Raw genomic sequence first — 226,311 nt, forward strand, 5'->3', positions numbered from 1 at the left:
TTTCCCGGGTCGTGGTCCGCCTCGGCGGCGAGCCTGCGCAGATCGCCCCGGTACTTGTCCTGGACCATCCGCGCGACCTCGCCGAGGCGGGTCGCGGTGCTCTCGTCGTAGCGGACGTAGTGGCCCCGGCCCAGCGCGTCGACCCGCTGCTGCCAGGTCAGCCCGCTCATGCCGCGCGGCGTCCCGCCGCCCGCGTCGAACAGCTCCCGCGCGGCGGCCATGGCGACCCCCGAGGAGATGCGTGCGCTCAGCAGGTCGGCGAGGACCAGCAGCTTGAACAGCGCGGCGGGCTGGTCCTTCAGCGGGACGCCGACCTCCTCGGCGAACGTCGTGCCGGACTCCCGCAGCAACTTCCTGGTGACGGTGTTCATGGCGTGTACCTCCCGTTGGCGCCGCCCTACCCGGCCAGGCGGAGGTGACTCATGGACGGCCGAGAACGACGTCACAAGGCGCCGGCGCCTTAAAGGAGGCTGAGTTGGCCTTCCCCCGCAAGCGGGTCGCGGTGCTTCTTCAGGTGGCGCCAGCGCGGTAGGTCGTCCAGGTAGGACCACGACATCCTGTGGTGCGGGGTGGGGCCGTACTCCTCCAACCCCTTCTGATGGACGGGGGACGGGTAGCCGGCGCTCTCCGCGAAGCCGTATCCGGGGAACTCCTCGTCCAGGACGGTCATGAGCCCGTCCCGGTGGACCTTCGCCAGGACGGAGGCGGCCGCGACCGTCACCGACCGCTGGTCGGCCTTGATCTCGCACCGCACGCGCCAGGGGCGGCGGAGGAAGTCGTGCTTGCCGTCCAGGATCACGATGTCGGGCGGGACGGGCAGCGCTTCCAGCGCGCGCACCGCCGCGCGGCGGAGGGCTTCCGTCATGCCGACCTCGTCGATCTCCTCCGGGCCGGACGCGCCCAAGGCGTGCGCGTCCAGCCACCCCGGGAGCAGTTCGGCGAACGACTCGCGGTGCGCCTCGGTGAGGAGCTTGGAGTCGGTGAGGCCGATGGTCCGCTCGCCCCGTCCCCGCAGGACGGGGGGCGGGCTCAGGTCGGTGACGGCGGCGCACACGACGACGGGCCCGGCCCAGGCGCCGCGGCCGACCTCGTCGACGCCGGCGATCCGGAGGGGGCGGCCCCCGTCCGCGAGCGCGGCCCGCAGCTCGTGCTCGATCTCGTATCCGGCGACGCGCGGCGTCCGCGGACGTGCGACGGGCGCGGCGGCGGAGGTCAGACCGGGCAGGGAACCGGTCGGGTCGGTCAAGGGGTCCCCCTCGGGAAGTGGACGCGCAGGCGGTCTCCAGGCGCGGTCATAGCCAACCATTGTGGCGGGCCGTGCCGACGGCCTCGATGCGGTTGCGCGCGTGCGTCTTCCCGATGGCGGCGGACAGGTAGTTGCGGACGGTGCTCTCCGACAGGTGCAGGCGCGCCGCGATGTCGGCCACGGTCGATCCGTCCGCGGCGGCGGTGAGGACGTCCCGCTCGCGCCCGGTCAGCGGGTTCGGCCCCACGGACAGGGCGGTCGTGGCCAGGACGGGGTCGACGACCTGCTCCCCGGCGAGTATCCGGCGCAGGGCCGCGACGAGGCCCTCGATGGGGCCGTCCTTGACGAGGAAACCGCTCACACCCGCTTCCATGGCACGGCGCAGATAGCCCGGACGCCCGAACGTGGTGACGATGAGGACCTTGCATGCGGGAAGCTCCCGGCGCAGGTCGGCGGCGACGTCCAGTCCGCTGCGGCCGGGCAGCTCGATGTCGAGCACCGCCGCGTCGGGCCGGGTCCGCAACGCCTCGGGCAGGGCGTCGGTGCCGTTCCCCACCTGCGCGACGACCTCGATGTCCTCTTCCAGGCCCAGCAGGAGGGCGAGCGCGCTCCGCATCATGCCCTGGTCCTCGGCGAGCAGAACTCTGATCACGTGCCACCTCCCGGCCCCATTCTCCCCGGCACGGTTATAGAGACGACGCGAAAAAGCGGCGTTCTCATAGGGACGGGGTCACAGGGACGGTGACGGCCAGCAGGAAACCGCCGCCCGGTGCCGGACCGGCCTCGACCGTGCCGTCCGCCACCGCCATCCGCTCGGTGAGCCCGCGTAGGCCGTGCCCGCCACGCACACCGTAGGCGCCGTACTCCGAACCGTTGACGTCAGGCACGGCACCACCCGGGCCCACGCCGTCGTCCTTCAGCTCAAGGACCACGCGCTCACCGTCGTTCCGGACGGAGATCTCGCAACGGCGGGCGCCGCTGTGCCGGATGACGTTGGTGACGCCCTCCCGCACCGCCCAGCCCAGCAGGGCGTCGGGCCCGGCCGGAAGGGGAGGGCCGTCGCGGAGCACGGTCGCGTCCACGCCCGCGTCGCACAGCGCCGTGCGGGCGGCGTCGAGTTCGTCCGCCAGGCCGCGCCCGCGATAGCCGCTGACCGCCTGGCGCACCTCACCCAGCGCCCGCCGCCCCACGGTCTCGATGTCGGTGGCCTGCTCGGCGGCGAGCACGGGATCGCGGTCCGCGACGAGCCGGATGGCCTGCGCCTTGACGACCATGAGCGAGAGCGTGTGCCCCAGCAGGTCGTGGAGGTCCCGGGAGAAGCGGAGCCGCTCCTGCGTCACGGCGGCCTCGGCTAGCTCCTCGCGCGCGTCGCGGAGCAGCGTGATGGCGCTGAAGAGCCGCAGGATGACGGCCGTCACCAACCCCGCCGTGATCGTCCCGTAGGAGTTGCCGAGGATGCTCGTGCCGTCCTCGCCGCCCACCCACCCGGCCAGGCCGCAGACGGCCGAGACGCCGCCGATGCCCAGCAGCATCGACGCCTCCGGGCCCCGCGCCTGCCTGGAGGCGTGGCCCACGACGACGCCGGTGGCGAGGCCCAACAGCGGGAAGAGCGAGTACCAGCCGCCCTTGAACCCGACCGCGACGACGGACGTGAGCCCCGTCTGGGCGACGACCAGGCTGATGGGGATCCGCATGGGCACACGACCGTCGAACGCGGTCAGGACGATGGCCACGTGCACGGCGGCCACCGCGGCGAGGGCGACGCACGCCAGCCACAGCGGTTCGGCGTGGCCGCCGGCCATGTCCCAGAGAGGCCACACAAGCAGGATCATCCAGAAAATGAACGTTCGCCTACCGGGGCCCTTCCGCTCCACCTTCTCCAGATCCAGGTCGGGGAGTCGCGGGGTCGGCGGTCCCTTCCAAAAGCTCACCTACCGCCCTCCTTCGCCACGGGGAACACCGTATGCGGGCCGGTGGTGTCCTCCTGACCGGGGCGAACACCGGCGGAGGGCCGTGACGGAGCAGGGAGCGGGCGTCGACCGGAGCGCGCCGAGCGTCACGATCCGTTCGCCGTCCGCATCGCCTCGTAGCCTCCGGTCACGTTCATGGACACGGCACTCCCGCGTTCCGTCACCGCCCGGCTTTTACCGTGACGACGGTAGGGAATGAGCCCGTTCCTTCTACAGAGCCGTACATCCGCTTGTGGACAGTACAAATGTCCCGGTGCCATGCGAGGTGCGCCCATGAACCGGCACGGGCTCCTCCCGTCCTCTGCCAAGGAACCGCGTGTGGGGAGTCCCGTTCTGGCACGTCCTGCGCTTTACTCGGCTTTGATGGCTTTGTTCGGCAGGTCACGCTCCCGACCGGCGAAGGGCGCCCGGGCACGGGATCTATTCGAGCGCCTGCGGGTGCGCTACTTCCAGGTCACCCCGGGGCTGCGTTTCCTGGGCGGGGTGCTGCTCGTCGCCCTGGTGCTCTCGGCCGTGGTCTTCCTGGACGGACCGGTCCTGGGCGCCGCCGCCTTCACGGTCATCCTGCTCGTCGTCGTCCACCTGACCCTGCGCTCACCCAGTGGCATGGCCACCATCGCGGTGATGACGACATGGCTGGCGCTGTCGATTCCGCTGGGCGGGCTCTACCCGGACGACGGACGCCCGCCCTATCTCAACCCCGCCCTGCTCTTGGCCGTTCTCGCCCTGCCGGTGGCGTTCGCCGCGTTCCGTCTCCGCGGCTACACGCCCTGGCGGACCGTGGCGCTCGCCCTGGCCGCGGCAGGGGTCGTCACCGCCGCCGTCGTGCATCCGCTCCCGGCCGCCAACGTGGCCCCTGGCTGGGCCGCCGCCCTGGCCGTCCTGTTCTACCGGTGGGACCAGGCGCGGCGCGCGGTGCCCGCGGAGGCGTACGAGACGGGCTGGGTTCAGGAGCAGTCCAACTCCAAGGGGGAGAGCGTGCCGGGGCCGTCCAAGAACCCGCCGGGACCGGACAGGCGTGACCGGCGCGGAGGGGGAGCGGGATCGAGTGACAGGTCGGGCAGCGCGCCGCCCGGGGACGAACCCGCGCCGGTGGGAATGCCGCCCGCACCGTCCGCCCAGGAGCAGCGTGCCGCCGCGCAGGCGGACGACGCGGCGCCCGTGCCCGAACAGGCGGCGTCCCCGGAGGGGCGTGCCGAGGAGGCGCCGTCCCTGTCGGTGGCCGAGGCGCTGGAGGAACTCGAAGGCATGATCGGCCTCGAACCGGTCAAGCGCCAGGTGCGCTCCATAGCCGCGTCCATAGAGGCCGCGCATATGCGTGCCGCCGCCGGGGTGCCCACGGAGAAGCCCATGCGGCATTTCGTGTTCGTCGGGCCGCCGGGCACCGGCAAGACCACCGTCGCGCGCGTCCTGGCCAAGATCTTCTACGCGTTCGGGCTGCTGCCCGAGCCGGCCGTGGTGGAGGCGCAGCGGGCGGACCTGGTCGGTGAGTTCCTGGGCGCCACCGCCCTCAAGACCAACCGGCTCGTCGACTCGGCGCTCGGCGGGCTGCTGTTCATCGACGAGGCGTACGGCCTGGTGAACTCCGCCGAGGGCCAGCCCGACCGGTTCGGGGACGAGGCGGTGCAGACGCTGCTCAAGCGCGCCGAGGACGACCGCGACAACCTCGTCATCATCCTCGCCGGATACGACGCGCAGATGGAGGAGTTCCTGTCCTCCAACCCCGGGCTCGCGTCCCGGTTCGGTACGCGCGTGCGCTTCCCGTCGTACCGCCCCGCCGAGCTCCTGCGCATGGCCGACTACCACACCGGCCTCCGCGAGGACCGGCTGGACGGGGAGGCCCGGCGCCGCCTCGCGGTCCGGTTCGAGGAGGTCGAGCGGCGCGGGATCATCGACGAGCTGGGCAACGGGCGCTTCGTCCGGTCGCTCACCGAGGCGGCGGCCCGCGCGCGGGACGTGCGGGTCGTCGAGTCCGTCTCGTCCTCGGGCGAGCCGGCCAGGCCCAGCGCCGAGGACCTGGTCACGCTGCGCGCCGAGGACGTCGAGGCCGCCTACGCGGAGGTGACCGAGAGGTACCGGGGCTACGCCGAGACCCCGACGCTGGACGAGGCGCTGGCGTCCCTGGAGGCGATGATCGGCCTGGAGCCGGTGAAGCGGCAGGTCCGCGAGATCGCCGCGCAGCTCCAGGTCGCCCGGATGCGGCAGGAGCAGGGGCTCGTCACCCGCCCGCCGACCAGGCATTTCGTGTTCGCCGGGCCGCCGGGCACCGGCAAGACCACGGTCGCGCGGGTGCTCGGCCGGATCTTCGCCGCCGCCGGACTGCTGGCCCGCCCGGAGGTCGTCGAGGCCCAGCGCGCCGACCTCGTCGGCGAGCACCTCGGCGCGACCGCGCTGAAGACGAACAAGGTGGTCGACTCCGCGCTCGGCGGCGTCCTGTTCGTGGACGAAGCCTACGCGCTGACCAACGCGGGCTACTCGGGCGGCGACGCGTTCGGCGCGGAGGCGGTGCAGACGCTGCTCAAGCGCGCGGAGGACGACCGCGACCGGCTCGTGGTCGTGCTCGCCGGATACGAGGCCGACATGGAGCGCTTCCTCTCGTCCAACCCCGGGCTGGCCTCCCGTTTCGACGTGCGCGTGGACTTCCCCTCCTACGGCCCTGACGAACTCCTCCGCATCGCGCAGCTCATCGCGGAGCAGGGCGGCGACCAATGGGAGGAGCAGGCGCTGGACGACCTCGCCCTGGTGTTCCAGCGCGCATGCGGGACGGGCCGGATCGACGAACTCGGCAACGGACGCTTCGCCCGGTCCATGTACGAGAAGGCGTGCGCGTGCCGTGCCCTGCGCGCGGCCGAGCTCGGCTCCGCCGCGACCACCGCGGACCTCACGCTGCTCACCACCGACGACGTCCGGGACGCCTTCGCCGACCTCGCGCACCGCCTCGTCTGACCTGGACCACCACGGCGGGCCACCCGGCGATCCGTACTGTCGGCGGGCCGCGATGTAATCGGGGCATGGCTTCGGTGACATGGGCGCAGGTGCTGGCCTGGCGGATGCGGCGGCAGTACCTCGACCCGGCGGCGGACGTGTCGGCGACGGACGTCGCGCGGCGGTTGGCCGGTGTGCAGGCGCAGGTGGCGTCCGCCGCCGAGACCGCCGTCGCGCTCCGGCGGACGGGCCCCGCCCCGGGGGAGGTGCCGCGCGCCCTCCTGGAGGAGCGGACCCTCGTCAAGACCTGGGCGATGCGCGGCACCCTGCACCTGCTCCCCGCGGACGAGGCCGCCGCCTACCTCGTGCTGTGCTCGGCGGTCCGCAACTGGGAGAAGGGCGCCTGGCAGCGGACCTTCGGCGCCACGCCCGCCGACCTGGAGGCCATCGCGGCGGCCGCGACCGGGGCGCTCGCGGGCGGTGCCGCGCTCACGCGCGAGGAGCTCACCACCGCCGTCGTCGAGGAGACGGGGTCGAGGCATCTGGCCGAGGTGCTCGGTTCCGGCTGGGGCACCCTCCTCAAGCCGCTCGCCTGGTGGGGCGTGCTCTGCCACGGCCCCTCCCGGGGCACCAACGTCACCTTCGCATCGCCGGAAAAGTGGCTTCCCGGCTGGAAGGGCCTTCCCCCGGCGGACGAGGCCGCCCGGACGGTCGTCCACGCCTACCTCGGCGCGCACGGGCCCGCGACACCCGACCAGTTCGACACCTGGCTGATGCGCAAGGGGAACCGGAAGCGCGACGTCAAGGCGTGGTTCGCCGCCGCCGAGGACGGCCTCGCCACGGTAGAGGTGGAGGGTGTCCCCATGTATGTGCGGGAGCGGCACAGGGACGAGTTGCTCGCCACGGAACCCACCTCGTCCGTCAGGCTGCTCGGAGGGTTCGACCAGTACGTACTGGGGGCGGGCACGGGGGCGACCTATCTGATCCCGGCCGAGCACCGGGGCGCGGTCAGCCGGACGGGCGGCTGGATCTCCCCCGTCGTCCTGCACGAAGGGCGAGTGGCGGGCGTCTGGGAGGACGACGGCGGCGAGATCGCCGTCACCGCCTTCGAGGACATTCCCGCCGACCTGCTGGAGGAGGAGAAGGCGCGCATGCGCTCCCTCCTGTCCTGACGCGGAACCCCGCTACCGCCCTGGCACGGAAGCGGCGGGCCGCCTCGCGTCGGGCGCGTCCTGCCTCGGCCACAGGGTGAGGGCCAGCGCGACCACCTTCCTCAGCTCGTCGTTGGAAGCGCCGTCGGCGGCCTGGACGGAGACGCCGTAGGAGATCGACCAGACGTAGCGGGCCAGGGCCTCGCAGTCGATGTCCGGGGGGAGGTCCCCCTCCGCCCGGGCGCGCTCGAAGCGGGCGGCCAGGTCGCGCTCGCCCGTCCGGCGCCGCGCCGCGATCTCCTCGCGGACGCTCTCGTTCTGCTCGCCCGTGGCGAGCGCGGCCTGCACGATGAGGCAGCCTCCGGGCCCCCGCGTGATGACCTCGACGGCGCCGTACAGCAGGGCCTCGGCCACGGCGCGCGCGGTGGGCTTGGCCAGGGCGCCGCGGACGTAGGACGCCGGGCCCTCCACGTAGCGGTCGACGGCCTTGCGGAACAGGGCCTCCTTGTTGCCGTAGGCCGCGTACAGGCTCGGGCGGTTGATGCCCATCGCCCTGGTCAGGTCCGACAGGGCGGTGCCCTCGTACCCCTGCCGCCAGAAGACGGTGAGGGCACGGTCGAGCCGCTCGTCCACATCGAATTCGCGGGGACGTCCGGTGGCCATGTGCCGTACTCCACTCCTGCGCTTGTGTATCGAACGGTATAGTACGCTACCGGTTCAGTACCGATCGGTACATAAAAGGTTGCTTGAACGAACGGGAGACGACGATGGTTCTCGACGGCAGGGTCGCGCTGGTGACGGGCGGGTCGCGGGGGATCGGGGCGGCGACGGCGCGCGCGCTGGCCGAGCAGGGCGCGGACGTCGCGATCAGCTACGCCGCGTCCGCGGGCAAGGCGGAGGGGGTCGTCCGCGAGATCGAGGCGCTCGGCCGCCGGGGCGGCGCCTACCAGGCCGACCAGGCCGATCCCGGTCAGGTGGCGGGGTTGGTCGAGCGGGTCGTGAAGGACTTCGGGCGGCTGGACGTGCTCGTCAACAACGCGGGCGTGATGCTGCGGGAGGTGCTCGGCGACGCCTCCGAGGCGTCCCCTGAGGAGCGGCGGTACCAGTACGACGTCAACCTCGGCGGTGTCGTGGCGGCGGTGCGCGCGGCGGCGCCCGTTCTGGGCGAGGGCGGCCGGATCATCACGATCGGTTCGAACCTGTCGCAGCGGGCGGCGGGGCCGGGCGTGGCCGACTACGCGGCGACCAAGGCCGCCATCGTCGGCTACAGCAAGGGCGCGGCACGCGACCTCGGCCCGCGGGGCATCACCGTGAACGTCATCCGGTCCGGCCCAGTGGACACGGACATGAACCCCGAGGACGGGCCCAGCGCGGACTTCCAGCGGGGCGCCAACGCGATGGGACGGTACGGGCGCCCTGAGGAGATCGCCGCGGGAGTCGTGTTCCTGGCCGGGCCGGGGGCGTCCTTCGTGACCGGCGCCGTCCTCGACATCGACGGCGGCTCGCTGGCCTGAGCCCGCCCGCCCCACGGGCCGGTCACGGTCGGCCAGTGACGGTCGGCCAGTGACGGTCGACTGGAGGCGGCCGGGGCTAGAGGCGGAAGTGGATCGTCTGGCCGGGGCGCAGTTGCGCGGCGGCGGGCAGCGAGGGCGAGGCGAGGACGGCGATGACGGGGTAGCCGCCGGTCGTCGGGTGGTCGGCCAGGAAGATGATGGGCAGACCGCTGGGCGGCACCTGCAGCGCCCCCGTGACCATGCCCTCGCTGCTCAGCTCGCCGTCGCGCGCGCGTGCGAGGGGAGGGCCGTCCAGGCGGACGCCGACACGGTTGCTGTCCGGCGTGACCGTGTACGGGGTGGACGTGAGCGTCTCCAGCGCGTCCCGGCTGAACCAGTCCTCGCGCGGGCCGGGCAGGACGCGCAGGACGGGCGTGTCCGGGATGGGCGGCACCGGGGCGACATCCACCGTGATGTCCCCCAGGTCCCGGGCGGGGCCGACCGGGAGGCGGTCGCCGGGCTTGAGCGGATCGGGCCCCAGGCTCGACAGGAGGTCGGTGGAGCGGCTGCCGAGGACCTCCTCCACCGTGACCCCGCCGCGGACGGCGAGATAGCTGCGCAGCCCGGACGCCGGCAGGCCGAACTCGACCAGCGCCCCGGCCGGGACGTGGCAGGGGCTGTTCGCCCCGTAGGCGCGGCCCCCGATGCGGAGCGGCGCCGGGGCACCGGTGACGGCGATCCACGCGCTCGCATGGAAGCGCAGCGCCGCACCCCCGAGCGTGAACTCCACACCCGCCGCGCCCTCGGGATTGCCCACGAGACGGTTCGCCAGGCGCAGGGCGCGCGCGTCGGCGGCCCCGGAGTGCGGGACCCCGAGGTGGGCGTGGCCCGGCCTGCCGAGGTCCTGCACGGTCGTCAGGGGCCCGGTCCGCACGACCTCGATCAACGCTGCTCCTCGCGGACGAAACGGACACGGGTACCGGGACGCAGCAGGGACGGCGGGTCGCGCGTCACGTCCCACAACGCGAGCCCGCTGCGGCCGAGCAGCCGCCACCCGCCAGGCGAGCGCGACGGATAGACCGAGGTGTAGGGGCCCGCGATCGCGACCGACCCCGCCGGGACGGCCGTGCGCGGCGACTCGCGGCGCGCGACGTGCAGCGCCGGGTCGAGGCCGGTGAGATAGGCGAAGCCCGGCGAGAAGCCCAGGTAGGCGACCGTGTAGTCGGCCGACGCGTGCCGGTCGACGACCTCGTCCCGGGACAGGCCCGTCAGCCGCGCGACCTCGTCCAGGTCGTCGCCGTCGTACACGACGGGGATCTCGACCGGGTCGGCGCCGCCGGCGGCGTCGTCGGGCAGCGGCAGGCCGGGCAGCAGGGCGGCGAGCCGGTCCAGGTCGGTGCCGGGCTCGGTGACCACCAGGACGGTCCGCTCGCCCGGCACGACGTCCACGATGCCGGGCGGCGCCGCGTCCCGGAACGCCGTGTCCAGCCGGTGCGAGGTCGCGAGGTCGCCCGTCTCCACGAGCAGCGCCGCGTCTCCGGCGCGCCGCACCTTCACGCGAACGCCTCCAGCGCGACCCCCGCGTCGGACAGCGCCGACCGGACCGACCGGGCCAGCGTCACCGCGCCCGGTGTGTCGCCGTGCACGCAGATCGAACGGGCGCGCAAGGCGACCTCCGTTCCGTCCACCGCCGCGACGGTGCCGTCCACGGCCATCCGCACGGCCCTGCGGGTCACGGCGTCCGCGTCATGCACGACGGCCCCCGGCTCGCGGCGGGACACGAGCGCCCCGGACGGTGTGTAGGCGCGGTCCGCGAAACACTCCGCGACGACCTCCAGCCCATCGGCGACGTCGTGCAACGCTGATCCCGGCAGGGTCAGCAGGGGGAGCGCGGGGTCGTATGCGCGAACCGCGTCGGCGACGGCCCCGGCCTGGACGGGGTCGCGGACGACGCGGTTGTAGAGCGCGCCGTGCGGTTTCACGTACGCGACGCGCCCGCCCTCCGTGCGGGCGATCCCGTCCAGCGCGGCGAGCTGGTAGAGGATCTCGGCGGTCAGCTCGGGCGCGGCGACGTCCATCTCGCGCCGCCCGAAACCGGGCAGGTCGCGGTAGGACACCTGGGCGCCGATCGTCACCCCCCGCTCGACCGCCGCGGCGCACACCCGCCGCATGATGAGCGGATCGCCCGCGTGGAACCCGCACGCCACGTTCGCGCTGGTGATCACGTCGAGCAGTGCCAGGTCGTCGCCCAGCTCCCAGATGCCGAACCCCTCGCCCAGATCGGCGTTGATGTCGATGATCGCCATCCCCAAGAACTACCACCGTCTCCCGCGCGCGCTCTGATCGGCCCCGGCGAGGAGGTCGAAACGACCTCCTCCGCCACGTCCTCCACCTCGTCTTGCGCTGCTCACGCCCGGTATACGCCACGGTCGAAGGGTTCGGGCCCCATCCGTTCCGCCACGGATACGTCGCGGCCGGAGTACTCCAGCCGCGGCCAGCCGTCCTGCTCGCCGGGCACGACGAACGGCTCGCCGCGCCTGGCGCTCATGCCCGCTCTCCCGGCGACCGCACCGGCCACGTGCGCAGGTCGGCGTCGTAAACGGCCACGAGCGACGCGGTGCCGGACGCGTCGATCCGCAGCAGCTCCGCGCCGTGGGGCAGCCGCTGGCTCGCGGTCTCGAACTCCGGGATCGGGGTCGCCTCGCCCGGCGCGTGCCCCGACGCCCGGAACAGAGACGGGCGCACCGCCGCCCACCGGATCACGAAGACGCTCTCGTCCGCGGGCGTGAAGGGCGAGCCGTCGTACAGCAGGCCCAGACCGCGGACGAGGGCCTCCGGTGTGGTCAGCTCTCGCACGTCCTGGAGGCGGTGGACGTGTCCCGCGACGAGGTCGAAACCGCCTTCCAGGTAGTGCCGCACATGCTCCTCCCGCAGCACTTTCTGCACGATCACGACCTCGCCGTCGGCGGCGAGCGGAGCATGATCACTTCCGGCGGGGGACGGCGGCGGGTCGGCGGCCGCGTCCGCCGCTCCACGGCTCTCAGCGGACCGTGACGGCCCGGCGACGCTTCGCGGACACTCTGCCGCCTCTGCCGCCTCCTCCGCGTCCGGCGGGCGTCTGAGGCCCTCTGAGGGCTGCGCGGCCGCCGCGGCCTCCGGGACGCGGGCTCGCGGACGCCGGCGCCGGATCCAAGATCGGCCCGCGCGTCCGTCGCCCGGCGGACGCGGCGCCGGGACGGCGGCCGCGGCGCTCGCGGGCACCCGGTCGCCGGGGGTGCTGATCGCGTCGGCGTCCAGGTAGGACGCGCTGGGCAGGCCCGCGTTGACGGCGAGGCGCCAGCCCGGGTGGGGCCAGCCCTCTGTCAGCTCGGCCAGCGACACCTGCCGGTGGTGGACGGCCTGCCCCTGGAGTGAGCGGTCCATCGCCTCGGGGGAGGTGAACGCCAGCACGAACGTGCCCTCACCGAACCGGGCCGTGGCGAACCGGCGGTCGTCCTTGGGGGAGTCCAGAGCGGGCAGGTACAGGACGGCGTCGGTGAGGATCTCCAGGTACCGCCGCTGGTCGCCCTGTTCGCGCGCCTCCGTGAGCGCCGTCTCCAGGCTGTAGGCGGAGGGCTGCGGCGCGCGCTGTTCCGCGGGGGCGTCTCCCTCGGCGGAGGCTAAGGGGAGGCCCAGGCCGGGCAGCGTGATCGGGCCGCCCCTCACACCGCCCTTGGCGCCGATCCGCTCGGCCTGGTACACGAGCCCGCGCGGCGAATCGACGCCGTAGACGTCCCGGAACGCGCCGACCATCAGCCCCGCGAGGAGCGCGCACGACTCCAGGTTCTCGCCGGACGCGCGCGAAGCACGGTCGCGGAGCGGCCTGCGCCGCCACCAGTTCCGCCGCTCGTCCCCGTCCGGGGGCTCCCAGCCGAGCGTGCTCAACCGGCGCTCCTGGTGCGGTGCCAGCGGGGGCGACAGGAACGCGTTGCCGACCGCCTCCGCGTCCAGGGCGCCCTCCGAACGCATCGCCTGGACGTAGGGGAGCCCGCTCGCGTCCTGGACGATGAGGAACGACCCGACGGGCAGCCGCGAGAGCTCCAGGGTCAGCCGCTTGGCGAAGTCGTTCCAGTCCACTCGGGATCCACTCTCGCGTCCGTGGGCGGTTCCGCGTGCCCGGCGGCGGCCGGGCCCCGCGTCACTCGGTGTGGGGGGCCGGAACGGCGTCCGTCCGGACCGGGGTCCAGACGCCGCCGATGGCGTCGTAGACCGCCAGCGGGATCTCCTCGCCCGCACCGGCCGACTGCCAGAGCCGGGTGCCGTGCGGCGGCCGCAGAGGCACCCCGGCCGGCCGTTCCGGGACGGGCCCGGAGGCGTTGTCCGTGGGGGCGCCCAGCGGCGCGACCTCGGGCTGCGGTTCCGGCGCGATCGCGCGCGGCTCGGCCGCCGGACCGCCGGCGTCCGCGCCGCCGACGCCCGAACCGCCGGTCTCCGCGACACCGCCCGCGACACCGCCGCCCGTGACACCGCCGCCCGTGACACCGCCCGCGACGCTTCTGCCCAGGTCGGTGTTCGTGACGGTGGGGTCCTGACCCTGGCCCGCGACGGCGCCGTTCCGGACGCCTCCGGCCGCGGGCCTACCGCTGGGCACGCCGCCGGATTCGAGCGCGGCACGCAGCTCGTCCAGCGTGTAGGAGTCGACCGCCGTGTGGTCGTCGTTGTAGGAAGCGCCGTTCGCGGTCGGGCTCGCCTTGGGAGCGGAACCGTTCACGCTGGGGACGGACCCGCCCGCGACGGGGTTCGGCCCCGACAGAGCATGCGGATCGACGTTCCCGTACGGGTTGGGGACGATCGCCTCAGGCGCCGGAGCGCGGCTGAGGCGAGCGAGCGACGACGCGTCCAGCAGGACCTCGCTGGGCAGCCCCGGATTGATGGCGAGCTGCCAGGAGGGATCGGGCCATCCGGCGGCGAGCAACGCGAACGAGGTGCGCCGGTACAGGCCGGGGTTCGCGGCGCGCGCCAGCGCGCCGGGCGAGGTGAACACCGTGACGTAGGTGATGGAGCCGAGCGTGATGGTCGGCAGTTCGGCGTTGTCGGGGTCCTCCACCGCGGAACCGCTCGCCGGGAGCACCGGGTCGGCGTGCGCCAGGAGGTCGAAGTACGTGGTGTGGTCGCCGTGCGCCTTGGCTTCGGCGAGCCGGGGTTCGAGGAGGTCGGCCCCGGAGGCGGGAGTGCCTTCCGGCGGTAGCGGCATGGGGGTGCCTCCTGGGGGCGTGCCTGCGGGGAGCGGGCCCGTGCCCGAGGTCTCGGCGGAGGACCGGCGCCGCGCGACGCGCGACGCGTCGGCGGTCTCGATCCCGAAGTCGAGCAGCTCGATGAGCCCGGTGCCGTGCCGGTGGAACGACTCGTACACGAGGTCGGAGGGGCGCCGGACGCCCTGGACGTCGCGCAGCGCGGTCACCATCACCTCCGCCAGGCGGGAGTAGTCGCCCAGGGAGACCGACCGCATGCCGCCGGGCGCCCCGGACTCGGGAAGCTCGGTCCACCAGTTGCGGGGCGAGGGGTCGGCCGGCGGGCGCCAGCCCGCCTCGCTCATGACCTCCTCGTCGGCCGGCGTGAGCAGCAGCGGGCCGTCGAGGAAGTTGTTGCTGACGGCCTCGGCGTAGAGCCGGTCGGGCTCGCGCATGGCCTGGACGTAGTGGCGGCTCTCATCGCGTTCACGAACGATGAGGATGGTGTCCCGTTCGAGACCCGCCAGCTCGCGACCCAGCCGCCGGGCGAACTCGGACCACTCCAACAAGATCACTCCCTACGGCCGGGGGCGCCCCCGGCCCCGCGAGATCTGCCCGAGACCCGATGATTGTCGCCGGGGACGCCGCGCGCAAACCAGAAGTTCACTCGGGCGGCGGTTCGTGACGCAGCACACGCAGGGCGTCCCGGAGCGCTTCCGGATCGGCTCCGTGGGCGTCGAGGACGTCGATGAGCCGGTGCAGGATCTCGTGGCGTTCGTAGCCCACGTCGAGGAGCGCCTGGGCGGTGTCCCACAGCTGGGGAGGGTCGCCGTTCCACAGGCGCTCAGCGAGGCGCTCGTGGGCGTCCAGGTGCTCGGTGTCGGCGCCGGGGTGCTCGAACTCCAGCAGGATCCGGCGGTCGTCGGGGTCGGCCGGATCGAGGGTGGACAGGTCGATCGACCCGTGCCGCCCGGTCTGGCGGTGGACGCCCGACAGAAAGGGCAGCGCGAACGCGCGGCGGGGGAGCGCGTCGAGTTCGCCGTCGGGGAGCAGCCGGTCGACCAGCTCGCGGTCGAGCCCGAACGCGGCGGGGTCGCGGTAGGCCTCGGCGAACTTTCCGGTTGCGTCCCAGACGGCGTCCAGCGTCGCCCTGACGCCCTCGTCGGGCAGGCCGGTGCGCTTGCCCGCCCAGCGCACCCAGGCGGCCAGCACGTGCGGCACGGCCTCCTGCTCGGTGGGCGACAGCAGCACCTTGCGGGGCAGCCAGTCGAGCAGGAACATCTCGCACTTGATGGGGCTGACCCGCAGCGGGCGCCCGAAGTCGTGGGTGCAGCCGTAGTCGATGATGCGGTCGACGCAGCGGCTCGCGGCCGAGCGGTCGGAGAGCTCCTCCGCCTCGTCGGAGGCCAGGAACCGGGCCGCGATGATCGCGCGCCGGTCGCGCCCGTACACGGGCGGCTGGGGGAGGCGCCCGCCCGGCGGGAGGATCCCCACGCGCGCCCGCGCGAACGCGTGGTAGGAGCCGAAGTTCTCGTTCACCGGCGGGTCGTCGGTCTCGTCGGTGAGGTTCAGCGCGCTCTGCAACAGCGCCTTGGTGTCGCGCGGGTCCAACTGCTCGAACCGCATCAGCGGGTTGGCGCGGCCCTCCTGGCGGCAGTGGTCGAGGAGCTTGCCCACCTGGGACGAGACCCACGCGTCCCGGACCATGCCGCTCGTCGGCGGCCGTCCGCCGCGCGCGGGGGTCGTGAACGGGATGCCGACCTTCTGGACGGCGCCCGCCCGGTTGCGGTCGACCAGCACCACCAGGGCGTGCCGTTCCGCGCCGCCGTAGGTGTAGGTGCACACGATGGAGTCCTGGTCGCCGTAGACGTCCCTGGAGACGAAGCACTCCTCCGGGGCGACCATCCCGACGCGGTCGGCCCACCCCGGCCTGGCCACGCCGTTCTCCATCAGCTCCAGCGCGGCGCGTTCGGCCTTCACCGCCTGCCTGGGCGTGCCCAGGTAGGCCATGCCGGTGAGCAGCGCCAGCGCGGCGGGCGTCCCGGCGCGCGCGGCGTAGTCGACCAGGGCCTCGCCGATGACCTGTTCCACGTCGCCGCCGGGGACATGGTGGCCCCACCAGGATCCGAGGATCTCGCTGACGATGAGCTCGGCGTCCAGCGGGCTGCGCACGGCCAGCAGCTCGCGCGCGTGCTGCAGCATGCCGTCGAAAATCGCGGAGACCTCGTCGGGGGGATGCGGGCCGTCCCCTGTCGGATCCCCGGGGGAGCGGTGGCGGCTTCGGGGACTCACGCCCCCAGTTTCTCAGATCCGGCGCCGGGCGTTGTCCAAGACACCGGCGAAGGCCGCAATGGGACGAGCCGGTACAGGCTCTTACCAGCGCCCCTTACTGGGCGCCGCCCACTCAGTGCCCCCCGTCGCCCCCGGATGCGCGCGTCCTCCCCGAGGGCGGCTCCGACTTCAGCATCCCCAGCAGATGCTCGCGCGCCATGCGCTCGACCTGGTCCGGGGACGCGTCGATCCCCAGATGCGTCATGCACGCATGCACGTCGGTGACGCAGCGTCGCACCGCCTCGGTGGGGAAGATGGCGAACTCCTCCGAAAGGCGTGCCAGCGCGTCGTGTGTCGCTCTCGGGTGGTCGGTCAGTGCGGGCATCTGCGCAACCTCCGCGCACGGGACTTCGGCGGACGGGGCCGAACCGCCGGGCCGAGACGGAGCGCGCGGACCGACCCTGGCTGGGAGCTTCCACCCACACTCCACCTCGATGTCCCATTCCAGCGCTTTTATGAGGAGAGTCAAGAGATGCCGGGGCGACGTTTCGCAAATTCTGGGCCCTCTCCAGGAGACGCCCCGGTGGAATTCTCGTCGATGCCGCTGACCTGCGCGTTCTTCTTTGCTCCGTCCGCATGCGGCCGCGTCCCGTCCCCGCCCTGACGCACATGGGCCCGCGCCTTGGCCCGCGCTTCCGGCGCGACGTCCGCCCAGCCGGCGTGATGCCGCTCCGCCCACCCGCGCTCCACCCGCCCGGTGAGCATCCCCGTGAGCGCGCCGCGGTCCCGCAGCGCCTCCCACAGATGCCCGGCCGTCACCGCGAGGATCAGCAGGAAGAGCCAGTCGTGGACGAAGGTCGCGCCCGTCCTCCACCGGTCGGGCCACGGGCCGGGGAAGGTGAGCACCTCACCCGTCCCGAGCATGACCAGGATGGCCCCGGCGGTGAACGCGGCGTTCAACTTCTGACCGGCATTGAACTTCCCTACCGGCAGAACTCCGCGCCCCCTCTGCACGGCCCTGCGGTCGCCCCGCCGGAGCCACTCCCAGTCGTGGGGCGCGAACCTGTTCAACCGCCGTAGGTCCGCCCGGAACGCCCGGGAGAGCAGACCGAGGACGATGGGCACGGGCAGCGCGAACCCGCTCCACACGTGCACCGTCTTGAGCAGTTCCCGGCGCCCCACCATCGTGGAGAGGAACGGGAAGTACAGGAACGCCGCCGTCACCAGGCACACCAGCATGAGCAACGCGGTCACATGGTGGATCGACCGCTCGGCCCCCGTGAAGCGCGCCAGCCAGACCGCTCCGGGGCCTCCACCGGCATCCGCGGGGGCGGGCTCCCGCCGGCCCGCGTCAGGGGGAGTCGGCTCATGTGGGGGCATCGTTGCGTCCGTTCGACCGTCCGACCCACGCGTCCACGTCGTATCCGCGGTGCTCCCAATAGCCCGGCCTGACCTTGTCGGTCAGTTCGATCCCGCCGAGCCACTTGAGCGACTTGTAGCCGTACATCGGCGCGACGTACAGGCGCACGGGCCCGCCGTGGTCGTGGCTGACGGGCCCGCCCTGCATCTGCGTCGCGACGAGGACGTCGCGCCGCCGCGCCTGGTCGAGCGTCAGCGACTCCGTGTAGGTGCCGTCGAACGAGGTGAACCGCACCGCCCTCGCCTGCGGCGACACGCCCACCGCCCGCAGCAGGTCCGGAAGCGCCACCCCCGACCAGCGGACGTCCGGGACGCGCCACCCCGTCACGCACTGGAAGTCCTTGTCGAGCGCCGTCTGCGGCATCCGCGCGAGGTCGGCCATCGTGAAGGCGCGCGGGGCCTGCACCAGGCCCTTCACCTCCATCCGCCACGTGGCCGCCGTGTACTTCTTCACGCTCCCGGTCACCGTGTAGTAGCGGAAGCCGCCCGCCGCCGGCAGGACGTCGCTGAGGCCCCCCACGGGAGCCAGGGCGTGGTTCACCTTCTGCTGCACGGACGCTCCCACGGCGGCCCCCGCCACGCCCAGGCCCAGCATCCCGAGCACCAGCCGGCGTCCGACCGGACTGCCTTCTGCCCGTTCCTCGTCGTTCACCCCTTCATTCGAACACTCGGGCGCCCGCGCCGCCATGCCCATGGCCCGCCCGTAACACTTCGGACAGATCTCCGCCTCGCCCCGCGGAGGGCGGTCCTAAGCTGGGCACATGGCCACGAAGGTTCAACTAGCGCAGCGGCCCGAGGCCGACGAACTGCTCGGGCGCAGCCCGCTCGCCGCCCTGGTCGGCATGCTCCTCGACCAGCAGGTGGCGATGGAGTGGGCGTTCTCCGGGCCCTACACCATCACCCAGCGGATGGGGACCGGCGACCTGGACGCCCACGAGGTCGCGGCCTACGACCCCGAGCGGTTCGCGGCCCTGCTGTCGGAGAAGCCCGCCGTCCACCGCTACCCGGGGTCGATGGCCAAGCGGATCCAGCAGCTGTGCCAGTACCTCGTGGAGAACTACGACGGCGACGCCGCGAAGGTGTGGGCCGACGCGGCCACCGGCAAGGAGCTGTTCAAGCGCCTGAACGCCCTCCCCGGCTTCGGCAAGCAGAAGGCGCAGATCTTCCTGGCGCTGCTCGGCAAGCAGTACGGCGTCCGCCCGGACGGGTGGCGCGAGGCCGCGGGCGCCTACGGCGAGGAGGGCTCGCACCGGTCGGTCGCCGACATCACCGGCCCGGAGTCCCTCGCCCGGGTGCGGGCCTTCAAGGCGGAGATGAAGGCGGCGGCTAAAAGCGGCAAATAGGCCAAATCCGGCAACCAGGACGAGCTGCCGCCGCCGCGGCGCGAACCCGCAAGTCGAGTTTTGCCATCTTTTTGCTGGAGAGGGACGGGTGATGCGGCCGGGATTCGGCCGGGTTCGCCGCCGCCCGGAACTCGCCGAACGGACCGGGTTCACTGCCTGTGGCCTCAGGGCGCCGTAACATCTCCTACTCGCCCTCACCGCGGACCGCTCCCGGAGCCCCGCGGGGACGGCGTCCGAATCCGAGGTCGTCGCAGGGGGCCACAGGGACAAGGTTGTCCATCAGGGGTTCCGTCGGGGGCGAACCATCGGGATGATGAATACCTGACTCCGACCGGTGTTGTGATGGAGGCGGGAGCGCTAGCCTGCTCCCATTCACTCATAGTGATGAAAAATTGCCGCGCGGTACGGGACCTTCTGGGGCGGAGGTGTTGTCCATGAGCACCGATACGTCCGTTCCGCATCCCCGCGTCTCGGGGGTGGAGGGTCAGCCCATGGATGCGTCCGACGCCGCGCTGTACGCGACCCTGCTCAAGGAGGCCCCGGGCGGGCTCGCGTTCTTCGACGGCGACCTGCGCTGCCGCAGGGCCAACGACGCGCTCGCGGCGCTGCTCGGCGTCGCCGTCCGCGATCTCCAGCAGCGCCGCCCGGCCGAGGCGCTGCCCGCCGAGGTGGCGACCGCGTTCGAGGCGGCCCTGCGCAAGGTGCTCGACGAGGACCGCCCGATCAGCGACCTGGACCTGGTCGTGCCGGCCGTGCAGCCGCCCGCCCCGGCCCGCCCGGCTGACCCGCCGGGCGACGCCGCGGCGCTCGCCACGGCGGTCGAGGAGCGGATCCTGGCCTGCACCTGGCTGCCGGCCCGGAGCGGCGACGGCGAGGCCCTGGGCGTCGTCCTGACCGCCCTGGACGTGACCGAGCGGCGCCGGGCCGAGGAGGTCATCCGCCGCAAGGAGCAGCGCTACCGCTCGCTCGTGGAGGCCAGCGCCCAGGTGGTGTGGGTCGCGGCGCCCGGCGGCGGCGTGATCGACGACGCGCCGGAGTGGCGCGCGATCACCGGCCAGACGCCCGACGACTACGCGGCCGGCGGATGGCTCGCGGTCGTCCACCCGGAGGACCGCCCCCGCATCGAGGCCACCTGGCGCGAGTGCGTGGCCGAGAACCGGGTCTTCGAGACCAACTACCGCGTCCGCACCAAGAGCGGCACCTTCCGCCACTTCGACGTCCGGGCCGTCCCCATCTGGCAGGGCGGCGCGGTGATCGAGTGGGTCGGCGCCAACACCGACGTGACCGGCCAGCGCGAGGCCGAGGAGATGCGCGGGCGCCTGACCGAGCAGCTCTCGGCGGCGGCGCTGCGCACGGCGCGCCTCCAGCAGGCCACCTCGATGCTCGCCGAGGCGCTGACCGTCTCGCAGGTCGTCCAGGTGATCACCGAGGTCGGGCGGTCGGCGATCGGCGCCGACTACTCCGCCGTCGCGCTGCTGGACGACGACAAGCTGCGGCTCAGCATCGTCGCGCCGTCCCAGCCGGGCGCCGAGGGCGAGGTGCGGCCGATCGTCCGCGACGACATCAAGGTCAGCGACCCGACCGTGATGTCGGTGGCGGTGCGCGAGAGCCGCCCGTTCCTGGCCGAGCACCCCGACAGCCTCCGCCTGCAACTGGGACGCGACGAGAAGGGCCTGTTCACCCAGCACACCGAGGAGCGCGCCTGGGTGGGCCTGCCGCTCCTGGCGGCCGGAGCCCCGATCGGCGCGCTGCGGTTCTCCTTCACCCGCCCCCGGGAGATCACCGAGGAGGAGCGCGTCTTCCTGGAGGCGCTCGCGGGCCAGTGCGCCCTCGCGGTGGAGCGTGCCCTGCTCTTCGAACGCGAGCACAAGACCGCCGAGGAGCTCCAGCGCAGCCTCCTGCCGAGCGACCTCCCGCAGCTGCCCGGCATGGTGCTGGCCGCCCGCTACAACCCGGCGACCCGCCACGTGCAGGTGGGCGGCGACTGGTACGACGTGTTCCGCCTCCCCGACGACCGGCTCGCCGTCGCGGTGGGCGACGTGATGGGCAAGGGCGTCCTCGCCGCGGCCGGAATGGGACGCGTCCGCAACGCCCTGCGCGCGCTCGCGCTGAACGACCCGCGCCCCGCCGCCGTCCTGGCCGGCCTCGACCGGCTCTTCAGCGCGACCGAGGACGAGGAGCAGTTCACCACCGTCGCCTACGTGGTCATCGACCCCGAGACCGGGCACGGCGCCTTCAGCAACGCGGGCCATCCGCCGCCCCTGCTGATCTCGCCCGACACGCCCGCGCGGGTCAGCGCGCTGGAGCCCGGGACGCCCCTCGGCTGGCCGAGCCAGAGACAGCAGACAAATTTTTCCATCGAGACCAGCAACACTGTGGTGTTCTATTCCGATGGACTTGTGGAGAACCGTAGACGCGGGGTGGATGCCGGGCTGGAGGAGCTCGTCGCCGTGGCGGCGGACGCCCCGCCCGAGGTGGTAGGAGATCCAGAGAGGCTCGTCGACTTCCTGGTCGATCGGATGCTTGCCGGGTATGAGCAGGTAGACGATGTGACCGTGCTCGCCCTGCACGTCCCGCCCAAGCCCGCGTGACACCCGCCGACGGCGGCGCGAAGACGGTGTAGTACGTACGAAGGACCGTCCAGCGCCCTCTAAGGTGGGGTGTTACCGGGCAGGACTTCAGAAGCGGAATGCGCAGCAGTGCCAGAATGCTTGACCCTAGTAAGAGCGGGTACGCTGCGGTCCCGCACGGGGAGGTCCCGCCCAGTGTGTGGTCCCACCCAGTGTGAGGCCGGGCCCGTCAGGGCACTTGGGTCAACCCAGCCACACGTTCGTTCGAGAGGTATTTGTGTCGCCTGCTAGCTCGACCTCGAAAGCGTCAGATCTGCACGAGCACGTCATCGCGCAACTGATCGAGCGTGGACGGTCCCAGGGTTACCTCGAAGCCGACGACGTACGACGTACGTTCGAGGAGGCCGACATCCCCGTGTCGAAGGCCTCCAGCATCTTGCGGAGCCTTAGCAAGGAGGGTGTGACCGTCATGGTGAGCGCTGCCGACTCCGCGGCGCCCAAGCGGCCGCGCAAGCGCGCGACGCCGCCGGCGCGCAGGCCCAAGACAGCCGCTGCAGCCAAGGAGCAGCCCGACACCGTGACCGCCGTCGTCAGCGACGACGAGGTCCCCGCCGAGACCGCCGCCGAGCCGCGTCCCGCGGCCCCCAGGCCCGCGGCCAGGAAGGCCGCCCCCGCCAAGGGGGCCAAGCCGAAGAAGCCCGTCCCGGCCAAGAAGGGCGCGGCGCAGCCCGCCCCGGCCGCCGCGGTCCCCGCCAAGAAGGGCGGCGAGGACCCCGAGCTCGACGACGAGGTCGACGTCGACCTCGACGAGGACCTCACCGACCTTGAGGCCGACCTCGTGGAGGTGACCGCGGACGAGGCGGAGGTGACGCCCGAGCCCGAGGAGGACGAGGCCGTCCCGGCCGCGCCCGCCGCGGCCAAGACCCCCGCGGGCAAGGCGGGCGCCGACGGCGCCGCGCCGGTCAACGAGGAGGAGTCCTTCACCCTCGGCGACGACGAGGACGACGCGCCCGCGCAGCAGATCGCCGCGGCCGGCGCCACCGCCGACCCGGTCAAGGACTACCTCAAGCAGATCGGCAAGGTCCCGCTGCTCAACGCCGAGCAGGAGGTCGAGCTCGCCAAGCGCATCGAGGCCGGCCTGTTCGCCGAGGAGCGCCTCGCCGCCGACGGCCCCGCGATGTCCGAGGAGGACACCGAGGACTTCGAGTGGATCGCCGAGGACGGCCGCCGCGCCAAGAACCACCTGCTGGAGGCCAACCTCCGGCTCGTGGTGTCGCTGGCCAAGCGCTACACCGGACGCGGCATGCTGTTCCTGGACCTCATCCAGGAGGGCAACCTCGGCCTCATCCGCGCCGTCGAGAAGTTCGACTACACCAAGGGCTACAAGTTCTCCACCTACGCCACCTGGTGGATCCGGCAGGCGATCACCCGCGCGATGGCCGACCAGGCCCGCACCATCCGCATCCCGGTGCACATGGTCGAGGTCATCAACAAGCTCGCCCGCGTCCAGCGGCAGATGCTCCAGGACCTGGGCCGCGAGCCCACCCCGGAGGAGCTGGCCAAGGAACTCGACATGACCCCGGAGAAGGTCGTCGAGGTGCAGAAGTACGGCCGTGAGCCGATCTCCCTGCACACCCCGCTCGGCGAGGACGGCGACAGCGAGTTCGGCGACCTCATCGAGGACTCCGAGGCCATCGTGCCGGCCGACGCCGTCAGCTTCACGCTGCTCCAGGAGCAGCTCCACTCGGTGCTCGACACGCTCAGCGAGCGCGAGGCGGGCGTGGTGTCGATGCGGTTCGGCCTCACCGACGGCCAGCCGAAGACCCTGGACGAGATCGGCAAGGTGTACGGGGTGACCCGGGAGCGCATCCGCCAGATCGAGTCCAAGACCATGTCGAAGCTCCGCCACCCGTCGCGCTCGCAGGTCCTGCGCGACTACCTCGACTGAGCCCCTGGACGACGCTCTGGGCCCCCGTCCACTTGTGGACGGGGGCCCAGACGCATGCGCGCCGGGGCGCGCCGGGCTCAGTCGTGGAGGATCACATCCAGGTTCGCGCCGTTCAGCTCGACCGTGTGGCCGAGGTCGGCGACGGTCTTCAGCAGCTCGTCCGGGGTGCCGGGGGAGGCGCCCGACCTGATCAGGTCGTGGGCGATCCGCCCGCGTGTCGCCTTGGCCATGTGGCTGACGACCGTCCGCTTCGGGACGCCGTCCACGACCGCCTCCCGGAACACCCGCACCGCCACCGCGGGACCGGGGGCCTTCCAGACGGACGCGTACGGGCCTGAGCGCATGTCGACGATCAGCCGGGCGGGCGGCCCGCCGGCCGGGCGTTCGCGCGGCGCCCGCCTGGCCCGAGGGTCCTCCAGGTTCAGGGCCGCCCCCATCGCCGGACGCCACAGGGCGCTCAGACGGCCCTCAGGCGGCAGCGACACCGCCATGGCCAGCCGGTACGGCGGGACGCGGTCGGTGAGCCTCAGCGCGCCCCACAGGCCCGAGAAGACGATGATCCGGTCGGCCGCGGCCTCGGCGTCCAGGCTCGGCAGGTCCAGGTTGTCGTACAGCACGCCGGTGTAGAGCCGGGCGGCGGGCAGCGTCGGCGCCTTGCGCAGGATCTTGTTGCGGGCCAGGGCGTCCCGCACCTGACCGGCGGGGATCTCCAGGATCTCCGCCGCGTCGGCGCGCCGGCCCGCCTTCCCCAGGGCCGCCAGCACGCGTCTCCGGACGGGGTTCAGCCCGGGGAAGCTCAGCGACGCGAGGTCGAGAGGCGGGCCGTCCCCCTCGGCGGCCTTCTTCTCCGATGGCGGAAGCAGGATGTGCACGATCCCCCCAGACGCGGTACGAGCCGGATGCGGTACGAGTCGGATGCGGTACGAGCCGGATGCGGTGCGAGACGGCGCCCCGGCGGTATCTGCCGCCGGGGTGGAGGCCGTCACGGCTGGTCGGGAGCTTACGGAAGCCGGTGGGCCGGGTCACCGCGGCGGGTATTGCCGATACGCTATGTGATCGATTAATGACTCAGTGGAGTCATGTCTTATTGACTCGGTGAGTTGCCTGATGGGCGGAATGCGAACGGCGGCCACCGTCTCCGATGACCGCCGTACAGGGGAACTTCTATTTCATGCCTACCGCTCGTCGTCCGTAGCGGTTGCCGGGGTTTCGTTGAGCCTGTCGGTCTCGTCCTGAATGTCGGCCCCGTTGGCGCGCAGGGCCTCCGCGTACCTGCGTCCGTGGTGGGCGCAGAACAGAAGGTCGCCGCCGCCTACAAGGACTGCACGGACGTAGGCCTGGGCGCCGCAGCGGTCGCAACGGTCGGCGACGGTCAACGGCTTGGTTGGGGCAAGGGCTCCAGTCACGGCACCTTCCTCATGCTCGGGGTCGGTACTTAGGAGAACATCTAACCCGACGTGGACGTTCCCAACCTGTTTCTTCGTACGCCCAGAGCAGAATGGACCAATAAGTGACCGAGGTCACATCAGGCCGCGTCCCAGCGGAACAACCGCGTCGCGATCAGGGCTCCGACCACCGCCACGCCCAGCAGGACGCCGATTTGCGGCAATGCGGACGCGGGCCCGAGGCCGCGCCCCATGACGTTCAGCATGCCCTCGTTGAGATAACGCAGGGGGAAGATGTAGGAAAGCGCCTTCATCCAGGAGGGGGCCGCGTCGAGCGGGAAGAACGATCCGCCCAGGAACGCCATCGGCAGGACGATCAGCTGCGTGACCGCCTGGGCCGTCTCCTGCGTCTTGGCCCACGCGCCGATCACCATCCCGATCGACAGGAACGCCAGGACGCCCGCCATCACCATCGGGACCGCCATCCACCACGCGTGGCCCAGCCTCAGCCCGAACATCGGTAGCTGCGCCACCAGGACGAACAGCGCGAACTGGGCGAGCGCCACGGCGAGGCTGACCGCCACCCGGGCCGCGAACACGGTCGGGATCGGCGCGGGGGAGAGCTGGAGCCGGCGCAGGATGCCCTTCGTCCGCCAGGTCACGAGCGTCTGCGAGGCGCCGAACACGCCGGCGGAGGCCAGCGCCCAGCCGAGCAGGCTCGGGGTGAAGAACTGGATGGCCTTGAGGGAGTCGTCCTCAACCTGCTGGGTCGCCAGTTTGTATGCGGGCGGCTTGCCGGACGCCGCCTGGTTCGCCGACTGGACGAGGGAGTCCATCAGCCCCCGCACCGTCCCTGCCTTGACCTGGTCCGCCGCCGAGTAGTGGACGACCAGCTCCCCGCCCCGCTGCTCCACGACCGCGTCCGCGTCGCCCTTCTCCACCTTGCGCAGGGCCGCCGCCCGGTCGGACGCCCTGGTCACCTTCATGACCTTGCCGAGCCCGCCGGAGTCGTGCGCGACGGCCTGGTCCAGCACCGCCGCCCGGCCGACCTCCAGCACCTTGACCTTGGACGTCGTCTGGTGCCCGAACACCCCGCCGAAGATCGCCAGGAACATCAGCGGGAACAGGATCGTGAAGAACAGCGCGCCGCGGTCCCGGCTGAAGCCGAGGAACATCGCCCGCGCCAGGCTCTTGAAACTCGCGAACGTGCTCACGGCCTGAACTCCCGCCCGGTCAGGTCGAGGAAGACGTCCTCCAGCGTCGCGCCGCGGATCTGGACGCCGTCCAGGGCATCCCTGCCCGCCATCGCCGCGACCACCGCCGACGGGTCCCGCGTGGAGATCGTCAGGGAGACGCCGTCGTCGTCGGCGCCGTCGGCGCCGGGCAGCAGCCGCGCGTCCTCCAGCCCGAGGACGCCGCTGGCCACGCTGATCCGGGCGGGCGCGTCCAGGCCCCGCACCAGCACCGCCGGGGGGCCGAGCCGCAGCACCCGCCCGGCGTCCATGATCGCGACGCGGTCGCACAGGACCTCCGCCTCGTCCATGTGGTGGGTGGTCAGCACGATCGTCCGGCCCTCGGTGTTGATCTCCCGGAGGATGTCCCAGAGGTTGCGGCGGGCCTGCGGGTCCAGCGCGGCGGTCGGCTCGTCCAGGAAGACGAGCTCGGGGTCGTGGACGAGCGCGCACGCGATCGACAGCCGCTGCGCCTGCCCGCCCGACAGCTTCTCGACGCGCACGTCGGCCTTGTCGGCGAGGCCGACCGCCTCCAGCATCGTGTCGGCCTTCGCCGCCGGGACGCCGTAGAGGGAGCCGAACGTCTGGAGCTGCTCCCGCGCGGTCAGCCGCTCGAAGAACGAGGACGCCTGCAACTGGACGCCGACGCGGGACAAGAGCCCCGGGTTGCGCGGCCACGGCGACCGGCCGAGGACCGACACCTCGCCCTCGTCCGCCTCCCGGAGCCCCTCGACGATCTCCAGGGTCGTGGTCTTCCCGGCCCCGTTCGGCCCGAGGATGCCGAAGAACTCGCCCTCCTCGACCGCGAAGGTGACCCCGTCCACCGCCTGGACGTCTCCGTATCGCTTGCGGAGGCCGGCGACCTCGATTGTTTGCGTCATGCGGAGGAGATTAGGGAACGAGTGAAGCCGTACGCACCCACCCATAGGTGGACGTTCGGCACCTCCACCCCGCGCGCGGCACGGGCCGCGGCGGCGAGCCTGGCGAAAGATTGTCGGCGGCCGGGGGTACTCTGCTGCCGAATGTCCTACCCCCGAGGAGCACAAGCAGTTGACCGCCGCGACCGCCGAAGCCAGCACCGACGACCCGCACGGCTACTCCGCCCGGCACCTTTCGGTGCTGGAGGGGCTGGAGGCCGTGCGGAAGCGACCCGGCATGTACATCGGGTCGACCGACAGCCGAGGTCTCGCACACTGCCTCTGGGAGATCGTCGACAACTGCGTCGACGAGGCCCTCGCGGGATACTGCACCCACATCAGCGTGACGATGCACGCCGACGGCTCCTTCGAGGTCGGCGACAACGGCCGCGGCATCCCCGTCGACCTTGAGCCGAAGACGGGCCTGCCGGGCGTGGAGCTGGTCATGACCAGGCTGCACGCGGGCGGCAAGTTCGGCGGCGTCTCCTACACCGCCTCGGGGGGCCTGCACGGCGTCGGCGCGTCCGTGGTCAACGCCCTGTCCGCCCGGCTGGACGTCGAGGTCGACCGCGAGGGGCACACCCACGCCATCAGCTTCCGGCGCGGCCTGCCCGGCGAGTTCGCCGACGAGGGCCGCCCGAACGCGCGTTTCAAGAAGAAGTCGGGGCTGCGGCAGGTCCGCAAGGTCGCCCGCAAGGTCACCGGCACCCGCACCCGCTTCTGGCCCGACCTCCAGATCTTCCTGAAGGAGGCGACGGTCGAGCAGTCCCTCGTCATGGACCGCATGCGCCAGACCGCGTTCCTGATCCCGGGCCTGACCATCGACGTCCGCGACGAGCGCGGCGAGGAGGCCGTCGAGGCCAGGTTCCGCTTCGACGGCGGCATCGGCGAGTACTGCAGCTACCTGGCCAAGGACGCCCCCATCGTGGACGTCCTGCGCCTGCAGGGGCGCGGCCACTTCACCGAGACCGTCCCCGTGCTGGACGACCAGGGCCACCTCACCCCCACCGATGTGGAACGTGACCTTGAGGTCGACATCGCGCTGCGCTGGGGCACCGGCTACGACACGATCACCCGCTCGTTCGTGAACGTGATCGCCACCCCGAAGGGCGGCACCCATGTGCGCGGCTTCGACCGCGCCGTGCTCAAGGTGATCAACGAGCAGCTCCGGGCGGGGCGGCTGCTGAAGAACGGCGACGAGGACGTCATCAAGGAGGACGTCCTGGAGGGCCTCACCGCCGTCGTGACGGTCCGGCTGCCCGAGCCGCAGTTCGAGGGCCAGACCAAGGAGATCCTCGGCACGTCCGCGGCCACCCGCATCGTCTCCCAGGTCGTCATGCGCGAGCTGCGCGCGGTGTTCGAGAACCCCTCGCGCGGCCAGAAGCAGCCGCTGCGCGCCGTGCTGGAGAAGGTGGCCGGCGCCGCCAAGACCCGCATCGCCGCCCGCACCCAGCGCGACAACCAGCGCCGCAAGAACGCCCTGGAGAACTCGGCGCTGCCCGCCAAGCTCGTCGACTGCCGCACCGCCGACGACCGCAGCGAGCTGTTCATCGTCGAGGGCGACTCGGCGCTCGGCACCGCCAAGCTCGCCCGCGACTCCGAGTTCCAGGCGCTGCTGCCGATCCGCGGCAAGATCTTGAACGTGCAGAAGGCGTCGGTCGCCGACATGCTCAAGAACGCCGAGTGCGCCGCGATCATCCAGGTGATCGGGGCCGGCTCGGGCCGCACCTTCGACCTCGACTCCGCCCGCTACGGCCGGATCATCCTGATGGCCGACGCCGACGTCGACGGCTCGCACATCCGTACGCTGCTGCTCACCCTGCTCTACCGCTACATGCGTCCGATGCTGGAGGCGGGCCGGGTCTTCACCGCCGTCCCGCCGCTGCACCGCATCGAGCTGGTCAAGCCGAAGAAGGGGCAGGACAAGTACGTCTACTGCTACAGCGACGGCGAGCTGACCCGCAAGCTGGTGGAGTTCGAGCGCAAGGGCCAGCGCTGGAAGGAGCCCGTCCAGCGCTACAAGGGCCTCGGTGAGATGGACGCCGACCAGCTCGCGGAGACCACGATGGACCCGCGGCAGCGCATCCTGCGCCGCATCCGCATCGAGGACGCCGACGCCGCCGCCAAGATCTTCGACCTGCTGATGGGCAGCGACGTGGCCCCCCGCCGCGAGTTCATCACCGCGGGCGCCACCGAGCTCGACACCGAACGCATCGACGTCTGACCGCCGGGGCTCCACCGTCGGGTGGAGACGGGGATGTCCAGCCGTGCGCCGATTCTCAGGGGGCGGGCGGTCACGTAGCGTCGGGGCCATGAACCCGCAGTGCACCCCTTCCCCCGGCGTCCCGGCCGGCTCGGCGCCGTGAGGGCCGGCGCGGTGAGCCTCGGCGGAGCCGTCTCCGGCGAGCGGATCACGAGGGTGGTCGTCCTCGGCGTGCTGCCGCTCTGGGGGCTGGCGGCGTACGTGCGCTCCCTGCTCGGCCACGCCCCCGAGCCCGCCCTGCACGGCAGCGGGCTCGCGGTCGTGGTCCTCAACGTGGTCATGTTCGCGCTGGGCGGCGCCGGGATGCTGGTGGGGCGCGAGAAGGGCTCGCCGTGGCGCGGGCACGGGATCGCCCTGCTGCTGGCGTCGGTCGCGACGGTCGTCCCGCTCTACGCGGTCGCGCGGGACACGGTCACGTTCATCGCCATGATCCCGCTGTGGGTGCTGCTGCGGCGGATCCCGCTGCTCTGGGGCGTCGGCGTGGGCGCGCTCACGACCCTCGCGGTCGCGGTCGTCAGCGCGACGCACGGCGAGGCCGACCTCGGGCTGGTGGCCGCGTTCGCCGGGATGACGCTGGGCGGCCTCGCCAGCCGGCAGGCGTCGATCGCGCAGGAGGCGACCCGGCGGGCGGAGGCCGCGAACGCGGCGCTGGCCGAGCGGTCGCACATCGCGCGGGAGATCCACGACATCCTCGCGCACTCGCTGTCGGCGCAGATCGTCCACCTGGAGGGGGCGCGGCTGCTGCTGTCGCGCGACGGCGACCGCGTCCAGGCCCTGGAGCGGGTGGAGCGCGCGGGGAACCTGGCCAGATCCGGTCTGGAGGAGACCCGGCGGGCGCTCGCCACGCTGCGCGGCGAGATCCCCGAGCCGAAGGAGGTGATCGCCGGGCTCGCGGAGGAGTTCTACGCGGGCACCGGCCGTCCCTGCGACGTGCGGGTGACGGGGACGCCGCGCGAGCTGCCGCCCCAGGCGGGGCTCGCGGTCGTCCGGACCGCGCAGGAGGCGCTCACCAACGTCCGCAAGCACGCGCCGGGCGCGCGCGCCCACGTCGCGCTGCGCTACCTCAGCGGGTCGGTGGAGCTGGAGGTCACCGACACCGGCGCCACCGAGCCGGGGCTCGGAGCGGGCCCGGACCTCGGGGCGGACGGCGGCGGATACGGCCTGGCGGGGATGCGCGAGCGCGCCGAACTCATCGATGGGACGCTGGAGACCGGGCCGGACGGGAAGGGCTTCCGGGTGTCACTCCGGGTGCCCGCCTGATCCGCCCGGAGGACGAACGGGAACGGGACGCTGTGAGCGACGTGACGAGGATCCTGGTCGTCGACGACCAGACGGTGGTCAGGGAGGGCCTGGTCCTGCTGCTGGAACTGCTGCCCGGCATCGAGGTGGCCGGGTCCGCCGGGGACGGTGCGGCGGCGCTCGCCATGGTCGGCGAGCTGCGGCCCGACGTCGTCCTGATGGACCTGCGGATGCCGCGCGTGGACGGGGTGGAGGCGACGCGGCTGATCAAACAGGCCCACCCGGAGGTCGAGGTCGTCGTACTGACCACCTACGCCGACGACGAGTCGATCTTCGCGGCGCTGCGGGCGGGGGCCCGCGGCTACCTCACCAAGGACGCGGGGGCCGAGGAGATCGCGCGCGCCGTGGCGGCGGTGCGCGGCGGCGCGGCGCAGCTCGACCCCGCGATCCAGCGGCGCCTGGTCGAGGCGGTCGCCGCGGACGAGCGCCCCGCCCGGCGCGGGGGCCGGACCGGCGGCCTGCCCGACGGGCTGACCCGCCGCGAGGCCGAGGTCCTCGCGCTGATCGCCCGCGGCCGCTCCAACGCGGAGATCGCCGGGGACCTGTTCATCAGCGAGGCGACGGTCAAGACCCACATCAACAACCTGTTCGCCAAGGCGGGCCTGCGCGACCGCGCCCAGGCCGTCACCTACGCCTTCCGGCACGACCTCGCCCCCTGACCGCGCCTGGGGTCCCCCGGCCGCGGGTTGGGGTCCTAGGGCCCTGACGTGGCGCCTTCCGCCGGTCCTAGCGTGGCGGGATCGGCCGCCAGGCCGGCGGGACGCATCGAACGGAAGGGGCCAGCGCCATGCCCGGAAACGAGATCGACGCCTACATCGCCGGCCAGCTCGACCCCAGGTACACCGGGATCCTCGGCGCCCTGCGCACGCTGATGGCCGCGCACGCGCCCGCCGCCGTCGAGGGCCTCGCCTACGGCTCCCCGGCGTGGCGGGGCGCGGAGGTCTTCGCCGTCGTCAGCCAGAGCAAGACCCACCTCACCCTCGCCTTCGAGCGCGGCGCCGAGTTCGAGGACGAGCACGGGCTGCTGGAGGGCGTCGGCAAGCGGACCCGGCATGTCAAGATCAAGAGCCTCGACGACCTCGACGAGCACGCCCTGCGCGACTACATCGAACAGGCCGTCCGCCTCGACACCACCTGACCCCGCCGACCGTCCCGACGCATTCGGCCGCCCGTGAGGGGCGTGGGCCCGCAAGCGGGGGCCTCGGCGCCGCCGCCGGCGCGGTCGTGCTGCACGGGGTGTCCCGGGCCCGGGGCGGGCCCGGGACACCCGCGTCATTGCGTGTCGGACGCGTCGTCCTCGGGCGGCGGCGGGCCCAGCGGGCCGCCGATCGCGGCGATCGGCCTGTCGAGCCTCTCGCCCGAGCCGTCCCGGCGCCCGAGGGCGGCGTTCAGCGTCATCGGCTTGCCGTTCGCGCCCGACGCGCGCAGCGGGGTGTGCGCCACCCACGCCTGGAGCAGGACGTCCTCGCCCTTGAGGAAGCGGTGCGAGCGGACGCCGCCGGTCGCGCGGCCCTTGCTGGGGAAGTCGGCGAAGTCGGCGAGCTTGATCGCGCCGGTCTGGGTGCCGGGCAGCGCCGTGGACGCCCCGGAGACCGTGATGACCCGCGCCTCCCGCGCGGGATCGAGCGCCCCGAACCACAGCACCCGGGCGCCCGCCCCGAGCTTGATGCCCGCCATGCCTCCCGCGGCGCGGCCCTGCGGTCGGACGTTGGACGCGGCGAACCGCAGCAGCTGCGCGTCGGTGCTGACGAACACCAGGTGCTGCTCCTCCGACACGAGCTGGACGGCGCCGACGACGCGGTCGCCCTCCTTGAGCCCGATCACCTCGAACTCGTCGCGGTTGGCGGGGAAGTCGGGGACGACCCGTTTGACCACGCCCTGCTCGGTGCCGAGCGCGAGCCCGCCGCCGGAGTCGTCGAGCGCGGCGATGCCGACGACGGCCTCGTCCGGTTCGAGGTCGACGTACTCGGTGACCGGCGCCCCGCCCGCCAGGGACGGGGGCGTCGCGGACGGCGGCAGCGTCGGCAGGTCGAGGACGTCCACCCGGATCACGCGTCCGAGCGAGGTCACCGCGCCGACCTGGGCGCGCGCGGACGCGGGCACCACCGACAGCAGCACGTCGTGGGGGGCGCGCGGGCCGCTGTCGGGCAGCGGGCCGCCGCCGTGCGTGCGCGCCATCAGCCCGGTGGTCGACAGCAGGACCGTGCACGGGTCGTCGGCGACCTCCAGCGGCACGGCGGCCGCCGCCGTGTGCCCGGAGGACTCCAGCAGCACGGTGCGGCGGGGCGTGGCGAACTCGGCCGCGACCTCGCCCAGCTCCTTGGAGACCAGGGCCCGCAGCTTCTTCTCCGACTCCAGGATCGCGGTCAGCTTCGCGATCTCCTTGGCGAGCTGGTCCTTCTCCTTCTCCAGCTCCAGCCGGTCGTAGCGGGTGAGGCGGCGCAGCGGGGTGTCGAGGATGTACTGCGCCTGGATCTCCGACAGCTCGAAGATCTGCATGAGCCGCTGCTTGGCCTGGGCGGCGTCGTCGCTCTGCCGGATGACCTGGATGACCTCGTCGATGTTCAGCAGCGCGACGAGGAGGCCGTCGATGAGGTGGAGGCGGTCCTCGCGCTTCTTGCGGCGGTGCTGGGACCGGCGCCGCACGACCTCCAGGCGGTGGTCGATGTACACCTGGAGCATCTCGCGGAGCCCGAGCGTGCGGGGCTGCCGGTCGACGAGCGCGACGTTGTTGATGCCGAACGTCTCCTCCATCGGCGTGAGCCGGTAGAGGTCGTTCAGCACGGCCTCGGGGTTGAAGCCGTTCTTGATCTCGATGACGAGCCGGAGGCCGACGTTGCGGTCGGTGAGGTCCTTCAGGTCGGCGATGCCCTGGATCTTCTTGGCGTTGACCAGTTCCTTGATCTTGGCCTTGACGCGTTCGGGGCCGACCGCGTAGGGGAGTTCGCTGACGACGATGCCCTTGCGGCGGGGCGTGACGTTCTCGACCGTCGTGGTGGCGCGGGTGCGGAAGGTGCCCCGGCCGCGCTCGTAGGCGTCGCGGATGCCGTCCAGGCCGACGATCTTGCCGCCGGTGGGCAGGTCGGGGCCGGGGACGAAGCGCATCAGCTCGTCCAGCGAGGCGTCGGGATGGTCGATCAGGTGCCGCGCGGCGGCGATGACCTCGCCGAGGTTGTGCGGCGCCATGTTGGTGGCCATCCCGACCGCGATGCCGGACGCGCCGTTCACCAGCAGGTTCGGGAACGCCGACGGCAGCACCTCGGGCTCGGTCTCCTGGCCGTCGTAGTTCGGCCGGAAGTCGACGGTGTCCTCGTCGATGGAGGCGACCATGAGCATCGCCTCGCGCGACAGCCGCGCCTCGGTGTAGCGCATGGCGGCGGGCATGTCGTCGCCGCCGAGCGAGCCGAAGTTGCCGTGCCCGTCGACGAGCGGCATCCGCATCGCCCAGGGCTGCGCCATCCGCACCATCGCGTCGTAGATGGCGCTGTCACCGTGCGGATGCAGCTTGCCCATCACCTCGCCGACGACGCGGGCGCACTTGACGTGCCCCCGGTCGGGGCGCAGGCCCATCTCGTTCATCGAGTACAGGATCCGCCGCTGGACGGGCTTCAGCCCGTCGCGCGCGTCGGGCAGCGCCCGCTGGTAGATGACGGAGTAGGCGTACTCCAGATAGCTGCCGCGCATCTCCTCGGAGACATCGACGTCGATGATGTTCTCTTCGAAGTCCGGCGGCGGGGGAGGGGCTTGGGATCCGCGTCGTGCCATGCCCCACATTGTGGCCGGTCCCGGGGACATCTTTCGCCCGACCGCCGGGCGCGCCGCCCGATCGGGCGGATCGAGGCCGTTCCGTCACCCGCCGCATACCTGGCAGATTGAGGGCGGACGGAACGCATCGGGCGGCCCCGTCCGGCCCGTGTCCCGGCGCGGCGCGCCGCCCACATCACGCCGGAGGTGCCGCTTGAGCCCGCTCGCCGACTTCCAGAACTCGATCTACCTGGAGGGGCTCGGGGACGTCCGTCCGGGCCTGCCCACCGACCTGACGCGGTTGGAGGGCCTCGCCGAGGGCGTGCTGTCGGCGCAGGCGTTCGGGTACGTGGCGGGCGCGGCGGGCAGCGAGGCGACCGCGCGCGCCAACCGCGCGGCGTTCGACCGGTGGCGGATCGTCCCCCGGATGCTGCGGGACGTCGCCGAACGCGACCTGTCGGTGGACGTGCTGGGCACCGCGATGCCCGCGCCGGTGCTGCTCGCGCCGATCGGCGTCCAGTCGATCCTCCATCCGGACGGGGAGCTGGCGACGGCGCGGGCGGCGGCGGCCGAGGGGCTGACGGCGGTGCTGAGCACGGCCGCGTCCCACTCGATGGAGGAGGTGGCGGAGGCGGCCGGCGACGGCGCGCCGCGCTGGTACCAGCTCTACTGGCCGAAGGACCGCGACCTCGCCGTGAGCTTCCTGGACCGCGCGAGGGCCGCGGGCTACACCGCCCTCGTCGTCACCCTCGACACGTTCACGCTGGCCTGGCGCCCCCGCGACCTCGACCGCGCCTACCTGCCGTTCCTGCGCGGCGTCGGCGTCGCGAACTACTTCGCCGACCCGGTGTTCCAGCGGGCGGTCGGCGGGCCGGTGACCGGCGCCAACCGGCAGGCGGCGCTGCTGCACTGGGTCGCGAACTTCGGGAACCCGAGCCTGACCTGGGACGATCTGGCCTTCCTGCGGGAGCACTGGGACGGCCCGATCGCGCTCAAGGGCATCCAGCACCCGGACGACGCCCGGCGGGCCGTGGAGGCGGGCATGGACGGCGTCATCGTCTCCAACCACGGCGGACGGCAGGTGGACGGCGCCGTCGCCGCGCTGGACGCGCTGCCCGCCGTCGCGGCGGCGGTCGGCGGTCGGGCGTGCGTGCTGTTCGACAGCGGCGTCCGGACGGGCGCCGACATCGTCAAGGCGCTCGCGCTCGGCGCCCGCGCCGTGCTGGTCGGGCGCCCCTACGCCTACGGGCTGGCGCTGGGCGGGCAGGCGGGCGTCCGGCACGTCCTGCGCTGCCTCCAGGCGGAACTGGAACTCACGCTGGCCCTGTCGGGGCTGACCCGTCCCGGGCAGCTCACCCCCGAGAGCCTGACGAGCGCGCCGGTCCCGGCGTGACGCCGCGCTAGCGGCGGGCCAGGACGAGAGCGCCGCGCTTGGTCACCGGGAGCGGCGTGCGCACGCGCCGCGCCGCCTCGGCGGCCTCCGCGCGGGGCATCCGCCGGGCGATCAGGTAGTCGCGGACGGCGTCCCGGTCGGGCAGGGTGATCAGCGGCGCGTCCCAGCGCTCCACCTCGACCTCGCCGAACACCTCGCAGACCCGCGCGGGCGCGTCCTCGGCGTCGAACGGGGTCGGCGCCGGGCGCCAGACCGGCGCGAGTTCGGGGCTGTCGTTCCGGCAGATCGCCGTGACGATCAGCAGCCCTCCCGGGGCGAGCACGCGCCGCGCCTCCCGCAGCACGAGGCCGGGGTCGTCCAGGTGCCAGAGCATGTTCACCGCGACGGCCGCGTCGAACACGCCGTCGCGGAACGGCAGGCGCACGGCGTCGGCGTGGACGCGGGGCGGGGGATGGGCGCGCAGCATGGTCGCCGAGGCGTCCACCCCCACCAGGCGGAACGGCGGACGGTCGGGCAGCGCGCCGCTCAGCGCGCCCTCCCCGCAGCCGATGTCGAGGACCCGGGACACCGCCGAGTTCAGCAGCTTCACCGCGATGTGCTCGTGCAGGCTCCGCGCCCCGATCAGGTACCGGCGCGTCACCCGCGTCGCGAGGCGGAAGCGTTCCGGGTCGGCGTCGTAGTCGCGCGTCACGGCCATGTCTGGAGTCTGCCCAGCCAGGCGCGGCGAAAGCGTCGCCCGGCGCCCGCCGCTACGGGGGCGGCACGGACGCGCACCGAATGTAGAACGCTCCAGTCGGGGACCGTCAGAGATCGGCGTGGTCGGCCGCGGGGCGCCCCGGGACGGACGGGCGGTCGAGGTCCAGCTCGTCGAGCACCGCGCCGTCGGCGGCGAGCGCCTCGATGACCGGGCCGCGGCGCGCCGACCACACCACCACGAGGTGCCCGTGGACGGGGACGTCCAGCATCCGCTTGCCGACGCGGACCGCCGCGACCTCCGCCGAGGCGCGCAGCCGCGCCTCGTTCACCCACTTCGCGCCCCAGGGCAGCAGCCGGCCGGCGTTGCGGACGGTGCGCGCCGACCCGTACTTGTGCAGGTAGCGGCCCAGCTCCCCGGACGAGCGGCGGGTGAGGGGCTGGTCGGGCGCCGACCCGCCGGCGCCGCCGAGCTCCATCCACTCGCCGTCCCTGCGGTGGAAGGTCCAGCCCTCGATGAACGCGCCCGTGCCGGACGCGCCGTCCCCCCGCTGGTGCAGGAAGGTGACGGCGGCGACGTCGCCGTCCTTGTCGAGGCCGAGCGGCAGGAACTCCCGGTCCTCGTCGAGGACGTCGGGCGCGGGATCGGGCAGGCCGTCCCGCAGGAGCCGCAGGCACTCCTCGTGCACCTCGTGGTCGTTCATGTCCGGGACCTCTGATCGTGCAGGCAGGGCGAGGGGCCCTCCCGCAAGAGGGCCCCGCTGTGTGACTCACTCTAGAGGTCCGGCTCGTCTGGTTTCACCCGTCTGGCGTACTCCCGTTGATGCTTTGCCATCCGGCCTTCACCTGCGGGTCGTCGTGCCGGTCATGTCCGGAAGCGGCGCCACGCGACGGGACCTGCGGAAGCGCTCGGGCCGCCAGCACCCCGCACAGCACCGCGACCGGAATCTCGATTCCGGCGGCGAGCGCGACCGCCAGCGCCCGGTCCGCGCCGGCCGCCGCGGTCACCACGTCGAACCACGCGTCCGCCACGAGCAGCGCCCCGGTCGCGGCGGCGACCGGCCCGTGCCGGGGGTCGCGCCGGGTGAGCAGGACGCCGGTGCCGAGCAGCCCGGCCGCCAGCATCAGGTCCAGCCCGACCCACGCCGTGGACCAGTGCGACACCTGCGTGGTCGAGGGAAGGGTCCTGGCCAGCGTCCACATCCACGGCACCATCGCGGCCCCGCCGCCGATCAGGGCCCACCCGAGCCGCCGCCCCCCTCGTTCCCGGGGCCGCGCGCGTCCGGGCACGGAACGTGACCGAGCGGGCGGACCGTAGACCAACGGACGGCGGGGCCTCAACGGCGTCGTGTCGGCGACCATGATGGCTGTGCTCCCTGCGGTGACGGCTGGCGGCGCCCGTTTCCCCGGCGCCTCCTCAACCCTGGCCGAGCGGCCGGTCACCTTCAGTAGCGCCGCTATCCGTTCGGGGGTGGCACTGGGTTCACCATCGGAGCTGAAACAAGCTGCATGGCCGCGCGCTGAGCACGGCCAATACGGTTGCCCCATGGCATCCATCTCCGTGGCCCGGCACGCGCTCGCGCATGCTCCGTGGTCGAGGACGGCGTGGCGCGACACCGTGTTCGTCGCCTCCGGGGTGCCGTTGCAGTGCGCCGGATGGATGATCGTCGGCGTGCTCTGGACGGTGTGGACGCCGATCGACCTCACGCCGGTCCTGGTGCTCTCGGTCGCGACGGTCGCGCTGGTGCTGCTGGCGTCGCGGCCGCTGACCTCGTGGCAGCGGGAGCGGTGCTGGGCGGTGCTCGGCGTCGAGATCCCGCCGATGCCCGACTTCGACGGCGGCCGCCCCTGGGACGCGCTGCGCGACCTCCGCTCGCCCGAGCTGTGGCGCGTCCTCCAATACCACCTGCTCGTGGGGCCGCTGGTGGCGTGCGGGGGGCTCGCCGTGGTCTCGGCGTGGGGTGCGGGGGCGGTCCTCGGGAGCTACGGCGCCTACGCGTGGGCCCTGCCGGAGAGCACCTCGCCGGCGCTGTCCGACAAGGCGCAGGTCGTCCAGACGGCGGGGCTCATGGCGTGCGGTGCCGTGCTGCTGGTCGTCACGCCGTGGGTGGCGGCGGGCGTCCGGCGGCTGGACGCCCGCGCCGCCGCCGCGCTGCTCGGCCCCGACCGGGCCAGCGAGCTGGAGCGCCGCGTCGAGGACCTCGCCGGGAAGCGCGCCGACGTCGTGGACGCCGCCGACATCGAGCGCCGCCGCATCGAGCGCGACCTGCACGACGGGGCGCAGCAGCGGCTCGTCTCGCTCGCCCTCCACCTGGGGCTGGCCCGCGAGACGCTCGACGACGTCCCCGACCACGCGATGGAGGTGATCGTCGAGGCGCACGAGCAGGCCAAGGAGGCCCTCACCGAGCTGCGCACGCTCATCCGCGGCCTGCACCCGGCCGTCCTGGAGGACCGGGGCCTGGACGCGGCGCTGTCGGGCATCGCCGCGCGGGTGCCGCTGCCCGTCCGGCTGCGGGTCGAGGTGGAGCCGCGCGCCTCGTCCACCGTCGAGGCCGTCGCCTACTTCGTCGTCTCCGAGGCGCTCACGAACGTGGTCAAGCACGCCCGCGCCGCGTCCGTGGACGTCGAGGTGCTGCGCCGGGGCGGGGTGCTGCTGCTGACGGTCGGCGACGACGGCGTGGGCGGCGCCGACCCGGCCCGGGGGACGGGCCTGACCGGGCTCGCGCGCCGCGTCCGCTCGGTGGACGGTACCTTCCGCATCACCAGCCCCGCCGGGGGTCCGACGACCGTCACCGTGGAGTTGCCGTGCGCATTGTGATCGCCGAGGACTCGGTCCTGCTGCGGGCCGGGCTGATCAAGCTGCTGGAGACCTCGGGGTTCGAGGTCGCGGCGGCGGTGGGCGAGGCGGAGGGGCTGCTCGCGGCGGTCCGCGAGCACCGCCCGGACGCGGCGATCGTGGACGTGCGGATGCCGCCCGGCTTCACCGACGAGGGCGTCCGCGCCGCGCTGGTGATGCGGCGGGAGGCGCCCGAGGTCGCGGTGCTGCTGCTGTCGCAGTACGTCGAGGAGCGCTACGCCGCCGACCTGCTGGCGGCCGGCACCAGCGGCATCGGCTACCTGCTCAAGGACCGCGTCGCCGACGTCTCGGTCTTCCTGGACGCGCTGCGCCGGGTCGCCGCCGGGGGCACCGCCCTGGACCCCGAGGTCGTCTCCCAGCTCCTCCTGCGCCGCCACCGCGACCCCCTCGACCGGCTCACGCCGCGCGAGAGGGAGGTGCTGGCGCTCATGGCGGAGGGGCGCTCCAACGCGGGCATCGCCGGGGCGCTGGTGGTGAGCGAGAGCGCGGTCGCCAAGCACATCAACAACATCTTCGCCAAGCTCGACCTCCCGCACGCCGAGGGCGACCACCGCCGGGTGCTGGCCGTCCTGCGGTTCCTGGACGGGGAGACATGACCGCGGACACCGGGACCGGCGCGGTGCCGGGGACGCCCGCCCGCCCCCGCCGGCGCGGCGTGTGGATCCTCCTCGCGGCCGTGACGGCGGTCCTCATGGTGGCGCCGATCGGGTTCCGGGTCGCGGCGCACGCCTTCCGGCGGACCACGACGGAGACGACCCCGTACCACCTCGCGATCAAGGACGTCCGGCTCGACATGGGCGACGCGCGGGTCACGGTCGGCGCGGGCCCCGAGGGCGAGGGCCGGGTCCACAAGAGGCTGACGTGGGCGCCGACCAAGCCGACCGTGAACGAGTCGCTGGTGGACGGCGTGCTCTACATCACGTTCCGCTGCAACAGCACGGTGAGGATCTACGGGGGCCTCGAATGCGGCGGCGACATCGACGTGCGGGTGCCGCGCGCCGCGCGCGTGTCGGCGGTGTCGGAGTCGGGGCAGATCAACGTGCGGGGGCTGACCGGCGACCTCGACCTGCGGACCGGCTCGGGCGAGATCGCCGTCGCCGACGCCCGGGGCCGCCTGCGGCTGAGGGCGAACTCCGGCACGGTCAGGGGGACCGGGATCGCCGCGTCCAAGACCCAGGCGGAGGTGGGCTCCGGCGAGCTGAACCTGCGCTACGCCGAGCCGCCGGACATCGTGGACGCGGCGGTCGGCTCGGGCTCCGCGCGGATCATCGTGCCGCCCGGGTCGCACTACCGGCTGGTCGGGCCCATGCCGTCCCACCTCGGCCAGGCCGTCGTGGACGACAGGTCGACCCGGGTCATCTCCCTGCGCGGCGGCTCCGGCCGCACCTACCTGGACTACAGGGACGAGTGACGGCCTCTCCCGAGGGTGCGATTTGCGTCAGTTGTCTGGAGCGGGTTAACTGATGACGTGACCGTGACATGCCCATGCCCTCAGTTCGGACCGCCGACCCGGCGGGCCATGGGGTGTGCGCGCCGCCGTCGAATGTGTGACCGCTGAGGGCCCCCGCCTGAGCCTCGCGCCCCGAAGCGAGCCGTCCCGAGACCCGAGTCGCGCATGATCTTCCAACGCCACCTGCTGAGCCACGCGCCGTACCCGCCCGGCCTGTCGTAGGCCGCCGCGAGGCAGGGCCGCCCCCGGCTCGCGCGTCCGGCGTGCCCCGCACGCCGTGACCTTCCGCACGTACCCGCATCCTCCTTCCGCACCGTCCCGGTCCACCGCGCCGACGCCTGCACAGCGGCGCCCGCACGCACGGATGATTCTCTGTGATTCAGATCGAAAAACTTCGCAAGGTCTACCGCGCCCGAGGACGCGAGGTCACCGCCGTCGACGGCGTCGACCTCACCGTCCCCGAGGGCGAGATCTTCGGCGTGCTCGGGCGCAGCGGCGCCGGGAAGAGCACGCTGCTGCGCTGCGTCAACCTGCTGGAGCGGCCGGACGAGGGACGCGTCCTCATCGACGGCCGCGACCTGCTGGCGCTGCGGGGCGCCGAGCTGCGCCGCGCCCGGCAGGGCATCGGCATGATCCACCAGCACTTCGGCCTGCTCGGCAGCCGCACGGTCGCGGGGAACGTGGCGTTCCCGCTGGAGGTCATGGGCGTCCCGCGGGCGGAGCGGCGGCACCGCGTCGCCGAGCTGCTGGAGCTGGTCGGGCTCACCGAGCACGCGCGGGCCCACCCCGCGCGGATCTCGGGCGGCCAGAAGCAGCGCGTCGGCATCGCCCGCGCGCTCGCCGGACGGCCGAAGGTGCTGCTGTCGGACGAGGCGACCTCCGCGCTCGACCCGGAGACCACCGCCTCGATCCTGGAGCTGCTGCGGGACCTCAACCGGCGGCTCGGCCTCACCGTCCTGCTGATCACCCACGAGATGGACGTGGTCAAGCGCATCTGCGACTCCGCCGCCGTCATGCGCGACGGCCGGTTCACCGAGTCGGGGCCGGTCACCGGGCTGCTCGCGCGCCCCGGCTCGGAGCTCGCCCGGGGGCTGTTCCCGCTGCCGCCGGTCACGCCGCGCGCGGGCTCGACGGTCGTCGAGGTCACCTTCGTCGGCGGCGTCACCGACCAGCCGTTCGTGTCGGCGCTGGCCCGCAAGTACTCGCTGGACGTCAACATCCTCGGCGGCGCCGTGGAGACCGTCGGCGGCGGGCGGGTCGGGCGGCTGCAGTTGGAGCTGCCGGGCGACCCGTCCGCCAACGCCGCGCAGCTGGCCTTCCTCCGCGACGCGGGCCTCGCCGTGGAGGTCAAGACCCCGATCACCGACACCGAGGCGTCCGCGGCGGACGCCGACACATCCGCCGCGGAGGGCGGCGCCCGCGGGCCCGAGCGCGGCTCCGGGGCCGACGGGGCCGACGGGGCCGACGGGGCCGACGGGGCCGACGGGGCCGACGGGGCCGTGGCGGCCGGCGAGGAGGAGACGCGATGACCTGGGACGAAGTGACCCCGCTGCTGTGGCCCGCGACGCGGGAGACGCTCTACATGACCGGGGTCGCGACGCTGTTCACGGCGGTGCTCGGGCTGCTGTTCGGCGTCCTGCTGGTGATCACCGAGCGCGGCGGGCTGCTGCCCGCGCCGCCCGCCAACGCGGTGCTCGGCGTCGTCGTCAACATCGGGCGCTCGCTGCCGTTCCTGATCCTGATGGTGGCGATCATCCCCTTCACCCGGATCGTCGTCGGCACGAGCATCGGCAACGCGGCGGCGATCGTGCCGCTGACCGTCGGCGCGATCCCGTTCTACGCGCGGCTCGTCGAGATCGCGATCCGCGAGGTGGACCCCGGAGTGGTCGCCGCCGCGCGCGCGATGGGCGCCACCCGCCGGGAGATCGTCGGCAAGGTCCTGCTGCGCGAGGCCCGGCCGGGCCTGGTGTCGGGCCTGACCGTCACCGTCATCGCGCTGATCGGCTACACCGCCATGGCCGGGACGGTCGGCGGCGGCGGCCTCGGCAACCTGGCGATCACCTACGGCTACGAGCGCTTCGAGTCCAAGGTCATGGTCGCGACCGTGGTGCTGCTGATCGTGATCGTCCTGCTCGTCCAGGCCGTGGGGGACCTCGTCGCCCGGCGCCTGACGCACAAATAACACATATAACGCACAGCCGAATAAAAACCCTTAAAGAACGCACAGAAAGGCACTCCTCGTGCTTCGCAAGCTATCCATCGCACTGGCCTCCGTGAGCCTCCTCGCGGGGCTGACCGCGTGCGGTTCGTCCGAGGCGTCCAACGACGCGGACGCCCCGCTGAAGGTCGCGGTCAACCCGGTGCCCCACGGCGACATCCTGAAGTACGTCAAGGACAATCTGGCGTCCAAGGTCGGGCTGAAGCTCGACATCGTGACCTTCGACGACTACCAGCAGCCCAACACGGTGCTGAAGGAGAAGCAGGTCACGGCCAACTACTTCCAGCACGTGCCGTTCATGCAGGAGTTCGAGAAGAAGTCCGGCACGAAGCTGGCGTTCGTGGCGCCGGTCCACCTGGAGCCGCTCGGCGTCTACTCCAAGAAGGTCAAGAGCCTCCAGGCCGTGCCGCAGGGCGCGACGGTCGCGGTGCCGAACGACCCGGCCAACGAGGGCCGCTCGCTGAAGCTGCTCGCCGACAACGGCCTGCTCACGCTGAAGCCCGGCGCGTCCACGAGCGCGACGGAGAAGGACATCGCGAGCAACCCCAAGGGGCTGAAGTTCAAGCCGCTGAAGGCCGCGCAGCTGCCCCGCTCGCTGGACGACGTGGAACTCTCGGTGATCAACGGCAACTACGCCCTTGAGGCGAACCTGGCGCCGAACAAGGACGCGCTCGCCGCCGAGAAGGCCGAGGGCAACCCCTACGCCAACGGCGTCGTCACCCTTCCCGAGAACAAGGACGACCCGCGCGTGAAGAAGCTGGTCGACCTGCTCCGCGGGCCCGAGGTGAAGAAGTTCGTGCAGGACAAGTACAAGGGCTCCGTGCTCATCGCGTCGTGACGCCTTGCCGTGTCGCTACGCAGGTGACCCCTGGGTGGGCGGTGTAACCGTCCGCCCAGGGGTTTCGTGTTCCTTTTTTAACCGGTCGCAAGCGCGCGCGGGCGCTGCCTAAGCTGACCCCCAAGGGGGCGGCCGGACAAAAACTGGGGGACACCTGTGACCGATGCCCTGACCGATCCCGGCGACGGGGAGATCGACCTGGAGACCGCGCGCTCCCTGGCCGCCGGCCTCCAGCGGCTCGTCCGCACGGCGGGGGAGCGGATCACCGAGGACAACGCAGCCTCGCCGCTGGTGAGCCGCATCTGCGGGCACGTCGGCGTCGCGTTCCACGACCTCGTGATGGTCGGCCAGGAGTACCGGTCCTGGGAGCACGCCTGCCTGCAGCGCGGGCTCGACGCCTACCTCGCGGCCCACACGCCCGGCGCCGAGTGGTTCGGGATCGCCGGGACGGAGCGCCACTACGAGAACCTCAGCGCGATGATCGGCGCGGCGGTCATGCTCGGGACCTACACGCTCGGCCGTCCCGAGTACGGCACCGCCGCCGTCGGCCCCGAGGAGTCCATCGAGGTCGTGGAGCTCGGGCTGGTGCCGACGGCCGCGCCGGACGGGTCGCCGGTCGTGCTCGGCGTCCTCACCCGCGAGTCCTACGAGGCGATGTGCGTCCTCAACGTCTTCGCCCGGGACCGGGCCACGGCCGCCGCCGTCCGCGACGAGGTGGACCGGCTCCGCCGCGAGCACGACGTGATGCGCGGCCAGGTGCTCGGCTTCGGCGCGAGCGAGTACCACGAGAACGCGCTGGTGTCGTTCCTGCCCCGGCCGCACCTGGCGGCGTCCGAGGTCGTCCTGCCGGACGGGCGGCTGGAGGCGGTCGAGGCGCACGTGGTCGGGATCGCTGAGCACGCCGAGCGGCTTCTCGCCGCCGGGCAGCACCTCAAGCGCGGACTGCTCCTGTACGGGCCGCCCGGGACGGGCAAGACCCACACGGTCCGCTACCTGATGGGGCGGCTTCTCGGGGCCACGGTCATCCAGCTCACCGGCCCCGCCATGCGGTTCCTGGGCCAGGCCGTGGCGCTGGCCCGCAGCCTGCAACCGGCCGTCGTCATCGTGGAGGACGTCGACCTCGTCGCGGAGGACCGCGACCTCGTCGACGACGGCACCAACCCCCTGCTGTTCTCGCTCCTGGACGCGATGGACGGCATCTCCGGCGACGCCGACGTCGTGTTCGTCCTCACCACCAACCGGGTGGAGATGCTGGAGCGGGCCCTGGCGGAACGCCCGGGGCGCATCGACCTCGCCGTCGAGATCCCCCGTCCGGACCTGGAAGGGCGTGTCGGCCTCCTGCGCCTGTACGGGCGCGAACTGCGTCTCGACGCCGACCTCGCGGAGGTCGCCGCCCGCACCGAGGGCGTGACGGCCTCCTTCATCAAGGAGCTGGTCCGCCGCGCCGTGCTGATCGCGCTCCGCGAAGGCGCCGCGCTCCGCGACGGCCCCGCGCCGGGCGCGCCCGAGCGCCTCACCGACGCCCACTTCGGCGCGGCGGTGGACGAGATGTTCGATCCGGCGCAGTCGCTCACCCGCGGCCTGCTGGGCGCCGCGCGCGGCTCCGGGGAGTCCGACGAGTTCGACGGCGTGTTCCTGGAGGACGACGGAGACGACGAGGAAGGCTGAAGCGGGCGCGTACTGTCCGCCGGTGCTGATAGGACAGGGACCCAACGATCACGTGAAGGGGACCCCATGGCCATATATCACCACCTGGAGGAATACGCCGGTCTGCCGGTGCATCGCTTCCCCTACCGGGAGGAGGGCGTCGAGGACGACGGCGACGCGGAGGCGCTCCCGGCTCCCGCCGAGGTCGCCTGGTACGTCGGGACGGGGTTCGAGGCGGAGCCGTTCAACGACGTCTTCGCGCGGTTCCTTGAGGCGGTGGACACCACGCAGGTCACCACGCTCCTCATCGGCTACTGGGGCGCGTCCTACGAGGACGACACCGGCGACCCGGTGGCGGTGCTGACCGGCGCCGCCGCGTCCTTCCCCGCCCTCAGGTCGCTGTTCCTCGGTGACATCGTCATGGAGGAGGCGGAGATCTCCTGGATCGAGCACTCCGACATCACCCCGCTGTTCACGGCCTTCCCCAGGCTGGAGCGGTTCGACGTCCGCGGCGCGGAGGGCCTGCAGCTGTCGCCGATCAGGAGCGGCGCGCTCAGGGTGCTGCGGTTCGAGTCGGGCGGGCTCCCCGCGCGGATCGTGCAGGCGGTGGGGGCGAGCGAGCTGCCGAACCTGGAGCACCTCGACCTGTGGCTCGGCGACGAGAACTACGGCGGCGACGCCTCGGTCGCCGACCTCGCGCCGTTCCTCGGCGGCGAGCGGCTGCCGTCGCTGCGCCACCTCGGTGTGGAGGACAGCCGGATCCAGGACGAGGTGGCCGCCGCCGTCGCGGGCGCGCCCGTCGTCGCGCGGCTGGAGTCGCTGAGCCTCGCGCTGGGCGTCCTGACCGACCAGGGCGCGGAGGCGCTGCTGTCCGGCCAGCCGCTCACGCACCTGCGCAAGCTGGACCTGCACCACCACTTCCTGTCCGACGCCATGGCCGCGCGCCTGAAGGCCGCCCTCCCCGGGGTCGAGGTCGACCTTAGCGAGCAGCAGAAGCCGGACGGCGACTGGTTCTACATCGCGGCGTCGGAATGACCCTCGCCGTCGTCGGCGCGCCCGGCGACCGGCGGGCCGCGCTCTTCGCGGCGGCGTGCCGGTCGTCCGGGTTCCCGGAGCCGCGTCTCATCCCCTGGACGGACGTCCTGCGGGGCGCCTCTCTCGCCCTCGGGCCGGGGGACGTGCTCCGCCTGGACTCGCCGGGGGAGGACCCGGATGCGGACGCCCTTCTGCGCGGCCCTGGGAATCCGGCGCGGGTGGGCGGAGGCGCCGCCTGGTACCGGACGTTCATGGCGGCGGTGGAGCGGATCGCCGCGTCCGCCGCGCGGGCCGGGGCGCGGCTGCTCGGCGACGCCGGGGAGATCGCGGTCATGTTCGACAAGCGCCGGACCCATGCCCGCCTGCTGGAGGCGGGGGTCCCGGTCCCCGGCGCCCTTCCGCCCGTCGGGAGCCATGCGGAACTCCGGCGGCACATGGACGAGGCGCGCGTGCGACGGGTCTTCGTCAAGCCCGCGCACGGTTCGTCGGCGTCAGGTGTCGTCGCCTTGCAGACCGCTCCCGGCCGGCACGGGGAGGCGCGGGTGAAGGCGGTGTCGTCCGCGGTGATGACGCCGTCCGGCCTCGTGAACTCGCTGCGGGTGCGGACCTACGACACCACCGGGGACGTCGCGGCGCTCATCGACGCGCTCGCTCCGGACGGCCTCCATGTGGAGCGGTGGCTGCCCAAGGCCACGATCGGCGGGCGCGCCTTCGACCTGCGCGTGGTCGTCATCAAAGGCGAACCCACCCACGCGGTGGTCCGGACGAGCCGCAACCCGATGACCAATCTGCACCTCGGCGGCGCCAGGGGCGACCTCGGCGCGGTGCGGCGCGCGCTCGGCGAACGCGGCTGGCGGCGGGCGCTGGAGGTGTGCGCGCGGGCCGCCGCCTGCTTCCCCGCCAGCCCGATGGTGGGCGTCGACCTGCTCGTCCACCAGGGGATGCGCCGGTTCGCCGTGGGCGAGGTCAACGCGTTCGGCGACCTGCTCCCCGGGCTGACGGGCCTGCCGGGCGGCCCGGCCGAGGGCCTCGACACCTACACTGCCCAGGTCAGAGCCGTTCTGCCGGAGTACGCCCCCGCATGTACGACATGAACGAGATCATCGGCAGCCACGACGTGCTGCTGGTGACGCTCGACACGCTGCGCTACGACGTGGCCGCCGAGCTGGCGGCGTCCGGCGGGACGCCCACGCTCGCGGGGCTCCTGCCGGGGGGACGGTGGGAGCGCCGCCACACGCCGGGCAGCTTCACCTACGCCGCGCACGCCGCCATGCTGGCCGGATTCCTGCCGACCCCGGCCACTCCCGGCCCGCACCCCCGGCTGTTCGCCGGGGCGTTCCCGGGGAGCGAGACGACCGCGCCCGGGACGTGGACGTTCGACGCCGCCGACCTCCCGTCCGGGCTGGCGGCCGCCGGCTACCACACGGTCTGCGTGGGCGGCGTGGGGTTCTTCAACAAGCTCACACCGCTCGGCTCGGCGCTGCCGTCGCTGTTCGCCGAGAGCCACTGGGAGCCGGGGTTCGGGGTCGCCGACCCGGCGTCCCTGCCCCACCAGATCGACCGCGTGGCCGAGGCGGTCGCCCGGCTGCCCGCCGCGCGCCGCCTGTTCCTGCTGCTGAACGTCGCGTCCCTGCACCAGCCCAACTGGTTCTACCTCGATTCCTCCGCCGGCGGCTCGCGGAGCGACACGCGCGAGAGCCACGCGGCGGCGCTGCGGCATGTCGACGCCCACCTGGGCCGCCTGTTCGCCCTCATGCGCCGCCCCTGCTTCGTGATCGTCTGCTCCGATCACGGGACGGCCTACGGGGAGGACGGGCACACCGGGCACCGCATCGGCCACGAAGTCGTCTGGACCGTTCCGTATGGGGAGTTCGTACTGCCGTGATGACCACCGAGACCTACGAGGCGTACGTCTACGCCTATCCGCACAAGACCGCGTACCGGGAGCTGGAGCCACCACGTCCGTTGCGTGAGGTGTGGGCGGACGAGGACCTCGACGCGCTCTTCCTCTACATGCACATCCCCTTCTGCGAGATGCGGTGCGGCTTCTGCAACCTCTTCACCCGGACGGGCGCGCCCGAAGAACTGACCGGCGCCTACCTCGCCGCCCTCGACCGCCAGGCCACCGCCCTCCTGGACGCGCTGGAGGGAGGCGGCACCTTCGCCACGGCGGCGTTCGGGGGAGGGACACCGACGTATCTGACCGCGTCCGAGTTGGAACGCCTCTGCGACATCGCCGCACGCTTCTCCGGGTTCGGGACGGGTCCGCTGGGGGTGGAGACGTCGCCGAAGACCGCCACGGCCGACCGGCTGACCGTCCTCGCCGAACGGGGGACCACGCGCGTCTCCATCGGCGTGCAGACGTTCATCGACGAGGAGGCGCGGGCGGCCGTCCGCCCGCAGAAGCGCGCCGAGGTGGAGGCCGCGCTCGACCGCATCCGGGCCGCGGGCTTCCCGACGCTGAACATCGACCTGATCTACGGCATCGAGGGGCAGACGCCCGCGTCGTGGCTGTACTCGCTGAACGCCGCGCTGGCCTGGCGTCCGGAGGAGATCTACCTGTATCCGCTGTACGTCCGCCCGAACACGGGCCTCGCGCTGCTGGACCGGGAGTGGGACGACTGGCGCCTGACCCTCTACCGCATGGGCCGCGACCACCTCCTGGCCGAGGGCTACGAGCAGGTGTCGATGCGGATGTTCCGCCTGCCGTCCCCGGACGCGCGCGGAACCGAGTACTGCTGCCAGACGGACGGCATGGTCGGCCTGGGATGCGGCGCCCGCTCCTACACCGCCTCCCTGCACTACTCCTTCGAGTACGCGGTCAAGGCGAGGCCGGTGCGCGCCATCATCGACGACTACGTGCGCGAGAGCGACTTCGGTAGCGCCCGCGTGGGGTTCACGTTGGACGCGGACGAACGCCGTCGCCGCCACCTCGTCCAGTCACTTCTGCAAGCGGCCGGCCTGGACCGGAACTCCTACCGCGCGCGCTTCGCGTCCGACCCGTTCGACGACTTCGAAGCCGATCTCACGTCGTTCGCCAAGCGGGAATGGATCGAATCGACGCCCGACACCATCACACTCACCCCGGAAGGGCTCGCCCACTCCGACGCCATAGGCCCCGCGCTGTTCTCGCCCGGCGTGCGGAAGCGCATGGCGTCCTACGAAGCACGCTGATGGAACACCTCACGCTGATGGAACACCTCACGCTGATGGAACACCTCACGTTGACGGGACGCCGCACGTTGGCAGAGCGCCGCACGCCGATGGAACACCTCACGATCCTCTACCGGGGGCCGCTCGCGAGCTGCGACTACGACTGCCCGTACTGCCCGTTCGCCAAGCGCCGCGACACGCCGGACCGGCTCCGTGCCGACCGCGCGGCGCTCGAACGCTTCACCGCCTGGGTCTCCGGCCGCGACCACCGCGTGTCGGTGCTGTTCACGCCGTGGGGGGAGGGGCTCGTCCGGTCCTGGTACCGGCGCGCCCTGGTCGCGCTCAGCCACCTTCCGCACGTCGAGCGCGTCGCGATCCAGACGAACCTGAGCCACCGCGTGTCGTGGACGGCGGAGGCCGACCCGTCGCGGCTCGCGCTGTGGGCCACCTACCATCCCGGCCAGGTGCCCTACGAGCGGTTCCTCGGCAAGTGCCGTGAGCTGGCGGACGGCGGCATCCGGTTCAGCGTCGGGATCGTCGGGCACCCCGACCACCTGGACGCGGCCCGCCGCCTCCGCGCCGACCTGCCCACGGGCACCTACCTGTGGGTCAACGCGGAGGAAGGGCGCCGATACGGCGACGCCGAGGCCGGCGCCTGGACCGGGATCGACCCGCTGTTCCCGGTGAGCCGCCGTCCGCATGCCAGCCGGGGCCTGCCGTGCCGCACGGGCGAGTCCGTCGTGTCGGTGGACGGGGACGGGACGGTGCGCCGCTGCCACTTCGTCCCGTCCGTCCTGGGCAACCTCTACGACGGCACGTTCCTCGACGCCCTCGGCCCGCGCCCCTGCCCGCTGGACACCTGCGACTGCCACATCGGCTACGTGCACCTGGAACCGCTCGGGCTCTACGACACGTTCGCGGGCGGCATCCTCGAACGCATCCCCGCCCTGCTCCACCGCGCGTGAGGTGGGGCGGGGGGTCGGTTCCGGCTCAGGTCTGCTTCTGGGGGGCGTAGTCGGCCTCGTCCACCCCGAAGGTCCAGGCGACGCCCGCGCGGGCCGTCCGGGTGGTGGGCGGCACCCGCAGGTAGTAGGTGCGGTGCGTCCCGTCGGGCTCGGGCGTGGAGTTGACCACCTCGACCATGACGACCGGCTCGTCGCCGGGCAGGTCGATGGACCACAGCACGCCCGTCTCGTCGCGGTGCAGCGGCCGGGCGCCGGTCTCGGCCAGGTAGCGGTCGTAGCCGAAGATCTCCAGCATCACCCGGCGCAGTTCGGCGTTCTCCTCGGAGGAGATGCGGGAGGCGGTGAGGTCGGTGAGCGAGGCCACGAAGTCGGGCGGGATCGGCATGCCGCGCCAGGCGTGCAGGGCGAAACCGTCCGGGTAGGCCAGGGCCGGGCCGTCGCCGCGGTGGAGCCGTCCCGGCTCGTCGCGGTACAGGTCGGAGGGGCGCTCGGAGAGGATCACCAGCCCCTCGTAGGGCCACCACCACCCGGCCGAGCGCGCGACCTCCGCCAGGCCCGCGAGCGGGCCGCCGAGGCGTCCGAGCGACTCGAACAGCGCCAGCCACGGCGCGTCGTGCTGGCCGAGGACGGCGTCGAGCGTGGCGGCGCGCAGCAGGGTCCCGGCCTCGTTCTGGGCGGCCGAGGCGTCCTCGCCGCCCCCGCCCGCGAGGTCGCCGATGGCGGCGCGGACCCGCGTCACCAGCGACTGGACCTGGTTCCAGAGCAGGCCGCCCGACTCGCCCCAGACACGCGGCCACTGCTCCGGCCCCTGTTCGGAGCAGGCGGCGGAACGTGCCGCCTCCCACGGACGCGTTCTGACCTCGGCCAGCACGCTCGCCCCCGCGGACCCCGCGGACCCCGCGCCCAGGTCCCCTTGGGCGCGGTCGACCAGATCGTCCAGACCGGCCGCCCTCAGCGCGTCGCCATGCCCGGCGAGGACGGCCGCCGCGGCCGCCCCCCGCGCGGGGGAGGGCACCCACACGAACCGCGCCGGAGCGTCCAGACCCGCGGACGCGTAGGCGGCGGCCACGCCCGCCTCGGCCCGGCCGCGGTCGGCGGGCCCGGTGCCGAACGCCGCCGACTGCCAGTCACTGACCACGAAGTGCGCCGCACGGGGCGCTTCGGTGAGCACGGCGTCAGTCCGCCACGACCCGGACGGCGCCCGGCACGTACTCGCGCTGCCGGACCACCCGGTACCAGCCCTTGGGCAACGTGATCGCCGCGTGCTCCTCGTGCACGAGCCGCCCGCCGGAGGGCAGGTGCAGGTGGTCGGGCGCGAGCGGGTCGGGGACCCGCAGCAGCGAGCCGGGCGCCGCCAGCGCGTGCGCGTGCCCGGTGGCCTCGCCGAGCGCCAGGACCATGCGCCCCCGCCCGTCGCGCGGGGCGGCCGGCAGCTCCCGCACGGCCCGCGGGACGGACTCCTCCGGCACGGGCATGATCAGGATGTCTCCTTGTCGGTACATGCGGCGAACGTAACGCCCGCCACCGACAGTTCCGGGAGCCGCGCGGCCGGCCTCAGAAGCCGCGCGTGCGGCGGGCGGCCGGGCGGGCCCAGCGGCCGGAGGCGCTCAGGCCGACGCGCTGGAAGGCCCGGACGAGCTCGCCGCCGAGGTTGACCCCGGCCCCCAGGGCCAGCGCCACCGAGAGCGCTCCAATGAGGCTCAGCACGCCCCCCTGGGGATCGCCCGTGTTCAACTCCACCATGCCCCGGTACAGCATGGTCCCGGGCAGGAGCGGGCCGATGGCCGGGACCACGTAGGGCATCACCGGGGCCTGGTGGCGCCTGGCGAGCCAGTTCGAGAGCACGCCCACGACGGTCGCCGCCACCGCCGAGGCGAGCACCGGAGGGAAGTTCCACCCCTGGAGCAGCACGTACAGGATCCAGATCAGCCCTCCGCCCAGGGCCGACGCGGTCAGGACGTCCCGGGGCGCCGCCAGCGACACCGCGAACGTCACCGACACGGCCGCCGCCGCCAGTAGCTGGACGGGCTTCAGCGTCACCGGAGCACTCGGCAGATGGCCGACGTCGATCGGCACGGTCAGCTTGACCGCGATGTAGACGATCGCGCCCAGCCCGGCCACGATCGCGGCGATCATGAAGAAGACCTCCAGCATCCGCGCCCCGGCGCTGACCAGGTCGCCGGTGATGCCGTCCTGGATGCTCGCGACCAGCGGGCGTCCCGGCAGCAGCGCCAGGATCGCGCCCGTGACGATCGTGGCCGCCTGCGCCGGGTTGCCCATCGCCACCACGAGCGCCGCGCCGGTCGCGCCGATCCCCGCCGCCACCGTCAGCTGGAAGAACTCCGCCACACCCCGCCTCGCCAGGGCCGCCGCCGCGCGGTCGCCGAGCAGCGTCGCGACGAACGCCGTCACCGCGACGAGCGGGCCGCCGCCGGACAGCACGCTCGCCGACGCCGCGATGAGCCCCAGCGACACGACGATGAGCCAAGCCGGATAGGGAGGTCGCCCCCGCTTCATCTCTGCGAGCCGCCGGTGCGCCTCGTCCAGTTCGACCATCCCGATGGACGCCTCCTGGACGAGGTTGTGCAGCGCGGTGAGCCGCCAGTACGCGGGCGTGCGGCGCCGGATGGCCCGCGAGCCCGTCACCGGCGCCGCGCCCTTCCCCGGATGCGCGCTCACCAGGAGGCTCGTGAGTGTGACCTGCACCTCGCAGCGCGGCAGCTCGTAGGCCACCGCGAGGCCGAGCATCGCCTCGTTCACCCGCTCGGTCGTCTCCCCGCTCGCCAGGAGGAGCTCACCCACCCGCAGGACGAGGTCGATCGCCCGCGGATCGACGGTCTCGCCCGGCTCGTCCTCGGGGGGCTCGGGGGTGTGACCCTCCATCAGGGCGTGCCAGGTCCGTCGCAAGCGTTCCCCCGCGCCCATTCGCTGCTTGCGCCCCTTCACCCGTAGGACTTGATCGTCCAGGGCAGGTTACCCAGGTCGTCGGCCCTCACAATCATCCGGGGTTATCCCCAGAACGGGATTCTGGTGCGGGTGGTCGGCGGGCGCTGATACCAAGGACGCATGAGCGATTTCGAGGGACTCCGAGGTGAGGCGGAGCGGTGCCTGCGCGCCCTCGCGGGCGAGCACGCGCGGCTCCGCGACGACCAGTGGACCGCGATCCACGCCCTCGTCGTCGAGCGGCGGCGCGCGCTGGTCGTCCAGCGCACCGGCTGGGGCAAGTCCGCCGTCTACTTCGTCGCGACCCGGCTGCTCCGCGAGCGCGGCGCGGGCCCCACCGTGATCGTCTCGCCGCTGCTGGCGCTCATGCGCAACCAGATCGACGCCGCCGACCGCGCCGGCATCCACGCCCGCACGATCAACTCGGCCAACACCGACGACTGGGACGCGGTCTTCGCCGAGGTGGAGGCGGGCGTCGTCGACGTCCTGCTGGTCAGCCCCGAACGGCTCAACAACCCCGACTTCCGCGACCTCGTGCTGCCCAAGCTCGCCGCGGGCGCGGGGCTGGTCGTCGTCGACGAGGCGCACTGCATCTCCGACTGGGGCCACGACTTCCGGCCCGACTACCGGCGGCTGCGCACGCTGCTGGCCGACCTGCCGCCCGGCATCCCCGTCCTCGCCACCACCGCCACCGCCAACGCGCGCGTCACGCAGGACGTCGCCGAACAGCTCGCCGGCGACGACGCCCTCGTCCTGCGCGGCCCGCTCGAACGCGAGTCACTGCGCCTGGCCGTGGTGAAGCTGCCCGGTGCCGAGCAGCGCATCGCCTGGCTCGGCGAGCACCTGGCCGACCTGCCCGGCTCCGGCATCATCTACACGCTCACCGTCGCCGCCGCCCACGAGATCACCGGCTACCTGCGCGATCGCGGCCACGAGGTCACCGCCTACTCCGGCCAGACCGAGCAGGCCGAGCGCCTCCAGGCCGAGCGGGACCTCCAGGACAACAAGCTGAAGGCCCTCGTCGCCACCAGCGCCCTCGGGATGGGCTTCGACAAACCCGACCTCGGCTTCATCGTCCACGTCGGCGCCCCGCAGTCCCCGGTCGCCTACTACCAGCAGATCGGCCGCGCCGGACGCGGCGTCGACCGCGCCGAGGTCATCCTCCTTCCCGGCCCCGAGGACCGCGACATCTGGGCCTACTTCGCCAGCCTGGCCTTCCCGCCGGAGCACATCGTCCGCGCCACTCTCGACGTCCTGGAGAACGCCGGCCGCCCGCTGTCCACCGGCGCCCTGGAACCCCAGGTCGACCTCAACCGCGCCCGGCTGGAGATGATGCTCAAGGTCCTCGACGTCGACGGCGCCGCCCGCCGCGTCAAGGGCGGCTGGACCGCCACCGGCCGGCCCTGGTCCTACGACCGCGAACGCTACGAGCGCGTCACCTCCGAACGCCGCCGCGAGCAGCAGGCCATGCTCGACTACATCGCCGCCACCACCTGCCGGGAGAAGTTCCTCCGCGACCAGTTGGACGACCCGTCCGCCGCCCCCTGCGGACGCTGCGACAACTGCACCGGCGACCACTGGCCCGCCGACGTCACGCCCCAGGGCGCCGCCCAGGCCCGCGACCGCCTGCACCGCCCCGGCGTCGACCTGGCCCCCCGCCGCATGTGGCCCACCGGCGTCAAGGACGACCTGGGCGTCTCCGGCCGCATCAAACCCGAGCACCTCGCCGAGACGGGCCGCGCCCTCGGCCGCCTCACCGACATCGGCTGGGGTAACCGCCTCCGCGACCTGTTCGCCTCCGCCGACACCGACGTCCCCGCCGACATGGTCGAGGCCGTCGTCAAGGTCCTCACCGCCTGGGACTGGCCGGCCCGCCCCACCGGCGTCGTCACGATCGGCTCCCACTCCCGCCCCCGCCTGGTCACCGGCCTGGGCCGCCGCATAGCCGAGATCGGCCGCCTGCCCTACCTGGGCGAACTGACCCCGACCGGCGAACCCGTCCCGCGCCGCCACAACAGCGCCCAGCGCCTCCGCTCCGTCTGGCACTCCCTGACCGTCCCCCCGGACCTGGCCGCGGCCCTCTCCACCGCCCCGGGCCCCGTCCTCCTGGTGGACGACCGCGTGGAGACCGGCTGGACCATGACCGTGGCCACCCGCCTCCTCAGAGAATCCGGAGCCCCCGCCGTCCTCCCCCTGACCCTCGCCACCCCGAACTAGGAAGGCGCCGCCTAGCGCACGGAGGCCGGCCCACGACCGCGGCCGCCCGCCTCGTGAGAGTTTCCGGAGCCCCCACAGCGCTCCCTCTAACGCTCGCGCCGCCGAATTGGGGGGGTGACGCCTGGCACGTGGGCGTTGGTCGGCGACTGTGGTCGCCCGCCTCGTGCGAGTTTCCGGAGCCTCCGCGGTGCTGCCTCTAACGTTCGCGCCGCTGAGTTAGGGGGTGACGCCTGGCACGTGGGCATCGGTCCGCGACTGTGGTCGCCCGCCTCGTGAGAGTTTCCGGAGCCCTCACAGCGCTCCCTCTAACGCTCGCGCCGCCGAATTGGGGGGTGACGCCTGGCATGTGGGGGTTGGTTGGCGACTGTGGTCGCCGGCCTCGTGCGAGTCTCGGGAGCCTTCGCAGTGCTGCCTCTAACGCTCGCGCCGCTGGGTTAGGGGGTGACGCCTGGCATGTGGGGGTTGGTTGGCGACTGTGGTCGCCGGCCTCGTGCGAGTTTCCGGTGCCTCCGCAGCGCTCCCTCTAACGCTCGCGCCGCCGAATTGGGGGGTGACGCGTGGCACGTGGGGGTTGGTTGGCGACTGTGGTCACCAGCCTCGTGAGAGTTTCGGGAGCCTCCGCGGTGCTGCCTCAACGCTCGCGCCGCCGAATTGGGGAGGTGCCGCTTAGCGCATGAGGGTTGGTCCATGACCATGGCCATCCGTCTCCACGGGGCGTGCTCGCGGCGCTGAATGCCGGGCTGATGGGGCTGCCCGCTGTCACCGTTGTGCAGGAGTACATCAAGGGGGTCGGGGCCAGCGACGCCCGGGGGACATCGCGGCTAGCAATGTGCGCTATCTGCTGCTCTATCTGCGGGTGGCCGAGGACAAGCACCCCGACTACTGGACGCAGATCAAGGGTGAGCCGAAGAGTTTCTGGTGACTCCGCAGTGCTCTCGCTCAGCGTGGTTCGGGAGTCGCGCGGGGGGCGGTAGCTGGCAGCGGGCCAGATTGTGACTTCTGCCGCGATGCGGTGAGGTCGTGCTCGACGGTCAGCTCGTCTCGCGGTAGCGCGTGTCTCGGGGTTCCAGCTCGTCGATCAGGTTGCCGTCCAGGATCAGGGTGCGCAGCCACGGCCTCCGGGAGCACCTCGGCGGGGAACGCCTGAACGTTGCGCTCGGTCGGCCGAAGCCCGGGACGCGTGGTCACTCTCCGACTCGGCCTGCGTCCGTGGCTCCGGGCCGCAGGACCGGCAGCCCGGCCCGCAGCCGGTCCAGGAAACTCGTCGACGTTCAGGCAGCGGTCCTCCGCGTCGACGACCTCGGGCACGAACGCCTCGACGATGCCGTCCCCGACGGCGAAGTCGACGTCGTCGTCATCGTCGTCGTAATTGTTCACCCAGCGCCCGCCGGGGGCGTACACGTCCATGGCGTGGTCGTAGTTCATCACCCACGGGGTATCGACGATCCCGGTCCGCAAAGAGCCGTGGTTGTACCAGCCGTAGACCAGGTGGGTGAAGGCGCCGTCGTGGATGTAGATCTCCCCTTCGCCGCCTTCCAGGGTCTCGGCCTTGGTGTGACCGCCGACGTACAGGCCGGGCCGGTCCCCATAGAGCGCAATCGGACCGTTGACCGTCAGATCGCCGGTCACCACGATCAAATCGACGTCGCCGCCGCGCAGTTCTTTGATGGCGTCCAGGAAATCACCGTCGAGGGTGAGGTCGCCGTCGAAGAACAGCACCTCGTCGTAACCGGGGGACGCTCCCGCCCCCTCGAACACGGCGGACAACGCGCCACCCAGGCGGGCATCGGCCTCGGCATAGCACAGGGACGCGGGGATGGCGGATTTCGGCATGGGGACGAGCATAGGTTTGTGTACAGACAATCCGGCGCGCGACAGGTTTCTGAAACACGGCCGCAGGACCTGTTTCAAAGGTGCCCATCACAGTCACTCATTGATGCAGGCGGTGTGGACGGTGGCCTCGTCGCGTACGGCGAGCTTGTCGTATCCGGTCGCGACCGCTCGGTTGCGTTTGAGGCGGTTGATCCCGCACTCCGGCGTCCGCGGTGGTCGGGGTCGAACTCGGGTGTGCCGATGGCCTGTGCCTCGCCATCGGGCCGAGGGTGAGGTTCCTCCGCCCCCTACTTTGACCTCAAGTTAACTCAAGGTTCTACGGTGCCTGGACGGGTATCCAACCAAGGGGAGCATCGCATGTCGACTCAGCAGGTCTCCGACGCCGAACTGGCGGCGCAGCCGGCCGCCTACTGGACCGGGGTCGCCTACGAGGCCCTCGTCGCGTTCACCCGAGCCCGGCAGGCCGAGCAGGGCTACACCCATCCGCAGTTCTGGCTGCTGCGCAACCTGTCCAAGAACGACATCTCCCTCGACGGCCGGGGCATGACCCTCCGCGAGTTGCGGGACGCGATGAGCTCCTACATCAGGCCGGAGGACGACCTGGCGGCCGAGGCGGAGGTCCTGGTGGAGCGCGGCTGGCTCACCCGCGACGCCGAGGGCCGGCTGTGGATCACCGAGGCGGGGGAGCGGGCGCGGGTCGATCTCGGACGGCACGCCCCGGCGATCCGGGCCCGCATCCACGAGGGCATCGACGACGCCGACTACGTCACCGCGCTCAAGGTGCTCCAGCAGATGATCCGCAACACCGGCGGCACCCCCGCCTGAGGCAGTGATCGAGCGTTCTTGCGGCCGATCGCGCGGCCGGGAGGCGGGACGCCTCCGTGTTCCCGCGTGCCCTGCGGTCCGGCCCGTCGGGCGTGGCCGACGGGTTTGTGGGGGCGGGGGGCGGCGGGCGCCAGTCCAGATGGGGCCTGGGCTGGTGCCCGGTGCCGCCCCGCCCGCGCGCCCCTGTCGGCGCGGGCGGGCGATGGGTCGGCCCGTGCGCGCGGCCCCGCGCACGGGCCGACGATCGGCCCGGGGCGCCGCGGCGGAGAAGAGCCGCGGCGAACCGGGAGTCCCTAGGTGGCCGCCGCCTTGGCGGAGTACACGAGCTTGTCGGCCGGTACCACGACCAACTCGGACGGCACGGACGCGACGATCTTCGCGGGGACATCCTGGGGCTGGACGGGACGCTCGGGGGCGGACGGGCTCACGGGTGCACTTCCTCGGTCGGGGGCGGGACCAAAGTGTTCTAGAGGTCAGGAAACGCTGTCCAGCTGTTTCAAAGAACATCTTGAGATAAGTTGAGCGGGAAATGTCATCATTTCCCGCTGGGATGCACGCTCGGCCATTTCGGGAGCAGGTAGTAATGTCACCCCCCGTGGCCCCGTCCCTCGACGAGCTCCTCGACTGCCCGTCCGGCCTGCTCGACACCACCTTCGACCAGCTCCGGACGCTGCTCGTGGTGCACGCGACAGGGTCGGCGCTGCGTGCCGCGCGGGTCCTCGGGCGGGAGCAGTCGAGCGTGCAGAAGCAGCTCGACACGCTCAACCGCAACAGCCAGGCGCTGTGCGGGGAGGTGCTGACCGTCCGGCAGGGGCGCGGGAAGGACTTCCTGTTCACCCCCACCGGCGAGACGACGGTGGAGCTGGCGAGCCAGACGATCGGGAGCTGGCTGGAGTCCATCCACTGGAGCCGCCGGCGGCTCGGCCGCATGCTGACGGTCGGCACGACCGAGTTCACGCTGCCGATCGTGTCGCGGGCGTGGGACCGGGTGTCGGAGGAGTTCCGGCAGCGCGAGGTCGAGTTCAAGGTCGCGCACGTCCGCACCAAGGACCTGTGGTCGCGCCTGGAGACCAAGCAGGTCGACCTGATCTGCGGCAGCATCGTCAGCACGCCGGAGGGCGACCGGCGGCTCGACGAGTACGAGGTCATCGAGTACGCGCGGGGCCAGGCGCTGCTGCTGACGAACCTGTCCGTGAACGAGCTGCCGGACGGGCCGGTGCGCACGAGCGGCCTCGCCGGGGTCCCGCTGGTGGTGCCGCCCGCCGGCCTCGTCGCCGACCTGCTGGCCACCTGGTACGGGCCGAACTTCCGGGAGCGGCTGAGCGTGGTCGCCGACATCGACGACGTCCACTACGGGCTGTCGCTGCTGAAGTCGGGCTTCGTCCGCGGCTGCATGATCGTGACCGGGTCGATCGGGCGGGGCATGGCGGGGCAGGACGACCCCGACGCGGTCCCGCTGCGCGCGATCAAGCTGCGCGACGACCTGGAGCCCAGGGCCGAGCTGATGACCGGCGCGTTCGTGCGCCGCGCCGACCTCGAACGCTACGACGCGGGGCATCCGCTCAACCGCCTGTGGGACGCGGTCCGCGAGGACGTGCGCACCTACACCCCGTCCGCCTGAGCCAGCGGGCCTCGCCGCGTTTCTTGCCGCCTGTTCGGTTTCGCCCGCGCCTGGGCGACGCTGCGGACGGGGTTCGCCGATCGACGAGGGCGCGGCCGCATGGCCGAGGGTGCCCCTCGGTCGGTGGCGCGTCCGCTGCCTCCGGCTGGGCCGGACCGGTCAGGTCTTGATCTGGTTGTCCACCACGTCCAGGGACGGGCGGGCGCCCAGGTGCTGGAGGGCCTGGGAGGCCAGCCGGCAGCCGGCGGTGAGGGCGTCGGCGGGCTGCTTGCCGTCCAGCCAGGGCGGGAGGAAGCCGGCGACGAACGCGTCGCCCGCGCCGGTGCCGTCGATGATCTTCTCGACGGGGTCGGCGGCGACCGTGACGGGCTCGGGGCGGCCGTTGGTGTACCAGAGGGCGCCGTCGGCGCCGACGTTGACGACGACCTGCGGGTACCAGGCGGTGAGGACCTTGGCGGCTTGGTCGGGGTTGTCGCGGCCGGTGAGGATCTCGGCCTCGGTGTGGTTGACGACCAGGAGGCGGGCGCCCTGCGTCCACTCCAGGAACGGCTCGGCGCCCATGCGCTTGAGCGGGGAGGACGAGCCGCCGTCCACCGAGATGGACATCTGCGCCTGGCGCGCGAGGTCCAGGGTGTGGCGGGCGGCCTTGCGGGAGCCCTCGTTGATCAGCGAGTAGCCGGACAGGTGCAGGTGCGTGCCCTGGACGAACAGGTCCTTGCAGCGCTCGATGTCCTCGGGGAGGAGGGCGGCGTTGGCGCCCGGGTCCGACAGCATGGTGCGGTCGCCCTTGTGGGTGACCATCACCACACAGGTGCCGGTGGGGCGCTCCTGGTCCATGACGAGGCGGGCGTCGACCCCGTATCCCATCAGCTCCATGTCGCGGTTGCGGCCCGCGATGTCGGCGCCGCGGCGGCCGACGAAGGCCACCTCGACCCCGTCGAGGGCGAGCCACGAGGCCACGTTGGCGCCGGAGCCGCCCCCGTGGGTCGTCACGGCGGCGGGCGTGTCACTGCCCTTGGCCAGGGGGAACGCGGCACGGGCCACGGTGTCTGTCATAAGATCGCCGACCACGACCACGCGCGTCATGGAGTCATCACCTCGATCAACACGGCCCGCGCGAGCGGCATCCTGGGCGTGTGCTCGACCGTAACAGCTCTTGCCCCCCGAAGAGGTCTCGAACGCGCAGCGAAACCAAGGAAGCCCTCCTTTTTCCCGGCAAGCTCACCTGGGGCGGCGTGCCTTACGCTCTGGTACGTGACCGAGCGTTACCCGGATCAGTGGGAGGCCGACGTCGTCCTCAGCGACGGCGGGACGGCCCATCTGCGGCCCATCCGGAGCGAGGACGCCGAGATCCTGCGGGTGTTCTACGCGCGGCTGTCGCCGGAGTCCATCTACTACCGGTTCTTCTCGCCCCGGCCGAGCCTCACCGACCGTGAGGTCGAGCATTTCACCTCGGTGGACCACGACCGGCGCGTCGCGCTGATCGCCACGATCGGGGAGGAGATGGTGGCGGTCGTCCGGTACGACAGCTTCGAGGATCGTCCGGAGACGGCGGAGGTCGCGTTCCTGGTGGAGGACGCGCACCAGGGGCGCGGGCTCGGCGCGGTGCTGCTGGAGCACATCGCGGCGGCGGCGCGGGAGCGGGGCGTGCGGCGGTTCGTGGCGAGCGTGCTGCCCGACAACCGGCGGATGACGCGGGTGTTCCGGGAGGCGGGCTACGAGGTCGGGCAGCGGTTCGAGGAGGGCGTGATCGAGCTCGTCCTGGACCTCGCGCCGACCGAGACGTCGCTGGAGGTCATGGCCGCGCGCGAGCACCGGGCGGAGTCGCGGTCGATCCAGCGGCTGCTGTTCCCGCGCTCGGTGGCGGTGATCGGGGCGAGCCGGGCCGAGCACAGCGTGGGGCACACCGTCCTGCGGAACCTGCTCGGCGGGAACTTCACCGGCCCGGTGTACCCGGTGCATCCGACCGCGATGGCGGTCGCGGGTGTGCGCGCGTACGCGTCGGTGCTCCAGATCCCGGACGATGTGGACCTGGCCGTGGTGGCCGTCCGCGCCGACGCCGTCCACGGGGTGGTGGACGAGTGCGCCGGCAAGGGCGTGCGCGGCCTGGTGGTGGTGTCGTCCGGCTTCGGCGAGACCGGGCCGGAGGGGCGGGCGAGCCAGGAGGAGCTGGTCCGGCTCGCGCGCGCCTACGGCATGCGGGTCGTCGGGCCCAACTGCCTCGGCATCGCCAACACCGACCCGGACGTGCGGCTGAACGCGACGCTGGCGCCGACCCTGCCGGGACGCGGCCCGGTGGGGTTCTTCTCCCAGTCCGGCGCGCTCGGCATCGCGATCCTCCAGCGGACGGCGTCGCGGGGTCTCGGGCTGTCCACGTTCGTCTCCGCCGGGAACCGCGCCGACGTGTCCGGCAACGACCTGATGCAGTACTGGGAGGAGGACCCGGCGACCAAGGCCGTCCTGCTGTACCTGGAGTCGCTGGGGAACCCGCGCAAGTTCGCCCGGCTCGCGCGCAGGCTCGGCCGCCGCAAGCCGATCGTGGCGGTCAAGAGCGGGCGCGGCACGCAGGGCGTCCCGATCGGGCACTCGGCGCAGGCGCTGACCCTGCCCGACCACGCGGTCAGCGCGCTGTTCGCGCAGGCCGGCGTGATCCGCGTCGAGGACCTGTCGGAGCTGTTCGACGTCGCCCAGCTGCTGGCCTACCAGCCGCTCCCCGCCGGGGACCGCATCGCGATCATCGACAACTCCGACTCGCTGGGGCTGCTGGCGCAGGACGCGGCGACCGCGCTCGGCCTGGAGGTCAGGCCGCGCCTCGACCTCGGGCCGCGCGCGGGCGCGCAGGAGTACGAGGCGGCGCTCGCCGGGGCGCTGGCCGACGAGGCCGTCGACGCGGTCGTCGCGCTGTTCACGCCCCCGACGATCGGCGGCTACGACCAGCGCGTCCCCGAGCGGATCGTGCGGCTGGCGGAGGGGGCGTCCAAGCCGATCGTGGCGACGTACCTGGGCTTCGAGGGCATGCCCGCCGACCTGCGCGTCCCCGGGCCGGACGGCTCCGCCGCCGAGGGGTCGATCCCCTCCTACGCGGCGCCGGAGGACGCGGTGCGGGCGCTGGCCTACGTCGTCCGGTACGCGCGGTGGCGGCAGCGCCCGGTGGGCCGCCTCCCGGAGCTGCCCGACGCCGACCGCGACCGCGCGCGGGGCCTGGTCGGGGAGTGGCTCGGGTCCGGGGACGGGGGCCCGGTGCACGCCACGGCCGAGCAGGCCGCCGAGCTCCTCGCCTGCTATGGCGTCGAGATGCGCGCGGGCGGCGGGGGAGTGCCGACCCGCGTCGTCTCCATGGAGGACGCGTCGTTCGGCGCCGTCGTGTCGTTCGGCCTGGCCGACGAGACCGCCGCGCTCCTGGACGACCGCGCCTACCGGCTCGGGCCGCTCACCGACGCGGAGGCGGCCGAGCTGGTCCGCGCGATCCGCACGGCCCCGCTCCTGCTGGGCCACCGGGGCGCCGAGCCGGTCGACCTCGCGGCGCTGGAGGGCCTGCTCGTCCGGGTGTCGCGGCTCGGCTACGAGATCCCCGAGGTGGCGCGGCTGGAGCTGAACCCGGTCATGGCGGACGCGTCCGGCGCCGCCGTCGGCGGTGCCGCGCTGCGGCTGGAGCGCCCGCTCGGCCCGCGCCCCGAGCTGGGGCCGCGCCGCCTGCCCTGACCCTCACCCGGGCGGCGGAGGCGGGCTGGGCTCCGGTGTCGGCGGGACGGGGTCGGGCTCCGGCGGGCCCGGCGGGCTCGGCTCCGGAGCCGGTCCCGGGGGCGTCGGCTCCGGCGGCGGACCGGGCGGGACGGGATCGGGCGCGGGCCCCGGCGGCACGGGCCCGGGAGGCTGCGGGGCCGGTCCGGGCGGCGGCTCGGGGGGCGGCACCAGCGGCTCGGGCTGGGGGGCCGGGTCCGGCGTGGGCGGCGGAACCGGTGTCGGGGAGGGCAGCGGATCTGTGTCCATGCCCACCCCGTACCCCGTGTTCCGCCGCCTGACCATGCCCCCAGGGGCATGTGCCGGTCCTGGCATGTGCGCCGCCGCCCCCGGACAGGGCAGGATGGGGGCCATGAGGGAAACCCGAGCGACCGATCACGGTTTGCGCACGGCGATCGAGCGCAGCGGTTACTATCCGGTCCTGGTCGCGGACGCGGTGGAGTCGGCCGTCGGTGACGAGCGCGTCATCGCCTACGTGGTGCACCACGAGGCCACCTTCGACCCCGCGATGGAGGTGCGCCGGCACGTGACCGTGCTGGTGCTGTCGGCGAGCCGGCTGCTGGTGTGCCACACCGACGAGCACCCGCCCGGCGAGGGCATGGCCCAGCCGCACGCGTCCACCACCACCGAGGCCGTCAAGCTGGACCGCGTCCAGTCGGTCGCGGTGACCCGGGTCGTCCCGGACCCCGCGTCCTACGTGCCGGGGGTGCCGCCCACCGAGGTGGTGCTGACGATCGGCTGGGGCGCGATCGCCCACATCGACCTGGAGCCCGCGACCTGCGGCGACGAGAACTGCGAGGCCGACCACGGCTACACCGGCAGCGTCACCGCCGACGACCTGTCGCTGCGGGTGAGCGAGGCCGCCGACGGCGCCGAGGCGGTCGCGCAGGTGCTGGCGTTCGCCGAGGAGCTGTCGACCGCGACGGCGCGGTGAGCACGGCGCGCCCGGCGCCGCCCCGCTACGGGGCGGGCGCGCTCGCGGACCTTCCGCCGTCGGTGCTGTCCGCACTGGGCGTGCCGGGCGCCGTGAACGTGCTCGGCCTGCCGCCGGCGCCGCGCGTGTGCGTGCTGATCGTGGACGGGCTCGGCTGGGAGCTGCTGCGCGCCCACCCGGCCGACGCGCCGTTCCTGAACGCGATGGACGGCGGCGCGATCACGGCCGGGTTCCCCGCGACGACGGTCACGAGCCTCGGCTCGCTCGCCACCGGCCTGCCGCCCGGCGGGCACGGCCTGCTCGGCGTGCAGGTGCGGGTCCCGGGCACCGGGCGGCTGCTCAACTGCCTGCGCTGGCGGGACGACTCGGTCGACCCGGCGGAGTTCCAGCCCGCCCCGACCGTGTACGAGCGCGCGGCGGCGGACGGCGTCGAGGTCGCCTACGTCGGCCTCGGCTACTACCGGGGATCCGGGCTGAGCCGCGCCACCACCCGGGGCGCCGACTACCTGGCCGCCGACAGCCTCGGCCAGCTCGTCGGGCGGTCCGAGTACGCGCTGGGCCTCGGTGACCGGTCGTTCGTCACCGTCTACCACCCCGACCTCGACTCGACCGGGCACCGGTTCGGCGTCGCGTCCGCCGACTGGCGCGTCCAACTGCGGTTCGTCGACGACCTCGCGCGGCGGATCGCCGACGTCCTGCCCGCGGGGGCGGCGCTGTACGTGACCGCCGACCACGGCATGGTCGACCCGTCCGAGCGGGTGGACGCCGACGCCGTCCCCGGGCTGCGCGCGGGCGTCGCGCTCCTCGGCGGCGACGCGCGCTGCCGCTACGTCTACAGCGAGCCGGGCGCGCACGGCGACGTCCTCGCCGCGTGGACGGAGGTCCTCGGCGACCGCGCCTGGGTCGTGTCCCGCGACGAGGCGGCCGCGAGCGGCTGGTTCGGCGAGCTGGCGCCGGGGATGGCGGAGCGGATCGGCGACGTGGTCGCGGTCGCGCGCGGCGGGCTCGCGATCACCGCGTCCGAGCGGGAGCCGTGGCTGGACCGGATGGTCGGCATGCACGGCTCCCTCGTCCCGGCGGAGCTGCTGATCCCGCTGCTCGGCACGTCGCGCGCCTGACCCGCACGGCGGCGGGCGGGGCGGCGCGCCGCGCCCTAGGCTACGAGTTGTGACGAACCAGAACTCGCCCCTCCCTAATCGGGGCAAGGACGGTCAAACTGGCGAGGTGCATCCTCTCATCGAAGTGCCCGCGCTGGACCGGCTGCTCCGGCAGCAGACCCCCCTGGTCCTGCTGGACGTGCGATGGCATCTGGGGGGCCCGCCGGGGATCGAGTCCTATCGCCGGGGGCACCTGCCCGGCGCGGTCTTCGTCGACCTGGGCCGGGACGTCGCCGGGCCGCCCGGCGCGGGCGGGCGGCACCCGCTGCCCGCGGCCGGGGACTTCGAGGCCGCGATGCGCCGCGCCGGGGTCTCGGCCGGCGGCCTCGTCGTCGTCTACGACGACGCGGACTCCACCGCGGCCGCCCGGCTCTGGTGGGCGCTGCGCTATTTCGGCCATGACCGCGTCCGGGTTCTGGACGGCGGGTACAAGGCGTGGACGGAGGCGGGCCACCCGGTGACCACCGCCGACCCGGAGGTCAAGCCGGGCGACTTCATCGCCGACCCGGGGCGGCTGCCCGTGCTGGACGCCGACGGCGCCGCCGCGCTGGCGGGCGCGGGCGTGCTGCTGGACGCGCGGTCCGCCGAGCGCTTCCGGGGCGAGCGGGAGCCCGTCGACCCCGTCGCCGGGCACATCCCGGGAGCGCGGAACGCCCCCACCTCCGGGAACGTCGGCGTGGACGGCCGGTTCCTGCCGCCGGGCCTGCTGCGCGAGCGGTTCGCCAAGCTCGGCGCCACCGACGCGCTCGACGTCGGCGCCTACTGCGGCTCGGGTGTGACGGCGGCGCACGAGATCCTCGCCCTCAACCTCGCGGGCATCCCGGCCGCCCTCTACGTCGGCTCCTGGTCCCAGTGGGTGACCGACCCGTCCCGCCCGGTCGCCACCGGCGACTGACCCGGTGTGAGCGCGGCCGCGCCGATGGCGCCGGCCGTTCTCCTGCGCGTGCCGCACCGGTCGTGAGCGGCCCCGGGCGCGGCTCGGCCTCGGCCTCGCCGCGCCCGGGGCGAGCGGGCGGCTACCCCTGGCCCATGCAGAGGAAGCCCATCACGCCCGGGGTGCGGCGGACGGACGCCAGCGCGCGCGCCGGGGAGCGTCCTCCGGCCAGGGCGGCGTGGAAGGCGGCCATGAACTCCGGCGTCACCTCGTCCTGGACGGGGGTGACGCTGGCGATGACCGTCGCCGTGCCCAGGGCCAGCAGGACCCCCGCCATGCCGAGGACGGCGTCGCCCTCGTCCGCGCGTCCGCTGTCGCAGGAGGAGAGCACCACGACGCGCGGCGGGGTGGACAGCTCGTCCAGGTCGTGGACCATGAGCGGGCCGTCCGCCATGCGCAGGCGTGAGAACAGGGCGTTGCCCGGATGGAACTCCCCATGTGCGGCGATGTGCGCGAGCGCGGCACCGTCCAGGGCGTCGCGGACGGCTTCCGCGCGCGCCCCCGGCCCGTCCAGGACGAGCGCCCGCGGATAGAGGCGCCGCAGCACCGACAGCTCGCGCGCGGTGTGGCGCAGACCCGGCCCACCGGCCAGCACGGTCGGCCCGGCCACGGGTTCGACCGCCGCGGCCCGCAGCCACGCCCCCGCCGAGGGGACGACCGTGAACGGGCGCCCGGCCAGCGGCGGCAGCGCCGCCCACGGCAGCCCGTGGAGCCTGCCGGGCGGGGCGATGACCAGCTCGCGGTCGCCGAGCTCCAGCTGGAGCGGGCCCAGCAGGTGGCGGCCGAGGCGCTCGCGGGAGCGGGTGAACGCCGTCGCGGCCTGCGCGTCGTCCGCCGACTCCGCGAGGTGGCGGAGCGCGAGGCGCGCCATCGTGATGTGGTGCGCGGCGGCCGCGCACGTCCCGAGGCGGCGCCGCCGGACGCGCCCGTCGGCGACCGTCACCGCGTGCAGGTCGCCGCCGACCGCGACCAGCTCGACCAGCGCCCGCCCGTCCAGTGCCGCGACGACGTCGTCGAGTTCGGGCGAGCGCCGCGCGAGGCCGTCGGGCGCCCGGCGCCGGGTGTGCGCCATGACCCGCGCCTCCAGGACGGCCAGCTCCCTCGACAGCACGGACCCGACGCCCCCGCGCGCCGTGTCGGCGGTGTGCTCGACGCTGAGCGCCCGCAGGGCCGTCAGCGCGGCGGCCCGCTCGGCGTCCCTGGGCGGGCGCACCCGCGCCGGACGGGCGACCGCGCGGCGCCGCTCCTCCATCGCGAACAGCTCCTGCGCGGAACGGGCCAGCCCCAGGCCGAGGTCGGCCAGCTCCGTGGTGAACCCCGCCGCCCGAGCGCGCAGGTCGAGCGCGCCGAGCGCCTCCGCGTGCTCCTCGGCGACCTCCAGTCCGGCCCGGACGGCGTCCATCGCGCCCTTGTGGTCCTCCAGGGCGCGGCGTTCGAGCGCGATGGCGTGCCAGGCCGCGATCCGCACCGACGCCGGGCCGCGCATGCTCCCGATCGTCGACAGCAGGTGCCCCGCGGGCCGTCCCTGCGACAGCGCCACGCGCGCCGCGACGACCCGGGCGTCGGCCGCCGCGACGACCCAGCCGCCGTCCTGGAGCCGGTCGGCCGTGGCGACCGCCGTCCGGTACAGCAGCGGCGACCGCTCCCCGCACGCCCACCGCGCCCGCAGCAGCAGGTGCTCGGCCAGCAGCATCCAGCCGATGCGCTCCTGCTCGGCGAACTTGATCCGGGCGCGCTCCGCCGTGCCGACCGCCCGCACCGCCTCCCCGCTCGCCAGCTCGGCGTGGGCGAGCAGCAGCAGGCCGTCGGCGATGTCGCACCGGTACCCGTTCGCCGCGGCCGCCGCCAGCGCGTCCTTGAGGAGCGGGCGCGCCTCGTCCGGCAGGCCCGCCATGATGAGGGCCTCGGCCTGGTCGAACCGGCACTGCGCGAGGCGCTCGCCGACCAGGCCGCGCTCCGCCTCCGCGAAGAGGCGGAGGGCGCGCGAGACGTCTCCGCGCCGCGACATCGCGAAGCCCAGGTTGGCCTTGGCCATCGCCGTCTGGTGCGCCAGCCCGGACGCCTCGCCCACCGCGATCGCCTCCGCGAGCATCGCCTCCGCGCCGTCGAGGTCCCCGCCCAGCGCCTGCGCCAGGCCGAGGTTGGTGAGCAGGCCGTTGAGCGCCGCCGGATCCTCCCCGCGCCGGAGCTTGCGCAGCGCCTGCGCCGCCGCCTCCCGCGCCTCGGGGAGCCGTCCGGCGCGGGCGAGCGCGCAGGCCGTGTTCGCGGCCAGCCGGTCGGCGTCCAGGCCGCGCAGGACGGGTTCCGCCGCCGCCGCGCACGCCAGCGCCGCGCCGGCCTCGCCCCGCGCGGCGAGGAGCCCGACGAGGTTCATCCGCACCTGCGCCGCCGCGTACGGATCCGCCCAGTCCGCGGGCGCGCCCTCGGGCGGCGGGAACGGGTCGGCCGGCCCGAGCCGCTCAAGCGGGTCGAAGGGGAGGGTCAGCGGGTCGGGGACGGACGGGCTCCGCCGGCCCTCCGCCAGGTCCAGGGCGCTGTGGAGGTAGCGCAGGCCGTCGTCCAGGAGGCCCTGCTCCTTGGCCGCCAGCCCCGCCACGCGCAGCGCGAGGACCTCCTCCGCCGGCGTGGACGCGCTCTCCAGCAGCGACAGCGCGCGGGTGCGGGCCGTCACCGGGGCCATCGCCACCAGCCGCAGCAGCGCGCGCTCTCCGGGGCCCTTCACAGCCGGACCCAGCTCGTGACGACGGACGTCCCGTCCGGGAAGCGCAGGTCGAGGCTGACGACGCCCTCGGGGACCCGCGGGAGGCAGAACAGCCCGCCCGGCTCCACGCGCGCCGTCACCTCGCCCGGCGCGAGGCCCGGCTGGCGGACGTGGACGTCCGCGGCCGCGGACGGGATCAGCCGCCCGGTGATCTCGCGGACGCCGCCGCCGCGGACGCCGGAGGCGACCCGCCCGGCGAGGTCGCCGGTGAGCCCCGCCAGCACGGAGGAGGGGGCCCGCCAGGCGAGCGCGGAGCGCCCCGCCGCGAGGACGCCCTCCGGGAGGGGGTCGAGGGTCTCGAACGCGGCCCGCACGCGCGCGAGCAGTTCGTCGTCGTTCACCGGACGAGCCCGCGCAGCGTCTCCAGGCAGCGCGCCCGGGTCGGTCCGACGCTGCCGACCGGGATGCGCAGCGCCGCCGCCAGATCGGCCTGGCCCGCGTTCTGCGCGACCATCCGCAGCAGCACCTGGCAGCGCCGGGGGAGCGTGGCGATGGCCGTGGCCACCTGCCCGAGGCGCTCCCGGGCAAGCACCACCTGGTCGGGCGCCGCCTCGGGCGCCGCCACGACCAGCGGCGGCAGGTCGCGCGCCGCGCGCGCCGCCAGCCGCGCGCTCTCGTGCCGCGCGGTCGTGGCGAGCCACGCGCCGACCGCCGCCGGGGAGCGCAGCCCGTCCATCCGCTCCACCAGCCGCAGCCAGGTGGTCTGCACCACGTCGCCGGAGTCGGCGTCGCCGAGCCCGTGCCCGCGCGCGATCGCCCAGAGCATCCCGCTGTAGCGCTCGACCAGCCGGGCCCACGCGGCGCCGTCGCCGTCGCGGGCCCGGTCCATCAGTTCGTCCGTCCCGTCTTGCAGGGCCATCGAAGTCTCCTCCGGAGGCCCCCCGCTCCGTTCAACCTAGGGCTTCGGTGACGGTTCCGGCACCCTCGGTTACCGGTTCGCGGCCGTGCCGTGCTCAAGAACTGATGATTACCCCGAGGTCGGGAAGGGTAGGACGACGTGCCGGGTCCAGCACCCGGTCGGCCGCCGCCACCGCGTCGAGGTCCTCGCGCGCGGCCAGACCGGCGATCCGCCCCGCGACGGCCGGTGCCGCGAACGAGGTCCCGCTCCAGCTCGCGTAGCCGTGGAAGTCGGCGGCGCGGCCGTCGAAGTCGACGTAGCTGCTGGTCACGTCCACACCCTGGGCGCACGCGTCCACCCACCAGCCGTAGTTGGAGAACCGCGCGCGGTCCGCGCCGTCCAGCGCCGCGACGCCCACCACCGGCCCCAGCGCGGCGGGCCAGAACGGCCGGTCGGACGCGGCGTTGCCCGCGCACGCCACCACGACCGTCCGGCGGCCGAGCGCCGCGACCGCCCGCGCCAGCACCGGGGACGGCCGGTCGTCGAAGGTGTGGCAGCCGAGCGAGAGGTTGACGACGTCCGCGCCGCCCCACGCCGCCAGCCAGGTGAGCGCCCGGATCACCGCCGCCTCGTCGCCGACGCCGTCGCCGCCGATGACGCGCCGGGCCCGCAGCCGCGCCGACGGCGCGTGCCGCAGCACCACGCCCGCGATGAACGTGCCGTGCCCGGCCTGCGCGTCCAGTTCGGCGTCGAGGTCGGCGTCCAGGACCTCGGCGACCTCCTCGCGCTGCTCGCGGAACCAGTCGGCGTCCTCGTACCAGGGGTGCGGCGACAGGCCCGTGTCCAGGATCGCCACCGTGACGTCCCGCCGGGTCGGCCCGGCCTCCGGCGCCGGGACGGGGTCCGCCGGGCGCGCCAGGTCGGCTGGCCCGCTCCACCACAGCGGCTGCCCGAGCACGAGGTGGTTGGGCGACACGCTCATCCGCCGGTGCCGCCCGTCCCCGGCCAGCTCGGCGGTGAGCTCGCACACGTCCACCTTCAGCGGCGCCCGCAGCCGCAGCCGCGTGACGCCCTCCTCGTCGTGCCGCGACTCGTACCAGCGGCGGACCCGGTCCTGCGCCGCGCCCGCGTCCTGCTCCGCGACGAGGATCTGGTCACGGCGGACCAGCGCGGGACGTCCCGGCACCGGCTCCACCACCACGGCGTCCGGGTGCCGCTCCAGCACCCGCTCCAGCCGTGCCTGCTGATCGAACATCGATCCTCGCTTTCGCTGTTCCCGTGTGTGAGGTCCGTTCTCGAACTCATCGTGCCGGACCCGTGACACCCGGTGACACTTGATCGCGAAAGCCGCCCGCGGGGCCGGCGCCCTTCGGGCCTTGCCCTGCGCGGCACCCCTCCCGCGCCCTAACCTGGGCGGTCGAGGACCGTGAACGGTGCGCATCCCGTGGTCAAGGGTTCGACAAACAGCGAACTCACGGTGGTGCGACAGGTGCCGATGATGCACAATGAGGGACGCGGACGCCGACTTGGGACGTACGAGGCCGTAGGGGAAGACGAGCCTCGGTACAGATCCAGGAGGTCCGGTGACCGCACGTGGCGTTTTCTACGTCCACTCCGCGCCACCTGCGCTGAGCCCGCATGTCGAGTGGGCCGCCGCAGGTGTTCTCGGTGTGCCCGTTTCCCTTGAATGGGCCGATCAGGCGGCGGCGCCGGGAACGCTGCGCGCCGAGCTTCATTGGGAGGGCAAGCCGGGCACCGCGGCGGGAATCACGTCCGCGCTGCGCAACTGGAAACTGCTGCGATTCGAGGCCACCGAGGATCCCACGCCCGGGTGCGACGGGGTCCGCTACAGCTTCACCCCGTCCCTCGGGGTGTTCACGGGCGTGATCGGCGCCAGCGGCGACATCATGGTCCCCGAGGACCGGCTCCGCTCGGTCATGGCCAACGCCGCCGTGGGCAAGGCGACGCTGGAGCACGAGCTCGACCGCCTCCTCGGCACGCCGTGGGACAACGAGCTCGAACCCTTCCGCCGCGCCGGCGACGGGGCTCCCGTCCGCTGGCTGCACGCCGCGGTCTGACGCCGGACGAGGAGCGCGCCCGTCCCCGCACCGCGCGCGCCCCGCATTCCGGACCGGGCTCATGGCACGTGCGCCCCGCCGCGCCGCACCGGGCGCGCCGGGGCGCCCGTCGTCTATCCCGGACCTCGCCGCCCGGCCGCCTGGGAGCCGGGCGCCCGAGGCTCAGTGAGACGACAGGACGGCCCGGTGAGCCGAGCTCACCGGGCCGTCCCGCTGCGTGCGCGGCGCTACTGCGCGGCGTTGTTACGTGCCAGGTGTCAGAGCGCCCGCCGGAAGGCGACCGACACGTTGTGCCCGCCGAAGCCGAACGAGTTGTTCAGCGCCGCGGCCGGGCCGTCGGGGAGCTTGCGCGGTTCGCCCCGCGCGATGTCGAGATCGACCTCGTCGTCGATGTCGTCCAGGTTGGCGACGGGTGGCACGATCCCGTCCCGCAGCGCCAGGATCGTGAAGATCGACTCCAGTGCGCCCGCGCCGCCGAGCAGGTGCCCGGTCATCGACTTGGTCGCGGTGATGATCACCTTGCGGGCGGCCTCCTCGCCGAGCCCGGCCTTGATGGAGGCCAGTTCGGCGACGTCGCCCGCCGGGGTGGAGGTGGCGTGCGCGTTGATGTGCACGATCTCCTCGGGCGCCAGGTCGGCGTCGGCGAGGGCCCGCCGCATCGCCTTGGCCTGCCCCGCGCCGGTCGGGTCGGGCAGCACGATGTCGTAGGCGTCGCCGGAGTAGCCGCAGCCCGCGACGATGCCGTGGACCTGCGCGCCGCGCGCCCGCGCGTGCTCCTCCGACTCCAGGATCATGACGGCCGCGCCCTCGCCGAGGACGAACCCGTCACGGTTCTTGTCGTAGGGGCGGGACGCGCGCTCCGGCTCGTCGTTGCGGGTCGACATCGCGCGCATGGAACCGAACGAGGCCATCTGGAGGGGGTGTATGCACGACTCCGTGCCCCCGCAGATGATGACGTCGGCGCGGCCCGCGCGGATCATGTCGACGGCGTAGCCGACGGCCTCGCCGCTGGACGCGCAGGCGCTGACCAGGGCGTGCGAGCCGGCCATCGCGCCGAACTCGATGCCCACGTGCCCGGACGCGCCGTTCGGCATCAGCATCGGGACCGTGAAGGGCGAGACCCGCGACCAGCCCTTCTCCTTGTACACGTCGTAGCTGTCGAGCGCCGTGTGCAGGCCGCCGATGCCGCTGGAGACCACGACGCCGAGGCGCTCGCCGTCCACCACGAAGCCGCCGTCGACTCCGGCGGGTGACTCCTCCTTGCGGGACCGGCGGGTCACCGGCTTGGCGAAGCCGGCGCTCGTCCACGCCTCCCGCGCGGCGATCAGCGCGATCGACTGGTTGCGGTCGAGCTTGCGCAGGAGTTGCTTCGGCATCACCTCCGAGGGGTCCACCGCGAGCGTCGCGGCGAACCGCACCGGCAGGTTCTCGACGTCGTCCCACGGCAGCGGGCGGATGCCCGACTTGCCGGCGAGCAGGGCCGACCACGTCGACGGAAGGTCCCCGCCGAGCGGGGTCGTGGCCCCGAAACCGGTCACGACGACTGTGGTCTTGCTCGTGCTCATGCGTGGTGCTCCTTGCGAACGGGAGGCGGGTGGGCCTGGCGCGCCGCACCGCTCGGCGGCGCGCCGTCCCCGCGGTTCAGCTCTGCAGCTTCTGGACGAAGTTGATGACGTCCTGGACCGTCTTGAGGTTGCGCAGCTCGTCGTCGGGGATCTCGACGCCGAACTGGTCCTGGGCGGACACGGCGATCTCCACCATCGACAGCGAGTCGATGTCGAGGTCGTCGATGAAGTTCTTGTCCGGGGTGACCTCCGCCTTGTCGACCCCGACGATCTCGTCGATGATCTCGGCGATGCCGGCCAGGATCTGCTCTTCGGTGGCGACTGCCATGGTGCGGGTTCTCCTTCGATGGGGTTGGTCCAGAGCTGTGCGGCGCGGGCGCGCCTACGGGATCTGGATGACTTGGGCGGCGTAGGACAGCCCGGCGCCGAACCCGACCAGCAGGGCCGGGGCGCCGGACGGCACGTCGCCGCGCTCGATCATGTGGGACAGGGCCAGCGGGATGGAGGCGCCCGAGGTGTTGCCCGAGTGGATGATGTCGTCGGCGACGACGGCGTTGACCGCCTTCATCTTGCGGGCGATCGCCTGGATGATCCGCAGGTTGGCCTGGTGCGGGACGATCGCGGCGAGGTCCTCGGGGGCGATGCCGGCGCGCTCGCACGCCTCCCGCGCGACCGGGGCGATGGCGGTGGTCGCCCAGCGGAAGACCGCCTGCCCCTCCTGCCGGATGAACGAGTGCCGGTCGTCAATGATGATCTTGTCGAAGCCGTCCCCGGCGCTGCCCCACACCACCGGGCCGATGCCGGGGGAGTCGCTGCCGGTCACGACCGCCGCGCCCGCGCCGTCGGCGAAGATGATGCAGGTGGAGCGGTCGGTCCAGTCGATCCACTGGGACATCTTCTCCGAGCCGATCACCAGCACGTTGCGGGCGCTGCCGGCGCGGACCGCCGAGCTCGCGGTGCCGAGCGCGTAGCAGAACCCGGCGCAGGCGGCGTTGATGTCGAACGCGCCGGGCGCCTTGATGCCGAGCCGGTGCGCGACGGCGGGCGCGTGGCCCGGCATCGGCGACTCGGCCGAGCAGGTCGCGAGGATGACCAGGTCGATGTCGGAGGGGGCGAGCCCGCTGCCGGCGAGCGCCTTCGCGCCCGCCTGCACGCCCAGCTCGACGATCCCCTCGTCGTCGCCGGCGACGCGCCGCTCGGCGATGCCGACGCGGCTGCGGATCCACTCGTCGTTGGTGTCGACGGTCTTGGACAGCTCGTCGTTGGTGACGATCCGGGCGGGCTGGTAGTCGCCGAAGGCGAGGATGCGGGCGCCGGCGGTGACCTCGGGAATGCGCAGTGCGGGGGTCATGACGTGTGAGCCTCGATCAGTTCGCGGGCCTTGTCGAGCTCGGCGGGTGTCTTGAGGGCGAGCCGCTCCACGCCGTCGAGGGCGCGGCGGGCGAGGCCGGTCAGCGTCCCGGCGGGCGGCAGCTCGATGATCGCGGTGACGCCGAGCTCCCGCATCGTGTCCATGCACGCGTCCCAGCGGACGGGCGCGCTGACCTGCTCGACGAGCCGTCCGAGGAACTCCCGGCCGGACGCGACGGCGGCGCCGTCGCGGTTCTGGAGCAGCGTCGTGCGCGGGTCCGCCACGGGGGCGCCCGGCGCGAGCGCGCGGAGCCGGTCGACCGCGGGGGCCATGTGCTCGGTGTGGAACGCTCCGGCGACCGACAGGGACCGCAGCCGCGCCTTGGCGGGCGGGTCCTCGGCGAACGCGGCGAGGGCCTCGACGGTCCCGGCGGCCACGACCTGGCCGGCGCCGTTGACGTTGGCGGGGGTGAGCCCGTGCTTGTCGATCGATTCGAGCACCTCGTCGGCCTCGCCGCCGAGCACGGCGGTCATGCCGGTGTCGGTGACGGCGGCGGCCTCGGCCATCGCCCGGCCCCGCTCCCGGACCAGCACCAGCGCCGCCTCGGGCGTCAGCACCCCGGCGATCGCGGCGGCCGACAGCTCGCCGACGCTGTGCCCGGCGACCACGTCCGGCTTCCCGGGCCCGCCGGCCGGGTAGAGCGTCTCGAAGGCGGCGAGCGCCGCGGCGACCAGCAGCGGCTGGGCGACGGCGGTGTCGCGGATCTCCTCGGCGTCCGCGGTCGTCCCGTAGCGGACCAGGTCGAGGCCGGTGACGGCCGACCACCAGGCCAGGCGGTCGGCGACTCCGGGTATCTCTAGCCACGGCTGAAGGAAGCCGGGGGTCTGGGCGCCCTGGCCGGGCGATGCGAGGAGGATCACGCGGACCAGCCTGCCGGTATCGCCCCCACATTCCGATGCCGATCGGCACGAACTTTGGTCATAGGGGTTTGTACGACCCCTACAAGGCCCAATGAGCCCCTCTCAGCCACGTACGGGACGCTTGACGAAACGCCCGAGGACGAGGGCGATCCGCAGGGTGAAGGCGTTGCGCCCGTCGGTCGGGGCGAGGCCGGTCAGCTCGGTGACGCGGCGCAGCCGGTACCGGACGGTGTTGGGGTGGACGAACAGCAGCCGCGCCGTGGCCTCCAGCGACGATCCCTGCTCCAGGTAGGTGGTGAGGGTGTCCAGCAGCGGGGCGCCCGCCGCGAGCATGGGGTTGTAGACGTTGTCCACAAGGTGGCGGCGGGCCTCGTCGTCGCCGTCCAGGGCCCGCTCGGGCAGCAGCTCGGACGCGTGGACGGGCCGCGGCGCGTCCGGCCACCCGGCGGCGGCGCGCAGCCCCGCGACGGCGGCGTGGGCGGAGCGGGTGGAGTCGTAGAGGTCGCCGACCCGCGGGCCGACCACGACGGGGCCGGGGCCGCACTTGGCCGCGATCGGCCGGGCCGCCTCCATCGGGTCGGTCTCGCCGCCGACGATCACGATGACCCGGTTCCCCTGCACGCCCGCGAGCACGTCGGCGCGCGCGCGGCGGCCCGCGATCTGCATCTGGTCGATGGTGACCTCGGGCTCCTCGTCCTCGGGGGTGAACCCGGCGATGACGGTGACGGGCTTGGAGGTCCAGCCGAGGGCGGCGGCCCAGGAGTGCATGCCGTCGTCGACCTCGTCGCGCAGGACGGCGTTCACGACGAGGGCCTCCAGGCGGGCGTCCCACGCGGCGCGGGTCTCGGCGGCGCGGGCGTAGACCTGGGCGGCGCCGAACGCGACGTCGCGGGTGTAGCGCAGGATGGCCTCGCGGAGCTGGGCCTCGCCGCCGGGCGCGGCCAGCTCGTCCAGCCGGGTCTCCACCACGTCGATGATCACGCGGATCATGTCGATCGTGTGCTGGAGCTTGATGGAGCGCAGCAGCTCGCGCGGGGCGGTGCCGAACACCTCGCCCGCGATGGCCGGGCGGGTCCGCTCCTCGCTCTTGAACCACTCCACGAACGCGGCGATGCCGGCCTGGGCGACCAGGCCGATCCAGGAGCGCTGGTCGGCGGGCATGCGCCTGAACCAGGGGAGCTGCTCCTCCATGCTGGTCAGGGCCGCGGTGCCGAACGTCCCCATCGCCTTCTCCAGGCGCTGGGTGGTCTGCTCGCGGATCTCGGCCTCGTTCGCGTTGTCCACAACCCCAAGGGTGCCATCACCGGGGGGATGACCTGTCCCGAAGCGGGCGGACCGCCTGCCCGTCGGCACCGGTGGTCAGCGTTCTGTGGATGGAGGGTCAGCTCATTGTGACGGCGTCGGGCAGGCCCAGCGCGATGCCGGTGAGGTTGCGCAGGGACGGCGAGCCCGGCGCGAGGTAGTCGCTGTGCCCGGCCTCGCCCGCGTCGAAGACCCGGGCGCCGAAGTCGCGGGAGACGGGGTCGGGGCCGAGCCCGAGGCCGAGGATGCGGACGTGCGGGACGTCCTCCATCCAGTCGGCCGCGCCGCGTCCGGCCCAGACGCGGGCGGTGCCGCCGAGCTTCGCGGCCGACCACGCCGTGGTCCCCGGGCTGCCGAACAGGGCGATGTCGGTGACCTGCCGCCAGGCCGCCCGGCCGGGCGCCGAGCGGTCGCGTGCGGCCCGCCCGCAGACCACCGAGCCGTAGCTGTGGCACAGCAGGCCGACCCGCGCGGCGGGGTTCGCGTCGTGCACCCCGGTCAGGAACGCGCGCAGCTCGCGCGCGCCCTCACCGGCACGCTCGTCGGTGAGGACGTCGCTGCTGAAGGTCTTGGGCGCCGCGTATCCGAGCCACGCGACCACCGCCAGGCCGGGCCGCGGCGCCATCGCGCGGGCCTGGTCGAGGACGGCGCGCGCGCCGCCGCCCGGCGTCGACCACGGCTTGCCGCCCCGGTCGTCGAAGCCGGTCAGCGTCGTGTCGGCGCCGGGGACCAGCACCGCCACGCGGCGCGCGCGGGCGAGGTCGCCGACGACCTCGACGGCGCGCCCGCGTCCGCGCGCGTCGAAGTAGAGGAACCGCCTGCCGGGCGTGAGGAACGCGCCGAGCGCGCGCTGCCGGTGCTGGTCGCCGACGGCCTGCGCCGTCCGCAGCGCCTCCTCGATGGAGCCGCGCTCGGCGGCGTACCGGGCGTCCAGCGTGGACGGCGCCATCGCGGGGACGGGGACGGGCGGGGCGTAGGGGTCGGCGTGTCCGGTCCCGGCCGTGGTCAGCATGAGCCCCGAGATGGTCGCGGCGCACGCGGCGACCCTCCTGAGCCGTCGTCGGGCGCGCGGTGGGGGCGTGTGGCGTGGCGGCGGCATCGTCCGTCTTTCTACCATCCGTGATCGTCCGGCGGGGGCGGTCCGTCCCCGGAATCAGGGGGTCGTTCGTGTGACGTCCGGAACGCGGGCGGGGTTCGGGGGCCGCCTCGGCGAGTGCGGGCCGGGAGGCGGCCCGGGGCGTTCGAAGCGGCGGACGAGCGCGCCGATCGCGGCCAGCGCGGCGCCGAAGACGGCCAGCCAGGGCAGCCGCTCGGCGAGCCAGAGCGGCCGGTCGGGCGCGGTGTGCAGCCCCGGCAGCGCACCGGCCGCCGCGAACGCGCCGACGGTCACGGTCAACATCGCGGTCTGGTGCCACAGGAAGACCGTCATCGCCGAGCGGTTCGCGGCGGCGACCGCGCGGTGGTTGCGGGCGTGCCGGGTCCAGCGGGTGAGCGGGCCGTGCAGGAGCAGCGCCAGGCCCGTCTGGGCGAGCCCGAACGTGACGGCGGCGAGGGTGGGCGGGCTGAGGTTGGAGACCGCGGCGCCCGGCACCCCGACCATGCTCGCCGGGTACCCCGCGCGGACGACCAGCAGCGCGGTCGCGGCGGCGCCTCCCACCAGCAGCACGAGCCCGGCGCGGCGGCCGCGCAGCGCCCCCTCGGCCCAGGCGACGCCGAGGTAGAACGGCAGGAGCCAGCCGGTCAGCACGGTGGCCCAGCCGATCCAGCCGGGGGCGCCGAGCGCGAAGCGCCCGGCGTCGACCGCCCCGGTCGCCGCGACGAGCAGGACCGCGCCCCACATCCCGAGCCGGTGCCACAGCGCGACGACCGCCGGGGCCAGCGCGGTCAGGACCACGTACACGCACAGGAACCACAGCGGGCTCACCACCAGCTTGGCCAGCGTGTACAGGCCGTCCGGGGTGTATCCGGCCAGCCGGAGGACGGCGAGCGCCGGCACCCACGCCACCAGCAGGACGGGCAGCGGGCGCGCCAGCCGCGCGAGGCGCCGCCGCAGCCGGACGGCCCACGGCTCCTCCCGGCGCAGCCCCCGCGCCGCCGAGTACCCGCCGACCAGGAAGAACACCGCGAGCGTCTGGAGCACCCAGGAGATCGGGACGAGGCCGGGCATCGCCGCGAGCGGGCTGGCCACACGCACGTCACCCGTGCCCTCGGGCATGACGAAGGCGGTGACCAGCCAGTGCCCGAGCACGACGCCGAGGATCGCGAGCGCCCGCAGCGCGTCCACCGCCCGGTCACGCACGGGTGACCTCCCGGTCGCGGCCGAGCGCGATCAGCGTGAGGTTGCCGAGCGCGCGCGAGCCGGGCCTCAGGTAGCCGCTGTGCGGGCCGCTTCCGGCGTCGAAGACCTCGGCGCCGAAGCCCCGCGAGACCGGGTCGGCGCCGAAACCGACCCCGAGGAACCGGATGTTCGGGACGTAGCGCATCCAGTCGCCGCGAGCGCGCCCGGCCCACACATGGGCGGGCGTCCCGAGGGCGGCCGCGTCGCGCTTGGTCGTGCCGGGGCTGCCGAACAGGGCGATCTCGTCCACCGGCTGGGACGCGAGCGGGTGCGCGGCCTTGGCGCACACCACCGAGCCGTAGCTGTGGCAGAGCAGGGCGAAGCGGGCATGAGCGTTGGTCCGGTGGAGGTCGGTGACGAGCCGCCGGAGGCCGCGCGCGCCGTCCCCGGCCCGTGCCGCGCCGAGGACGCCGGGCCCCAGCGTGGACGGCGTGTCGTAGCCGAGCCAGGCGATCACCGCGAGCCGCGGCCCGGCCCCGTCCGCGCGCGCCCGCTCGTCCAGCGCCCGGTCGTAGAGGGCCCGGCTGCCGCCGCCGACGAACTTGCCGGAGTCGTAGGAGGCGAGCGTGCTGTCCGCGCCGGGCACGACGACCGCGACCCGGTCGGCGGCGGCGAGGTCGCCGATGACCTCGACCGCCCGTCCGTGGCCGCGGGCGTCGAACGACAGGAAGCGGCGTCCGGGGGAGAGGAACGCCGACAGCGCCCTGACGCGTCCGCCGTCGCCCACCCGCAGCGCGGTGGCCCGCGCACGGACGATCTCCCGCCTCGCCGCCTCGTAGTGGGCGTTCAGCGTGCCCGCCGACAGTTCGGGCAGCGGACCCGGCGCGTCGTAGGGGTCGGGACGTCCCGTCGCGGCGGTCGTCGAGCCGATCACCGTCAGCACCACCACGGCGGCGACGGCGCGACGGATGCGGCTGCGCATGGGACGTCCTTCCTGGTCGGGTCATGAGAGGAACCACTGACCAGAAAGGTAGGAATCGGGCGCTGTAGAGCGGATCAACCGACGGTGCCGTCCTGTGCCGTCGCACCCCGGTACTACGGCGCCCCCGCCAGGTATCAGACGCGGGCCGCCCGCGGGCTCAGTCGCCGGGGCGGACGAGGCCGATCTCGTAGGCGTAGACGATCGCCTGCGGGCGGTCCCGGAGCCCGAGCTTCATCAGGATGCGCCCGAAGTGGGTCTTGACGGTCTGCTCCGCGACGACCAGCTCCGCCGCGATCTCGCCGTTGGACAGGCCGCGCGCCACCAGCGTGAGCACCTCGGTCTCCCGCTCGGTCAGCTCGTCCAGCCTCCTGCGGGACGGCGCGCGCGGCGCCCCCAGCCGGGAGAACTCGGCGATCAGCCGCCGGGTGATCGACGGGGACAGCAGCGCGTCGCCCGCCGCGACCACCCGCACCGCCTCGGCCAGCTCGGACGCGGAGGCGTCCTTCAGCAGGAACCCGCTGGCCCCGGCCCGGAGCGCCTCGTAGACGTAGTCGTCGAGGTCGAACGTGGTGAGCATGAGGATCTTCGGGGCGTCCTCGGCCGCGTCGGCGAGCAGCCGCCGGGTGGCCTCCAGGCCGTCCATCACCGGCATCCGGACGTCCATCAGCACCACGTCGGGACGCAGCTCGGCCACCCGCGCCAGCCCCTCCGCGCCGTTGACGGCCTCGCCGACGACCTCGATGTCGGGCTGGGCGTTCAGCAGCACCCCGAACCCGGTGCGCACCATCCCCTGGTCGTCGACGATCACCACGCGCACGGTCATGCGGTGTCCTTCGCGTTCACCGGCAGGGTGGCGGTCACGGCGAATCCTCCCTCGGACGTCGGGCGGGCGGTCAGCTCCCCACCCAGTGTGGCGGCCCGCTCGCGCATTCCGACCAGCCCGTGCCCGCCGCCGGGCGGGGAGGGCGTCGGGACATGGCCCTCACCCGGCGGTCCGTTGACGACGCCGAGCCACAGCAGGTTCCCGTCCCGGACGACCTCGACGTCCACCCGCGACCCCGGCGCGTGCCGCATCGCGTTGCTCAGCGCCTCCTGGAGGATCCGGAACGCGCTGAGGCCGACGCCCTGCGGGAGGCCGGTGAGGTCGCCGTCCAGCCGCGACGACACCCGCAGCCCCGCCGCGCGCGCGTTGCCGAGCAGCTCCTCCAGCCGCTCCAGGCTCGGCTGCGGCGCGGTCTCGGCGCCGTCCTCCGAGCGCAGGACGCCGAGGATCCGCCGCAGCTCGGTCAGCGCGTCCAGCGCGGTCGCGCGGATCTCGGCGAGGTCGCGGCGCGTTTCGTCCGGCACCGAGTCGACCTTGTAGGGGGCCGCCTCCGCCTGGATCGCGATCATCGACATGTGGTGCGCGACGACGTCGTGCAGCTCCCGCGCGATGCGCTGCCGCTCGGTCAGCACCGCCTCGGCGTCCAGGTGCCGCCGCTCCTGCTCGGCCAGCTCGCGGCGGGCCGTCCGCCGCGTCCGGACGGCGTACCCGGCCACCAGCGGCAGCAGGAGCAGCACCGACGCGCCCGCACCGCTCTGCGGGTCCTTGAGCCACACGCCGGCGAAGGACAGGATCCCGACGCCGAGCGTGATGTCGCGCGAGCAGCGCTCGGCGACCGTGTACAGCGTCACGATCGCGGCGAACACCCCCGCCGGGACGTAGGGGACGGTCAGCCAGCCGCTGACGTCCACCAGCGCCATCGACACGAAGCTCAGCCGCCACGCGCCGAGCGGGTACCGCTCGCGCAGCGCCAGGGGGGCGGTCACCGCGACCGCGATGAGGAACTTCGTGCCGCCCGAGACGTCCAGGCCCCGGCGCGCCGTCTCCGTCGTGAGCAGCGACACGGTCCCGGCGACCAGCCCGACGGTCAGGACCAGCCCGAACAGGTTCGCGACGACGCCGTAGGGCAGCCGTCCGACGCCGATGAAGCGCGTCCAGCGCAGCAGCAGCGGCCAGGGCCGGTTCAGCGGCACGGGGTCGGCCCTGCCGGTCACGGTGGCGGCGAGGATCCCGTTCCGCAGCACATACCGCACCGGGTGGGTGTTCTCGCTGGCCATGAGCCCAGGCTAGAGAGTCCGCGCCCTCCACCGGATGACACCCCGGTGCCACCCGGCGTCATACCTGGGTACGGTCGGGACGTGGAGCCCGTCGAAGCCCTGCGCCGCATCGCCTTCCTGCTGGAACGCGCACACGAGCCGACCTATCGCGTACGCGCCTTCCGCGGCGCCGCCGATCTCGTGGCGGGCACGCCCCCGGACGACCTCGCCGCCCGCGCCCGCGAGGGCACGCTGACGGCGCTGCCGGGCATCGGCAAGGTCACCGCCCTGGTGATCGAGGAGGCGCTGCGCGGCGAGACCCCGGTCTACCTGCGGCGCCTGGAGGCGACCGAGGGCGAGCGGCCGGACGAGGCCGCCGCCGCGCTCCGCCGGGCCCTGCGCGGCGACCTGCACGTCCACAGCGACTGGTCGGACGGCGGGTCCCCGATCCGGGAGATGGCCGAGACCGCCCGCTCCCTCGGCCACGAGTACATCGCGCTCACCGACCACTCGCCGCGGCTCAGGGTCGCCAACGGCCTGTCGGCCGACCGGCTCCGCGACCAACTCGACGTCGTCGCCGAGCTGAACGGGGAACTGGCCCCCTTCCGCGTCCTGACCGGCATCGAGGTCGACATCCTGGAGGACGGCGCGCTCGACCAGGAGCCGGGCCTCCTCGACCGGCTCGACATCGTCGTCGCCAGCGTCCACTCCAAGCTCCGCATGGACCGCGTCGCCATGACCAGGCGCATGGTCGCCGCGATCGCGAACCCGCGCGTGAACGTCCTCGGCCACTGCACCGGACGGATCGTCAAGGCGGGCGGCAAGCGCGGCGGGCTGCGTCCCGAGTCGGAGTTCGACGCCGCCCTGGTCTTCGACGCCTGCGCCGCCTACGACGTCGCCGTGGAGATCAACTCCCGCCCCGAGCGGCTCGACCCGCCCAAGCGCCTGCTGCGGCTGGCCGTGGAGGCGGGCTGCCGCTTCGCGATCGACTCCGACGCGCACGCCCCCGGCCAGCTCGACTGGCAGCCCCACGGCTGCGACCGCGCCGCCCGCTGCGCCGTCACCCCCGACCAGGTGGTCAACACCCTGCCCGCCGCCGACCTGCTCGCCTGGACGGCCCGCTGACCGGAAATGTCGGAGGCGGCGCGTACGGTCGGCGCGTGAACCGCACCGACCGCTTGTACGCCCTGGTGGAGGAGCTGCGGGCCCGCGCGCCGCGCCGGGTCAGCGCGCGGGAGCTGGCCGCGCGCTACGAGGTGAGCGTCCGCACCATCGAGCGCGACATCGGCGCGCTCCAGCAGGCCGGTGTGCCGATCTTCGCCGACGTGGGCCGGGGCGGCGGCTACACCCTCGACAAGAGCCGCACGCTGCCCCCGCTCAACTTCACCCCCGCCGAGGCCGTCGCCATCGCGATCGCCCTCGCCCGCGCCGACGGCTCCCCCTACTCCCGCGCCGCCCGCACCGCGCTGCACAAGATCGTCACCGCGATGTCGGACGGCGACGGCGCCTCGGCCCGCGAGCTGGCCGAGCGCATCCGCTTCCTCACCCCGCCCGACGTCGACGCGCCCGCCTCGGTGCCCGCCGTCCTGGAGGAGGCCGTCTCGGCGCGGCGCGTCGTCCGGCTCGGCTACGTCGACGGCGGCGGCACCGAGTCCGAGCGCGACGTCGAGCCCGTCGCCTTCACCGGCGCGGCCCGCCGCTGGTACTTCCTCGGCTGGTGCCGGCTGCGCGGCGACTTCCGCGCCTTCCGCATCGACCGCGTCCGCCGCGCCGCCCTCCTCGACGAGCCCGCCCCCGAACGCCGTTTCGAGGATCTGCGATCCGGCCCGCCCGACTACGTCGTCCGCCGCCTCGAATTCGTCTGATCGAAAAGAAAGGGCGGATTTCGCTGTCAACCCCCCAAACCATGGGGCTGTCGCCTGCCCGGTGCCACCGCTCATAGTCATTGCAGGCCCGAGGCCGGGGGAGCGTCCAAGGGGATCCACAAGATCATCCCAATGGCGCTCACCTCGGGCCGGTGCCGAAGATCCGTGCAATTCTCATGGAGGGGCAGACATGAAGAATTCGGTGCGACTTCTCATGACGGTCGGGGCGTGCGCCGCCATCGCGGGCGGCGCCCTCGCCGTCTCGGGGGCGTCGGCGGACACCGGCTCCGCGCCGCGTCCCGCCGCCGGGCGGGTCGCCGCGACGACGCTGTTCGCGAAGGTCGGCGCGAACGGCGCCCTGCTCGCCTCGTCGGGCATCGGCAACGTCAACCACTTCGGCGGGGGACGCTACAACCTGACGACGAGCATCGACATCAGCGGGTGCGCGCTGCTCGGCACGATCAACACCGGGGGCGGCAACGACCCCGGGCCGGGCAGCTCCTCGATCCTGGTCGGCGCGGTCAACGGGCGGACGCTGTTCGTCCGCACCGCGACGCCCTCGGCATCGGGCAACAAGATCGTCGATGACGACCGGCCCTTCTCGGTGCAGGTCACCTGCTGAGCGACGGGGCCCGGAGACCACCACGGTCTCCGGGCCCCCGCACGTCAGACCGCCTGGACACCCGGCTTGCCGTCCTCCACCACGAAGGACGCGCGCGTCGACACCGGCGCCCCGGGCTGCTGCACGAAGGGCAGGACGCGGAAGTCGCTCCGCCAGCGCTCGCGGTCGACGTCGACCCGCACGTAGCCCCGCTGCCCGTTGAAGAAACTCATGTGCGGGTTGCCCGCGAGGAACCTGCGCCCCTCCTCGGTCATGTCGGCGCCGTTGCCGCCCCGGGTCAGCGACGTCCCGACGAACTCGCCGGCGACCGTGGGGGAGTCGTCCGCGTTGAAGTCCCGCTTGAGGTCGCACGCGTAGTTCTGGTGCCGGTCGCCGGTGATCGCGACCAGGTTCCGCACCCCCCGGTCGTGCGCCGCGCCGAGCACCGCGGCCCGGTCGGCGGCGTAGCCGTCCCACGGGTCCATCGCCAGCTTCTTGGCGGGCCCCGGGTCCCAGTCGGTCTCGGTCATCGGGGCCTGGTTGCCGAGGACGTGCCAGCGGGCGCCGGACGAGCGGAAACCCTCCAGCAGCCATTCGCGCTGCGGAGCGCCGAGCAGCGTCCGGGCGGGGTCGAGCCGCTCGTCGCAGTCCGCGATCGGCCCGGCCACACCGCACGCCTGGGTGTCCCGGTACGACCTCGTGTCGATCATGGTGAAGGCCGCCAGCCTCCCGTACGGCAGGCGCCGGTGCAGACGCATGCGCGGCCCGTCCGGCATCTGGGCCCGGCGCAGCGGCAGGTTCTCGTAGAACGCCTGGAACGCGGCGGCCTTGCGCGCGGCGAACACCTCGGGCGGCGGGTTGGGATCGCGGCCCAGGATGACGGTGTCCCCGGCCCAGTCGTTGACGACCTCGTGGTCGTCCAGTGTCACGATCCACGGGAACCGGGCGTGCGCCTTCTGCAGCGGCGCCTCGGCCTTGTAGAGCGAGTACTGGATCCGGTACCGCGCCAGGTCCTTGGCCTCGGTGCCGAACTGCGCCGGCACCGTCACCCCGCGCAGGTTGGAGTCGGTGATCTCGGTCTCGTAGATGTAGTCGCCGAGGTGGACGACCAGCTCGATGTCCTCGTCCGCGATGTGGTCGTAGGCGGTGTAGTAGCCGTCCCCCCACGCCTGGCAGGACGCGAAGGCGAAACTGAGGCTCGCGGGGTCGGCCGTCACCGGCGGCATCGTCCTCGTGCGCCCGACCGGAGAGATCTGCCCGCACGCCCGGAACCGGTAGAAGTACTCCCGGCCGGGCGGCAGCCCCCAGATCTCCGGATGCACGGAATGGTTGAACTCCGGCGTCGCCACCGCCGCCCCGCGCCGGACGACCTGGCGGAACCCCTCGTCCAGCGCGACCTCGTACTCCACCTTGACCGGCCGGTCCGGCATCCCCGCCCTGCCGTCGGGCGCGAACGGATCCGGCGCGAGCCGCGTCCACAGGACGAACCCGTCGGGCGCCGGATCCCCCGAAGCGATCCCGAGCGTGAACAGACTCCGGCCCTCGGCGAACGCCCGGCTCCCGGCCGCCCCCCACACCCCCGTCCCGACCACCAGAGCGGCTGCCGCCGCCCCGCCGAACCCCAGAAACCCACGCCGCGAAACAGCTCCCACGGGCCCTCCGATCCAAGATCGTTTAGCTCTACCGAACCACCGCCCCGCCCCCCTGTCGACCCCCAAAGTGGATCAAAGGAGTCGAGGGTTACGGCACGAACTGGATCTCGGGGTACCGCGGAGACGGCCCGGACAGCAGGTGGTCGTCGCGGTGGCGCAGGTGGAGGTCGAAGAAGGCGCCCAGGTAGGCGCGCTCGGCGGCGACGGCCCGTCCGGCGTCGATCGTGCCGATCCACTCGGTCAGGCGGGCGGCGACCGGGGGCGGGAGCGGGAGCGCCCGCATCAGTTGCTGACCGAGCGGGGACAGGTCGGTGTAGGTCTGGTGCCCGGAGTCGCGCAGCCGCAGTTCACGGCGCCAGCCGCGCAGGTGCGACCAGAAATTCTCCCAGCTCGGATCATTGTCGCGGCCATGGGTGGCGTTGCTCATCAGCAGGAAGGGGCGGTCGAGACCGGTGTCGGCGACGCTGCCCGGAATGGTGCCGTCCAGGTCGGCTCCCGCCAGGACCCGCGAATCCTCCGCCATGATGTCCGCGGCCGTCGCGCCGCCGAGCGAGTGACCGAACATGCCGATCCTCGAAAGATCCATGGAGCCCTGGAGACCGTTCGGCAGCTCCCGCCCTTCGGCGTCGGGATTCCGCCCGGCGTTCAGGGCCGCGAGTCGGCCCAGGACGAACCGGGTGTCCTCCAGCCGTACCTTCGCCGCCCTGGCGATCTCCTCCTCGGGGGAACCTGTCGGATTCCGCTTCAGTTCCAGCCTGCCGCCGGGGAACTCCACGAACTGGGAGTCGTAGGTGTGGTCGATGGCGGCGACCACGTATCCGCGGCTGGCGAGGTCCTCGACCAGGGCGGTGCCCATCGCGCGCATCGAACCGTGGCCGGGGGAGAAGAGCACCACCGGATTACCGCGTCCCCGCGCGTTGACGGGGGCACCGAGGCCCGCGTGCGCCATCGGGAGGACGACGCCGTCCAACGGTGTCTGGAGGTCTTCGCCGGCCTGCTCCAGGTAGAGCGACGCCCCCGCCGGGGTGAGCCATGGCGCACGCCGGTGCGCGTCGCCGCTCAGGGTCGGATACCACAGGCTGATCATCAGCTCGCGCGGCGCGGGCGCGGTCCACGGGTCCTGCCGGGAACGGTCGACCAGGTGCAGGGACGTCGTCCCGATCCGCCGCGGACCGCTCGGCCCAGGCAGGCACAACCGCACACGTTCCCCGCGCACGGTCGCCGCGGCCGGTTCCGCGATGGCGAGGAGCAGGCCCGCCGCTCCCGCCGCGACCAGGACGGATCGGCGCTTCGGACCGGACGGCACAGGAGATTGAGAGATCATCCCCCGACGCTCGCACCCCTCCGGTGGCGAGAACAGGCGTTGTCAACGATCTCGGGGTCGAACCGGGGACATCCCTGAGCCGTCCCAGGGGCGGCCTGCGGACTCCTCTATAAGAATTCGTCCGGAAACCCCGACAGGGGGCTGTCGCCCGACCCTCCGATGCTGGCTCCCACAGCGATCGAGGAGGACACGAGATGGCAGTTCCCGCGTTCAACACCGTGACGTGGTTCCAGGTGGGTACCCATGCTCCGGAGGACGCTCGGCGTTTCTACGGCGACCTCTTCGGGTGGCGGTTCGCCATCGACCCGGACGAGGACGGTTACGACCTGATCAGCTACCCGGGAGACGACGCCCCCAAGGGCGGGATCTTCCACCACGCCGACGCGGCCGACAACCACGCCATGTTCCTGGTGCTCGTCGAGGACGTGGACGCGACCTGCGTCAGCACCGAGCTGGCGGGCGGCAAGGTCGCCGAACCGCCGGTGACGACGGTGTCGGGGCTCCGGTTCGCCTACCTGGAGGACCCGTCCGGCAACCGCTTCGGGGTTTTCCGGCCCGCCCCCTGACGCGGGAGGGGCGGGCGGGCCGGGGTCGCGGCCTACACCTCCGCGATCTCGGTTCCGCCCGCCCTGAGAGCGGTTAGGCGTCGCCGCCGGTGTTGCTCTCCGCGCTGCCGACGCCGCCCGCGAACACGTCGCTGACCTGCGCGTTCAGGCGGTAGCGGTCGATGGCCTGGGAGAGGGTCTCCGGCTTGATCTCGCCGCCCCTGGCCAGCCGGGTCAGCACGGCGAGGACGATCGAGGCCGCGTCCACGTGGAAGAAGCGGCGCGCGGCGGCGCGGGTGTCGGAGAAGCCGTAGCCGTCGGTGCCGAGCGAGGAGTAGTCCCCGTGGACCCAGGGGGCGATCTGGTCGGGTACGGCCCGGGTGAAGTCCGACACCGCGACGATCGGCCCGGCGACGTTGTCGAGGGTCTGGGTGACGTAGGGGACGCGCTGCTCGTCGTCGGGGTTCAGCAGGTTCCACTCGTCGCACGCGCGGGCCTCGCGGGCCAACTCGTTCCACGAGGTGGCCGACCAGACGTCGGCGGCGACGCCCCAGTCCTCGGCGAGGAGGCGCTGCGCCTCCAGGGCCCAGCGGCCGCCGACGCCGGAGGCGAGGATCTGCGCGCGCGGCGCCTGGCCGTTGCCGGACGCGACGTCCGGCGCGGCCTTGTAGTGGTACAGGCCCTTGAGGAGTCCCTCGACGTCGACCGAGTCGGGCTCGGCGGGCTGCTGGTAGGGCTCGTTGTAGACGGTGAGGTAGTAGAAGACGTCCTCGCCGTTCGGGTGCTCCTCGGACGAGCCGTACATGCGGCGCAGCGCGTCCTGGACGATGTGGGCCAGCTCGAACGACCAGGTCGGGTCGTAGTGGACGCAGGCCGGGTTCGTCGCGGCGATCAGCGGGGAGTGGCCGTCGGCGTGCTGGAGGCCCTCGCCGGTCAGCGTGGTGCGCCCGGCGGTGGCGCCGAGCAGGAAGCCCCGGCCCATCTGGTCGCCGAGGGCCCACATCTGGTCGCCGGTCCGCTGGAACCCGAACATCGAGTAGAAGATGTAGACGGGGATCATGTGCTCGCCGTGGGTGGCGTAGGACGTGCCCGCCGCGATCGTGGAGGCCATCGAGCCCGCCTCGCTGATGCCCTCGTGCAGCATCTGCCCCTGGTCGGACTCCTTGTAGGAGAGCAGGAGCTTGCGGTCGACCGCGTCGTAGGTCTGCCCGTGCGGCGAGTAGATCTTGGACGTGGGGAACAGCGAGTCCATCCCGAACGTGCGGTACTCGTCCGGGGCGATCGGGACGAACCGGGCGCCGATGTTCTCGTCCTTGATCAGGTCCTTCAGCAGCCGGACGAACGCCATCGTCGTCGCGACGTTCTGCTTGCCCGAGCCCTTCTTCAGCACCGCGTAGACGGGGTCGCCGGGGAGCTTCAGCGGCTTGGCGCGCACGACCCGCTTCGGCAGGAACCCGCCGAGCGCGGCGCGGCGCTCGCGCATGTACTGGATCTCGTCGGAGTCCTCGCCGGGGTGGTAGTAGGGCGGCAGGGGCGCTTCGAGGGCCGAGTCGGGGATGTCGAGGTAGAGCCGGTCCCGGAACTCCTTCAGCTCGGCCTTGGTGAGCTTCTTCATCTGGTGGGTGGCGTTGCGGGCCTCGAAGTCGGAGCCGAGCGTCCAGCCCTTGATCGTGTGCGCGAGGATCACGGTCGGCTGCCCGACGTGCTCGCGGGCCGCCTTGAACGCGGCGTAGACCTTGCGGTAGTCGTGCCCGCCGCGCGAGAGCTTGCGCAGGTCATCGTCGTCCAGATGCTGGACGATCTTGCGCAGCCGGGGGTCGGCGCCGAAGAACTTCTCCCGGATGTACTCGCCGGACTCGACCGTGAAGGTCTGGAACTGGCCGTCGGGCGTGGTGTTCATCTGGTTGACCAGCACGCCGTCGACGTCCTGGGCGAGCAGCGGGTCCCAGTCGCGGCCCCAGATGACCTTGATGACGTTCCAGCCGGCGCCCCGGAAGAACGACTCCAGCTCCTGGATGATCTTGCCGTTGCCGCGGACCGGGCCGTCGAGCTGCTGGAGGTTGCAGTTGACGACGAAGGTGAGGTTGTCGAGCTCCTCGCGGGCGGCCAGGCCGATCGCGCCGAGCGACTCCGGCTCGCCCATCTCGCCGTCGCCGAGGAACGCCCACACGTGCGAGCGGGACGTGTCCTTGATCTTGCGGTTGTAGAGGTAGCGGTTGAACCGGGCCTGGTAGACCGAGTCGATCGCGGTCAGGCCCATGGACACCGTGGGGAACTCCCAGAAGTCCGGCATGAGCCGCGGGTGGGGGTAGGAGGACAGGCCGCCGCCCGGGTGCGAGTGCTCCTGCCGGAAGCCGTCGAGCTTGTCGCCGGGCAGGCGCCCCTCAAGGTAGGCGCGGGCGTAGATGCCGGGGGCGGCGTGGCCCTGGATGAAGACCTGGTCGCCCGACTCGCCGTGGTCCTTGCCGCGGAAGAAGTGGTTGAAGCCGACCTCGTACAGGGACGCGGCGGAGGCGTAGGTGGCGATGTGCCCGCCGACGCCCAGCTCCGGGCGGTTCGCCCGGGAGACCATGATCGCCGCGTTCCATCGGATGTAGGCGCGGATGCGCCGCTCCACGTGCTCGTCGCCGGGGAACCAGGGCTCCGACTCCGGCGGGATCGTGTTGATGAAGTCGGTGCTGCGCAGGCCGGGCACGCCGACCTGCAGCTCGCGGGCCCGTTCCAGGAGCCTGAGCATCACGTAGCGGGCCCTGCCGCGGCCCTCGGTCTTGATGACCGTGTCCAGCGATTCCAGCCACTCCCGGGTCTCGTCCGGGTTGATGTCCGGAAGCTGGCTCGGCAGGCCGTCGCTGATGATCGAAAAGCGTTGACGTCCGGAAGCCACGGGGTCCCCTCTGCGCTTGCCGTCTGTGCTGGTGAGGCCCTGGCCGCCACGTCCGGCGACCGGGCCCCCGGTATGACTCGTTGGTCGCCTCGGTTGTGATCCATCGTCGCCGGTTACGGCGGCTAACGCATCTCTACCGTTCGGTAACCCATTCTCCCCGGTCAACCGGGGTACCGGACCCCCTGAGGGCCGATCGCCCGAGGCCGTCGCCGGATGCCTCTCGACGCCGCGCCCCGGACGTATGAAGGTGGAGACAACAGGACCATGCCCGAAATGTCCCGTCTCATCCGGGACGGCGAGCTTGGGGGAGACATGAACGCGAACATCGGAGACCGGCTGCACGTCCACGGCAACGTGGTCGGCCAGACCGACCGGCAGGGCGAGATCATCGAGGTGCGCGGGCCCGACGGCGGGCCGCCCTACCTCGTCCGCTTCGACGACGGCCACGAGACCCTCGTGTACCCGGGGCCGGACGCGGTCGTCGAGGGCCGCGCGCCCGCGGAGGGCCTGCCCGGCTGACCCTGGGGCGCCCCCCGGCCGCGCTGGCGCCGCCCGCGCCCGCGGGCGTGCCCAGGCCGCGCCCCGGCCGTGCCCGGGCCGCGCGGCGGAGCGCGTCCGGGGGATTTCGCGCCGCGGATCGGGTACACCAGTGATCATGGAGAGCACCGTGGTCCGGGTGACCACCGGTACGCGGGAGGCCGTGCACGACATCACCGCCGAGTGCGGGAGGTTCGCCGCCGCGCAGGGCGGGGACGGGCTGCTGCACGTCTTCGTCCCGCACGCGACCGCCGGAGTGGCGATCATCGAACTCGGCGCGGGCAGCGACGACGACCTGCTCGCCGCCCTCGCCGACCTGCTGCCCGCCGACGACCGCTGGAGGCATGCCCACGGCTCACGTGGGCATGGCAGATCCCATGTGATGCCCGCGTTCGTCGCGCCGTTCGCGACCGTCCCCGTCCTGGACGGGCGGCTCGCCCTCGGGACGTGGCAGTCGGTGGCGCTGGTCGATCTCAACCTGGACAATCCCGACCGTCAGGTCAGGTTGTCGCTGCTAAAGGGATAGGCGTGGATTGTTTAAGGGATGAGCGTGGAATGTCACCCTCTGTGGGCGTCCGATGACGGCCGCCTCCGTATTCGTGCCAATGAGGCGACCAAAAGCCGGGAAGACACTTGCGCGAGGGGCCCCCACTTGTGTGGACTGTCCCGCAAACACCGCACTGGTGTGGGCGGGCCACCCGTCCCGGGGGGCCGGAGTTGCACCGTGCACAAGGCACCGTGCGGATTTGACGACCATGGGAGGACTTTCGTGAGCGCGACCGCGGGTCAGGCGCAGTCTGAGCGCAGCCTGGCCGAACGGCTCGGCCTGAAGGCGGGCCAGGTGGTGCAGGAGATCGGCTACGACGACGACGTCGACGAGGAGCTGCGCCGCTCCGTCGAGGCCGTCACGGGGAGCGAGCTGGTCGACGAGGACTACGAGGACGTGGTCGACATCGTGCTGCTGTGGTGGCGCGAGGAGGACGGCGACCTGTTCGAGGCGCTGACCGACGCCATGTTCCCGCTGACCAGCGGCGGCAACATCTGGCTGCTGACGCCCAAGGCGGGCCGCGAGGGCCACGTGGAGCCGAGCGACATCGGCGAGGCCGCCCAGACCGCCGGGCTGTCCCAGACGAGCAGCACCAGCGCCGCCAAGGAGTGGTCGGGGACGCGCCTGGTCGCACCCAAGGTCAAGAAGTAGGCCGAGGGCCCCGCACAGACCGGCCGGAGCAGATCGCCCGCCGGTCCGCGAGTCGCCGTGTCCGGGTGGCAGACTGGGTCCGTCTCCACGGCCGTGGGGACGACCGATTCCCCCGTGTCCGGCGGGGGCGAACCGCGGGAGAGGCATGGCGGTCGAGGTAGGCGACGTCGCACCCGACTTCGAGCTGAAGGACCAGCACGGCGCACCGGTGAAGCTGTCGGGCTTCCGCGGTGAGTCCAACGTCGTCCTGGTGTTCTACCCGCTGGCGTTCAGCGGCGTGTGCACGGGCGAGCTGTGCCAGATCCGGGACGAGCTGCACACGCTGGGCGGCGACGGCGTCCAGGTGCTGGCGGTCTCGGTGGACTCGGTGTTCGCCCTGCGCGCCTGGAGCGAGCAGGAGAAGTACACGTTCCCGCTGCTGTCGGACTTCTGGCCGCACGGCGGCACGGCGCAGCGCTACGGGGTGTTCGACGAGGAGCGGGGCATCGCCACGCGCGGCACGTTCGTCATCGACACCGAGGGCGTCGTCCGCTGGAAGGTCGTCAACGCCGTCCCGGACGCGCGCGACATCGGCGAGTACCGCGAGGCGCTCGCCGCGCTCTGAGCCCGGAAGGCCGTTCCGGGGCCCCAGCAGATCAGGTCGTTCCGGGGGTCTGGCCGTCGTCTCCCCACCGGAAACCGGGCCGTCCCGGGGGTGTGGGGGCCGTCCCCACAGGGAACCAGACCGTCCCGGGAGGCCGCGGGGTCGTCTCCCACAAGCAACCGGGCCGGTGCCGGCCCTCCGGTACCGGCCCCCGCACCTCTGGAGGGGTGATGCCCTGCTTCCGCTGCGGGGCGCGGCAGACCGACCCGGTGCGCGGCGCGAGCCCGTGGAAGCGCGGTGTCCGGGCCGACCGTCAGGTGCTGATCTGCCCCGGCTGCCAGACCGCCCACGACTGGGCCGCCGATCTCGACCGCTGCGCGGGCTGCGGCTCGTCCGCGCTGGTGTGCAGGCTGGGCGAGGTGGAGTGCCGCGACTGCGGCCACGTCCGCGCCGCCGACCGCCCCTCCGGCGGCCGGGTGTGCTCGGGCGCCCCGCCGGGCGATGCCCCGCCCGAGCCGGAGCGCGACGGCAGGCTGTCGGAAGAGGTGGCGGCGGCGCTGAACCGCGTCCTGAAGCGCCGCCCGTCGAGCTGACGGCCCCGGTGCGGGGCCCGGCCCGGGGCCCGGTGGCCGTGTCCGGTCACGGGGCGTGAGACCGTCCATCTCCGGTCAACCCGCGCGATCCTCATTCTCCGGGGCAGAACGTCTCTTGACGTGGGGATTCTCCTGCTGTCACGCTGCGCGGATGCCGATCTTGCCCGGGCGGCTCGCCCACCACGTAGTCGCGCGCTCCTGGCGCGCGCCCGCGCTGGTGATGGCGGTGGCGCTGGTGACCGGCTGGCTGCTGATCGCCGTGTTCGAGGAGCCCGGCGCCAAGATCAAGAAGCCGCACGAGTACCTCTGGTACTTCTTCGTCAGCGGCACCACCACCGGCTACGGGGACCTGTTCCCGACCTCCGCCGGCGGCCGGATCGGCGGCGCGATCGTGATCATGGCGGGGGCGACCGCCGGGCTCGTGCTGTTCGCCGAGCTGACGCTGTGGATGGCGAAGGGGAGGACGATGAGGGCCAACGGCCATGCACGGCTGTACCTGCGGCGGCACATCGTGACCGTCGGCTACGACCGTGACGGCCTGCGCGCCATCATCGGGCAGCTGCACGGCGACCCCGAGTTCGCGGGCGCGAAGGTCGTCACGATCTTCTGGCCGGACGAGCTGGCCGGCGAGAACCCCGACCCCGACCTGTACGACGTGGTCGCCTTCGACGGCACCGCGTTCGAGCGCGCCTGCCTGCACGAGGCCCGCACGGTCGTCGTGGTCGGCCACACCGACGACGAGACCGTCCGGGTCATGCTCCAGGTGGTCGCCCACCTGCGGCGGCACGACGCCGCGGGCGTCCACCTGCTGGCGGGCGTGCACGACGGCGGCCGCCGCGCCGAGATCACCGAGGCGCTGGGCCTGATCGGCCCGGACATCGAACCCGTCGACATCGACGACCCCGCCGTCGTCGCCGTCGCCGTCCGCAACCCGGGCGTCGCGTCGATCTACCACAACCTGGCCAGCACGCTGGACGCGGACTCGACGCTCTACCGCCTCGACGTCCCCGAGGGCGCGGGGGAGTGGCCGCGCCTGGACCTGGCGATCGACTTCCTCAGGCGCGGCTGCACGCTGCTGGCGGTGGGCGAGTCCCACCGGCCGAACGCCCGGTTCCGGCTCGCGGCGCGGCCGGACGAGACGGTCCGCGGCGGCCAGTCGCTCGCCGTCGTCGCCGAGTCCCGTCCCGAAATCCCCTGGCACGAACTCTGACCACACCGGGCGTCACGGGCCTCGCGCACCCTTGACCTGCGTGGAAACTGGCTGCTAGCTTTTGCCGCATGCTGGAATAGCGTTCCGTATGACGGAAAGTGCGGATGCGTGAGCTGACGGAGGGATCCCCGTTGAAGAACCTCATGCCGATCGTCGCCGCGGTGCTCCTCGCGACCACCGCCGCTGCCTGCTCGTCCGGGGACGGGGACTCCGGAGGAGGCCCCGTCGAGCTCACGCTCTGGCACGGCCAGGACGACCTCGCGGCCAAGTCGATGGAGAAGCTGGTCGACTCGTTCAACAAGTCGCACCCGGGCATCAAGGTCAAGACCGACTCCGGCGGCGCGACGGCGGACACGATGCTGCCCAAGGTCACCGCGGCGTTCGCCGCCGGCACCTTCCCCGACGTCGCCTACATGTACGGCTCGTGGGGCGCGGCGCTCGCGCGGAGCCCGAAGGTGCCGAACCTGAAGAAGTACATCGGCGAGTCCGACCTCAACTGGGACGACTTCTGGCCGAACAGCCGGGCGACGGCGACGGTCAACGGAAAGGTGATCGGCTTCCCGTCCGCGGCCGACGACCTGACCGTCCTGTACAACAAGAAGCTGCTGGCCGACGCCGGCCTCAAACCGCCCTCGCCCACCTGGAGCTGGAACGACTTCCGGGAGATGGCGCGCAAGCTCACCAACGCCAAGGACAAGACCTACGGGACGACGTGGGCGGTCAGCGGCGGTGAGGAGACCACCTGGCTGCTGTGGCCGCTGCTGTGGCAGCACGGCGGGTCGATCCTCTCCAAAGACGAGAAGAAGGCCGCCTTCAACTCCCCGGCGGGCGTGCAGGCGCTCACCCTGGTCCAGCAGATGACGCTCCAGGACAAGTCGGTCTACGTGGACACGAGCCCGGCCGAGAAAGGGCAGAAGCTGTTCGAGTCGGGCCGCCTCGGGATGTTCCTGGCGGGCCCGTGGGTGCTGCCCGACGTCCAGGCCGCGAAGGTCGACTACGGGATCGCTCCGATGCCCGGGACGAACGGCGACCACCAGACGGTCTCCGGCATGGACAACTGGGCCGTCTTCGACCACGGCTCGCGCCGGGTCAAGGCCGCCGTCGAGTTCCTCACCTGGCTCACCAAGCCCGAGCAGCAGCTCGTCTGGATGACCGACACCGGGTCGCTGCCGACCCGCAAGTCGATCACAAGCCTGCCGGGCTACAAGGAGTACGTGAAGAAGTATCCGGGCGTGGACGTCGTCACCGAGAACCTCGCCAACGCCAAGCAGATCCGGCCGGTGATCTCCAAGTACCCGCGGGTGTCCGGGTTCGTCGCGCAGGCGATCGCCGCCGCGCTGCTCGGGAAATCCGACCCGCAGAGCGCGCTGAACGACGCCGCGAACAAGTCCGACGCGCTGCTGAAGGTGCCCGGCCAGTGAGCGCGGCCGTCGTCGCGAAGAAGACCGAGCGGCGCGACCCGCCGGGCCGGGCGCCGCGGCGGCGCGGCCGGGGCGGCCGGCGCGGCCTGGCCGACCAGGCCACGGGCTGGTCGTTCGCCGGGCCGTCCACGCTGCTCGTCCTCGGGTTCTCGCTGCTGCCGATGGGCTGGGCGCTGCGGCTGTCGATGACCGACTCCGACCTCGTCACCGAGGGGCAGGGCGTCGGGCTCGACAACTACCGGACGCTCGCCGACGACCCGGTCTTCTGGAAGTCGATCCGCAACACGCTGGAGCTCACCGCCCTGTACATCCCGGCGTCGCTGCTGCTCGGGCTCGTCGTCGCGCTGCTGCTGAACAAGCCGATCCGGGGCATCGCGTTCTACCGGGCGTGCTTCCTCGTCCCGTTCGTCGCCTCCGCCGCCGCCGAGGGCCTGCTGATGGCCTTCGTGTTCGACAAGGACTTCGGCGCGGTCAACGGCCTGATCACGAGGGCGGGGCTGCCCGCGCAGGGGTTCCTGGACGACCCGTCCCAGGCGATGTTCGTGATCACCGGGATCTTCGTCTGGACGCAGTTCGGGTTCAACGTCGTGATCTACCTGGCGGCGCTCCAGGACATCTCGCCGGAGGTGCTGGAGGCCGCCGCGATCGACGGCGCCGGACGCTGGCGGACGTTCCGGCACATCATCATCCCCTCCGTCCGGCCGATCTCGCTGTTCCTCGCCGTCTGGGGGCTGATCGACTGCCTCCAGTTCTTCGACCTGCTGCTGACCTCGACCAAGGGCGGGCCGGTCAACTCCACGATCACGATCGTCTACTACGTCTGGCAGCTCGCCTTCGAGTACTTCACCGCGGGCTACGGCGCGGCGGTCGCCTACGCGCTGTTCGCGGGCAGCCTGGTCGCCATCGTCATCGGCCTGCTGTTCGGACGCCGGAAGGGGTTCCTGCTGTGAACGAGATGAAGGGGCGCCGATGACCGCGACGCCCGCGGGCACCGCCCCGACCGGCAAGCCGGGGGCGCGGCGCTGGAAGATGCCCGACGCGCGGCACCTCGTGCTGGCGCCGCTGTCGATCCTGATGGTGCTGCCGTTCGTCTACATGCTGGGCGCGTCCGTCATGACCCGGGCGCAGATCAACCGGTACCCGCCGCCGCTGTACCCGCCGGGCGTTGACCTGTCGGGTTACCAGGAGCTGCTGTCGGACTCGCAGTTCCCGCGCTGGTTCCTCAACAGCGTGCTCGTCTCGGCCGCGATCGTGCTCTCGCAGGTCGTGCTGTGCAGCATGGCGGGCTACGCGTTCGCCCGGCTGCGCTTCTCCGGACGCAAGGTCGCGCTGGTCCTGGTCATCGCGACGACGCTGATCCCGTTCCAGCTCACCGTGATCCCGACCTTCCTGATCTTCCACCGGCTGCACCTGATCAACACGCTCGCCGCGCTGATCGTGCCGCAGCTCGCGTCGGCGCTCGGGGTGTACCTGATGACCTCGTTCTTCCAGAACTTCCCGCGCGAGCTGGAGGAGGCGGCCCGGATCGACGGCTGCTCCCGGTTCGGGGTGTTCTTCCGGGTCGTGCTGCCGGTCGCGCGGCCGGCCCTCGCGGCGCTCGCGGTGATCACGTTCATCTACGCCTGGAACGATCTGTTCTGGCCGCTGGTGGCGATCTCCTCCGAGGACAAGTACACGGTGCAGGCGGGCCTCGCCACCTTCCAGGGGCAGCACCGCGCGGACTGGCCGAAGATCATGGCCGGGACGGTGCTCACCACCGTCCCCGTGCTGGCCGTGTTCATCATCGGGCAGCGCCGCTTCGTGCAGGCGCTGGCGGGCGCGGTCAAGGGGTAGGCCGTACACGGCGAGGCGAAAACGAGCCGAAAACGAGCCGAAAGCGAGGCGAAAGGCCCCGGGCGCCCGCTCCTCCGTCAGGCGGGCGCCCAGGGCCCTTCTCAGAGGCCCAGGACGCGGGCGGCGTTGGACGCGTAGACGCGCGCCAGAACGTCCTCGGGCAGGCCGAGGCCGCTGATGCGCCAGCGGCCCATCAGCGGCGGGTCGTCGTCGGAGTGCGGGAAGTGCTCGTCCAGCGTCTCCAGGAACCGGAAGTGGGTCGCGTAGAGGTCGGCGGACGGCGGGAACTCGTCGGTGCCGAACAGCACCCGGTCGGGGAAGCGCAGGATGAGGTCGCGGGTCGCCCGCGGCTGCCGCCCGAGTTCGGCGATGCGGGCGGCGATGTCGATGTTCAGGTTGGGGTAGGCGGCGAGCATGCGGCCGACGCGTCCGAGGTCCTCGGCCTGGCAGCCCGCGTGGACGGCGACGAAGGTCGTCCGCGGGTGCGCGGCGACCAGCGCCTCCAGCGAGTCCATGAGCCAGTCGAAGCGGGGGAAGCGCTCCTCGTCGGCGAACGACCAGTCGGGGTGGGCGAGCAGCTGCTCGTACCGCTCGTTGCGCTCGTCGATCGGGTCGAAGAACGCGATCGGGTCGGCGGTGTGGATCCAGACGGGCACACCGAGGTCGGCGGCGGCGTCCCACAGCTCCCCGAGCCGCGGGTCGTCGGGCAGGACGAGCCGGCCCGAGTCGTCCCGGATGTGCAGGCCGAGGTCCTTCCAGACCTTCAGCCCGCGCGCGCCCGCCGCCACCGACTTGCGCAGGCTCTCCGCCAGGGCGCCCGGACGCCCGAGCCGCGTCCAGTCGACGTGGCAGAACGTCAGGAAGCGGTCCGGGTACGCGCGGTCGTAGCGGTCGAGGTTGGCCTCCAGTTCGGCGTCCCAGCGGCCGTCGAGGTTGACGATCGTCTCGACCCCGCACGCGTCCATCAGCGCGAGCAGGGACTTCACGTCCGGGATCGTCCAGTCGCCGGTCAGCCACCGGCCGAGATGGTTGTGCGCGTCGATCGCCGGCACCGCCGCCCGGGGGACGTGCGACTCCTCGACCCGCAACCGCGTCCGGGGCCGGTACTCGCTCAGCTCCATGCTCCACCTCCGTGAAAGGGCTCCGTGCAAAGGGCTCCGTGCAACAAACTCCGTGCGACAAGCTCGATGCGAAAAGGGCGGCGGGCCGCCGCCATGAACGGCGTCCATGGCGGCGGCCCGCCACGGGCCTTGCGAAACTCCGTCGGTCAGCGGCGGATGCCCTCGGGGAGGGAGTCGCCGTGGGCGTCGATCATGTCCTCCACCAGGTCGTGGATCTGGGGGAGGGTCAGGGTCGCGGCGGTGTTCGGGTCGAGCGCCGCCGCCTGGTGGACGTGGTCGCGCCGCCCCTCCAGCGCGGCCCGGACGGTCAGGTCCCCGACGTTCAGGAACGTGCGGTTGAGGGCGGCGAGCTGCGGCGGCATCGCGCCGATCCGGGTCGGGTTCACCCCCGAGCGGTCCACGACGCAGGGCACCTCCACGCAGGCGTCCGGCGGGAGGTTGGAGATCAGGCCGTCGTTGCAGACGTTGCCGTGCACGATCCGCCGGGTGCCGGTCTCGATCGAGTGGATGATCTCCGAGGCCAGCTCCGACATCGGCTCGACCTCCACGCCCTCGCCCGCGGCGAGGCGGCGGCGCGTCTCGGCGTAGGAGTCGAGGTTCTCCCGCGACCACTCCAGGTAGGCGCCGATCTGCACGCCGAAGTGCTCGACCTGGTCGTCGTGGCGCAGGAACCAGGGCAGGTACTCCGAGCCGTGCACCGAGGACTCGGTCGGGAAGTGCCCGAAGCGCGTGAACACCTCCGCGCGGACCGTCGCCCGCAGCTTCGGGTCGGCCTCGACGACCTCGGCGAGCCGCGGGTAAAGGTCCCGGCCCTCGTGCTCGAACTTCAGCACGAACGCCTGGTGGTTGACGCCGGCGGTGACGAACCCGACCTCGTCGACCGGGACGCCGACGAGGTTCGCGAGCCGCTCCTGCGTGTCGCGGACGGAGTGGCAGATGCCCACCACGTTCTTGAACGGCGTCCCGTCCCAGACCGAGCGCGGGATCATCGTCATCGGGTTGGTGTAGTTGAGCAGCAGCGCGTCCGGCGCCAGCTCGGCGAGGTCGTTACCCAACGCGACCATCACCGGGATCGTGCGCAGCGCGCGGAAGATCCCGCCGATCCCGAGCGTGTCGGCGATCGTCTGCCGGACGCCGTGCCGGGCCGGCACCTCAAAGTCGATCTTGGTCGCCTCGAACCCGCCGACCGCGATCTCGTTGATCACGTAGTCGGCGCCGTCCACGGCCGCGCGCCGGTCGGTGTGCGCCTCGACCTTGGCGGGCAGCCCGAGGTGGGCCACCATCCAGTTCGCCATCGTCTCGGCCGTGCCGAGCCGCTCGGCGTCGATGTCGTGCAGGACGAGCGTGGACGCGCCGAGCCCGGGCAGCGTGAGGATGTCCGACAGGACGTTCTTGGTGAACTCGACGCTTCCCGCGCCGATGAAGACGATGCGTGCCATGGTGTCCCTTACCGGTGTCCCTTACATGATCGCGAGTTGGCCGCCGTCGATGACCAGTTCGGCTCCGTGCACGAACGAGGCGTCGTCGGAGGCGAGGAAGGCGTAGGCGGCGGCGACCTCGGCGGCCTGCCCGGCGCGTCCGAGGGGAATGTGGTCGCGCTGGTAGGCGGCGACGAAGTCCGGGCCGAGGTCGGCCTCGATCCCGGCGTTGAGCGGGGTGCTGATGTAGCCGGGGCAGACGGCGTTGACGCGGATGCCGTGCCGCCCGAGCTCCACCGCCATGGTCTTGGTCAGCAGCAGCACCCCGCCCTTGGACGCGTTGTAGTGCGCGTAGTCCTCCTCGCCCCCGAGGCCGTTGGTGGAGGACATGTTGACGATCGAGCCGCGCGTCCCCGCGCGCACCATGAGCCGGCTCACCGCCTGCCCGACCAGGAACATGCCGCGCAGGTTGACGGCCATGATCGTGTCCCAGTGCTCGGGGGTGATCTCCAGGAACGGCTCGCGCCAGCCCGTCCCGGCGTTGTTGATCAGCACGTCGACGCCGCCGAGCGCGGCGGTCGCCTCGGCGACCAGCCGCTCGACGTCGTCCTCGTGGCTGACGTCGCAGGTCGTCCCGCTGATCTTGCCGAGCGGGGACAGGGCGGCGACGACGTCCTCCACCCGGTCGAGGCCGCAGACGAACACCCGCGCGCCCTCCTCCAGGAACCGCCGCGCGGCGGCCTCCCCGATCCCGCTGGTGCCCCCCGAGATCAGGACGTTCTTTCCGGACAGCCCGCGCATCGTCATGCCCCTCCCCGCTCCGACCCCGGATGCCTGTTCATATGCCGAGCACGACCGGGCGGCCGACCTTCGGCACGAGGTACTCCTGGTCGGGGAACCCCCGGTCCAGGACGTCGACGAACGTCGTCACCGACTCGGCGTTGACCGCGAACAGGTCGTGGTGGCTCGGCAGCAGCCAGCGCGCGTCGGCGCCGGCGGCCAGGTGCGCGGCCTCCCGGACGGTCAGGTTGCCGACGATCCCCAGCTCCTCGCGGATCCGGTCGCGGCCGTTGACCGGCAGCAGCGCGACCCGGGGCCGCAGGCCCGCGAGCGCCCGGTCGATCTCGGGGTGCAGGACGGTGTCGCCCGCGTGGTAGACGGTCACGCCCGGGTCGAGTTCGACGACGTAGCCGAGGAAGCGGTGCGCGCCGTCCTGCACCATCACGTCGTAGCAGAGCGGCCCGGTGTACTCGGGGGAGTGCGCCGCCGGGACGGGATGGACGCGGACGCCCGCGACCTCCAGCGGCTCGCCCGCCAGCGCCGGGACGAACCGCGCGCCGAGCGCCTCCGCGTCCGGCCGCAGGACGGGCGGCGCCACCACCGTGAACGGGCGGCGCGCGAGCGCGGGGCCGAGCGTGTGCGGGTCGAAGTGGTCGGCGTGCTCGTGGGTGACGAGCACGACGTCGGCGTCCAGCTCGGCGGGGCCGAACGGCGGCGGGAACCGGCGGGCCCAGCGTCCGGGCGGGCCGAACTCCGAGTCGGCGGCCAGCCGGTCCGACAGGTAGGGGTCGACGGCGACGACCGTGCCGTTCGCGCCCTTCAGCAGGAACCCGGCCTGCCCGAGCGCGCAGACGCCGACCATCCCGGGCGGGACGGCCAGCTCCCGGAAGCCCTCACTGATCCCCATCGACGACTCCTCTTCTGCTACTGGCCGGTCATGGCGCGAGGAGGGCCTTGACCGGCTCCGTGCCGCCGTTCATCAGGTCGGTGAAGACCCGGGCGCCGTCGCTCAGCGGGAAGGTGTTCACCCAGCTCAGGTCCCATTGTGCGGCGAGGTCCACGGCCGCGCCGAACTCGCCGGGGGTGTAGCCGAACGAGCCGAGCAGCCGCTTCTCGGTGCGGACGAGGTCGTTCGCGTCGAACCCGGGATCGGCGCTCGCCAGCCCGAGCGCCACCGCGACCCCGCCGGGCGCCAGCCGGTTCAGCGCGTCGGCGCGGGTGGTCGGCAGCCCGACCGCGTCGAAGACCACGTCGAACTCGCCGCGCAGGGACGGGCCGGTGGCGTCGGCGCCGAGCCGTCCGGCGATCGCCGCGCGCCGCTCGGACAGGTCGGCGGCGACCACGGACGCGGCGCCGCGCAGCCGCGCGAGCTGCACGCACAGCAGGCCGATCGTCCCGCAGCCGATGACACCGACGCGCGCGCCCTCCGGGACCGCTGCCACGTTCCACGAGTGGACCGCGTAGGCGATCGGCTCGACCAGGCCGGCGGCCGTCCAGGAGAATCCGTCCGGGAGCGCGTGGACCGAGGAGGCCGGCACCGCGACCCGCTCGGCGAACCCACCCGGGCGGTGCACGCCGATCAGCGCGCGGCGGCGGCACAGGTTGCCGCGTCCCCGCGTACACAGATCGCAGTCTCCGCAGGAGAGAATGGGGTTCACCACGACGCGCCGGCCGTCGGGGGTCGTCCCGGCGAACTCGTGGCCCATCACGAGCGGTGGGGTTCGGAAGCCGGGGGTGCGCACGCCGTGCAGCTCACTGCCGCAGATGCCGGCGGCGGCCACCTCGACGAGGATCTCATCGGATTTCACGGACGGTTCGTCGATGTCATGCAGTTCCACCACGCTCGGCGCGGTGAAAACGAGTGCCTTCATCACAGCCGTGAATGTAGCAGCCATCCGTATCGTGGGCTAGCATTCCGTATAGCGGAAACCTAGGGGAGAGGGTCGCATGGCGAAGAACGAGTCACCGGTGGGCAGCGTGGACAGGGCGCTGCGCATCATCCAGCTGCTCTCCGAGAGCGGGCGCGGCGTCACGCTGGAGGACCTCGCGGTCCGCTCCGGCATCCCGCGCAGCTCCCTGCACCGTCTGCTCGGCGCGCTGCGGCACCGCGGCTTCGCCGCGCAGCCGGAGCCGAACGGTCCCTACTTCCTCGGCACCGAGCTGCTCGCGGCGGCGTTCCGCTACTACGACCGGATCGACCTGCGCGCGCTCGTCCATCCGGTGCTGCTGCGGCTGCGCGAGGAGCTGAACGAGACCACCCACATGGCCGTGCTGGACGGCGGCGAGATCGTCTACGTGGACAAGGTCGAGGCCATCCACCCGATCACGATGACCTCGGTGATCGGCGGCCGGAACCCGGCGCACTGCACCGGTGTCGGCAAGGCCCTGCTGGCCTGGACGTACCCGACCGACGAGGCGATCAAGCTGTGGGCCGCCGCGCACGAGCTGCGCCCGGTCACCCGGCACTCGATCACCTCGCCGGCCCGGCTCGCCGAGGAGATGGCCGAGATCAGGGAGCGCGGATACGCGCTCGACATGGAGGAGAACGAGGAGGGCGTGCGCTGCGCGGCGGTGCCGGTCTTCCTCGGGCGCTCCACGCCGTCCGCCGGGATCAGCGTCACCGCGCCGAAGGACCGCTTCCCGAAGGCGCGGGTGACCGAGGTGGCGCTGCGCGTGCGCACGATCCTCGCCGACGAGCTGGACGAACCCACCGGCCCGGCCGAGTGAGTCCGGCTGAGTGAGTCCGGCGGGGTGAATCTGGCGGGGTGAGCCCGGTGGCGCCCCGCGCGGCCGCGCCCGAGGGTGCCGGGCGGGTCTCGTGGGGCGCCACCGGAGTGCCCCGGCGCATGTCCGGGGTGTGCCGGATGGTTGACAGGGGGCGAGTCATGCTGGTTGCCTTTCATGGAAGCCTATTCCGTGATACGGAAAGAGAAGCAAGTGGCGAAGGTCGTGGTGGTTCTCGGGCTGCTGCTTGCGCTGGCGGGGGCGGGGTGTTCGGCGGGGTCGTCCAAGAAGGAGGAAGAGGACGCTCCGTGGAGGCCGGTCGTCGGCAGCCGGTGGCAGTACCAGCTTTCGGGTGATCGCAAGTTCCCGGGGACGGGGGGTATCAACGTCGATATCTGCGAGCGGCCCTATGCCGGTGGCGGTGGGGGCGGGGGCGAGACCGGCGGCGGGGAGGACGGAAAGGGCGGCGGGGGCGCGTGCGTGCGCCCCGAGGTGTTCGACATCGACCTGTACGCCGACGCCTCGGTCGTCGGGAACAACACGACGCTGAACACGGCCGCCGTCAAGGCGATCCACGCCCGCGGCGCCAAGGCCATCTGCTACATCGACTCGGGTTCGGTGGAGAAGGGCCGCCCCGACTACCGGCAGTACGCCGAGTGGCACGAGGCCCACGGGAGATCGCTGATCGGCAAGCCCTACCCGGGGTTCCCGGAGGAGAGCTACGCCAACATCAACAACGACAAGGGGCAGCGCGACTTCGTGCTCGGGATGCAGGAGGCACGGGTCCGCAAATGCGTTCAGGCGGGGTTCGACGCCGTCGAGTTCGACGTCGTCAACGCCCACGAGGACGGGGCGGGGGTCACCGGGTGGCAGGTCAGTGCCGACAGCCAGCTCGTGTTCAACCGCGCGCTCGCTGACATCGCGCACCGCAACGGCCTCGCGGCGGGGCTGAAGAACGACCTCGGCCAGATCCCCCAGCTCGTATCCTCGTTCGACTTCATGATCAACGAGGAGTGCTGGGAGTTCCGCGAGTGCGACCGGTTGAAGCCGTTCATCGCGGCGGGCAAGCCGGTCTTCGGCGTCGAGTACAAGCCCTCACGCGGGGCGGACCCGCTCGCCTTCTGCCGGGAGGCCGTGTCGCTGCGCTTCGGCTTCATCAAGAAGGGCGAGGACTACCTCCTCACCGACCAGCCGTACACCCCCTGCCGCTGAGCCGGCGGGATCGAACGAAAGAACAACCATGCGACTCCTCACCTTCCGCACCGAGGGCGGCACCCGCGCGGGGCGCCTCGACGGCACGCAGGTCACGCCGCTGGACGCGCCGGACGTGGGCGCGCTGCTGGCCACCGGCCTGGACTGGCGCGCCCGCGCCGCCGCGACCGGACCGCTCGTCCCCTTCGACGAGCTGGACCTCGCGCCGCTGGTCACCCGGCCCAGCAAGATCATCTGCGTGGGGCTCAACTACAAGCGGCACATCGCCGAGACCGGCCTGGACACCCCCGAGCACCCGACGCTGTTCGCCAAGTTCGCGAACTCGCTGATCGGCGCCCGCGACCCGATCGTGCTGCCCGCCGCGTCCGGCGCGATGGACTGGGAGGCCGAGCTCGCCATCGTCATCGGGCGGAGCGTCGCGCACGCCGACCACGCCGAGGCCCGCGCGGCCATCGCCGGGTACACCGTCGCCAACGACGTCAGCGCCCGCGACTTCCAGCGCCGGACCACCCAGTGGCTCCAGGGCAAGACGTTCGACGCGACGACGCCGCTCGGCCCGACCCTGGTCACCGCCGACGAGCTGCACGACGTCGCCGACCTGGTGGTGTCGTGCAAGCTGCGCGGCGAGCAGATGCAGGGCGGCTGGACCGGCGACATGCTGTTCCCGCCGGACGAGATCGTCTCCTACATCAGCGGCATCATGACGCTCGAACCCGGCGACGTGATCCTCACCGGGACGCCGGCGGGCATCGGCGACAGCCGCACCCCGCCGATCCGGCTCGAACCCGGCGACGTGCTGGAGACCGAGATCGAGGGCCTCGGCGTGCTGCGCAACGAGTGCACGCTCAGCCCGCGTCCAACACGCGGAACGTGATGCCCGCCCGGGTCAGCCGGTCGAGCAGCGCGTCGCCCATGGCGGCCGCCGTGGTCACCTGACCGGAGGTCTCCGGCAGGTCGTCGTGGGCGAGGCAGAGCGCGGACTCGCCGAGCATGCGGGCGGACTCGGTGTAGCCGGGGTCGCCGCCCGCGACCTCGGTGACGACGCGCCTGCCGCCGCCCTCGCCCACGAACGTCACGCGGAACCAGTTGCGGGCGCGGCGCTCCGCCGACGGCCCCTCGCCGGCCGCGCGGAAGCGCCGCAGCAGCGACCGCGCCGGCGGGATCTGGGCGAGGGCGAGCACCGCCCCCGCGCCCGCGGCCATGCCCGCCGCCTCCGCCAGGTGCCTGACGGCGACGTGGTGCCCGTAGGTGAAGTCCGGGCCGTACCGGTCGAGCGTCCTGGCCGAGCGCGCCACGATCCGCGGGTCGATGGTCGGCGCCGGCAGCGTCCAGCCGCCGGTGACGCGGGTCCTCGGCAGCAGGCCGCGCGCGAGGCGGACCCGCCGCGCGCTCTCCCGCCGCGCCTCGGCCCGCGCCTCGGCCTTCCCGCGGTCGCGTTCGGCGCGCAGCATGCCGGGCACGTCGGCGGCGATCCCGATGATCGACTGCACCGTGCCCCCGGACGGGTCGAACCGCGCCCGCACGAACGCCTCCACGCGCAGCGGCACATCCTCGGGCAGCTGCTTGACGGTGAAGTAGGCGCCGAGGTCGGCCGGGATCGAGTCGAACCCGCACGCGTGGACGAGGCGCGCCCCGCTCCGGACGGCCTGCTCGTGGTAGGCGAGGTACATGCGGTCGACGAAGGCGGGCTCCCCGGCGAGGTCGACGTAGTCCGTCCCGGCGCGGGCGCAGGCCGCGACCAGCGGCTCGCCGTGCTCGCCGTAGGGGCCGACCGTCGTGACGACGACCCGCGCCGCCCGCGCCAGCTCCGCGACCGAGCCGACCTCGGCGGTGTCGGCGCGCAGGAGGGGCAGCTCGGCGCAGGCGGGGTTCAGCGCGGCCAGCCGGTCGCGGACCGCCTCCAGCCTGGCCCGGTTCCGCCCGGCCAGCGCCCACCGCGTCCCGGGGCCGGCGTGCTCCGCCAGGTACTCGGCGGTCAGCGCGCCGGTGAAGCCGGTCGCGCCGAACAGGACGATGTCGTACTCCCGGTCGCGCTTGCCCTCGTGCGGGCGGTCGTGCGGGTGGTCGCCGGTCATGCGAACCCCTCTCGTGTAACCGAAACCCGATCCTGACCCATGGGACGGCGGGGCCGCCCCGCGCCGCGCCGCGTCGAGGGGCCATGTCGAGGGACTGTCACGCTTCGCGGTCGCCCCGGCGCCACGCGTGACGAGGTCACGTCCCGGATCGGCGCCGGGAGCTGTCCTAATGTGGCCATGTCGAGGGGGGACGGTGCCGTGCGAGGGCTCGCCGTGGCGATGGACGTCGCCGCGTTGCTGCTGTTCGGACGGCTCGTCCACGCCCTGGCCCACCGCCCCCGCCCGGCCGCGCGCCCCGCCCCCGGGGGCGCCCTGGACACCGCCGCGAGCGCCGAGGCGGCGCTTGACGGCGCCGGTCCGGACGATGTACTCCCAGGCGGCACCGAGACGGTCCCCGACGAGGCCGGGCGGTTCGCGGCGCTGGCGCTGCTCGGCACCGGCCTGATCCTGCTGTCGGTCCCGCTCTGGAGCGGGTAGCGGGCGGCCGTCCGGTGCCGGAAAGGCTTCTCCGGAGCTGCGCTTCCCGGGTGCGACGGTGATCACATACGGGCCGGGGAAGCGCCGTCCCATGTCCTAGTGTTGGCACCATCGACATGACGATGTGGGGGAGAAGTTGCTTAACCCTGAGGACCTGTACGAGCTGGACACCGACGTCCCGGAACTGGCCGGGCCGGTGCTGCTGCACAGCCTCGACGGCTTCGTCGACGCGGGATCCACGGGGCAGCTCGTCCGCGAGCACCTGCTGGAGGCGCTGGAGCACCGCATCGTCGCACGGTTCGACGTCGACTCGCTGATCGACTACCGGGCCCGCCGCCCGAGCATGACCTTCGACCGCGACCACTGGGCCGCCTACGACGCGCCCGAGCTGGTCGTCCGGCTCGTCGAGGACGAGGCGGGCACGCCGTTCCTGCTCCTGTCGGGCCCCGAGCCCGACCGGCTGTGGGAGGGGTTCACCGCGTCCGTCCTGCACCTGGTGAAGCGCCTCGGGGTGGGGCTGGTCGTCGGGGTGCACGGCATCCCGATGGGCGTGCCGCACACCCGTCCGGTGGGGATGACCTCGCACGCGACGCGGCCCGAGCTGGTCACGCGGAACTCCTGGTTCGACAAGGTGCAGGTGCCGGGCAGCGCGGCCGGGCTGCTGGAGCTGCGGCTCGGCGAGGCCGGGCACGACGCGGTCGGCCTGGCCGTCCACGTGCCGCACTACCTGGCGCAGTCGGCGTATCCGGCCGCCGCCGTCGCGGCGGTGGAGGCGATCGCGGCGGCGACCGGCCTGTCGCTGCCGTCCGAGCGGCTGCGCGAGGCCGCCGCCCGCACCGACGCCGACATCGCCGAGCAGGTGGACGGCAACGACGAGGTCGAGAAGGTCGTCCGGGCGCTGGAGCAGCAGTACGACGCGTTCGCGGGCGCCGCCGAGCGCGACAACCTGCTCGCCGAGTCGCAGGACATGCCGACCGCCGAGGAGCTCGGCGCCCAGTTCGAGCGGTTCCTCGCCGAGCAGGACGGCCCGGAGCCGCCCGCCTGACATATCCGCCGGTCGGCGGGGTAGGCGAGCCCCCGAGGGGGGAGTCTCGATGATCACGATCGGGCTGGCCGACGCCGCGCTGGCCGGCGACCTCGTCATCCCGGACGAGCCGACCGGCATGGTGCTGTTCGCGCACGGCAGCGGCAGCTCCCGGCACAGCCCCCGCAACCGGGCCGTCGCGCACGGCCTGAACGCGGCGGGCATCGGGACGCTCCTGCTGGACCTGCTCACCGAGCAGGAGGAGCGGCACGACGCGGCGACGGCCGCCCTGCGCTTCGACATCGAGATGCTGACGATGCGGCTGATCGGCACGATCGACCGGCTGGCGGAGGGCCTGGAGGCGGCGCCGCGCACCGCCGGCGTCCCGCTCGGCCTGTTCGGCGCCAGCACCGGCGCGGCCGCCGCGCTGGCGGCGACGGCGGCCCGCCCGAACGTCGCGGCGGTCGTCTCGCGGGGCGGGCGGCCCGACCTCGCGGGCCCGTCGCTGCCGCGGGTGCGGGCGCCGGTGCTGCTCATCGTGGGCGGCCGCGACCCCGAGGTGCTGGAGCTGAACAGGCGCGCCCAGGAGCGGCTGGACGGCCGCGCGGAACTGCACGTCGTCTCCGGCGCCACCCACCTGTTCGAGGAGCCGGGCGCCCTTGAGGAGGTCACCACCCAGGCCGCCGAGTGGTTCAACCTGCACCTTCGCCGCGCGCCGGGGCGCTGAGCGGACGGACCGAAAACCAGGGTGTGGTTTGGGGGCGTTCGCTTGGGCAACATGGGTCCATGCCCGACGTCATCGTGGTTGGCGCGGGGCCCGCGGGCTCCGCCGTGGCTTGTCACCTCGCACGCGCCGGGCTGGACGTGCTCATCCTGGAGAAGACCACGTTCCCCCGCGAGAAGGTCTGCGGGGACGGGCTCACGCCCCGCGCCGTCCAGGAGCTGGTGGCGCTGGGCGTCGACGTCGAGGACCCGGGCTGGTTCCGCACCGCGGGGCTGCGGCTCGTCGGCGGGCGCCACCGCCTGGAGATCGGCTGGCCGGGCGGGTCGCTGCCCGCCTTCGGCCTCACCCGCACGCGCCGGGACCTCGACGAGCTGCTCGTCCAGCAGGCCGTGAAGGCGGGCGCCACGCTGCGGGAGGGCACCAAGGTCACCGCGCCCCTCCGCAACCGCACCGGGCAGGTGGCGGGCGTGGTCGCCGGAGGCCGGGAGCACCACGCGCGGCTGGTCGTCGCGGCGGACGGGGCGTCCTCGCGCCTGTCGGTCGCCACCGGCCTGCGGCCCCGCCCGGACCGCCCGATCGGCACCGCCGCGCGCCGCTACTACCGCAGCCCCCGCCATGACGACGCCCACCTGGAGATCCGGCTCGGCGTCACGCCCGCCGGATACGGGTGGATCTTCGGGATGGGCGACGGGACGTGCAACGCCGGGATCGCGCTGCTGCGCGACACCCGCGCCGACTGCCGCCGGGTCCTCGACCGCTGGCTGGCGTCGCTGCCGGCCGACCGGGCGCTCACCGAGGAGCACGCGCTGACGCCCGTCCGGGGCGCGGCGCTGCCGATGGGCTTCAGCCGCCAGCCGCACTACGCCGCGGGGCTCCTGCTCGTGGGCGACTCGGGCGGCATGGTCAACCCGTTCAGCGGCGAGGGCATCGCCTACGCGCTGGAGGCCGCCCGGCTCGCCGCCGAGACGATCGGGACCGCGCTGGCCCGCCCGACGGCGGCGCAGCGCGAGCGGGCGCTGCACCGGTACCCGGCCGCGCTGAAGTCGGCGCACGGCGGCGCGTTCACGCTCGGCCGCGCGTGCGCCCAGGCCATCGAGCATCCGTGGGTCATGCGGCTGGCGGCCAGGCACGGGCTGGCGCGCCCGGTGCTCGGGCGGATCGCGGTGACCGTCCTGGCCGGGATGGGCGACCCGTGCGGGCGGCGGGCGCCCGACCGGCTCGCCGCCGCGCTCGCCAGGATCACCCCGGCGTCCTGACCCCTCCCAAGATCAGGTCGGCGGCCCTTTCCCCGATCATGATGGCGGGGGCGTTGGTGTTGCCGGTCGTCACGTCCGGCATGATCGACGCGTCCGCCACCCGGAGGCCCTCCACCCCGTGGACGCGCAGTTCGGGATCGACGACCGCCTCGTCGTCCACGCCCATCTTGCAGGTCCCGGCCTGGTGGTGGTAGGTGACCACGGACTCGCGGACGTAGTCGCGCAGGCCCGCCTCGTCCACCGCGAGGGGCCCGGGGTACAGCTCGCGGGTGCCCCAGCCCTCGCGCAGCGCGGGGGCCGCGATGATCTCCTGGCAGAGCCGGACGGCGGCGCACAGCGCGTCCAGGTCGGCGTCCGCCGACAGCACGCGCGGGTCGATCAGCGGCTCCGCGCCGTCGGACAGCCGGATCTCGCCCTTGGACTCCGGGCGGACGAGACCCGCCATCAGCGAGAGCCCGTCCGGCGGGCCGTGCATCCACGGCTCGTAGAGGGGGACGCCGAAGTGCAGCGGTTGCAGGTCGGGCACCTCCAGCCCCGGCCCGCTCCGCCAGAACAGGTGGCTCTGGGTGTGGGGGAGTCCCCGCGAGAGCGTCGGCGCACGGTCCGTCGAGGCGATCACCGGCACCAGCCAGTGGTCCTGGAGGTTGCGGCCCACCCCCGGCAGGTGGACGGCCGCGCCGCCGAGCGCGTCCGCGTCCCCGATCCCCGAGCGCAGCAGCAGCACCGGCGACCCGATCGCGCCGCCGCACAGCACGACCTGGCCGGCGCGGGCCCGCTCCAGCCGCCCGCCGCGCGTCCACTCGACGCCCACGCAGCGGCGGCCCTCCAGCAGCAGCCGCCGGGCCCGCGCGTCCGGGACGAGCGTGACGCCCTTCCCGAGGACCGGCTCCAGGTACGCGCGGGCCGTCGTGAGCCGCGTGTGGCCGCGGATCGTGAACTGCATGAAGGACACGCCGTCCTGCGACGCCCCCTGGTTGTAGTCGGGGTTGAACGGCAGCCCGGCCTCCTGCGCGGCCTCCACGATCGAGCACTGGACGGGGTCGGGCCGGTAGCCGGTCAGGACGTCGAGGACGCCCGGCCCGCCGGTGCCGAGGCCGTCGATCCGCTCGAAGACCGGGCGCACGTCCTCCCACGACCAGCCGGGGTTGCCGAGCGCCGCCCACCGGTCGTAGTCGGCGGGGTTGCCGCGCACCCAGATCATCGCGTTGAGCGCGTGCGACCCGCCGACGACGTGGCCGCGCGGCAGGTGCAGGCTCCGGCCGTGCGCGTGCTCCTGCGGGACGGTCCGGAACCCCCAGTCCAGCGGCGAGTTCCACAGCTCGTGCATGCGGGCCGGGTCGTCCACCTCGGGCGCCTCCCGGTGCGGGCCCGCCTCGACGACCAGGACGCGGAGCCCGGCGTCCGCCAGCCGCCGCGCCACGACCGAGCCGGCCGAGCCGGCACCGACCACGATCACATCCGCCTGATCGTCGCTCATCGGGCAGCCTCCCTCCGGGTCCGCGTTGCTGGGCGGTCAGCGTAGGCACGGGTCCATCCGGGTACGACGGGTCCGGCGCCGGTCGTGCCGCCACAGACAAGCACTGTTCCGACACAGCCAAGGAAGCGCGCGCGTCCTTTGATGTGCTCGACCGGGAGCAGACCACCGACACGAGAGGGAGACCATGAGCGAGGCGTCCGACATCATCAAGGCCCACTACGCGGCCTCCGACCGGGGCGACCTGGACGGCATGGTCGAGGCGTTCGCCGACGACGTCGAGTGGACGGAGATGGCCGGGTTCCCCTACGCGGGCACCTATGTCGGCGTCCCCGCGATCCGCGAGGGCGTCTTCGGCCGCCTCGGCGGCGAGTGGAAGGACTTCACCGCCACCGCCGAGGAGATCATCGACGGCGACGAGGGGCGGGTCGTGGCGCTCGGCCACTACGCCGGGACCTTCGCCGCGACCGGCAAGTCGATGCGTGTCCGGTTCGTCCATGTCTGGCGTGTTCGGGACGGGAAGGTCGTCCGATTTGAGCAGTTCACCGACACGCTGCTCGTCCGCGCGTCCATGGAGTGAAACGCCCCCCTGGTGCGACCGGCCTCCGCAGGGCACTATGTGACCGGGAGGCCGGGCATCTCACCTGGGGAAACACGCATGTCGACGCTCATCGCCACCGCGGACAGGCCCGCGCGCGAACGGTTCGAGTTCTGGCGCAGCTCCGTCTCGGACATGTTCGTCCCGCTGCGCACTGAAACGTCCCGTCCCGACCGGTTCGAGGGCCGGATGCGCGGCTGCGAGCTGGGCGCGCTGAAGGTGGCCGAGGTCGCCGCGACGCCCCATGTCGTCCGCCGCACGGGGTCGCTGATCGCCCGCTCCGACCCGGGCCACTACAAGCTGGGCGTCCAGCTCAGCGGCTACTGCCTGCTCACCCAGGACGGCCGCGAGGCCGCGCTCGTCCCCGGCGACTTCACGATCTACGACACCACCCGGCCCTACACGCTGGCCTTCGACGACTCCTACCGGCAGCTCGTGCTGATGGTCCCGCGCCGCCTCCTGCACCTGCCCGAGGAGGCGATCGCCGGGATCACCGCCACCCGGATCTCCGGCCGCCAGGGCGTCGGGGCGCTGCTGTCGCCGTTCCTCGTCCAGCTCGCCCGGCACCTGGACGACCTCGACGACCAGGGCGGCGTCCGGCTCGGCGACAACATCGTCGACCTCCTCGTCACCCTGCTCGCCGAGCGCCTGGACGTCACCGCCCCCACCCCCGACGCGGCCCGCCGCGCCCTGCTGATCCGCGTCCGCGCCTACATCGAGCGCCACCTGGACGACCCCGACCTGTGCCCCGACAGCATCGCCGCCGCGCACTTCGTCTCGTCCCGGCACCTGTACAAGCTCTTCCACGAGGAGGGCACGACGGTGTCGATGTGGATCAAGCAGCGCCGGCTGGAGCACTGCCGCCGCGACCTGCGCGACCCGCTCCAGCTCAACCGCCCGGTCAGCGCCATCGCCGCCCGCTGGGGCTTCGTCGACGCCGCCCACTTCAGCCGCCTGTTCAAGGCCGCCTACGGCGCCAGCCCCCGCGAGTACCGCGTGACGATCACCGCTGAATGAGCGGTACCGGTCAACCGCCGTACACCGACAGACAAGACGTCCTACGCCGCCTCCCCCGAAGCTGGGCCCAAAGGGAGGCCCACCATGACCACGCGTACCCAGCTCCATATCAACGGTGAATGGACGGCCGCCGCCGACGGCGCCGAGTTCACCACCACCGACCCCTCGACCGGCGCCGCGCTCGGGACCTGCGCCGAGGCGGGCCCCGCCGACGTCGACCGGGCGGTGGACGCGGCGCGCGCCGCCCTGGCGGACCCGGCCTGGGCGTCCATCGCGCCGAGCGCCCGCGCCCGGCTGCTGTGGCGCGTCGCCGACCTGATCGAGGAGCACGAGGCGGAGCTGGCCGAGCTGGAGACCCGCGACCAGGGCCAGCCCCTCGGCGTCGCGCACGCGGTGAGCGTCACCGGCGCCGCCGAGCACTTCCGCTACTTCGCCGGCTGGTGCACCAAGATCGAGGGCTCGGTCTCCCCGGTCTCCTTCCCGGACACCCTGCACTACGTCCGCCGCGAACCCGTGGGCGTCTGCGCGCTGATCACCCCCTGGAACTTCCCCCTGATGATCGCCGCGTGGAAGCTCGCCCCCGCGCTGGCCTGCGGCAACACCGTGATCATCAAGCCGGCCGAGCAGACGCCGCTGACCACCGTCCGGCTGGTCGAGCTGTGCGAGCGGGCGGGCTTCCCCCCGGGCGTGGTCAACCTGCTCACCGGCGGCCCGGCCGCCGGGAAGGCCCTGGTCGCGCACCCCCGCGTCGACAAGGTCTCCTTCACCGGCTCCAGCGCCGTCGGCCGCGAGATCGTCCAGGCGTCCGCCGGCAACCTCAAGCGCGTCACCCTCGAACTCGGCGGCAAGGCCCCCAGCGTCATCGCCCGCGACGCCGACATCGACCTCGCCGTCGCCGGCAACCTCCAGGGCGCCCTGCTGAACAGCGGCCAGGTCTGCGCCGCCTACACCCGCCTCTACGTCGACCGCCGCCGCGCCGACGAGTTCACCGAGAAGCTGGCGGCCGCCGCCGCCTCCCTCCGCCTCGGCCCCGGCCTCGACCCCGAGACCCAGATCGGCCCCCTCGTCTCCCAGGAGCACCTCGACCAGGTCGACTCCTACGTACGCACGGGCGAGAAGCAGGGCGCCGAGCTGGTCACCGGCGGCGCCCGCGCCGACGGCCCCCTCTCCAACGGCAACTTCTACCGCCCCACCGTCTTCGGCTCCGTCACCGACGACATGACGATCGCCCGCGAGGAGATCTTCGGGCCCGTCCTGCCCGTCCTGCCCTACGACGACCCCGAGGAACTGGCCGCCCGCGCCAACGACACCGAGTTCGGCCTCGCCGCGTCCCTGTGGACCCGCGACCTCGCCACCGCCCACCGCCTCGCCGCCGACATCCGCGCCGGCGCAATCTTCGTCAACATGCTCCCCATCCCCGACGCCGCCGCCCCCTGGGGCGGCTACAAGTCCAGCGGCTGGGGCCGCGAGATGGGCCCCTACGCCATCGACGCCTACACCGAGGTCAAGGGGGTCTGGGTCCACCTGGGCGACTCCTGACCCCCTCCCGCGTACCCGGTTCGCCGCCTCCGCCCCGTTTCGCGATACCCCCCGCGAACCGGGTACGCTTTCCCGGTCACGAGCACGCGGGCGCGTAGCTCAGGGGTAGAGCACTCGCCTTACAAGCGAGGAGTCGGCGGTTCGAAACCGTCCGCGCCCACCCACGTCAAGGCCATGATCCGCAGTCGCGGACCATGGCCTTCGATCTTGTGAGTGACCAACCGGGTGACTACGGCTCCTGATCCGCCGCCTCCTCCTCAGCGAAGATCACTGCCGCGTCCTGGAGGCGATGTTCCCCGGGTGGACGGCGGAGGAGCTGTTCGCCCCCTGCCCGCCGCACCTCCTGGCGGCCGAGTCTCCCGCCGACGCCACGAGCGACGAACGCGCAGACCTGGAGTCGACCACCGACCGGTTCGGGACGGCCGACTACGCCGACGTCACCGCCGTATACACCACTCGCGCCGAGTTCTCATCCGCCCACCCGCCGCACGCCCTCCTCGACAGCGCCACCACCATCCGAGCCGCCGGCCTCTCACTCAACACACTGTGCCAGCAGTACCCCGACCAGCGCCTCTACCGCCTGATCGAGAACGGCACGACGCTGCAAGCCCTGTTCCTGGACCCCGAAGGCGAGGCCATCCACGCCCGCGAACAGGAAGAGGGCTGCACCGACAACCACCTCACCACCCTGACCCGCCTGAACATCGAGGTTCTCACCCGTCTACGCAAGCGCCTTTCGCCCGAGGCCCAAGTGCATCGTCCGTGGCCGTCTACGACGAGACCATCCGGTTCAACATCACGCTCATCGACGACCGCCTGTGCGTGATGCAGCCCTACCTCCCCCCAGGCCCGCGGAGTCGACTCGCCCACCTTCCTCGCCGAACGCAACCCCACCGGCACCGGCCTGTATGGGACCTTGACGAGATCTTCCGCTCGCTCTGGGAACGAGGCAGACCCGTATGACCGACGCACCCGCATCGCTGCTCCCCGTCGCCCTCAGGGCAGCGGAGATCGCCAGTGACCTAGTGCGCACGCGCGTCCCCGGCCTGCTCACCGCCAAGGGCGACCGCGACATGGCGTCCGAAGTCGACTACGCCGTAGAACGCGCCGTCCGCGCCTACCTCCGCGACCGCACACCCGACATCGCCATACTCGGCGAAGAAGAAGGCATCACCGGAGACACCAAGAGCGATCTTCTCTGGGCCATCGACCCCGTAGACGGGACGGCCAACTTCGTCCGAGGCATCCCCTTGTGCGGCTTCTCCATCGGCCTGGTCCACAAGGGCCGCCCCATCGTCGGTGTCATCGACCTACCGTTCCTCGGCACCCGCTACCAGGCCGCCCAGCACACCGGCGCCTACGTCGGAGACCGCCGCATCCAAGCCAGCATGACCACCGACCTCAAAGACGCCATCGTCGCCATAGGCGACTACGCAGTAGGCGAAGGAGCTGAAGCCAAGAACCGCCTACGCCTCGCCCTAACCGAACGCCTGGCCGCCAACGTCCAACGAGTCCGCATGCTCGGCTCAGCAGCCCTAGACCTAGCCTGGGTCGCCGAAGGCAAGCTGGACGCCAGCATCACACTCTCCAACAAGCCCTGGGACACAGCCGCCGGCGTCATCATCGCCCGCGAAGCAGGAGCCAAGGTCACCGACCAAGACGGTATGGATCACACTTTGGCCTCTGTGGCAACCCTCGCATTCTCGCCGCCACTCTCCTGTGGCCTGTCTAGCTTAATTCTATCCGTGAGTCCCAAAATGGATAGTTAACTTCATTCCCATATGGCTCACTTGCGTTTCACTGTTATGGTCGCGGATGTTTGAATAGCCGATATTGGACTCTCTTTGCTGTCGAATCCGCTTTTGTATCGCTGCAAAATTGAGTTCCCTCGATCATCAACGATGATGGCCGAAACCTGCATAACAGATTTATTGTCGCCTGGATCGCTGAATTGAACGTGATTGCACGCAAAGTTCGATCCGTCGAAGTTGTCGCATTCGCCTTGTGGGTATAGTCTTTGGGTCGCCTTGAATTTGGTCAGCACCCAAACGTGCAGGCCAGGTCCCAGGGCGCGGCTATGAATTCTAACATCGGTAAAAGTGCTTACCAGGTCACCGTTCTCTGGCTTGGTTACCGCGAGGTCGTAATCAGTGACCTTCTTTTGCGACGATGCGGTAGGGTGAGGGCTGGTCGAAGGTGCTGAGTTGGACGCTGCTGTATCCTTCTTTATTGCGTTGTTCGCAAATGCTCCCAGTAAAAAGGCCCCGACCATCACGAGCAAGACGGGTGCAATCAACTTGCGGGAGTCATTGGGCAGAGCTGAGCGAAAACATAATCCTAGGCCGCATAGTAGGAGAGTCAAACCCGCGGCGATGTATATAGGATCGTGGTCGGATTTAAAAGCAACCACAACTCCGGTAGCATCCGCGATAATGGCAACGAGTGCAGATATTAGGTCACTCGACGATTTTCCTTGGGATGGCCCCTGTCCGGGTTCGCCTGCGGAATTAAGGGTCATCTCATCTTCCTCGGTCAATGATCCAGCAATCCTCGTTGTGTTAGATAGGTTACTCGCTACGGTGGGTATGTCTGAGTCGATCTGACCTGTTGGCCGGATCTGGCTGACGTTAATTGATCTTCGTTGGCGTGAAGCATGTTGCGCTTACAAGAGCATTGCCGAATTCGGCTGTTTTGGATCAAGGGGCGGCGCCGCCCGGAGCGTGCGGCGTGGGCGCCCGGCCGCGATCGGCGCCGCACCGGCCGCCGCTCGGCCGACCCGTCAGCTCGGGGTCGCAGCGCCGCCCCGTGACGGCCGCAGGGCCAGGACGGTGGAGCGTGCTCGAACCAAGGGGCTTCGCAGGCCCTTGGACCCCCGCGAGCCGGAGCACTCATTCGCGCGCCAAGCGCTGTCACGGCTTCTCGTCGTTCGTGCGAATGAGCACTCCGGACCGGTCGCTGCGTCTGTGACGACGGGATGTCGGTCCGGCGGCGAACGCCAAGCCGCCACGGCGCCCTTCGGTCGATGCGGGGGTGGACGAGGGATCTTGCCATTTGCGTGCCAGTGAGGAGCGCGAGGTCTGGGTTCTCGCCAGGTCGGAAGCGCGATCACCCTTGGTGATCATGAGGTGAGAGCGTGCCATTTGCGTGCCATTAGGTTGGGGCGCCTGTGGACGAGGCCGTCCCCCGGACGTTGGTCGGGTGCTGGTCAGGGGCGTCGGGCGGGTGGTCGCGAGTCCTTACAAGCGAGGAGTCGGCGGTTCGAAACCGTCCGCGCCCACCCACGTCAAGGCCATGATTCGCAGGCGCGGACCATGGCCTTTGATCTTGTGAGTGACTAATCGGGCGGCTACGGCTCAGCGGGTTGCCGGTGCGGGTACAGAAGACCCGTCCTCGCCGGACGGGGCGTCCTGGAAGGTCTTGGAGGCGGCGGAGCCTGTCCGGGCTCAGAGTGCGGCGGAACTTCCTGACCGCCAGACGTAGGGCGTACTCGGAGTGCTTCCCACCGGCTTCTCGGACGGGAAAGGGGCCGGTGAAACTTGGTCGGGATTGGGCGAAGGGTGGTTCAACGCTGCCGTCGAAGGGTCCAGAAGAGCCAGTTCCCGGTGCTGGAGCAGGCCGCGACATCCCAGCCCTGAAGGCCGAAAGTGCAGAGTAGGGCTACCACTTCCTTGTGGTTGCCGCGATACATATTTTCTTGGTCGCCGGGTAGGTTGACCTGGATGGCTCCTTGATCCCACAACCACTCGATGGTAGCGAACTCGTAGGCGAAGATCGCAATCTCCTTCCATCGTCCGCTGGCCGGATGGTGGCACTTACCAGATCATTTGCATCGTCCTCATCATCGCGCGCCGGCTAGGGGAGGGGCAATGGCTGACCGCAGCATCGGAATTGGCCAAATTCGGTCAGAGGTAAAAGGATATTCCCAATGCGGGCGACCCCGGCGATAGATACTGTGCGCCGGCGGTCCGGAGTGGCGCCTCCTGGCGAGCCTCTCCGACTTGTCTCTCTCCTCCGGCTGAACCCTCGTAGGGACGATGGGCGCCGCGGAGCTTGAGTGCCTCGGCTGGGCATGTGCGGCTCATCGACACCCCGAGCACCTTGAGGTTCGGGCTTGGGGCATGGTCATCTACTACGGGACGTAGTACTATGAGTTGTAGTTGGTTCCGGTTCCGGGGTGCTCATGGGGAAGGTGTTCGGGTGACTAACTACGCTCGGTTGTATCGGATGCGGTTCACCCCGTGGGAGCGGTACGGGAAGGCGGCGGCGGGGAGTATCGCGGCGGTGCTCGATCGGGAGGCGGGGGAGCGGTCTCGGCCGCTCGGGCGGGCGCTCGATCTCGGGTGCGGGCGGGGGCAGTTCACGCCGGAGCTGGCGCGGCGGGGGTGGGAGGCCGTGGGCGTTGATTACGTGCCGGCCGCCATCGAGGCCGCGAAGGCGGGTGAGACCGGTGGAGCGACCTACGTCGTGGGGGACGTGACGAACCTGTCGAGCGAGCTGGGGGAGTTCGACTTCTTTCTCGATATCGGCTGTTTCCAGGGGTTCGACGTCCAGCAGCGTTCAGCGGTGGGGCGAGGGGTTTCTTCGCTCGCCAAGCCTGACGCCACCTTGCTGATCCTCGCCTTCGGCCTCAACCGGATGCGCTCCCGGATAGGTGGGGTGTCGCAGGCGGAAGTCGAGGAGGCGTTCCCGGGGTGGGAGCTGCTCGCGGCCGAACCCGCGGAAACCGCTGGGCTCGGGTGGCCCATGAACAAGACCAATCCGCATTGGTACAGGTTGCGGCTGCCGGGCTGAGCATCCGATTCAAGGCCATGACCGCCCCTGCGGGTCATGGCCTTTTCTCGGTGGGTCAGGGGCGTAGGTAGGGGCCTGGGGTGTGGTGGGTGAAGGACGGGGTCGTGGGGTGCAGGCCCGGTTCGGGGTCGGTGTCGAACACCGTCTGGGTCTCGGGGGCGAGTTCGGCGGCGGCCTTGTTGAGGGGGGTCGGGTTGGTTGTGGGCCAGTGGTTCGCCTTCATGCGGGTGAGGAGGGTTTGGAGGGTGAGTATCTCCTCGGACGCGGTGAAGGTGCAGTGGTAGCCGCGGTCGACGTAGAGCTGCTTCAGGTCCGCGCGATGCATCTTGGTGGCGTAGCGGCGCTGGTTGTCGGTGGGGACGCTGCCGTCGCCGGTCGAGTGCAGGGTGATGACCGGTGCCGTGGTCCGGCCGGTCGGGGTGCCGTATCTGTTCAGGTATCGGACGGCTTGGGCGTTTGCCTTTATTCGGGGGGCGGCGTTGAGGCGGGCCAAGTCTCTGTGAAGGCTTAGGCCCGCGTCGCTGTAGGCGCGTGCTACCAGGGCTTTTTGGGTGGAGCGGGCTAGGAGCTTCCGGTAGTTCACGCCCGTGTTCCAGGACGGGTTTCCGCCCGCTCGCTGCTCGATGTCCGTGCGGTTGAGGCCCCAGAAGGCGCCTCGGTCGTAGGCGGCGTAGTAGGTCTGCTGTTCCACCTGGCCCGCGACCGTGTCCGGTGCGGGTGCGCGTGCGGTGTAGCGGGCCGGGATGTCGGCGAGGGCCGCGGCGAGAGCGAGGCGGGCGCGGCCGGTGGGGGAGGCCAGGGCGGCGCCGAGTGCTCGGCGGGCGTTGGCCGTGTTCGTTTGCGGGTCCTTGATGTTGACGACGTCGAGGCTGGGGGCGAGCAGGGTCTTGACCGCGAAGTTCGCGTCGAGGGCGCTGTTGAAGTGGCCCGTCGTGCCGCCGACCACCCCGCAGAGGGAGGCGACGCCGGCGAAGCGGCCCGGGTTGCGCTCCGCCAGGAGGACGGCGGTCAGTCCGCCCGCGGATGCTCCCGCCGAGATGGTCCGCTTGGGTTTGCCGATGTTCGCGGTGAACCAGTCGAGCAGGTCGATCTGGTCCTTCAGGCCCGATTCGACCGCGCCCCAGCCGCGTGGGGAGCGGAGTTTCGAGGCCGCCAGCGCGTATCCGTGGTCGAGCAGCCACTGCCGGGTGGCCGGGTGGTTCGTCAGCTCGATGTCCGAGGGTGCCGGGGCCTCCAGGCTGTAGGCGCCGTGGCTCCACAGCAGCAGCGTTCCGTTCCAGTGGGACGGGACCTCGACCCGGTAGGGAACCCCGTCGATGCCGCCCGTGCGGACGGTCGTCTCGGCCTCGGCGGGCGACGACGGGGCCATGGTCGCGACCATGACCAGGGGGACGGTGTGGAGGAGCAGGCGGAATCGGTTCATGGGCCGCACCTTTCACCAGGCCCTGCCGGGGGTGCAATGATTTTGGAAATAGCTGAAATGTCGTATCTTTCCGCCATGCTGCGGCTCTGGCTCGACTACGAGGATCTGACCCGCATCCGCGTCCTGCCCGGGCTCTCGCCGATCACCCAGACCGTCTTCGGCGCCCAGGCCCTGCGGACGAGCGCGCGGCCCCGCGGCCCGTCGCGGATGCTGCTCGATCTGGTGCCGCCCGGACGGCTGCTCCCCGACTTCCTGACGCCGTACACGGACGTGCCGGGGTTGGAGGCGGAACTCGACGCCGTCGCCTCGACGCCGGTCCGGCGGATCCGCGCGGAGCTGGAGCGGTCCTACGGGCCGCGCCCGCCGGCCTCGTGGGTGACCCGCCTCGCCGCGGGCGACGGGGAGGCGATGCGGACGCTGGTCCGCGGGCTCCGCGACTTCCACCGGGCCGCGCTGGCGGACCGGTGGGCCGTGCTGACCCCGCATCTGCGCGCCGAGGCGTCCGGTCTCGCCCGGACGATGGCGGACGCGGGGATCGGTGCCGCGCTCGGCCGCCTGCATCCGGCCATCCGCTGGACGCCTCCCGTGCTGGAGATCGAGACGCTGCGCGACGGCGACGTCCGGCTCCAGGGGCGGGGGCTCCGGTTCCTGTTCTCGCCGTTCGTCACGGGGCCGCGCGTCCAGGTCGCCGGAGACCGGCCCGCGGCGGTGGTGGTGCCCGCGTCCCGGCCGCCGGGCGGAGCCGAGGGCGACCCGTCCGCGGTGTTCGGCCGGACGCGAGCGGCCGTGATCCGGATCGTCGGGGCGGACGGGGAGCTCACGACCGGGGCGCTCGCGTCCCGGCTCGGGGTCAGCGCGGCGTCCGCGTCCCAGCACGCCACGGCCCTGCGCGGCGCGGGCCTGCTGACCAGCGAGCGCAGGGGGAGGACGGTGCACCACGCGCTGACGCCGCTCGGGGAGCGGTTCCTGCGGGGTGGAGCCGGGCCCCGCTCCCGGGATGCGGGAACGGGGCCCTGACGGTCAGCAGAGGCCGCGCGGGTCGGACGTGCGGCACTTGTTGGCGCGGAAGTGGTTGGTCCTGCTCCCGCTCTTGTCGACCAGGTCGAAGGGCGCGTTCCCGAGGACGAGGTTGGACTTGATCAGGTTGTGGCGGGCGGGGCGGTTGCGCGGCGGGGTGCCGCGGAACAGCACGATGCCGCCGGAGTAGGGGAGCCGCCCTCGGTTCCCGGTCACGGTGTTGCGCTCGACGATGTTGTGGTCGCCGCCGAAGAACAGGATTCCCGTCCCGCCGAGCGGGGGCACCTCCCCGTGCGCCGGGCAGACCCGGTTGTTCTTCGAGACGCGGTTCTTCCAGACGGTGGTGTTGCCCTGCCCGGTCCGCTGGCTGTCGTCGACGAGGGCGACGCCGACGCAGTTGTGGACGATTTCGTTGTCATGGACCATGACGTGGCGGGCGTGCCGGACGAGGACGCCGATCGCGTTGCCGATCGAATGGTTGTCGGCGACGACGGTGCCGCGCGCGTTGGCGGTGTCGCCGACGTAGAGCCCGGCGTCGTCGGCGTTGTCGACGGTCCAGTTCCAGCGGAAGTGGCCGCGCGTGGAGGCGAACTCCGCGATCCCGTATTCGCCGTTGTTGCGGGCGAGGACGGACTGCACCGAAAGGCGGTCGGTGTGGATGCCGTAGACGCCGGTGTCGGCGAAGTCCCGGACGACCAGGTTGCGGATCGTCACGCCGTGGACCGGGTGCTTCGCCCGGCCGACGACGCAGATCCCCTGGCCGGGGTGCTTGACCCTGGCGCAGTGGTCCCGGTGGCCCGGGCGCAGGATCGTCTTGTTGCCCTCGCCGTGGATGGTGATGCGCTTGCGGACGAGGACGCCCCCGTCGTAGTGCCCGGCCCTGAGCTTGATGACGTCTCCGGGCCGGGCGTGGTCGACGGCCCTCTGGATCGAGTGTCCGGGCGGGACGACGATCACGCGTCCCCCCGCCGCCTGCGCCGCCGGCGCGATCCCGGCGATTCCGGTGACGGCGACCGTTGTTCCGAGCGCGGCCGTAATAATCCGCCTCATTCTGTTTTCCCCCGTTTTTCTACCGCCCGCGCGGGCGCCTGTGCCCGGCGCGGTCATGTATTCCTCGGTGATCATCCTGAACCGGGAATGTTCTGCCCGTGATGTGCGGACGGTAAAAATACGGGCGGTCGATCCGAAAGGGCCGGTTCCGCGCCCCCCGAATCCGCCGTTCAGTGCAGGATCTGCCCCGCCGCTATGCACGCCAGGCACGAGGCGAGCATCACCGCCGTGCCCGGGATGGCCTTGGCCACGTGGCGGTTCTTGGTCTCGGCGAGGAACGCGAACAGCCGCACCATCTGCCACGCCGCGTCCCGCTGGGCGGGGCCGTCCGGCGGGAACTGGGGCGAGACGCCGAACACGCCGAACGCGCTGGGCGGGACGGGGGTGCGCGGCCGTGGGCGCAGCGCCTGGATCAGGTGGTGGCCCGACAGGAGGAAGGCGGTCGCGAACGTGAGGTAGAGCGCCGACATCATGAGGCCGGACGGCCCGTCGGGCGCGGGCAGGGTCGGCAGCGCCGCCATGACCGCAACGATCGCGCCGGTGTGCGCGACGAGCAGCGTGGAGATCTTCGCCTCGGCGTGCTGGACGTAGCCCTGGAAGGTGGCCATCACGGTCACCGCGACGACCGCGTCGTTCTGGTCGCGGGCGGGGTCGGGGTTCGGGTTCATGCCTGCTCAGTCCCTCGGTCGCTTGATCTCGCGGAGCGTCGCGCGCAGGGCCTGTACCGTGCCGCGCACGTAGTGGCGGAGGCGCTCGTCGCTCAGCGTCGTCCCGTTCACATGGCAGCCGACGTTGACGGCGAGGGCGTCGCCGCTGGTCAGCGTGATCCGGAACTCCTGCCGGACGCTGACATCGGCCGGGGTCAGGTAGCTCATGGCGATGGGGCCCGCCATCCTGATCAGGTTGCCCGGGCTGGCCGCGCCGCCGTGCGCGGCCAGCCGGTCGTTCATCGTGCCGATCGAGGTGACGTCGGTGAGCATGAACTCGTGGGTCGTCTCCAGCTCGCGGAGCCCCGTCACCATGTTCAGGACGCAGCTGTAGGCGCACACCTGGAGTTCGGTGAGCAGGACCACGGCCACCTCGTAGCTGGCGTAGCGGGGCTTGCCGTCCAGGCCCATCGCGTAGTCGGTCGGCAGCGCGGGACCCACGACGGTGAGGGGGCGCCGGGTGACCAGCTCCCGCGGGATGCCCATCTCCTGCCACGCCCGCTGCTCGATCGCGTTCATGTCCTGGTTGAACCAGTAGTCCATCTGCTGGTCGGACGCGGCGCCGCTCCGGGCGCCCCGCTGGCGCTGGTACCGGTGGAAGCGGATGACGGCGAAGACGAGCAGCGGCCATCCGGCCAGGTTCCCGAGGATGACCAGGAAGATCGCGAACACCAGCAGGAGGATGCTGCCCGTGCTCGGCGACGAGGCCGACAGGCCGACCGACAGGATGTACAGCACGAAGCTCCCGACGATCGCGGCGAGCCCCAGTAACAGGAACAACCGTCCGAGCGTGAGGTCGCGCGCGCTCGGCGGTGCCACGAAGTAGGCGCGGACCGCCAGGGACGGACGCGCCGCGGCGGGCGCCGGCGTCGCCGCCGCGGTCTCGCCGGTGGGGTTCATCCGTCCTCCGCCGGCCGGATCCGCATGCGGACCGTCGACCAGATCGGGTTGTCCCAGGCCGGGACGTGCTCGACGATCTCCGCCGCCAGCTCGGACCGCCCCCGGTCGAGCGGCGCCTGGACGAGGGCGCCCACCATCCGCTCGGGCGGCGGGCCGGTGTAGTCGAAGCCGTTCATCTCGTAGTAGTCCTGCTTGACGATCGCCCAGAGCAGCAGGGCCCCGGCGTGCTCGGGGTCGAGGGCGAGCACCTTGCCGAGCTCGCGCTCGGCCCGCTGGATGGTCGGGCGCCGGTGCAGGCGGGGCCGCTGCCCGCGCAGGAGCGCGAGCGCCAGGCGGAACCGCAGGCCCGCCGCGTCCTGCGGGGTCGTGGCCTGCGCGGCGGCGCGGCGGAGCTGCTCGGCCGCCTCGTCGTAGTCGTGGTGCCGGAACGCCCTCATGCCCTCGGCGCGCGGATCGGCCTTGGGCGCCTCCTCGATCTTGATGTTCATGTCGCGGCCGGCGGTGTTGCCGAGGACGATGCCCCGGTTGCCGTCGCCGGAGAAGGAGATCCCCGGCGGCGGGCCCTGTGGTGCGGGTGCCTGTGGTGCGGGTGCCTGTGGTGCGGGTGCCTGTGGTGCGGGGACCTGTGGTGCGGGGGTCTGCGGCGGTGGGGTCTGCGGCGGTGGGGGCCGCGGCGGGGCCTCGGGGGGCGGCGCGTCGCCCGCGCGGCGGGAGTGGGGCAGGTGCATGTGGGCCGTCCTGTCGTATCCCTTCTCGGGATGGCTGACCTGGATCTCGGTGAAGTCCCGCTCGCGCAGGGCGGCGAGGTCGGAGCGGACGACCTTGCGGAAAACCTCCCGCGAGACCAGCAGGACCAGCGCCGCGTCGCGGTCGCGCTTGAGGGCCTGGCGCGCCGGGCCCGCCGCCAGGAGCCGGGCCACCTCGACGAAGGCGGGCCCCGCGGTGCCGAAGGCGGCGGGCACGAACACGTCGCAGTGCATCGCGATCCGGACCCGCAGCTCCAGGCTCGCGCTGTGGTCCTCGTTATGGAGCCGCAGCCGGTCGTCGATCGCCCGGACGAACGTCCCGACGACCCGGGTGAGGTCGGCGCCGGCGGGCAGCGCGACGTACTGGCCGTCGCCCTCCCCCTGCACCTTCCACGAGGCCGGGTCGAGCCCGGCCTCGTCCGCGGCGGCCTCGATGATCGAACGCAGCCGCTCCTGGAGGAGCCCCTGGTGCCGGGTGCTGCGCCCGCTGTAGTTCTCGATGTCGACGCCGAACACGAAGTGCTCGGCGAGTATCTCCTCATCGTGCATGGAATGGTCCTCGCGAACGTGCTGGATCGGTCGAACCAGCAGGCGGTGGGACCGGGAACCCCGGCCCAACATGCCCAGCTTCCGGGAGGGCGCGCCTGCGGTGTGTCATCTATCGGACGTAGCGGCCTTGAATTTCAGGGGCGGTCCGCCCTCGCGCGGGCCGGCCGCTCCTCGTCCGGCGGCGGCCGGCCGCCGCGAGGGGCGGTCAGGTGTTCACCATGCGGCGGAGCGCGTCCAGATCGTGGATGAGGATGCGGCCGCGGCCGGTCTGGATGAGGCCCCGCGCGCTCAGCTTCGCCAGGTCGCCGGAGACCACGCCGCGCGACAGCCCGACCGTCCGGCCGAACTCCCGCTGGTCGAGGGGGACCTCCGCGCGGTTCCCCGGGCGGTGCCGGGCCGTGGGGGAGACCGCGAGGCGCAGCAGGGTCCGGATCACCCGCTGCTCCGCCGGCAGCGTGGGGAGTTCGGCGCGAAAGATCTCGCCCTCGCGCAGCCGGTTCACCGCGTGGTTTATCAGCGCGTGCGCGGAGTTCATTTCCTTGATCGCCCGGTCGAATTCGGTGAGCGGGACAATTCGCACCGCGCACCGGTCGATCGCGGTGACGTTCGCGGAATGCCCGGTGCCGCTCAGCGGGGCGATTTCGCCGAGCACGTCGCCGGCGCCGCGGACGGCGAGCACAATCTCATTTCCGTCCGCGCCGAGCCAGGTCACCTTGACGCGGCCGTGCAGCAGGACGAGCAGGTGATCGTCCCTGCGCCCCTGGTGGAGCATGAGTTCGCCGGGCAGGAAAGTACGGGCGGCCCCCGCTCCCGCCAGCCGGGCCCATCCGCCCTCCGGAAGGATGGAGTTGAAACCGGTCACATCGCATCAGCGCCAGTCCTGGGTCATCGACCGATATCGATCTCGGAGCACACCCGGTGGTGCAACTCACGATACCCACATCGGTTCTGGCGGGTCACGCATTTCCAGGAGAAAGCGGAATGCGGCGCGTATGGAACGGTGCGAAAACGGTGCGGCGCGGCTTTGGATCATGAAAGGGAAAGGGCGGCGCGGGCCGTGCCGGCGGCCGGCGGCGGGTGGGGGCGTGGCCGGTCCCGGCCGCATGCCGGCGCGGTCCGCCGGCGGGCGCGGCGGGGCGCCTCGCGGGTGTGAGCAGCATCTCATCCCGTTCGCCCTGCTCAGGGGTCGTTTTACATGGCGTTCACATTTGGGCAACAGGTCCGAAACGGCCCGTTGGCACCGTCGGAGACGCCGGAACCCGCGGCGCCGGCGCGTCCGGAGCCCGGGACCACGGCGCTCGGAACCCACAAGGCCCTCGGAGGGACCACGTTGAGCTACAAGGCCGAGTACATCTGGATCGACGGCACCGAGCCCACCGCACGGCTGCGCTCCAAGACGCGGATCCTGGCCGACGGCGCCGACCTGCCCGACTGGGGGTTCGACGGGTCCAGCACCAACCAGGCGCCCGGCGACAACTCCGACTGCGTCCTCAAGCCGGTCTTCTCCTGTCCCGACCCGATCCGGGGCGGTGACAACAAGCTCGTCCTCTGCGAGGTCTACCTCGTGGACGGGACGCCCCACCCCACCAACACGCGGGCCCTGCTGCGCCCGGTCGCCGAGCAGTACGCGGCGCAGGACTCCTGGTACGGCATCGAGCAGGAGTACACGTTCTACAAGGACGGGCGCCCGCTGGGCTTCCCCGAGCGCGGCTACCCGGCCCCGCAGGGCTTCTACTACTGCGGCGTCGGCTCCGACGAGGTCTTCGGGCGGGACATCGTCGAGGCCCACCTGGACGCGTGCATCGACGCGGGCCTGAAGATCTCCGGGATCAACGCCGAGGTCATGCCCGGCCAGTGGGAGTTCCAGATCGGCCCGGCCGGGCCGCTGGAGGTCGGCGACCACATGTGGATCGCCCGGTGGCTGCTCTACCGCATCGCCGAGGACCACGACGTCGCGGCCACCCTCGACCCCAAGCCGGTCGAGGGCGACTGGAACGGCGCGGGCGCGCACACCAACTTCTCCACCAAGGCCATGCGCGAGGGCTACGACGCCATCATCACCGCGTGCGAGGCGCTCGCGGAGAGGGCGCAGGAGCACCTGTCCGGGTACGGCGCCGACATCGAGCGGCGGCTGACCGGCATGCACGAGACCGCGGCGTGGAGCGAGTTCAGCTACGGCGTGTCGGACCGGGGCGCGTCCGTCCGCATCCCGTGGCAGGTCGAGGCGGAGAAGAAGGGCTACATCGAGGACCGCCGTCCGAACGCCAACGTCGACCCCTACGTGGTGGCCCGCCTGATCACGGGCACCTGCTGCGCGGCGCTGGAGCGCGCCGGGCAGGTCTGAGCCGTCCCCGCCGGGAGGCGGGTCGCGGAGAGTCCCGGGGGCCGTGCCCTCGGGATTCTCCCTTTTCCGGACGTGGCCAAGGGGATGCAAATTGTTCGGGTTGGGGGAGTTCCACCGATCGGTGCCGGGTAGCACCTACTCGTTCGCACCGGGGGAGGGGACATGCCCGATTCGCCATTCGGGCGGTACTCCGGCGGCCTGCCCGGCAGGCACGCCGGCCGCCCTGCGCCACGGCCCGTCGAGCGGTCGTTCCGGTGTCCCTCCACGGCGCGGAGACGCCCGGTGGAGGCGCCGGCCAAGCGCTACCAGGACTTCGTCGCCCTGCACGAGGAGATCTCCGCCGGGTCCGACCCGGCGCTGCGTCCGCTGTGGTGGACGGGGCTGGCCTGCTCGATGCTCGCGGCGGGCCTCGCCTTCGTCGTCGTGCTGGGGGTGCGCGGCCTGCTGGAGGTGGGGATCCCGGTCTTCGCCGGGCCGCACACCGGCACGGCCGCCGCGGCCACCAGCTACGCGCTGTGCGCGATGGCGGGGACGATCCAGGCGACCGCGCTGATGCACCTGCTGCTGGCGACGGCGGCGCGCCCGGTCCGGGCGTTCGGCTGGATCGGCGGGGCGGGCGTCCTCGTCGTCGCGGCGCTGCCGCTGCTCCCGCAGGCGCCGCCGGACGCGGCGCTCGTCACGGCCGGGCTCAACCTGGCGGGCGGGGCCGCGGTGGTCGCGCTGCTGGCGGCGGTGGTGGCCGCCTCGATGGGCGACGGGCCGCGCCTGACGCGGGCGCGGCGCCGCAGGTACAGGCACGGAGAGTTCTGACCGCGCCCGGCCGGGGCGCCCGGCCGGGCGCGGTCAGCCGCGGCCCACGGTGATCGTCAGGGGGTCCGGGGCGGTGCTGGAGACCACGCGGACGTGGCGGAGCCGCCGCCACACCTGGACGTCGACGGGCACGCCGGGCGCCAGCACCCGCAGCTCGCGGCGCAGGCCCGAGAAGCCGAGGCGGAGCGTGACGTCCCAGGTGCCGCGCGGCAGCGGGTCGTCGATGAACGCGCGCGTCACCGGGACCCTGGCGGTGTAGCCGAGGCGGCCCGCCAGCTCCTCCAGCGTCGCGAACACCTGGTAGGACCGGCGGGTGCGGCGCTCCAGCAGGTTCAGCGTGCCGGAGATCGGCATCGTGATCCGCTGGAGGTCGAGGTGGCCGGTCACCGAGACCTCCTCGTCGCGCTCGTCCCAGGCCAGCAGGTCGGCGGGGGCGGACCCGGCGGCGTGCGGGCGGCCGCCGACGTCGATCGCGAGCCCGCCCTGGAAGCCGAAGTAGGCCGTGACCGTGCTGGAGCCGGGCAGGAACCGGCGCTGCGGTGAGGCGTCGACGGCCGCGGCGCGGTCGCGGCCGAGGGGCAGGACGACGCAGTCCGCCGGCCCTCCCATCGCGACGTGCACGTCCCACAGCCCGCCGGGCAGCGGATACCCGCCCTCGATGGAGGCGACGTCCACCATCGCCTCGAAGCCGATCGCGTCGTCCGCCGCGCTGACGGACGCGGGCACCCGCAGGAGGCAGCCGCCGTCGCGCTCGCGCAGCAGGAGTTCGACCTCGGGGACCCCGGCGGGCGCGGCGGCCCGCTTGACGCGGCCGGCGACCCGCAGGCACGACCCCGCCCACCGGAGTTCCGTCAGGCATGGATCTGGCATCGCGACCCTCCGCGCTCTCATCCCCGAGCCGGTTTCCCCTGGTCGGTTACCTTTCCATCGCGCGGCCCGGTCAACCGGGCGGCGGGTCAGGGCACGACGGTGACCGGCCAGCGGCCCGTCCGGACGAGGCGGACGGCGACCGAGCCGATCAGCCGGTGCCCGGCCTGCGTGGACGCGCCGACCACGACGGCGTCGGCGCGGGTCTCGTCGGCGACGCGGGCGAGCACGGTGTAGGGGTCGCCCAGCTCGGTGACCAGCTCGTAGGGGACGGGAGTGCTCGCGGCGGCCCGCTCCAGCTCGCCGCGCAGGTAGGCGGTGGTCTCGTCGGCGGCCTCGCGCAGTACGGCGGCGCCGCCGGGGGTGAGCGTCGTCAGCGCGGCGGTCCCGGACACCTGGACGATCACCAGCCGGCCGCCGCCGCGCCGGGCGAGGCCCCAGGCGTAGGCGCCCGCGCGCAGCGAGGTGTCTGAGCCGTCCACCCCGACGACGATCACCTTGGGGCCGTCGATGCCGTACTCGAACGGGCTCTCGTCGCTCATGCGGCCCAGCGTAGTGGGGCGGTGATCAGGGGCGGGCGAAGCGGGCGAGCAGGTCGTCCAGGCACAGGGCGCCGGTGGCGAGCGCGCCGTACATGGCGTCGGTCTCGGGGTAGCCGAGGGCGCGGGCGACGGCCAGGGACTCCCCGCGCGCCTCGGCGGCGAGCAGGTCGACGTGCCGCCCGGCCAGGGCCTGGACGAGGCGCCGCCGCCCCGCCTCGGCGGCCTCCTCGGCCCGCCGCCTGGCCAGGCCGAGCCGGATGTGGACGCGGGCCGACACGGTGGCGGCGAGGTCGAGCCAGTCCTCGGACGGGGCGCCGGACGGGTCGGTGAGGATCTCGACGACGTTGCCGCTGCGGATCTGCACCGACAGCGGGGCGAGCCGCCCGTTGACGACGGCGCCGATGCAGCGGTCGCCGACGGCGGGGCCCTGGGCGTAGGCGAAGTCGAGCGCGGTCGCCCCGGCGGGCAGCGGCACGGCCTCGCCGCGCGCGGTGAGCGCGGCGACGTTCCCGGCGGCGAGGTCGGCGGCGAGGTCGGCGCGCAGGCCGTCCAGGAACGCGGCGGAGGTGGCGCCCGACTGCCAGGCGAGCAGGCGGCTGAGCCAGACCAGGTCGCGGCGGCCCGCGACGGCGGTGGCGGTGCCGCCGGACGCGCCGTCCGCCGCGTCGCGGACGTGGGCGACGATGCCGTACTCGGCGACCGGGTGCATGGCGCGGTTGCGGACGATCACCTCGAACGGGTCGCCGGCGGGGCTGATCACCCGGGTGTGCAGTGACCGGTACATGTTGTCCTTGGGTGCGGCGATGTAGTCGCGGACCTGCCCGGCGACCGGGTGCAGCGCGGCGTGGACCGCGCCGAGCGCGACGTAGCAGTCGCGTTCGGAGCCGTCCACGACGAGGAGCAGCCGGGCGGCCTCGCAGGGCCGCAGCCCGGCGAGCCGCCCGCGGAACGACTGGTGGACCGCGTACAGGTGCGACGGCCTGACCCGCATCGCGGCCCGCAGGCCGTGCTCGGCCAGCGAGCGGCGGACCCGCCGCATGGCGGGGCCGAACGCCTCTCCGGCGTCGCGGAGCGCGGCGCGGACGGCGCGGCCGGTGGCGGCGTGCGCGTCCGGGGAGCGGGCGGCGAAGGCGAGGTCGTCCATCTCGCGCTTGAGGACGTGGATGCCGAGCCGCTCCGCGAACGGGACCAGCAGTTCGTGCGACGCCTTGGCGTACCGGGCGCGCTTGTGCTCGGGCTGGTAGCGCAGCGTCCGCAGGTTGTGCAGCCGGTCCGCGAGCTTGATCACCAGGACCCGCAGGTCGTCGGCGGCCGACAGCACGATCTTGCGGAACGTCTCGGCCTCGGCGCGCTCGCCCCAGCGCTCGCCGTCGAGCTTGGTCACCCCGTCGACCAGCACGGCGATCTCCTCGCCGAACCCGGCGCGGACCTCCCCGATCGTGTAGGGGGTGTCCTCGACGGTGTCGTGCAGCAGCGCGGCGACGAGCGTGGTGGTGTCCATGCCCATCCCGGCCAGGATCATCGCGACCGCGAGCGGGTGGGTGATGTAGGGGGCGCCGGACCGGCGGAGCTGCCCCCGGTGGAGCCGTTCGGCGACCGCGTACCCGCGCAGCAGCTCGGCCTGGTCGGCGCCGGGGTGGGCGGCCTGGTGCGCCGACAGCAGCGGGGCGAGCGCCGCGCGGACGGGCCCGTCCCCGGCGGCCGCCCGGCGGCGCAGCGGCAGCCGGAACCTCCCCGGGGTCGCCGTCGTGATCCCCGGTGTGCCGTTCGCCGGATCGAGGGTCGCCATACGCACCCGCCTGAGCCGCCTGGGCCCCCGGTGCGCGAATGCTCCGGGGTGTAACCGACATTATGCGTGACGGACCCGTCGCGGTGCGCGATCGGCACGGGGTTTTGCCCATGCCAAGGGAACTCCCAAACTCCTTTGCGGTGCCGTTCCGCCCGCGTTCCCGGGTGTGTCGCCCCGCGATCACGATGTCACCGACCGTAGTGTGGCGCACCGTCGAGCCAGGGTTTCAAGCCGCGCCGCCGGGGTCGGGCCGCGCGGGACGTCGGGGGGCAGTTGCATGGCGGCGGACACGGGCGAGGTCCGGGACGGGGCGGAGCGGCGCGAGCCGCCGCCGATCCGCCGCCCGGACGAGCGCCCCGCGACCGAGATCATCGGGGTGACCCCGTTCGGCCGTCCCGCGGCCCCGCTGGCCGTGGCGGTCGCGCGGGCGGGCGGGCTCGGCGTGCTCGACCTCGGCAGGGGCCGCGCGGCGGCGCTCGCCGCGCTCGCCGACGTGCGCCGCTGGTGGAGGGGGCCGTTCGGCGTCCGCGTCCCGGCGGACTGCGAGGTCCGCCCGGCGGAGCTGCCCGACACGGTCGAGGCGGTGCTGGTCGACGCGCCCGCCCTGATCCGCGACGACTCGCTGGACGTCGCCGGGTTCGCCCGGGGCAGGCGGCTGCTGATCGAGGTCGTCGACCCCGGGGAGGCCGCCGCGGCGCTGCCCGTCGCCCAGGGGCTCACCGGGACCGGCGGGACGGGCCTGATCGCGCGAGGCTGCGAGGCGGGCGGCCGGGTCGGTGAGCTGACGGCGTTCGTGCTGCTCCAGTGCCTCGCCGCCGATCCCGCCGTGGACGTCCCGGTGTACGCGGCGGGCGGGATCGGCCCGCACACGGCCGGGGCGGCGGTGGCGGGGGGAGCGGCCGGTGTCGTCCTGGACGCGCAGCTCGCGCTCGTCCGGGAGATGGACCTGCCCGCGCCCGTCGTCGCCGCGCTCACCGCGATGGACGGCGGCGAGACGGCGGTCGTCGACGGCCACCGCGTGTACGCGCGCCCCGGCCTGCCGGGCGAGGAGGGCCTGCCCGTCGGGCAGGACGGCCCGCTCGCGGCGTCGCTCGCGGCGCGGTACAAGACCGCCGGGGGAGTGGTCCAGGCCGTCCGGAACGAGATCGTCGAGCACCTCGCCGCCGCCGTCAGGGCCGCGCCGCTCGCGCCCCGGCCGGGCGCCGCGCCGCCGGTCGTCCAGGGGCCCATGACGCAGGTCAGCGACGATCCGGGGTTCGCGGAGGCGGTGGCGCGCGCGGGCGGGCTGCCGTTCCTCGCGCTGGCGCTGAAGGACGGCGACCGGGTGCGGGAGCTGCTCGCCGAGACCGCCGACCGGCTCGGGACGCTCCCGTGGGGCGTCGGCGTCCTCGGCTTCGCGCCGCGGGAGGTCCGGGAGGCGCAGCTCGCGGCGGTCCGCGCGGCGGCGCCGCCGTTCGCGGTGGTCGCGGGCGGCGGCCCGGCGCAGGCGGCGCCGCTGGAGGACGCCGGGATCAGCACGTTCCTGCACGTCCCGGCGCCGGAGCTGCTGGAGCGGTTCCTGGCCGAGGGCGCCCGCCGGTTCGTCTTCGAGGGGCAGGAGTGCGGCGGGCACGTCGGCCCGCGTGCGAGCTTCCCCCTCTGGGAGGCGCAGGTCGAGCGGCTCATGGGGTTCGGCGGCGACGCGGCGGAGCTGTCGGTGATGTTCGCGGGCGGGATCCACGACGCGCGGTCCGCCGCGATGGTCGCGGCGCTCGCGGGGCCGCTGGCCGCGCGGGGCGCCGAGATCCGCGTGCTGATGGGCACCGCGTACCTGTTCACCGCCGAGGCGGTCGAGGCGGGCTCGATCCTGCCCGGCTACCAGGACGCCGCCGTCGAGTGCGCCGGGACGGCGCTGCTGGAGACCTCCCCCGGGCACGCGACCCGCTGCGCCCGCACCCCCTACGTCATCGCGTTCGAGGAGGCCCGCCGCGAGCTGACGGCGGTGGGCATGCCGAAGCGGGAGGTGTGGCGGCGGCTGGAGGAGCTGAACCTCGGCCGGCTCCGCGTCGCCAGCAAGGGGCTGCGCCGCCGCCCGTCCCTGCCGGACCCGCAGCCGGTCGGGCCCGCCGAGCAGCGCGCCGAGGGCCTGTTCATGATCGGCCAGGTCGCGGCGCTGCGCTCGGCCCGCACCGCGGTCGCGGACCTGCACGCCGAGGTCACCGAGGGCGCGACCGCGCTGCTGGCCGCCCGCGCCGCCGAGCTCGGGATCCCGGCCGACCCCGCGGCCGCCCCCGCCCGGCCCGCCGACATCGCGATCGTCGGGATGGCCTGCGTGTTCCCCGGCGCGCCCGACGCGGGCGCCTACTGGGCGAACATCGTGGGCGGCGTCGACTCGGTCACCGAGGTCCCCGCCGGGCGCTGGGACGCCGGGCTGTACTTCGGCCCCGCCGAGGACGGCCGGACCCCGTCGCGGTGGGGCGGTTTCATCCCGGACGTCCCCTTCGACGCCCTCGCCTACGGGATCCCGCCGAACGCGCTCGGCAGCGTCGAACCCGTCCAGCTGCTCGCGCTGGAGGTCGCCTCCCGCGCGCTGCGGGACGCCGGGTACGCCGACCGCCCGTTCGACCGGTCCCGCGCGTCGGTGTACTTCGGCGCGGACGGCGCGGGCGACCTCGCCGCCGCCTACGGCATCCGCGCGACGCTCCCGTCCTACCTGGGGGAGGTGCCGCCCGGCCTGGACGAGCAGCTCCCGCGCCCGACCGACGACTCCTTCCCCGGCGTGCTCACCAACGTGATCGCCGGGCGGATCGCCAACCGGCTCGACCTCGGCGGCGCGAACTACACCGTCGACGCCGCCTGCGCCGCGTCCCTGGCCGCGCTCGACGCCGCCTGCAAGGACCTCGCGGCGGGCGGCAGCGACCTGGTGCTGTGCGGCGGCGCCGACCTGCACAACGGCATCCGCGACTACCTGCTGTTCGCCTCCGTCCGGGCGCTGTCGCCCTCGGGGCGCTGCGCGGCCTTCGACGCCTCCGCCGACGGGATCGCGCTCGGCGAGGGCGTCGCGTGCGTCGCGCTGAAGCGCCTCGCCGACGCCGAACGCGACGGCGACCGGGTCTACGCGGTGGTCAGGTCGGTCGCCGGGTCCAGCGACGGGCGCTCGCTCGGCCTCACCGCGCCCCGCGCGCGGGGGCAGCGCCTCGCGCTGGAGCGCGCGTACGAGCGGGCGGGGGTGGCGCCGTCGGGGGTCGGGCTCGTCGAGGCGCACGGCACCGGCACCGAGGTCGGCGACCGCACCGAGCTGGACACGCTCGCCGCGGCCTTCGCCGGGGCGGCGCCCGGCAGCGTCACGCTCGGCTCGGTCAAGTCGCAGATCGGGCACACCAAGTGCGCCGCCGGGCTCGCGGGCCTGATCAAGACCGCGTACGCGCTGCACACCGGCGTGCTGCCGGGGACGCTGCACCTGGAGCGCCCGAACGAGGCGTGGGACCCCGCGGGCCCCTTCGCCTTCGGCCGGACGGCCCGCCCCTGGCCCGCAGCGCCCGGCGACCGGTACGCCGGGGTCAGCGGGTTCGGGTTCGGCGGCGCCAACTTCCACGCCGTGCTGTCGGGCTACGACGGCGCGCCCGAGCCCGAGTCGGGGCTGGCCGAGTGGCCCGCCGAGCTGTTCCTGGTCCGCGGCGAGGACCGGGACGCCGCCCGCGCCGAGATCGACCGGATCCGCGCGCTGCCCGGGAGCCTGCGCGCGCGGGCCCGCGCCTGCGCGTCCGGGGAGGGGCGCGTCCAGGTCGCGCTGGTCGCCACCGGCCCGGACGACCTCGCGGACAAGCTCGACGCCGCCGCCGGGTTCCGCGCCGCGCCCGGGGTGTTCGTCGCGTCGGGCGAGCCGGTGCCGCCCTCGCGGGTCGCGTTCCTGTTCCCGGGGCAGGGCAGCCAGCGGCCGGACATGCTCGCCGACCTCTTCGTCGCCTTCCCCCGCCTCCAGCGCCTGCTGCGCCTCGGCGGCGGCCGGTACGCGGCCGCGATGTTCCCGCCCGCCGCCTTCACCCCGGACGGGGAGCGCCGCCGCCGGGACGCGCTGACCGACACGCGCGTCGCGCAGCCCGCGCTCGGCATCGCCGGGCTGGCCGTGCACCGCCTGCTCGCCTCCGTCGGCGTGCGCCCCGGCCTCGCCGCCGGGCACAGCTACGGCGAGCTGGCCGCGCTCTGCGCCGCCGGTGTCTTCGACGAGGACGGCCTGGTCGAGCTGAGCGCCGCGCGCGCCGAGGCCGTGCTGCGCGCGGCGGGGCCCGAGCCGGGCGCGATGGCGGCCGTGGCCGCGTCGCTGCGCGAGGTCCGCGAGGCGATCACGGGCGTCTCCGAGATCGTCATCGCCAACCACAACGCGCCCCGGCAGGTGGTGGTGTCCGGCACCGAGGCGGGCCTCGAACGCGCGCTCGCCGTGCTGGCCGAACGCGGTGTGCGCGCCGAGCGCGTGCCCGTCGCGTGCGCGTTCCACAGCCCGCTCGTCGCCCCGGCCGCCGCCGCGTTCCGCGCCGACCTCGCCGCCCGCGACCCGCGCCCGCCCGCGTTCCCCGTCTGGTCCAACACGACCGCCGCGCCGCACGAGGGCGACCCGGCCGACCTCGCCGCGACGCTCGCCGGGCAGCTCGCCGCGCCGGTCCGCTTCGTCGAGCAGATCGAGGCGATGCACGCGGCGGGGGCGCGGGTGTTCGTCGAGGCCGGCCCGGGGCGCGTGCTGACCGGCCTCGTCGGCGCGATCCTGGACGGCCGCCCGCACACCGCCGTGAGCTGCGACGTTCCCGGCGAGCGGGGGCTGCGCCGGTTCCTGCTCGCGCTCGCGGAGCTGGCCGCCGCCGGGGTGCCGGTCGACCCGCTGCCCCTGTTCGCCGGACGCGACGCCCCCGCCCCGTCCGAGGAGCCCGGGTGGCTGGTGAACGGCCATCTCGTCCGCACCGCCGACGGCGGCTACCCCGACGGCGCGCTCCGCCCCGCCCGGCGCGTCGGAGCCCAGCGTGTCACAGGAGGAACGATGAGCGAACGCCCGGAACCCGGCTCGGAGGCCGCCGTCCTGGAGTTCCTGCGCGCGGGCCGCGAGATGGTCGCCGCGCAGCGCGAGGTGGTGCTGCGCCACCTCGGCTCGCCCGGGGCCGCGCCGCCGCCCCCGCCCCCGGCCCCGCCGGTGCCCTCGCCGCGCGCTCCCCGGCCCGTTCCGCGGGACGAGGCGCCGGCGCCCGACGTCCGCGCGTCGGTGCTGTCGGTGATCGGCGCCCGGACCGGCTACCCGGAGTCGATGCTCGGCGACGACCTCGACCTGGAGGCCGACCTGTCCATCGACTCCATCAAGCGCTCCGTCATCGCCGCCGAGCTGGCCGAGCGCGTCGGCCTCGCGGCCGACGAGGCGACGCTGGAGCAGCTCGCGCGGATCACCACGATCGGCGGGATCGTGCGCCGGCTGCGGGCCGACCTGACGTCCCGTCCCGGCCTCTACCAGGCGCCGCGCCGCCGCGTGCCGGTGCCGGGCACGCCCAAGCCGGGCACGCATGTGGGCACGTCGGCGCTGTCGGGCCCCGCGCCCCTGGAGGAGGCCCCGGCGGGCGGCGGGGGGCTGGTGCGGCAGGTCGTGCGGACCGTCCCGCTGGAGCCGCTGCCCGTGCCGGACGGGGCGGGCGCGGCGTTCGCCGGGCGCCGGTTCCTGATCGTGGACGACGGCCGCGGCATCGCGCTGGAGCTGGCCGACCTGCTGGAGCGGCACGGCGCGCAGGTGCGGACGCCGCCGACCCTGGCCGCGGAAGGCGACGCGGAAGGCGACGCGGGGGGTGACACAGCGGATGAGGAGGCGTGCGACGGGCTCGTCCACCTCGCGGCGCTGCGGCCCGGCGCGACGGCGGTGCTGCCGTCCGCCTACGAGGGGATCCGGCGGGCGCTCGCCGGCGGCCTGCGCTGGCTGGTCGTCGCGAGCGGCGCGGGCGGCGGGTTCGGGCAGGGCCGGGAGGGCGGGCCGGTGGGCGACCCGGTGCCGGGCGCGGGCCTGCGGGGTCTCGCGCGGACCGTCGCGCGGGAGTACCCGGAGACGCTCGTCCGCGCCGTGGACGTCGACACCAAGGACACGCCCAAGGCGATCGCGGAGCGGATCCTCGCCGAGATGTCGCACGCGGAGCAGCCGGTCGTGGTCGGGCACGAGGGGGACGCGCGGCGGGGCCTCACGGTCGTGCGGGCCGACCTCGCGGGAGCGCCGGTCACCGGGCTCGGCCCGGACGGCGTCGTGCTGCTCACCGGGGGAGCCCGGGGCATCACCGCGCGGGTGGCGCGCGCGCTCGCCGCGACGAGCGGCTGCCACATCGAGGTCATGGGGCGCACCGAGGAGGCCGAGCCCGCCTTCGCGGACCTGGCGGACGAGGCCGCGCTGCGGAAGGCGCTCGTCGCGCGCGGCGGGCGCACCCCGGCGCAGGTCGAGGCGACGGTCCGGCGGGTGCTGGCCGAGCGGGAGGTCCGCCGGAACCTGGAGGCGCTGCGCGCGGACGCGGCGTCCGTCCGGTACCACGCGGGCGACGTCCGCGACCCGGCGGCGGTGCGCGACGTCGTCGAGCGGGTGTATCTGCGGCACGGCCGCCTGGACGGGGTCGTGCACGGCGCGGGGCTCGTCGACGACCGGCTCGTCCGCGACAAGGAGCCCGGCTCGTTCGAGCGCGTGTACCGGACGAAGGTGGACGGCGCGTGCGCGCTCGCGGCGGCCGTCCGCCCCGACGTGGGGTTCTTCGTCGTGTTCGGCAGCGTCGCGGGCGTGCACGGCAACCGGGGGCAGGCCGACTACGCGGCGGCCAACGACGCGTGCGACACGCTCGCCCACGTATGGCGGACGCGGCTGAAAGGCCGGGTCCTCGTCGCCGACTGGGGGCCGTGGGCGGGCGGCGGGATGGTGTCGCCGGAGCTGGCGCGCGAGTACGCGCGGCGCGGCGTCGGGCTGATCGACCCCGACGCCGGGACGGCCGCGCTGCTGCGGGAGATCGCGCACGGCGACGAGACGCAGGTCGTGTTCACCGGGACGGCCGCTCCGGCCCCGACCTCCCGCGCGCCCTGGAACGGGACGGCCCGGTGATCGACAAGCGGGAGCCGATCGCGATCGTCGGCGCCGGGGCGGTGTTCCCCGGCGCCGGGTCGGCGGCCGAGCTGTGGCGGGGCGTGCTGGCCGGGTTCGACGCGATCACCGACGTCCCGGCGGGGCGGTGGGATCCCGCGCTGTACTACGACCCGGCGGCCTACGGGCGGGCGCCGCAGAGCGACCGGTTCTACTGCCGGCGCGGCGGGTTCGTCGACGAGCTGGCCACCTTCGACCCCGCGCGGTTCGGGATCATGCCCGCGTCGGTGCGGGGCATGGAGCCCGACCAGCTCCTGGCGCTGCGGACGGCGGGCGAGGCGATCGCGGACGCGGGCGGCGACGAGCGGCTGCCCGACCGGGAGCGGATCGGCGTGGTGATCGGGCGCGGCGGCTACATCACGCCGGGCGTCGCGCGGTTCGACCAGCGGGTCCGCACGTCGCACCAGCTCGCGGGGGTCCTCGCGGAGCTGCTGCCGGGCCTCGCGCGGGAGCGGCTGGAGGAGATCCGCCGCGCGTTCTGCGACCGGCTCGGGCCCGACGACCCGGACGCCTCGATCGGGCTCGTGCCGAGTTTCGCCGCTTCCCGCATCGCGAACCGCTTCGACCTGCGCGGCCCCGCCTACACGCTGGACGCGGCGTGCGCGTCCTCGCTGCTCGCGGTGGAGCAGGCGGTGCGGGCGCTGCGCGGGGGGCACGCGGACGCGATGCTCGCGGGCGCCGTCCACCACGCCCACCACGCGACCGTGTGGAGCGTCTTCAGCCAGCTCAGGGCGCTGAGCCCGACCGGCACCATCCGCCCGTTCGACCGCGCCGCCGACGGGACGCTGCTCGCCGAGGGCACCGGCGTCGTGCTGCTCAAGCGGCTGTCGGACGCGGTCCGCGCGGGCGACCGGATCCACGCGGTGATCCTCGGCACCGGGTCCTCCAGCGACGGGCGCGCGTCCAGCATCATGAGCCCGCTGGTGGACGGCCAGGTCCTCGCGGTCGAGCGCGCCTGGCGGGACGCGGGCCTGCACCCGGCCGCGCCGGGCGCGGTGGGGCTGGTCGAGGCGCACGGCACCGCGACCCCGGCGGGCGACGAGGCGGAGCTGGCGACGCTGCGCCGCGTGTTCGGCACCGCCGGCCCGCCGATCGGGCTCGGCACCGTCAAGTCGATGATCGGGCACGCGATGCCCGCCGCCGGGATCGCGGGGCTGATCAAGGCGGCGTTCGCGCTGCGCGACGGCGTCCTCCCGCCGACCCTGCACGCGAGCGACCCGCATCCCGCGCTGGAGGGCGGGCGGCTGCGGCTCGTCCGGGAGGCGGCGGAATGGGCCCGCCTGCGGGACGCGCCGCGCAGGGCCGTCGTCAACGCCTTCGGGTTCGGCGGCGCCAACGCGCACGTGATCCTGGAGGAGCCGCCCTCGACCCGGGCGCCCCGCCGGCTGCGGCCGCCCGACGCGGAGGAGGGCGTGCTGCGGCTCGCGGCCCGCACGACCGACGAGCTGGCCGAGCTGCTCGCCGTGCCCGACGAGCGGCTGCTCGCGCGGCTGCCCGAGGTCGTCCCCGACCTGCCGGTCCGGCTGGCGATCGTCGGCCCGACCCCGCGCCGCCTCGACCTCGCGCGCGCCGTCGTGCAGCGCGGGACGGCCTGGCGCGGCCGCAGCGACGTGTGGTTCGCGCCGCGCCCGCTGCTGGCGGGCGGCGGGCGGCTGGCGTTCCTGTTCCCCGGCTTCGAGCCCGCCTTCGACCCCCGGGTGGACGACGTCGCCCGGCACTTCGGGCTGCCGCGGTTCGTCCCGACCGGCCGCACCGACATGATCGGCCACGCCGCCGACGTGATGGGCGTCGGGCGGCTGCTGGCCGCCGCGCTCGCCGAACTGGGCGTCGAGCCCGACGTCGCGGCCGGGCACAGCCTCGGCGAGTGGACCGCGATGACCGTCGCGGGGGTGTACGACGCGGACGCGGTGGAGGCGTTCGCCGCGTCCCTCGACGGCGACCCCGGCGAGGCCCCCGACCTGGTGTACGCGGCGCTGGGCTGCGGCGCCGACCAGGCGCAGGAGGCGATCGGGGGGCGGCCCGGCGTCCACGTCAGCCACGACAACTGCCCGCACCAGTCGGTGGTGTGCGGCCCGGCGGGCGAGGTGCGGGAGATCCTCGGGCGGCTCGCGGCCGAGGGCGTCCTCGGGCGGGAGCTGCCGTTCCGGACCGGGTTCCACACCCCGGCCGCCGAGGTCTACGGGGAGCGGGTGCGGCGGTCGTTCGAGGCGCTGCCGGTCCGCGCGCCGCGCGTGCCGCTGTGGTCGGCGACGACGGTGGCGCCGTTCCCGTCCTCGCCCGAGGCGGTGCGGGCGCTGGTCGCCGCGCACCTGCTGGAGCCCGTGCGGTTCAGCGAGCTGATCGAGGAGCTGTACGGCGCCGCGCACGTGCGGGCGTTCGTCCAGGTCGGGCCGGGCAGCCTCACCGGGTTCGTCGGCGACCGGCTCGGCGCGCGCGAGCACCTCGCGATCGCGGTGAACGTGCCGAAGCGCGACGGGATGGCGCAGCTCCGCCGGGTCGTGGCGGCGCTGTGGGCCGAGGGGTACGGCGCGTCCCCGGCGCCGCCCGAGCCCGCCGGGGGGATGCGGCTCGACCTCGGCACCCCGCTGGTGCGGCTGGACGGCGCGGTCCCGCCGATCGGCACCGGCTCGGGCGTCCCGCCGCTGCCGGACGGCGACCCCGTCATCGCGGAGCTGGAGGCGCTGCTCAACGACGCGACGTCCGGCGCGCAGACCGTGCTGGAGGCCCTCGGGAGCGGCGGTGGCGGCGGCCCCGCCCCCGGCGACCCGCCGCCCGACGCGGCCGGACTGGTCGTCTCGCGGGTGTTCTCGCTGGAGGCGATGCCGTTCCTCGCCGACCACTGCGTGTTCCCGCAGCCCCCCGACTGGCCCGACATGTCGGACCGGTTCCCGATCGTGCCGCTGGCGACGCTGCTGGAGGTGATGGCCGCGGCCGCCCGCGAGCTGCTGCCGGACCTGGTGGTCGTCGGCTTCGCCGACGTCCGCGCCGTCCGGTGGGTGGTGGCGGCGCCGCCGACCTGCGCCGACATCCGCGCGCACCTGGTCGAGGACGACGGCGGCCCGCGCCGGGTGAAGGTCGTCATCCCCGGCCACACCGACGGGACGGTCCTGCTCGACGCGTCCCACCCCATGCCGCCGACCCCCGACCGGACCCCGCTGACCGGCGAGGGCCCGCCCGTCGTCACCGCCGACCGGCTGTACGAGGAACGCTGGATGTTCCACGGCCCGCTGTTCCGCGGCGTCACCGAGATCACGGCGCTCGCGCAGGACGGCCTGCGCGGCGTCCTCACCGTCCTGCCCACGCCCGGCGCGCTCCTGGACAGCGCCGGGCAGCTGTGCGGGCACTGGATCCAGGTCTACGGCGAGGACGACCAGACCGTCTTCCCCGTGGGCATCGAGCGGCTCTCCCTGTACGGGCCCCTGCCGCCCGAGGGTGAGCGGCTGAGGACGACCGTCTGGAACCTGACCCTGACCGAGACCACCATGCGCTGCGCGGTCGAGATGGTCCGCCCCGACGGGAGCCTGTGGGCGCGCGTCGACGGCTGGACGACGCACCGCTTCTACACCGACGAGGCCGTCTGGCGGATGCGGTTCACGCCCGAGGTGTCCGGCACCGGGGAGCCGCAGGAGGGCGGCTGGTGCCTGGCCCGCCGGCACTGGGACGGCGCCGCGTCCCGCGACCTGCTCATGCGCCAGTACCTGTGCGCCGCCGAACGCGCCGAGTACGAGGCGCTGCCCTCGTTCGCGCAGGGGCCGTGGCTGCTCGGCCGGATCGCCGCCAAGGACGCCGTCCGCGACCACCTCTGGCGCGCCGGCCACGGGCCGCTGTTCCCCGCCGAGCTGACCGTCCGGGACGGCGGCCCGCACCGCCCCACCGTCACCGGGCCGATGGGCGAGCCGCTGACGCTGTCGATCGCCTGCGACGGCGACCTCGGCGCCGCGATCGTCCGGCCGGGCGGGGAACCGGCGGGCATCGGCCTCGCCGACCTGTCAGGGGGCGTGGAGAACGCGCAGGTCCGCGCGGCGAAGCAGGCCGTGCTGCACTACCTGCCCGCGGGCCGGGACCGGCCCGACCTGGTCGTGACGGCGGTCGAGCCCGGCCGGGTGCTGGTCGCGGGCGACGGCACCGTCACCACCGTGCCGACCCGCGAGCTGGACGGTCACGTCGTCGCCTGGACGGCGGCCTCCGGAGGCACCGACATGGAGGAGAGCAGAGCATGAGCGACGTGCTGGACGAGGTCGTCCGGATGCTGACCGAGGTGGTGGGCGAGGACTTCCTCCTGGACGTGGAGGTCGGCCCCGACACCACGTTCGGCGACGAGCTGGCCCTGGAGAGCATCGAGTTCGTGGCGCTCGTCGAGCTGCTCAGGGAGCGCTACACGGGCGTCGACTTCCCGGCCTTCATCGCCGCGCTCGACATCGACCGGATCGTGGGCCTGACGGTCGGCGACGTCGTCGCCCACATCGAGGCCGCCCATGCCTGAGGTCACCGCGCCACCCGAGGCCACCGCGCCACCGGAGGTCACCGCGCGGTCTGAGGCCCTCGCGCGGTCCGAGGCCCTCGGGCGGTCTGAGGCCGTCGCGCGGTCTGAGGCCCTCGCGCCGCCGGAGGCCCTCGCGCGGTCCGAAGCTCTCGCGCGGTCTGAGGCCGCCGCGCGGTCCGAAGCCCTCGCGCGGTCTGAGGCCACCGTGCGGTCCGAGGCCACCGTGCGGTCCGAGGTCGTCGCGCGCGGTGTCCGCTTCCACGTGCGGACGATGGGCCCGGACGACCCCGGCGCGCCCGTCGTCGTGTTCGTCCACGGGCTCGTCCGCGACAACCTGTCGAGCTTCTACTGCACGCTCGCCTGCCCCGTCGCGGCGGCCGGGGCGCGCGCCGTCCTGTACGACCTGCGCGGGCACGGCCTCACCGAGTGCCCGCCCACCGGGTACGGGCCCGCCGACGCCGTCGCCGACCTGCTCGCCCTCCTCGACGCGCTCGGCCACACCGCGCCAGTGCACCTGGTGGCCAACAGCTGGGGCGGCGCCGTCGCGCTCAACGCCGCCCTGACCGCCCCCGACCGGGTCGCGGGGCTCGCGCTGATCGAGGCGCACGGACCGTCCGAGCGTCCCGCCGAGTGGAACGAGGGCCTGCTCAACACGCTCGGGGAGTTCGCGCTGATGCTGGAGCACGACCGTCCCGCCGAGCGGTTCCGCGCGCTCGGCTGGCGGCGCAGCGGGCGGTTCGCCGCGACCGCCGGAGCCCTGATCAACGGCACGACCCTGCTGGAGGACCTCGCCGCGGCGGGGCCCCTCGGCCCCGCCGACCTGGCCGCCCTCGCCTGCCCGGTCCTCGCCGTCTACGGCGAGCACTCGGACCTGCTGGAGGCCGGGCGGCTGCTGCCGCGCTCCGTCCCCGGCTGCACGCTCCACGTCATGCCCGGCTGCGCCCACGACGTTCTGCAGGACAGGACGGCCGAGCTCCTGGAGGTCCTCCTGCCGTGGCTGGCCCACCACGCGGGCACCCGCGTGCCCGGCGGCGGGGGAGCGCGATGAGCCCGCGCCGCGTCCAGGTGCCGTCCCTGCTCGGCGACCGGCCGCTTCCGCAGGCCGCGCGCGGGAAGCGGCCCGAGCGGCGGTTCCTGTTCGCCGTCCCGCCGCTCACCGGGCACGTCAACCCGACCGTGGCGGTGGCGGCCGAGCTGGTCCGGCGCGGCCACAAGGTCGCCTGGACGGGCCACCGCACCACCCTCGAACCCCTCCTGCGCGCCGGGTCCCGGATCTTCACCTCGGTCGACCCCGGCTTCGCCGCCCGGCTGCCCGCGCTCCGCGAGGCGTGGCTGAAGCTGCGCGGCCCCGCCGCGTTCCGCTTCCTCTGGGAGGAGTTCGTCGTCCCCCTCGGGCACGCGATGACGCCCGGCGTCGGCACCGCCATCGACCGCTTCCGCGCCGACGTCGTCGTCGCCGACCAACTCGTGCTCGCCGCGCCCGTCGTGGCCCGGCTCCGCGAGCTGCCCTGGGCGACCTCGGCGACCACCTCCGCCGAGCTGGCCCGGCCGCTGGCGGGCATGCCGAGGATCGAGGAGTGGGTGCGCGACCAGATCGGCGCGTTCCAGGGCGCCCACGGCGTGCAGGGCCCGCCGGACCCGCGCTTCTCCGACCACCTCGTGCTGGTCTTCTCGACCGCCGCGCTGGTCGGCGACACCTCGCCGTTCCCCGGCCACTTCGCCTTCGTCGGCCCCGCTCTCGGCCGCCCCTCCGCGAGCGCCTTCCCCTGGGACTGGCTGGACGGCCGGCCCGCCGTCCTGATCTCCCTCGGCACGATCAACGGGCCGTCCGGCGAGCGGTTCTTCCAGGTCGCCGCCGACGCCGTCCGGGGGCTGGACGCGCAGGCCGTCATCGCCGGGCCGGCCGGGCTCGCCGACGTGCCGGGCAACGTGCTCGTCCGCGACCACGTCCCGCAGCTCAAGCTGCTCGAACGGCTCTCGGCCGTCGTCTGCCACGGCGGGCACAACACCGTCTGCGAGACGCTCTCGCACGGGCTGCCGCTGGTGGTCGCGCCGATCCGCGACGACCAGCCGATCATCGCGCGGCAGGTCGAGGCGGCGGGCGCGGGGATCCCGGTCCGGTTCTCCCGCGTCCGCGCCGCCGAACTGCGCGCCGCGCTGGAGACCGTCCTCGCCGACGGGCCGCACCGGGCCGCCGCGCGCCGCGTCCGCGACTCCTTCGCCGCCGCCGGGGGCGCCGCCGAGGCGGCCGACCGGCTGGAGAGGCTCGCGTGACCTGGCTGCCCCTGCTGGTGGCGGCCGTGCTCCTCGCCGACGCCGCGCGCCTGCGCCGCCGCGTCGCCGCCCTGCGGGTGCTGCCCACGCCGCCGCCCCGCGCGCCGCTGCGCTGGGACGGCGCCCTCGGCGCCGGAGCGCTGGTCGTCGCCGAGGGAGCCGTACTGTCGGCGCAGACCCGGCGGGCCGCCCTGGCCCGCGGCCGCGACCTGCGGCGGCTCGACCTGATCCCGGCGGACCTGCCGGTCGTCCGCGCGCTCGACCTCGCCCGCGCCCCGCACGACCCGGGGTTCGCGAGCGTCGTCGGGGGCGGTCCGGGCCCGGCCGACCGGGTCGTCGTGCCCTGCCACCTGACCCCGCGCGCGCACGCGTGCCGGGGGCGCGCGGCGTCCCTGCGGGCGGCGGGCCTGTCCCCCGGCCGGACGGTCGCCCGCTCGGTGTGCACGCTCGCGGCCGTGCTGGCGTCCCTGCCGGCGTCGCTGCCCACCGACTGGGGCGCGGTCGCCGTCGTCGCCTACTGCGCCGTCCCGTACGTCGTCTTCTGCGGGACGCCGCTGTCGCCCCGGGACCTGCACCGCATGGCGCTGCTGCGTCCCGTCCTGACCCCGTGGACGTGGTGGCGGACGCTCGCCGAGGGCCTCCCGCTCGGGCACTCCCGCCGTCCGGCCAGGGAGAAGGCGTGACCGGCCCGGCGGCGCCCCCGGACCTGTGGGTGGTCGGGTACGTCTTCGAGCAGGTCTTCGGCCGCGCGCCGGAGACCGTCCAGCGCGTCCCCGCGACCCTCGCCCTCCTGGACGGCTGGACGGTGACGCTCCCCTGGGGAGCGGTCGCCGCCGCCCACCGCACCGACGACGGCTCCGTCTCGCTGTACTCCATGAACCACTACCGCATGGCCCCGGTTTCGGACATGCCGGAATGGGCGGCCGAGGCGAGCGCCGCTCTCGCCGCGTTCGCGACGCCCGCCCCCGGGACGCGCCTTCTCCTCAACCGCGAACTGCCCGCCGCGTTGGGCCTCCTCAACGGCGACGAAACCGTCCAGGCGACCACGAGGGCCCTCAACGACCTCCACGGCCGGACGAACCCGCCGCTCACGCCCCCCGAGTCCGCCGGCCCGGACCAGCGCCTGCTGATCATCGTCCTCCCGCCGGGCCCGTCCGGCGCTCCGCTCCCCGCCCCGCGACGCGCCTGTGGGGATCATCCGCTCACCGGCGCCCACACCTTCGGCGATCCGCTCCGGGACCTCGCGCTGACGACGGCCCTGGAGGCGGGCGCTCTCGGCGGCCGCTCGATAGGCGCCTGCGTGGTGGTTATAACCCCCGTCTCCGCCGTTCCCCGAATACGCGCGGCCGTTACCGCGCGCCTTCCGGATCCGCCCCGATATCTGACGGCACCCCTCTGACCTCCGCCTATTTCTGTATTCTGCACGGCATGTCAGGAACGAAGATCAATCCAGCCTTTGTCATCTTCGCCGCGGCGGGCTTCGTGATCGTGGGATTCGCGCTGTTCGGCAGCACCGTCGCCGGCGCTGGGATCGACGACCCGGACGAGAACAAGGCGGAGATCACGCTCCAGCTCTCGGCCATGCTCAACTACTGCGTCGCCGGGCTGGTGCTGGTCCTCATCGGCGTCGGGTTCCAGATCGCGAGCGGCGGCGCGAAGACCCCGGCCGCGCTCCCCGGCCCGGCGCCCTACGGCCCGCCCCAGCCCTACCAGGCGCAGCGGCCGCAGGCTCCCGGCCGGCCCTGGGGGCAGCAGGCGCCCGGCCCGCATCCTCCGGCCCAGGGCTAGAGCGAGGCCAGCGCGCCCTGGACCCGCCGCGCCCCCTCCAGGGCGGCGTCACGGAAGGCGACCGCGAGCGCCCGTGTCATGAAATGCCCGACCCAGGTCACCGCGAACGTGCCGAGGATCAGCGCCGGGGCCCACTGCCAGGTCAGGTGCACGACGATCCGCTCCAGCGCCGCCTGCGGGGCCACGACCGGCTCCCAGCTGTTCAGCCGGGCCCACCGTCCGAGGAAGATCCCGATGGCGCAGAGCGCGTGCGCGGCGACCGTGACACGCCACCGCCACGCCCCGAGCCCGATCCGGGTGAGGTACCGCAGGGCACCGCCGAGCGCCAGGTAGTAGGCGAGGAAACCCGATCCGACGAGCACCGCGTAAACCGGGAGGACGGCCGTCACCACCGGCCCGTCCTGCGTCGAGAGCACGATGTCACCGCGCAGATGCACGAGGTCGGTGACCACATAGGGCGCGTTGGGCAGGAACAGCGCGAACAGCACCAGCCCCGCCCACCACAATGGCGACCGCGACGGACTCCGCCGCCGAAAGAGCACACAGCCGAGCCCCACCGGAATCCACGCCAGCAGGATGTTCCAGCCCATCCACCAGGCGTCCCGGCGGAGAACACCGTCCAGATTGGGCGCCACCTGCTCCACGAGAGTCATTTCCCCATAATGCCCGACCGCCTCGCGTGGCGCCCGCGATGGCTCGGAACCGGGCGGAACCGCCGCCATTCCGGCGGCGAATCGAAATGGCGGCGCGGGGGCCAGCGGCGCGGGTCAGGAGAGCCGGCGGCGCAGGCGGTGGGTGCGGCGGGCCAGCCGCACCGGCACCTCGCCCCGCTCGCTGGCCTCCTGAAGGGTCCGCTCCATCGCCGACAGCAGGTCGGGGCCGAGTCCCGCGCGGATGGCGACGGCGTCCGCCCGGCCGTCGGAGGGGGCGCTGAACAGCCGCGCGACCAGCGCCGCCGCCGACGCGGCCGCCGCCGGGACCGCCACCAGCAGCGACCCCGCGCAGGCGAACGCGGCGAACAGCAGGACCGGCAGGAACCCTGCCGGACGGTGCCAGCCGACGGCCCGCCGCCACATCGGGCCGACCGGCGACCACAGCGCCCGCAGCACCCACTGCGCCGCCCGGTTCGGCAGCGCGAGCTGGGCGTGGACGAACACCGGCAGCAGGCGCGCGCCGAACGCGTGGCCCACCTCGTGGGCGAGGACGCCGGCGAGCTGCTCGGCCGAGAGCGCCGAGGCGGAATGGGAGGTCACCGTGATGACGCGGCCCGCCGGGGCGCAGGCGGTCAGCTCGCCGGAGTCGGTGACCAGCAGCCGGTAGGTGCGGGGGTCGAGGCCGAGCCGGTGCCGGACGTCCCGCCACGCCTCCGCGATCAGGGCCGCCTCGGACTCGGCGGCGGCGCGGTGGCCGTACACGTGGCGCGCGGTGGACGGCGCCAGGGCGAGCAGCGTGACCAGGACCCACCCGCCGACCAGCGCCGCCGGGCCCCACAGCGGCCACAGCAGGTGCAGCGCGTAGGCGGCGGGCGCGACGGCGACCGCCTCCACGCCGAGGACGACGGGCAGGCCGATCGCGGCCCCGCGCTGCGGGGTCGGCGCGGGACGCGGGGCCGCCTTGACCAGGTCGGGCGGCGGGGGCGCGGCTTCCGCCGGAGCCTCGTCCGCCGGGCCGTCGCCGGCGGGCCCGTCGTCGGGCGGGTCGGCGCCGGCCGGGGCGTTGTCCGCCGGGCCGTCGCCGGTTCTCGCGTTGCTCGTCGTCTCGCCGTCCGGCGGGAGCCGCGGGGCGGTCGGTCTCGGCGGACGGGGCAGGTCGGCCGTCTTCGGAGGTGAGCGCCTCGCGGCCGGTTCCGGGGAGGGAAGCGGGCCCAGGGGGGCGGGAGGGGGGTTGGAGGCGGGACGGTGCGCTCGGGCGGGCTTGCCCTCATAGGGGCGGGAGCGGTCCGTCCACACGTCCCCGTCCCAGTAGCGTTCGCGTCCCATCCAGTGGGGGTCGGGGTACCACCCGGGCTCGGCGCTCACCGGTCAGAGCTTCGGCGTGAAGGGGCGCCGGTGCGCCGGGTCGCCGGGCTCGGCGAGCCCGCGCATCGCGGTCTCGACCAGGGCGACGGACTCCTGGAGCGCGACGAGGCGGGCGCCCTCGCGGCGGTAGGTGTCCATGACCGCGTCGATGCCGTGCGGCGGGACGAGCTCGCCGAGGTCGACGCGGGCGGTGCGGAAGCCCTCGCGGGCCGCCTCGACGGACGCCGCCACGTGGTGGCGGGCCATCCGGGCGAGCGTGAGGGGGTAGCGGCGCAGGATCCCGTAGCGCCGGTACTCCGGCGGGACGAGTTCGAGCAGCCAGGCCATGGCGGTGTCCTCGAAGCGGTCGGTGCCCGGGGGGTGCACCTGCGCGGGCCAGCCGGGCGGGACATGGGCGCTCACTCGGTCAGGATATCCCGATGCTCGAACTCGTGTTCGAACGGGACGGGGTCAGTCCGCCACACCGGGCTCGCTGCGGCGGATACGGATCTTGCCGGAGTCCAGGTCGTCGCGGCGCGACGCCCCGGACCCCGCCTGCTCGTGGTCGTCCTGCCGCAGGATCTTCTCCCGCTGCTGCTCCTCCTGTTTGACCTTCTTGGAGCCCTCGAACGCGGAGGCGAGGTCCTCGAACATGCCGCCGCCGAAACCGGCACCGGTCTCGCCGTCACCACGGATGGCGCCCATCAGGGACGACTTGCCCGTCCCCTCGCGGGGCCACTCGACGATCTCCTGCTCGGCCGGCTCGGGCCTGTTGCCCATGGCACGGCCCTTGACGCGCTTGCGGCGGCGAAAGGGTGACTTCACACACTCTCCAACGCGATGAGTCTCCAGATTGATCCCGGCGGGCGGCCGGGCCCCGAGCCTGTCAGGTCCCGAACGACCACCGGGTGGGAGATCCGGTGAAGTCTCCCTGGCGCATCCCGAACGCCCGCTGCGGCCGTACCGCTACGGTCGCGTTCACCACGGGGTCCAGGAAGTCCACACGATAGCCGGTGGCGTACTTGGCGTTGACGAGGTCGATGAACCGCTGGAGCGCGCCCGGCTCGGTGACGACCTTGGCGGTCCCCTCGATGACCACGGGTTCCTCCGCCTCCTCGGTCGTCACGACGACGTTGGGGTTGGCCCGCAGGTTCACCATCTTGCGGGACGGGACGCTGCTGCTGAACATCAGCTCCTCCCCGGACCACGCGCCCCACACGGGCATCGCGTGCGGGCGCCCGTCCGGCCGGACGGTGCACAGCCAGAAGTTGCGGGCGGCGCGGAGGCGCTCCACGGCCCAGGCCCACGGCAGCAGGCCGCTGCCCTCGTCCGCGCCCAGGATGCCGTAGCCGGGCATGTGCGGACGGTCCGCCGCCGGGTGCGCGGCGCGTCCGGGCGGGGCGAACGGCAGGGCGGGCCCCCGCGCGGACGCGGCGGGGTCCGGGCGGGTGGGCACGGGTCGCGGTTCGGTGGCGGGCTCCGGTCGAGCTGCGGCGCCGGAAGCCGACATGGCGTTCTCCCCTCGGTCGGGCTCTCCCGGACATATCGTTTCAGACCGCGGCGCCGGGCGGTAACGCTCGGTGGCTCCGCGGGAGCGGCTCGGCGCGGTAACCTGCGGGACGTGCGCCTATCCCGCCTGATCGCCGTTCTGGACGAGCTGTATCCGCCCTCGTGGGCGGAACCCTGGGACGCCGTCGGGCTCGTCTGCGGCGACCCCGACCAGGAGGTCGGCCGGGTGCTGTTCGCCGTCGACCCGGTCGCCGCCGTCCTGGACGAGGCGCTGGAGTGGGGCGCCGGCCTCGTGGTCACGCACCACCCGCTGCTGCTGCGCGGGGTGCACTCGGTCGCCGCCACCACCCCCAAGGGGCGGCTCGTCCACCGGATGATCAGGAACGGGGTCGCGCTGTACACCGCGCACACCAACGCCGACCGCGCCGACCCCGGGGTGTCGGACGCGCTGGCGCGCGCGGTCGGCCTGACCGGCGGGCTGCGCCCGCTGGTCCCGGCCGACGACGACCCCCGCCGCGGCCTCGGCCGCGTCGGCGAGCTGGCCGAGCCGGTCCCGCTGCGGGAGTTCGCCTCGCGGGCGGCGGCCGGCCTGCCGTCCACGGCGTGGGGCGTCCGCGCCGCGGGCGACCCCGAGCGCGCCGTCCGCACCGTGGCGGTGTGCGGCGGCGCGGGCGACTCGCTGCTGGACGCGGCGCGCGCGTCCGGAGCCGACGTCTACCTCACCGCCGACCTGCGGCACCATCCCGCCTCGGAGTTCACCGAGCAGGACGGCCCCGCGCTGGTGGACGCCGCGCACTGGGCGACCGAGTGGCCCTGGCTGGCCGACGCGGAGCGGCGGCTCACCGGGGCGTCGAAGGAAGCGGGCACGTTGGAGACCCGGGTGTCCACGCTCGTCACCGACGCGTGGCGCCTGCATTTCGAAGGAGCATTGTGAAAGCCGCACCGCAAGCCCAGCTTCGCCTGATCGACCTGCAGGACCTCGACAGCTCGCTGGACCGGCTGGCCCACCGCCGCCGCACGCTGCCCGAGCTGGCCGGGATCGAGCGCCTCGACGGCCGCCTGACCGAGCTGCGCGACGCGATCGTGGCGGCCGAGACCGAGGTCGGCGACCTGGAGCGCGAGCAGCGCAAGGCCGAGCAGGACGTCGACCAGGTCCGCACCCGCGCCGACCGCGACCGGGGGCGGCTCGACTCCGGCCAGGTGACCTCCGCCAAGGACCTCAGCGGCCTCCAGGCCGAGATCGAGTCGCTCACCCGCCGCCAGTCCGACCTGGAGGAGGTCGTGCTGGAGATCATGGAGCGGACCGAGGAGGCGCAGGGCCGGGTGGCGGCGCTGCGCGCCGAGCAGGCCGCGGCGCAGGAGGAGCTGTCGGGGCTCGTCCGGGCGCGCGACGCCGTCCAGCACGAGATCGACGACGAGGCCGGCACGACGAGCACCGCCCGCACCGCCGTCGCCAAGGACGTCCCCGAGGACCTCCTCGCCCTCTATGAGAAGCTGCGCGGCCAGTTCGGCGGCGTCGGCGCGGCCAAGCTGTTCCGGGGCGCCTGCCAGGGCTGCCACCTCGCGCTCAACACCGTCGACCTGAACCGGATCCGCGCCGCCGCGCAGGACGAGGTCATCCGCTGCGAGGAGTGCCGCCGGATCCTCGTCCGCACCCCCGAGTCCGGGCTGTGACGGCGCGGCGGCTCGTCGTCGAGGCCGACGGCGGGTCCCGGGGCAACCCGGGGCCCGCCGGGTACGGGGCGCTCGTCCGGGACGCGGTCACCGGCGAGGTGCTCGCCGAGGTCGCCGAGTCGATCGGCCTCGCCACCAACAACGTCGCCGAGTACCGGGGCCTGATCGCCGGGCTCGCCGCCGCCGCGGGCATCGACCCGTCCGCCCGCGTCGAGGTCCGGATGGACTCCAAGCTCGTCGTCGAGCAGATGTCGGGCCGCTGGAAGATCAAGCACCCCGACATGATCCCGCTGGCGCTCCAGGCCCGGGAGCTGGCCGAGAGCCTCGGCCCGGTCACCTACGGCTGGATCCCGCGCGGCCGCAACGCCCACGCCGACCGGCTCGCGAACGAGGCCATGGACGCCGCCGCGCGCGGCGAGCACTGGACCCGCAGGACCGAGGAGGCCCCGGGCGAGCCCGAGCCGCCCCCGTCCGCCGCGCCCCCCACCACCGAGCCGACGACCACGCTGCTGCTCCGGCACGGCGAGACACCGCTGTCGATCGAGAGGCGCTTCGCGGGCACGGTCGACACCCCGCTCACCCCCGGGGGCCTCGCCCAGGCCCGCGCCGCCGCGCTCGCCCTCAAGGACCGGGACCTGGACGGGATCGTCACCTCCCCGCTGTCGCGCTGCCGCGACACCGCCGCCGAGGTCGCCGCCGCCACCGGCCTGGACGTCCGCGTCGAGGACGGCTTCCGCGAGACCGACTTCGGCGCCTGGGAGGGCCTCACCTTCGCCGAGGCCCGCGACCGCGACCCCGCCGCCCTGGACGCCTGGCTGGCCGACCCCGACGCCGCGCCGCCCGGAGGGGAGAGCTTCGCCGCGGTCGCCCGCCGCGTCCGCACCGCGCTGGACAAGCTGAAGGTCCGCTACCGCCACCGCCCCGTCCTGGTGGTCTCGCACGTCACCCCCATCAAGCTCCTGGTCAGGGACGCGCTGGGCGCGCCCATGCCGTCCCTGTACCGGATGCACCTGGACGTGGCGTCGCTGTCGGCGGTCGACTGGTACGCCGACGGCCCGGCGACCCTCCGCCTGTTCAACGACACCCACCACCTGGAGCGCTAGCCCGTCCCGTCGAGGAACCCGCCGATCGCGGCGGCGACCTCGGCGGGCGCCTCCTCGGCCATGTGGTGGCCGGACTCGATCGGGGTCCCCTCGACGTCGTCCGCCCAGTCGCGCCAGATGGCCACGGGATCGCCGTACAGCTGCTCCAGGTCGTCCAGGGTGGACCACATCACCAGCGTCGGGCACCGGACGCGGCGCCCCGCGGCGCGGTCGGTCTCGTCGTGGCGGCGGTCGATGCCGAGCCCGGCGCGGTAGTCCTCCAGCATCCCGCGCACGGTCGCCGGGTCGTGGATCGCGCCCTGGAAGTCCGCCCACGCCTCGGGCTCCATGTGCTCGGCGCTGGTGGCGTACCAGGCGTCCGGGTCGGCGCTGATGATCCGCTCCGCGGGTTTCTCCTCCTGGGCGAAGAACCACCAGTGCCACCAGGCCGCGGCGAAGCGGGCGTCGCAGCGCTCCAGGTGCTCTACGACGGGCAGCCCGTCCATCACCACGAGCCTGGTCACCGCCTCGGGATGGTCCATCGCCGTCCTGAAGGCCGCCAGCGCGCCGCGATCGTGCCCCGCGACCGCGAACCGGGTGTGGCCGAGCGCCCGCATGAGGGCGACCAGGTCGCGGGCCATGGCGCGCTTGGAGTAGGGGCTGTGCTCGGCGTCGGTCTCCGGCTTGGAGGAGCCCCCGTACCCGCGCAGGTCAGGGCAGACGACGCTGTACCGGTCGGCCAGGAGCGGAGCGACCTTGTGCCAGGTCGCGTGCGTGCGCGGATGCCCGTGCAGCAGCAGCAGCGGCGGCCCCGACCCGCCGTGCCGCACCCGCAGCTCCGCCTCGCCGACGTCGATCCGCTCCAGCGTGAATCCCTCGAAGATCATTCTCTCCGCGCTACCCCGCAGCGGTCCGTCCAATCCCCGCGAACCCGGTACGCTGGGGCCACGGCGGACGAGCCGGCCGGGCGGCCGCGTCGGGGAGCGATCCCCGTCGAGGAAAGTCCGGGCTCCACAGGGCAGGGTGGTCGGTAACGCCGACCCGGGGCGACCCGCGGGACAGTGCCACAGAAATCAGACCGCCACCGGTTTCCGGTGGTAAGGGTGAAACGGTGAGGTAAGAGCTCACCAGCGCCCACGGTGACGTGGGCGGCTCGGTAAACCCCACCCGGAGCAAGGTCAAGAAGGGACTCCGGCAGGAGCCCCGCGCAGGTGCCTGAGGGCTGCCCGCCCGAGCCTGCGGGTAGACCGCTGGAGGCCGCCGGCAACGACGGCCCGAGATGGATGGCCGCCGCCCGCCGCCGAGACGCGACGGGCACAGAACCCGGCTTACAGGCCGACTCGTCCGCCCACCCCGCCCCGACCTGTCGGCTTGATCCTCAGGCTCGGGCGCGGCTCGCCTATCGGGACGCGTTGACGAGGTTCGCCACCGACTCCAGGAGGCCGTCCCAGGCTTCCTGGGTGTCGGACGAGCGGGTGTGCGGGGTGCGGAACCAGTCGACGTAGATCGACACCTCGTCCAGGTCCCAGCGCATCCGGTAGAGGGCCAGGGCCGACGGGTCGGGGGCGCGGCCCGCGGCCTCGGCGTAGCGGGCGAGGTCCGCCGGGGTCTCCGCGACCGACCACAGGTCGCGTTCGGGCGGAGCCACGCCTGTCGTGTCCCAGTCGATCAGCAGGAGGCGCCCGTCCAGGCCCAGCAGGTTGCCCGGGTGCGGCTCGCCGTGGGTGAGGACGGGAGGGCCGCCCCTCTCCGCGAGGTCGGCGGCCAGCCGGTCGAACTCCGCCAGGCATCGGCGGAGGGCGGGCGCGTGGTCGGCGATGAGGGCGCGCGCTGGCCCGGCGAAGGGACCGTCGGCCCAGGGGAGTGCTCCGTCGAGTGCCCGGTCCAGGACGCCGCGCAGCGCGAGTCCTGTGTCGAGCACCGGCGCCATTGCCGGGGGCGGCTGGCGGTGGAGTTCGGCCAGCAGGCCGAGGACGGTGTCGCGTTCGGCGGGAGTGCGCGGCCGGTCGTAGTCGCCGGGCGTTCCGTCCAGGTAGGGGAAAACGCTCAGCGCGTAACGTGTCCCGAATGGGCGGACGGTTTCGCCCTCGGTGGTCTTCAGGGGCGCCACGACGAATTCGAGATGCCGCAGGGCGGCGGCGGTGTCCATGGCCGCGCGCAGCGCTTGCAGCGCCGAGCCGGTATCCGTGTGCCCCTTGAGCGCCAGGTCGGCGAGGGTGACGAACCAGCGCCGCCCGCCCGCACCGGTCGCGACCCAGTGATGGTCACCGAAGCCGACGGGCGCGTAGGCCACCTCGTGGGCTCGGATGTCCCACCCGTCCAGTGCCCGCTGTAGTTGATCCTCGTCGACGCCCTCGGGTCGGGACTTCATCCCGGTCACGTTAGGCGATTCTTCTCTCCTGCGCATCTCCCGCATCGACCACCGCTGAACGGACGCTTCGAGGACGTGCGGCGGCCCGAACGCGGGGTCGGTCGGCCTCCGCCTACTCGTGCTCCAGGAAGCGCTCTATTCTGCGAATATCGTCAATATCCTTGTGGCGGCCGAGGCTTTTCTTCCAGGCGAGGGTGAGGTCCAGGGGCATGAAATTGATGCCCCGGGCGACTTCTGCCCGCTCGATGAGATAGTCGGTGCTCCAGCTCATGAGCCGGGGAAACCAGCCGTTCAGGATCTCAATCGAGACCTGCCCGTCGAAATGATGGGCGACCAGGACGCCATCGTAGGGAGCCGCCGCTACCGGATAAAGCCTCTCGACCTCTTTCCATGCCGCCTTCCTGGCGACGACATCCAGATCCTGAATGTCCGCCCTGAGGCCGTGCAGAAGAAGGGGGGCGCTCCCGGCGAGGATGAAATCGGCATTGCAAAGGCTCAAGGCTTCCACGGTCTCGAATAGAAGCTCCACATCGTTCAAGGTGTCCTCTACATGGGTTTCAGGCCCAGTGCCAGTCGCACAATGACTGCCCAGAGTACACCAAATAGCACGCTGACGAAAGTACCTATGATGAATCTCTCGCCGAACTCGCGATCCTTTTCGATCTCAGGGTGCCGGGCGAGTGATTTGGCGGCTATTGCGAGCGCCGCCGCAGCCGCCTGGCCACTGGCGACGAAGGCGAAGACCAGGGCCCGCTCGAACCAGCCGATGTATCCATATGCTTCGCTGAAGGAGAAGATCTCGGTACGGAGCCTGGGCGCTTTGCGGTCGAACTGAGCATATATACGGGCGACGACCTCGTGGCTGACGAAGGTGGCGGCGAGAAAACCTGAAACCACGACGACCGCCCTGTTTCCCGTCAGAATCGCCAGGACGTCTCGGGGAGGCCCGTCGAAACTGAAGGCCCCGAGCAGGATGGCCGTGGTCACGGACAGTGTGAGCGCACTCCCCACAGAGCGGCGGTGGGGCGACTTGCTGTGAAGTCGCGCCCAGCGGAGCGTGATGGCCGCCTCCTGCCGACCGCGCTGGAGGATCCGGGTTAAGTAGATCCTGATGCCGAACAGGCGGTCGGTGGACCGGCCGGCTGGCTTGCCATTTCCGCCCTGGTTTCCGTCAACGGCCTTTTCCCATACCCGCAGCGAACACGACCAGAATATGGCGAGCAGGCACAGGAGGGTGGTCACCCAAATGGAAAGAAGGGGTGTCATGACCCAGATGCCGTAGAGTCCCGCCATCACCGTGCGGAAAAGGAAGGACCGGCGAACCACGGGAAGGCTGTCCGGTAGGAGTACTGCCACGATGAGCCCAATGAGGATCCGGGCTGTTTCCATAGCCCCTCCTTGCCCGCTGTTGAGACCGGTTGGACGGGGCGCGGTCAGCGGAGGTTCCGCCGCGGAGCCGGCGCGGAAGGGGAGGGGCGTGGAACTCTTCTGGTTCGGGTCACACGACACAAATGATCTGAAAGCCGGCGCCTAATGTCCGAGGTAGAGCCGGTCTCCTGGATCGGCGGTGATGGCGGGGCGAACCCGGCCCCGCGGAGAGGAGCGCCGGTGTTCATCGTGGGCATGGTGGTGATCGGCCTCGTCGGGCTGCTGGCCTCGCTGGCCTACCTCGCGGAGTTCGCGCGGGCCAGCCGCCGCGACGCGCTGTTCCTCCCCGCGCCCGACGGGCGCTCGCGGAGGGCGCGCCGGGTGACGGGCATGTACACACGCGGGAGCGACTTCATGGACGGGGACGACGAGATCCGCGGCGACGAGTTGGTCGGCCGCTGAGACGGGGGCGGCCCGGCCGGGGCCGGCAGGCCCGGGCCGGGGCCGTTCGATGGCTGCGGGCCGCCCACGGGGGACGGCCCGCCGCGATCTTCTAGAGGGTGACCTCGTCCGGGACGGGGACGAAGGTGCCGGCGGGCCGGTCGAGGACCTGGACGTTGGCGGTCTTCAGGTCCAGGTAGAGGCCGACCAACTCGATCTCGCCCGCCTCCACGCGCTCCCGGAGCCAGGGGTAGGTGAGCAGGTTGTCGAGCTGCTGCATGACGTTGATCTTGCAGAGCCGGGTCAGCGGCGGCTCGTCGGTGTGCTCGGTGGCGAGGAACCGGGCGAGGCTCTGGTTGCCGTGCCTGAGCCAGCGCGTCAGCCCCTCCAGGTGCTCGACCTCGGTGCCGCCCGCGAGCAGCGCCGCCATGGCGCCGCAGTTGGAGTGGCCGCAGATCGTGATCGTCCGGATGTCGAGGACGCTCGTGGCGTACTCGACGGTCGCGGCGACGGAGTCGTCGGGCGTGCGGCTGCCGTGGCGCGGGACCATGTTGCCGACGTTGCGGTTGATGAACAGGTCGCCCGGGCCGCTCGCGGTGATGATGTTGGGCACGACGCGGGAGTCCACGCAGGTGATGAACAGGTGCTCGGGCTTCTGCTCCATCGACAGCTCCGCCATGATCGGGCGGACGAGCGGGGCGGTGCGGCCGTGGTACTCGCGCACGCCCGCCAGCAGCAGCGCGCTCGGGGACACCTCGGGGCCGTCCAGCTCCGCCTCCTGGCGGCGGCGCCGGTTCGCCCACGGCGCCCACCAGCGGGCCGGAGGCGACTTCTTGGGCGGAGAGGACATATCACCAGTCACAGCTCCTTCATACCAAGTCTCGTGAACCTCGTCGATGTCGACCCGGCCACCCTGGCGTTCGTGGGCGAGCCGCCACTGGTGGACGGCGTCGAACGCGGCGTGGTCCATGAAGTCGACGTCGAGGTCCAGGTCGACGGACGCGCCCTGCGGCACGCTCTGGAGAAGGCGGGTCAGCTTCGGGACGCCGAGGAACGTCAGCGTGCCCTCGACGACGACGTGCCAGCGGGGCGGCCCCGGCTCGTCGCCGGACACGGGGACGAGCTGCTCGGCGCGCACCGACAGGCGGGTGAGGCGCCGCAGCGCCAGCACCGCCATGATCCCGATGCCGAGCAGGACGCCCTCGCCGAGCCCGAGCACCACCACGCCCGCGAGCGTCGCGAAGTAGGCGGGCGCCTCGCGGTGGTGGCGCAGGTCGCGGACGCGCGCGGTGTCCATCAGCCGGAAGCCGAGCACCATCAGCAGCGCGGCGAGCGCGGCCAGCGGGACCTGCTCGATGACCGGCCCGCACAGCAGCGCGAGGACCAGCACCCAGACGCCGTGCAGGACGGTCGAGGCGCGGGTGCGGGCGCCCGCCTCCACGTTGGCGGTGCTCCGGACGATGACGCCCGCGACCGGCAGGCCGCCGAGGAGCCCCGACACCGCGTTCGCGGCGCCCTGGCCGAGCAGGTCGCGGTCGAGGTCGGCGCGCGGCACCCCGGCGGGCCGCCTGCGGTCGACGGCGACCCCGCACAGCAGCGACTCGACCGCCGCGACCAGCCCGACGGACACGACGGCCCCGACGATCGCGTGCGGCGTCCCGTGCGGCATGACGGGCGCCTGCCAGCCGCCGAGCAGGCTGTCGGGCAGGTCGACGCGGGGCGCCGTCCAGCCGAGCGACCAGGCGGTGAGGGTGGCGAGGGCGATCGCGGGCAGCGGCCCGGGGACCAGGCGCAGCGCCGTCCCGAACCGGCCGCCGCCGCGCGGCAGCCGCGACCAGGCCAGCAGGGCCAGGACGGTGATCCCGCCGAGCAGCGCGGGATGGGTGGAGGGGTCCAGGATCTGCCCGGGCAGTTCCCGCAGGTTGTCGAGCGCGGACTGCTGCGGGCTGCCGCCGAGCACCACGTGCGCCTGCGCGAGGACGAGGACGAGCCCGACCCCCGCGAGCATGCCGTGCACGACGGCGGGGGAGACGGCGAGGGCGGCGCGGGCGACGCGGCTGGCGCCGAGCGCGATCTGGAGGAGGCCGCCGAGCAGGGTGATCGTGCAGGTGGCGCGCCAGCCGTAGGTCTGGACGAGTTCGGCGACGATGACGGTGAGGCCGGCGGCGGGCCCGCTCACCTGGAGTGGCGACCCGCCGACCAGTCCGGCGACGATGCCGCCGACGATGGCGGCGATCAGGCCGGCGGCGATCGGTGCGCCCGAGGCGACGGCGATCCCGAGGGACAGCGGTATCGCGACGAGGAAGACGACGAAGGACGCGAGCAGGTCGTGTCGGAGTGTGGACACGCCTAACAACTTGGGAGTCACACAACGTATATAAGCACGCCCGCCGACGCGGCCAGGGCCACCGGGAATCCGGCGGCCCTCGACCGATGGTGACGCGGCGTTGGCGGGTCAGGTCAGACCGGCGGGTGGCGGGTCAGCGGCGGTAGTTCTGCCAGTCGTCGGGCTGCGACCCGTACGGGCCGGTGTCGTTGCCGGGGCGGTTGCCGCCCTGCTGGTAGCCGTCCTGCTGGTAGCCGTCCTGGGAGTAGCCCGGGTTGTAGGACTGCGTGGCGTTGGGGTCGCCGCCGTAGCCGCCCTGGCCGCCGCCGTTCGGGTCCTGCGGCCCCGCCAGCGGGTCGGAATTGTAGCTGCTCCCGCTGAAATCGCCGTAGCCGCCGGTGTTGCCGCCGCTCGAACCGCCGGACCCGCCGTAGGACGAGCCGCCCGTGCCGAGCGGGTCATCGTAGCGCGACGACTCGCCGTAGGCCGGGGCCGTCGGATAGCCCTCGGGCGCGGAGCCCTGGCCGTATCCGGCCGGGGCGCCGAGACCGGAGGTCGGGTTCGAGCCGGTGCCCGACCCTCCCGCCGACCACGGGCCGGTGCCGGTGGAGCCGCTCGCGCCCCCGCCGCCCGCGGCGCCGCCGCCGGTGCCGAACGAGCCGGTGCCGAGCGGGTCGTTCAGCGGGTCGTTCAGGCCGCCGTAGCCGCCGTCGGACGACCCGCCGCCCGACGCGCGCTGCCGGTCGGTCTGGATGCGCTGGAGCAGTTCGTCCACGGTCGGGAGCTTGTGGTTGTCGGTGTCGGAGCCGCCGCCGAGGCCGCCGTGCGCGGCGGGAGCGGCGGGCGCGGCCGGGGCGGGCGGTGCCGCGGGCGGCGGCACCGGGGGAGCGGCGGGCGGCGGGGCGGGCTCGGACGGGCCGGGCAGCCCGCCGCCGGTCTCGCCGAAGCCGCGCATCGGGTCCTCAGCGCGGCGCAGGGGCAGCCCCAGCGGGTCGGAGGCCCTGGGGTCGCCCGACGGCGGCGGGAAGGCGTCGGGACGCCCTCCGGACGGCGCGGCCGGCGGCCCGGCGGCGGCCGCCGGACGCCCGCCCAGCGGGTCGGAGCCGTAGTCGCCGTAGGAGGGCTCGGGCGAGCCGTACTGCGGCTGCTCGGGCGCGCCGAACGGCGACTGCTCAGGTGCGCCGAACGGCGACTGCTGCTCGCCGTAGCCCGCCTGCTCCTGCCCGCCGTAGGGCGGCTGCTCCTGCGCGCCGTAGGACGGGTCGCCGCCGTAGGGCTGCTGCTCGGGCGCGCCGAACACGTGCTGCGGCTCCTGGGCGCCGCCGTACACGGGCTGGTCGGGCTGGCCGGGGACGCCGTAGGGCGCCTGCGGTCCGGTGCCGCCCTGGAGGCCGAGGTCGGCGGGGATCGGGTCGTTGGCGGTCGAGGTCGGGTCGCCGCCGAACGGCGAGCCGCCCTGCGGGAACCCGCCCTGGAAGTCGCCCTGCTGGCCGGCGGGGCCCTGCGGCATCTGCTGCGGGCCCGTGCCGATCGGGGCGCCGAGGCCGTTGAGGATCGTCCCGTCGGCGCCGAGCGTGACCGGCTGGGTCAGGCCGGGCTGCTCGACGGGCATCTGCTCGTGCCCCTGCTGCGGCATCGGCTGGCCCTGCTGCGGGACCTGCGCCTGCGCGTGCAGCGGGTCGGCGGCGGGGTCGGCGTCGGGGCGCTCGCCGTCCTGGCCGTGCTGCCAGGGGAACTTGGGCTTGTCGAAGGTGATGGTCGCCCAGTAGTCGTCGTCCTCCATCTCGTCGGAGGAGCCCTGACCGGCGGGCGGGGGCGGCGGCGGGGACGGCTGCTGCGGCGCGGCGGCGGTGGGGGCGGCGAGCGGGCCGCCCGCGACGCGGCGGTCGTAGGCGGGGTCGGGGGCGCCCGGGCCGTACGAGGGGTCCTCGTAGGCGGGTTCCTGGCCCCCGTCGTAACCGGTCTCGTAGCCGCCCTCGTAGGCACCCTCGTAGCCGCCGTCATAGCCGGTGTCGTAGCCGTCCTCGGGCGCGCCCGCGTTCCCCTGCTGGGGCTGCGGGGCGGCCCGGCGGCCGCGCGGCTGCGGCTGCTCGTCGTCCATCCAGTCGTCGTCCCGCCCGGCCCTGCTGGCCCGCAGACCGAGGGCCACGAGGACGACCACCAGGACCACGACCACAATGAGGCCGAAGACCACGATGTAAGAAGTCATGCCACCACCCAATGCCTTGGCCCGGCGAGAGTCGCCAGCGCGGACCGCGGGTCCGTCTCGTCTGTCACCGGCGGCCGGCTCCCCTCGGGCCTAGCCCGATTGTGTCCGACCGCTATGACCGTTGTCACACCCTTCGCGCACATTTGCCCTCACCCGGCGTGTACCGATCGGCACCAGAAGACCGATCCGCACCCGCCTGTCAGCTCCGCCCCCCGAGGGGTCCGCCCTGACCTCGTGCCTCAGGCTCCAGGGTCAACGCGCCTGCTTCCCGCCGAAGTTCCCGGTGATCCGTCCGCGTCCCACCGTGTGCTTCGCGATGGCGCCGAGCGAGTCCTTGAGCTTGGCGCCGCTCTTGAACGGCGCCGGATCGTCCAGCGCGTAGATGGTGAACCTGTACCGATGCCGTTCTCCCTTGGGCGGGCACGGCGGAACGTAACCCGCCTTGTCCTTGTCGCCCGTGGTCAGCCCCTCGACGGCGCCGGTGATGCCGGCCCCTTCGACGAGCTCGTTGACCGTGCCCTCGATGCCCGCGATCACCCAGTGGACGCGGGCGCCGTTGGAGGCGTCCGGGTCGTCCATGACGATCGCGAACGATCTGGTGCCGGCCGGGGCGCCCGACCACCGCAACGGCGGGGTCCTGCCCTGCCCGCCAGGGTACGTCGTGCAGCCGTACCGCGTGGGCAAGTCGTGGGCATCACGGAAGACCGGGCTGGTCACCGTGAACCACTCCGACAGTTCGGCGCTCTTGTTCTGGGGCCGCCCGATCAGCCCGCAGCCGCCCAGCGAGAAGGCGAGGGCGAGCGCGCCCGCCACGGCCGGGATCGGACGCCGGTCTCTGCTCATCATCGTCGATACGCTCCCGCGCGAGATCGTACGCCGCGCCCCGCCGGATTCTCACGTCCCGGCGGCGCGCGCCCCGCAGGCGGCGCCCCCTTCCTCGTCCGGCCCAACCTTAGGGGCTTCGCGGGGGTGGAACGGGCCTTTCGGGGCCCGCCCCGCCCGCGCGCCCCGGGACCGGACGGGACCAGACGGGACAGTTCGGCGATCAAGCGCAGATCAGGGCTGTGAGGTTGGTCATGCGTGCTTTGGCGTGAGATGTCCGGAAATGTGGAAAGGAGTGGTGAAGTTCACATGGAAGGTGGCCCGCCGTTTTGCCGTTACGAGAAGTTTCGCTGTTCTTCCGGCGATATCGGTTGGCGCCGGACGGGGGTCATCGGGTAGCTTGTGAATGTCTTCACAAGCCGACCGTGAACATTGGAGGCCGCAATGGCCAGGACCGCCGAGGAGACCCCTGGCGCTCCCCACATCCTCATCGTGGGTGGCGGCTATGTGGGCATGTACACCGCCCTCCGCCTGCAGAAGAAGCTCCGCGGCGAGCTGCGCAGGGGCGAGGTCAAGGTCACCGTCGTGGACCCGAACTCGTACATGACGTACCAGCCGTTCCTCCCCGAGGCCGCCGCGGGGAACATCTCCCCCCGGCACGTCGTCGTCCCGCTGCGCCGGGTGCTGCCCAAGTGCACCGTCCGCAAGGCGCGGGTCACCGAGCTGAACCACGACGAGGGCTGGGCGATCGTCCAGCCGCTGGCCGGGCCGCCGGAGCGGATCTCCTACGACTACCTGGTCATGGCCGCCGGCGCGGTGCCGCGGCTGCTGCCGATCCCCGGGCTCGCCGAGAACGGGATCAGCCTGAAGACCGTCGGCGAGGCCATCCACCTGCGCAACCACGTGCTGGAGCAGCTGGAGATCGCCGAGTCGACCAACGATGTCGAGCTGCGCCGCAAGGCGCTGACGTTCGTGTTCGTCGGCGGCGGGTTCGCGGGCGTCGAGGCCGTCGCCGAGCTTGAGGACATGACGCGCGACGCCACCAAGTACATGCGCAAGGTCACCCCGCAGGACCTGCGCTTCATCCTGGTCGAGGCCGCCGACCGGATCCTGCCCGAGGTCGGCCCCGACATGGGCAAGTGGACGGCCGAGCAGCTGCGCGGCCGCGGCATCGACGTGAAGATGAACACGCTGCTGCGCTCGGCGGTGGACGGCCAGATCGAGCTGTCGGACGGCAGCGCGTTCCCGGCCGGGACGCTGGTGTGGAACGCGGGCGTCAAGCCGTCGCCGGTCGTCCGGCACGGCGACATCCCGCTGGACGAGCGGGGCCGCGTCAAGGGCACCGAGTACCTCACGATCGAGGGCCTCGTGCGCGCGTTCACCGCCGGCGACAACGCCGCGATCCCCGACCTCACCGAGGACGGCATGTTCTGCCCGCCCAACGCCCAGCACGCGGTGCGCCAGGCCAAGCTGCTCGGCGACAACATCGTGCGGTCGCTGCGGGGCAAGTCGCTCAAGCCCTACGTCCACGGCAACCTCGGCACCGTCGCGGGCCTCGGCCTGCACAAGGGCGTCGCGAACCCGATGGGCTTCAAGCTCAAGGGCTGGCCCGCGTGGTTCTTCCACCGCACCTACCACGGCGCGATGGTCCCGACCTTCAACCGCAAGCTGCGCGTCCTGGCCGACTGGACGCTCGCGCTGTTCCTCAAGCGCGAGACCGTCTCGCTCGCCACCGTCGAGCAGCCCCGCGCCGACTTCGAGCTGGCGGCGCTGGACGACCACAGGGCGGGCGAGCGCAAGGCGAAGGAGAACGCCGCCTGAGCGCCTGAGCGCCTGACCGGAGACGACCGAACGGATACGAGGAGCGTGCCGGGGTTCCGCCGCGGGGGCGGCGCGACCCCGGCACGCCGCCGTTCGGGGACGGCCGCCCTTCGGGGACAATCGTGGGCGTGCGGATCGGGATGCTCGGGCCCCTGGAGGTGCTCGCGGACGGCCGCCCCGTCGAGATCGGGGGCGCCCGGCTGCGGGTGCTGCTGACGCTGCTCGCGCTCGACCCCGGCTCGGTGCTCCCGGCGGAGCGGATCATCGACGCGCTCTGGGAGGACGACGTCCCCGGGGGCGCCGCGAACGCGCTCCAGTCGCTCGTCTCGCGGCTGCGCGCGCTCGTCGGCCGGGACGCCGTCGAGTCGCGGTTCGGCGGGTACCGGCTCACCGTCCGGCGCGGGGACGTCGACGTCCACGACTTCGAGGCGCGGGTGGCCGCCGCCCGCGCCGCCGCGGCGCCCGCCGAACGCTCCGCCGGGCTCGGCGCGGCCCTCGGGCTGTGGCGCGGCCCGGCGCTCGCCGACGCCGCCGGGCTCCGGTTCGCCGACGCGCCCGCCGCCCGGCTGGAGGCGCTGCGCCGCGCCGCGCTGGAGGAGCGCCTCGACGCCGACCTCGCGCTCGGCCGGCACGCGCGGCTGATCCCCGAGCTCCAGGCGCTCGCCGCGCAGGACCCGCTCCGCGAGCCCGTCACCGCCCTGCTGATGCGCGCCCTCTACGCCGCCGGCCACCAGGCCGAGGCCCTCGCCGCCTACGACGCGGCCAAGCACGCGCTGGGCGAGGTGCTGGGCGTCGATCCGTCCCCCGCGCTGGAGGCGGTGTACCTCGCCGTCCTCCGGCAGGACGCGTCCCTGCGCCCGGCCGCCCCGGCTTCCCAGGCCGCCCCGGCCGCCCCGGCCGATCCGGCCGCGCCTCCGCCGCCGGACGACCGGAAGGGGAACCTGCGGGCCCGGCTCACCAGTTTCATCGGCCGCGACGCCGACCTCGGCCGCGTCGACGACCTGCTGTCGCGGGCGCGGCTCGTCACGCTCATCGGCCCCGGCGGGTCCGGCAAGACCCGGCTGTCGCTGGAGTCGGGCGAGCGGCTCGCCGGGCGGATGCCCGACGGGGCGTGGCTGGTCGAGCTCGCGCCCGTCGCCGACCCCGCCGAGGTCCCCGCCGCCGCGCTCGGCGCCCTCGGCGCGCTCGGGCTCCGCGGGGGGCCGCTGATCGCGGCGGGCTCCGGCCGGATGGCGGCGCCCGACACCGCCGAGCCGCTGGAGCGGCTCGTGTCCGCGCTCGCGGGCCGCCGGCTGCTGCTCGTCCTGGACAACTGCGAGCACCTCCTGGACGCCGCCGCCCGGCTCGCCGACCAGGTGCTCGCGGCCTGCCCCGGCGTGCGGATCCTCGCGACCAGCCGGGAGCCGCTCGGCATCACCGGCGAGACGCTCTGGCCGGTCGAGCCGCTGGAGCTGCCGCCGCCCTCGGCGGACGCGGCGGCGGCGCACACGCGGCCCGCCGTCCGGCTGTTCGCCGACCGCGCCGCCGCCGTGTCCCCGGGCTTCGCCGTCACCGAGGACAACGCCGGTTGGGTCGTGCGGATCTGCCGCGCGCTGGACGGCATGCCGCTGGCGATCGAGCTGGCCGCCGCGCGGCTCAGCGCGATGACGCCCGAGCAGGTCGCCGTCCGGCTCGACGACCGGTTCCGGCTGCTCAACGCGGGCAGCCGCACCGCCCTGCCCCGCCACAAGACGCTCCGCGCCGTCGTCGAGTGGAGCTGGGACCTGCTCACCGAGCCCGAGCGGGCGCTGTGGCGCCGCCTCGCCGTCTTCCACGGCGGCGCGACGCTGGAGGCCGCCGAGGAGGTGTGCGCGGGGCCGGGCCTGCACCGCGCCGACGTCCTGGACGTCCTGTCGGCGCTGGTCGACAAGTCGCTGGTGACCGTGTCCGGCACGGACGGCGGACCCCGCTACCGGATGCTGGAGACGCTCCGCGCGTACGGGCTGGAGCGCCTCGTCCAGGCGGGGGAGGAGGAGCGGACGCGCCGCGCCCACGCCGATCATTTCCTGCGGCTCGCCGAGGAGGCCGAGCCGCACCTGTACCGCGCCGACCAGATCCGCTGGCTGCCCCGGCTGACCGCCGAGCACGACAACTGCGCCGCCGCGCTGCGCTGGGCGGTCTCCGTCCGGGACGCGCCGCTCGCGCTGCGGTTCTGCGCCGCGCTCGGCTGGTCCTGGTTCCTGCGGGGGCGGCTCACCGAGGGCACCGAGCACCTGGAGGAGATCCTCGACCTGCCCGGCGTGCCCGCCGACCAGCCCACCGCGATGGCGTTCGCCCTCGCCTCGCTCACCGCGCTCGACAAGCGGCCGAACCCGGCCCCGGCCGCCACCTGGCTCCGGCGCGCCCAGGAGATCGGCGACGGGATCGACGACCGCGACCTCCACCCGGTGCTGTGGCTGATGCTGTTCATGGGCAAGATGCAGGTGGACGGCTGGAACCTGCACCCCGCCGAGGGGATCGAGCGGCTGCTGGACTCCGAGGACCCGTGGGCCCGCGGCCTCGCGAACTTCGTCCAGGGCCACATCGCCCACAACTTCGGCCGGACGCATCTGATCGAGGACTTCTTCGACCGGGCGCTCGCGGGGTTCCGGGAGGCCGGCGACCGCTGGGGGCTGTCGTTCGCGCTCACCGCGCAGGGGGAGATCCTCAGCCGCCGGGGCGAGCACGCGGGGGCCGTCGCGCGCTATGAGGAGAGCCTCCGGCTGAACGCCGAGCTGGGCCGCGAGAGCTCGTCGATGCTGTACGTGACGATGCGGCTGGGCAACGAGCTGGACCTCATGGGCGAGTCCGCCCGCGCCCGCGCGCTGCTGCTGCGGAGCATGGAGCAGGGCGGGGCGTCCCGCTCGGAGGAGACGATGGCGCTGAACTACCAGCTCGCCGAGATCGCCCGCCGCGCCGGGGACTCCGGCGAGGCGCTGCGCGGGCTCACGCTGGCCGAGGAGCTGTCGGCGGGGCTGTCCGGTCCGCCGCAGTTCCGCGCGATGCTGCTCAGCTCCCGGGCCCAGCTCGACATCGCGCTCGGCGCCGTCGAGGAGGCCCGCGCCCGGCTGGACGAGGCGGTGCGCATCGCCGTCCAGTCGCAGGACTACCCGATCCTGTCCTACGTGCTGGGCGGCCATGCCGAGCTTTGCCGCGCCCTCGGCGACGCCGAGCGCGCGGCCGTCCTGCTCGGCGCCGCCGACGGCCTGCGCGGCACCCGCGACCTCTCCCAGCCGGACGTCCTGGCCATCGAGGCCGCCGTCCGCGAGGCGCTCGGCGAGCCCGCCTTCACCGCCGCCAACGAGCGGGGCCGGTCATGGACGTTCACCGACATCGTCGAAGCCTTCGACCTGCCTCACCCGTGACGGCTGCCACGGCCACGGCCAGGGACGGGCGCGGCCACGGGCGGGCGCGGGCGGGCGCGGGCACGAGACGGAGCAGCCGGACGGCCCGGCCACCGGTGCCTCGGTTCGAGGGGGTGGACGGGCCGTCCGGCTGTCGGACGCGTCCGGCCCGGGTCGGGCCGAGCGCGCGTGGGGTCAGGCGCGCTGCTTGAAGGCGCGCAGCGACAGGGGGGCGAACACGGCGGAGATGCCGACGCCCCACGCCAGCGCGATCAGCGCGTGGTTCAGCACCGGGCCGCCGACCAGCAGGCCGCGCATGGCCTCGACCAGGTGCGTCACCGGGCTGTTGTCCATCACGGCGGCGAGCCACCCCGGGATGCCCTGGGTCGACTTGATGAACGCGGTGCTGAGGAAGCTCAGCGGGAAGATCACCACGAAGCCGAAGATCTGCACCTTCTCCGGCTCGTTGACCTTCATCGCGATGAAGACCGACGTCCAGGAGAACAGCACGGCGAAGGTCAGCAGCAGGACGAACGCGGTGATCAGCGCGAGCACGTTCGTCTCGACCCGGAACCCGATCGCGAACCCGACCGCGAGCAGGATCATCATCGACCACGCCTGCTTGGCGGTGTCGGCGAGGATCCGCCCGGCGAGCGGGGCGCTGCGCGAGATCGGCAGGCTGCGGAACCGGTCGAACACGCCCTTGGTGATGTCGGTGTTGAGCCCGAACCCGGTGCTCATCCCGGCGAACAGCGCGTTCTGCGCGATGATGCCCGGGATCACGACCGGGAGGTAGGCGTCGACGCTGCCCTCCATCGCGGGCCCGAACACGTAGGCGAACAGCAGCACGAACATGATGGGCTGGATGGACAGGTCCAGCAGCTCCATCGGGTTGTGCTTGATCTGCACCAGGTTGCGCCACGCCAGCGTGAGCACGTTGCGGACGGTGGTGCCCGGCGAGACCCGCTTGGAGAGGGTCTGCGGCGGGGTGAAGGTCGCGGTCGTCATGCCGACGCCCCCTCCTTGTCGGACGCCTTGTCGGACGCCTTCAGGTCGGTCGACCCGGCGAGCGCGTCGGCCTCGGCCTCGATGTCGTCGGTGTGGTGGCCGGTGAGGGCGAAGAACACCTCGTCCAGGCTGGACTTGCGCAGCGACAGCTCGCCGACGGTGACGCCGGCGTCGTCCAGGCGCCGCACCACGGCGGGCATCAGCTGCGGGTCGGTGATCGGCACCGAGACCATCCCGTCGCGGGCCTCCGGCTCGGCGCCGGCCATCTCGCCGACGATCCGCGACGCGGCGGCGACGTCGGACTCCTGGAGCGGCCTGACCTCCAGCACCTGGCCGCCGACCTGCGACTTCAGCGTGTCGGACGTGCCGTGCGCGATCACCTGGCCGCGGTCGATGACGACGATGTCGTCGGCGAGCTGGTCGGCCTCCTCCAGGTACTGCGTGGTGAGCAGCACGGTGACGCCGTCGTCGGTGAGGCCGCGGACGATGTCCCACAGGCCGTTGCGGCTGCGCGGGTCCAGGCCGGTGGTCGGCTCGTCCAGGAAGAGGATCTGGGGGCGGCCGACCAGGCTCGCGGCCAGGTCGAGGCGGCGCCGCATGCCGCCGGAGTAGGTCTTGGCGGCGCGCTCGGCGGCCTCGGTGAGCTGGAAGCGCTCCAGCAGCTCGGCGGCGCGCGCCCGGGACTCGCGGCGCGGGATGCCGAGCAGCCGCCCGATCAGGATCAGGTTCTCGGTGCCGGTGAGCATCTCGTCGACCCCGGCGTACTGCCCGGTCAGACCGATGAGCTGCCGGACCTTGTGCGCCTCCTTGACCACGTCGAACCCGCCGACCCTGGCGCTGCCGCCGGTCGGCTCGATCAGCGTGGCGAGGATCCGGGTCGTGGTGGTCTTGCCGGCGCCGTTGGGGCCCAGCACGCCGAGCACCGTCCCCGCTTGAGCGGTGAGCGAGACGCCGGCGAGCGCCTCGGTATCACCGAACCGCTTCACCAGGCCGTCGGCCTGGATCGCGTAGGTCATGGGATCTCCTAGGGCTTTTCTCGTATGCCGGACACTTCTCGCGCAGACGGTCTGCCAAGGTATGCGTTGCCCGGTGCGTTCCGCATCAGCTTTTTCGGCGGCACGGCCGCCGTGAGGTGCTGACTTCCAACCTCGCACGCACCACTGACAAAACGCTGAGATCGCCGTGAACCCTTCCTCCGGCTCCGCCGGGAGCGGCCGCGACCGGCCCGCGACCGGCCCGCGACCGGCCCGGAGGCACGCCCGGTGGTTCTAAACTCGCGGTGTGACGTCGGTGCGGCGCAGTCACCACCAGGACGGCGGGGGGCCGCACCCGCCGCGTCTGCGGCCGCCCGCGAACCGCGTCTCCCCCCGCGCGATGGCGCACTGGGCGATCGAGTACCTGCTGCTGTGGGGGCTGGGGTTCGGCCTCGCGCTCGGCGTGGCCGCGTGGATAGACGACTCTGGCTGGGACGCCCTGCCGGGCTGGCTGTCGGGCCGGGTCGGCTGGCTGGCCTACCTCGTCGGCGCGGTCGGCCTGCTGATGGTGACGGTCGCGCCGGTGTGGCGCTACCGCGTCCACCGCTGGGAGGTGAGCGCGGACGTCGTCTACACCCGCACGGGCTGGTTCAGCCGCGAGTGGCTGCTGGTGCCGGTCGGGCGGATCCAGACCGTCGAGACCGGGCAGGGCTGGCTGGAGCGGATGCTGGGGCTCGCCACCATCGAGATCAACACCGCGTCGCACACGGGCTCCTCGGAGGTCTCCGGCCTGCCCGTGGACGTCGCGACCCGGCTGGCCGACGACCTGGCGCACCGCGCGCACGACCTCCGCGACGACGCCACGTGACCGGGCCCGCGCAGCGCCTCCATCCGCTGACGTTCGTCGTGGGCGCCGTCCGGGAGCTGGTCGCGCTCCTGGCCGCCGGGATGACGGGCCTGGTCGTGGGCGGGCTGTCCACCGCGTTCTACTTCACGCTCGTCGGCCTGGCGTTCGGCCTGTTCTTCCACATCGCCGGGTGGGCGACGTTCACCTACATCGTCCGCGAGGACCGCATCGAGCTGCGCCGCTCCCTCATCGGACGGTCGGTCAAGAGCATCCCGCGCGACCGGATCCGGGGCGTGGACATCAGCACGTCCCTCCCGCACCGGCTCCTCGGGCTCGCGGTCGTCCACATCGACGCGGGCGCGGACGGCGGCGAGGGCGAGCTCAACGCGGTCTCCCGGCACGAGGCCGAACGGCTCCGCCGCGTCCTGCTGACCCGCACCGAGCAGCCGCGCCGCGTCCTCGGCCGCATGCGCCGCCGCTGGTACGTGTACGCCCCGCTCAGCGGCGCCTACCTGCTGACGCCCTTCGCGCTGGCGGGCAGCCTCCTCGGCACCCTCTACAACCTCGGCGACGACCTCGGCCTCATCACCCAGGAGCGGGTGGAGAGCGCCGGGCACAGCGCCGTCGGGCTGCCGACGGCGCTGGTCGTGGCGCTGGCGATCCTCGTCCTGATCGCGATGCCGGTCATGTCGGTGATCGTCTTCACGCTCTTCAACTGGGACTTCACCGTCCACGAGCGGGACGGCTCGCTGGTCGCCGAGCGCGGCCTGGTCACCCGGCGCAGCGTGTCGCTGGAGCGCCGCCGGCTGCGCGGCGTCGAGTTCGCCGACAACCCGTTCGAGCGCGCCGCCGGGGTCACCCGGCTCGGGGCGCTGATCACCGGCCTCGGCGACGCCGCGCACCGGGGGCGGCTGCTGCCCGCCGCGCCGCGCCCGGCCGCCGAGGCGCTGGCGACCCGCGTGCTCGGCGCGATCCCCGGGCCGCTGCTCCCGCACCCCACCGCCGCGCGGGGACGGCGCGTCGCGCGCGCCATGGCCCCGCCCGCCGGGGTCGCGCTGCTCGCCGTCGCGGCCGGGCAGTTCTGGGTCGCCTACGTCTGCGCGGTGCTCGCGGTGTTCGCCGTCCCGCTGGGCCTGGACCGCTACCGGCAGCTCGGGCACGCCACCGGCTCCGGACTCCTCACCGTCCGCTCGGGCAGCCTCCGCCGCCGCCAGGTGGTGATCGAGCACGGCGCGATCGTCGGGTGGCGCGTCCGCCGGACGCTGTTCCAGCGCCGCCTGGGCCTCGCCACCCTGTTCGTCGCCGTGGGCGCGGGCGAGGGCGGCTACACCGCGCTGGACATGGCCGAAGGCGACGCCGTCGCCCTGGCGGCGTCCATCACCCCGGCCTGGCTCGCTCCATTCCTGGACGCCCCGCTCCCCGTGGACGCGGCCGCGCCCTGACGCGGCGCGCCTATTCGGGGCGCCGGGCGCCGAACATGATCTCGTCCCAGGACGGGACGGAGGCGCGCTTGCCCTTGGCCTTGCGGCGGCCCCGCGCGGCCCGCGCCGCCGCCGCGGGGGTCTCCGACGCCGCGGCGGGCTTGTCCTGAGCCGGGGGGACGGCGGGCCGCCCGGCGGGCTTCTTCTTCGCCGGGGCCCGGTGCGCGGGCCGCTGCGCCGCCTTCCGCGCGGCGGGGGTCAGGTCGGCGTCGTCGGGCTTGTCGGCGGCCTCGTCCGGCCTGCCGGGCTTGTCGGCCGTCTCGGCGGCCTTTTCGGCGGCCTTGGCGTCCTCGGCGGGAGCGGGCTCGGGCGCCTCCTCCTCGACCGCTTCCTCCGCCTCGTCCTCGCCCGATTCCTCGGCCTTGGGCGGTTCGGGCTCCTCCCCGGGCACGGACTCCCCGTCGTGCTCCGCGCCGGCGGGCGGGGCCTCGGGCTCCGCCGGGGACGCCTCGGCGTCCTCCTCGGCGGCGGCGGCCTCGGCCGCCTCCTCCTGCTTCTCCTCCTCGGCGTCCTCGGCGTCCTCGGCGGCGTGGGCCGCCTCGCCGGGAGCGGCCTCGGGCTCCGGCGCGGTCTCCTGCTCGTCGGCGGCGGACCCGACGGCGGTGTCCTCCTCCTCGGCGTCCTCGCGGAGGTCGGTGAACTCCGGGGCGTCGCCGGTCTCGCCGCCGTCCACGGCCGGGCGGTGGTCGGCCGCGGCCTCGCCGAGGTCGGCGGCCTCGCCGTCGCGCGAGGACGCGGCGGCGGCCTCGCGGAGCTGGGCGGCGCCGCGCGCGAGGGCGTCCTCAAGCGACTCGGCGGGCTCGCGGGCCTCCGCGACCGGGTGCTCCTCGGGCCCGGCCGGAGGGACGCGGCGCGCACCGGCCTCGCGCAGCGGAGTCGGGGCCTGCTCAGGGGCGGGCGGGAAGGAGGGGCGCGGGTCCAGCGCGCGGCCCCGCTCGATGACGTACTCGCGCGGCTCGGCGGCGCGCAGCGGCTCGGGCCCGGCGGCCGGCTCGGGCTCGGCGGGCAGGCCGCGGTCGCCGGAGACGACCTTCATCGCCGGACGGCGCGGGACGAGCGGGGTCACGGTGTCGGACAGGGACTCCTCGTCCCACTCGACGGCGGTGAGGCGGGCGGCGATCTCGTCCAGCGGGGAGACGTGGCGGCGGCGCGGGTCGAAGACCCACTCGGCGGCGTGCGGGCGGCCGTTGTCGAAGAAGGACAGGCGGACGCGCCAGGTGTTGTCCTCGCACTTCCAGGAGTCCCACTCGGCCTCGTCGAGGTCGACGCCGCCGCGGCCGAGGCGCTCCTCGACGGTCTCGCCGAGGGGCGGGCCCGGGGTCGACTCGCCCGGCCGGCGCACGGCGACGCGCTGCGCCTGCTGCGCCATGTACTCGCGTTCCTGAAGGACCGGCCCTTCGAACCAGCGGATGCGTTCGACGGGGATGCCCGCGGACTCGGCGATCTCCTCAGCGGTCTCGCCGGACCGGATACGGGCCTGGATCTCCTTGGGACGCAAGGGACTCTCCACTTCGATCTCGAACTGGCCGAGGCGGGAGAAGTGCCCACGGACCGCGGCGCGGAGCCGGTCGTCGACGGGCAGGGTGAACCGGGTGCCTCGGCCCGCGGTGGCCAGGACGAGGTACGTACCGTCCTCGCTGACCGCGACGAGGCGCAGCTCCTGCATGCGTGTCCTTCCTGCCCTGTCCAGACGGCACGGAGGGCGCCGGACCACGCCGCCGGTGGGAAGCCCGCCTCCATCGTGCTCCCACCCGCCGGTCGTCCAGTGCCCGCCGAGGGCGCATGCGTGCCCTTCCCCCGGGTTCCCGAGTCTCTCTTTCGGACACACCTGCTGCCAGCACCGTACCCGGCATGTCCGAACATCGCCGCTCTCGAAGCCCTCCTCACGAGGCCGAAGAGGGCACCTGACCAAGCTTGCCGGGCACCGGGTCCGCCCGTGGCCGCCCTGCCTGATTCTTGTGCATCCTTTTCCACACTGTGCCTGACGTGGCCTCCCGGCTCCACCCGTTTGGCGTAGCGAGCATCACGTCCGTGTTCGGAACACCCGGATGTGGCGGTTAGTTTCCGTTCGGGGTATTTGTCGTCGATCAGACAGGGGGAACGGGGCGGATGCCGGGCAAGCTGCCGGACCTGAGCACGACGCAGCTCATCGCGAGCGGGATGGCGACGGCCGCCGCCGCGGTGGGGGCGTCGTACCTGGGCGTGTACGGGACGATCCTGGGCGCGGCCTTCATGAGCGTGGCCTCGACCGCCGGGGCCGCGGTGTGCAAGCACTACCTGGACCAGGGCCGGGAGCAGATCAAGGACCTGACGCACGTCCAGGCGTCGGCGGAGCGCAGGGACGCGGCGCAGGACGCGGCGGCGCGCGCGGTCGAGGCGGACCCGACGCGGACGGCGGTGTGGTCCGACCCGAACGCGACGCGCACGGACCTGGACCTGGACGCCGTCCGGAGGAGGCTGGACGACCCCGGCGCCACGCGCCTGGAACCCGGCGCCGCGTACATGGACCCGAACGCCACCCGGCTGGATCCGTCCCAGGCGGTCGCGGGCGACCTCGCCGGGCTCGCGGGCGAGGAGGCGGTGCGCGAGGCGGCCCGCAGGTCCGCGTGGGAGGGCACGGTGGCCTGGGCGAGGCAGCGCTGGGTGCCGCTGGTGCTGTCCTCGGCGGCGGTGTTCGCGTTCGTCCTCGGCGGCATCACGCTGTTCGAGGCGGCGTCCGGCAGCCCGATCGGCGACAAGGGCAACGGGCTGACGGTGACCAAGGTCCTCGGCGGCGGCGGCGGGCGCACCGACGAGACGCCCTCGGACGGGCCGTCGGGCAGCGAGAGGCCCACCGACGAGGAGCCGAGCGGCGGCCCGTCGGGGGAGACGCCCAAGACCGGCACGCCCTCGACCGGCACCGCGACGGACGAGCCGGTGCCGCCGCGGACCGAGCGCCCGACCGACAAGCCGACGACCACGGTGCCCACGGCGCCGACGGCGCCCGGCAGCTCCGCGCCGTCGAGCCAGAACCCCGGCGGCGAGGAGAAGCCCGGCGGCGAGGAGCAGCAGCGCAACGCGCCGGCGGAGTGAGCGCGTCAGTCGCCGAAGACCCGGGTGGTGTAGGCGTTGGCGAAGCGGCGGTCCGGGTCGAGTTCGTCGCGCAGGGCCCGGAAGTCGCCGAACCTCGGGTACGCCTTCTCCAGATAGGCGGCGTCGCGGGTGTGGAGCTTGCCCCAGTGCGGGCGCCCGCCGAAGGCGACGAGGAGGTTCTCGACGGCGCGGAAGTACTCCTCGTGCGGGGCGCGGTGGTAGACGTGGACGGCGATGAACGCCGTCCGGCGCCCGTAGGCCATGGACAGCCAGGCGTCCTCGGGCGGCAGCACCCTGACCTCGATCGGGAAGCCGATCCGCCAGTCCCTGCGGTTGAACAGGGCCCGGAGCTCGCGCAGGGCGGGGACGAGCTCCTCGCGGGGGATCGCGTACTCCTGCTCCTTGAACCGCACCGTCCGCGGGCTGGTGAACACCTTGTAGGAGGTGTCGCTGTAGACGCGCGCGCCGAGCAGCCTGGCGCAGACCCCGTTGACGAACGGGGTCGAGGCCGGCGCCCGGTGGGTGACCCTGTTGACGGCGCCGAACACGGTGTTGGACAGGAACCGGTCGTCCAGCCAGTGCTTCGCCTTGGACAGCGGGCGCGCGGGCCCCGCGACGGGGTTGTTGCGCTTGGTGAGGCACCCCTCGGTGTGGGGGAACCAGTAGAACTCGAAGTGCTCGTTGGCGGAGTCGAACTCGTCCACGCGCGCGAGCACCTCGTCCCACCGCATCGGCGCCTCCTGCGCGCGCAGCAGGAACGCGGGGACGGTCTTCCACGTGACGGCGGTGACGACGCCGAGCGCGCCGAGCCCCGCGCGGGCGGCGTCGAACAGCTCGGGCCGCTCGGCGGGCGAGCAGGTGACGGCCGACCCGTCGGCGAGCACGAGCTCCAGCGCGGCGACCTGGGACGCGAGCCCGGCGGCGTCGCGCCCGGTGCCGTGCGTGGCGGTCTGGAGGGCGCCCGCGACGGTCTGCTCCTGGATGTCGCCCATGTTGGCCAGCGCGAGGCCGTGCTCGTGCAGGACGCGGTTGAGCGTGTGCAGCGGGAGCCCCGCCTCTACCGTCACGAGGCCGGTCGCGGTGTCGACCGAGCGGACGGCGGTGAGCGCGTCGGGGCGCAGCAGCACGCCCTCGGCGACGGCGGCGCCGGTGAAGGAGTGCCCGGTGCCGGTCATCCGGACGGTCAGCCCGTCATGGGCGGCCGCGCGGACGGCGTCGGCCACCTCCCCGGCGGTGCGCGGCGCCAGCGCCCGCACCGGTTCGGCCCGCTGGTTTCCCGCCCAGTTCCGCCACGTCAGGTTGGTCTCGGGGGACATGCGCCGACTCTACTCGGCGCTTGTATGTGAGAAAAGTTCACGTTCTCGTGGCGGCGATCTCGCGCGCCCGCACCGAGCGGGCGCCCGCGAGGCCGACGACCGCCGCGACCACCGCGCAGCCGAGCGGGACGAAGAACGCCGCGTGCGCGCCCCGCGCGTCGACCACCCGTCCCGACAGCGAGGACCCGAGCGCCACGCCGATGCCGACCGACGTGGAGACCAGCGCCAGCCCCTCGGTGAGCTGCCGCGGCGGGACCAGCCGCTCCACCAGCCCGAACCCCGGAATGATCGTCGGGGAGATCGCCAGGCCGGAGAAGAACACCACGAACATCATCAGGTACAGGTCCCCGACGAGGACGGGCGGTACGAGACCCGCCGTCAGCAGCACCAGCCCCGCGAGGAACCGCCGGGACAGCGGCCTGCGCCAGTGCCGCGCGCCGTACCACAGCGCCGCCGAGCCGCTGCCGAGCGCGTAGCAGCCGAGCAGCACGCCCGCGAGCGCCTTGTGCCCCTCCTCCTCGGCGAACGCGACGCCGCTGACGTCGATCGCGCCGAACACCATGCCGAGCATCAGGAAGACCGGCGCGATGACGAGCACACCGGGATTACTGAGGATGCCGCGGTCACCGGCCCCAGGCTCGCGCGGGCGCGGCGGCGGCTCGGTGTCGCGCAGGCCCGCGAGCGCCAGGCAGCCCACCAGCGTGAAGGCCGCGGCGGCGGCGACGCCCGCCGCCGGATGGACGCCGGTGGACAGCGCCGTGACGATCATCGGCCCGGTGATGAAGATCGTCTCGTCCACGACCGACTCGAACGAGTAGGCGGTGTGGACGCGTTCGGGCGCGTCGCGCAGGACGTGGGACCACCGCGCCCGCACCCAGGCGCCCAGCGAGATCTGGGTGAGCCCCGCCGAGGCGGCCGCCGCGAACAGCGTCCACACCGGCAGCCCCGCCTGCGCGAAGACGATCAGGAGGGTGTAGCTCGCCGTGTTCGCCAGCACCACCGGGACGAGCACGCGGTGCTGGCCGTACCGGTCGGCGAAGCGCGCGGTGAGCGGTGCCCCGGCGGCGAAGCCGAGCGCCAGGGTCGCGCTGACGGCTCCGGCGATACCGTACGATCCGGTGGCGGCGGACACCATCAGGACGATTCCGATGCCCTCCATGGACATCGACATGCGGCCGACGAGGCCCGCGGCGACGAAGAGCCGGGCCCCCGGAATCGCCAGCAGCTGCCGGTACGGACTGGCCAACCGATCCTCCCCCGCCCCCCGGGGAACGGCGGCCCCGAGCCATGTTCTGCGACTTCAGCCCAATGATCACGTTACCTGGGGGGAAGAAGTGAAAAGACAGGTAACCCACCCGTAGCGATCCTCGTTGGGACATGTTGTGGCTCCTCCACCAGCACCGCGCGGCAGGACGCGTGCCGCCGTCGCGGCCATCGCCCTGCTCGCCGTGGCCACCGCCTCCGGCGGGCTGTACGCCGCGCTGACCTTCGAGGACGACAACCCGGTCCGCGCGAGCGCGCCCCGGGGCGAGGTGTCGCCCGGCGGCCCCGGCGGGCCGGTGAACGTGGCCGAGGGCGGCCAGGTGGCGCCGCTGCGCCGGGTCGTCCCGCCGGACGTGCTGGCGGTCGCGCGCAAGCCGATCTCCCCCGTCCAGGTCGCGAAGGTCACGAGGATCTCCGGGGTCCGGGACGTGGTGGCGGTCTCGGGCGGCGCCGTCCAGCTGCAGGGGCGGCAGGTGAACGCGCTCGCGGTCGACCCGTCCTCGTTCCGGTCGTGGACGCCGCCGGGCACCGCGAAGAAGACCGACCTGTGGTCGGCGCTGGAGGGCGGCCAGTTCGCGGTGTCCCCGTCCGCCGCCGACCAGCTCCGGCTCAGCCGGGGCTTCCCGTACCCGGTCGTGGCCCGCACGGTGCCGACGCTGACGATGGGCGGCTCGGGCCAGTTCGGCCTGCCCGGCATCGACATGCTGGTCGGACGGGACGCCGGGGCGCGGATGGGCCTCGTCCCCGACATCGCGGTACTGGTCAACGCGCCCGGCGCCGACCCCGCCAAGGTCGCCGCCGCGGTGACCGGGCTCCTCGGGCGCGGCACGAACGTGGTGAACCTGCACGAGGGGAGGTACCGGACGTCCGGCGACGGCGGCCGCCCCGGCAGCTACCTGGACCTGTACCGGCAGGCGGCGCGGAGCTGCCGCGGCCTGTCCTGGACCGTGCTCGCCGCGATCGGCCAGGTCGAGAGCGACCACGGGCGCGACGCCGGGCCGTCCAGCGCGGGCGCGCTCGGCCCGATGCAGTTCCTCCCGGCGACCTGGCGCGCCTACGGCGTGGACGGCGACGGCGACGGCAAGGCCGACATCACGAACCCCTTCGACGCCGTCCCGGGCGCGGCCAAGTACCTGTGCGCGAACGGCGCCGGCGGGGGAGGGGAGCGGCTCTACCGGGCGGTGTGGCAGTACAACCACGCCGACTGGTACGTGCGGAAGGTGCTCGGCCTCGCCAGGGCCTACGAGGCGCGCTACCGCTGATCGCCCCCGGGCGGGGGCATCGGCGGAGGGCTGGTTGGATGGGGGACATGACGTCGTATGACGCGTTGCTTCTGCTGTCCTTCGGGGGGCCGGAGGGGCCCGATGACGTGATCCCCTTCCTGGAGAACGTGACGCGGGGGCGGAACATCCCCCGCGCGCGCCTGGAGAAGGTCGGGGAGAACTACTACCGGTTCGGCGGTGTCAGCCCCATCAACCGGCTCTGCCGGGACCTCAAGGCCGCGATCGAGGCCGACTTCGCCGCCCACGGCGTGGACCTCCCGGTCTACTGGGGGAACCGCAACTGGACGCCCTACCTCGCCGACACCGTCCGGCGGATGAAGGCCGACGGGATCACGCGGGCGGCGGCGTTCGTCACCTCCGCCTACAGCGGCTACTCCACCAACGACCAGTACCTTGAGGACATCGCCCGCGCCCGCGAGGAGGTCCCGGGCGCCCCTGTGATCGACAAGCTGCCCGCCTACAGCGACCGGCCCGGCTTCCTCGACCCGTTCGCGGACGCCGCCAGGGACGCCCTCGGCCGCCTCCCCGGCGGCGCGCGGCTGGTGTTCACCGCGCACAGCGTCCCCCTCTCCCAGCCCAACCGCGCGCTGTACGTCGCGGAGCTGGAGGAGGCCGCGCGCGCGGTCGCGGAGAGGGCCGCCCCGGGGACGCCCTTCGACCTCGTCTACCAGAGCCGCAGCGGGCCGCCGGGCCAGCCCTGGCTCGAACCGCAGATCGACGACCACCTGGACAAGCTCCACGGCGACGGGGTCCGCGCGGTCGCCGTCGTGCCGATCGGCTTCGTGTCCGACCACATGGAGGTCGTGTACGACCTCGACGTGGAGGCCGCCGAGCGCGCCGAGGCCCTCGGCCTCGCGTTCGCCCGTGCCGCCACGCCGGACACCGACCCGCGCTTCGCGGCGCTGCCCCGCGAACTGCTGGCCGGGTCGCCGCACACAGGGACGGGGGAGCGGCCATGAGCCTGGCCGGGGAACTGCTGGAGCTGGCCACCGCGACCGCGCGGGAGGCCGGCCGGATGCTGGTCGACAAGCGGCCCCTGGAGGGGCCGGACGTCGTCCAGACCAAGTCGAGCCCCACCGACGTCGTCACCCAGATGGACCGCGCCGCCGAGTCCCTGATCATCGACCGGATCACGGCGGCGCGCCCCGACGACGGGTTCCTGGGGGAGGAGGGCGGCACCCGGGAGGGCGCCAGCGGCGTCCGCTGGGTGATCGACCCGATCGACGGCACCGTCAACTACCTCTACGACCTGCCGGACTGGGCCGTCAGCATCGCGGCCGAGTCCGGCGGCGTCACGCTCGCGGGCGCCGTGGTGCTGCCGCGCCGCGGCGAGACCTACACCGCCGCGCGCGGCGCCGGGGCCCTGCTGCACGGCCCGTCCGGGACGCGGGAGCTCCGCGTGAGCCCCTCGGTGCCGCTGGAGCGGGCGCTGGTGGCGACCGGGTTCGGCTACTCGGCGGCCCGCCGCGCGAGCCAGGCGCGGGTGCTCACCGGGGTGCTGCCCGCGGTCCGCGACATCCGCCGGGGCGGGTCCTGCTGCGTGGACCTGTGCGCTCTGGCCGCCGGACGGGTCGACGCCTACTACGAGCGCGGCGTCCAGGAGTGGGACACAGCCGCCGGGGCGCTGATCGTCCAGGAGGCGGGCGGGCGGGTCGAGGGCCTGCGCGGCGCCCCGGCCGGCCCGGAGCTGACGATCGCCGCCGGCCCCGGCACCTTCGAGGACCTCCACGCCCTCCTGGCGGGCCTCGACCCCCTCAGGGACTGAGCCCCGGAGACGCTGAGAGCCCGGGGCCACGACCCCGGGCTCCAGATGAATCGCTGGGCGTTTCGCGTCAGTCGCAGCTTGGAGCTTCCACGCCGATATCGTTGTTCGCTGCGATCCGGCGCAGTTCGTTGATCTCCTCCTGGCGGATGTCCACCAGGTAGGTGTCGCCATCTGCGTGGGCGCTGCGCAATGACGCGTACGCGTCGTCGAGGCGCTGGTGGATCATGCGTGACAACTCGCCCATGGGCCTCCTCCCGGATCGTGCCCGAGCCCTACCCAGCCTTAGGCTGAAGGTAAACCTGCTCGCCGATGCAATTTTCGCGGATCCTTGCGCCGAGCCTAGGCGGGGTCGCGGACGGCGGTCTGAACGGGTGCTTACGGGCGTCTTACGGGCTCCGTGGCATACCTGGATCCCGGGGCGGAGGCGCCCCGGCCGGAGGGGGACGCAGTGCGTGTTCTAGTCGTCGAGGACGAGCGGGTGCTCGCCGACGCCATCGCCACCGGCCTGCGCAGGGAGGCGCTGGCCGTGGACGTCGCCTATGACGGCGGCGGGGCGCTGGAGCGGGCCGGCGTCAACGAGTACGACGTGATCGTCCTCGACCGCGACCTGCCGAAGGTGCACGGCGACGACGTGTGCAAGCAGCTCGTGTCGCGCCGCTACCCGGCGCGGATCATCATGCTGACGGCGGCGGGCGAGCTGGACGACCGGGTCGAGGGCCTGTCCATCGGCGCCGACGACTACCTGGCCAAGCCGTTCGCGTTCGCCGAGCTGATCGCCCGGGTGCGGGCCCTCGGCCGGCGCGCCGCCGCGCCGCTGCCGCCGGTGCTGGAGCGCGCCGGGATCACCCTCGACCCGGCCCGCCGCGAGGTGCACCGCGACGCGCGCCCGGTGGAGCTGACCCGCAAGGAGTTCGCCGTGCTGGAGGTGCTGCTGAGCGCGGACGGGGCGGTCGTCAGCTCCGAGCAGCTCCTGGAGAAGGCGTGGGACGAGCACATCGACCCCTTCACCAACGTCGTGCGCGTCACGATGATGACGCTGCGCAAGAAGCTGGGCGACCCGCCGGTGATCGAGACCGTGCCCGGCGTGGGGTACCGGCTGTGAGCCCCGGCTCCGCGCCCCGAGGCCGCCCCGAGGGGCCGGACGAGACGCCCGGCGCGTCCGTCCCCGGGGCCGGCCCCGAGCCCTTCCCCGAGGCCGCCTCGCCCGCCGCCGAGCCCAACAGGGGCGAGCCCGGCAAGGGCGCCCCGGAGCGGCCGGAACCGAACACCTCCCGCGCCGACGAGGCGTCCGGCGACGACCATGTCGCGGGCGCCGGGCACACGCGGGCGGCCCCTCTCGGCGGGCGGCGCGGGCAGCCGTGGCGGCGGCCGGGCCCGCAGCAGTTCCCGCAGCCGAGCCAGGGCGCCAAGGGCGTGTGGCGCACCGAGGGCGGCTCGTTCGCGACCGACCTGAAGGCGCTGCCGAGCCGGATGAGCGTCCGGCTGCGGCTGACGCTGCTGTACGGGCTGCTGTTCTTCATGGCGGGCGCGCTGCTGCTGTTCGTGATGTCGATCCTGGTCGCCAACATCCTCGGCGGCGTCAAGGTCGTCGGGTTCGGGATCAACGACCCGGAGACGGCCGCCGAGGTGCAGCACCAGTTCGTCGAGCAGACGATGAAGCAGCTCGTCGGGCGGTCGCTGGTCGCGCTCGGCGGGGTCGGGATCATCACGCTCGTGCTCGGCTACTTCGTCGCCGACCGGGCGCTCAGCCCGCTCCAGCGGGTCACCGCGACGGCGCGCCGCCTGTCGGAGAGCACCCTGCACGAGCGGATCGCGCTGGAGGGCCCCGACGACGAGATCAAGGAGCTGGCCGACACCTTCGACGCGATGCTGGAGCGGCTCGGGCAGGCGTTCGACTCCCAGCGAAGATTCGTCGCCAACGCCTCGCACGAGCTGCGGACCCCGCTCGCGATCAACCGGACGCTGCTGGAGGTCGCGCTCGGCGACCCCGAGGTGTCCGACGACCTGCGCGCGGTCGGCCGGACGCTGCTGGCCACCAACGCCCGGCACGAGCGGCTCATCGAGGGGCTGCTGCTGCTCGCCCGCAGCGAGCGGGAGCTGACCACCCGCACCCCCGTCGACCTCGCCGAGGTCGCCGCGACCGTGCTGGAGCACTCCGCCCGCCGCGACCACGACAACGACGTGTCCGTCCACCCGGAGCTGACGTCGGGGACGGCGCTCGGCGACCCGGTGCTGCTGGAGCACCTGGTGTCCAACCTCGTCGAGAACGCGGTCAAGCACAACGAGGACGTCGGCGAGCTGTGGATCCGCACCGGCCTGCTGGAGGGCTGGGCCACCGTCCAGGTCGAGAACACCGGGCCCGCCGTCCCCGCCTACGAGGTGGAGCGGCTGTTCGAGCCGTTCCGGCGGCTGAACGCCGACCGCGTCGAGTCCGCCAAGGGCGCGGGACTCGGGCTCTCGATCGTCCGCTCGGTGGTGCTCGCGCACCGGGGCGCGGTGTACGCGGCGCCGCGTCCGGGCGGCGGGCTGATCGTCACCGTCCGCCTGCCGCCCGGCTGACCCGCCCGCCCGGCCCGCCTTCCGGGTTCTACTTGAGGGCGGCGGTCGCGAGGGTCGGGTCGCCGTCGAAGTCGAGCTCCAGCCCCACGTACCTGTCGCTGCGCTGGGCGGCGCGTCCGAGCTCGGCGAGGGGGATCAGCGCCATGTCGTCCAGCGCGACCTTCTCGGCCTGCTTGTAGAGGTCGGCCCGCGGCCCCTCCGGGACGGTCCGCACCGCCCGGTACATCAGGTCGTCGAAGCGGGTGTTCTTGTAGCCGGCGAGGTTGTAGAAGGAGTTCTCCTCCGTGGCGACCCCCGTGCTGCCCAGCAGGCTCCACAGCATCGTGTAGGGCGTCGGGTAGTCGGGCGACCAGGCGAAGAACGCCAGGCCCGACGCGTCCTTCGCGACGACGTTCTTGCGGTAGGCCGGGAAGTCCGAGGACCGCTGCTCGATCTCCCAGCCGAGCGTCCGCTCCAGCTGGGCGGCGACGACCGTCCCGAGGCGCTGGTAGGCGGGCAGGTTCTGCATGTAGAGGCGGACCTTCGTCCCCGGCTTCAGCCCCGCCTGCGCCGCGAGCTCCTTGGCCTTCGCGGGATCGGAGGCGTCGCATGACGGGCACACCCCCGGCTTCCCGAACCCGGGCAGCGCCGCCGGCACCACCCCGTGCGCCGGGCGGCTCACCCCGCCGAGCGCCTTGCCGATCTCGTCGCGGTCGAGGGCGTAGGACACCGCGAGCCGCGCCTCCCTGGACGACATCGCGCCCCGCGCGGTGATCGGCACCAGCATCCGCGCGGACGGCAGGAACCGCGTGGTCACGTTGGGCTGCCCCGCGGCCACCGGGTCGTCGTTGCCGAGCGGGCTCCACCCGACCTGGCCCGCGGCGAAGGCCGCGCGCCCGGCGGCGGTGTCGGAGTCCAGCCGGACGGTCACCTGGTCGAGCCGCGCCTGCCCGAACGCCCACGCGGTGTTGCGGGCCAGCGTGACCGACTTGCCCTTGGCGTAGGAGGCGACCTTGAACGGGCCGTTGCCGACGGGCTCCATGTTGTAGGTCGCGTTGTCGGCCTTGCCCGCGCTCACCGGGACGGGCGCGAACACCGGATCGGCGAGCCGCGCGGGGAAGTCGCAGTTCGGCGAGGTCAGCGTGACCACGAGGCCGCCGCCGCCGGTGACCTTGACCCCCGAGAACTCCGCCGCCTTGCCCGCCGAGACCAGCGCGTACCCGTCGATGTCGGCCATCAGCAGCGGCGAGTCCCCGGTCGTGACCGAGGCGGCGCGGGCCCAGCCGCGCGCGAACGCCTGCGCGTCGACCGGCGTGCCGTCGCTGAACCGCGTCCCCTCCTTGAGGGCGATCGTCCACGTCTTGCAGGTCGCGTCGGGCTGGACCGAGAGTGCGAGCCGGTTGCGGACGCTGCCGTCGGTGGCCGTCTCGGTCAGGCCGGTGAACAGCTGCTTTCCCAGGAAGCGCGCGGTGCCCGAGATGCTGTGCGAGGGGTCGATCTCCGAGCCGGTGCCGAGATCGCCGCGGGCGGCCACGGCCAGGGTGCCGCCCGTCCGGCCGAGCGGGGCGGGGTCGCGGTCGCCGTCGCCGCTCATCCGCACGGCGATCACCGTGCCGGTGACGACCAGCGCGACCAGCGCCGCGCCGCCCGCCCCGGCGAGCACGCCGATGCCGCGCCGCCGCTTCCCGCCGCCCGTCCTGTTCGGCTTTCGCGGGGACGGGTCTCCGAAGGGCGAGGTCGGCCCGCCGGAGGACGCCCCGTTCGACGGCCACGTGGGCCCGCCGGGCACCTGCCCCTGGAGCCCCGGCGCGGGCGCCATCGCCGGGGCGTGCGGCGCCATCACCGGTGCGGGCCCCGGGGGAGGAGGCGGGAACGGGGGCGGCAGCGGTGCGGGCGGGGCGTGCGACCCCGCCGACAGCCCCGCCGACTCGGCGGCGGCCTCGGCGCCCTGGTTGAGGATCGTGCTGTCGTGGGGCTCCCCGGCGTCCCCGGCCCCGGACGCGGCGCCCGGCTCCGGCAGGCTCCCCGCGAGCCGCAGCAGGTACGCCAGGACGTGCTGCGACTGCGGCCGCAGCGCCGGGTCCTTGGCGAGGCACCCGGCGACGAGCCCGCGCAGCGGCTCGGCGAGCGCCCCGAGGTCGGGCGGCATGTTGAGGATGCGGTGCATCACCGCGGGGATCGAGTCCTGCCCGAACGCCGGGCGCCCCGACGAGGCGTAGGCCATCGTCGCCGCCCACGCCCACACGTCCGCGGGCGGCCCGACCCGGGCGCCGGAGATCTGCTCGGGGGACATGTAGGCGGGGGTGCCGATGGCGGTGCTCGACAGCGTGCCGGTGGCGTCCAGCGCCCGCGCGATCCCGAAGTCGATCACGCGCGGGCCGTCCGGGGCGAGCAGCACGTTGGCGGGCTTGAAGTCGCGGTGCACGACCCCGGCCTGGTGGATCGCGGCGAGCGCGGTCATCGTGCCGATCGCGACGCGGTCCAGGTCGGCGCCGGTGCGCGGGCCCTCGGCCGCGAGCACCTCCGACAGCGAGGGGCCGTCGATGAACTCGCTGACGATGTAGGGCCGGTCGCCCTCCACGTCGGAGTCCAGGACGCGGGCGGTGCAGAACGGCGAGACGCGCTTGGCCACCGCCACCTCGGCCGCGAACCGGGACCGGGCCTTGGCGTCGCCGCTGAACCGCGCGTGCAGCAGCTTCACCGCGACGCGGTGGCCCGGTTCGTCCTCGGCGAGGAACACCGTCCCCTGCCCGCCCTCGCCGAGCAGGCCGGTCAGCCGGTAGGGCCCGAGATGGGCCGGATCACCCGCGCGGAGAGGGGCGACCTCTGCCATCTGTGTCCTTTCCGGTGGCCGCTACCTGGGTCCCCCGGCCCGCCGTGGGACGTTCCCACGGCGGGCCGGCCCCGTCACGACTTGCTGACGTACCCGTACGCGGACGCGCTGGCGTCGGACCGGTTCGTCCGCCACTCCCACCGCACCGACGAGCTGCCGGACTGGATGAAGGTGATGTAGCCCGGCGCGCACTGCGACGTGGACATCCCCGACATCGGGGTCTCCTGGTACTCGACCCGGCTGCTGCTCTCGCTGCCCGACAGCAGCGACAGCCGCGTGATGCAGGTGGGGGTGCTGGTGTAGGTGTAGCGGGCGGTGCCGAAGGTGCGCAGCAGCGCGAACCGCACCTGGAAGCTCGACCGGCCCGTCCCGGCGCCCGGCTGGAGGCCGGTGCCCGAGTAGGTGCCGAGCAGCCCGCCCGTCGAGGACGGCGACGGGAGGTCGGTGCTGGTGGAGGTGGGGAAGCCGGTGCCGGGCGAGTAGGTCGGGTAGAACGGGTCGGCCTTGTCGTCGTCCCCGGCCGCGACGACCACGATGACCACTATCACGACGATCACGATCAGCGCGAGCACGCCGCAGCCGATCGCGATGACCGGCCCGGCGCTGGAGCGGCGCGGCGGCGCCCCGTAGGAGGGGGGCGGCGGCATCGCGCCGCCGCCGATCGGCGGCGGCGGGCCCGGCGCGTTCGGCATCCCCCCGCCCTGGTACATCGGCATCGGCGGGGGAGTGATCGGCTGCGGCGGCGGGGTGTGCGGCCCCGGCATCGGCCCCTGGTGCATCGCCCCCTGGTTCATCGGCATCGGGGGCGGGGTGATCGGCTGCGGCGGCGGCGTGTGCCGCGCGGGCGGCACCGGCGGCGGCGCGGGCAGCTGCGCGGCGATCCGGGTGCCCTGGTTGAGCAGGTCCTCCTGGCCCGCACCCGGGTTCGCGGGCGCGGCGCCGACGTGGCCGAGCAGGTGCAGCAGCAGCTGCGCGGCGGGCGGCCGCAGGCCCGCGTCCTTGGACAGGCAGCGCCCGATCAGGTCGCGGAGCGTTCCGGCGGGCAGCGCCGACAGGTCCGGCTCCTCGTTGAGGATCCGGTTGATGATGACCGGCAGCGTGTCGGCCTCGAAGGGGGACTGCCCGGTGGCGGCGAACACCATCGTCGCGGCCCAGGCGAAGATGTCCACGGCCGGGGTGAGCGGGGCGCCGGTGAGCTGCTCGGGCGCGAGGTAGCCGGGGGTGCCGACGACCATCCCGGTGGCGGTGACCGCGCTCTCCTGCGAGTTCACCGTCCGGGCGATGCCGAAGTCGACGACGCGCGGGCCGTCGGAGGCGAGCATGACGTTGTTGGGCTTGAAGTCGCGGTGGACGATCCCGGCCTCGTGGATCGCCGCGAGCGCCGTCACCGTGCCGATCGCCAGCCGCTCCAGCTCGGCGGCGCCGCGCGGCCCGTTGTGCGCGACGACGTCGTGCAGCGAGGGGCCGTCGATGAACTCGCTGACGACGTAGGGCTGGTCGCCCTGGACGTCGGCCTCCAGGACGCGGGCCGTGCAGAAGGGCTCGACCTTCTGCGCCGCCGACACCTCGCGGGTGAACCGGGCGCGCGCCGCCGGGTCGTTCGCCATCTGGGCGTGCAGCAGCTTGACGGCGACATAGCCGCCGTTCGGCGCCTTTCCGAGAAAGACGGCGCCCTGCCCCCCGGCGCCGAGCCGTCCGACGACCTCGTACTGTCCCAGTGCCCTAGGATCGCCTGGCTCCAGCGGAGCGGCATCCGGCATCTGACCCTCCAGTGACCCGCGGTGATGTTCCGCGATAGTGTGCGCCGGACCCCGCCGTGGGGTCGCGTCCGACGATCGCCGGACGGCCCCCGCTGGGGGCCCGCCCCCAAACCTCAGGCGGGCACGATATCGCGTTAGTTCAGACGTTTCACCGACGTGTCCGGTTCAGACGCCGACCGGTCGTCTTCGGGGTGCGCGGGTGGAGCCGCTCCCGGGGGCGCCGCCGGGCCGCCGTCCGGCCGCCGCCGGGGCCGCGCCGGGGCGACCGGGAGCGGGGGTGCCGGGTCGGCGCGCACGGGCGGCGCGGGACCGATATGATCCCCGCCGCCGCCGTGTCGCGGTGGGCGCCCCTGTGCGGGAACGATGCGGTGACAATCTGCCGGGTATGTGACAGAAGACACAGTATGAGGAAGAGCTCCGGGTGATAGGTGTCACTCGTGGGAACGGTCGCGCCTCGTGTGTCGCAGGTCACCAACCGTGACAGAATTTCCCGCCCGGATCGGGCACAAGAACGGTCCCCCGAGCGTTAGTTCCGCGCGACGGGGCGCATAAAGCACTGAGGGGGATGGAGATAGAAGATGGCGACCGACTACGACAGCCCACGCAAGACAGACGACGACCTGAACGAGGACAGCCTCCAGGAGCTCCAGGCGCGGCGGGCCGACAAGGCCGCCAGCATCATCGACGAGGACCTGGACGCCGGTGAGGTCGCCGAGCTGCCCGGCGCCGACCTGTCGAACGAGGAACTCACCTTCCGGGTGGTTCCTCGGCAGGCGGACGAGTTCACCTGCACGCGCTGCTTCCTGGTGCACCACCGGAGCCAGTTGGCCACCGAGAAGAACGGCCGGCCGATCTGCCGCGAGTGCGCCGCCTGACCGGGAGCGGCCAGGTGACACGGGATTCGCGGCGACGCGACGACGACGGGGTGGAGCCGGTGCACGGCGCCGGCTCCACCGAGATCGGCGAGCTCATCGGGAGGCTCGCCGGCGATGACGACATGGACCGCGAGACCCGCGGCCGCCTCCTCGGGCGACTGGCACGGCTACTCGGCCAGAACGCCCGCAGGATGGGCGCCGCGGGGTTCGCGCGCGGGCGCGTGCTCGCCGACCTGCTGACCGCGGCGGCGCCGCACATCCCGATCCGCGACCTCGCGACCCTTCAGGAGCACCACCGCGGGCTGATGGGCGAGGAGCTCGCCGACCGCCTGGTCAAGGTGGCAGGCAACGCCACCACCGCCGTCGGCGCCGCGGGCGGCGCGCTCGCGGCGGTCGAGTTCGCCGCCCCGCCGCTGCTGCTGACCGCCCCCGCCCAACTCGCCGCCGAGACCCTCGTGGTCGCCGCGATCGAGGTCAAGATGATCGCCGAGCTGCACGAGGTCTACGGCGTCCAGGTCCAGGGCTCGGGCACCGCGCGCGGCGCGGCGTTCCTCACCTCCTGGGCCCGGCAGCGCGGCATCAACCCCCTGGAGGCCGGCTCGCTCACCAGCGCGCTCGGCACCGCCGCGAAGTCGGCCCTGCGCAAACGGATGCTGCGCGTCCTCGGCCGCAGCCTGACCACGATGGGCCCGTTCCTCACCGGCGCCGCCGCCGGTGCCGCGCTCAACCGCGCGGCGACCAGGGCGCTGGCCGCGAAGGTCCGCAGCGACCTGCGCGGCTCCGTCCCCGCCCCGCCGCCGCCCCCGCTTCCCGGCGAGCGCCCCAACCTGAGGTCCGCCGACTAGGACGCCCGCACGCGCGGGCGTCCCCCTCGCCCGCGCGCCGCGCGTCCGCCCCCGCCGCCCGGCGGGGGCGGACGGCCGTCCCAGGTGGCCGTCTCGGGCGGCGGGCTCAGACGTCGATCTTCAGGTGGGACGGCAGCTCCCCGGTGCCCTTGGCCCACTGGCGCGCGGCGGCGCGGGTCGCCAGCAGCCGCGCCAGCTCCATCCCGACGCCCATCACCACGGCCCACCCGATGGCCTCGGCCAGCGCCACGTCGGGCGACTCGGGGTTGGTCGGCGGCTCCTTGCCCGTGCTCTTCTTCCAGGCCAGCGTGATGGCCTTCTTCGCGACGAAGCCCCCCGCGAAGGCCGCGGCGCCGGCCATCACCCGATAGCCGATGTCGCCCTTGTCCGCCATGATCGTCCTCCAGTCGTCCGGTCTCGTCCGACGCTACCGGAACACCTCGTTCCGGGGGTGCCGGGCGCCGTTCGGCGGCGCCCCGCGACGCCGCTCGACCGCGTGCGCGGGCCGGCGATGTCAATACCATTGGCGCATGACAGAGCAGCCGCGTACCCCGAGCGTCCCTTCCAAGCCCTCCCTGGACGGCCTGGAGGACAAATGGGTACGCGCCTGGGAGGAGGGCGGCCTCTACCGCTTCGACCGCACCAGGCCGCGCGCCGAGGTGTACTCGATCGACACCCCGCCGCCCACCGTCAGCGGTTCCCTCCATGTCGGCCACGTCTTCTCCTACACCCACACCGACGCCGTCGCCCGTTTCCACCGCATGCGCGGTCGGGCGGTCTTCTACCCGATGGGCTGGGACGATAACGGCCTGCCCACCGAACGGCGCGTGCAGAACCACTTCGGCGTGCGGTGCGACCCCTCGCTGCCCTACGACCCGGATTTCGAACCGCCCGCCGAGCCCGACGCCAAGCGCCAGCTCCCGGTGTCGCGGCGCAACTTCATCGAGCTGTGCGAGCGGCTCACCGCGGTCGACGAGAAGGCGTTCGAGGAGATGTGGCGCCGCGTCGGCCTGTCGGTCGACTGGGGCCTGCTCTACACCACGATCGGCGACGCCTCCCGGGCGGCGTCGCAGCGCGCGTTCCTGCGGAACCTGGCGCGCGGCGAGGCCTACGTCTCGGAGGCGCCGACGCTGTGGGACGTGACGTTCCGCACCGCCGTCGCCCAGGCCGAGCTGGAGGACCGCGAGCAGCCCGGGGCCTTCCACCGGATCCGCTTCCACGGCGCGGAGCGCCCGGTCTACATCGAGACGACGCGTCCCGAACTGCTGCCCGCGTGCGTGGCGCTGGTCGCGCACCCCGACGACGAGCGCTACCGGGAGCTGTTCGGCACGACCGTCCGCACGCCGCTGTTCGGCGTGGAGGTCCCGGTCCTCGCGCACCGGCTGGCCGAGCCGGACAAGGGCTCGGGCATCGCGATGATCTGCACGTTCGGCGACGTCACCGACGTCACGTGGTGGCGCGAGTTGAACCTGCCGACCCGCGCGGTCATCGGCTGGGACGGGCGGCTGGCCGCCGACCCGCCCGAGGGCGTCGCGGCCGGGCCCTACGCCGAGTTGGCGGGCAGGACGGTGTTCTCGGCCAAGGAGCGCGTCGTCGCGATGCTGCGCGAGTCCGGAGACCTGGACGGCGAGCCCCGCGCGGTCAGCCGCCCGGTGAAGTTCTACGAGAAGGGCAGCCGGCCGCTGGAGATCGTCACGACCCGCCAGTGGTACATCCGCAACGGCGGGCGCGACGCGGGGACGCGCGCCGAGATGCTCGCGCGCGGCCGGGAGCTGGCCTGGCACCCGGGCTACATGCGCGCCCGCTACGAGAACTGGGTCGAGGGCCTGAACGGCGACTGGCTGATCTCCCGGCAGCGGTTCTTCGGCGTGCCGATCCCGGTCTGGTACCGGCTGGACGAGGCGGGCGAACCCCTTCACGGCGAGCCGATCGTCCCGCCGGAGGACGCGCTGCCCGTCGACCCGTCCTCGGACGCCCCGCCCGGCTTCACCGAGGACCAGCGCGGCAGGCCCGGCGGCTTCGCCGGCGACCCCGACGTGATGGACACCTGGGCGACCTCGTCGCTGACCCCGCAGATCGCGGGCGGCTGGGAGCGCGACCCCGACCTGTTCGCGCGCGTCTTCCCCTACAGCCTGCGCCCGCAGGCGCACGACATCATCCGGACGTGGCTGTTCTCCACGGTCGTCCGCTCGCACCTGGAGCACGGGACGCTGCCGTGGGCGGGCACCGCGCTGTCGGGCTGGATCCTCGACCCCGACCGCAAGAAGATGTCGAAGTCCAAGGGCAACGTGGTCACCCCGATCGACCTGCTGCGCGAGTACGGGTCCGACGCCGTGCGGTACTGGTCGGCGAACGGCAGGCCGGGCACCGACACCGCGTTCGACACCGGCCAGATCAAGGTCGGCCGGCGGCTCGCCATCAAGATCCTCAACGCGTCCAAGTTCGTGCTCGGCCTCGGCGAGGCGGGCGAGGGGGCGGCGGTCACCGAGCCGCTCGACCGGGCGATGCTCGCGGCGCTGGCCGGGGTCGTGAAGGAGGCGACGGAGGCGTTCGAGGGCTACGACTACGCCCGCGCCCTGGAGCGCACCGAGCGGTTCTTCTGGGAGTTCTGCGACGACTACCTGGAGCTGGTCAAGGCCCGCGCGTACGGGGAGGGGCCCGAGGCGCGGTCGGGGCGGGCGGCCCTGCGCGCCGCGCTGTCGGTGCTGCTGCGGCTGTTCGCGCCCGTTCTGCCGTTCGTGACCGAGGAGGTCTGGTCGTGGTGGCGGACGGGTTCGGTGCACACCGCGTCCTGGCCGGTCCCCGCGGAGCTGCCGCCGGGCGGCGACCCGTCCGTGCTGGCCGCGACGGGGGAGGCGCTGCGCCAGGTCCGCAAGGCCAAGTCGGAGGCGCGGGCCTCGATGCGCGCGGACGTCTCGCGCGCCGTCGTGCGCGGCGCCGAGGTGACCCGGATCGCGCGTCCCGACCTCGCCGCCGCCGGACGCATCGCCGAGCTGACGCTGGAGGACGCGCCCGCCGACCTGACCGTCGAGGTGACGCTCGCCCACTGACCCGCGCGGGCGGCCTCGCGCGTCAGAACGTGAAGGGCAGGTGCTTGACCCCGTTGATGAAGTTGGAGTAGAGCGGGTCGGGCCGCCCGGCGGCGCGGATCCCGGGGACGCGGGTGAACAGCTCGCGGAACATCACCGTGATCTCGCGCCGCGCCAGGTTGGCGCCGAGGCAGAAGTGCGGCCCCGGCCCGCCGAACCCGACGTGCGGATTGGGCGAGCGCGTGATGTCGAAGGCGTCGGGGTCCTCGAACACCTCCGCGTCCCGGTTCGCGGAGTTGTAGAACAGCAGGACCTTGTCGCCCTTCCGGTAGTGGTGGCCGTTCATGACGTGGTGGCGGGCGACCGTCCGGCGGAACTGGATGACGGGGGTCGCCATCCGGACGACCTCCTCCACCGCCCCCGGGATCCGCGCGTCGAAGTCCTCCATGAGCAGTTCCCGCTGCCCGGGGTTGTCGGTGAACAGCGTCAGCCCGTGCGCGATCGCGTTCCGCGTCGTCTCGTTCCCGGCGACCACCAGGAGGATGAAGAACGAGCCGATCTCCTGGTCGGTCAGCGTCTCCCCGTCCGCGTTCGCCGCCACCAGCGCGGACACGAGGTCGTCGCCGGGGTCCGCGCGCCGCCGCCGCGCCAGCCTCATCGCGAGGTGGTTCAACTCGTATCCGGCCGCCATCGTCGCGAGCAGCCCGTAGAGCACCCCGGTCCGGGTGATCCCGTCGCGGTTGAAGTCCTTGCCGCTGGTGTACTCGGGGTCGCCGACCCCGAGGATGGTGTTCGTCCGCTGGTACACCATCGGCCGCGCCCGCTCGGGGATCCCCATCATGTCGCAGATGACCTGGACGGGGAGCCTCGCGGCGACGTCGGTGACGAAGTCGCCGGGGCCGTCGCGGAGCACGCCGTCCACGATCCGGGTGGCGCTGGCCTGGAGGTCGGTCTCCAGCTTGGCGAGCACCCTCGGCGTGAAGGCCCGCGACACGATCCGCCGGATCCCGGCGTGCCGCGGGTCGTCCATGTTGATCATCGAGCCGAAGTAGCGGGCCATGTAGCGGGGGAGGTCGGCGATGCTGGTGGAGGCCGGCTCGCTGCTGAAGACCTCCGGCGTCCGGCTGGCCTCCACCACGTCCGCGTGCCTGGTCAGCGCGTAGTAGCCGCGCCCGTTCCGGACGAACGGCATCTCCAACTCGCGGAAGAACGCCGGGTGCCCCCGCTCGCGGAGCCGCGCGAACGCCTCCAGCCGCGCCTCGGGCGGCCGCGACCAGAACCCGAGGTCGGAGAGGTCGATCTCCGCCGCGTCCCGCGCAACCGCCACGCCGCACCGTCCCCCAGAGACGTCGCCTTCCCACCATGCAACCGATCGCCCGGACCCCCGTCAAGCTCACACGGCGACGGCCGCGCGGCGGCGCAGGACGGCGCGCTCCGCGGCCGTCCAGGTGCCGGACGTCAGCAGGTACAGGCCCGCCGCGAGCGGGACGAACGCCGCGAACACCACGGTTCCGAACGGCAGCACCCGCGTCACCGTCGCCATCGGCCCCTCGGCGGTCACCCGCCGCGACGTCCATGTGGCCACGGCCGCGAGCAGCACGAACAGCCCCGCGAACACCAGCGAGTGCGGGGCGAGCAGCCCGCCGCCGAGGAGCCCCACCCAGGTCTGTCCCAGCGGCGCGCCGAGCAGCGTGTGCGCGAGCAGGAGGTTCTGGTGCCCGGCGACCGTCGCCGAGACGAACAGCCGGTACAGGACCATGAAGACCGGCCACTGCGCGAACATCGGCAGGCAGCCCGCGGCGGGCGCCACGCCCTCGTCGCGGTAGAGCGCGGCGGTCTCCGCGCGCAGCCGCCGCGGGTCCTTCGCGTGCTTCTTCTGGAGCGCCCGCAGTTGGGGCAGGAGCCTCTCCCGGGCGCGCTCGCCCCGGGCGGCGGCGATCGCCAGCGGCAGCATCACCAGCCGCGCGGCCGCGGTGAAGACGATGATGGCGGCGGCGGTGGACGAGGCGCCCGCGAGGGGGCGCAGCGCCTCCGCGAGGCCGGTGACGAGGTCGTGGGCAAGCGAAACGGGGGTGTCGAGCAGGAACATGGGGCCCTTCCGGAACGGGGGAAACCTGGACAGCGTCCGGCCGCTCTCAGGCGGCCGCGCCGGCCGTTCCGGGGGCTCGCGGGCGGGGCCGTCCCGCCGCGTCGGGGTCGCGCTGGGGGAGGAACGCGGTGCGCAGGCTCCGGTCCCGCAGTGTCGTCCGCACCCGCGCGGGCGCGGTGCCGAGGGCCAGGGCGCGCACCGCGAAGACGAGCAGCCCCGCCACCGTGAACGTCGCCAGGGCCAGCAGCGCGGGCTGCTCGGGCGCGGCTGTCAGCCCTTCGGCCAGGGCGAGCAGCGACAGCGAGACGGCGACCGCCCACGCCAGGACCGCGCGGCCCCACCTGGGGACCCGCGCCTCGTCCCGCGCACCCGTCACGCCGCACCGCCCTCCGCTCGGCCCCATGCAACCGGCCCCCGACGTTCCGGTCAAGGAGGGACCGGTCCCCTGTCCGAGGCTGGTGCCCGAAATATACATTTCTGATCCTAAAAAGGCTGTCAACCCCCTATATCTAGGGATATGTCCGCCTGAGTGGGTTCCGCGATTCTCGGAGGCGCCCTGGGGGAAACGGCGGCGATGGGGATACCACGCTGCACGATCACCAGCCGGCGGTTCTTTCCCACGATCGACTCCGCAGGAGGAACGCATGCGTGCACGAGGAAAGATCACCACGACGGCGCTCATCGTTCTCACGGCCGCCGGGCTGGCGGCGACCACGGCCGCGGCCGCCCCGGAGGCGGGCGCGCCGGGCCCGAGCCGTGCGCAGGCGGCCAAGCCTGATCCGCGGGTCACCGGCACGGCCCAGAAGACGGGTGTGGCGGCGGGCATCGCCCAGACGAACTGCTACAGCGGGGTCAGCGACGGCGCCATCCTGGCCTGGCACGGGGCACCGGTGAACGCCTCGCAACCGGTCGTGGCGAGCGTGACCGAGGGGTTTCTCGGGGCGGAGTTCATCGGCGACGCCCGCCTGTCCATCGAGAACCTCCAGACCATGAAGGGCCTGATTCTCGTCCGCGTCCGCACCGGATGGGGTTCCCCGCTCAACGTCTGCCTGCATTTCGTCGGCTGACCTGGACGTCGTTGACCGGCGGGAGCCGCGCCATGGGACGCGGCTCCCGCCCCGCGTCACATGAACAGAAGGGAGAAGGCGGCGAGGGACGCCGAAACCGCGATGACCCGGATGTGGGGGATTCGGGCGGCCACCGCGGCGGCGCGGGCGGGGTCGCGGGCCAGGTAGGTGAGGGCGGCGCTGAGGGCCCGCCCCGCGCCGAAGGCGGCGCCGGTGAGGACGGCGGCGGTGAGGGGGGCGCGGGCGAGCAGGAGGGCCAGGGCCAGGAAGTAGGGGGCGCTGGACGGGACGTACGTGCGAACCCCCGTCCCCAGCTCGAAGCCGAACTGGAGCACGCCGCGCCACAGGTGCACGTGCAGTACCTCCTGCGGGATCTGCCGCGCGTTCTGGGGGAGGGGCAGGGAGAGGACGCCCAGCTCGCGGGCGACGCCGGCGGCGGCCGCGGCCAGGATCACGGGCGTCCGGGCAGGCGGTGGCAGCGGCGACGCCAGCCCGGACAGCGACCACAGGGCCAGGGCGCTGACCGTGCCCCCGAGCAGGAGCCCGAGGGTGAAGACGGCGAGGACGGCGTCCTGCCGCACCGGGGCCCGCCAGCCTGGCGAGAACAGCGCGGATTCGCTGTTGCGCGTTCAGACGCTGCCCGACAGCGCGTAACCGGCGAGGGCCCCGATCGAGGCCCAGCACAGGATGGACGCCTCCAGCGCCGCCGCCGCGACGGCGAGCAGGGCCAGGGCGGCGGCGGGCGGGAACGGGTCGGCCAGGCCGCGGCGGGCCGTCAGTGTGCGCACGTCATCGCCTTGCGGCAGATGGTCTTGTACCAGTTGCCCTTCTTGGTCTTGTTCCAGCCGTCGTGGCAGCGCCAGGTGACGCCCTTGGCGCAGTTGCCGCATTTCTTCTTGTAGGCCCAGATCCAGCCGTCGTAGCCGCCGGTGTAGCACTCGTTGGGACGCAGCTTGAACCGCCCCGGGTCGGACGTCCCGGACCTGTGGAAGCCCTTGTACTTCCCGCTGGTCCGGCAGCACCACGCGCAGACGTAGCTGGGCCCGCAGCCGGGCGAGCAGTCGTGGTCGCGCGCGTAGGACGGGCAGCGCGGATAGATGTCGTAGTAGCCGGCCAGGCTGAACCCGGACGCGATGGCCTGGCGCGCGGGCGGGAACACGCCGAGCGCGTTGAGCCCGGCGGTGGCGCCCGCGGCGGCGAGCCCGGTCAGGAGGCCGCGCCGCGCGGGCCCGGCCTCCCGAGCCTGGGCGGCCCGGCGGCGCACGCGTTCGGCGCCCGCCGGACGAGGGCCGCGCAGCGGGGGGACGTCCTCGAACTCGATCATCGTGCGGCCTCCGGGGCGAGTTCACGCAGCGCGTCGGGGGAGCCGACGGGCTCGGACGCCCGGACCCGCCCGTCCTCCCCGACGAGGACGGCGAACGGCGTGGCCGGGACGCGGTAGTCGGCGAACAGCCCGTCCCGCTCGAAGGTGAGCACCGTGCCCGGGACGCGCGGGGCGTCGGGCGCGGGCCCGGCGAAGACCGCGTGCAGGGGGCCGCCGAGGTCCCCGGCGGCGGCGAGGACGTCCGCGCAGGCGCCGCAGTCGCGGTCGAGGAACAGCAGCAGCCCGGGGCCGAGCCGGTCGAACGCGGGCGCGCGGGCGCCCGCCGCCGGTCCGAGCGCGCCCGGCCCGCGCGCGCCCCCGCCCAGCGCGTGGACCCGCCGGACGAGCCCGGCGACGACCAGGGCGAGCAGGAGGATCGCCGCCCATGACAGGAGCAGCGCGCTGTCCTGGAAGCTCATCCGGGGCTCCTCTCCTCGATCATGGCGTACGGGAGCGTCCAGAGGATCACCGCGAAGCCCAGGCCCGCCGTGACGATGACGGGCGCCTCGTATCCGGACGTCCCGCCCGGCAGGCCCCGGGCGGCGCCGGTGAGGGCGAGCGCGGCGAGGGCGGCGGCGCGGACGGCGATCCACCCGGTCATCGGCGCGCCGATGCCGCCCGAGCACCCGCAGGGGACGCCGCTCCGCGTCCGCGCGACGTAGGCCGCGTACAGCGCGTAGAGGGCGAGCAGCAGGGCGGACGCCAGGGACGAGGCGCGGAACGTTCCGTCCAGCGCCCGCAGCGCGGCGGCCGCGACGCAGGCGCCCGCCGCGGCCTCGACGGCGGTCACGAGCACCGCCAGCGGCCGGGAGAGCCCGGCGGGGAGCACGCCCTGGGCCCGCAGCGCCGACGCCAGCGCGTCCGGCCGCGCGGCGTGCCCGGCCGCCGAGCCGAGCAGGACGAGCGGCACCGCGACGGCCGCGATCCCGGCCGGCAGGGCGGTCACCGGACGGCCTCCACCGCCAGCCGCGCCAGCAGCGCGGGGACCTCGCGCACCCGGTCCTCCTCGGGCAGGACGGTCACCAGCAGCGAATCCAGCGCCAGCAGGAAGTAGGGGCCCTGGCCCTCGACGGTGTCGCGGAACAGCTCGCCGCCCGCGACCGGCGCGCCCCGCCAGGACGGCAGCCGCCCGCGGGTCCGCGCGGTCAGCGCGGTGATCTCCAGGAGGCCGAGGCCGGGGATCTCCTTGGCGGCCTCGGCGGGCCCGGTGCGCCGGGCGCGGCCCCGGGTCTCGGCCGTGACGCCGTCCTCGTGCTCGGCCAGCCGGAGGGCGGCGAAGAACGCGACCGCGTCGGCGGGGCGGGCGTGGTAGAGGTGGGTGAACACCGCGTGCCGGCGCCCCTCCCACACGGCCGCGAGCATCGGGTCGGCCACGCCGGTGTCGGTGTCGGCGTCGCGGGAGCGGGCGCGCCCGACGCGCAGCCGCCCGCCCTGGACGCCGAACTCCTGGTCGAAGCCCTCGACGCCGACGTCCTCGGCCCAGGCCAGCGCGTCCGCGCGGGTGCCGCCGGAGATCTCGTGGAGGCGGCCGCCGGCCGCGACGCGCGCCACGCTGGTGCAGGGCCGGCGGAGGTCGTGCGGGCCCGCGATCCGGATCCGCACCCCGTCCAGTGAGCGGTGGGTGACCTCGGCGTCCGGTAAGTGTGCGCTCATGTCGATCCCCTGCCCCCTTCACGCGGGACGAGCGAGGAGTGACAGTGGCGACACTACGCGCGATGCGTCGATATAGGGAGAAACATGCCGGAAGTGGTCACGTCCGGGGAGCGCCCGGGGAGCGGGTAGGGTCACGCCGGGACGTGCGGCGTTTCAGCGGCGGCCGTCCCCGCGGCCCCCGGTAGTGTCGGGTGGCTCGCCGCGGGGTCCCGGCGGCGCTCCAGGCGGTGTTCCCGGCAAGGTGCTCCCGAGCGTGAGGTGGAACGTGGGCAAGGTCGATGTGCTGATCAAGCGGCTGGATCCCGAGCTGCCTCTGCCGGAGTACGCGCACCCGGGCGACGCGGGCGCCGACCTCGTCGCGGCCGTCGACGTCGAGCTGCCGCCGGGGGAGCGGGCCGTCGTGCCCACCGGGATGGCGATCGCGCTGCCGGACGGCTACGCCGCCTTCGTTCACCCGCGCTCCGGATTGGGCGCTAGGTTGGGGGTGACCATAGTGAACGCACCCGGGACGGTCGACGCCGGCTACCGGGGTGAGATCCAGGTGACCCTGCTGAACACCGACCCCCGCGCCACCGTCTCCCTGCGGCGCGGAGACCGGATCGCCCAGATGGTCGTCCAGCGGGTCGAACGGGCCGTGTTCCACGAGGTCGCAGAGCTTCCCGGCTCGGCGCGCGGCACCGGCGGATTCGGCTCCACCGGCGGATTCGGCGCCGCGGGCGGATTCGCGGATAATGAGCACAGTCGAGAAGGAGCGTGAGTCGTGGCTTTTGGACGTCGCCGGCAGGCCGAGGAGCCTGAGAAGGATCCGGAGCTGACCGAGGAGCCGGCGGATGCCGTTGACGAGGCCGGCGAGGAGGAGGCCGCCAAGGCCGACTCCGGCGAGGGCGGTCCCTGGGACTCCGAGGACTCCTTCCCCGAGTTGCAGCGGCTCGACTTCGGCTCCCTCCAGGTGCCCGTCGCCCCGGGTCTCGGCTTCCAGGTGAACTTCGAGGCCACCCAGGTCGACGAGGACGGCAACCCGCTCGACGGGCGTCCCGTCGCGGTCCTCGTGCAGTACGAGGAGAGCGCGATGCAGCTCCAGGTGTTCGCCGCGCCCAAGCGCAGCGGCATCTGGGAGGACGTGCGCCGGGAGACCGCCAAGGACATCCAGGAGGAGGCCAACGGCCAGACCCAGGAGGGCGAGGGGCCGTTCGGCCCCGAGCTGCTGGCGATGGTCCCCGCGCCGCTGACCGAGGAGGTCCTCGCGGAGATGCCGCAGGAGGTCCGCGAGCAGATCCCGGCCGAGTTCGTCGAGCAGGGCTGGGCGCCGCAGATCATCCGCTTCCTCGGCGTGGACGGCCCCCGCTGGTTCCTCCAGGCCGTGGTGCAGGGCGCCGCGATCGAGGACGAGGAGCAGTGGCAGGTGCTGGAGGACGTGCTGCGCGGCGTGGTCGTCGTGCGCGGCGACGCCCCGATGCCCCCGCGCGACCTGCTCGAACTCCAGATTCCCAAGGAGTTCAGCGAGGGCGGCGACGACGAGGGGGAAGAGGGCGCCGAGCAGACCTTCGACCCGTTCGAGCGCGGCCCGGAGATCACCGAGGTCCGCTAGAGCGTTTCCGTGGCGCCGGGTGGCACGTCGCTTTTTCGGACGTGCGGCCCGGCGCTTTTGCGTCCCCGACCGGCGGTGACGGGCCTTGCGCGCGCCGGGGAACGGGTGGTGAATCGGGGGCATGTCCAAGAAGACGCGCAAACGTCGCGCTCGCAAACGCTCCAAGCACAACAAGGGCAAGCGCCCCAACGCCCGCCACTGATCCTCCGGCGGCGCCCGGCCGTCAGGTCTCGATCATCTCGAAGACCATCGCGTGCTCGACGCCGAGCGCCCGGCCGGCCGGTTCCATCATCCCGGTGAGGAAGGCCGCCGCGTCGAACCCGGCGCCCAGGTTCGCGTAGTACTCCTTGTGCGCCAGCAGGGAGTCGATGCCGTCCTGGAGGTGGCCGGAGACGTCCACGTAGTGCGTGGACCTCGGCGAGCTGCCGAACAACGCGAACCGGACGCCCGGCCACGGCTCCAGCCCGAGGTCGCGGAACACCCAGCGGTTCCCCGCGTCGCGGACGGCGTCGGCGACCGCGAGCCCGAGGACGCGGTGGTCGGCCATGTTGAACCCGCCGTCCGGGAAGCTCTCCCGGAAGTTCAGCGAGACCACCACCTCGGGGCGGTGCCGCCGGATCGCCGCGGTCAGCGCGCGCCGCAGCGGCAGCCCGTACTCCAGCATGCCGTCGGGCAGGCCGAGGAACTCGACGGTGTCGACGCCGACGCGGCGGGCGGCCTCGACCTGCTCCGCCGCGCGGACCCGTCCGGCCTCCTCGGGGTCCATGCCGTCGATCCCGGCCTCGCCCCGGGTGGCGAGCACCTCCACGACCGTCTTGCCCTGCCCGGTCCACTTCGCGACGGCGGTCGAGCCGCCGTACTCCAGGTCGTCGGGGTGCGCGACGATCGCCAGCGCCCGCTCCCAGTCCTCAGGTACCGCGTCCATCCCGCCATTCTCGCGGGGCCCGCGGGCCTCTCGCGCCCCGGCGCCCCCGCGGGGACCGCCGCCGGGACCGCGACCTCCCCGGACGCCTCCGGACACCGCCGGATCCGGCCGGGGAGGTCCCGTCCCGCACGGTCAGGAGGGCGACCTGTCGGTCCACTCCGTCGTCTCGTACACCGTGTAGTCGGCCAGCTCGCCGGGCCGGTGGAACCGGTCGGGCATGTCGCGCGCCTCAAGGCGCCTGGACTGGCCGCGGTCCCCGGGCGGCAGCGGCCTGCTGCCGCGCGGCGGCTTCGCGACGAGGTCCCGGATGGCGAGCAGCCTCCCGTTCCCGGGGTCGATGATCCACTGCCGCCGGTAGGTGCCGAGCTGCTTGGGCGCGGTGTAGAGCCCGAGCGGGACGGTGGTCACGAGCGGCAGCGAGACGACCGTTCCGGGTCGTCCCATCGGGTCGGCCGCCGGCCCCTCGGCTCGCACCCCCGGCAGGTCGGCGAGCATCCGGAACGCCGCCGCCCGCACCTTCGGCGGCGCGGGAGCCGTCGAGAGCAGCATCCCCGCCACATCGGTCAGGGCCCGGATCCGCTCCTCGCCCCGCAACGCGCCGATCGGCTCCTTCTTCGTGCTGGACGACGCGGCGCGCCAGGCCCCCTTCAGGCCGAGGAGGTCGCTCAGCAGCGCGTCCGGCCGGGTCGGCAGCGCCGCGATCCGCTGCCGGGTCATGCCGAGGTAGTCGTCCTCGCCCGGCCTCCAGCCGTCCCTCCCCTCCGACTCCGTGCGCATGTCCAGGAGGGCCTGTTCCGACCCGCCCTCCGGATTGGGGATCTTCACCCACTCGGGCGACCCCGCGGCCTGCCATTTCCGCCTGTCCTCGGCGGTGAGCGGGACGTCGGCCAGCTCGACGTGCGCCGTGCGGGCCGAGCCGTTCCGGTCGGTCCAGGTCTCGGTGCCCTGCCGCGAGTCCACCTTGTAGTGGTGCGCCCTGCTGTCGCCGACCGCGTAGATCTCGCCGCTGCGGGTCCTGGTGTGCCAGTACCTCCCGCCCGGTGCCCGCTCCGCGTTGGCGGCCGCCACCAGGAGCGCGTTCCCGCCCGGGCTCGCGGACACGTTCGCGGGCCGCTCGTCCTCCGCCGCCACCGACACGACGACCAGGGCCCCGGCGGCCACGGACGCCGTCGCCACCAGTCCCACCGCCGGCACGGTGAAGCTCCGCCGCCTCAGGCGTGCCGGACGCTCCGGCCGCGCCCGCCAGTCCACCCTCAGGGCGAGCCGGTCCGCGTCCTCCTCCTGGGCGAGCGCCGTCCGCATTCCGCGCAGCGCGTCCAGCTCATCCATGGTCGTCCTCCTCGGGAAGCGCCGCGCGGAGCTTGGTCCGGGCGCGGTGGATCTTGGCTTTCACGGTGCCGAGGGGCAGGTCCAGCGTCGCCGCGATCTCCGCGTACGACATCTCCCCCCAGGCGAGCAGCAGCAGCGCGTCGCGGTCCTTCGGCTTGAGCGAGGCCAGCGCCCTCGCCAGCCGGGGCCCGTGCGCCGCCGCGGCGGCGCGGTCGCTCGCCAACTCGGCGACGCCGTCCTCGGCGGGGTCCACCGCCGACTTCGCGAACGCCCGGTACATACGGGTCTCCTGCCGGTGGTGCCGCGCGATCTGCTTGGCGGCGATGCCCCACAGCCAGGCCCCGAACGCCGAGCGCCCGTCGAACCTCCGGCGCTCCCGGAACGCGACGGCGAACGTCTCCGCCACCACGTCCTCCGCGAGCGTGCTCCCGAGCCGCCGCCTGACATAGGCGTGCAGCCGGGGCGCGTGCCTGCGGAACAGCTCCCCGAACGCCTCCGGGTCGTCCAGCGACGCCGCCACGAGCCCGGGGTCGTCGAGCGCCGCGGCCCCGGCGCCGGGGCCGCCGGGCCGCGCCACCCGGCTCACCGCCCGTGCCACCGCATACGCCTCGCCATAGGTGCCTCCTTGTGATCACGATGCTGACACCCCCTCTATCCCGAACCCCGCCCCCGGGTTGCGTCCCCGCCGCCGATGCCGGGACGCGGGCCGGACGCGAGGTCGGGCGGCCCCGCCCGGGAATGCTCCGGGGCGGCTCCGCATGGGTTCCGCGAACTGTGCGGGGAGTCGGCGTGACCACGTCGGGACAATGGATTGTCGAACGGCTCGAATGCGCTTAACGTCTTGATCCGTGCGCACTTGTCAGGTGTGCTTCACAAAGGAGAAGGCATGCTGGTCAGAAGGATTCTGTTCGTGCTGTCCGTGGTCACCGCGACGATGTTGGGCGTGGTGTTCGCAGAGCCCGCCATGGCCGAGGATGTGATTACGTCAAGTTTCGACAAGCAGGTGGCTCATCCGGGTGAGACGGTGACCTTGACGGTCACTTTCAAGAACCCCGAGACCGTCGATGTGACGTTCACCTATCTAACGGTCAACCCGACCTACGACACGACGACCGACAAGACCAAATACACGATGGGCGCCTGCGCCGGCGAGATCACTTCCTGTAACTACTTCACGACGCCTATCCCCCCTGGTGGGACGCGTACCATGACGCAGCCCGTCACGATCGCCGCCGACTCGCCCTGTGGACAGAACATCAACGTCGGCTTCTACTTCTACAGCTATCGCGAGTCCGCCGCGGGCTCCTTCGACGGGATTGTGGGGGGTGGGGCGCCCGTGACCGTCCAGTGCTGACGCGTTCGGTGCGCGCCGCCGTCAACAAATAGCTGAACCCGGCTCGAAACCAGGCCCTAGCGGGCACGTTCGATTGGCGGTGATCCACTGGAACGGTGCACGCTCGGCTGTCAATTCTGTTCGGGCGGGCCGCGGTTAAATGTTGATGATTGACAGCACTTGGCATGAAAGTTACTCTCCGTTCAGTTCTTGGGTTGGCGCCTATGGAAGGGCGCTGGTGGGAGAGCGGGTTGCCGGGCAGCCGCATTTTCGGTCAACCAAGACAGCGTCCACTCCCAGTGAGGAGGGAGTCCCATGCGTAAGGGAATTGTCGTTTCCGCTGTGGCGGTCGCGGCGACGGCGGCGGCGGTGACGCCGGCCGTGGCCGCGCCGCGCCCCGCCAACGGCCCGTCCGGGGTCACCATCGAGGTCGCGATGCTCAACGGGTCAGGATGCCCCGTCGGCACCACGGCGGTGGCGCTCTCGGAGGACCGGAACGCGTTCACCATCACCTACAGCGACTATCTGGCACAGGCGGGAGGCTCGGCGAACCCCGTCGACGGCCGCAGGAACTGCCTGATCTCCCTGCGGGTGCACGTCCCGCAGGGCTTCACCTACGCCATCTCGTCGGTGGACTACCGCGGTTTCGCGCACCTGCAGGGCGGAGCGGGCGCCACCCTGGCGGCCGGCTACTACTTCCAGGGGCACCCGCGGACCGAGAGGGTCGCGCACGACCTCTGGGGAGCCTTCGACAACAACTGGCAGTTCACCGACCAGTCCCCGCTGGACCAGCTCGTCTGGCAGCCGTGCGGCGAGGCGCGCAACCTCAACATCAACAGCGAGCTGCGGGCCGACGTGGGCAGCTCCGCTCCGGACAAGGTCAGCTTCATCGCCATGGACTCCACCGACGGCAGCATCAAATCGACCTACCACGTCGCCTGGAAGCGCTGCTAGGTCCGTCTGATCACGGCACCCTCGCGGGCGGGCCGGCTCACCGAGCCGGTCCGCCCGTCAGTGCCGCGGGTGGCGGCGGGGCTCAGCGCCCGGGGGTCTTGAAGACCTCGAACATCGCGAAGTAGTTCTCGGCGCCGCGACCCTGGGCGATCGCGCGTTCGGCGAGTTCCCGCATCAGAGCGGGCAGTTCGGCGTGGACGCCCTGCTCGACGCTGGTGCGGGCGATGTGCTCCAGTGCGTTCAGGTTCATCGTCATGGTTCCGAAGTCGCCGGGGTAGGCGCCCTTGTCCAGGTTCGGCGCCTGTTCGGCGAGGCTCGCCGGTGACAGCACGACCGGCATGAACCAGCCGAGCGCGAGGTCGGCGAACTCGGTCGCGGACATGTCCGCCGAACCGGCCAGCGCCGCGGCGTGCAGGAACCCGTTCAGGGTCGCGTACATCATGCCGAGCAGCGCGGTGTTGAGCAGCACCGCGAGCCCGGGGTCGGCACCGAGCAGGCGGGAGTCGCCGAGGAGCCCCAGCGTCGGCTCGTACCGGTCGAAGACCTCCCGCGGGCCGCTGTAGAGGAGCACGGACTCGGGACGTCCGACGAGCACCGGCGGCACCATGATCGCGCCGTCGAGGTAGCCGACGCCGCGCCCGTCCGCCCACGCCGCCGCCGCGCGGGCCTCGGCCGGGGTGCCCGAGTTCAGGTTGACCAGCGTGCGCCCCGCGAGCGCGCCGGCGCCGACGGGGTCGAGCACCCGGTGGAAGGCGGCGTAGTCGTTGAGGCACACGATCGTGACGGGGCTCGCGGCCACCGCCTCGGCGACGGTGTCCGCGCGTCGGGCGCCCCGCGCGACCAGGCCGTCGGCCTTGGCGGGGGTGCGGTTCCACACCGTCAGGCCGCGGCCCTTGTCCAGGAAGGCCGCCGCCAGCGCCGTCCCCATCGGACCCAGGCCGAGAACGGTGACCTCGGTGTCGCCGCTGATAGAAGATTCCTTGTCTGCCATGCCGGATAGGTTGGACCCTCACACCGGCGTGAGAGTCAACCCGAGATGGTGGGGCGTCACATGCGGATCGGAGAGCTTTCCCGGATCACGGGCGCCAGCGTGCGCTCGTTGCGCTACTACGAGGAGCAGGGGCTGCTGCGCCCCGTGCGGCGCCCCAGCGGTTACCGCGAGTACCGGGCGGAGGACGCCGCGACCGTCCGCGGCATCCGGCTGCTGCTCGGCGCCGGGCTCGGCACCGCGACGATCGGCGAGCTGCTGCCGTGCATGACCGACGACGGCGAGGTCCTGGCGCCCGCCTGCTCCGCGATGGTCACCGACCTGCACCGCGAGCGGGCCCGGCTGACCGAGGCCGCCGAGGAGCTGCTGGCCGCGCGGGACAGGCTGGACGCCATCATCGAGGCCACCCCGCGGCTCGACCCCGCCGGCCCCGCCGACCCCGCGGAATGCGCGGCGGCCGCCGAGGCCGCGCGTTAGGCGCCGGACGCCGTCGCCGTCCGATGGTGGGGTTTTGCCTACCCCGATCGGCATGCTGGACCCCTCCTGCGGGCCTGGGGCCGTCCGTAGCTTCTTTCTCAGCGGCGCTCACCGGGAGTCGCCGGGCTGAGAGGAGAAGGTCGATGTCGCGGAACAAGGCGGTGGACCAGGCCGGGGCGTCCGCGCCCCACGGCGAGGCGCTCCGGCTGGAGGGGGTGCGCAGGGTCTACGGCGCGGAGGGCAACCAGGTCACGGCGCTGGACGGGGTGTCGGTGTCGCTGCCGGCCGGGTCGTTCACCGCGGTGATGGGCCCCTCGGGCTCGGGCAAGAGCACGCTGCTCCAGTGCGCCGCCGGTCTGGACCGCCCCACCGGGGGACGGGTGTTCGTCGACGGCGCGGAGCTCGCCGGCGACAACGAGGCCGCGCTGACGCGGTTCCGGCGGCAGCGCATCGGGTTCGTCTTCCAGCAGTTCAACCTGCTGCCGACGCTGACCGTCATGCAGAACGTCACGCTGCCGCTGAAGCTCGCGGGCCGCAAGGTGGACCGGCGGCACGCGCGGGCGATCCTGGAGCGGGTCGGCCTCGGCGAGCGGCTCGACCACCTCCCGGCCGAGCTGTCGGGCGGGCAGCAGCAGCGGGTGGCGATCGCGCGGGCGCTGGTCACCCGGCCCCGCGTGGTGTTCGGCGACGAGCCGACCGGCGCGCTCGACACCCGCAGCGCCCGCGACGTCCTCGGGCTGCTCCAGGAGGCCGTCCGCGTGTACGGGCAGACGGTCGTGATGGTGACGCACGACCCGGTCGCCGCGTCCTACGCCGACTCCGTGCTGTTCCTCGCGGACGGCCGCATCGTCGGCCACCAGCCGCAGCCGACCGCCGAGGCGGTCGCCGAGCGGATGACCCACCTCGCCGACGAGGTCGAGCGGCAGCGCGCCGCGGCGGGCGCGAACATGGCGGGAGCGAACCGATGATCGGGCTGGCCTTCCGCTCGCTGCGCAAGCGCGCCGGCGCGTTCGTCGCGAGCTTCCTCTCGATGTTCCTCGGCGCGACGATCCTGATGGCGTTCGCGTCCATGCTCGACACGGCCAACGGCGACAACGTCACCGGCACCGCGAAGAGCACCCTCACCACGATGGCGAGCGTCGTCGGCGGCTGGGGGCTGCTGCTGGTCGTCTTCGCCGTCACCTCGACCCTGACCCTGTCGGTGCGGCAGCGGGCCGCGGAGATGGCGCTGCTGAAGAGCATCGGCGCCACCCCCGCCCAGCTAGGCCGGATGATCGTCGGTGAGGCCGCGGGCCTCGCGGTCGTCGCCGCGCTGCTGGCGATCGCCCCGGCCGTCCTCGCGGGCCGGGCCCTGCTCGGCCTGCTGCACGACACCCACCAGGTCCCCGGCGAGGTCTCCTACTCCTTCGGGCCGATCGCGGTCGCGATGGGCCTCGGCATCACGTTCGTGTCCGCCACGCTCGCGGCGCTGCTGACCGCCCGCCGCGCCACCCGCGTCCGGGTCACCGAGTCGCTGATGGCCGCCTCCACCGGCACCGCGAAGCCGAGCCGCAAGCGCCTCGTGTTCGCCGGGCTGTTCCTCCTGCTCGCGCTGGACGAGGCGATCGTCACCTGCACGCTCATGCGCGACAAGGGCAGCGACGCGATGGCGACCTCCGGGCAGGCCGACATCCTCGCCGCGATCGGGCTGGCGCTGCTGTCCCCGCTGATCATGCGGCGGGTGACCGGCCTGCTGGCCGGGCCGCTGCGGATGCTCGGCGCGACCGGCGACCTCGCGGTCACCAACATGCGCCGCCGGACCGGCGCGATGGCCGCCGCCGTCACCCCGATCATCCTGTTCACCGCCACCGCCGTCGGCACCCTGTTCCTCCAGGCCACCGAGAACGCCGCGACCCGCGCCGCCGGGGTCGCCAAGACCGCCGACCAGAAGGGCATCGAGACGCTCAACCTCGTCGTCATCGGGATGGTCGTCCTGTTCACCGCCATCATGCTGGTGAACACCCTCGTCGCGGCCACCGCGCACCGCCGCCGCGAGTTCGGCCAGACCCGGCTCGCCGGGGCCACGCCCCGCCAGGTGCTCGGCACCGTCGCGCTGGAGTCGGTCATCCTGACCGTCACCGGCGTCGCCTGCGGCACGGTCGCGGCGGTCTTCACGATCGTCCCGTTCGGGATCGCCCGCAAGGACTCGCCCACCCCCGACGGCAGCGTCTGGACCTACCTCGCGGTCGTCGCGCTGGCCGCCGTCCTCACCGGCGCCACCGCCTACGGCGCGACCCGCCGCGCGCTCCGCACCCCCGCGGTGAACGCGGTCATGCCCTGACCCCGTCCCGCGGACGACCGCGAGCGGCCCTGACGACCCCCCGTCGCCAGGGCCGCTCGCGGTTTCGCCGTCGGGTTCGGCGCCCCCGTGTCAGCGGTCCTCTCGCTCCGCCTCCTCGGCGACGCGCTTGATGGCCGCGAGGCGGCGGTCCCAGTCGGCGGCGAGCGCGCCCATCCAGCGCGCCGTCGCGCTCAGGGCGGCGGACCGCACCGCGTAGCGGACCTCGCGCCCGACCCGCGCGCCGGTGACGAGCCCGGCGGCGTCCAGCACGGCCAGGTGCTTGACCACCGCCTGCCGCGAGACGGGCAGCCGCCCGGCCAGCGCGGTCGCGCTGGCCTCGCCGTGCTCGGCGAGGGCGTCGAGGATCGCGCGCCGCGTCGGGTCGGCCAGCGCGGTGAGCACGCCGTCGACCGGCGCCCCGCCGGCGCCGTCAGAGTGATCGGTCACGTTCGTCGGTCACGCCTTTTCGACGCGGGCCTTGAAGTTCTCCAGCACCTCGGGCCAGCCTCCGCTGTTGTCCTTGACCGCCTGGGCGCGGAGGTCCTCCGACCCGGCCAGGGCGGCGAAACCGCTCTCGACGACGCGGAGCCGCGTGCCCTCGCCCTCGGGCGACAGCGTGAACTCCACGAGCGTGCTGTTGCCGTCGCGCGGCTCCTCGCCGGGGAACGCGCTGGCCCAGCGGTAGGCAAGGTACGTCGGCGGCTGGACCTTCTCCACCCGCACGGGGAAGTCGCCGTACTGGGCGTTGTGCGCCACCGTCGTCTCACCCTCCTTGGCCGCGCCGGGCGTCCCCGGCGTGTCGGACGCCCAGAACCCCGGGTCGGCCACCAGCGACCAGACCCGCTCCATGGACGCCGCGATCAGGGTTTCACGCTCGATCCGGTCCTCGCTCATCGGATGTCCCCTCTCGTTGTTCTCGTTCTCGTGCAACCCAAGAGTTGCACATGTCGGGCGTTAAGCGCAACCTTCGAGTTGCACTTCGTGGGACGGTGTTCGTGCGGTCGACGGCTGGAGTAGGGTGGGTGAGTACTCACTCATTGGGAGTTGATGATGAGCGTGAGCGAGGTCCGGGGCGGGCTCGCCCCGGGGACGGTCGTCGCCGGGGTCCTGCGCATCTGGACGGACGCGCGGCGCGTCGAGCGCGTCGCGTACGCGGTCGGCGGGCTGCTGCTGCTCTCCGGGGTGTTCCACCTGGGGGTCTTCGCCGTGGACGGCGGTCCCTGGGAGGGGCCGGTGTCGTGGCGCAAGGCCGTCACGTTCGGGCTGTCGTTCGGGCTGACGCTCATCACGATCGCGTGGGTCGCCTCCTACGTGCCGCTCCGGGACCGGACGCGCGGCATCGTGCTCGGGGTGTTCACCGCCGACTGCGTCGCGGAGGTCGCGCTGATCACCACGCAGGCGTGGCGGCGCGTCCCGTCCCACTTCAACATGGAGACGCCGCTCGACACGACGATCTCGCGGCTGCTGGCCGTCGGCGGCGGCATCCTGATCGCGACGCTGGTCACGCTCGCGATCGCCTCGTTCCGGGAGAACCCGGGGGTCGCGCCCAGCATGCGGCTCGCGGTGCGGGTCGGGTTCGTCGCGCTGATGCTCGCGCTGGCCTCCGGCGCCGCGATGATCGCGCGCGGTGTGACGGAGGTGCAGACCGGGCACCAGCAGCTCGCCTACCACGTGGCGGGGGCGCTGAAGCCCGCGCACGCCGTGACCATGCACGCGATCCTCGTCCTGCCCGCGCTGGCCTGGGCGCTGGCGCTCACCGGGCTCCCCGAGACCCGCCGGAGGCGGGTCGTCGCGATCGCGTCCTGGGCGTACGCGGCCGCGGCCGGGGTCGTGGTCGCCGTGTCGGTGGTGAACTTCGCCACCGCCTGATCGGCCTTTCGGACGGGTCGGCGCCGCCGGTGTCGGCCGTTCGGACGAGGGGCGCACCCCGGGCCGCGGGGCATACTGCGGCACCAGGGGGTGCCGATGGGAGAGCGCGAGCAGCGCCGCGTCATGCCCGAGGTCTTCGAGGCCGCCGAGCGCGACGAGCCGCCCGGCGAGCCCGAGCCCGGGCTGGTCCCCGCGCGCGACCCCGAGGACGTCGGCGACCCGCCGGGGGAGCCGCCCCCGAAGCCGCCGGGCGTCGTCCGGTCCGGCGCGGTCATGGCGGCCGGGACGGTCGCGTCCCGCTTCACCGGGTTCCTGCGGACGGTCGTGATCGGCGCCGCGCTCGGCACCGCGCTGCTCGGCGACGCCTACCAGGCCGCCGAGATGATCCCCTTCACCGTGTACCAGCTGCTCCTCGGCGGGCTCCTGACCAGCGTGTTCGTCCCGTTCCTGGTGAAGCGGCGGATGCGGGACGCCGACGGGGGAGCGGCCACCGAGCGGCGCCTGGTGGGCGTCGCGCTCGCCGGGCTCGCGGTGCTGACGGCCGTGGCGGTGCTCGCCGCCGACCGGCTGATCTCGGTGTACGCGGGCGGGTACGAGGGGCGGCAGCGCGAGGTGACCGTGCTGCTCACCCGCCTGCTGCTGCTCCAGATCTTCTTCATCGGCGTCAGCGGGCTGTCGGGCACGCTCCTGAACGTCCGGCAGCGGTTCGGCGCGCCGATGTGGACGCCGGTCGTCAACAACCTCATCACGATGGCGGCCGGGCTGGCGTTCCTGTGGATCGCCGGGCCCGGCCGGACGACGCAGACCGTCACCGACGCGCAGCTCACGCTGCTCGGCCTCGGCTCGGCGGCCGGGACGATGGCGCAGAGCCTCCTGCTCGCCTGGACGCTGCGCGCCGCCGGGTTCCGCTGGCGGCCCCGCTTCGACCTGCGCGGATCCGGGTTCGGCGAGGCGCTGCGGACGGCGGTGTGGATGCTGCTGTACGTCGTCGTCGCGCAGGCGGGGGTGCTCGTCACCGCGAACGTCGCGACCCGCGCCGGGCGCCGCGCCGCCCTGGACGCGGGCCACGCCGTCGCGGGCAGCGGGCTCGCCGCCTACCAGTTCGCGCTCGTGGTGTTCCAGCTCCCGTACGCGGTCATCGCCGTGTCGGTGATCACCGCGCTGCTGCCCCGGATGAGCGCGCACGTCGCCGGGGGGCGCCGCGACCTGCTCCGCGACGACTTCTCCCGGGGGCTGCGGCTCGCGTGCGCGCTGCTCGTCCCGCTGTCGCTCGGGATGCTGGTGTTCGCCGTCCCGGGATCGGTCGCGCTGTTCGCCTACGGCAGCATGACGCCGGACGGGGCGCGCCGCATCGGCGCGGTCCTGACCGTGCTGGCGGTGATGGTCGTCCCGTTCACGCTGCACCAGCTGCTGATGCGCGTCTTCTACGCCCTCGGCGACACGCGGACGCCGAGCCTGATCGCGGTCCCGGCCGGGGTCGCGCAGGCGGTGACGGCGTTCGCGCTGCTCAGGTTCGTCCCGGCGCGCCAGGTCGTGCTGTGGCTGCCGGTCGCCTACGGCCTGTTCTACCTGGTCGGGGCGGTCTGGTCGGCGCTCGTCCTGCGCAGGCGGCTCGGCGGGCTGGACGGGCGCCGCATCGCGCGGACCCTCGTCCGGCTGCACGTCGCCGCGCTGCCCGCGATGGCGTTCGCGGCGGCGGTCGTGTGGGGGTTCGGGCACATGCACGGCGACCGCCTCCCGAGCGTGCTGGCGGTCGTCGTCGGCGGGCTCGGCGGGGGAGCGCTCTACCTCGGCGCGGCGCGCCTGCTGCACGTCGCCGAACTCGGCTACTTCACCTCGCTCGCGCGGTCCCGCCTCCGGCGGGCATGACCGGGAGCGCGGCGGGAGTAAGCGGGGGCGTCCCCGCGTTGCTTGCGGACATGACGGAATCACCGGCCACGGTCCTGCGGTACACGGCGTTCACCACCGACCCGGGCGGGGGCAACCCGGCGGGCATCGTCCTCGACGCGTCCGGCCTGGACGAGGCGGACATGCTCGCCATCGCCGCCGACATCGGCTACTCCGAGACCGCCTTCCTCACCGGCCCCCCGGAGGGGCTGGGCGAGCCGGGGCGGGCGTTCACCGTCCGCTACTTCAGCCCGAAGGCCGAGGTCTCGTTCTGCGGGCACGCGACGGTCGCGGCCGCCGTCGCGCTCGCCGAGCGGCACGGGCCCGGCGCGCTGACGTTCGCCACCCCCGTCGGCGTCGTGCCGGTCGAGGTCGCCCCGGCCGAGGACGGGACGCCGCGTGCCACGCTCACCAGCGTCGAGCCGTCCGTCCAGGACGCCGGCGCGGACGAGGTCGCCGAGGCGCTCGCCGCGCTGCGCTGGGACGCCGCCGACCTGGACCCCGCGCTCCCGCCGCGCTTCGCGTTCGCCGGGGCGCGGCACCTCGTCCTCGCCGCCGCCACCCGGGCGCGGCTGGCCGACCTCGACTACGACTTCGACCGGCTGGCCGCGTTCATGACCGCCCGCGACCTGACCACCGTGCAGCTCGTGTGGCGCGAGTCGGAGCGGGTGTTCCACGTCCGCGACCCGTTCCCGGTCGGCGGCGTGGTGGAGGACCCGGCGACCGGCGCTGCGGCCGCCGCGTTCGGCGCCTACCTGCGCGAACGCGGCGAGGTCGGGGACGCGGCGACGCTCACCCTGCACCAGGGCGACGACATGGGCCGCCCCGGCGTGCTGACCGTGGAGCTGCGGGCGGACGATCCGCGCGTGCGGGTCTCCGGCGCCGCCGTCCCCATCACCGGCTGACCACGAGGGGGCCCAGCGCGCCGCCCGCCTTCCACCGGGACCAGGGGAGCTGCCAGTAGCCCCAGCCGTTGTCCCACTCCAGGGCGCGGTCGGTGCCGGTGACGGTGACGACGTCGCCGCGCAGCGAACCGCCGTAGAACCAGCGCGCGAAGTCCGGCGGGGCGTTGACGCAGCCGTGGCTGACGTTCGCGCGTCCCTGCGACTCCGCCGACCACGGCGCGGAGTGGACGTACTCGCCGCTGCTGGAGATCCGCACGGCGTGCCGCACCTTCAGCTCGTAGTAGCGCGGGTCCGCCCGGTCGGTCACGCCCATCCACGCCGACGACATCACGACGGGGTCGCCCTTGCCCATCGTCAGGTGGACGCCGCTGGTGGTGGTGTAGGCACGGCGTCCGCCCTTGCCCGCGCTGATCCCGACGGTCCGGACGGGACGCCCGTCCACCCGGACGGTCATGCGGTGCCGCCGCGTGTCGACCGTGCTGACCCGCGCGGGGCCGACGCGGAACGCGGTGACGTCGCCGGACGCCCCGTACACGCCCGGTGCCGACCGCACCCCGGCGGTGTGGGCGAGGAGCGTCACGCGCTGCCGCGCGGGCCACAGCCGCCGGGGCCGGAACACGACCTGCCGCGGCGACGTCCAGCGCCAGGCGCCGACGACCCGCCGCGACGCCCGCAGCTCCAGCGACCGCTCGACGGCCGCGCGGCGCGCCACGGGGCGGTCGAAGGTGACGATCACCGGCATGCCCACCCCGACGACCTCCCCGGGACGCGGGGCGACATCGCTCACCCGGAAGGTCCCGGACGGGCGGAGCGTCGCGAACGTGGACGCGGCGGAGGTGCGGGCGCCGCGCTCGTCCTTCCCGGCGGCGACGACGGTGACGGCCGTGCCCGGAGGCAGCGTCCAGCGTGACCGCCAGGACCGGCGGTCGCGCGACAGGCGCCCGGCCACCGGCTCGGATCCGGCGCGGACGGCCACCCGGCCGAGCGTGCCGCGCCGGGCGAGGACGGCGACGCGCCCGTCGGGCGGGACGTCCCGGGAGCCGTCGGCGGGTGTGATGAGGATCGGCGGCGCCTGCCGCGCGGCCGACCGGGCGGGCCGCGGCGGCGATGTGCGCTCCGGCCGTCCGGCCTCCGGAGGCGTGCCCGGCGAGCATCCGGTACCCGTCATCACCAGCAGGAGCAGGGCCGTTCCGGTGACCCGCTCCCCGAACTCGCGCAATGTCCCGTCCCGCCGCTTGTCGCATACCAAAACCCTCCGTAGTGAAGTACCTACGGAGGGCGATTTTGGCAAGCCGGACGCCGGATCCGCTCTCGGTCAGGCGCCGCGGGCCTTGCGGGGGAGGAGGAACGCGACCAGGAACGCCACCGCGGTGAGGCCGAGCGTCAGCCCCGCGACGAGCTTCGCCGCCTCCAGCGCCGCCTGCTCGTGGCCACCCGTGCCGGAGTCCATCGTCCCGAAGAACACCGTGCCGAGGACCGCGATGCCGAGCGAGGCGCCGAGCTGCTGGACCGACTCCAGCGCCGCCGAGGCCGAGCCGACCTCGTGGTCGGCGATGCCCGCCACGATGATGTCGAACAGCGGCACGAAGATCATGCCCATCCCGGCGCCGAACAGCAGCAGCGGCGCGGCCAGGTGCCAGGCCCCGAGGCCCGTTCCCGCGACCTCGAACACCGCGTACAGCGCGGCCAGCCCGGCGGCCATCAGCGTCAGCCCGATGTGCAGGACGTGCCGTCCGAGGCTGTTCATCGCCATGCTGCCGAACGCCGACCCGACGAACGCGCCGACCGCCCAGGACGCCATCGCGAGGCTCGCGTGCAGCGGGGTGTAGCCGAGGCCGAGCTGGAGGAACATCCCGGCGGCCAGCGAGAACCCGGCGATCAGCCCGAAGAACACGACCACGAACAGGACCCCGGAGCTGTAGGAGCGGTTCGCGAACACGCTCAGCCGCAGCAGCGGCGCCCGCCCCGCCGCGCCCCGCCGCCGCTGGTGGACGGCGAACAGCGCGAGCACCGGCACCGACCCGGCCAGCAGCGCCAGCGACCACGCGGGCCAGCCGAGCTCCCGGCCCTGGACGAGCGGGTAGACGAGCATGCTCATCCCGGCGCCGCCGAGCAGCATCCCGGTCACGTCCATGCCGCCGGAGCGGTCGGTGCCCGCCGGGGCGGGCAGCACGCGGGCGCCGACGACCAGCGCGTACGCGCCGACCGGCAGGTTCATCAGGAAGATCGCGCGCCAGCCGGTGCCGAACAGGTCGGCGTCCACGAGCACGCCCGCGACCACCGGGCCGAGGATCGTCGCGAGCCCGATCACGGGGCCGAACAGGGCGAACGCCTTGCCCATGTCCCGCGCGCCGAACAGGTCGCGGATCAGCCCGAAGCACTGCGGGATCATCACGGCCGCGAACAGGCCCTGCACCACCCGGAAGCCGATCAGGGTCGCCGGCGACCAGGCGAACGCGCACGCCGCCGAGGCGACCAGGAACCCGGTGGCGCCCGCGAGCAGCACCGGGCGGCGGCCGAACATGTCGCCGAGCCGCCCGCCGGTGAGCAGCGCCACCGCGAGGGCCAGGGTGTAGCCGGCGGCCATCCACTGGAGCGCCGCGAGCGACCCGCCGAGGTCGGCGCGGATCGCGGGCGCGGCCACGTTGACCACGGTGGAGTCGAGCAGGTTCAGCAGGGTCGCGGCGAGGATCGCCGACAGGCCGAGCCAGCGCCGCGGGTGCGGCGCGGACGCCGCGGGGGTGTCGATCGGGGTCTCGATCGCTGCGGTCACGGTGGTCGCCTTCCGTTAGGAGCGGAATGTTCTGTTCCGATGATAGCAGAACGGAACGCTTCATTCCAATAGTCACGGAGGGGTTCGGGTGGGCTGTGGTGGTTCGTCCCCGCGATGCCATACGCTTCGAACATGGACGAGGTTTCGGCCGGAGCCCCACGGGACCCCGGCTCCTCCGCGCCCGAGCGCGGCAAGGGCGGTGGCCTGCGGCGCTTCCTGCGGCGCATGGCGTCCAGCAAGGCCGAACTCGAGGCCGAGGAGCTCCAGAAGACCACCGACGACGAGGGCGCGACGCCCATCACCGACTGCGCCGAGCGCAAGCGGCACTGCGTGGCCGGTACGCTGCGTACGGTGACGCTCCGTCCGCGGGGCGGCGCCCCCGCCCTGGAGGCCGAGCTCTACGACGGCACCGACGTGATCAACCTGGTCTGGCTCGGCCGCCGCAAGATCGCCGGCATCGACCCGGGCCGTCGGCTCCGCGCCGAGGGCCTGGTCAGCCTCCAGGACGGGCGCAAGGTCATGTTCAATCCGCGATACGAGCTGCGCGGCGGCTCGTGACACCGGCCGGCCGGGAGAGCGACGTGAGCGAAGACGTGGGCGAAGCGGCGGCGACCGCCCCGAGCACACCGAGCACACCGAGCACGCCCGACCCGAGCGCGCCGTCCGAGCCGGAGCCCAGGCCCGAGGCCGAGGCCGCCCACGACACCGTCGAGGCGGCGGTGCGGGCGCAGCTCGCCAAGGCGCTCGGCGGGGTCCGGGGGATGGTCGAGGCGGCCGTCCCGACGCTCGCCTTCACCGGCACCTACGTCGGCACCGACGAGATCAAGACCGCCGTCGCCGCCGGCGTGGGCGCGGCGGTGGTGCTGCTGCTGGTCCGGATCGCGCAGCGCTCCAACCCCCAGTTCGTCCTGAACAGCCTCGTCGGCATCGGGATCGCGGCGTTCTTCGCGCTGCGCTCGGGCAAGGCCGAGGACGCGTTCCTGCCCGGCATCCTGCTCAACGCCGGCTACGCGGTCGCCATGATCTTCTCGATCGCGGTGCGCTGGCCGGTCGTCGGCTTCATCATCGGCTCGGTCACCGGCGACCCCACGGCGTGGCGGTCCGACCCGGGCATCCTCAAGCTGTGCATGCGGCTCACGTGGCTGCTCGTGCTGCCCTGCGCGGTGCGCGTCGCCGTCCAGTACCCGATCTACCTCGCCGACGGCGACCAGAGCGGCCTGCTGGGCGCCGCCAAGATCGTCATGGGCTGGCCGCTCCAGGTGGCGGCCCTCGCCGCGATGCTGTGGCTCCTCGCCAGAGGCCGCACCCCCATCGAACGCGACGAGGACCCCGTCCTCAACCCGCGCGACTCCTGACCCACGAGAAAGGCGCCACGGACCGTCCCGTGGCGCCTTACATGTCGGCCCGCGTCTTGAAGCCTCAGCGCGCTCCGAGGAGTTCGGCCAGTTCGTCCTCGACGTCCTGGCTGGCGACGAACATCAGCTCGTCGCCGGGTTCGAGGGTGTCGTCGGCGGACGGGACGAGCACGCGCCCCTCCCGCAGGATCGCCACCAGCGCCGTGTCGCGCGGCCAGGCCACCGACCCGACCCGCTCGCCGCCGAGCGGCGCGTCCTCGGGCAGCGTCAGCTCCACCAGGTTCGCCTCGCCCTGCCGGAACGTCATCAGCCGGACGAGGTCGCCGACGCTGACGGCCTCCTCCACGAGCGCCGACAGCAGCCGCGGCGTGGACACGGCCACGTCCACGCCCCACGACTCGTTGAACAGCCACTCGTTCTTCGGGTGGTTGATCCGCGCGACGACCCTCGGGACCCCGTACTCGGTCTTGGCCAGCAGCGACACGACCAGGTTGACCTTGTCGTCGCCGGAGGAGGCGACCACGACCTGGCAGCGCTCCAGCGCCGCGTCGTCCAGCGCGGAGATCTCGCACGCGTCGGCCAGCAGCCACTCGGCGCGCGGCACCATCTCCACCTTGATGGCCTTCGGGCTCTTGTCGATCAGGAGCACCTCGTGCCCGTTCTCCAGCAGCTCCTGCGCGATGGAGCGGCCCACCGCGCCCGCCCCCGCGATCGCGACCCGCATCAGGCGTCCTCCCCGCTCCGCGCCGCTACGGCGGCGTTCACCCGCTCCAGATCGTCGGCGCGGGCCATGATGTGCACGATGTCGCCGTCCTGGATGACCGAGTCCCGCTCGGGGACGAGCGCCTCGCCCATCCGGGACAGGAACGCCACCCGCGTGCCCGCGTGCTCCTCCAGCGCGGACACCTTCTCGCCCACCCACAGGTGCCCGGTGTCGAGCTCGGCGAGCACCACGGCGCCGGTCGGGTCGCGCCACAGCGGCTCGGCGCCCTCGGGCAGCAGCCGCCGCAGGATCTGGTCGGCGGTCCACCGGACGGTCGCGACCGTGGGGATCCCGAGCCGCTGGTACACCTCGGCGCGGCGCGGGTCGTAGATCCGGGCGACGACGTTGTCGACGCCGAACGTCTCGCGCGCCACCCGCGCGGAGATGATGTTGGAGTTGTCGCCGCTGCTCACGGCGACGAACGCGGACGCCTGCTCGATCCCCGCCTCGGCGATCACATCGCGGTCGAAGCCGAACCCGGTGATGCGGCGCCCCCGGAAGCCGCTGCGCAGCCGGCGGAAGGCCTCGGGGCTCTGGTCGATGATGGCCACCGAATGGCCCTTGTCCTCCAGGATGTGGGCGAGCGTCGACCCGACGCGCCCGCACCCCATGATCACGATATGCACGGCCGTTCCTTCGATTCGTCCAGGAGGACGGTCCCCCTGGAGCCCCCGCGCCGTGCACGGCATTCGTCGTGGGCTGCCGACGCCGTGCGCACCCGAGGATCGCTTCACAGTGAATGATCCCTGCCGGGCTGCAAACCTACACATCCGCCCAGGAGAGGGCTACCCGCCTGGGCTTTCGCGGGTTCGCCGGAGCGTTCCGCCCCCGGGCCGCGCGCGGGAGGCGGGCCCACCCGGAGTGATCGCCACGACGGGCTAGAGTCTCGTTCGTGTCTAAGGTTCCGGACCTTGTGAAGCGGGTGCTCCTGGGCCGCGCCCTGAGCAGCTCCCAGCAGCACGAGCAGCTCCTGCCCAAGCGTATCGCGCTGCCCGTGTTCGCCAGTGACGCCCTGTCGTCGGTGGCGTACGCGCCGCAGGAGATCCTGCTCGCGCTCGGCGCGGGCGGCCTCGCCATGTACCACTACACCCCCTGGGTGGCCGCGGCCGTGGTGGTGATCCTGCTCACCGTGGTCGCCTCGTACCGGCAGAACGTCCGGGCCTACCAGAGCGGCGGCGGCGACTTCGAGGTCGCCACCACCAACCTCGGCGACAACTGGGGCGTGGTCGTCGCGAGCGCCCTGCTCGTCGACTACGTGATGACGGTCGCGGTGTCGGTGTCCTCCGGCGTCGAGAACCTCGGGGCGCTGCTGAAGTTCATGCAGCCGCACGAGGTCGCCGTCGCGATCGTCATGGTCGTGCTCATCACGATCGCGAACCTGCGCGGGCTGAAGGAGGCGGGCGTCGCCTTCGCGGTCCCCACCTACCTCTTCATGTTCGCGATCGGCAGCATGCTGCTGTGGGGCCTGTTCCGGCTGGCCCTCGGCACCGACCTGCAGGCCGAGACCGCGAACTACGACATCAAGGGGAACGAGACCGACCTCGCCGGATTCGCGCTGGTGTTCCTGCTGCTGCGGGCGTTCTCCTCCGGCTGCGCCGCGCTGACCGGCGTCGAGGCGATCAGCAACGGCGTTCCCGCGTTCAAGAAGCCCAAGGGCGACAACGCCGCCACGACGCTGCTGATGCTCGGCGTCGTCGCGATGACGATGTTCGGCGGCGTGACGGCGTTCGCGTTCATCACCGACGCCAAGTTCGCCGACCCCGACGCGGACGTCCACATGATCGACCCCGCCACCGGCAAGGCGGTCGCCGACGCCGACCCGGTGATCGCGCAGGTGGCGCACACGGTGTTCAGCAACTTCAGCCCCGGCTTCGCGCTCGTCACCGCGATGACCGCGCTGATCCTGTTCCTGGCCGCCAACACCGCCTTCAACGGCTTCCCCGTCCTCGGGTCGGTGCTCGCGCAGAACCGCTACCTGCCCCGCCAGCTCCACACGCGCGGCGACCGGCTCGCCTTCAGCAACGGCATCCTGATCCTCGCCGCCATGGCCGGACTGCTGATCTACGCCTACGACGCGTCCGTCAGCCGCCTGATCCCGCTGTACACCGTCGGCGTGTTCGTGTCGTTCACCGTCAGCCAGATCGGCATGGTCCGGCACTGGAACCGGCTGCTGGCCGGCGAGGACGACGCCGCGCAGCGCCGCCGGATGAAGACCTCCCGGGGCATCAACGCCTTCGGCGCCACGCTCACCGGCATCGTCCTGATCGTCGTGCTGATCACCAAGTTCGCGCTCGGCGCCTACATCGTCTGCATCGCGATGCCGGTGCTGTTCCTGCTGATGCGGGGGATCAGGCGGCACTACGACCGGGTCGCCGAGGAGCTCGTCCCCTCCGGCGAGGACGTCACGCTCCCCGCCCGCAACCACGGCATCGTGCTCGTCTCCAAGATCCACAAGCCGACGCTGCGGGCGCTGGCCTACGCGCGGGCGACCCGTCCGTCCTCGCTGGAGGCCGTGACCGTCGCGGTGGACGCGGAGGAGTCGCAGCGCCTCCAGCAGGAGTGGGACGCGCTCGACATCCCCGTCCCGCTGAAGATCCTCGACTCCCCGTACCGGGAGATCACCCGGCCCGTCCTCGCCTACGTCAAGGGGGTCCGCCGCAAGAGCCCCCGCGACGTCGTGACCGTGTTCATCCCCGAGTACGTCGTCGGCCACTGGTGGGAGCAGCTCCTGCACAACCAGAGCGCCCTGCGCCTGAAGGGGCGGCTGTTGTTCCAGCCCGGCGTCATGGTCACCAGCGTGGCGTGGCAGTTGCACTCCTCCGACCGCCTGAAGGGCCGCGCCGAGCCGCCGGGGCCCGGCGCGTCCCGCCGCCCGCCCCGCGCGGCGGCCGACGCACGCCCGGGTGGCGGTAGTGTTTCGGACCGTGACTGATCAGGACACGGGCCTTCTCGAACTAGAGGTCGGCAACGTCGCCAACGGCGGATTCTGCGTCGCCCGGCACGAGGGACGCGTCGTCTTCGTCCGGCACGCGCTGCCCGGCGAACGCGTCCGCGCCCGGGTCACCGACACCACGCGGAACTTCCTGCGCGCCGACGCCGTCGAGATCATCGAGGCGTCCCCGGACCGCGTCGTCCCGCCCTGCCCCTTCGCCGGGCCCGGACGCTGCGGCGGCTGCGACTGGCAGCACGCCTCGCTGCCCGCCCAGCGCGCGCTCAAGGCCGCCGTCGTCGAGGAGCAGCTCCAGCGCCTCGCCGGGATCACCCGCACGGTCGTCGTCGAGGAGGTCCCCTACCCCGTCGACTCCGAGATCGTCCCGCCGCCCGGCCTGGGCTGGCGCACCCGCGTCCAGTTCGCGGTCTCCGGCGGCGCCGTCGGCCTGCGCCGGCACCGCTCCCACGACATCGAGCCCGTGGACGAGTGCCTGATCGCCCACCCCGGCGTCGAGCTGATGGGCATCGAGCGCAAGCGCTGGCCCGGCGCGTCCGGCGTGGAGGGCATCGTCTCGGCGACGACCGGCGACCGCCTCGTCGTCCTGCGCGGCCGCGACCGCCGCAAGATCCGCGTCCCCCGGCTGGACGTGCCGGTCCGCCTCGTCCGGGGCAAGCCCGAACCCGGCGCGAACCTGCCCTACGTCCGCGAATCCGTCTCCGGCCGCCTCTTCCAGGTCAGCGGCAGCGGCTTCTGGCAGGTCCACCCCGGCGCGGCCCAACTGCTCGCCGACGCCGTCGTCGCCGCCCTGGAGCCCAAGCCGGGCGACATCGCCCTCGACCTGTACTGCGGCGTGGGCCTGTTCGCGGGCGTCCTCGCCGACCGCATCGGCCCCGACGGCCTGGTCGTCGGCGTCGAGTCCGACGGACAGGCCGTCCGCGACGCCCGCTTCAACCTGCGCGACCTGCCGAACGTCTCCATCGAGCGCGGCCCGGTCGAGGAGGTCGTCGCCGACCTGGAGTTCGGCCGCGCCGACTCCTCGTCCCGCACCCAGAACAAGCGCGGCGGCACCGGCCACCAGGGCGGCACCCACGTCCGCCGCGCCGACCTGGTCGTCCTCGACCCGCCCCGCACCGGCGCGGGCCGCGAGGTCGTCGACCACATCGCCCGCCTGGCCGGCCGCAAGATCGCCTACGTCTCCTGCGACCCCGCGACCCTGGCCCGCGACCTCTCCTACTTCGGCGAGAAAGGCTGGACCCTGGAGACCCTCCGAGCCTTCGACGCCTTCCCCATGACCCAGCACGTAGAACTCCTGGCGACCCTCGTCAAAGGCTGACTCCCACCCCGACCTGCGAGTTCATGGGAATCGTTGGGTCGGCATGTGACACGATCGGCCCTGTTCTCGACCCTTCCGACGCACCGGGCACGCACGATCATGGTGCGCTCGTGTGGCCGGATCGTGACAGGTGTGCCCCTCAGCGCGTCCGGTGGCGGCGACGGTACGTCCCACATCCGTCCCCCGCCGCGACGCCCTGTGAGAGGACCCTCATGCCCAAGCTCGCGGTGCTTGTCGCCGTCACCGTCGCCCTCACCGTCACCGGCTGCGGCGGCGAGGACGAGCCGGACACCGAGAAGCAGGCAGCGGCGGCGGCGCCCGCGCCCAGCGCGATGCCGACGACCCAGCGGCTCACCTGGGGTGAGGCAGCCCAGGTGAGCGGTTCCAACGGCGGGAGGATTCGCGTCACCCCGCTCGCCGTGCTCTACACCCCCGGCGCCAAGCAGAGCGGCAAGGCCGAGAACGGCCTGTACGCCGTCATCTCCCTCAAGGTGGAGGCGGTCGACAAGCCGGACACCACGGCAGGTGGAGCGGGCGGCGGCCTCCAGTGGCGCGGGGCGGGCCGGACCATCGCCACCGGCGACGGGAACACCGCGACGACGGCGTGGATCGGAGCAGTCCCGGAGTTCGACTCGCTGATCGAGCCGGGCCGCCCGCGCGAGGG

Annotated in this window: 204 protein-coding genes, 1 tRNA gene, 1 other RNA gene and 1 pseudogene (2 of these 207 running past the window's edge); 104 read left to right on the forward strand and 103 right to left on the reverse strand. The window is 73.5% G+C overall.

All coding sequences use genetic code 11. From position 1 onward, the window contains the following. The 4 genes from GNZ18_RS04735 to GNZ18_RS04750 all read right to left on the reverse strand — a co-directional run. Positions 1–371 carry the 5' portion of an HhH-GDP family DNA glycosylase gene (locus tag GNZ18_RS04735; protein WP_156214901.1) on the reverse strand. It extends 262 nt beyond the left edge of the window, so 371 of the gene's 633 nt are visible here — the first part of the coding sequence; the start codon lies at positions 369–371; its stop codon lies off the left edge, out of view. A gap of 89 nt (positions 372–460) precedes the next feature. Beyond that, positions 461–1,216, reverse strand: coding sequence for a ribonuclease HII (gene rnhB / locus GNZ18_RS04740; RefSeq protein ID WP_246249468.1), 756 nt, complete (start codon positions 1,214–1,216; stop codon positions 461–463). 76 nt (positions 1,217–1,292) lie between these two features. Further along, positions 1,293–1,898 carry a response regulator transcription factor gene (locus GNZ18_RS04745; RefSeq protein ID WP_312874302.1) on the reverse strand — a complete coding sequence of 202 codons (606 nt, stop codon included), beginning with the start codon at positions 1,896–1,898 and terminating at the stop codon, positions 1,293–1,295. 64 nt (positions 1,899–1,962) lie between these two features. After that, positions 1,963–3,078, reverse strand: coding sequence for a sensor histidine kinase (locus GNZ18_RS04750; RefSeq protein ID WP_156214903.1), 1,116 nt, complete (start codon positions 3,076–3,078; stop codon positions 1,963–1,965). A gap of 501 nt (positions 3,079–3,579) precedes the next feature. Here GNZ18_RS04750 and GNZ18_RS04755 point away from each other — a divergent pair. Both GNZ18_RS04755 and GNZ18_RS04760 read left to right on the forward strand, forming a co-directional pair. Continuing rightward, positions 3,580–6,162, forward strand: coding sequence for an AAA family ATPase (locus tag GNZ18_RS04755; RefSeq protein WP_156214904.1), 2,583 nt, complete (start codon positions 3,580–3,582; stop codon positions 6,160–6,162). A 65-nt stretch (positions 6,163–6,227) separates the two neighbouring features. Then, complete coding sequence (locus GNZ18_RS04760) at positions 6,228–7,313, forward strand: winged helix DNA-binding domain-containing protein (RefSeq protein ID WP_156214905.1); 1,086 nt, start codon at positions 6,228–6,230, stop codon at positions 7,311–7,313. A 12-nt stretch (positions 7,314–7,325) separates the two neighbouring features. Here the strand turns inward: GNZ18_RS04760 and GNZ18_RS04765 are convergent, their stop codons facing one another. Further along, positions 7,326–7,955 carry a TetR/AcrR family transcriptional regulator gene (locus tag GNZ18_RS04765; protein WP_156214906.1) on the reverse strand — a complete coding sequence of 210 codons (630 nt, stop codon included), beginning with the start codon at positions 7,953–7,955 and terminating at the stop codon, positions 7,326–7,328. Positions 7,956–8,038: 83 nt separating this feature from the next. On the opposite strand from GNZ18_RS04765, the gene GNZ18_RS04770 reads away from it, so the two are divergent. Further along, the gene (locus GNZ18_RS04770; protein WP_246249450.1) at positions 8,039–8,806 is read left to right on the forward strand and encodes an SDR family NAD(P)-dependent oxidoreductase; all 768 of its coding nucleotides are present in this window, start codon (positions 8,039–8,041) and stop codon (positions 8,804–8,806) included. A 76-nt stretch (positions 8,807–8,882) separates the two neighbouring features. On the opposite strand, the gene GNZ18_RS04775 is transcribed toward GNZ18_RS04770, so the two are convergent. From GNZ18_RS04775 to GNZ18_RS04820, 10 genes are all read right to left on the reverse strand, one after another. Next, entirely contained in the window at positions 8,883–9,731 is an 849-nt protein-coding gene (locus GNZ18_RS04775; RefSeq protein ID WP_156214907.1) for a 5-oxoprolinase subunit C family protein, read from the reverse strand. After that, positions 9,728–10,342 carry a 5-oxoprolinase subunit PxpB gene (pxpB, locus tag GNZ18_RS04780; RefSeq protein WP_312874303.1) on the reverse strand — a complete coding sequence of 205 codons (615 nt, stop codon included), beginning with the start codon at positions 10,340–10,342 and terminating at the stop codon, positions 9,728–9,730. The genes GNZ18_RS04775 and pxpB overlap by 4 nt, the downstream gene beginning before the upstream one ends. Beyond that, entirely contained in the window at positions 10,339–11,091 is a 753-nt protein-coding gene (locus GNZ18_RS04785; protein ID WP_156214909.1) for a LamB/YcsF family protein, read from the reverse strand. Before GNZ18_RS04785 ends, pxpB begins: the two co-directional genes overlap by 4 nt. A 101-nt stretch (positions 11,092–11,192) precedes the next feature. Next, positions 11,193–11,333 carry a hypothetical protein gene (locus GNZ18_RS04790; protein WP_156214910.1) on the reverse strand — a complete coding sequence of 47 codons (141 nt, stop codon included), beginning with the start codon at positions 11,331–11,333 and terminating at the stop codon, positions 11,193–11,195. Then, positions 11,330–12,901: an SseB family protein gene (locus GNZ18_RS04795; protein WP_156214911.1), complete on the reverse strand. Its 1,572-nt coding sequence runs from the start codon at positions 12,899–12,901 to the stop codon at positions 11,330–11,332. Before GNZ18_RS04795 ends, GNZ18_RS04790 begins: the two co-directional genes overlap by 4 nt. A gap of 61 nt (positions 12,902–12,962) precedes the next feature. Continuing rightward, positions 12,963–14,564, reverse strand: coding sequence for an SseB family protein (locus tag GNZ18_RS41815; protein WP_246249451.1), 1,602 nt, complete (start codon positions 14,562–14,564; stop codon positions 12,963–12,965). A 94-nt stretch (positions 14,565–14,658) separates the two neighbouring features. Then, entirely contained in the window at positions 14,659–16,197 is a 1,539-nt protein-coding gene (locus GNZ18_RS04805) for a hypothetical protein (protein ID WP_156214912.1), read from the reverse strand. Positions 16,198–16,399: 202 nt separating this feature from the next. Continuing rightward, complete coding sequence (locus tag GNZ18_RS04810) at positions 16,400–16,651, reverse strand: hypothetical protein (RefSeq protein ID WP_156214913.1); 252 nt, start codon at positions 16,649–16,651, stop codon at positions 16,400–16,402. Positions 16,652–16,791: 140 nt separating this feature from the next. Then, positions 16,792–17,646, reverse strand: a complete 855-nt coding sequence (locus GNZ18_RS04815) for a cytochrome b/b6 domain-containing protein (RefSeq protein ID WP_156214914.1) — start codon at positions 17,644–17,646, stop codon at positions 16,792–16,794. Then, the gene (locus GNZ18_RS04820) at positions 17,633–18,337 is read right to left on the reverse strand and encodes a molybdopterin-dependent oxidoreductase (RefSeq protein ID WP_214618664.1); all 705 of its coding nucleotides are present in this window, start codon (positions 18,335–18,337) and stop codon (positions 17,633–17,635) included. The genes GNZ18_RS04815 and GNZ18_RS04820 overlap by 14 nt, the downstream gene beginning before the upstream one ends. Positions 18,338–18,446: 109 nt before the next feature. Between GNZ18_RS04820 and GNZ18_RS04825 the strand changes: the two genes are divergently transcribed. From GNZ18_RS04825 to GNZ18_RS04835, 3 genes are all read left to right on the forward strand, one after another. Beyond that, entirely contained in the window at positions 18,447–19,028 is a 582-nt protein-coding gene (locus tag GNZ18_RS04825; protein WP_156214915.1) for an HhH-GPD-type base excision DNA repair protein, read from the forward strand. A gap of 434 nt (positions 19,029–19,462) precedes the next feature. Next, a complete protein-coding gene (locus GNZ18_RS04830) occupies positions 19,463–21,619 on the forward strand; it encodes a SpoIIE family protein phosphatase (RefSeq protein ID WP_156214916.1) in 2,157 nt (718 codons plus the stop codon). A gap of 256 nt (positions 21,620–21,875) precedes the next feature. Beyond that, on the forward strand, positions 21,876–23,546 hold the full coding sequence (locus GNZ18_RS04835) for an RNA polymerase sigma factor (protein WP_214618666.1): 1,671 nt from the start codon (positions 21,876–21,878) through the stop codon (positions 23,544–23,546). A gap of 77 nt (positions 23,547–23,623) precedes the next feature. On the opposite strand, the gene GNZ18_RS04840 is transcribed toward GNZ18_RS04835, so the two are convergent. The 4 genes from GNZ18_RS04840 to GNZ18_RS04855 all read right to left on the reverse strand — a co-directional run bounded on the left by GNZ18_RS04840 (position 23,624) and on the right by GNZ18_RS04855 (position 27,044). After that, positions 23,624–24,418 (reverse strand): YaaA family protein, encoded by a 795-nt coding sequence (locus tag GNZ18_RS04840; RefSeq protein ID WP_214618667.1) that lies wholly within the window; start codon positions 24,416–24,418, stop codon positions 23,624–23,626. 303 nt (positions 24,419–24,721) lie between these two features. After that, positions 24,722–24,952, reverse strand: coding sequence for a DUF7455 domain-containing protein (locus GNZ18_RS41820; RefSeq protein ID WP_242906140.1), 231 nt, complete (start codon positions 24,950–24,952; stop codon positions 24,722–24,724). 119 nt (positions 24,953–25,071) lie between these two features. Further along, positions 25,072–26,145 (reverse strand): ABC transporter permease, encoded by a 1,074-nt coding sequence (locus GNZ18_RS04850; RefSeq protein ID WP_312874304.1) that lies wholly within the window; start codon positions 26,143–26,145, stop codon positions 25,072–25,074. Beyond that, positions 26,142–27,044 carry an ABC transporter ATP-binding protein gene (locus tag GNZ18_RS04855; RefSeq protein WP_156214919.1) on the reverse strand — a complete coding sequence of 301 codons (903 nt, stop codon included), beginning with the start codon at positions 27,042–27,044 and terminating at the stop codon, positions 26,142–26,144. The genes GNZ18_RS04850 and GNZ18_RS04855 overlap by 4 nt, the downstream gene beginning before the upstream one ends. 169 nt (positions 27,045–27,213) lie before the next feature. On the opposite strand from GNZ18_RS04855, the gene GNZ18_RS04860 reads away from it, so the two are divergent. The 4 genes from GNZ18_RS04860 to GNZ18_RS04875 all read left to right on the forward strand — a co-directional run bounded on the left by GNZ18_RS04860 (position 27,214) and on the right by GNZ18_RS04875 (position 31,780). Beyond that, positions 27,214–29,304 carry a DNA gyrase/topoisomerase IV subunit B gene (locus GNZ18_RS04860; protein ID WP_156214920.1) on the forward strand — a complete coding sequence of 697 codons (2,091 nt, stop codon included), beginning with the start codon at positions 27,214–27,216 and terminating at the stop codon, positions 29,302–29,304. A 99-nt stretch (positions 29,305–29,403) separates the two neighbouring features. Continuing rightward, positions 29,404–30,603 carry a sensor histidine kinase gene (locus GNZ18_RS43545; protein ID WP_216651171.1) on the forward strand — a complete coding sequence of 400 codons (1,200 nt, stop codon included), beginning with the start codon at positions 29,404–29,406 and terminating at the stop codon, positions 30,601–30,603. 32 nt (positions 30,604–30,635) lie between these two features. Next, on the forward strand, positions 30,636–31,301 hold the full coding sequence (locus tag GNZ18_RS04870) for a response regulator (protein WP_214618671.1): 666 nt from the start codon (positions 30,636–30,638) through the stop codon (positions 31,299–31,301). A 128-nt stretch (positions 31,302–31,429) separates the two neighbouring features. Continuing rightward, a complete protein-coding gene (locus tag GNZ18_RS04875) occupies positions 31,430–31,780 on the forward strand; it encodes a DUF1801 domain-containing protein (protein ID WP_156214921.1) in 351 nt (116 codons plus the stop codon). A 134-nt stretch (positions 31,781–31,914) separates the two neighbouring features. On the opposite strand, the gene GNZ18_RS04880 is transcribed toward GNZ18_RS04875, so the two are convergent. Next, positions 31,915–34,407, reverse strand: coding sequence for a DNA gyrase/topoisomerase IV subunit A (locus GNZ18_RS04880; RefSeq protein WP_156214922.1), 2,493 nt, complete (start codon positions 34,405–34,407; stop codon positions 31,915–31,917). Between the two features lie 193 nt (positions 34,408–34,600). On the opposite strand from GNZ18_RS04880, the gene GNZ18_RS04885 reads away from it, so the two are divergent. Next, a complete protein-coding gene (locus GNZ18_RS04885) occupies positions 34,601–35,779 on the forward strand; it encodes a lactate 2-monooxygenase (protein WP_156214923.1) in 1,179 nt (392 codons plus the stop codon). Between the two features lie 7 nt (positions 35,780–35,786). On the opposite strand, the gene GNZ18_RS40715 is transcribed toward GNZ18_RS04885, so the two are convergent. The 3 genes from GNZ18_RS40715 to GNZ18_RS04900 all read right to left on the reverse strand — a co-directional run bounded on the left by GNZ18_RS40715 (position 35,787) and on the right by GNZ18_RS04900 (position 37,687). Continuing rightward, entirely contained in the window at positions 35,787–36,476 is a 690-nt protein-coding gene (locus GNZ18_RS40715) for a class I SAM-dependent methyltransferase (RefSeq protein ID WP_173390650.1), read from the reverse strand. Positions 36,477–36,582: 106 nt separating this feature from the next. Next, positions 36,583–37,176 (reverse strand): hypothetical protein, encoded by a 594-nt coding sequence (locus GNZ18_RS04895; RefSeq protein WP_156214924.1) that lies wholly within the window; start codon positions 37,174–37,176, stop codon positions 36,583–36,585. 94 nt (positions 37,177–37,270) lie between these two features. Next, positions 37,271–37,687 (reverse strand): hypothetical protein, encoded by a 417-nt coding sequence (locus tag GNZ18_RS04900; RefSeq protein WP_214618674.1) that lies wholly within the window; start codon positions 37,685–37,687, stop codon positions 37,271–37,273. A 331-nt stretch (positions 37,688–38,018) separates the two neighbouring features. On the opposite strand from GNZ18_RS04900, the gene GNZ18_RS04905 reads away from it, so the two are divergent. From GNZ18_RS04905 to GNZ18_RS04960, 12 genes and pseudogenes are all read left to right on the forward strand, one after another. Then, complete coding sequence (locus GNZ18_RS04905) at positions 38,019–39,290, forward strand: sensor histidine kinase (RefSeq protein WP_156214925.1); 1,272 nt, start codon at positions 38,019–38,021, stop codon at positions 39,288–39,290. Continuing rightward, entirely contained in the window at positions 39,278–39,925 is a 648-nt protein-coding gene (locus GNZ18_RS04910; protein ID WP_214618676.1) for a response regulator, read from the forward strand. Before GNZ18_RS04905 ends, GNZ18_RS04910 begins: the two co-directional genes overlap by 13 nt. Next, entirely contained in the window at positions 39,922–40,740 is an 819-nt protein-coding gene (locus tag GNZ18_RS04915) for a DUF4097 family beta strand repeat-containing protein (protein WP_156214926.1), read from the forward strand. The genes GNZ18_RS04910 and GNZ18_RS04915 overlap by 4 nt, the downstream gene beginning before the upstream one ends. Positions 40,741–41,153: 413 nt before the next feature. Beyond that, positions 41,154–42,125: pseudogene (locus tag GNZ18_RS04920) on the forward strand (methionine ABC transporter ATP-binding protein); the annotation flags it as partial. Positions 42,126–42,304: 179 nt separating this feature from the next. Then, a complete protein-coding gene (locus GNZ18_RS04925; RefSeq protein WP_156214927.1) occupies positions 42,305–42,961 on the forward strand; it encodes a methionine ABC transporter permease in 657 nt (218 codons plus the stop codon). A gap of 91 nt (positions 42,962–43,052) precedes the next feature. Next, positions 43,053–43,835 carry a MetQ/NlpA family ABC transporter substrate-binding protein gene (locus GNZ18_RS04930; protein ID WP_312874305.1) on the forward strand — a complete coding sequence of 261 codons (783 nt, stop codon included), beginning with the start codon at positions 43,053–43,055 and terminating at the stop codon, positions 43,833–43,835. A 156-nt stretch (positions 43,836–43,991) separates the two neighbouring features. Next, positions 43,992–45,503 (forward strand): AAA family ATPase, encoded by a 1,512-nt coding sequence (locus tag GNZ18_RS43550; protein WP_216651172.1) that lies wholly within the window; start codon positions 43,992–43,994, stop codon positions 45,501–45,503. A gap of 66 nt (positions 45,504–45,569) precedes the next feature. After that, positions 45,570–46,517 carry an STM4015 family protein gene (locus tag GNZ18_RS04940; protein WP_156214928.1) on the forward strand — a complete coding sequence of 316 codons (948 nt, stop codon included), beginning with the start codon at positions 45,570–45,572 and terminating at the stop codon, positions 46,515–46,517. Then, positions 46,514–47,611: an STM4014 family protein gene (locus GNZ18_RS04945; RefSeq protein WP_156214929.1), complete on the forward strand. Its 1,098-nt coding sequence runs from the start codon at positions 46,514–46,516 to the stop codon at positions 47,609–47,611. The genes GNZ18_RS04940 and GNZ18_RS04945 overlap by 4 nt, the downstream gene beginning before the upstream one ends. Further along, positions 47,599–48,402, forward strand: a complete 804-nt coding sequence (locus GNZ18_RS04950; protein ID WP_173390651.1) for an STM4013/SEN3800 family hydrolase — start codon at positions 47,599–47,601, stop codon at positions 48,400–48,402. The genes GNZ18_RS04945 and GNZ18_RS04950 overlap by 13 nt, the downstream gene beginning before the upstream one ends. Further along, positions 48,402–49,691, forward strand: coding sequence for an STM4012 family radical SAM protein (locus GNZ18_RS04955; RefSeq protein ID WP_156214931.1), 1,290 nt, complete (start codon positions 48,402–48,404; stop codon positions 49,689–49,691). Before GNZ18_RS04950 ends, GNZ18_RS04955 begins: the two co-directional genes overlap by 1 nt. An 89-nt stretch (positions 49,692–49,780) precedes the next feature. Beyond that, the gene (locus tag GNZ18_RS04960; protein WP_156215560.1) at positions 49,781–50,635 is read left to right on the forward strand and encodes an STM4011 family radical SAM protein; all 855 of its coding nucleotides are present in this window, start codon (positions 49,781–49,783) and stop codon (positions 50,633–50,635) included. Between the two features lie 25 nt (positions 50,636–50,660). On the opposite strand, the gene GNZ18_RS04965 is transcribed toward GNZ18_RS04960, so the two are convergent. From GNZ18_RS04965 to GNZ18_RS04975, 3 genes are read right to left on the reverse strand one after another with little or no spacing between them, the layout of a single operon-like run. Then, on the reverse strand, positions 50,661–51,806 hold the full coding sequence (locus GNZ18_RS04965; protein WP_246249452.1) for a DUF6745 domain-containing protein: 1,146 nt from the start codon (positions 51,804–51,806) through the stop codon (positions 50,661–50,663). A 4-nt stretch (positions 51,807–51,810) separates the two neighbouring features. After that, entirely contained in the window at positions 51,811–52,137 is a 327-nt protein-coding gene (locus GNZ18_RS04970) for a DUF8820 family protein (RefSeq protein ID WP_156214932.1), read from the reverse strand. A 52-nt stretch (positions 52,138–52,189) separates the two neighbouring features. Continuing rightward, positions 52,190–53,518 (reverse strand): threonine/serine exporter family protein, encoded by a 1,329-nt coding sequence (locus tag GNZ18_RS04975; protein WP_156214933.1) that lies wholly within the window; start codon positions 53,516–53,518, stop codon positions 52,190–52,192. Between the two features lie 183 nt (positions 53,519–53,701). Between GNZ18_RS04975 and GNZ18_RS04980 the strand changes: the two genes are divergently transcribed. Then, positions 53,702–55,795, forward strand: a complete 2,094-nt coding sequence (locus GNZ18_RS04980; protein ID WP_156214934.1) for a RecQ family ATP-dependent DNA helicase — start codon at positions 53,702–53,704, stop codon at positions 55,793–55,795. A gap of 939 nt (positions 55,796–56,734) precedes the next feature. Here GNZ18_RS04980 and GNZ18_RS04990 read toward each other — a convergent pair. After that, positions 56,735–57,628, reverse strand: a complete 894-nt coding sequence (locus tag GNZ18_RS04990) for a hypothetical protein (RefSeq protein ID WP_156214935.1) — start codon at positions 57,626–57,628, stop codon at positions 56,735–56,737. 357 nt (positions 57,629–57,985) lie between these two features. Here GNZ18_RS04990 and GNZ18_RS04995 point away from each other — a divergent pair, with 357 nt between their 5' ends. After that, positions 57,986–58,453: a winged helix DNA-binding protein gene (locus tag GNZ18_RS04995; RefSeq protein ID WP_156214936.1), complete on the forward strand. Its 468-nt coding sequence runs from the start codon at positions 57,986–57,988 to the stop codon at positions 58,451–58,453. 293 nt (positions 58,454–58,746) lie between these two features. Here the strand turns inward: GNZ18_RS04995 and GNZ18_RS43005 are convergent, their stop codons facing one another. Then, a complete protein-coding gene (locus GNZ18_RS43005; protein WP_272498765.1) occupies positions 58,747–58,881 on the reverse strand; it encodes a hypothetical protein in 135 nt (44 codons plus the stop codon). 155 nt (positions 58,882–59,036) lie between these two features. Here GNZ18_RS43005 and GNZ18_RS05000 point away from each other — a divergent pair, with 155 nt between their 5' ends. Next, on the forward strand, positions 59,037–60,074 hold the full coding sequence (locus GNZ18_RS05000; RefSeq protein WP_156214937.1) for a LysR family transcriptional regulator: 1,038 nt from the start codon (positions 59,037–59,039) through the stop codon (positions 60,072–60,074). A 159-nt stretch (positions 60,075–60,233) separates the two neighbouring features. Here GNZ18_RS05000 and GNZ18_RS05005 read toward each other — a convergent pair whose 3' ends face one another. Next, entirely contained in the window at positions 60,234–61,160 is a 927-nt protein-coding gene (locus GNZ18_RS05005; RefSeq protein ID WP_156214938.1) for a carbohydrate kinase family protein, read from the reverse strand. A 168-nt stretch (positions 61,161–61,328) separates the two neighbouring features. Here GNZ18_RS05005 and GNZ18_RS05010 point away from each other — a divergent pair, with 168 nt between their 5' ends. The 4 genes from GNZ18_RS05010 to GNZ18_RS05020 all read left to right on the forward strand — a co-directional run bounded on the left by GNZ18_RS05010 (position 61,329) and on the right by GNZ18_RS05020 (position 66,801). Continuing rightward, entirely contained in the window at positions 61,329–63,776 is a 2,448-nt protein-coding gene (locus tag GNZ18_RS05010; RefSeq protein WP_312874306.1) for a GNAT family N-acetyltransferase, read from the forward strand. A gap of 391 nt (positions 63,777–64,167) precedes the next feature. Next, positions 64,168–64,749, forward strand: coding sequence for a DUF5998 family protein (locus GNZ18_RS41080; RefSeq protein ID WP_214618690.1), 582 nt, complete (start codon positions 64,168–64,170; stop codon positions 64,747–64,749). Beyond that, positions 64,746–65,867, forward strand: a complete 1,122-nt coding sequence (locus tag GNZ18_RS05015; RefSeq protein WP_214618691.1) for an alkaline phosphatase family protein — start codon at positions 64,746–64,748, stop codon at positions 65,865–65,867. The genes GNZ18_RS41080 and GNZ18_RS05015 overlap by 4 nt, the downstream gene beginning before the upstream one ends. A 106-nt stretch (positions 65,868–65,973) precedes the next feature. Next, entirely contained in the window at positions 65,974–66,801 is an 828-nt protein-coding gene (locus tag GNZ18_RS05020) for a sulfurtransferase (protein WP_214618692.1), read from the forward strand. A gap of 121 nt (positions 66,802–66,922) precedes the next feature. Here the strand turns inward: GNZ18_RS05020 and GNZ18_RS05025 are convergent, their stop codons facing one another. The 4 genes from GNZ18_RS05025 to GNZ18_RS05040 all read right to left on the reverse strand — a co-directional run bounded on the left by GNZ18_RS05025 (position 66,923) and on the right by GNZ18_RS05040 (position 71,694). Then, positions 66,923–69,562, reverse strand: coding sequence for a CHAT domain-containing protein (locus GNZ18_RS05025; RefSeq protein WP_312874307.1), 2,640 nt, complete (start codon positions 69,560–69,562; stop codon positions 66,923–66,925). Beyond that, positions 69,559–69,942: a hypothetical protein gene (locus tag GNZ18_RS05030; protein WP_156214939.1), complete on the reverse strand. Its 384-nt coding sequence runs from the start codon at positions 69,940–69,942 to the stop codon at positions 69,559–69,561. Before GNZ18_RS05030 ends, GNZ18_RS05025 begins: the two co-directional genes overlap by 4 nt. Then, positions 69,939–70,460: an RNA polymerase sigma factor gene (locus tag GNZ18_RS05035; RefSeq protein ID WP_156214940.1), complete on the reverse strand. Its 522-nt coding sequence runs from the start codon at positions 70,458–70,460 to the stop codon at positions 69,939–69,941. Before GNZ18_RS05035 ends, GNZ18_RS05030 begins: the two co-directional genes overlap by 4 nt. Positions 70,461–70,554: 94 nt before the next feature. Beyond that, complete coding sequence (locus GNZ18_RS05040) at positions 70,555–71,694, reverse strand: S8 family peptidase (protein ID WP_156214941.1); 1,140 nt, start codon at positions 71,692–71,694, stop codon at positions 70,555–70,557. 328 nt (positions 71,695–72,022) lie between these two features. Here GNZ18_RS05040 and GNZ18_RS05045 point away from each other — a divergent pair, with 328 nt between their 5' ends. Further along, positions 72,023–72,517: a DUF3145 domain-containing protein gene (locus tag GNZ18_RS05045; protein ID WP_214618695.1), complete on the forward strand. Its 495-nt coding sequence runs from the start codon at positions 72,023–72,025 to the stop codon at positions 72,515–72,517. Between the two features lie 257 nt (positions 72,518–72,774). Here the strand turns inward: GNZ18_RS05045 and GNZ18_RS05050 are convergent, their stop codons facing one another. From GNZ18_RS05050 to GNZ18_RS05095, 10 genes are all read right to left on the reverse strand, one after another. After that, on the reverse strand, positions 72,775–74,082 hold the full coding sequence (locus GNZ18_RS05050; protein ID WP_156214942.1) for a beta-ketoacyl-[acyl-carrier-protein] synthase family protein: 1,308 nt from the start codon (positions 74,080–74,082) through the stop codon (positions 72,775–72,777). 76 nt (positions 74,083–74,158) lie between these two features. Next, the gene (locus GNZ18_RS05055; RefSeq protein ID WP_156214943.1) at positions 74,159–74,410 is read right to left on the reverse strand and encodes an acyl carrier protein; all 252 of its coding nucleotides are present in this window, start codon (positions 74,408–74,410) and stop codon (positions 74,159–74,161) included. 54 nt (positions 74,411–74,464) lie between these two features. Beyond that, on the reverse strand, positions 74,465–75,433 hold the full coding sequence (locus GNZ18_RS05060) for a beta-ketoacyl-ACP synthase III (protein ID WP_156214944.1): 969 nt from the start codon (positions 75,431–75,433) through the stop codon (positions 74,465–74,467). After that, positions 75,430–76,353 carry an ACP S-malonyltransferase gene (locus tag GNZ18_RS05065; protein ID WP_214618697.1) on the reverse strand — a complete coding sequence of 308 codons (924 nt, stop codon included), beginning with the start codon at positions 76,351–76,353 and terminating at the stop codon, positions 75,430–75,432. The genes GNZ18_RS05060 and GNZ18_RS05065 overlap by 4 nt, the downstream gene beginning before the upstream one ends. Positions 76,354–76,455: 102 nt before the next feature. Beyond that, complete coding sequence (locus tag GNZ18_RS05070) at positions 76,456–77,637, reverse strand: PucR family transcriptional regulator (protein ID WP_242886795.1); 1,182 nt, start codon at positions 77,635–77,637, stop codon at positions 76,456–76,458. 97 nt (positions 77,638–77,734) lie between these two features. Next, a complete protein-coding gene (locus tag GNZ18_RS05075; RefSeq protein WP_156214946.1) occupies positions 77,735–78,754 on the reverse strand; it encodes an alpha/beta hydrolase in 1,020 nt (339 codons plus the stop codon). Between the two features lie 54 nt (positions 78,755–78,808). After that, complete coding sequence (locus GNZ18_RS05080) at positions 78,809–79,954, reverse strand: acyltransferase family protein (RefSeq protein WP_312874308.1); 1,146 nt, start codon at positions 79,952–79,954, stop codon at positions 78,809–78,811. Next, on the reverse strand, positions 79,947–80,915 hold the full coding sequence (locus tag GNZ18_RS05085) for an alpha/beta hydrolase (RefSeq protein ID WP_156214947.1): 969 nt from the start codon (positions 80,913–80,915) through the stop codon (positions 79,947–79,949). Before GNZ18_RS05085 ends, GNZ18_RS05080 begins: the two co-directional genes overlap by 8 nt. Before the next feature lie 157 nt (positions 80,916–81,072). Beyond that, complete coding sequence (locus GNZ18_RS05090) at positions 81,073–81,738, reverse strand: response regulator (protein ID WP_156214948.1); 666 nt, start codon at positions 81,736–81,738, stop codon at positions 81,073–81,075. Further along, complete coding sequence (locus GNZ18_RS05095) at positions 81,735–83,015, reverse strand: sensor histidine kinase (RefSeq protein ID WP_156214949.1); 1,281 nt, start codon at positions 83,013–83,015, stop codon at positions 81,735–81,737. Before GNZ18_RS05095 ends, GNZ18_RS05090 begins: the two co-directional genes overlap by 4 nt. Before the next feature lie 81 nt (positions 83,016–83,096). Between GNZ18_RS05095 and GNZ18_RS05100 the strand changes: the two genes are divergently transcribed. From GNZ18_RS05100 to GNZ18_RS05110, 3 genes are all read left to right on the forward strand, one after another. Next, on the forward strand, positions 83,097–84,119 hold the full coding sequence (locus tag GNZ18_RS05100; RefSeq protein ID WP_312874309.1) for a PHP domain-containing protein: 1,023 nt from the start codon (positions 83,097–83,099) through the stop codon (positions 84,117–84,119). 35 nt (positions 84,120–84,154) lie between these two features. After that, a complete protein-coding gene (locus tag GNZ18_RS05105) occupies positions 84,155–84,859 on the forward strand; it encodes a helix-turn-helix transcriptional regulator (protein ID WP_214618701.1) in 705 nt (234 codons plus the stop codon). 190 nt (positions 84,860–85,049) lie between these two features. Then, positions 85,050–85,481: a hypothetical protein gene (locus tag GNZ18_RS05110; protein WP_156214951.1), complete on the forward strand. Its 432-nt coding sequence runs from the start codon at positions 85,050–85,052 to the stop codon at positions 85,479–85,481. A gap of 44 nt (positions 85,482–85,525) precedes the next feature. On the opposite strand, the gene GNZ18_RS05115 is transcribed toward GNZ18_RS05110, so the two are convergent. Together GNZ18_RS05115 and GNZ18_RS05120 are read right to left on the reverse strand one after the other, a co-directional pair. Continuing rightward, a complete protein-coding gene (locus GNZ18_RS05115; RefSeq protein ID WP_312874310.1) occupies positions 85,526–87,112 on the reverse strand; it encodes an alkaline phosphatase D family protein in 1,587 nt (528 codons plus the stop codon). 88 nt (positions 87,113–87,200) lie between these two features. Continuing rightward, a complete protein-coding gene (locus GNZ18_RS05120; protein WP_156214953.1) occupies positions 87,201–88,436 on the reverse strand; it encodes an alpha/beta hydrolase family protein in 1,236 nt (411 codons plus the stop codon). A 194-nt stretch (positions 88,437–88,630) separates the two neighbouring features. Here GNZ18_RS05120 and GNZ18_RS05125 point away from each other — a divergent pair, with 194 nt between their 5' ends. Continuing rightward, entirely contained in the window at positions 88,631–89,002 is a 372-nt protein-coding gene (locus GNZ18_RS05125) for a VOC family protein (protein WP_156214954.1), read from the forward strand. Between the two features lie 73 nt (positions 89,003–89,075). Here GNZ18_RS05125 and aceE read toward each other — a convergent pair whose 3' ends face one another. Beyond that, positions 89,076–91,865 carry a pyruvate dehydrogenase (acetyl-transferring), homodimeric type gene (gene aceE / locus GNZ18_RS05130; protein WP_312874311.1) on the reverse strand — a complete coding sequence of 930 codons (2,790 nt, stop codon included), beginning with the start codon at positions 91,863–91,865 and terminating at the stop codon, positions 89,076–89,078. A 312-nt stretch (positions 91,866–92,177) separates the two neighbouring features. Here aceE and GNZ18_RS05135 point away from each other — a divergent pair, with 312 nt between their 5' ends. The 9 genes from GNZ18_RS05135 (at position 92,178) to GNZ18_RS05175 (ending at position 99,240) form a co-directional block, all read left to right on the forward strand. Further along, entirely contained in the window at positions 92,178–92,384 is a 207-nt protein-coding gene (locus GNZ18_RS05135; RefSeq protein WP_156215570.1) for a DUF1918 domain-containing protein, read from the forward strand. A gap of 136 nt (positions 92,385–92,520) precedes the next feature. Then, entirely contained in the window at positions 92,521–92,928 is a 408-nt protein-coding gene (locus GNZ18_RS05140; RefSeq protein ID WP_156214955.1) for a secondary thiamine-phosphate synthase enzyme YjbQ, read from the forward strand. Positions 92,929–93,171: 243 nt separating this feature from the next. Beyond that, positions 93,172–93,600, forward strand: a complete 429-nt coding sequence (locus tag GNZ18_RS05145; RefSeq protein ID WP_214618704.1) for a DUF3052 domain-containing protein — start codon at positions 93,172–93,174, stop codon at positions 93,598–93,600. Positions 93,601–93,745: 145 nt separating this feature from the next. Further along, entirely contained in the window at positions 93,746–94,204 is a 459-nt protein-coding gene (locus GNZ18_RS05150) for a peroxiredoxin (RefSeq protein ID WP_156214956.1), read from the forward strand. Positions 94,205–94,413: 209 nt separating this feature from the next. Further along, positions 94,414–94,776: a hypothetical protein gene (locus GNZ18_RS05155; RefSeq protein ID WP_156214957.1), complete on the forward strand. Its 363-nt coding sequence runs from the start codon at positions 94,414–94,416 to the stop codon at positions 94,774–94,776. A 151-nt stretch (positions 94,777–94,927) separates the two neighbouring features. Continuing rightward, entirely contained in the window at positions 94,928–95,986 is a 1,059-nt protein-coding gene (locus GNZ18_RS05160) for a potassium channel family protein (protein WP_156214958.1), read from the forward strand. 104 nt (positions 95,987–96,090) lie between these two features. Next, positions 96,091–97,407, forward strand: a complete 1,317-nt coding sequence (locus GNZ18_RS05165; RefSeq protein ID WP_156214959.1) for an ABC transporter substrate-binding protein — start codon at positions 96,091–96,093, stop codon at positions 97,405–97,407. Beyond that, positions 97,404–98,357 (forward strand): carbohydrate ABC transporter permease, encoded by a 954-nt coding sequence (locus tag GNZ18_RS05170; protein WP_214618706.1) that lies wholly within the window; start codon positions 97,404–97,406, stop codon positions 98,355–98,357. The genes GNZ18_RS05165 and GNZ18_RS05170 overlap by 4 nt, the downstream gene beginning before the upstream one ends. 19 nt (positions 98,358–98,376) lie before the next feature. Continuing rightward, positions 98,377–99,240: a carbohydrate ABC transporter permease gene (locus GNZ18_RS05175; RefSeq protein WP_156214960.1), complete on the forward strand. Its 864-nt coding sequence runs from the start codon at positions 98,377–98,379 to the stop codon at positions 99,238–99,240. A 101-nt stretch (positions 99,241–99,341) separates the two neighbouring features. Here GNZ18_RS05175 and GNZ18_RS05180 read toward each other — a convergent pair whose 3' ends face one another. From GNZ18_RS05180 to GNZ18_RS05200, 5 genes are all read right to left on the reverse strand, one after another. Continuing rightward, complete coding sequence (locus GNZ18_RS05180) at positions 99,342–100,361, reverse strand: amidohydrolase family protein (protein ID WP_156214961.1); 1,020 nt, start codon at positions 100,359–100,361, stop codon at positions 99,342–99,344. Positions 100,362–100,507: 146 nt separating this feature from the next. After that, positions 100,508–101,800, reverse strand: a complete 1,293-nt coding sequence (locus GNZ18_RS05185) for an alpha-glucosidase/alpha-galactosidase (RefSeq protein WP_156214962.1) — start codon at positions 101,798–101,800, stop codon at positions 100,508–100,510. Between the two features lie 21 nt (positions 101,801–101,821). Then, complete coding sequence (locus tag GNZ18_RS05190) at positions 101,822–102,586, reverse strand: SDR family NAD(P)-dependent oxidoreductase (RefSeq protein ID WP_156214963.1); 765 nt, start codon at positions 102,584–102,586, stop codon at positions 101,822–101,824. Between the two features lie 31 nt (positions 102,587–102,617). After that, positions 102,618–103,466 carry an MBL fold metallo-hydrolase gene (locus tag GNZ18_RS05195; RefSeq protein WP_156214964.1) on the reverse strand — a complete coding sequence of 283 codons (849 nt, stop codon included), beginning with the start codon at positions 103,464–103,466 and terminating at the stop codon, positions 102,618–102,620. 28 nt (positions 103,467–103,494) lie between these two features. Further along, positions 103,495–104,430, reverse strand: coding sequence for a zinc-binding dehydrogenase (locus GNZ18_RS05200; protein ID WP_214618710.1), 936 nt, complete (start codon positions 104,428–104,430; stop codon positions 103,495–103,497). Positions 104,431–104,506: 76 nt separating this feature from the next. Between GNZ18_RS05200 and GNZ18_RS05205 the strand changes: the two genes are divergently transcribed. The 3 genes from GNZ18_RS05205 (at position 104,507) to GNZ18_RS05215 (ending at position 107,369) form a co-directional block, all read left to right on the forward strand. Next, positions 104,507–105,286, forward strand: coding sequence for an IclR family transcriptional regulator (locus GNZ18_RS05205; RefSeq protein WP_156214966.1), 780 nt, complete (start codon positions 104,507–104,509; stop codon positions 105,284–105,286). Positions 105,287–105,496: 210 nt separating this feature from the next. Beyond that, positions 105,497–106,495, forward strand: coding sequence for an endo alpha-1,4 polygalactosaminidase (locus GNZ18_RS05210; protein WP_173390653.1), 999 nt, complete (start codon positions 105,497–105,499; stop codon positions 106,493–106,495). A gap of 28 nt (positions 106,496–106,523) precedes the next feature. Beyond that, positions 106,524–107,369 (forward strand): fumarylacetoacetate hydrolase family protein, encoded by an 846-nt coding sequence (locus tag GNZ18_RS05215; protein WP_156214968.1) that lies wholly within the window; start codon positions 106,524–106,526, stop codon positions 107,367–107,369. On the opposite strand, the gene GNZ18_RS05220 is transcribed toward GNZ18_RS05215, so the two are convergent. Further along, on the reverse strand, positions 107,341–108,570 hold the full coding sequence (locus GNZ18_RS05220) for a saccharopine dehydrogenase family protein (RefSeq protein ID WP_156214969.1): 1,230 nt from the start codon (positions 108,568–108,570) through the stop codon (positions 107,341–107,343). The genes GNZ18_RS05215 and GNZ18_RS05220 overlap by 29 nt on opposite strands. Before the next feature lie 198 nt (positions 108,571–108,768). On the opposite strand from GNZ18_RS05220, the gene GNZ18_RS05225 reads away from it, so the two are divergent. From GNZ18_RS05225 to GNZ18_RS05240, 4 genes are all read left to right on the forward strand, one after another. After that, positions 108,769–109,047 (forward strand): hypothetical protein, encoded by a 279-nt coding sequence (locus GNZ18_RS05225; RefSeq protein WP_156214970.1) that lies wholly within the window; start codon positions 108,769–108,771, stop codon positions 109,045–109,047. Positions 109,048–109,183: 136 nt separating this feature from the next. Beyond that, positions 109,184–110,092, forward strand: coding sequence for a PAC2 family protein (locus GNZ18_RS05230; protein ID WP_156214971.1), 909 nt, complete (start codon positions 109,184–109,186; stop codon positions 110,090–110,092). Between the two features lie 49 nt (positions 110,093–110,141). Next, entirely contained in the window at positions 110,142–110,798 is a 657-nt protein-coding gene (locus tag GNZ18_RS05235; protein WP_156214972.1) for a dienelactone hydrolase family protein, read from the forward strand. 59 nt (positions 110,799–110,857) lie between these two features. Beyond that, the gene (locus GNZ18_RS05240; protein ID WP_156214973.1) at positions 110,858–112,051 is read left to right on the forward strand and encodes a geranylgeranyl reductase family protein; all 1,194 of its coding nucleotides are present in this window, start codon (positions 110,858–110,860) and stop codon (positions 112,049–112,051) included. Here the strand turns inward: GNZ18_RS05240 and GNZ18_RS05245 are convergent. Then, positions 112,035–113,528, reverse strand: a complete 1,494-nt coding sequence (locus GNZ18_RS05245; protein ID WP_156214974.1) for a GMC family oxidoreductase — start codon at positions 113,526–113,528, stop codon at positions 112,035–112,037. The genes GNZ18_RS05240 and GNZ18_RS05245 overlap by 17 nt on opposite strands. Positions 113,529–113,712: 184 nt before the next feature. On the opposite strand from GNZ18_RS05245, the gene GNZ18_RS05250 reads away from it, so the two are divergent. The 6 genes from GNZ18_RS05250 (at position 113,713) to GNZ18_RS05275 (ending at position 118,448) form a co-directional block, all read left to right on the forward strand. After that, positions 113,713–114,105, forward strand: coding sequence for a nuclear transport factor 2 family protein (locus GNZ18_RS05250; protein ID WP_156214975.1), 393 nt, complete (start codon positions 113,713–113,715; stop codon positions 114,103–114,105). A 78-nt stretch (positions 114,106–114,183) separates the two neighbouring features. Next, on the forward strand, positions 114,184–115,140 hold the full coding sequence (locus GNZ18_RS05255; protein WP_156214976.1) for an AraC-like ligand-binding domain-containing protein: 957 nt from the start codon (positions 114,184–114,186) through the stop codon (positions 115,138–115,140). Between the two features lie 84 nt (positions 115,141–115,224). Further along, positions 115,225–116,679, forward strand: coding sequence for an aldehyde dehydrogenase family protein (locus GNZ18_RS05260; RefSeq protein WP_156214977.1), 1,455 nt, complete (start codon positions 115,225–115,227; stop codon positions 116,677–116,679). Positions 116,680–116,767: 88 nt separating this feature from the next. Further along, positions 116,768–116,839: transfer RNA gene (locus tag GNZ18_RS05265), tRNA-Val, on the forward strand. 129 nt (positions 116,840–116,968) lie between these two features. After that, positions 116,969–117,505 (forward strand): DUF5919 domain-containing protein, encoded by a 537-nt coding sequence (locus GNZ18_RS05270; RefSeq protein WP_156214978.1) that lies wholly within the window; start codon positions 116,969–116,971, stop codon positions 117,503–117,505. A 133-nt stretch (positions 117,506–117,638) separates the two neighbouring features. After that, a complete protein-coding gene (locus GNZ18_RS05275; protein WP_156214979.1) occupies positions 117,639–118,448 on the forward strand; it encodes an inositol monophosphatase family protein in 810 nt (269 codons plus the stop codon). Between the two features lie 17 nt (positions 118,449–118,465). On the opposite strand, the gene GNZ18_RS05280 is transcribed toward GNZ18_RS05275, so the two are convergent. Continuing rightward, positions 118,466–119,215, reverse strand: coding sequence for a hypothetical protein (locus GNZ18_RS05280; protein WP_156214980.1), 750 nt, complete (start codon positions 119,213–119,215; stop codon positions 118,466–118,468). Positions 119,216–120,894: 1,679 nt separating this feature from the next. On the opposite strand from GNZ18_RS05280, the gene GNZ18_RS05285 reads away from it, so the two are divergent. Further along, positions 120,895–121,470, forward strand: a complete 576-nt coding sequence (locus tag GNZ18_RS05285) for a class I SAM-dependent methyltransferase (protein WP_156215573.1) — start codon at positions 120,895–120,897, stop codon at positions 121,468–121,470. Between the two features lie 55 nt (positions 121,471–121,525). Here GNZ18_RS05285 and GNZ18_RS05290 read toward each other — a convergent pair whose 3' ends face one another. Further along, positions 121,526–122,893: an alpha/beta hydrolase-fold protein gene (locus GNZ18_RS05290; protein WP_156214981.1), complete on the reverse strand. Its 1,368-nt coding sequence runs from the start codon at positions 122,891–122,893 to the stop codon at positions 121,526–121,528. 75 nt (positions 122,894–122,968) lie between these two features. On the opposite strand from GNZ18_RS05290, the gene GNZ18_RS05295 reads away from it, so the two are divergent. After that, positions 122,969–123,910: an ArsR/SmtB family transcription factor gene (locus tag GNZ18_RS05295; RefSeq protein ID WP_173390654.1), complete on the forward strand. Its 942-nt coding sequence runs from the start codon at positions 122,969–122,971 to the stop codon at positions 123,908–123,910. A 3-nt stretch (positions 123,911–123,913) separates the two neighbouring features. On the opposite strand, the gene GNZ18_RS40720 is transcribed toward GNZ18_RS05295, so the two are convergent. From GNZ18_RS40720 to GNZ18_RS05310, 5 genes are all read right to left on the reverse strand, one after another. Next, the gene (locus GNZ18_RS40720) at positions 123,914–124,960 is read right to left on the reverse strand and encodes a right-handed parallel beta-helix repeat-containing protein (RefSeq protein ID WP_173390655.1); all 1,047 of its coding nucleotides are present in this window, start codon (positions 124,958–124,960) and stop codon (positions 123,914–123,916) included. A 170-nt stretch (positions 124,961–125,130) separates the two neighbouring features. Next, positions 125,131–125,628, reverse strand: a complete 498-nt coding sequence (locus GNZ18_RS40725; RefSeq protein WP_173390656.1) for a Pycsar system effector family protein — start codon at positions 125,626–125,628, stop codon at positions 125,131–125,133. Positions 125,629–125,634: 6 nt separating this feature from the next. Next, complete coding sequence (locus GNZ18_RS40730; RefSeq protein ID WP_173390657.1) at positions 125,635–126,567, reverse strand: hypothetical protein; 933 nt, start codon at positions 126,565–126,567, stop codon at positions 125,635–125,637. Further along, entirely contained in the window at positions 126,564–127,862 is a 1,299-nt protein-coding gene (locus GNZ18_RS05305) for a hypothetical protein (protein ID WP_156214983.1), read from the reverse strand. Before GNZ18_RS05305 ends, GNZ18_RS40730 begins: the two co-directional genes overlap by 4 nt. Before the next feature lie 205 nt (positions 127,863–128,067). After that, on the reverse strand, positions 128,068–128,724 hold the full coding sequence (locus tag GNZ18_RS05310) for a Crp/Fnr family transcriptional regulator (protein ID WP_242886675.1): 657 nt from the start codon (positions 128,722–128,724) through the stop codon (positions 128,068–128,070). Positions 128,725–129,192: 468 nt separating this feature from the next. Between GNZ18_RS05310 and glnII the strand changes: the two genes are divergently transcribed. Continuing rightward, the gene (gene glnII / locus GNZ18_RS05315; RefSeq protein WP_156214984.1) at positions 129,193–130,206 is read left to right on the forward strand and encodes a glutamine synthetase GlnII; all 1,014 of its coding nucleotides are present in this window, start codon (positions 129,193–129,195) and stop codon (positions 130,204–130,206) included. A gap of 282 nt (positions 130,207–130,488) precedes the next feature. Next, positions 130,489–131,016, forward strand: coding sequence for a hypothetical protein (locus tag GNZ18_RS05320; protein WP_156214985.1), 528 nt, complete (start codon positions 130,489–130,491; stop codon positions 131,014–131,016). A gap of 33 nt (positions 131,017–131,049) precedes the next feature. On the opposite strand, the gene GNZ18_RS05325 is transcribed toward GNZ18_RS05320, so the two are convergent. The 3 genes from GNZ18_RS05325 to GNZ18_RS05335 form a co-directional block, all read right to left on the reverse strand. After that, on the reverse strand, positions 131,050–131,886 hold the full coding sequence (locus GNZ18_RS05325; RefSeq protein WP_156214986.1) for a hypothetical protein: 837 nt from the start codon (positions 131,884–131,886) through the stop codon (positions 131,050–131,052). Positions 131,887–131,972: 86 nt separating this feature from the next. Further along, positions 131,973–132,425 carry a universal stress protein gene (locus tag GNZ18_RS05330; RefSeq protein WP_156214987.1) on the reverse strand — a complete coding sequence of 151 codons (453 nt, stop codon included), beginning with the start codon at positions 132,423–132,425 and terminating at the stop codon, positions 131,973–131,975. Between the two features lie 25 nt (positions 132,426–132,450). After that, positions 132,451–134,214 (reverse strand): RelA/SpoT family protein, encoded by a 1,764-nt coding sequence (locus GNZ18_RS05335; protein ID WP_156214988.1) that lies wholly within the window; start codon positions 134,212–134,214, stop codon positions 132,451–132,453. Between the two features lie 277 nt (positions 134,215–134,491). Here GNZ18_RS05335 and GNZ18_RS05340 point away from each other — a divergent pair, with 277 nt between their 5' ends. The 8 genes from GNZ18_RS05340 to GNZ18_RS05375 are packed head-to-tail and all read left to right on the forward strand — an operon-like array spanning position 134,492 to position 149,873. Further along, complete coding sequence (locus GNZ18_RS05340) at positions 134,492–141,289, forward strand: type I polyketide synthase (RefSeq protein WP_156214989.1); 6,798 nt, start codon at positions 134,492–134,494, stop codon at positions 141,287–141,289. Then, complete coding sequence (locus GNZ18_RS05345; RefSeq protein WP_173390658.1) at positions 141,286–145,548, forward strand: beta-ketoacyl synthase N-terminal-like domain-containing protein; 4,263 nt, start codon at positions 141,286–141,288, stop codon at positions 145,546–145,548. The genes GNZ18_RS05340 and GNZ18_RS05345 overlap by 4 nt, the downstream gene beginning before the upstream one ends. Next, on the forward strand, positions 145,545–145,811 hold the full coding sequence (locus tag GNZ18_RS05350) for an acyl carrier protein (protein ID WP_156214991.1): 267 nt from the start codon (positions 145,545–145,547) through the stop codon (positions 145,809–145,811). The genes GNZ18_RS05345 and GNZ18_RS05350 overlap by 4 nt, the downstream gene beginning before the upstream one ends. Beyond that, complete coding sequence (locus GNZ18_RS05355; RefSeq protein WP_216651173.1) at positions 145,804–146,859, forward strand: alpha/beta fold hydrolase; 1,056 nt, start codon at positions 145,804–145,806, stop codon at positions 146,857–146,859. The genes GNZ18_RS05350 and GNZ18_RS05355 overlap by 8 nt, the downstream gene beginning before the upstream one ends. Next, the gene (locus GNZ18_RS05360) at positions 146,856–148,085 is read left to right on the forward strand and encodes a glycosyltransferase (protein WP_156214992.1); all 1,230 of its coding nucleotides are present in this window, start codon (positions 146,856–146,858) and stop codon (positions 148,083–148,085) included. The genes GNZ18_RS05355 and GNZ18_RS05360 overlap by 4 nt, the downstream gene beginning before the upstream one ends. Beyond that, positions 148,082–148,768: a hypothetical protein gene (locus tag GNZ18_RS05365; protein ID WP_156214993.1), complete on the forward strand. Its 687-nt coding sequence runs from the start codon at positions 148,082–148,084 to the stop codon at positions 148,766–148,768. Before GNZ18_RS05360 ends, GNZ18_RS05365 begins: the two co-directional genes overlap by 4 nt. Beyond that, positions 148,765–149,484: a hypothetical protein gene (locus GNZ18_RS05370; protein WP_156214994.1), complete on the forward strand. Its 720-nt coding sequence runs from the start codon at positions 148,765–148,767 to the stop codon at positions 149,482–149,484. Before GNZ18_RS05365 ends, GNZ18_RS05370 begins: the two co-directional genes overlap by 4 nt. A gap of 29 nt (positions 149,485–149,513) precedes the next feature. Continuing rightward, a complete protein-coding gene (locus GNZ18_RS05375) occupies positions 149,514–149,873 on the forward strand; it encodes a hypothetical protein (protein WP_156214995.1) in 360 nt (119 codons plus the stop codon). Here GNZ18_RS05375 and GNZ18_RS05380 read toward each other — a convergent pair. From GNZ18_RS05380 to GNZ18_RS05400, 5 genes are all read right to left on the reverse strand, one after another. Beyond that, the gene (locus tag GNZ18_RS05380; protein ID WP_156214996.1) at positions 149,870–150,526 is read right to left on the reverse strand and encodes a DUF1361 domain-containing protein; all 657 of its coding nucleotides are present in this window, start codon (positions 150,524–150,526) and stop codon (positions 149,870–149,872) included. The two genes, GNZ18_RS05375 and GNZ18_RS05380, sit on opposite strands and share 4 nt — an antisense overlap. A 114-nt stretch (positions 150,527–150,640) precedes the next feature. Continuing rightward, positions 150,641–151,891 (reverse strand): DUF2510 domain-containing protein, encoded by a 1,251-nt coding sequence (locus GNZ18_RS43010; protein WP_156214997.1) that lies wholly within the window; start codon positions 151,889–151,891, stop codon positions 150,641–150,643. A gap of 3 nt (positions 151,892–151,894) precedes the next feature. Next, complete coding sequence (locus tag GNZ18_RS05390; RefSeq protein WP_242886643.1) at positions 151,895–152,293, reverse strand: hypothetical protein; 399 nt, start codon at positions 152,291–152,293, stop codon at positions 151,895–151,897. A gap of 48 nt (positions 152,294–152,341) precedes the next feature. Continuing rightward, entirely contained in the window at positions 152,342–152,695 is a 354-nt protein-coding gene (locus GNZ18_RS05395; protein ID WP_214618738.1) for a DUF6191 domain-containing protein, read from the reverse strand. A 61-nt stretch (positions 152,696–152,756) separates the two neighbouring features. Further along, positions 152,757–153,380 carry a pyridoxamine 5'-phosphate oxidase family protein gene (locus tag GNZ18_RS05400; RefSeq protein ID WP_246249453.1) on the reverse strand — a complete coding sequence of 208 codons (624 nt, stop codon included), beginning with the start codon at positions 153,378–153,380 and terminating at the stop codon, positions 152,757–152,759. A 111-nt stretch (positions 153,381–153,491) separates the two neighbouring features. Between GNZ18_RS05400 and GNZ18_RS05405 the strand changes: the two genes are divergently transcribed. The 3 genes from GNZ18_RS05405 to GNZ18_RS05415 are packed head-to-tail and all read left to right on the forward strand — an operon-like array spanning position 153,492 to position 156,156. Further along, positions 153,492–154,313: a Nif3-like dinuclear metal center hexameric protein gene (locus GNZ18_RS05405; protein ID WP_312874312.1), complete on the forward strand. Its 822-nt coding sequence runs from the start codon at positions 153,492–153,494 to the stop codon at positions 154,311–154,313. Next, complete coding sequence (locus tag GNZ18_RS41085) at positions 154,310–155,053, forward strand: zinc ribbon domain-containing protein (protein WP_214618740.1); 744 nt, start codon at positions 154,310–154,312, stop codon at positions 155,051–155,053. Before GNZ18_RS05405 ends, GNZ18_RS41085 begins: the two co-directional genes overlap by 4 nt. Continuing rightward, entirely contained in the window at positions 155,050–156,156 is a 1,107-nt protein-coding gene (locus GNZ18_RS05415) for a bifunctional RNase H/acid phosphatase (protein ID WP_312874313.1), read from the forward strand. Before GNZ18_RS41085 ends, GNZ18_RS05415 begins: the two co-directional genes overlap by 4 nt. Here the strand turns inward: GNZ18_RS05415 and GNZ18_RS05420 are convergent. Further along, positions 156,153–157,022 (reverse strand): alpha/beta hydrolase, encoded by an 870-nt coding sequence (locus tag GNZ18_RS05420; RefSeq protein ID WP_156214999.1) that lies wholly within the window; start codon positions 157,020–157,022, stop codon positions 156,153–156,155. The genes GNZ18_RS05415 and GNZ18_RS05420 overlap by 4 nt on opposite strands. Positions 157,023–157,090: 68 nt before the next feature. Between GNZ18_RS05420 and rnpB the strand changes: the two genes are divergently transcribed. Next, an RNA gene (gene rnpB, locus GNZ18_RS05425) (RNase P RNA component class A) lies at positions 157,091–157,482 on the forward strand. 52 nt (positions 157,483–157,534) lie between these two features. Here rnpB and GNZ18_RS05430 read toward each other — a convergent pair. The 3 genes from GNZ18_RS05430 to GNZ18_RS05440 all read right to left on the reverse strand — a co-directional run bounded on the left by GNZ18_RS05430 (position 157,535) and on the right by GNZ18_RS05440 (position 159,895). Then, positions 157,535–158,506: a phosphotransferase gene (locus GNZ18_RS05430; protein ID WP_173390659.1), complete on the reverse strand. Its 972-nt coding sequence runs from the start codon at positions 158,504–158,506 to the stop codon at positions 157,535–157,537. 112 nt (positions 158,507–158,618) lie between these two features. Beyond that, positions 158,619–159,044 carry a hypothetical protein gene (locus tag GNZ18_RS05435; RefSeq protein WP_156215000.1) on the reverse strand — a complete coding sequence of 142 codons (426 nt, stop codon included), beginning with the start codon at positions 159,042–159,044 and terminating at the stop codon, positions 158,619–158,621. 8 nt (positions 159,045–159,052) lie between these two features. Continuing rightward, positions 159,053–159,895: a hypothetical protein gene (locus GNZ18_RS05440; protein WP_156215001.1), complete on the reverse strand. Its 843-nt coding sequence runs from the start codon at positions 159,893–159,895 to the stop codon at positions 159,053–159,055. Positions 159,896–160,114: 219 nt separating this feature from the next. Between GNZ18_RS05440 and GNZ18_RS05445 the strand changes: the two genes are divergently transcribed. Further along, on the forward strand, positions 160,115–160,336 hold the full coding sequence (locus tag GNZ18_RS05445; RefSeq protein ID WP_308166138.1) for a hypothetical protein: 222 nt from the start codon (positions 160,115–160,117) through the stop codon (positions 160,334–160,336). Between the two features lie 91 nt (positions 160,337–160,427). Here GNZ18_RS05445 and GNZ18_RS05450 read toward each other — a convergent pair whose 3' ends face one another. From GNZ18_RS05450 to GNZ18_RS05460, 3 genes are all read right to left on the reverse strand, one after another. Continuing rightward, positions 160,428–162,662, reverse strand: coding sequence for a SulP family inorganic anion transporter (locus GNZ18_RS05450; RefSeq protein WP_312874314.1), 2,235 nt, complete (start codon positions 162,660–162,662; stop codon positions 160,428–160,430). Between the two features lie 133 nt (positions 162,663–162,795). Continuing rightward, entirely contained in the window at positions 162,796–164,850 is a 2,055-nt protein-coding gene (locus tag GNZ18_RS05455) for a hypothetical protein (RefSeq protein ID WP_156215002.1), read from the reverse strand. Between the two features lie 252 nt (positions 164,851–165,102). Then, a complete protein-coding gene (locus tag GNZ18_RS05460; protein WP_242886613.1) occupies positions 165,103–165,696 on the reverse strand; it encodes a YbhB/YbcL family Raf kinase inhibitor-like protein in 594 nt (197 codons plus the stop codon). Positions 165,697–166,185: 489 nt separating this feature from the next. On the opposite strand from GNZ18_RS05460, the gene GNZ18_RS05465 reads away from it, so the two are divergent. Both GNZ18_RS05465 and GNZ18_RS05470 read left to right on the forward strand, forming a co-directional pair. Next, a complete protein-coding gene (locus GNZ18_RS05465; RefSeq protein WP_372492402.1) occupies positions 166,186–167,493 on the forward strand; it encodes an NAD(P)/FAD-dependent oxidoreductase in 1,308 nt (435 codons plus the stop codon). A 128-nt stretch (positions 167,494–167,621) separates the two neighbouring features. After that, complete coding sequence (locus tag GNZ18_RS05470; protein WP_312874315.1) at positions 167,622–170,876, forward strand: AfsR/SARP family transcriptional regulator; 3,255 nt, start codon at positions 167,622–167,624, stop codon at positions 170,874–170,876. 174 nt (positions 170,877–171,050) lie between these two features. Here the strand turns inward: GNZ18_RS05470 and GNZ18_RS05475 are convergent, their stop codons facing one another. Further along, complete coding sequence (locus GNZ18_RS05475) at positions 171,051–171,863, reverse strand: ABC transporter permease (RefSeq protein ID WP_156215004.1); 813 nt, start codon at positions 171,861–171,863, stop codon at positions 171,051–171,053. Further along, positions 171,860–172,879 (reverse strand): ATP-binding cassette domain-containing protein, encoded by a 1,020-nt coding sequence (locus GNZ18_RS05480; protein WP_156215005.1) that lies wholly within the window; start codon positions 172,877–172,879, stop codon positions 171,860–171,862. The genes GNZ18_RS05475 and GNZ18_RS05480 overlap by 4 nt, the downstream gene beginning before the upstream one ends. A gap of 265 nt (positions 172,880–173,144) precedes the next feature. Here GNZ18_RS05480 and GNZ18_RS05485 point away from each other — a divergent pair, with 265 nt between their 5' ends. Further along, the gene (locus tag GNZ18_RS05485; protein WP_242886607.1) at positions 173,145–173,705 is read left to right on the forward strand and encodes a PH domain-containing protein; all 561 of its coding nucleotides are present in this window, start codon (positions 173,145–173,147) and stop codon (positions 173,703–173,705) included. Further along, positions 173,702–175,126, forward strand: coding sequence for a PH domain-containing protein (locus GNZ18_RS05490; protein ID WP_312874316.1), 1,425 nt, complete (start codon positions 173,702–173,704; stop codon positions 175,124–175,126). Before GNZ18_RS05485 ends, GNZ18_RS05490 begins: the two co-directional genes overlap by 4 nt. A 10-nt stretch (positions 175,127–175,136) precedes the next feature. On the opposite strand, the gene sepH is transcribed toward GNZ18_RS05490, so the two are convergent. Next, positions 175,137–176,831 carry a septation protein SepH gene (gene sepH / locus GNZ18_RS05495; RefSeq protein WP_156215006.1) on the reverse strand — a complete coding sequence of 565 codons (1,695 nt, stop codon included), beginning with the start codon at positions 176,829–176,831 and terminating at the stop codon, positions 175,137–175,139. 443 nt (positions 176,832–177,274) lie between these two features. Here sepH and GNZ18_RS05500 point away from each other — a divergent pair, with 443 nt between their 5' ends. Beyond that, on the forward strand, positions 177,275–178,237 hold the full coding sequence (locus GNZ18_RS05500; protein WP_156215007.1) for a hypothetical protein: 963 nt from the start codon (positions 177,275–177,277) through the stop codon (positions 178,235–178,237). A 5-nt stretch (positions 178,238–178,242) separates the two neighbouring features. Here GNZ18_RS05500 and GNZ18_RS05505 read toward each other — a convergent pair whose 3' ends face one another. Then, positions 178,243–179,553: a D-arabinono-1,4-lactone oxidase gene (locus GNZ18_RS05505; protein WP_156215008.1), complete on the reverse strand. Its 1,311-nt coding sequence runs from the start codon at positions 179,551–179,553 to the stop codon at positions 178,243–178,245. A gap of 37 nt (positions 179,554–179,590) precedes the next feature. Beyond that, complete coding sequence (locus GNZ18_RS05510) at positions 179,591–180,799, reverse strand: MFS transporter (protein ID WP_156215009.1); 1,209 nt, start codon at positions 180,797–180,799, stop codon at positions 179,591–179,593. Between the two features lie 124 nt (positions 180,800–180,923). Between GNZ18_RS05510 and GNZ18_RS05515 the strand changes: the two genes are divergently transcribed. Genes GNZ18_RS05515 through GNZ18_RS05525 form a run of 3 tightly spaced genes read left to right on the forward strand, consistent with a single transcriptional unit; the run spans position 180,924 to position 183,864 of the window. Then, positions 180,924–182,078 carry a lytic transglycosylase domain-containing protein gene (locus GNZ18_RS05515; protein WP_156215010.1) on the forward strand — a complete coding sequence of 385 codons (1,155 nt, stop codon included), beginning with the start codon at positions 180,924–180,926 and terminating at the stop codon, positions 182,076–182,078. A gap of 47 nt (positions 182,079–182,125) precedes the next feature. After that, positions 182,126–183,058: a ferrochelatase gene (locus GNZ18_RS05520; RefSeq protein WP_156215011.1), complete on the forward strand. Its 933-nt coding sequence runs from the start codon at positions 182,126–182,128 to the stop codon at positions 183,056–183,058. Continuing rightward, a complete protein-coding gene (locus GNZ18_RS05525; RefSeq protein ID WP_156215012.1) occupies positions 183,055–183,864 on the forward strand; it encodes an inositol monophosphatase family protein in 810 nt (269 codons plus the stop codon). The genes GNZ18_RS05520 and GNZ18_RS05525 overlap by 4 nt, the downstream gene beginning before the upstream one ends. A 67-nt stretch (positions 183,865–183,931) precedes the next feature. Here the strand turns inward: GNZ18_RS05525 and GNZ18_RS40735 are convergent, their stop codons facing one another. Then, positions 183,932–184,108, reverse strand: coding sequence for a hypothetical protein (locus tag GNZ18_RS40735; protein WP_173390660.1), 177 nt, complete (start codon positions 184,106–184,108; stop codon positions 183,932–183,934). A 204-nt stretch (positions 184,109–184,312) separates the two neighbouring features. On the opposite strand from GNZ18_RS40735, the gene GNZ18_RS05530 reads away from it, so the two are divergent. Then, positions 184,313–184,966 carry a response regulator transcription factor gene (locus GNZ18_RS05530; protein ID WP_214618754.1) on the forward strand — a complete coding sequence of 218 codons (654 nt, stop codon included), beginning with the start codon at positions 184,313–184,315 and terminating at the stop codon, positions 184,964–184,966. Continuing rightward, positions 184,963–186,423 carry a sensor histidine kinase gene (locus tag GNZ18_RS05535; RefSeq protein ID WP_312874317.1) on the forward strand — a complete coding sequence of 487 codons (1,461 nt, stop codon included), beginning with the start codon at positions 184,963–184,965 and terminating at the stop codon, positions 186,421–186,423. Before GNZ18_RS05530 ends, GNZ18_RS05535 begins: the two co-directional genes overlap by 4 nt. A gap of 28 nt (positions 186,424–186,451) precedes the next feature. Here GNZ18_RS05535 and GNZ18_RS05540 read toward each other — a convergent pair whose 3' ends face one another. Next, the gene (locus GNZ18_RS05540; protein ID WP_156215013.1) at positions 186,452–189,235 is read right to left on the reverse strand and encodes an ABC transporter substrate-binding protein; all 2,784 of its coding nucleotides are present in this window, start codon (positions 189,233–189,235) and stop codon (positions 186,452–186,454) included. A gap of 74 nt (positions 189,236–189,309) precedes the next feature. Beyond that, complete coding sequence (locus GNZ18_RS05545) at positions 189,310–190,995, reverse strand: serine/threonine-protein kinase (RefSeq protein ID WP_156215014.1); 1,686 nt, start codon at positions 190,993–190,995, stop codon at positions 189,310–189,312. A gap of 578 nt (positions 190,996–191,573) precedes the next feature. Here GNZ18_RS05545 and GNZ18_RS05550 point away from each other — a divergent pair. Further along, positions 191,574–191,870, forward strand: coding sequence for a DUF4193 domain-containing protein (locus GNZ18_RS05550; protein WP_156215015.1), 297 nt, complete (start codon positions 191,574–191,576; stop codon positions 191,868–191,870). A 14-nt stretch (positions 191,871–191,884) separates the two neighbouring features. After that, positions 191,885–192,715 carry a hypothetical protein gene (locus GNZ18_RS05555; protein WP_308166142.1) on the forward strand — a complete coding sequence of 277 codons (831 nt, stop codon included), beginning with the start codon at positions 191,885–191,887 and terminating at the stop codon, positions 192,713–192,715. A 106-nt stretch (positions 192,716–192,821) separates the two neighbouring features. On the opposite strand, the gene GNZ18_RS05560 is transcribed toward GNZ18_RS05555, so the two are convergent. Beyond that, the gene (locus GNZ18_RS05560; protein ID WP_156215016.1) at positions 192,822–193,109 is read right to left on the reverse strand and encodes a DUF4235 domain-containing protein; all 288 of its coding nucleotides are present in this window, start codon (positions 193,107–193,109) and stop codon (positions 192,822–192,824) included. Between the two features lie 136 nt (positions 193,110–193,245). Between GNZ18_RS05560 and valS the strand changes: the two genes are divergently transcribed. Beyond that, positions 193,246–195,765 carry a valine--tRNA ligase gene (gene valS / locus GNZ18_RS05565; protein WP_156215017.1) on the forward strand — a complete coding sequence of 840 codons (2,520 nt, stop codon included), beginning with the start codon at positions 193,246–193,248 and terminating at the stop codon, positions 195,763–195,765. Between the two features lie 22 nt (positions 195,766–195,787). Here the strand turns inward: valS and GNZ18_RS05570 are convergent, their stop codons facing one another. From GNZ18_RS05570 to GNZ18_RS05580, 3 genes are all read right to left on the reverse strand, one after another. Beyond that, on the reverse strand, positions 195,788–197,071 hold the full coding sequence (locus tag GNZ18_RS05570; RefSeq protein WP_312874318.1) for a cytochrome P450: 1,284 nt from the start codon (positions 197,069–197,071) through the stop codon (positions 195,788–195,790). Positions 197,072–197,137: 66 nt separating this feature from the next. Beyond that, a complete protein-coding gene (locus GNZ18_RS05575; protein ID WP_156215018.1) occupies positions 197,138–197,833 on the reverse strand; it encodes a YidC/Oxa1 family membrane protein insertase in 696 nt (231 codons plus the stop codon). A 46-nt stretch (positions 197,834–197,879) separates the two neighbouring features. Next, positions 197,880–198,209 (reverse strand): DUF6412 domain-containing protein, encoded by a 330-nt coding sequence (locus tag GNZ18_RS05580; RefSeq protein ID WP_156215019.1) that lies wholly within the window; start codon positions 198,207–198,209, stop codon positions 197,880–197,882. 268 nt (positions 198,210–198,477) lie between these two features. On the opposite strand from GNZ18_RS05580, the gene GNZ18_RS05585 reads away from it, so the two are divergent. Then, a complete protein-coding gene (locus GNZ18_RS05585; RefSeq protein ID WP_156215020.1) occupies positions 198,478–198,900 on the forward strand; it encodes a hypothetical protein in 423 nt (140 codons plus the stop codon). A gap of 56 nt (positions 198,901–198,956) precedes the next feature. Here the strand turns inward: GNZ18_RS05585 and GNZ18_RS05590 are convergent, their stop codons facing one another. From GNZ18_RS05590 to GNZ18_RS05615, 6 genes are read right to left on the reverse strand one after another with little or no spacing between them, the layout of a single operon-like run. After that, positions 198,957–199,481, reverse strand: coding sequence for a hypothetical protein (locus GNZ18_RS05590; RefSeq protein WP_156215021.1), 525 nt, complete (start codon positions 199,479–199,481; stop codon positions 198,957–198,959). Positions 199,482–199,529: 48 nt separating this feature from the next. Further along, positions 199,530–199,688: a hypothetical protein gene (locus tag GNZ18_RS05595; RefSeq protein WP_156215022.1), complete on the reverse strand. Its 159-nt coding sequence runs from the start codon at positions 199,686–199,688 to the stop codon at positions 199,530–199,532. Continuing rightward, positions 199,676–200,224 carry a hypothetical protein gene (locus GNZ18_RS05600; protein WP_156215023.1) on the reverse strand — a complete coding sequence of 183 codons (549 nt, stop codon included), beginning with the start codon at positions 200,222–200,224 and terminating at the stop codon, positions 199,676–199,678. The genes GNZ18_RS05595 and GNZ18_RS05600 overlap by 13 nt, the downstream gene beginning before the upstream one ends. Further along, the gene (locus tag GNZ18_RS05605) at positions 200,221–200,682 is read right to left on the reverse strand and encodes a hypothetical protein (RefSeq protein ID WP_156215024.1); all 462 of its coding nucleotides are present in this window, start codon (positions 200,680–200,682) and stop codon (positions 200,221–200,223) included. The genes GNZ18_RS05600 and GNZ18_RS05605 overlap by 4 nt, the downstream gene beginning before the upstream one ends. Then, positions 200,679–201,209, reverse strand: a complete 531-nt coding sequence (locus GNZ18_RS05610; RefSeq protein ID WP_156215025.1) for a MauE/DoxX family redox-associated membrane protein — start codon at positions 201,207–201,209, stop codon at positions 200,679–200,681. The genes GNZ18_RS05605 and GNZ18_RS05610 overlap by 4 nt, the downstream gene beginning before the upstream one ends. Beyond that, positions 201,206–201,916 (reverse strand): hypothetical protein, encoded by a 711-nt coding sequence (locus GNZ18_RS05615; RefSeq protein WP_156215026.1) that lies wholly within the window; start codon positions 201,914–201,916, stop codon positions 201,206–201,208. The genes GNZ18_RS05610 and GNZ18_RS05615 overlap by 4 nt, the downstream gene beginning before the upstream one ends. Positions 201,917–202,169: 253 nt before the next feature. Between GNZ18_RS05615 and dut the strand changes: the two genes are divergently transcribed. The 3 genes from dut (at position 202,170) to GNZ18_RS44240 (ending at position 203,706) form a co-directional block, all read left to right on the forward strand. Further along, a complete protein-coding gene (gene dut, locus GNZ18_RS05620) occupies positions 202,170–202,673 on the forward strand; it encodes a dUTP diphosphatase (RefSeq protein ID WP_242886543.1) in 504 nt (167 codons plus the stop codon). A 3-nt stretch (positions 202,674–202,676) separates the two neighbouring features. Next, positions 202,677–203,504, forward strand: a complete 828-nt coding sequence (locus GNZ18_RS05625; RefSeq protein WP_214618765.1) for a DUF3710 domain-containing protein — start codon at positions 202,677–202,679, stop codon at positions 203,502–203,504. 121 nt (positions 203,505–203,625) lie between these two features. After that, positions 203,626–203,706, forward strand: a complete 81-nt coding sequence (locus GNZ18_RS44240; protein WP_476692282.1) for a 50S ribosomal protein bL37 — start codon at positions 203,626–203,628, stop codon at positions 203,704–203,706. 21 nt (positions 203,707–203,727) lie between these two features. On the opposite strand, the gene GNZ18_RS05630 is transcribed toward GNZ18_RS44240, so the two are convergent. The 3 genes from GNZ18_RS05630 to GNZ18_RS05640 form a co-directional block, all read right to left on the reverse strand. After that, complete coding sequence (locus tag GNZ18_RS05630) at positions 203,728–204,429, reverse strand: PIG-L deacetylase family protein (protein WP_156215027.1); 702 nt, start codon at positions 204,427–204,429, stop codon at positions 203,728–203,730. A 132-nt stretch (positions 204,430–204,561) separates the two neighbouring features. Further along, a complete protein-coding gene (locus GNZ18_RS05635; RefSeq protein WP_156215028.1) occupies positions 204,562–205,758 on the reverse strand; it encodes a CU044_5270 family protein in 1,197 nt (398 codons plus the stop codon). Beyond that, entirely contained in the window at positions 205,751–206,356 is a 606-nt protein-coding gene (locus GNZ18_RS05640; RefSeq protein WP_312874319.1) for an RNA polymerase sigma factor, read from the reverse strand. Before GNZ18_RS05640 ends, GNZ18_RS05635 begins: the two co-directional genes overlap by 8 nt. A gap of 288 nt (positions 206,357–206,644) precedes the next feature. Here GNZ18_RS05640 and GNZ18_RS05645 point away from each other — a divergent pair, with 288 nt between their 5' ends. Further along, positions 206,645–207,112 (forward strand): COG1361 family protein, encoded by a 468-nt coding sequence (locus tag GNZ18_RS05645; RefSeq protein ID WP_156215029.1) that lies wholly within the window; start codon positions 206,645–206,647, stop codon positions 207,110–207,112. A 294-nt stretch (positions 207,113–207,406) separates the two neighbouring features. Further along, positions 207,407–208,045 (forward strand): DUF4360 domain-containing protein, encoded by a 639-nt coding sequence (locus tag GNZ18_RS05650; RefSeq protein ID WP_156215030.1) that lies wholly within the window; start codon positions 207,407–207,409, stop codon positions 208,043–208,045. An 82-nt stretch (positions 208,046–208,127) separates the two neighbouring features. Here GNZ18_RS05650 and GNZ18_RS05655 read toward each other — a convergent pair whose 3' ends face one another. Continuing rightward, positions 208,128–209,036 carry an NAD(P)-dependent oxidoreductase gene (locus GNZ18_RS05655; protein ID WP_156215031.1) on the reverse strand — a complete coding sequence of 303 codons (909 nt, stop codon included), beginning with the start codon at positions 209,034–209,036 and terminating at the stop codon, positions 208,128–208,130. Positions 209,037–209,096: 60 nt separating this feature from the next. On the opposite strand from GNZ18_RS05655, the gene GNZ18_RS05660 reads away from it, so the two are divergent. The 3 genes from GNZ18_RS05660 (at position 209,097) to GNZ18_RS05670 (ending at position 211,830) form a co-directional block, all read left to right on the forward strand. Beyond that, a complete protein-coding gene (locus tag GNZ18_RS05660) occupies positions 209,097–209,510 on the forward strand; it encodes a MerR family transcriptional regulator (RefSeq protein ID WP_156215032.1) in 414 nt (137 codons plus the stop codon). Positions 209,511–209,653: 143 nt separating this feature from the next. Next, positions 209,654–210,478 (forward strand): ABC transporter ATP-binding protein, encoded by an 825-nt coding sequence (locus GNZ18_RS05665; RefSeq protein WP_156215034.1) that lies wholly within the window; start codon positions 209,654–209,656, stop codon positions 210,476–210,478. Further along, entirely contained in the window at positions 210,475–211,830 is a 1,356-nt protein-coding gene (locus GNZ18_RS05670) for an FtsX-like permease family protein (protein ID WP_156215036.1), read from the forward strand. The genes GNZ18_RS05665 and GNZ18_RS05670 overlap by 4 nt, the downstream gene beginning before the upstream one ends. Positions 211,831–211,920: 90 nt before the next feature. On the opposite strand, the gene GNZ18_RS05675 is transcribed toward GNZ18_RS05670, so the two are convergent. Beyond that, complete coding sequence (locus GNZ18_RS05675; protein ID WP_308166144.1) at positions 211,921–212,277, reverse strand: ArsR/SmtB family transcription factor; 357 nt, start codon at positions 212,275–212,277, stop codon at positions 211,921–211,923. Between the two features lie 9 nt (positions 212,278–212,286). Then, positions 212,287–212,724, reverse strand: coding sequence for an SRPBCC family protein (locus GNZ18_RS05680; RefSeq protein WP_156215037.1), 438 nt, complete (start codon positions 212,722–212,724; stop codon positions 212,287–212,289). A gap of 156 nt (positions 212,725–212,880) precedes the next feature. Here GNZ18_RS05680 and GNZ18_RS05685 point away from each other — a divergent pair, with 156 nt between their 5' ends. The 3 genes from GNZ18_RS05685 (at position 212,881) to GNZ18_RS05695 (ending at position 216,491) form a co-directional block, all read left to right on the forward strand. After that, positions 212,881–213,699 (forward strand): hypothetical protein, encoded by an 819-nt coding sequence (locus GNZ18_RS05685; RefSeq protein ID WP_216651174.1) that lies wholly within the window; start codon positions 212,881–212,883, stop codon positions 213,697–213,699. 96 nt (positions 213,700–213,795) lie between these two features. Beyond that, the gene (gene murJ, locus GNZ18_RS05690) at positions 213,796–215,568 is read left to right on the forward strand and encodes a murein biosynthesis integral membrane protein MurJ (protein WP_246249454.1); all 1,773 of its coding nucleotides are present in this window, start codon (positions 213,796–213,798) and stop codon (positions 215,566–215,568) included. 50 nt (positions 215,569–215,618) lie between these two features. Beyond that, on the forward strand, positions 215,619–216,491 hold the full coding sequence (locus GNZ18_RS05695; RefSeq protein ID WP_156215039.1) for a PhzF family protein: 873 nt from the start codon (positions 215,619–215,621) through the stop codon (positions 216,489–216,491). Here the strand turns inward: GNZ18_RS05695 and GNZ18_RS05700 are convergent. Together GNZ18_RS05700 and GNZ18_RS05705 are read right to left on the reverse strand one after the other, a co-directional pair. Further along, on the reverse strand, positions 216,481–217,710 hold the full coding sequence (locus GNZ18_RS05700) for a L,D-transpeptidase (protein WP_156215041.1): 1,230 nt from the start codon (positions 217,708–217,710) through the stop codon (positions 216,481–216,483). The genes GNZ18_RS05695 and GNZ18_RS05700 overlap by 11 nt on opposite strands. Positions 217,711–217,806: 96 nt before the next feature. Then, the gene (locus GNZ18_RS05705) at positions 217,807–219,264 is read right to left on the reverse strand and encodes an MFS transporter (protein WP_214618773.1); all 1,458 of its coding nucleotides are present in this window, start codon (positions 219,262–219,264) and stop codon (positions 217,807–217,809) included. 132 nt (positions 219,265–219,396) lie between these two features. Here GNZ18_RS05705 and GNZ18_RS05710 point away from each other — a divergent pair, with 132 nt between their 5' ends. Together GNZ18_RS05710 and GNZ18_RS05715 are read left to right on the forward strand one after the other, a co-directional pair. Next, a complete protein-coding gene (locus tag GNZ18_RS05710; protein ID WP_156215043.1) occupies positions 219,397–219,822 on the forward strand; it encodes an OB-fold nucleic acid binding domain-containing protein in 426 nt (141 codons plus the stop codon). Between the two features lie 23 nt (positions 219,823–219,845). Beyond that, entirely contained in the window at positions 219,846–220,619 is a 774-nt protein-coding gene (locus tag GNZ18_RS05715; RefSeq protein WP_376766260.1) for a DUF3159 domain-containing protein, read from the forward strand. A gap of 64 nt (positions 220,620–220,683) precedes the next feature. Here the strand turns inward: GNZ18_RS05715 and GNZ18_RS05720 are convergent, their stop codons facing one another. Both GNZ18_RS05720 and GNZ18_RS05725 read right to left on the reverse strand, forming a co-directional pair. Continuing rightward, the gene (locus tag GNZ18_RS05720) at positions 220,684–221,343 is read right to left on the reverse strand and encodes a potassium channel family protein (protein ID WP_156215045.1); all 660 of its coding nucleotides are present in this window, start codon (positions 221,341–221,343) and stop codon (positions 220,684–220,686) included. Beyond that, positions 221,343–222,008: a potassium channel family protein gene (locus tag GNZ18_RS05725; RefSeq protein WP_214618774.1), complete on the reverse strand. Its 666-nt coding sequence runs from the start codon at positions 222,006–222,008 to the stop codon at positions 221,343–221,345. The genes GNZ18_RS05720 and GNZ18_RS05725 overlap by 1 nt, the downstream gene beginning before the upstream one ends. Before the next feature lie 266 nt (positions 222,009–222,274). Here GNZ18_RS05725 and GNZ18_RS05730 point away from each other — a divergent pair, with 266 nt between their 5' ends. From GNZ18_RS05730 to GNZ18_RS05740, 3 genes are all read left to right on the forward strand, one after another. Next, positions 222,275–224,314: an APC family permease gene (locus tag GNZ18_RS05730; RefSeq protein ID WP_214618775.1), complete on the forward strand. Its 2,040-nt coding sequence runs from the start codon at positions 222,275–222,277 to the stop codon at positions 224,312–224,314. Further along, positions 224,307–225,647, forward strand: coding sequence for a class I SAM-dependent RNA methyltransferase (locus tag GNZ18_RS05735; protein WP_214618776.1), 1,341 nt, complete (start codon positions 224,307–224,309; stop codon positions 225,645–225,647). The genes GNZ18_RS05730 and GNZ18_RS05735 overlap by 8 nt, the downstream gene beginning before the upstream one ends. A gap of 212 nt (positions 225,648–225,859) precedes the next feature. Beyond that, positions 225,860–226,311, forward strand: the 5' portion of a protein-coding gene (locus GNZ18_RS05740) for a hypothetical protein (protein WP_156215047.1). 157 nt of this gene lie beyond the right edge of the window; only the first 452 of its 609 coding nucleotides appear in the window; its start codon is at positions 225,860–225,862; the stop codon falls past the right edge of the window.

Source organism: Actinomadura litoris (genome assembly GCF_009733595.1).
GTDB classification, from domain to species: Bacteria; Actinomycetota; Actinomycetes; order Streptosporangiales; family Streptosporangiaceae; genus Spirillospora; species Spirillospora litoris.

Coding starts and splice junctions, on each gene's coding strand:
- GNZ18_RS04750 (WP_156214903.1), bottom strand. CDS start 3,078: ATGATCCTGCTTGTGTGGCCTCTCTGGGACATGGCCGGCGGCCACGCC.
- GNZ18_RS04755 (WP_156214904.1), top strand. CDS start 3,580: ATGGCTTTGTTCGGCAGGTCACGCTCCCGACCGGCGAAGGGCGCCCGG.
- GNZ18_RS04760 (WP_156214905.1), top strand. CDS start 6,228: ATGGCTTCGGTGACATGGGCGCAGGTGCTGGCCTGGCGGATGCGGCGG.
- GNZ18_RS04765 (WP_156214906.1), bottom strand. CDS start 7,955: ATGGCCACCGGACGTCCCCGCGAATTCGATGTGGACGAGCGGCTCGAC.
- GNZ18_RS04785 (WP_156214909.1), bottom strand. CDS start 11,091: ATGGCGATCATCGACATCAACGCCGATCTGGGCGAGGGGTTCGGCATC.
- GNZ18_RS04790 (WP_156214910.1), bottom strand. CDS start 11,333: ATGAGCGCCAGGCGCGGCGAGCCGTTCGTCGTGCCCGGCGAGCAGGAC.
- GNZ18_RS04805 (WP_156214912.1), bottom strand. CDS start 16,197: ATGCTGCAGCACGCGCGCGAGCTGCTGGCCGTGCGCAGCCCGCTGGAC.
- GNZ18_RS04810 (WP_156214913.1), bottom strand. CDS start 16,651: ATGCCCGCACTGACCGACCACCCGAGAGCGACACACGACGCGCTGGCA.
- GNZ18_RS04815 (WP_156214914.1), bottom strand. CDS start 17,646: ATGCCCCCACATGAGCCGACTCCCCCTGACGCGGGCCGGCGGGAGCCC.
- GNZ18_RS04825 (WP_156214915.1), top strand. CDS start 18,447: ATGGCCACGAAGGTTCAACTAGCGCAGCGGCCCGAGGCCGACGAACTG.
- GNZ18_RS04830 (WP_156214916.1), top strand. CDS start 19,463: ATGAGCACCGATACGTCCGTTCCGCATCCCCGCGTCTCGGGGGTGGAG.
- GNZ18_RS04855 (WP_156214919.1), bottom strand. CDS start 27,044: ATGACGCAAACAATCGAGGTCGCCGGCCTCCGCAAGCGATACGGAGAC.
- GNZ18_RS04875 (WP_156214921.1), top strand. CDS start 31,430: ATGCCCGGAAACGAGATCGACGCCTACATCGCCGGCCAGCTCGACCCC.
- GNZ18_RS04880 (WP_156214922.1), bottom strand. CDS start 34,407: ATGGCACGACGCGGATCCCAAGCCCCTCCCCCGCCGCCGGACTTCGAA.
- GNZ18_RS40715 (WP_173390650.1), bottom strand. CDS start 36,476: ATGGCCGTGACGCGCGACTACGACGCCGACCCGGAACGCTTCCGCCTC.
- GNZ18_RS04895 (WP_156214924.1), bottom strand. CDS start 37,176: ATGAACGACCACGAGGTGCACGAGGAGTGCCTGCGGCTCCTGCGGGAC.
- GNZ18_RS04900 (WP_214618674.1), bottom strand. CDS start 37,687: ATGGTGCCGTGGATGTGGACGCTGGCCAGGACCCTTCCCTCGACCACG.
- GNZ18_RS04905 (WP_156214925.1), top strand. CDS start 38,019: ATGGCATCCATCTCCGTGGCCCGGCACGCGCTCGCGCATGCTCCGTGG.
- GNZ18_RS04915 (WP_156214926.1), top strand. CDS start 39,922: ATGACCGCGGACACCGGGACCGGCGCGGTGCCGGGGACGCCCGCCCGC.
- GNZ18_RS04925 (WP_156214927.1), top strand. CDS start 42,305: ATGACCTGGGACGAAGTGACCCCGCTGCTGTGGCCCGCGACGCGGGAG.
- GNZ18_RS04940 (WP_156214928.1), top strand. CDS start 45,570: ATGGCCATATATCACCACCTGGAGGAATACGCCGGTCTGCCGGTGCAT.
- GNZ18_RS04945 (WP_156214929.1), top strand. CDS start 46,514: ATGACCCTCGCCGTCGTCGGCGCGCCCGGCGACCGGCGGGCCGCGCTC.
- GNZ18_RS04950 (WP_173390651.1), top strand. CDS start 47,599: ATGTACGACATGAACGAGATCATCGGCAGCCACGACGTGCTGCTGGTG.
- GNZ18_RS04955 (WP_156214931.1), top strand. CDS start 48,402: ATGACCACCGAGACCTACGAGGCGTACGTCTACGCCTATCCGCACAAG.
- GNZ18_RS04960 (WP_156215560.1), top strand. CDS start 49,781: ATGGAACACCTCACGATCCTCTACCGGGGGCCGCTCGCGAGCTGCGAC.
- GNZ18_RS04970 (WP_156214932.1), bottom strand. CDS start 52,137: ATGTACCGACAAGGAGACATCCTGATCATGCCCGTGCCGGAGGAGTCC.
- GNZ18_RS04975 (WP_156214933.1), bottom strand. CDS start 53,518: ATGGAGGGTCACACCCCCGAGCCCCCCGAGGACGAGCCGGGCGAGACC.
- GNZ18_RS04980 (WP_156214934.1), top strand. CDS start 53,702: ATGAGCGATTTCGAGGGACTCCGAGGTGAGGCGGAGCGGTGCCTGCGC.
- GNZ18_RS04990 (WP_156214935.1), bottom strand. CDS start 57,628: ATGCCGAAATCCGCCATCCCCGCGTCCCTGTGCTATGCCGAGGCCGAT.
- GNZ18_RS04995 (WP_156214936.1), top strand. CDS start 57,986: ATGTCGACTCAGCAGGTCTCCGACGCCGAACTGGCGGCGCAGCCGGCC.
- GNZ18_RS05000 (WP_156214937.1), top strand. CDS start 59,037: ATGTCACCCCCCGTGGCCCCGTCCCTCGACGAGCTCCTCGACTGCCCG.
- GNZ18_RS05005 (WP_156214938.1), bottom strand. CDS start 61,160: ATGACGCGCGTGGTCGTGGTCGGCGATCTTATGACAGACACCGTGGCC.
- GNZ18_RS41080 (WP_214618690.1), top strand. CDS start 64,168: ATGAGGGAAACCCGAGCGACCGATCACGGTTTGCGCACGGCGATCGAG.
- GNZ18_RS05035 (WP_156214940.1), bottom strand. CDS start 70,460: ATGGCCCTGCAAGACGGGACGGACGAACTGATGGACCGGGCCCGCGAC.
- GNZ18_RS05040 (WP_156214941.1), bottom strand. CDS start 71,694: ATGTTCGATCAGCAGGCACGGCTGGAGCGGGTGCTGGAGCGGCACCCG.
- GNZ18_RS05050 (WP_156214942.1), bottom strand. CDS start 74,082: ATGAGCACGAGCAAGACCACAGTCGTCGTGACCGGTTTCGGGGCCACG.
- GNZ18_RS05055 (WP_156214943.1), bottom strand. CDS start 74,410: ATGGCAGTCGCCACCGAAGAGCAGATCCTGGCCGGCATCGCCGAGATC.
- GNZ18_RS05060 (WP_156214944.1), bottom strand. CDS start 75,433: ATGACCCCCGCACTGCGCATTCCCGAGGTCACCGCCGGCGCCCGCATC.
- GNZ18_RS05075 (WP_156214946.1), bottom strand. CDS start 78,754: ATGCCGCCGCCACGCCACACGCCCCCACCGCGCGCCCGACGACGGCTC.
- GNZ18_RS05085 (WP_156214947.1), bottom strand. CDS start 80,915: ATGCGCAGCCGCATCCGTCGCGCCGTCGCCGCCGTGGTGGTGCTGACG.
- GNZ18_RS05090 (WP_156214948.1), bottom strand. CDS start 81,738: ATGACCGTGCGCGTGGTGATCGTCGACGACCAGGGGATGGTGCGCACC.
- GNZ18_RS05095 (WP_156214949.1), bottom strand. CDS start 83,015: ATGGCCAGCGAGAACACCCACCCGGTGCGGTATGTGCTGCGGAACGGG.
- GNZ18_RS05110 (WP_156214951.1), top strand. CDS start 85,050: ATGAAGAATTCGGTGCGACTTCTCATGACGGTCGGGGCGTGCGCCGCC.
- GNZ18_RS05120 (WP_156214953.1), bottom strand. CDS start 88,436: ATGATCTCTCAATCTCCTGTGCCGTCCGGTCCGAAGCGCCGATCCGTC.
- GNZ18_RS05125 (WP_156214954.1), top strand. CDS start 88,631: ATGGCAGTTCCCGCGTTCAACACCGTGACGTGGTTCCAGGTGGGTACC.
- GNZ18_RS05135 (WP_156215570.1), top strand. CDS start 92,178: ATGAACGCGAACATCGGAGACCGGCTGCACGTCCACGGCAACGTGGTC.
- GNZ18_RS05140 (WP_156214955.1), top strand. CDS start 92,521: ATGGAGAGCACCGTGGTCCGGGTGACCACCGGTACGCGGGAGGCCGTG.
- GNZ18_RS05150 (WP_156214956.1), top strand. CDS start 93,746: ATGGCGGTCGAGGTAGGCGACGTCGCACCCGACTTCGAGCTGAAGGAC.
- GNZ18_RS05155 (WP_156214957.1), top strand. CDS start 94,414: ATGCCCTGCTTCCGCTGCGGGGCGCGGCAGACCGACCCGGTGCGCGGC.
- GNZ18_RS05160 (WP_156214958.1), top strand. CDS start 94,928: ATGCCGATCTTGCCCGGGCGGCTCGCCCACCACGTAGTCGCGCGCTCC.
- GNZ18_RS05165 (WP_156214959.1), top strand. CDS start 96,091: ATGCGTGAGCTGACGGAGGGATCCCCGTTGAAGAACCTCATGCCGATC.
- GNZ18_RS05175 (WP_156214960.1), top strand. CDS start 98,377: ATGACCGCGACGCCCGCGGGCACCGCCCCGACCGGCAAGCCGGGGGCG.
- GNZ18_RS05180 (WP_156214961.1), bottom strand. CDS start 100,361: ATGGAGCTGAGCGAGTACCGGCCCCGGACGCGGTTGCGGGTCGAGGAG.
- GNZ18_RS05185 (WP_156214962.1), bottom strand. CDS start 101,800: ATGGCACGCATCGTCTTCATCGGCGCGGGAAGCGTCGAGTTCACCAAG.
- GNZ18_RS05190 (WP_156214963.1), bottom strand. CDS start 102,586: ATGACGATGCGCGGGCTGTCCGGAAAGAACGTCCTGATCTCGGGGGGC.
- GNZ18_RS05195 (WP_156214964.1), bottom strand. CDS start 103,466: ATGGGGATCAGTGAGGGCTTCCGGGAGCTGGCCGTCCCGCCCGGGATG.
- GNZ18_RS05200 (WP_214618710.1), bottom strand. CDS start 104,430: ATGAAGGCACTCGTTTTCACCGCGCCGAGCGTGGTGGAACTGCATGAC.
- GNZ18_RS05205 (WP_156214966.1), top strand. CDS start 104,507: ATGGCGAAGAACGAGTCACCGGTGGGCAGCGTGGACAGGGCGCTGCGC.
- GNZ18_RS05215 (WP_156214968.1), top strand. CDS start 106,524: ATGCGACTCCTCACCTTCCGCACCGAGGGCGGCACCCGCGCGGGGCGC.
- GNZ18_RS05220 (WP_156214969.1), bottom strand. CDS start 108,570: ATGACCGGCGACCACCCGCACGACCGCCCGCACGAGGGCAAGCGCGAC.
- GNZ18_RS05235 (WP_156214972.1), top strand. CDS start 110,142: ATGATCACGATCGGGCTGGCCGACGCCGCGCTGGCCGGCGACCTCGTC.
- GNZ18_RS05240 (WP_156214973.1), top strand. CDS start 110,858: ATGCCCGACGTCATCGTGGTTGGCGCGGGGCCCGCGGGCTCCGCCGTG.
- GNZ18_RS05245 (WP_156214974.1), bottom strand. CDS start 113,528: ATGAGCGACGATCAGGCGGATGTGATCGTGGTCGGTGCCGGCTCGGCC.
- GNZ18_RS05250 (WP_156214975.1), top strand. CDS start 113,713: ATGAGCGAGGCGTCCGACATCATCAAGGCCCACTACGCGGCCTCCGAC.
- GNZ18_RS05255 (WP_156214976.1), top strand. CDS start 114,184: ATGTCGACGCTCATCGCCACCGCGGACAGGCCCGCGCGCGAACGGTTC.
- GNZ18_RS05260 (WP_156214977.1), top strand. CDS start 115,225: ATGACCACGCGTACCCAGCTCCATATCAACGGTGAATGGACGGCCGCC.
- GNZ18_RS05270 (WP_156214978.1), top strand. CDS start 116,969: ATGTTCCCCGGGTGGACGGCGGAGGAGCTGTTCGCCCCCTGCCCGCCG.
- GNZ18_RS05275 (WP_156214979.1), top strand. CDS start 117,639: ATGACCGACGCACCCGCATCGCTGCTCCCCGTCGCCCTCAGGGCAGCG.
- GNZ18_RS05290 (WP_156214981.1), bottom strand. CDS start 122,893: ATGAACCGATTCCGCCTGCTCCTCCACACCGTCCCCCTGGTCATGGTC.
- GNZ18_RS05295 (WP_173390654.1), top strand. CDS start 122,969: ATGCTGCGGCTCTGGCTCGACTACGAGGATCTGACCCGCATCCGCGTC.
- GNZ18_RS40720 (WP_173390655.1), bottom strand. CDS start 124,960: ATGAGGCGGATTATTACGGCCGCGCTCGGAACAACGGTCGCCGTCACC.
- GNZ18_RS40725 (WP_173390656.1), bottom strand. CDS start 125,628: ATGAACCCGAACCCCGACCCCGCCCGCGACCAGAACGACGCGGTCGTC.
- GNZ18_RS40730 (WP_173390657.1), bottom strand. CDS start 126,567: ATGAACCCCACCGGCGAGACCGCGGCGGCGACGCCGGCGCCCGCCGCG.
- GNZ18_RS05305 (WP_156214983.1), bottom strand. CDS start 127,862: ATGCACGATGAGGAGATACTCGCCGAGCACTTCGTGTTCGGCGTCGAC.
- GNZ18_RS05325 (WP_156214986.1), bottom strand. CDS start 131,886: ATGCCAGATCCATGCCTGACGGAACTCCGGTGGGCGGGGTCGTGCCTG.
- GNZ18_RS05330 (WP_156214987.1), bottom strand. CDS start 132,425: ATGAGCGACGAGAGCCCGTTCGAGTACGGCATCGACGGCCCCAAGGTG.
- GNZ18_RS05335 (WP_156214988.1), bottom strand. CDS start 134,214: ATGGCGACCCTCGATCCGGCGAACGGCACACCGGGGATCACGACGGCG.
- GNZ18_RS05340 (WP_156214989.1), top strand. CDS start 134,492: ATGGCGGCGGACACGGGCGAGGTCCGGGACGGGGCGGAGCGGCGCGAG.
- GNZ18_RS05350 (WP_156214991.1), top strand. CDS start 145,545: ATGAGCGACGTGCTGGACGAGGTCGTCCGGATGCTGACCGAGGTGGTG.
- GNZ18_RS05355 (WP_216651173.1), top strand. CDS start 145,804: ATGCCTGAGGTCACCGCGCCACCCGAGGCCACCGCGCCACCGGAGGTC.
- GNZ18_RS05360 (WP_156214992.1), top strand. CDS start 146,856: ATGAGCCCGCGCCGCGTCCAGGTGCCGTCCCTGCTCGGCGACCGGCCG.
- GNZ18_RS05375 (WP_156214995.1), top strand. CDS start 149,514: ATGTCAGGAACGAAGATCAATCCAGCCTTTGTCATCTTCGCCGCGGCG.
- GNZ18_RS05380 (WP_156214996.1), bottom strand. CDS start 150,526: ATGACTCTCGTGGAGCAGGTGGCGCCCAATCTGGACGGTGTTCTCCGC.
- GNZ18_RS05400 (WP_246249453.1), bottom strand. CDS start 153,380: ATGTCGGCTTCCGGCGCCGCAGCTCGACCGGAGCCCGCCACCGAACCG.
- GNZ18_RS05420 (WP_156214999.1), bottom strand. CDS start 157,022: ATGATCTTCGAGGGATTCACGCTGGAGCGGATCGACGTCGGCGAGGCG.
- GNZ18_RS05430 (WP_173390659.1), bottom strand. CDS start 158,506: ATGAAGTCCCGACCCGAGGGCGTCGACGAGGATCAACTACAGCGGGCA.
- GNZ18_RS05440 (WP_156215001.1), bottom strand. CDS start 159,895: ATGGAAACAGCCCGGATCCTCATTGGGCTCATCGTGGCAGTACTCCTA.
- GNZ18_RS05455 (WP_156215002.1), bottom strand. CDS start 164,850: ATGACTTCTTACATCGTGGTCTTCGGCCTCATTGTGGTCGTGGTCCTG.
- GNZ18_RS05460 (WP_242886613.1), bottom strand. CDS start 165,696: ATGATGAGCAGAGACCGGCGTCCGATCCCGGCCGTGGCGGGCGCGCTC.
- GNZ18_RS05465 (WP_372492402.1), top strand. CDS start 166,186: ATGTACACCGCCCTCCGCCTGCAGAAGAAGCTCCGCGGCGAGCTGCGC.
- GNZ18_RS05475 (WP_156215004.1), bottom strand. CDS start 171,863: ATGACGACCGCGACCTTCACCCCGCCGCAGACCCTCTCCAAGCGGGTC.
- GNZ18_RS05480 (WP_156215005.1), bottom strand. CDS start 172,879: ATGACCTACGCGATCCAGGCCGACGGCCTGGTGAAGCGGTTCGGTGAT.
- sepH (WP_156215006.1), bottom strand. CDS start 176,831: ATGCAGGAGCTGCGCCTCGTCGCGGTCAGCGAGGACGGTACGTACCTC.
- GNZ18_RS05500 (WP_156215007.1), top strand. CDS start 177,275: ATGCCGGGCAAGCTGCCGGACCTGAGCACGACGCAGCTCATCGCGAGC.
- GNZ18_RS05505 (WP_156215008.1), bottom strand. CDS start 179,553: ATGTCCCCCGAGACCAACCTGACGTGGCGGAACTGGGCGGGAAACCAG.
- GNZ18_RS05520 (WP_156215011.1), top strand. CDS start 182,126: ATGACGTCGTATGACGCGTTGCTTCTGCTGTCCTTCGGGGGGCCGGAG.
- GNZ18_RS05525 (WP_156215012.1), top strand. CDS start 183,055: ATGAGCCTGGCCGGGGAACTGCTGGAGCTGGCCACCGCGACCGCGCGG.
- GNZ18_RS40735 (WP_173390660.1), bottom strand. CDS start 184,108: ATGGGCGAGTTGTCACGCATGATCCACCAGCGCCTCGACGACGCGTAC.
- GNZ18_RS05540 (WP_156215013.1), bottom strand. CDS start 189,235: ATGGCAGAGGTCGCCCCTCTCCGCGCGGGTGATCCGGCCCATCTCGGG.
- GNZ18_RS05545 (WP_156215014.1), bottom strand. CDS start 190,995: ATGCCGGATGCCGCTCCGCTGGAGCCAGGCGATCCTAGGGCACTGGGA.
- GNZ18_RS05550 (WP_156215015.1), top strand. CDS start 191,574: ATGGCGACCGACTACGACAGCCCACGCAAGACAGACGACGACCTGAAC.
- GNZ18_RS05560 (WP_156215016.1), bottom strand. CDS start 193,109: ATGGCGGACAAGGGCGACATCGGCTATCGGGTGATGGCCGGCGCCGCG.
- valS (WP_156215017.1), top strand. CDS start 193,246: ATGACAGAGCAGCCGCGTACCCCGAGCGTCCCTTCCAAGCCCTCCCTG.
- GNZ18_RS05575 (WP_156215018.1), bottom strand. CDS start 197,833: ATGTTCCTGCTCGACACCCCCGTTTCGCTTGCCCACGACCTCGTCACC.
- GNZ18_RS05585 (WP_156215020.1), top strand. CDS start 198,478: ATGCGTGCACGAGGAAAGATCACCACGACGGCGCTCATCGTTCTCACG.
- GNZ18_RS05600 (WP_156215023.1), bottom strand. CDS start 200,224: ATGATCGAGTTCGAGGACGTCCCCCCGCTGCGCGGCCCTCGTCCGGCG.
- GNZ18_RS05605 (WP_156215024.1), bottom strand. CDS start 200,682: ATGAGCTTCCAGGACAGCGCGCTGCTCCTGTCATGGGCGGCGATCCTC.
- GNZ18_RS05615 (WP_156215026.1), bottom strand. CDS start 201,916: ATGAGCGCACACTTACCGGACGCCGAGGTCACCCACCGCTCACTGGAC.
- GNZ18_RS44240 (WP_476692282.1), top strand. CDS start 203,626: ATGTCCAAGAAGACGCGCAAACGTCGCGCTCGCAAACGCTCCAAGCAC.
- GNZ18_RS05630 (WP_156215027.1), bottom strand. CDS start 204,429: ATGGACGCGGTACCTGAGGACTGGGAGCGGGCGCTGGCGATCGTCGCG.
- GNZ18_RS05635 (WP_156215028.1), bottom strand. CDS start 205,758: ATGGATGAGCTGGACGCGCTGCGCGGAATGCGGACGGCGCTCGCCCAG.
- GNZ18_RS05645 (WP_156215029.1), top strand. CDS start 206,645: ATGCTGGTCAGAAGGATTCTGTTCGTGCTGTCCGTGGTCACCGCGACG.
- GNZ18_RS05650 (WP_156215030.1), top strand. CDS start 207,407: ATGCGTAAGGGAATTGTCGTTTCCGCTGTGGCGGTCGCGGCGACGGCG.
- GNZ18_RS05655 (WP_156215031.1), bottom strand. CDS start 209,036: ATGGCAGACAAGGAATCTTCTATCAGCGGCGACACCGAGGTCACCGTT.
- GNZ18_RS05660 (WP_156215032.1), top strand. CDS start 209,097: ATGCGGATCGGAGAGCTTTCCCGGATCACGGGCGCCAGCGTGCGCTCG.
- GNZ18_RS05665 (WP_156215034.1), top strand. CDS start 209,654: ATGTCGCGGAACAAGGCGGTGGACCAGGCCGGGGCGTCCGCGCCCCAC.
- GNZ18_RS05670 (WP_156215036.1), top strand. CDS start 210,475: ATGATCGGGCTGGCCTTCCGCTCGCTGCGCAAGCGCGCCGGCGCGTTC.
- GNZ18_RS05680 (WP_156215037.1), bottom strand. CDS start 212,724: ATGAGCGAGGACCGGATCGAGCGTGAAACCCTGATCGCGGCGTCCATG.
- GNZ18_RS05685 (WP_216651174.1), top strand. CDS start 212,881: ATGAGCGTGAGCGAGGTCCGGGGCGGGCTCGCCCCGGGGACGGTCGTC.
- murJ (WP_246249454.1), top strand. CDS start 213,796: ATGGGAGAGCGCGAGCAGCGCCGCGTCATGCCCGAGGTCTTCGAGGCC.
- GNZ18_RS05695 (WP_156215039.1), top strand. CDS start 215,619: ATGACGGAATCACCGGCCACGGTCCTGCGGTACACGGCGTTCACCACC.
- GNZ18_RS05710 (WP_156215043.1), top strand. CDS start 219,397: ATGGACGAGGTTTCGGCCGGAGCCCCACGGGACCCCGGCTCCTCCGCG.
- GNZ18_RS05720 (WP_156215045.1), bottom strand. CDS start 221,343: ATGCGGGTCGCGATCGCGGGGGCGGGCGCGGTGGGCCGCTCCATCGCG.